At 69.0% G+C, this 230,686-nt stretch carries 187 protein-coding genes, 1 tRNA gene, 3 pseudogenes and 1 riboswitch (2 of these 192 running past the window's edge); of the genes and pseudogenes, 85 read left to right on the top strand and 106 right to left on the bottom strand.

Annotated elements, in window-relative coordinates:
• Both ACWEOI_RS20315 and ACWEOI_RS20310 read right to left on the bottom strand, forming a co-directional pair.
• Positions 1-1,063: the 5' portion of a DEAD/DEAH box helicase gene (locus tag ACWEOI_RS20315; RefSeq protein ID WP_452360666.1), read on the bottom strand. Its footprint begins 1,406 nt before the window's first position; 1,063 of the gene's 2,469 nt are visible here — the first part of the coding sequence; its start codon is at positions 1,061-1,063; its stop codon lies off the left edge, out of view.
• An 88-nt stretch (positions 1,064-1,151) separates the two neighbouring features.
• Positions 1,152-2,105: a proteasome assembly chaperone family protein gene (locus ACWEOI_RS20310; RefSeq protein ID WP_433672411.1), complete on the bottom strand. Its 954-nt coding sequence runs from the start codon at positions 2,103-2,105 to the stop codon at positions 1,152-1,154.
• Between the two features lie 232 nt (positions 2,106-2,337).
• Here ACWEOI_RS20310 and ACWEOI_RS20305 point away from each other — a divergent pair, with 232 nt between their 5' ends.
• Complete coding sequence (locus tag ACWEOI_RS20305) at positions 2,338-3,012, top strand: sensor domain-containing protein (RefSeq protein ID WP_433672412.1); 675 nt, start codon at positions 2,338-2,340, stop codon at positions 3,010-3,012.
• 67 nt (positions 3,013-3,079) lie between these two features.
• Here the strand turns inward: ACWEOI_RS20305 and ACWEOI_RS20300 are convergent, their stop codons facing one another.
• Positions 3,080-3,649, bottom strand: coding sequence for a hypothetical protein (locus ACWEOI_RS20300; RefSeq protein ID WP_452360573.1), 570 nt, complete (start codon positions 3,647-3,649; stop codon positions 3,080-3,082).
• Between the two features lie 123 nt (positions 3,650-3,772).
• Positions 3,773-4,720: a helix-turn-helix transcriptional regulator gene (locus tag ACWEOI_RS20295; RefSeq protein WP_452360572.1), complete on the bottom strand. Its 948-nt coding sequence runs from the start codon at positions 4,718-4,720 to the stop codon at positions 3,773-3,775.
• A gap of 94 nt (positions 4,721-4,814) precedes the next feature.
• On the opposite strand from ACWEOI_RS20295, the gene ACWEOI_RS20290 reads away from it, so the two are divergent.
• Together ACWEOI_RS20290 and ACWEOI_RS20285 are read left to right on the top strand one after the other, a co-directional pair.
• Positions 4,815-5,222 (top strand): VOC family protein, encoded by a 408-nt coding sequence (locus ACWEOI_RS20290; protein ID WP_433672415.1) that lies wholly within the window; start codon positions 4,815-4,817, stop codon positions 5,220-5,222.
• A 328-nt stretch (positions 5,223-5,550) separates the two neighbouring features.
• The gene (locus tag ACWEOI_RS20285; RefSeq protein ID WP_452360571.1) at positions 5,551-6,792 is read left to right on the top strand and encodes a DUF4192 domain-containing protein; all 1,242 of its coding nucleotides are present in this window, start codon (positions 5,551-5,553) and stop codon (positions 6,790-6,792) included.
• Positions 6,793-6,826: 34 nt separating this feature from the next.
• Here ACWEOI_RS20285 and galE read toward each other — a convergent pair whose 3' ends face one another.
• The gene (gene galE, locus ACWEOI_RS20280; protein ID WP_452360570.1) at positions 6,827-7,807 is read right to left on the bottom strand and encodes a UDP-glucose 4-epimerase GalE; all 981 of its coding nucleotides are present in this window, start codon (positions 7,805-7,807) and stop codon (positions 6,827-6,829) included.
• 3 nt (positions 7,808-7,810) lie between these two features.
• The gene (locus ACWEOI_RS20275) at positions 7,811-8,497 is read right to left on the bottom strand and encodes a metal-dependent transcriptional regulator (RefSeq protein WP_357093423.1); all 687 of its coding nucleotides are present in this window, start codon (positions 8,495-8,497) and stop codon (positions 7,811-7,813) included.
• 213 nt (positions 8,498-8,710) lie between these two features.
• Between ACWEOI_RS20275 and ACWEOI_RS20270 the strand changes: the two genes are divergently transcribed.
• From ACWEOI_RS20270 to ACWEOI_RS20245, 6 genes are all read left to right on the top strand, one after another.
• Entirely contained in the window at positions 8,711-9,967 is a 1,257-nt protein-coding gene (locus ACWEOI_RS20270) for an acetoin utilization protein AcuC (RefSeq protein ID WP_452360569.1), read from the top strand.
• Between the two features lie 46 nt (positions 9,968-10,013).
• Entirely contained in the window at positions 10,014-12,716 is a 2,703-nt protein-coding gene (locus ACWEOI_RS20265) for a GNAT family N-acetyltransferase (protein WP_433673305.1), read from the top strand.
• Positions 12,717-12,746: 30 nt separating this feature from the next.
• Positions 12,747-15,509, top strand: a complete 2,763-nt coding sequence (gene ppc / locus ACWEOI_RS20260) for a phosphoenolpyruvate carboxylase (protein WP_452360568.1) — start codon at positions 12,747-12,749, stop codon at positions 15,507-15,509.
• A 125-nt stretch (positions 15,510-15,634) separates the two neighbouring features.
• Positions 15,635-16,090: a hypothetical protein gene (locus tag ACWEOI_RS20255; protein ID WP_452360567.1), complete on the top strand. Its 456-nt coding sequence runs from the start codon at positions 15,635-15,637 to the stop codon at positions 16,088-16,090.
• 65 nt (positions 16,091-16,155) lie between these two features.
• On the top strand, positions 16,156-16,524 hold the full coding sequence (locus ACWEOI_RS20250; RefSeq protein ID WP_357093433.1) for an ArsR/SmtB family transcription factor: 369 nt from the start codon (positions 16,156-16,158) through the stop codon (positions 16,522-16,524).
• A complete protein-coding gene (locus ACWEOI_RS20245; protein ID WP_433672422.1) occupies positions 16,521-16,964 on the top strand; it encodes an SRPBCC domain-containing protein in 444 nt (147 codons plus the stop codon). Before ACWEOI_RS20250 ends, ACWEOI_RS20245 begins: the two co-directional genes overlap by 4 nt.
• Before the next feature lie 7 nt (positions 16,965-16,971).
• On the opposite strand, the gene ACWEOI_RS20240 is transcribed toward ACWEOI_RS20245, so the two are convergent.
• Complete coding sequence (locus ACWEOI_RS20240) at positions 16,972-17,823, bottom strand: NAD(P)H-binding protein (protein WP_433672423.1); 852 nt, start codon at positions 17,821-17,823, stop codon at positions 16,972-16,974.
• Positions 17,824-17,909: 86 nt separating this feature from the next.
• On the opposite strand from ACWEOI_RS20240, the gene ACWEOI_RS20235 reads away from it, so the two are divergent.
• Entirely contained in the window at positions 17,910-18,722 is an 813-nt protein-coding gene (locus ACWEOI_RS20235) for a helix-turn-helix domain-containing protein (RefSeq protein WP_433672424.1), read from the top strand.
• Position 18,723: 1 nt separating this feature from the next.
• Here ACWEOI_RS20235 and ACWEOI_RS20230 read toward each other — a convergent pair whose 3' ends face one another.
• From ACWEOI_RS20230 to ACWEOI_RS20220, 3 genes are all read right to left on the bottom strand, one after another.
• The gene (locus ACWEOI_RS20230; RefSeq protein WP_433672425.1) at positions 18,724-19,098 is read right to left on the bottom strand and encodes a hypothetical protein; all 375 of its coding nucleotides are present in this window, start codon (positions 19,096-19,098) and stop codon (positions 18,724-18,726) included.
• Positions 19,099-19,320: 222 nt separating this feature from the next.
• On the bottom strand, positions 19,321-20,289 hold the full coding sequence (locus ACWEOI_RS20225) for a sigma-70 family RNA polymerase sigma factor (RefSeq protein ID WP_357093448.1): 969 nt from the start codon (positions 20,287-20,289) through the stop codon (positions 19,321-19,323).
• A 437-nt stretch (positions 20,290-20,726) separates the two neighbouring features.
• On the bottom strand, positions 20,727-22,262 hold the full coding sequence (locus ACWEOI_RS20220) for a DUF7782 domain-containing protein (protein ID WP_452360566.1): 1,536 nt from the start codon (positions 22,260-22,262) through the stop codon (positions 20,727-20,729).
• A 234-nt stretch (positions 22,263-22,496) separates the two neighbouring features.
• On the opposite strand from ACWEOI_RS20220, the gene ACWEOI_RS20215 reads away from it, so the two are divergent.
• The 7 genes from ACWEOI_RS20215 to ACWEOI_RS20185 all read left to right on the top strand — a co-directional run bounded on the left by ACWEOI_RS20215 (position 22,497) and on the right by ACWEOI_RS20185 (position 27,174).
• On the top strand, positions 22,497-22,835 hold the full coding sequence (locus tag ACWEOI_RS20215; protein ID WP_357093453.1) for a DUF485 domain-containing protein: 339 nt from the start codon (positions 22,497-22,499) through the stop codon (positions 22,833-22,835).
• Entirely contained in the window at positions 22,832-24,460 is a 1,629-nt protein-coding gene (locus ACWEOI_RS20210) for a sodium:solute symporter family transporter (RefSeq protein WP_433672428.1), read from the top strand. Before ACWEOI_RS20215 ends, ACWEOI_RS20210 begins: the two co-directional genes overlap by 4 nt.
• A gap of 232 nt (positions 24,461-24,692) precedes the next feature.
• Positions 24,693-25,004: a hypothetical protein gene (locus ACWEOI_RS20205; RefSeq protein ID WP_433672429.1), complete on the top strand. Its 312-nt coding sequence runs from the start codon at positions 24,693-24,695 to the stop codon at positions 25,002-25,004.
• On the top strand, positions 25,001-25,765 hold the full coding sequence (gene atpB, locus ACWEOI_RS20200) for a F0F1 ATP synthase subunit A (protein WP_404204232.1): 765 nt from the start codon (positions 25,001-25,003) through the stop codon (positions 25,763-25,765). Before ACWEOI_RS20205 ends, atpB begins: the two co-directional genes overlap by 4 nt.
• Positions 25,766-25,832: 67 nt before the next feature.
• On the top strand, positions 25,833-26,090 hold the full coding sequence (locus ACWEOI_RS20195) for a F0F1 ATP synthase subunit C (RefSeq protein WP_040810042.1): 258 nt from the start codon (positions 25,833-25,835) through the stop codon (positions 26,088-26,090).
• Between the two features lie 8 nt (positions 26,091-26,098).
• Entirely contained in the window at positions 26,099-26,605 is a 507-nt protein-coding gene (locus ACWEOI_RS20190) for a F0F1 ATP synthase subunit B (RefSeq protein ID WP_404204230.1), read from the top strand.
• Positions 26,602-27,174 (top strand): F0F1 ATP synthase subunit B family protein, encoded by a 573-nt coding sequence (locus ACWEOI_RS20185; protein ID WP_357093468.1) that lies wholly within the window; start codon positions 26,602-26,604, stop codon positions 27,172-27,174. The genes ACWEOI_RS20190 and ACWEOI_RS20185 overlap by 4 nt, the downstream gene beginning before the upstream one ends.
• Positions 27,175-27,265: 91 nt before the next feature.
• On the opposite strand, the gene ACWEOI_RS20180 is transcribed toward ACWEOI_RS20185, so the two are convergent.
• Both ACWEOI_RS20180 and ACWEOI_RS20175 read right to left on the bottom strand, forming a co-directional pair.
• The gene (locus tag ACWEOI_RS20180; protein ID WP_433672430.1) at positions 27,266-28,009 is read right to left on the bottom strand and encodes a VOC family protein; all 744 of its coding nucleotides are present in this window, start codon (positions 28,007-28,009) and stop codon (positions 27,266-27,268) included.
• On the bottom strand, positions 28,006-28,932 hold the full coding sequence (locus tag ACWEOI_RS20175; RefSeq protein ID WP_452360665.1) for a GlxA family transcriptional regulator: 927 nt from the start codon (positions 28,930-28,932) through the stop codon (positions 28,006-28,008). Before ACWEOI_RS20175 ends, ACWEOI_RS20180 begins: the two co-directional genes overlap by 4 nt.
• A 200-nt stretch (positions 28,933-29,132) precedes the next feature.
• Between ACWEOI_RS20175 and ACWEOI_RS20170 the strand changes: the two genes are divergently transcribed.
• Positions 29,133-30,428: an MFS transporter gene (locus ACWEOI_RS20170; RefSeq protein WP_452360664.1), complete on the top strand. Its 1,296-nt coding sequence runs from the start codon at positions 29,133-29,135 to the stop codon at positions 30,426-30,428.
• On the opposite strand, the gene ACWEOI_RS20165 is transcribed toward ACWEOI_RS20170, so the two are convergent.
• Positions 30,425-30,892, bottom strand: coding sequence for a DUF3099 domain-containing protein (locus tag ACWEOI_RS20165; protein ID WP_357093477.1), 468 nt, complete (start codon positions 30,890-30,892; stop codon positions 30,425-30,427). The genes ACWEOI_RS20170 and ACWEOI_RS20165 overlap by 4 nt on opposite strands.
• Positions 30,893-30,971: 79 nt before the next feature.
• Here ACWEOI_RS20165 and ACWEOI_RS20160 point away from each other — a divergent pair, with 79 nt between their 5' ends.
• The gene (locus ACWEOI_RS20160; RefSeq protein ID WP_379277347.1) at positions 30,972-31,205 is read left to right on the top strand and encodes a DUF3039 domain-containing protein; all 234 of its coding nucleotides are present in this window, start codon (positions 30,972-30,974) and stop codon (positions 31,203-31,205) included.
• A 238-nt stretch (positions 31,206-31,443) separates the two neighbouring features.
• On the opposite strand, the gene ACWEOI_RS20155 is transcribed toward ACWEOI_RS20160, so the two are convergent.
• Together ACWEOI_RS20155 and ACWEOI_RS20150 are read right to left on the bottom strand one after the other, a co-directional pair.
• Positions 31,444-32,118 carry a lysophospholipid acyltransferase family protein gene (locus tag ACWEOI_RS20155; protein WP_452360565.1) on the bottom strand — a complete coding sequence of 225 codons (675 nt, stop codon included), beginning with the start codon at positions 32,116-32,118 and terminating at the stop codon, positions 31,444-31,446.
• Positions 32,115-33,269 carry an AMP-binding protein gene (locus ACWEOI_RS20150; protein WP_452360564.1) on the bottom strand — a complete coding sequence of 385 codons (1,155 nt, stop codon included), beginning with the start codon at positions 33,267-33,269 and terminating at the stop codon, positions 32,115-32,117. The genes ACWEOI_RS20155 and ACWEOI_RS20150 overlap by 4 nt, the downstream gene beginning before the upstream one ends.
• A 58-nt stretch (positions 33,270-33,327) precedes the next feature.
• On the opposite strand from ACWEOI_RS20150, the gene ACWEOI_RS20145 reads away from it, so the two are divergent.
• The 4 genes from ACWEOI_RS20145 to ACWEOI_RS20130 all read left to right on the top strand — a co-directional run bounded on the left by ACWEOI_RS20145 (position 33,328) and on the right by ACWEOI_RS20130 (position 37,844).
• Positions 33,328-34,776 (top strand): cytochrome P450, encoded by a 1,449-nt coding sequence (locus ACWEOI_RS20145; RefSeq protein ID WP_452360563.1) that lies wholly within the window; start codon positions 33,328-33,330, stop codon positions 34,774-34,776.
• 141 nt (positions 34,777-34,917) lie between these two features.
• Positions 34,918-36,135, top strand: a complete 1,218-nt coding sequence (locus ACWEOI_RS20140; RefSeq protein WP_452360562.1) for a cytochrome P450 family protein — start codon at positions 34,918-34,920, stop codon at positions 36,133-36,135.
• Between the two features lie 26 nt (positions 36,136-36,161).
• Entirely contained in the window at positions 36,162-36,920 is a 759-nt protein-coding gene (locus tag ACWEOI_RS20135) for a thioesterase II family protein (RefSeq protein ID WP_452360561.1), read from the top strand.
• A gap of 63 nt (positions 36,921-36,983) precedes the next feature.
• Entirely contained in the window at positions 36,984-37,844 is an 861-nt protein-coding gene (locus tag ACWEOI_RS20130; RefSeq protein ID WP_452360560.1) for a class I SAM-dependent methyltransferase, read from the top strand.
• 44 nt (positions 37,845-37,888) lie between these two features.
• On the opposite strand, the gene ACWEOI_RS20125 is transcribed toward ACWEOI_RS20130, so the two are convergent.
• Genes ACWEOI_RS20125 through ACWEOI_RS20110 form a run of 4 tightly spaced genes read right to left on the bottom strand, consistent with a single transcriptional unit; the run spans position 37,889 to position 84,223 of the window.
• The gene (locus tag ACWEOI_RS20125) at positions 37,889-44,032 is read right to left on the bottom strand and encodes a type I polyketide synthase (RefSeq protein WP_452360559.1); all 6,144 of its coding nucleotides are present in this window, start codon (positions 44,030-44,032) and stop codon (positions 37,889-37,891) included.
• 7 nt (positions 44,033-44,039) lie between these two features.
• Positions 44,040-59,888, bottom strand: a complete 15,849-nt coding sequence (locus ACWEOI_RS20120; protein ID WP_452360558.1) for an SDR family NAD(P)-dependent oxidoreductase — start codon at positions 59,886-59,888, stop codon at positions 44,040-44,042.
• The gene (locus tag ACWEOI_RS20115; RefSeq protein ID WP_452360557.1) at positions 59,885-70,657 is read right to left on the bottom strand and encodes a type I polyketide synthase; all 10,773 of its coding nucleotides are present in this window, start codon (positions 70,655-70,657) and stop codon (positions 59,885-59,887) included. Before ACWEOI_RS20115 ends, ACWEOI_RS20120 begins: the two co-directional genes overlap by 4 nt.
• A 24-nt stretch (positions 70,658-70,681) precedes the next feature.
• Complete coding sequence (locus tag ACWEOI_RS20110) at positions 70,682-84,223, bottom strand: SDR family NAD(P)-dependent oxidoreductase (RefSeq protein ID WP_452360556.1); 13,542 nt, start codon at positions 84,221-84,223, stop codon at positions 70,682-70,684.
• Positions 84,224-85,075: 852 nt separating this feature from the next.
• Between ACWEOI_RS20110 and ACWEOI_RS20105 the strand changes: the two genes are divergently transcribed.
• From ACWEOI_RS20105 to ACWEOI_RS20085, 5 genes are all read left to right on the top strand, one after another.
• Complete coding sequence (locus ACWEOI_RS20105; protein ID WP_452360555.1) at positions 85,076-86,455, top strand: FAD-dependent oxidoreductase; 1,380 nt, start codon at positions 85,076-85,078, stop codon at positions 86,453-86,455.
• Positions 86,456-86,521: 66 nt separating this feature from the next.
• Positions 86,522-86,908: a hypothetical protein gene (locus ACWEOI_RS20100; protein WP_379272720.1), complete on the top strand. Its 387-nt coding sequence runs from the start codon at positions 86,522-86,524 to the stop codon at positions 86,906-86,908.
• 138 nt (positions 86,909-87,046) lie between these two features.
• Positions 87,047-87,730 (top strand): TetR/AcrR family transcriptional regulator, encoded by a 684-nt coding sequence (locus ACWEOI_RS20095; RefSeq protein WP_452360554.1) that lies wholly within the window; start codon positions 87,047-87,049, stop codon positions 87,728-87,730.
• On the top strand, positions 87,727-88,632 hold the full coding sequence (locus ACWEOI_RS20090; protein WP_452360553.1) for an SDR family NAD(P)-dependent oxidoreductase: 906 nt from the start codon (positions 87,727-87,729) through the stop codon (positions 88,630-88,632). The genes ACWEOI_RS20095 and ACWEOI_RS20090 overlap by 4 nt, the downstream gene beginning before the upstream one ends.
• Positions 88,629-90,248 (top strand): AMP-binding protein, encoded by a 1,620-nt coding sequence (locus ACWEOI_RS20085; RefSeq protein ID WP_452360552.1) that lies wholly within the window; start codon positions 88,629-88,631, stop codon positions 90,246-90,248. Before ACWEOI_RS20090 ends, ACWEOI_RS20085 begins: the two co-directional genes overlap by 4 nt.
• Before the next feature lie 25 nt (positions 90,249-90,273).
• Here ACWEOI_RS20085 and ACWEOI_RS20080 read toward each other — a convergent pair whose 3' ends face one another.
• From ACWEOI_RS20080 to ACWEOI_RS20060, 5 genes are all read right to left on the bottom strand, one after another.
• Positions 90,274-91,164 carry a DUF5995 family protein gene (locus ACWEOI_RS20080; RefSeq protein ID WP_452360551.1) on the bottom strand — a complete coding sequence of 297 codons (891 nt, stop codon included), beginning with the start codon at positions 91,162-91,164 and terminating at the stop codon, positions 90,274-90,276.
• Positions 91,165-91,230: 66 nt separating this feature from the next.
• Positions 91,231-92,115: an MmyB family transcriptional regulator gene (locus tag ACWEOI_RS20075; protein ID WP_433672457.1), complete on the bottom strand. Its 885-nt coding sequence runs from the start codon at positions 92,113-92,115 to the stop codon at positions 91,231-91,233.
• A 244-nt stretch (positions 92,116-92,359) separates the two neighbouring features.
• A complete protein-coding gene (locus ACWEOI_RS20070; RefSeq protein WP_433672458.1) occupies positions 92,360-93,028 on the bottom strand; it encodes a hypothetical protein in 669 nt (222 codons plus the stop codon).
• A 178-nt stretch (positions 93,029-93,206) separates the two neighbouring features.
• Positions 93,207-93,575 (bottom strand): hypothetical protein, encoded by a 369-nt coding sequence (locus ACWEOI_RS20065; RefSeq protein ID WP_452360550.1) that lies wholly within the window; start codon positions 93,573-93,575, stop codon positions 93,207-93,209.
• A 104-nt stretch (positions 93,576-93,679) separates the two neighbouring features.
• Entirely contained in the window at positions 93,680-94,165 is a 486-nt protein-coding gene (locus ACWEOI_RS20060; protein ID WP_452360549.1) for an acyl-CoA thioesterase, read from the bottom strand.
• An 86-nt stretch (positions 94,166-94,251) separates the two neighbouring features.
• Between ACWEOI_RS20060 and ACWEOI_RS20055 the strand changes: the two genes are divergently transcribed.
• On the top strand, positions 94,252-94,917 hold the full coding sequence (locus tag ACWEOI_RS20055) for a winged helix-turn-helix transcriptional regulator (protein WP_452360548.1): 666 nt from the start codon (positions 94,252-94,254) through the stop codon (positions 94,915-94,917).
• A gap of 241 nt (positions 94,918-95,158) precedes the next feature.
• On the opposite strand, the gene ACWEOI_RS20050 is transcribed toward ACWEOI_RS20055, so the two are convergent.
• On the bottom strand, positions 95,159-97,069 hold the full coding sequence (locus ACWEOI_RS20050; protein WP_452360547.1) for a vWA domain-containing protein: 1,911 nt from the start codon (positions 97,067-97,069) through the stop codon (positions 95,159-95,161).
• Positions 97,070-97,160: 91 nt separating this feature from the next.
• Here ACWEOI_RS20050 and ACWEOI_RS20045 point away from each other — a divergent pair, with 91 nt between their 5' ends.
• Complete coding sequence (locus ACWEOI_RS20045; RefSeq protein WP_433672461.1) at positions 97,161-97,727, top strand: hypothetical protein; 567 nt, start codon at positions 97,161-97,163, stop codon at positions 97,725-97,727.
• Positions 97,728-97,733: 6 nt separating this feature from the next.
• Here ACWEOI_RS20045 and ACWEOI_RS20040 read toward each other — a convergent pair whose 3' ends face one another.
• Positions 97,734-98,660 carry a LysR family transcriptional regulator gene (locus ACWEOI_RS20040; protein ID WP_357283038.1) on the bottom strand — a complete coding sequence of 309 codons (927 nt, stop codon included), beginning with the start codon at positions 98,658-98,660 and terminating at the stop codon, positions 97,734-97,736.
• Between the two features lie 124 nt (positions 98,661-98,784).
• Between ACWEOI_RS20040 and ACWEOI_RS20035 the strand changes: the two genes are divergently transcribed.
• The 3 genes from ACWEOI_RS20035 to ACWEOI_RS20025 are packed head-to-tail and all read left to right on the top strand — an operon-like array spanning position 98,785 to position 102,892.
• Complete coding sequence (locus ACWEOI_RS20035; protein ID WP_452360546.1) at positions 98,785-100,164, top strand: MFS transporter; 1,380 nt, start codon at positions 98,785-98,787, stop codon at positions 100,162-100,164.
• Positions 100,161-100,928: a 3-hydroxybutyrate dehydrogenase gene (locus ACWEOI_RS20030; RefSeq protein WP_433672462.1), complete on the top strand. Its 768-nt coding sequence runs from the start codon at positions 100,161-100,163 to the stop codon at positions 100,926-100,928. The genes ACWEOI_RS20035 and ACWEOI_RS20030 overlap by 4 nt, the downstream gene beginning before the upstream one ends.
• Entirely contained in the window at positions 100,925-102,892 is a 1,968-nt protein-coding gene (locus ACWEOI_RS20025) for an acetoacetate--CoA ligase (RefSeq protein ID WP_433672463.1), read from the top strand. Before ACWEOI_RS20030 ends, ACWEOI_RS20025 begins: the two co-directional genes overlap by 4 nt.
• Here ACWEOI_RS20025 and ACWEOI_RS20020 read toward each other — a convergent pair.
• Entirely contained in the window at positions 102,857-103,918 is a 1,062-nt protein-coding gene (locus tag ACWEOI_RS20020) for a YihY/virulence factor BrkB family protein (RefSeq protein WP_452360545.1), read from the bottom strand. The two genes, ACWEOI_RS20025 and ACWEOI_RS20020, sit on opposite strands and share 36 nt — an antisense overlap.
• A 122-nt stretch (positions 103,919-104,040) precedes the next feature.
• Here ACWEOI_RS20020 and ACWEOI_RS20015 point away from each other — a divergent pair, with 122 nt between their 5' ends.
• Positions 104,041-105,753: a DEAD/DEAH box helicase gene (locus ACWEOI_RS20015; protein ID WP_357093597.1), complete on the top strand. Its 1,713-nt coding sequence runs from the start codon at positions 104,041-104,043 to the stop codon at positions 105,751-105,753.
• A gap of 33 nt (positions 105,754-105,786) precedes the next feature.
• Here ACWEOI_RS20015 and ACWEOI_RS20010 read toward each other — a convergent pair whose 3' ends face one another.
• Positions 105,787-106,086, bottom strand: a complete 300-nt coding sequence (locus ACWEOI_RS20010; RefSeq protein WP_433672465.1) for a DUF1905 domain-containing protein — start codon at positions 106,084-106,086, stop codon at positions 105,787-105,789.
• A gap of 44 nt (positions 106,087-106,130) precedes the next feature.
• On the bottom strand, positions 106,131-106,898 hold the full coding sequence (locus ACWEOI_RS20005; RefSeq protein WP_452360544.1) for a helix-turn-helix domain-containing protein: 768 nt from the start codon (positions 106,896-106,898) through the stop codon (positions 106,131-106,133).
• A 55-nt stretch (positions 106,899-106,953) separates the two neighbouring features.
• On the opposite strand from ACWEOI_RS20005, the gene ACWEOI_RS20000 reads away from it, so the two are divergent.
• Positions 106,954-107,523, top strand: a complete 570-nt coding sequence (locus tag ACWEOI_RS20000; RefSeq protein WP_433672467.1) for a methyltransferase domain-containing protein — start codon at positions 106,954-106,956, stop codon at positions 107,521-107,523.
• A 25-nt stretch (positions 107,524-107,548) separates the two neighbouring features.
• Here the strand turns inward: ACWEOI_RS20000 and ACWEOI_RS19995 are convergent, their stop codons facing one another.
• The 5 genes from ACWEOI_RS19995 to ACWEOI_RS19975 form a co-directional block, all read right to left on the bottom strand.
• Positions 107,549-108,097: a hypothetical protein gene (locus tag ACWEOI_RS19995; RefSeq protein WP_433672468.1), complete on the bottom strand. Its 549-nt coding sequence runs from the start codon at positions 108,095-108,097 to the stop codon at positions 107,549-107,551.
• A 1-nt stretch (position 108,098) separates the two neighbouring features.
• Positions 108,099-109,832 carry a DEAD/DEAH box helicase gene (locus ACWEOI_RS19990; protein WP_452360663.1) on the bottom strand — a complete coding sequence of 578 codons (1,734 nt, stop codon included), beginning with the start codon at positions 109,830-109,832 and terminating at the stop codon, positions 108,099-108,101.
• A 248-nt stretch (positions 109,833-110,080) separates the two neighbouring features.
• Positions 110,081-110,275: a DUF7455 domain-containing protein gene (locus ACWEOI_RS19985; RefSeq protein ID WP_364689144.1), complete on the bottom strand. Its 195-nt coding sequence runs from the start codon at positions 110,273-110,275 to the stop codon at positions 110,081-110,083.
• Between the two features lie 475 nt (positions 110,276-110,750).
• Complete coding sequence (locus tag ACWEOI_RS19980) at positions 110,751-112,550, bottom strand: acyl-CoA dehydrogenase (protein WP_452360543.1); 1,800 nt, start codon at positions 112,548-112,550, stop codon at positions 110,751-110,753.
• A 243-nt stretch (positions 112,551-112,793) separates the two neighbouring features.
• Entirely contained in the window at positions 112,794-113,828 is a 1,035-nt protein-coding gene (locus ACWEOI_RS19975; RefSeq protein WP_452360542.1) for an AraC family transcriptional regulator, read from the bottom strand.
• Positions 113,829-113,890: 62 nt separating this feature from the next.
• On the opposite strand from ACWEOI_RS19975, the pseudogene ACWEOI_RS19970 reads away from it, so the two are divergent.
• The 4 genes and pseudogenes from ACWEOI_RS19970 to ACWEOI_RS19955 form a co-directional block, all read left to right on the top strand.
• A pseudogene (locus tag ACWEOI_RS19970) lies at positions 113,891-114,055 on the top strand (aldehyde dehydrogenase family protein); the annotation flags it as partial.
• A gap of 47 nt (positions 114,056-114,102) precedes the next feature.
• The gene (locus ACWEOI_RS19965; protein ID WP_433673309.1) at positions 114,103-114,471 is read left to right on the top strand and encodes a DUF952 domain-containing protein; all 369 of its coding nucleotides are present in this window, start codon (positions 114,103-114,105) and stop codon (positions 114,469-114,471) included.
• 55 nt (positions 114,472-114,526) lie between these two features.
• Positions 114,527-115,009 carry a cation:proton antiporter regulatory subunit gene (locus ACWEOI_RS19960; RefSeq protein ID WP_433672471.1) on the top strand — a complete coding sequence of 161 codons (483 nt, stop codon included), beginning with the start codon at positions 114,527-114,529 and terminating at the stop codon, positions 115,007-115,009.
• Between the two features lie 5 nt (positions 115,010-115,014).
• On the top strand, positions 115,015-116,202 hold the full coding sequence (locus tag ACWEOI_RS19955) for a cation:proton antiporter domain-containing protein (RefSeq protein ID WP_433672472.1): 1,188 nt from the start codon (positions 115,015-115,017) through the stop codon (positions 116,200-116,202).
• Here the strand turns inward: ACWEOI_RS19955 and ACWEOI_RS19950 are convergent.
• Positions 116,101-116,985: a rhomboid-like protein gene (locus ACWEOI_RS19950; RefSeq protein ID WP_452360541.1), complete on the bottom strand. Its 885-nt coding sequence runs from the start codon at positions 116,983-116,985 to the stop codon at positions 116,101-116,103. The genes ACWEOI_RS19955 and ACWEOI_RS19950 overlap by 102 nt on opposite strands.
• A 172-nt stretch (positions 116,986-117,157) precedes the next feature.
• On the opposite strand from ACWEOI_RS19950, the gene ACWEOI_RS19945 reads away from it, so the two are divergent.
• The gene (locus ACWEOI_RS19945) at positions 117,158-117,742 is read left to right on the top strand and encodes a YdcF family protein (protein ID WP_452360662.1); all 585 of its coding nucleotides are present in this window, start codon (positions 117,158-117,160) and stop codon (positions 117,740-117,742) included.
• Positions 117,743-117,758: 16 nt separating this feature from the next.
• On the opposite strand, the gene ACWEOI_RS19940 is transcribed toward ACWEOI_RS19945, so the two are convergent.
• Both ACWEOI_RS19940 and ACWEOI_RS19935 read right to left on the bottom strand, forming a co-directional pair.
• Positions 117,759-119,348, bottom strand: coding sequence for a Na+/H+ antiporter (locus tag ACWEOI_RS19940; RefSeq protein ID WP_433672475.1), 1,590 nt, complete (start codon positions 119,346-119,348; stop codon positions 117,759-117,761).
• Between the two features lie 121 nt (positions 119,349-119,469).
• The gene (locus tag ACWEOI_RS19935) at positions 119,470-120,432 is read right to left on the bottom strand and encodes an MHYT domain-containing protein (protein ID WP_452360540.1); all 963 of its coding nucleotides are present in this window, start codon (positions 120,430-120,432) and stop codon (positions 119,470-119,472) included.
• Between the two features lie 352 nt (positions 120,433-120,784).
• Between ACWEOI_RS19935 and ACWEOI_RS19930 the strand changes: the two genes are divergently transcribed.
• Both ACWEOI_RS19930 and ACWEOI_RS19925 read left to right on the top strand, forming a co-directional pair.
• A complete protein-coding gene (locus tag ACWEOI_RS19930; RefSeq protein WP_433672477.1) occupies positions 120,785-121,651 on the top strand; it encodes an alpha/beta fold hydrolase in 867 nt (288 codons plus the stop codon).
• Between the two features lie 111 nt (positions 121,652-121,762).
• Positions 121,763-122,116 carry a VOC family protein gene (locus ACWEOI_RS19925; protein ID WP_379096961.1) on the top strand — a complete coding sequence of 118 codons (354 nt, stop codon included), beginning with the start codon at positions 121,763-121,765 and terminating at the stop codon, positions 122,114-122,116.
• A 92-nt stretch (positions 122,117-122,208) separates the two neighbouring features.
• On the opposite strand, the gene ACWEOI_RS19920 is transcribed toward ACWEOI_RS19925, so the two are convergent.
• On the bottom strand, positions 122,209-123,066 hold the full coding sequence (locus tag ACWEOI_RS19920) for a DeoR/GlpR family DNA-binding transcription regulator (protein ID WP_452360539.1): 858 nt from the start codon (positions 123,064-123,066) through the stop codon (positions 122,209-122,211).
• Between the two features lie 152 nt (positions 123,067-123,218).
• On the opposite strand from ACWEOI_RS19920, the gene tal reads away from it, so the two are divergent.
• From tal to ACWEOI_RS19895, 5 genes are read left to right on the top strand one after another with little or no spacing between them, the layout of a single operon-like run.
• Positions 123,219-124,334 carry a transaldolase gene (tal, locus tag ACWEOI_RS19915; RefSeq protein WP_452360538.1) on the top strand — a complete coding sequence of 372 codons (1,116 nt, stop codon included), beginning with the start codon at positions 123,219-123,221 and terminating at the stop codon, positions 124,332-124,334.
• Positions 124,331-125,944 carry a glucose-6-phosphate isomerase gene (gene pgi, locus ACWEOI_RS19910; RefSeq protein WP_452360537.1) on the top strand — a complete coding sequence of 538 codons (1,614 nt, stop codon included), beginning with the start codon at positions 124,331-124,333 and terminating at the stop codon, positions 125,942-125,944. Before tal ends, pgi begins: the two co-directional genes overlap by 4 nt.
• Positions 125,941-126,945: a glucose-6-phosphate dehydrogenase (coenzyme-F420) gene (gene fgd, locus ACWEOI_RS19905; protein ID WP_452360536.1), complete on the top strand. Its 1,005-nt coding sequence runs from the start codon at positions 125,941-125,943 to the stop codon at positions 126,943-126,945. Before pgi ends, fgd begins: the two co-directional genes overlap by 4 nt.
• Positions 126,946-126,979: 34 nt before the next feature.
• On the top strand, positions 126,980-127,975 hold the full coding sequence (gnd, locus tag ACWEOI_RS19900; RefSeq protein WP_452360535.1) for a phosphogluconate dehydrogenase (NAD(+)-dependent, decarboxylating): 996 nt from the start codon (positions 126,980-126,982) through the stop codon (positions 127,973-127,975).
• A 36-nt stretch (positions 127,976-128,011) separates the two neighbouring features.
• Entirely contained in the window at positions 128,012-128,620 is a 609-nt protein-coding gene (locus ACWEOI_RS19895; RefSeq protein ID WP_452360534.1) for a hypothetical protein, read from the top strand.
• 91 nt (positions 128,621-128,711) lie between these two features.
• On the opposite strand, the gene ACWEOI_RS19890 is transcribed toward ACWEOI_RS19895, so the two are convergent.
• From ACWEOI_RS19890 to ACWEOI_RS19880, 3 genes and pseudogenes are all read right to left on the bottom strand, one after another.
• Positions 128,712-129,122 (bottom strand): hypothetical protein, encoded by a 411-nt coding sequence (locus ACWEOI_RS19890; protein ID WP_452360533.1) that lies wholly within the window; start codon positions 129,120-129,122, stop codon positions 128,712-128,714.
• Between the two features lie 65 nt (positions 129,123-129,187).
• Positions 129,188-129,606: pseudogene (locus ACWEOI_RS19885) on the bottom strand (VOC family protein).
• 44 nt (positions 129,607-129,650) lie between these two features.
• Positions 129,651-129,860 (bottom strand): hypothetical protein, encoded by a 210-nt coding sequence (locus ACWEOI_RS19880; RefSeq protein WP_433672485.1) that lies wholly within the window; start codon positions 129,858-129,860, stop codon positions 129,651-129,653.
• Between the two features lie 159 nt (positions 129,861-130,019).
• On the opposite strand from ACWEOI_RS19880, the gene ACWEOI_RS19875 reads away from it, so the two are divergent.
• The gene (locus tag ACWEOI_RS19875) at positions 130,020-130,514 is read left to right on the top strand and encodes a hypothetical protein (protein ID WP_452360532.1); all 495 of its coding nucleotides are present in this window, start codon (positions 130,020-130,022) and stop codon (positions 130,512-130,514) included.
• Between the two features lie 449 nt (positions 130,515-130,963).
• Here the strand turns inward: ACWEOI_RS19875 and ACWEOI_RS19870 are convergent, their stop codons facing one another.
• Both ACWEOI_RS19870 and ACWEOI_RS19865 read right to left on the bottom strand, forming a co-directional pair.
• A complete protein-coding gene (locus ACWEOI_RS19870; protein WP_452360661.1) occupies positions 130,964-131,869 on the bottom strand; it encodes an intradiol ring-cleavage dioxygenase in 906 nt (301 codons plus the stop codon).
• Positions 131,870-132,078: 209 nt separating this feature from the next.
• Positions 132,079-132,654 carry a chorismate mutase gene (locus tag ACWEOI_RS19865; protein WP_452360531.1) on the bottom strand — a complete coding sequence of 192 codons (576 nt, stop codon included), beginning with the start codon at positions 132,652-132,654 and terminating at the stop codon, positions 132,079-132,081.
• 138 nt (positions 132,655-132,792) lie between these two features.
• Here ACWEOI_RS19865 and pip point away from each other — a divergent pair, with 138 nt between their 5' ends.
• Entirely contained in the window at positions 132,793-133,755 is a 963-nt protein-coding gene (gene pip / locus ACWEOI_RS19860; protein WP_452360530.1) for a prolyl aminopeptidase, read from the top strand.
• Here the strand turns inward: pip and ACWEOI_RS19855 are convergent.
• From ACWEOI_RS19855 to ACWEOI_RS19835, 5 genes are all read right to left on the bottom strand, one after another.
• Positions 133,752-134,351: a LemA family protein gene (locus ACWEOI_RS19855; RefSeq protein ID WP_452360529.1), complete on the bottom strand. Its 600-nt coding sequence runs from the start codon at positions 134,349-134,351 to the stop codon at positions 133,752-133,754. The genes pip and ACWEOI_RS19855 overlap by 4 nt on opposite strands.
• Positions 134,348-135,175, bottom strand: a complete 828-nt coding sequence (locus ACWEOI_RS19850) for a DUF3137 domain-containing protein (protein WP_452360528.1) — start codon at positions 135,173-135,175, stop codon at positions 134,348-134,350. Before ACWEOI_RS19850 ends, ACWEOI_RS19855 begins: the two co-directional genes overlap by 4 nt.
• Before the next feature lie 198 nt (positions 135,176-135,373).
• The gene (locus ACWEOI_RS19845) at positions 135,374-135,625 is read right to left on the bottom strand and encodes a hypothetical protein (protein ID WP_452360527.1); all 252 of its coding nucleotides are present in this window, start codon (positions 135,623-135,625) and stop codon (positions 135,374-135,376) included.
• Between the two features lie 21 nt (positions 135,626-135,646).
• Positions 135,647-137,977, bottom strand: a complete 2,331-nt coding sequence (locus tag ACWEOI_RS19840; protein WP_452360526.1) for an alpha/beta fold hydrolase — start codon at positions 137,975-137,977, stop codon at positions 135,647-135,649.
• A gap of 90 nt (positions 137,978-138,067) precedes the next feature.
• Positions 138,068-138,229, bottom strand: coding sequence for a hypothetical protein (locus ACWEOI_RS19835; protein ID WP_452360525.1), 162 nt, complete (start codon positions 138,227-138,229; stop codon positions 138,068-138,070).
• A 363-nt stretch (positions 138,230-138,592) separates the two neighbouring features.
• Here ACWEOI_RS19835 and ACWEOI_RS19830 point away from each other — a divergent pair, with 363 nt between their 5' ends.
• Positions 138,593-139,798: an MFS transporter gene (locus tag ACWEOI_RS19830; RefSeq protein WP_452360524.1), complete on the top strand. Its 1,206-nt coding sequence runs from the start codon at positions 138,593-138,595 to the stop codon at positions 139,796-139,798.
• Between the two features lie 167 nt (positions 139,799-139,965).
• A complete protein-coding gene (locus tag ACWEOI_RS19825; RefSeq protein ID WP_452360523.1) occupies positions 139,966-141,405 on the top strand; it encodes an MFS transporter in 1,440 nt (479 codons plus the stop codon).
• Between the two features lie 92 nt (positions 141,406-141,497).
• Here the strand turns inward: ACWEOI_RS19825 and ACWEOI_RS19820 are convergent, their stop codons facing one another.
• Complete coding sequence (locus ACWEOI_RS19820; RefSeq protein ID WP_452360660.1) at positions 141,498-142,103, bottom strand: GDSL-type esterase/lipase family protein; 606 nt, start codon at positions 142,101-142,103, stop codon at positions 141,498-141,500.
• An 8-nt stretch (positions 142,104-142,111) separates the two neighbouring features.
• On the bottom strand, positions 142,112-143,308 hold the full coding sequence (locus ACWEOI_RS19815) for a glycoside hydrolase family 1 protein (protein WP_452360522.1): 1,197 nt from the start codon (positions 143,306-143,308) through the stop codon (positions 142,112-142,114).
• A gap of 238 nt (positions 143,309-143,546) precedes the next feature.
• On the opposite strand from ACWEOI_RS19815, the gene ACWEOI_RS19810 reads away from it, so the two are divergent.
• Positions 143,547-144,773 (top strand): lipase family protein, encoded by a 1,227-nt coding sequence (locus ACWEOI_RS19810; RefSeq protein WP_452360521.1) that lies wholly within the window; start codon positions 143,547-143,549, stop codon positions 144,771-144,773.
• On the opposite strand, the gene ACWEOI_RS19805 is transcribed toward ACWEOI_RS19810, so the two are convergent.
• The 3 genes from ACWEOI_RS19805 to ACWEOI_RS19795 all read right to left on the bottom strand — a co-directional run bounded on the left by ACWEOI_RS19805 (position 144,774) and on the right by ACWEOI_RS19795 (position 148,129).
• A complete protein-coding gene (locus ACWEOI_RS19805; protein ID WP_452360520.1) occupies positions 144,774-145,391 on the bottom strand; it encodes a TetR family transcriptional regulator in 618 nt (205 codons plus the stop codon).
• 201 nt (positions 145,392-145,592) lie between these two features.
• Positions 145,593-146,792, bottom strand: coding sequence for a lipase family protein (locus ACWEOI_RS19800; RefSeq protein ID WP_452360519.1), 1,200 nt, complete (start codon positions 146,790-146,792; stop codon positions 145,593-145,595).
• Positions 146,793-146,833: 41 nt separating this feature from the next.
• On the bottom strand, positions 146,834-148,129 hold the full coding sequence (locus ACWEOI_RS19795) for a family 1 glycosylhydrolase (RefSeq protein WP_452360518.1): 1,296 nt from the start codon (positions 148,127-148,129) through the stop codon (positions 146,834-146,836).
• Between the two features lie 268 nt (positions 148,130-148,397).
• On the opposite strand from ACWEOI_RS19795, the gene ACWEOI_RS19790 reads away from it, so the two are divergent.
• Both ACWEOI_RS19790 and ACWEOI_RS19785 read left to right on the top strand, forming a co-directional pair.
• A complete protein-coding gene (locus ACWEOI_RS19790; RefSeq protein ID WP_452360517.1) occupies positions 148,398-149,114 on the top strand; it encodes a hypothetical protein in 717 nt (238 codons plus the stop codon).
• A 25-nt stretch (positions 149,115-149,139) separates the two neighbouring features.
• Entirely contained in the window at positions 149,140-149,889 is a 750-nt protein-coding gene (locus ACWEOI_RS19785; RefSeq protein ID WP_452360516.1) for a hypothetical protein, read from the top strand.
• A gap of 192 nt (positions 149,890-150,081) precedes the next feature.
• Here the strand turns inward: ACWEOI_RS19785 and ACWEOI_RS19780 are convergent, their stop codons facing one another.
• The 5 genes from ACWEOI_RS19780 to ACWEOI_RS19760 all read right to left on the bottom strand — a co-directional run bounded on the left by ACWEOI_RS19780 (position 150,082) and on the right by ACWEOI_RS19760 (position 155,838).
• Entirely contained in the window at positions 150,082-151,524 is a 1,443-nt protein-coding gene (locus ACWEOI_RS19780; RefSeq protein ID WP_452360515.1) for an FGGY family carbohydrate kinase, read from the bottom strand.
• A 4-nt stretch (positions 151,525-151,528) separates the two neighbouring features.
• The gene (xylA, locus tag ACWEOI_RS19775) at positions 151,529-152,764 is read right to left on the bottom strand and encodes a xylose isomerase (protein WP_452360514.1); all 1,236 of its coding nucleotides are present in this window, start codon (positions 152,762-152,764) and stop codon (positions 151,529-151,531) included.
• Positions 152,761-154,251, bottom strand: coding sequence for a family 43 glycosylhydrolase (locus ACWEOI_RS19770; RefSeq protein WP_452360513.1), 1,491 nt, complete (start codon positions 154,249-154,251; stop codon positions 152,761-152,763). The genes xylA and ACWEOI_RS19770 overlap by 4 nt, the downstream gene beginning before the upstream one ends.
• Before the next feature lie 133 nt (positions 154,252-154,384).
• Positions 154,385-154,972, bottom strand: a complete 588-nt coding sequence (locus ACWEOI_RS19765; protein ID WP_452360512.1) for a hypothetical protein — start codon at positions 154,970-154,972, stop codon at positions 154,385-154,387.
• Positions 154,969-155,838 (bottom strand): SDR family NAD(P)-dependent oxidoreductase, encoded by an 870-nt coding sequence (locus ACWEOI_RS19760; protein ID WP_452360511.1) that lies wholly within the window; start codon positions 155,836-155,838, stop codon positions 154,969-154,971. Before ACWEOI_RS19760 ends, ACWEOI_RS19765 begins: the two co-directional genes overlap by 4 nt.
• A gap of 148 nt (positions 155,839-155,986) precedes the next feature.
• On the opposite strand from ACWEOI_RS19760, the gene ACWEOI_RS19755 reads away from it, so the two are divergent.
• On the top strand, positions 155,987-156,550 hold the full coding sequence (locus ACWEOI_RS19755) for a PadR family transcriptional regulator (protein ID WP_452360510.1): 564 nt from the start codon (positions 155,987-155,989) through the stop codon (positions 156,548-156,550).
• Between the two features lie 24 nt (positions 156,551-156,574).
• Here the strand turns inward: ACWEOI_RS19755 and ACWEOI_RS19750 are convergent, their stop codons facing one another.
• The 5 genes from ACWEOI_RS19750 to ACWEOI_RS19730 all read right to left on the bottom strand — a co-directional run bounded on the left by ACWEOI_RS19750 (position 156,575) and on the right by ACWEOI_RS19730 (position 161,159).
• Entirely contained in the window at positions 156,575-157,402 is an 828-nt protein-coding gene (locus ACWEOI_RS19750) for an esterase/lipase family protein (RefSeq protein WP_452360509.1), read from the bottom strand.
• A 169-nt stretch (positions 157,403-157,571) separates the two neighbouring features.
• Entirely contained in the window at positions 157,572-158,204 is a 633-nt protein-coding gene (eda, locus tag ACWEOI_RS19745) for a bifunctional 4-hydroxy-2-oxoglutarate aldolase/2-dehydro-3-deoxy-phosphogluconate aldolase (RefSeq protein ID WP_452360508.1), read from the bottom strand.
• Complete coding sequence (glk, locus tag ACWEOI_RS19740) at positions 158,201-159,193, bottom strand: glucokinase (protein ID WP_452360507.1); 993 nt, start codon at positions 159,191-159,193, stop codon at positions 158,201-158,203. Before glk ends, eda begins: the two co-directional genes overlap by 4 nt.
• Complete coding sequence (gene edd, locus ACWEOI_RS19735) at positions 159,190-161,010, bottom strand: phosphogluconate dehydratase (protein ID WP_452360506.1); 1,821 nt, start codon at positions 161,008-161,010, stop codon at positions 159,190-159,192. Before edd ends, glk begins: the two co-directional genes overlap by 4 nt.
• Positions 161,007-161,159 (bottom strand): hypothetical protein, encoded by a 153-nt coding sequence (locus tag ACWEOI_RS19730; protein WP_452360505.1) that lies wholly within the window; start codon positions 161,157-161,159, stop codon positions 161,007-161,009. The genes edd and ACWEOI_RS19730 overlap by 4 nt, the downstream gene beginning before the upstream one ends.
• Before the next feature lie 189 nt (positions 161,160-161,348).
• Here ACWEOI_RS19730 and ACWEOI_RS19725 point away from each other — a divergent pair, with 189 nt between their 5' ends.
• Positions 161,349-162,521 carry an ROK family protein gene (locus tag ACWEOI_RS19725; RefSeq protein WP_452360504.1) on the top strand — a complete coding sequence of 391 codons (1,173 nt, stop codon included), beginning with the start codon at positions 161,349-161,351 and terminating at the stop codon, positions 162,519-162,521.
• Between the two features lie 342 nt (positions 162,522-162,863).
• The gene (locus tag ACWEOI_RS19720) at positions 162,864-163,115 is read left to right on the top strand and encodes a hypothetical protein (RefSeq protein WP_452360503.1); all 252 of its coding nucleotides are present in this window, start codon (positions 162,864-162,866) and stop codon (positions 163,113-163,115) included.
• A gap of 190 nt (positions 163,116-163,305) precedes the next feature.
• Here ACWEOI_RS19720 and ACWEOI_RS19715 read toward each other — a convergent pair whose 3' ends face one another.
• From ACWEOI_RS19715 to ppgK, 3 genes are all read right to left on the bottom strand, one after another.
• Entirely contained in the window at positions 163,306-164,208 is a 903-nt protein-coding gene (locus tag ACWEOI_RS19715; RefSeq protein ID WP_452360502.1) for a tyrosine-type recombinase/integrase, read from the bottom strand.
• A gap of 89 nt (positions 164,209-164,297) precedes the next feature.
• The gene (locus ACWEOI_RS19710; protein ID WP_433672491.1) at positions 164,298-165,743 is read right to left on the bottom strand and encodes an RNA polymerase sigma factor; all 1,446 of its coding nucleotides are present in this window, start codon (positions 165,741-165,743) and stop codon (positions 164,298-164,300) included.
• Positions 165,744-165,897: 154 nt separating this feature from the next.
• Complete coding sequence (gene ppgK, locus ACWEOI_RS19705; RefSeq protein ID WP_433672492.1) at positions 165,898-166,656, bottom strand: polyphosphate--glucose phosphotransferase; 759 nt, start codon at positions 166,654-166,656, stop codon at positions 165,898-165,900.
• Positions 166,657-166,741: 85 nt separating this feature from the next.
• On the opposite strand from ppgK, the gene ACWEOI_RS19700 reads away from it, so the two are divergent.
• Positions 166,742-167,683: an inositol monophosphatase family protein gene (locus tag ACWEOI_RS19700; RefSeq protein ID WP_433672493.1), complete on the top strand. Its 942-nt coding sequence runs from the start codon at positions 166,742-166,744 to the stop codon at positions 167,681-167,683.
• A 154-nt stretch (positions 167,684-167,837) separates the two neighbouring features.
• On the opposite strand, the gene cei is transcribed toward ACWEOI_RS19700, so the two are convergent.
• The gene (gene cei, locus ACWEOI_RS19695; RefSeq protein ID WP_452360501.1) at positions 167,838-168,515 is read right to left on the bottom strand and encodes an envelope integrity protein Cei; all 678 of its coding nucleotides are present in this window, start codon (positions 168,513-168,515) and stop codon (positions 167,838-167,840) included.
• Positions 168,516-168,972: 457 nt separating this feature from the next.
• On the opposite strand from cei, the gene ACWEOI_RS19690 reads away from it, so the two are divergent.
• Positions 168,973-169,275: a DUF4193 domain-containing protein gene (locus tag ACWEOI_RS19690; RefSeq protein ID WP_040859007.1), complete on the top strand. Its 303-nt coding sequence runs from the start codon at positions 168,973-168,975 to the stop codon at positions 169,273-169,275.
• A gap of 103 nt (positions 169,276-169,378) precedes the next feature.
• Here the strand turns inward: ACWEOI_RS19690 and ACWEOI_RS19685 are convergent, their stop codons facing one another.
• Complete coding sequence (locus ACWEOI_RS19685) at positions 169,379-169,894, bottom strand: DUF3093 domain-containing protein (RefSeq protein ID WP_433672494.1); 516 nt, start codon at positions 169,892-169,894, stop codon at positions 169,379-169,381.
• 52 nt (positions 169,895-169,946) lie between these two features.
• On the opposite strand from ACWEOI_RS19685, the gene dut reads away from it, so the two are divergent.
• Positions 169,947-170,444, top strand: a complete 498-nt coding sequence (gene dut, locus ACWEOI_RS19680; RefSeq protein WP_433672495.1) for a dUTP diphosphatase — start codon at positions 169,947-169,949, stop codon at positions 170,442-170,444.
• Positions 170,445-170,449: 5 nt separating this feature from the next.
• Positions 170,450-171,298: a DUF3710 domain-containing protein gene (locus ACWEOI_RS19675; protein WP_433673311.1), complete on the top strand. Its 849-nt coding sequence runs from the start codon at positions 170,450-170,452 to the stop codon at positions 171,296-171,298.
• 212 nt (positions 171,299-171,510) lie between these two features.
• Here the strand turns inward: ACWEOI_RS19675 and ACWEOI_RS19670 are convergent, their stop codons facing one another.
• The gene (locus ACWEOI_RS19670) at positions 171,511-172,227 is read right to left on the bottom strand and encodes an alpha/beta fold hydrolase (RefSeq protein ID WP_452360500.1); all 717 of its coding nucleotides are present in this window, start codon (positions 172,225-172,227) and stop codon (positions 171,511-171,513) included.
• Positions 172,228-172,392: 165 nt separating this feature from the next.
• Here ACWEOI_RS19670 and ACWEOI_RS19665 point away from each other — a divergent pair, with 165 nt between their 5' ends.
• The 3 genes from ACWEOI_RS19665 to ACWEOI_RS19655 all read left to right on the top strand — a co-directional run bounded on the left by ACWEOI_RS19665 (position 172,393) and on the right by ACWEOI_RS19655 (position 174,516).
• The gene (locus tag ACWEOI_RS19665; protein WP_379280631.1) at positions 172,393-172,785 is read left to right on the top strand and encodes an OB-fold nucleic acid binding domain-containing protein; all 393 of its coding nucleotides are present in this window, start codon (positions 172,393-172,395) and stop codon (positions 172,783-172,785) included.
• A gap of 245 nt (positions 172,786-173,030) precedes the next feature.
• Positions 173,031-173,636, top strand: a complete 606-nt coding sequence (locus tag ACWEOI_RS19660) for a DUF3159 domain-containing protein (protein WP_433673312.1) — start codon at positions 173,031-173,033, stop codon at positions 173,634-173,636.
• 298 nt (positions 173,637-173,934) lie between these two features.
• Positions 173,935-174,516, top strand: coding sequence for a sigma-70 family RNA polymerase sigma factor (locus ACWEOI_RS19655; protein ID WP_357283220.1), 582 nt, complete (start codon positions 173,935-173,937; stop codon positions 174,514-174,516).
• 80 nt (positions 174,517-174,596) lie between these two features.
• On the opposite strand, the gene ACWEOI_RS19650 is transcribed toward ACWEOI_RS19655, so the two are convergent.
• Together ACWEOI_RS19650 and ACWEOI_RS19645 are read right to left on the bottom strand one after the other, a co-directional pair.
• A complete protein-coding gene (locus ACWEOI_RS19650; RefSeq protein ID WP_433672497.1) occupies positions 174,597-175,307 on the bottom strand; it encodes an NAD-binding protein in 711 nt (236 codons plus the stop codon).
• Positions 175,308-175,323: 16 nt separating this feature from the next.
• The gene (locus tag ACWEOI_RS19645; protein WP_433672498.1) at positions 175,324-175,989 is read right to left on the bottom strand and encodes an NAD-binding protein; all 666 of its coding nucleotides are present in this window, start codon (positions 175,987-175,989) and stop codon (positions 175,324-175,326) included.
• 232 nt (positions 175,990-176,221) lie between these two features.
• On the opposite strand from ACWEOI_RS19645, the gene ACWEOI_RS19640 reads away from it, so the two are divergent.
• The 4 genes and pseudogenes from ACWEOI_RS19640 to ACWEOI_RS19625 all read left to right on the top strand — a co-directional run bounded on the left by ACWEOI_RS19640 (position 176,222) and on the right by ACWEOI_RS19625 (position 180,827).
• Positions 176,222-178,210: an amino acid permease gene (locus ACWEOI_RS19640; protein WP_433672499.1), complete on the top strand. Its 1,989-nt coding sequence runs from the start codon at positions 176,222-176,224 to the stop codon at positions 178,208-178,210.
• A pseudogene (locus ACWEOI_RS19635) lies at positions 178,207-178,581 on the top strand (TRAM domain-containing protein); the annotation flags it as partial. The gene ACWEOI_RS19640 and the pseudogene ACWEOI_RS19635, both read left to right, overlap by 4 nt.
• A gap of 489 nt (positions 178,582-179,070) precedes the next feature.
• Complete coding sequence (locus ACWEOI_RS19630) at positions 179,071-179,889, top strand: class I SAM-dependent RNA methyltransferase (RefSeq protein ID WP_452360659.1); 819 nt, start codon at positions 179,071-179,073, stop codon at positions 179,887-179,889.
• Between the two features lie 128 nt (positions 179,890-180,017).
• Complete coding sequence (locus ACWEOI_RS19625; RefSeq protein WP_452360499.1) at positions 180,018-180,827, top strand: hypothetical protein; 810 nt, start codon at positions 180,018-180,020, stop codon at positions 180,825-180,827.
• 7 nt (positions 180,828-180,834) lie between these two features.
• Here the strand turns inward: ACWEOI_RS19625 and ACWEOI_RS19620 are convergent, their stop codons facing one another.
• The gene (locus ACWEOI_RS19620; protein ID WP_452360498.1) at positions 180,835-181,518 is read right to left on the bottom strand and encodes an SIMPL domain-containing protein; all 684 of its coding nucleotides are present in this window, start codon (positions 181,516-181,518) and stop codon (positions 180,835-180,837) included.
• An 88-nt stretch (positions 181,519-181,606) separates the two neighbouring features.
• On the bottom strand, positions 181,607-182,206 hold the full coding sequence (locus ACWEOI_RS19615; protein ID WP_433672502.1) for a winged helix-turn-helix transcriptional regulator: 600 nt from the start codon (positions 182,204-182,206) through the stop codon (positions 181,607-181,609).
• Positions 182,207-182,227: 21 nt separating this feature from the next.
• On the opposite strand from ACWEOI_RS19615, the gene ACWEOI_RS19610 reads away from it, so the two are divergent.
• Positions 182,228-183,511 carry a pyridoxal phosphate-dependent aminotransferase gene (locus ACWEOI_RS19610; protein WP_452360497.1) on the top strand — a complete coding sequence of 428 codons (1,284 nt, stop codon included), beginning with the start codon at positions 182,228-182,230 and terminating at the stop codon, positions 183,509-183,511.
• A 42-nt stretch (positions 183,512-183,553) separates the two neighbouring features.
• Here ACWEOI_RS19610 and ACWEOI_RS19605 read toward each other — a convergent pair whose 3' ends face one another.
• The 8 genes from ACWEOI_RS19605 to glsA all read right to left on the bottom strand — a co-directional run bounded on the left by ACWEOI_RS19605 (position 183,554) and on the right by glsA (position 190,652).
• Positions 183,554-184,297: an SDR family oxidoreductase gene (locus ACWEOI_RS19605; protein WP_452360496.1), complete on the bottom strand. Its 744-nt coding sequence runs from the start codon at positions 184,295-184,297 to the stop codon at positions 183,554-183,556.
• Positions 184,294-185,493 carry an oxidoreductase gene (locus ACWEOI_RS19600; RefSeq protein ID WP_433672505.1) on the bottom strand — a complete coding sequence of 400 codons (1,200 nt, stop codon included), beginning with the start codon at positions 185,491-185,493 and terminating at the stop codon, positions 184,294-184,296. Before ACWEOI_RS19600 ends, ACWEOI_RS19605 begins: the two co-directional genes overlap by 4 nt.
• Positions 185,490-186,065 carry a TetR/AcrR family transcriptional regulator gene (locus ACWEOI_RS19595; RefSeq protein WP_452360495.1) on the bottom strand — a complete coding sequence of 192 codons (576 nt, stop codon included), beginning with the start codon at positions 186,063-186,065 and terminating at the stop codon, positions 185,490-185,492. Before ACWEOI_RS19595 ends, ACWEOI_RS19600 begins: the two co-directional genes overlap by 4 nt.
• Positions 186,066-186,142: 77 nt before the next feature.
• Positions 186,143-186,490, bottom strand: a complete 348-nt coding sequence (locus ACWEOI_RS19590) for a hypothetical protein (protein ID WP_379280041.1) — start codon at positions 186,488-186,490, stop codon at positions 186,143-186,145.
• A gap of 56 nt (positions 186,491-186,546) precedes the next feature.
• The gene (locus ACWEOI_RS19585; protein WP_452360494.1) at positions 186,547-187,944 is read right to left on the bottom strand and encodes a hypothetical protein; all 1,398 of its coding nucleotides are present in this window, start codon (positions 187,942-187,944) and stop codon (positions 186,547-186,549) included.
• Positions 187,945-188,003: 59 nt separating this feature from the next.
• Entirely contained in the window at positions 188,004-188,186 is a 183-nt protein-coding gene (locus ACWEOI_RS19580) for a hypothetical protein (protein WP_357283124.1), read from the bottom strand.
• A gap of 16 nt (positions 188,187-188,202) precedes the next feature.
• Entirely contained in the window at positions 188,203-188,622 is a 420-nt protein-coding gene (locus ACWEOI_RS19575; RefSeq protein WP_452360493.1) for a DUF1707 SHOCT-like domain-containing protein, read from the bottom strand.
• Positions 188,623-188,816: 194 nt separating this feature from the next.
• A complete protein-coding gene (gene glsA / locus ACWEOI_RS19570) occupies positions 188,817-190,652 on the bottom strand; it encodes a glutaminase A (protein ID WP_452360492.1) in 1,836 nt (611 codons plus the stop codon).
• 145 nt (positions 190,653-190,797) lie between these two features.
• Here glsA and dxs point away from each other — a divergent pair, with 145 nt between their 5' ends.
• Positions 190,798-192,756 (top strand): 1-deoxy-D-xylulose-5-phosphate synthase, encoded by a 1,959-nt coding sequence (gene dxs, locus ACWEOI_RS19565; protein WP_433672510.1) that lies wholly within the window; start codon positions 190,798-190,800, stop codon positions 192,754-192,756.
• Between the two features lie 139 nt (positions 192,757-192,895).
• Positions 192,896-193,699 (top strand): enoyl-CoA hydratase, encoded by an 804-nt coding sequence (locus tag ACWEOI_RS19560; protein ID WP_452360491.1) that lies wholly within the window; start codon positions 192,896-192,898, stop codon positions 193,697-193,699.
• A gap of 67 nt (positions 193,700-193,766) precedes the next feature.
• Here the strand turns inward: ACWEOI_RS19560 and ACWEOI_RS19555 are convergent, their stop codons facing one another.
• From ACWEOI_RS19555 to ACWEOI_RS19545, 3 genes are all read right to left on the bottom strand, one after another.
• Complete coding sequence (locus tag ACWEOI_RS19555) at positions 193,767-194,345, bottom strand: hypothetical protein (RefSeq protein ID WP_452360490.1); 579 nt, start codon at positions 194,343-194,345, stop codon at positions 193,767-193,769.
• Positions 194,346-194,497: 152 nt separating this feature from the next.
• Positions 194,498-195,742 carry an HRDC domain-containing protein gene (locus tag ACWEOI_RS19550; RefSeq protein ID WP_452360489.1) on the bottom strand — a complete coding sequence of 415 codons (1,245 nt, stop codon included), beginning with the start codon at positions 195,740-195,742 and terminating at the stop codon, positions 194,498-194,500.
• A gap of 203 nt (positions 195,743-195,945) precedes the next feature.
• The gene (locus ACWEOI_RS19545; protein ID WP_357093771.1) at positions 195,946-196,572 is read right to left on the bottom strand and encodes a DUF3000 domain-containing protein; all 627 of its coding nucleotides are present in this window, start codon (positions 196,570-196,572) and stop codon (positions 195,946-195,948) included.
• Between the two features lie 74 nt (positions 196,573-196,646).
• On the opposite strand from ACWEOI_RS19545, the gene hemE reads away from it, so the two are divergent.
• Together hemE and ACWEOI_RS19535 are read left to right on the top strand one after the other, a co-directional pair.
• The gene (gene hemE / locus ACWEOI_RS19540) at positions 196,647-197,714 is read left to right on the top strand and encodes a uroporphyrinogen decarboxylase (protein ID WP_433672514.1); all 1,068 of its coding nucleotides are present in this window, start codon (positions 196,647-196,649) and stop codon (positions 197,712-197,714) included.
• A gap of 220 nt (positions 197,715-197,934) precedes the next feature.
• On the top strand, positions 197,935-199,281 hold the full coding sequence (locus ACWEOI_RS19535; RefSeq protein ID WP_452360488.1) for a protoporphyrinogen oxidase: 1,347 nt from the start codon (positions 197,935-197,937) through the stop codon (positions 199,279-199,281).
• Between the two features lie 5 nt (positions 199,282-199,286).
• Here ACWEOI_RS19535 and ACWEOI_RS19530 read toward each other — a convergent pair whose 3' ends face one another.
• The gene (locus ACWEOI_RS19530; protein WP_452360487.1) at positions 199,287-200,237 is read right to left on the bottom strand and encodes a serine/threonine dehydratase; all 951 of its coding nucleotides are present in this window, start codon (positions 200,235-200,237) and stop codon (positions 199,287-199,289) included.
• Positions 200,238-200,356: 119 nt separating this feature from the next.
• Here ACWEOI_RS19530 and ACWEOI_RS19525 point away from each other — a divergent pair, with 119 nt between their 5' ends.
• From ACWEOI_RS19525 to ACWEOI_RS19515, 3 genes are all read left to right on the top strand, one after another.
• On the top strand, positions 200,357-201,007 hold the full coding sequence (locus tag ACWEOI_RS19525; RefSeq protein WP_452360486.1) for a TetR/AcrR family transcriptional regulator C-terminal domain-containing protein: 651 nt from the start codon (positions 200,357-200,359) through the stop codon (positions 201,005-201,007).
• 60 nt (positions 201,008-201,067) lie between these two features.
• Positions 201,068-201,763 (top strand): hydrogen peroxide-dependent heme synthase, encoded by a 696-nt coding sequence (gene hemQ / locus ACWEOI_RS19520; RefSeq protein ID WP_357093786.1) that lies wholly within the window; start codon positions 201,068-201,070, stop codon positions 201,761-201,763.
• Between the two features lie 484 nt (positions 201,764-202,247).
• Entirely contained in the window at positions 202,248-203,210 is a 963-nt protein-coding gene (locus ACWEOI_RS19515; RefSeq protein ID WP_452360485.1) for an acyl-ACP desaturase, read from the top strand.
• A 2-nt stretch (positions 203,211-203,212) separates the two neighbouring features.
• Here the strand turns inward: ACWEOI_RS19515 and msrB are convergent, their stop codons facing one another.
• The 3 genes from msrB to ACWEOI_RS19500 form a co-directional block, all read right to left on the bottom strand.
• Positions 203,213-203,665 (bottom strand): peptide-methionine (R)-S-oxide reductase MsrB, encoded by a 453-nt coding sequence (msrB, locus tag ACWEOI_RS19510; RefSeq protein ID WP_452360484.1) that lies wholly within the window; start codon positions 203,663-203,665, stop codon positions 203,213-203,215.
• A gap of 9 nt (positions 203,666-203,674) precedes the next feature.
• Entirely contained in the window at positions 203,675-204,961 is a 1,287-nt protein-coding gene (locus tag ACWEOI_RS19505; RefSeq protein WP_433672520.1) for a glycosyltransferase 87 family protein, read from the bottom strand.
• 207 nt (positions 204,962-205,168) lie between these two features.
• Positions 205,169-206,731 carry an alpha/beta hydrolase gene (locus ACWEOI_RS19500; protein WP_452360483.1) on the bottom strand — a complete coding sequence of 521 codons (1,563 nt, stop codon included), beginning with the start codon at positions 206,729-206,731 and terminating at the stop codon, positions 205,169-205,171.
• Between the two features lie 187 nt (positions 206,732-206,918).
• On the opposite strand from ACWEOI_RS19500, the gene zapE reads away from it, so the two are divergent.
• From zapE to ACWEOI_RS19485, 3 genes are all read left to right on the top strand, one after another.
• A complete protein-coding gene (gene zapE, locus ACWEOI_RS19495; protein ID WP_433672522.1) occupies positions 206,919-207,941 on the top strand; it encodes a cell division protein ZapE in 1,023 nt (340 codons plus the stop codon).
• A gap of 143 nt (positions 207,942-208,084) precedes the next feature.
• Entirely contained in the window at positions 208,085-208,888 is an 804-nt protein-coding gene (locus ACWEOI_RS19490; RefSeq protein WP_452360482.1) for a tyrosine-protein phosphatase, read from the top strand.
• Positions 208,889-209,196: 308 nt separating this feature from the next.
• Entirely contained in the window at positions 209,197-210,849 is a 1,653-nt protein-coding gene (locus ACWEOI_RS19485) for a TlrC/CarA/OleB/SrmB family ABC-F type ribosomal protection protein (protein ID WP_452360481.1), read from the top strand.
• On the opposite strand, the gene ACWEOI_RS19480 is transcribed toward ACWEOI_RS19485, so the two are convergent.
• Both ACWEOI_RS19480 and ACWEOI_RS19475 read right to left on the bottom strand, forming a co-directional pair.
• A complete protein-coding gene (locus tag ACWEOI_RS19480; protein ID WP_452360480.1) occupies positions 210,830-211,366 on the bottom strand; it encodes a GNAT family N-acetyltransferase in 537 nt (178 codons plus the stop codon). The genes ACWEOI_RS19485 and ACWEOI_RS19480 overlap by 20 nt on opposite strands.
• An 8-nt stretch (positions 211,367-211,374) precedes the next feature.
• Positions 211,375-212,607, bottom strand: a complete 1,233-nt coding sequence (locus tag ACWEOI_RS19475; protein ID WP_452360479.1) for an MFS transporter — start codon at positions 212,605-212,607, stop codon at positions 211,375-211,377.
• Positions 212,608-212,923: 316 nt separating this feature from the next.
• Here ACWEOI_RS19475 and ACWEOI_RS19470 point away from each other — a divergent pair, with 316 nt between their 5' ends.
• Together ACWEOI_RS19470 and rox are read left to right on the top strand one after the other, a co-directional pair.
• Entirely contained in the window at positions 212,924-213,907 is a 984-nt protein-coding gene (locus ACWEOI_RS19470; RefSeq protein WP_433672526.1) for a hypothetical protein, read from the top strand.
• Positions 213,908-214,034: 127 nt separating this feature from the next.
• Complete coding sequence (rox, locus tag ACWEOI_RS19465) at positions 214,035-215,462, top strand: rifampin monooxygenase (protein WP_452360478.1); 1,428 nt, start codon at positions 214,035-214,037, stop codon at positions 215,460-215,462.
• Positions 215,463-215,471: 9 nt separating this feature from the next.
• Here the strand turns inward: rox and ACWEOI_RS19460 are convergent, their stop codons facing one another.
• From ACWEOI_RS19460 to ACWEOI_RS19420, 9 genes are all read right to left on the bottom strand, one after another.
• Positions 215,472-216,830, bottom strand: a complete 1,359-nt coding sequence (locus ACWEOI_RS19460) for a hypothetical protein (protein ID WP_452360477.1) — start codon at positions 216,828-216,830, stop codon at positions 215,472-215,474.
• 82 nt (positions 216,831-216,912) lie between these two features.
• Positions 216,913-217,218, bottom strand: coding sequence for a hypothetical protein (locus ACWEOI_RS19455; protein ID WP_357094104.1), 306 nt, complete (start codon positions 217,216-217,218; stop codon positions 216,913-216,915).
• Positions 217,219-217,311: 93 nt separating this feature from the next.
• Positions 217,312-217,384, bottom strand: a tRNA-Gly gene (locus ACWEOI_RS19450).
• A 138-nt stretch (positions 217,385-217,522) separates the two neighbouring features.
• The gene (locus tag ACWEOI_RS19445; RefSeq protein ID WP_452360476.1) at positions 217,523-218,830 is read right to left on the bottom strand and encodes a hypothetical protein; all 1,308 of its coding nucleotides are present in this window, start codon (positions 218,828-218,830) and stop codon (positions 217,523-217,525) included.
• Positions 218,827-220,500, bottom strand: a complete 1,674-nt coding sequence (locus ACWEOI_RS19440; RefSeq protein WP_452360475.1) for a cutinase family protein — start codon at positions 220,498-220,500, stop codon at positions 218,827-218,829. Before ACWEOI_RS19440 ends, ACWEOI_RS19445 begins: the two co-directional genes overlap by 4 nt.
• 17 nt (positions 220,501-220,517) lie before the next feature.
• Positions 220,518-221,384 carry a hypothetical protein gene (locus ACWEOI_RS19435; RefSeq protein WP_433672531.1) on the bottom strand — a complete coding sequence of 289 codons (867 nt, stop codon included), beginning with the start codon at positions 221,382-221,384 and terminating at the stop codon, positions 220,518-220,520.
• Positions 221,381-222,259 carry a MinD/ParA family ATP-binding protein gene (locus ACWEOI_RS19430; protein WP_433672532.1) on the bottom strand — a complete coding sequence of 293 codons (879 nt, stop codon included), beginning with the start codon at positions 222,257-222,259 and terminating at the stop codon, positions 221,381-221,383. The genes ACWEOI_RS19435 and ACWEOI_RS19430 overlap by 4 nt, the downstream gene beginning before the upstream one ends.
• 3 nt (positions 222,260-222,262) lie before the next feature.
• Positions 222,263-223,411 (bottom strand): hypothetical protein, encoded by a 1,149-nt coding sequence (locus tag ACWEOI_RS19425; protein ID WP_452360474.1) that lies wholly within the window; start codon positions 223,409-223,411, stop codon positions 222,263-222,265.
• Positions 223,412-223,433: 22 nt separating this feature from the next.
• Positions 223,434-224,735: a hypothetical protein gene (locus ACWEOI_RS19420; protein ID WP_452360473.1), complete on the bottom strand. Its 1,302-nt coding sequence runs from the start codon at positions 224,733-224,735 to the stop codon at positions 223,434-223,436.
• Between the two features lie 362 nt (positions 224,736-225,097).
• Between ACWEOI_RS19420 and ACWEOI_RS19415 the strand changes: the two genes are divergently transcribed.
• The gene (locus ACWEOI_RS19415) at positions 225,098-225,754 is read left to right on the top strand and encodes a hypothetical protein (protein WP_452360472.1); all 657 of its coding nucleotides are present in this window, start codon (positions 225,098-225,100) and stop codon (positions 225,752-225,754) included.
• A gap of 4 nt (positions 225,755-225,758) precedes the next feature.
• Here the strand turns inward: ACWEOI_RS19415 and ACWEOI_RS19410 are convergent, their stop codons facing one another.
• From ACWEOI_RS19410 to ACWEOI_RS19395, 4 genes are all read right to left on the bottom strand, one after another.
• The gene (locus tag ACWEOI_RS19410) at positions 225,759-226,073 is read right to left on the bottom strand and encodes an SMR family transporter (protein ID WP_433672536.1); all 315 of its coding nucleotides are present in this window, start codon (positions 226,071-226,073) and stop codon (positions 225,759-225,761) included.
• Positions 226,074-226,082: 9 nt separating this feature from the next.
• A riboswitch (guanidine-III (ykkC-III) riboswitch) is annotated at positions 226,083-226,146 on the bottom strand.
• A gap of 82 nt (positions 226,147-226,228) precedes the next feature.
• Entirely contained in the window at positions 226,229-226,846 is a 618-nt protein-coding gene (locus tag ACWEOI_RS19405) for a LysE family translocator (protein WP_452360471.1), read from the bottom strand.
• Between the two features lie 39 nt (positions 226,847-226,885).
• Complete coding sequence (locus tag ACWEOI_RS19400) at positions 226,886-227,086, bottom strand: DUF397 domain-containing protein (protein ID WP_433672538.1); 201 nt, start codon at positions 227,084-227,086, stop codon at positions 226,886-226,888.
• Positions 227,083-227,988: a Scr1 family TA system antitoxin-like transcriptional regulator gene (locus tag ACWEOI_RS19395; protein WP_433672539.1), complete on the bottom strand. Its 906-nt coding sequence runs from the start codon at positions 227,986-227,988 to the stop codon at positions 227,083-227,085. Before ACWEOI_RS19395 ends, ACWEOI_RS19400 begins: the two co-directional genes overlap by 4 nt.
• Positions 227,989-228,158: 170 nt before the next feature.
• Between ACWEOI_RS19395 and ACWEOI_RS19390 the strand changes: the two genes are divergently transcribed.
• Positions 228,159-228,362 (top strand): hypothetical protein, encoded by a 204-nt coding sequence (locus ACWEOI_RS19390; RefSeq protein WP_452360470.1) that lies wholly within the window; start codon positions 228,159-228,161, stop codon positions 228,360-228,362.
• Between the two features lie 4 nt (positions 228,363-228,366).
• On the top strand, positions 228,367-228,591 hold the full coding sequence (locus tag ACWEOI_RS19385) for a hypothetical protein (RefSeq protein ID WP_433672541.1): 225 nt from the start codon (positions 228,367-228,369) through the stop codon (positions 228,589-228,591).
• Between the two features lie 19 nt (positions 228,592-228,610).
• On the opposite strand, the gene ACWEOI_RS19380 is transcribed toward ACWEOI_RS19385, so the two are convergent.
• Positions 228,611-228,982: a hypothetical protein gene (locus tag ACWEOI_RS19380; RefSeq protein ID WP_452360469.1), complete on the bottom strand. Its 372-nt coding sequence runs from the start codon at positions 228,980-228,982 to the stop codon at positions 228,611-228,613.
• A 3-nt stretch (positions 228,983-228,985) separates the two neighbouring features.
• Entirely contained in the window at positions 228,986-229,762 is a 777-nt protein-coding gene (locus ACWEOI_RS19375) for a hypothetical protein (RefSeq protein ID WP_452360468.1), read from the bottom strand.
• Between the two features lie 57 nt (positions 229,763-229,819).
• On the opposite strand from ACWEOI_RS19375, the gene ACWEOI_RS19370 reads away from it, so the two are divergent.
• Positions 229,820-230,188 (top strand): hypothetical protein, encoded by a 369-nt coding sequence (locus ACWEOI_RS19370; protein ID WP_452360467.1) that lies wholly within the window; start codon positions 229,820-229,822, stop codon positions 230,186-230,188.
• A gap of 128 nt (positions 230,189-230,316) precedes the next feature.
• Here the strand turns inward: ACWEOI_RS19370 and ACWEOI_RS19365 are convergent, their stop codons facing one another.
• A protein-coding gene (locus ACWEOI_RS19365; RefSeq protein WP_452360466.1) for a ferritin-like domain-containing protein crosses the window boundary here: on the bottom strand, positions 230,317-230,686 show its 3' portion. The gene runs 1,118 nt beyond the window's last position; only the last 370 of its 1,488 coding nucleotides appear in the window; its start codon lies beyond the right edge, outside the window; the stop codon is at positions 230,317-230,319.

The following is a 230,686-nucleotide window of genomic DNA, read 5'->3' as shown; positions in this document are numbered from 1 at the left end:
CGTAGCCCGCGCGCCCGGCGCGGCCCGCGATCTGGTGGAACTCGCGGGCATTGAGCCGCCGGGTGCGCACGCCGTCGTACTTGGTGAGCCCGGTCAGCATGACCGTGCGGATCGGGACATTGATGCCGACGCCGAGGGTGTCGGTGCCGCACACCACCTTCAGCAGCCCGTCCTGCGCCAGCTTCTCGACCAGGCGGCGGTACTTGGGCAGCATGCCCGCGTGGTGCACGCCCACGCCGTGGCGGATGAACCGCGACAGCGTCTTGCCGAAGCCGGTGGCGAAACGGAATTCGCCGATGGCCGTGGCGATGGCGTCCTTCTCCGCCTTCGAGGACATGTTCACGCTCATCAGCGCCTGCGCCCGCTCCATGGCCGCGGCCTGGGTGAAGTGCACGACGTACACCGGCGCGAGGCTGGTGGTCACCAGATCCTCGAGCGTCTCGGTGATGGGGGTGCGCACGTACGAGAAGCTCAGCGGCACCGGCCGTTCCGAACCGGACACGATGGCGGTCTCGCGGCCGGTGCGCCGGGTCAGGTCCTCGGCGAAGAAGTCGACCTCGCCCAGGGTGGCCGACATGAGCAGGAACTGCGCCTTGGGCAGCTCGATCAGCGGCACCTGCCACGCCCAGCCGCGATCGGGATCGGCGTAGTAGTGGAACTCGTCCATGATGACCTGGCCGATATCGGCCGCCGCGCCTTCGCGCAGCGCCAGATTGGCCAGGATCTCCGCGGTCGCGCAGATAATGGGCGCGTCCGGGTTCACCGCCGCGTCACCGGTCACCATGCCGACCCGGTCGGCGCCGAACACCTCGCACAGCGCGAAGAACTTCTCGCTCACCAGCGCCTTGATCGGCGCGGTGTAGTAGCTGCGCTCGCCCTTGTTGAGCGCGGCGAAGTGCGCGCCGATCGCGACCAGCGACTTACCCGACCCGGTCGGGGTGTTGAGGATGACGTTGGACCCGGTCACCAGTTCCAGCAGCGCCTCTTCCTGCGCCGGGTACAGATTCAGGCCCTCCGAGCCCGCCCAGTCGGCGAAGGTCTCGTACAACCAGTCCGGGTCCACGTCGGAGACGGCACGGTCGGGAACCAATTCGGACAGCTGCACGCCGACAGACGTTACCGGTCGGCGCCGGGTGATCCCGCAACGACCACTACCGCAGCGGCGGGTTCTCCGGTCCGTCGCCGTCGGCGAACCCGGCCTGCTCGGCCAGGAAGCGCTCGAACTCCGCGCCCAGCTCGTCGCCGGTGGGCAGATCGTTCTCACTGGCCAGCAGGCTGGACTGGCGTTCCTGGGCGGTGACGAAGCTGTCGTACTGCCGCTCGAGCGCGGCGACCACGGTCTCCACCTCCGAATTGCCCGCGATCTGCTCGTTGACCTGTTCGCGCACCCGCGCGGCGGCGTCGGTGAGCGCGGCCAGCGGCAGTTCCAGGCCCGCGTTCTCGGCCACGTTCTCCAGCAGCGTCTGCGCGGCTTCCGGGTAGGCGGTCTGGGTCAGGTAGTGCGGCACATGCACCGAGAATCCGACCGACTCGTGTCCGTGCTGGGCCATCCGGAACTCCAGCAGCGAGGACGCGCTGCCGGGCACCTGCAGCTCACCGGGCCAGCGCTGATGCTCGCCGACCAGGTCGGAGTCCGAGGCGTGCGCGGTGACGCCGAGCGGGCGGGTGTGCGGGATGGCCATGGGGATCGCGCTCAGCCCGATGGTCCGGCGCACGCCCAGCTGTTCGGCCAGCAGGCGCACCGCGGTGACGAACCGCTCCCAGCGCAGATCCGGTTCCAGCCCGGCCAGCAGCAGGAACGGCGTGCCCGCGGTGTCCTTGAGGGCCCACAGGGTCAGTTCCGGCTCGGTGTAGTCGGAGAAGTGATCGGTCTTGAAGGTCATGAGCGGACGCCGCGAGCGGTAGTCGAGCAGCTCGTCCATGTCGAACGAGGCGACCAGCTCGTGCTCGAGGCTGTCCTTGAGATGCGAGGTGGCCAGGCGTACCGCGTGTCCGGCGTCGGTGAAACCCTCGAGGCCGTGCACCAGGACCGGGCCCGAGCCGTCGGGAGAGGACAGCTGCGGAGCCGGGAATTCCAGCTCGTACATTCGCGACTCGTAGTCCATCGCGTACTCCTTCCTGCGTGGCCCACTTTCGCGACCAACCCCATTGTCCCTCATACCCATGACAGGTGCGCAGCACCCGCACCCGCTGTGCAACACGCCGAACCCGGACCCGCATTCCCGCTGTCCCGGCGCGCGGCGTGGCATTCGGTGTGAACAGCCGATTTTCGGCATAGTGGGCCGAGTGACCCAGCCCTCCGCACCCCCCGTACGCAGCACTCGCAGGACCGCGCGGATGGTGGGGATCGTCACGCTGGGCACGGTGCTGGCGGCCTGCGGGACCACGGTCACCGGGCATCCGACCGCGGTGCGCAACTCGGCGCCGGTCGCCACCGCCGATCAGACGCTCACCGCGATGCTGCCCGATCCGTCGAAGTTCCCGTCGCGCTACACCGCGGTCGTGCTGTCGCCGGAGACCGCGGCCCAGGCCGCTTACGACCTCGAGGGGTATCTGCCGGGGGCGCAGGTGGATCCGAGCACGTGCGCGCCGGTCGCGCCGAAGACCGGTCCGGCCGTGTCGGTCGGGACCGACGACCACGGTCAGGCGACGCTCACGGTGGTGCTGACCCGGCCGGGCAAGCCGCTGTCGACGCTGCGGGATCAGTTGCGGCAGTGCGGGACCGTGAAGGTCGGGCACACCGGGGTGACCTCGGTGGTGACCACGCAGCTCGATCCGCCGCCACCGGTCATCGCCGACGACTCGCTCGCTCTGCGGCGCACGGTCGCACCCGAGAATCGGCCGGGCGGTCCGGAGAACCGCGACGGTCTCACCCGCAGCATGCAGACGCTGATCGGCCAGGTCGGCGAGGTGCGGGTCGCTGTGACGTACATGACTTCCGGGTCCACCTCCGATACCGAGGCGCTCGACACCCTGTTCACCGCGGCCGTCCGCAAGGTGCGCAAGGGCTGAGCGTCCCCGGGGCCCGGGAAGCCGCGGGAAAGGGAGCCGACCCTGCCTGCTCGGCTCCCGGACCCCATCAGCAGGCGGGAAGCGGCTGGTTCGAACCCGAGTTGGAACCGCTGCCGCCCGAGCCGGTGCCCGAGCCGCTGTCGCCGGAGCCGGTGGCCGAGCCGCTGCCCGCCGAACCGCTGCCGCCCGAACCGGTGCCCGCCGAACCACCCGACGAGCCCGGGATCAGCGAGGAGATCGGCGGGCACGTTCCGCCATTGCCGACGATGTAGACGGTCTGAGTCTGGCTCAGCCCCTGGCGGACACCCACGGTGTAGGTGCCGTCATTGGTCGGGTGCCAGGCCAGGTTCGCGGCCGCGCCGGCGCCATACGAGACGGGGGTGAGGGTGCCGATGACCGCGCCGTTCACCAGGAAGTCGACCGGGGTCAGCTGGTCGGCGCCGCCGAGCGAGGCCTGGATGACGCAACCGTCGGCGACACTGCACGGCTTGTCGCTGGTGAGGCCCGCGACATGCACGTTCTCGATGGAGGCGCCGGCCGGGGCGGCCAGCATGGAACCGGCCACCACGGCGAGCGCGACGGCCGCCGTCGCACCGGCGGCGGGCCGTCGTAGATCTGGGTAGAGCTCTTTACTCACGGAAAATCCTTTCGGCGCGTTGAAGGGGTCGCGCCGGGCGGACTGTAACAGTGGCGGACTGTGAAAGTTCACGAAATCGCCACTGCTGCAACATCATTCGATTATCGCATAACAGGGAAGCGGTTACTGGCCGGTACGGTAGCGGGCGAGCAGTTCCGCGCCCAGGCGTGCGAGCTCCGCGCGCACCGATTCCGGCTCCACCACCTCCACGGCCGCGCCCCAGCCCGCCAGCTGCTGGGCGATCATGAGCGCCGTCGGCGCGGTGACCGTGGCCCGGACCCGCCCGTCGCCGGTGGGGCCGTCCAGAACGCAGTGCCGCCCTTGCTGTTTGCGCAGCACCGGCGCCAGCTCGGCGGTGATCAGCACCGTCGCCGCGAGCGACGAGCGCTGCCGTTCGACCTCCTCGACCACCTCCGACCAGGCCGTCGAGAGGTCGAAATCGTCCGGCCGGGAGGCGATCTCGCCGGTCGGCTCGGCACTCGCGATCCGGTCCACGCGGAAGGTCCGTTGCCCGCGCTCGGTTCCGGCGACCAGGTACCAGATGCCGTCCTTGTCGACCAGGCCCCACGGATCGACCAGCCGCTCGGTCCGCTGCCCGGCGCGGTCGTAGCGCAGCCGGATCCGGCTGCGGCGCACCACCGCCCGCTGCAGCTCGTCCACCAGGGCCGGGGGCCGATCGTCGGATTCGCCCCAGCGGGCCGGGTCCACCACGATCGCGCCCGCCGCCGCCTGCGCGGTGTCGCGGAAGGTGGGCGGCAAGGCGCGCAACAGCTTCCGCAGCGCGGACTTGGTGGCGGGGCTCGCCGTGGCCACCGGGCCCAGCAGCAGGAACAACGCCTGGGCCTCGGGGCCGGTGAGACCGCTCAGGTCCGTGCGCGCGCCGCCGACCAGCGCCCAGCCGCCGCCGCGTCCGGGCTGCGGGTAGATCGGGACGCCGGCCGCGGACAGGGCTTCCAGGTCCCGGCGGGCGGTCGCCACCGACACCTCGAGTTCGGCCGCCACCTCGGCCGCGGTCACCCGGCTCCGGGTCTGCATGAACAGCAGGGTCGCCACCAATCGATCCGCGCGCATACCCGGAATTCTGCCCGGAAAAGTGCTCATTCGGTGAGCACTTTGCGCGCGATGATGGTGTGGTAACCCGCTGAACCGACCGAGGAGAACCGCCATGCTGCGTGGAATGGCCACCGTCAACTACTTCGCCGACGATCTCGAGGCGGCCAAGGACTGGTACAGCGAACTGCTCGGCGTGCAGCCGTACTTCGCCGTGCCGGGCGGGTACTACGAGTTCCGCATCGGTGACTACCAGGCCGAACTGGGCATCATCGCGGGCAAGTTCGCGCCCTCGCACCCGGACGTCCCGGGCGGTCAGATCGTGAACTGGCACGTCGACGATGTCGCCGCCACCTTCGAGCGGCTGCTCGGCATGGGAGCGACCGTGTACGAGCCGATCATCGAGCGCGGCGAGGGCACCGGTTTCGTGACGGCCTCGGTGGTGGACCCGTTCGGCAATGTCCTGGGGATCATGTCCAATCCGCACTACCTGGCGATCCTGGCCGAGTCCCGGCCCGCCTAGGCGTCTTTCGTTGCGCACGGTCTCCTTCCGGCGCTGCCGCGGGGCAGTGCCAGGCGGACACTAGCAGCGGAAACGCGGCCGGGCGGGGAAAATGAAATGATTGCATTTCAGGTTCGCGTCCCGAGGGCTCGGCGCGGGGCGCCCGGACACGGCGGCCGTGCGAGCGGGCGCACGATAACAACGGGCACCGACACAGTCCGCGTTGCGGCTGCCTGACCACGCCGAGTACTCCACGACTCGCGATCGGGGCGATGAATCATCCACAGCCCCAGCGAAACCCGAGGTCGCCGATCGGGGCCGGGTGGTGGCCGGGCGCACGCTCGACGGCATGAACGCACCCATCGAGCCCACGCCGTCCATCGAGCCCACCCTGCCCGTCGAGCCCACTGTGCCTGTCGAACCGGCTCCGCCCGCCGAGCCCGCGCCGCGGCCGGCACCCGTGCTGTCCGATCGCCCGGACACCGCGGCCGACCCGCCGTTCGAGGATCCGGGGGAGTGCGGGCCGCGGCTGCGTGAACCCGGTGACCTGATCGCCGCGGTCCCCGCGATGCTCGGCTTCATGCCCGCGCGGTCACTGGTGGTGACCGCGCTGAGGGCGGACCCGGAGTCGCCGGAGGCCGCGGCGGTCGAGGTGGTGACCCGTATGGACCTCGACAATCGGGGCCGATCCGCGTCCGGACTGCTGGTCGAGCGGGTCGCGGGAATCTGTGTGCGGCACCGGGCCGTCGCGGCGCTGGCCCTCGTGATCGACGACCGCGCGACCGAACCCACCGGGCGGCACGCGGGAGTGCGGGCGCGCAAGCACGGTGATCTCGTTGCCGCCCTGGAACATCGGCTCGACGCGGACGCGGTGCCGCTGGCCGGAGCCTGGGCGGTCCAGGCCATCGGGCCGAAACTGCCCTGGTGGACGCTGTCGGGACCGTGGTCGCGCGGGCTCCAGCACGATCCGGCCACCTCGATGGTGACCCTGCGCCACGTCCTCGACGGCCGCCCGCTGCGCGGGTCCCGCCGGGAGCTGACCGACCTGCTCGCGGTCGACCCCGTGGCGCGGGACGCGACCGCCGCCGCCCTGGAGATCGCGGCAGCCGCCACGGCCCGGCCGGCGCAGCCCGGTGATCCGCGGGTGCGACTGCGGCTCGAATTGTGCCGGGTGCTGGGCTATCTCGAACGGGTCGAGGCCGGGATCCGGCTCACCCCGGTCGAGCTGGCGGAGCTGGCCGTCGCGCTCCGGGATCCGGCGCTGCGCGACATCATGTTCGGGCTGGCGCCGGGCCCGCACGCCGATGGCGCGGAAGCACTGTGGACCCAGCTGACCCGGGCGCTGCCCGATCCGGATCGCGCCGAAGCGGCAGCGCTGCTGGGCTATTGCGCGTACTCGCGGGGTGACGGCCCCTTGGCCGGTGTGGCGCTGGACGCCGCGCTGACCGCGGATCCGCAGCACCGCATGGCGACCCTGCTGGAACTGGGCTTGCAGACCGGCATGCCGCCGGAGCGTTTGCGGCGGCTCACGGACTCCGGCCGCGAGACCGCCGCCGATCTGGGCGTGCGCCTCGGGCCGGAGCCGCGGTGATCACACCGCGGACCCCGGGCCGGTCCGGAAGGGCTCAGCGGGCGCTGTGCGCGCGGTCGCCGAGAGAGCGCAGGAATTCCCAGGCGTCGGAGACGATCTCGTCGAGATCGGTGTGCTCGGGCGTCCAGCCGAGTTCGGCGACGGCCTTGGCGCTGGAGGCGATCAGCACGGCCGGGTCACCCGCGCGGCGCGGGGCGTCGACCGCGTTGATCGGCAGCCCGGTCACCCGCGCGCAGGCCGAGATGACCTCGCGCACCGAGAAACCGGTGCCGCTGCCCAGATTGAAGATCCGATGCGCACCCGGCTGCGACTGCTCGAGCGCCTTCAGATGCGCCTGCGCCAGATCGCGGATGTGGATGTAGTCGCGCACCGCGGTGCCGTCCGGCGTCGGGTAGTCGGTGCCGAACACCGAGATCGACTCACGATGACCCAGCGCGGTCTGCAGGACGAGGGGGATGAGATGGGTTTCCACCACACGGTTCTCGCCGAGCCCGGCGTAGGCGCCGGCCACGTTGAAGTAGCGCAGGCTGGTCGCGGCCAGGCCGTGCGCGGCCGCGTACGAGGTGATCGCGTAGTCGATGGACAGCTTCGACGCGCCGTAGGGGTTCGTCGGCGCCTTCGGGGCGTCCTCGACGATCGGCACCTGCTCCGGTTCGCCGTACACCGCTGCGGTGGAGGAGAACACCAGCTTCGGCGTGCCCGCCGCCCGCATGGCCTCGAGCAGGGCCAGGGTCTTGACCACATTGCCGTGCCAGTACTTCTCCGGCGCCACCACCGACTCGCCGACCAGCGACTGGGCCGCGAAATGCAGCACCCCGTCGAAGGATTCGGACGCGATCAGTTCGGTGCCGACGGTGGCGATATCGCCCTCGACGAACTTGGCCCCGGCCGGGACGCCGTCGGCGTTGCCGGTGGACAGATCATCGACGACCACGACCTCGTGGCCGTCCTCGAGCAGAACCTGCGCGCACACGCCACCCACGTAGCCGGCCCCGCCAGTTACCAGAAGCTTCACGGATCAGACCAACTTCACCTGGACGGCATGCGCCATCTCGTCGGACAGTTCGAATCCCTCGTGACCGGGCACCGAGATGACCACGGCACCCGGCTTGTTCTCCACGGTGACGCGGGCGTCGGGCACCACACCGGCCTGGCGGAGCTGGTTGATGGTCTCCGGGTCGGTCTGGATGTGCTCGGACAGCCGGCGCACCACCACGGCCTGGGCCTGCCCGGCGGGCAGGTCGCTGAGCCGGACCAGCTTCTCCTCGGACCCGGCGGCGGGATCGATGCCCAGTTCGTCCAGGCCCGGAATCGGATTGCCGTAGGGGGAGGTGGTGGGGTGGTTGAGCACCTCGACCAGGCGGCGCTCGACCTCCTCGCTCATCACGTGCTCCCAGCGGCAGGCCTCGGCGTGCACGTTCTCCCACTCGAGACCGATGATGTCGACCAGCAGCCGCTCGGCCAGCCGGTGCTTGCGCATCACCGCGACCGCCATGGCGCGGCCCTTCTCGGTCAGTTCGAGGTGGCGATCACCGGCGACGTTCAGCAGACCGTCGCGCTCCATCCGCGCGACCGTCTGGCTCACCGTCGGGCCGCTCTGCTCGAGGCGTTCGGCGATGCGCGCACGCAGCGGCGTGACGCCCTCCTCCTCGAGGTCGTAGATGGTACGGAGGTACATCTCCGTGGTGTCGACCAGATCCTTCACCTGTTAAACCCCTTCGTCGGCACGAATTCTACCCATGCACGGCGGCTGCACCGGGCGACAGCTTATTTCGCGGACGCACGGTCAACAGCCAGGACGGGCAGCGTGTTCCCAGCAGGTTTGCTCGGTGGCAGCCTGCCATCCCGGTACGACAGCCCGGCGGGCACCGCGGTGTGCCAAGCCTACGAACCGGCGCGACGCATTAGCGTGGCAGGTATGCCTGGCCGAGCTGGTGGTGAACCGAACCTCGCAGTGGATGGAACGGTCGTATGGACCGATCGATTCCTCGACTACACCTGGACCCCCGAACACCCCATGCGCCCGGTGCGCCTGCAGTTCACCATGGCGCTGGCCGAGGGACTGGGCCTGCTCGACGGCGTGGAGCAACTCACACCGGACGCCGCGGGTGAATCGGAGCTGCTGCGCGTCCACACCCACGACTACATCGAGGCCGTGAAGCACGCGCGGCCACCGCTGGGCTCGGTCCCCACCGCCCCGCCCTACGGGCTCGGCTCCGCCGACAACCCGGTGTTCCCGCACATGCACGAGGCGGCGTCGGTGATCGTGGGCGGCACGCTGGCCGCCGCGCAGGCGATCGCGGCCGGGCACACCCGCCGGGCGGTGAGCATCGGTGGTGGTATGCATCACGCCATGCCGGCCTCGGCAGCGGGGTTCTGTGTGTACAACGATGTAGCGGTGGCGATTTCGTGGTTGCTCGACAACGGTTTCGACCGCATCGCCTATCTCGATGTGGACGTGCACCACGGTGACGGGGTGCAGCGGGTGTTCTACGGGGACCCGAGGGTGCTGACGGTGTCCATCCACCAGCACCCGGCGACCCTGTGGCCCAATACCGGCTGGCCGGAGGAGACCGGCATGGGCGCGGCCGAGGGCACCGCCATCAACCTGCCGATCATGCCCGGCACCCGGGATTCGCTGTGGCTGCGCGGGTTCCACGCCGTGGTGCCGGGCGCGCTGGCGGCGTTCCGGCCGCAGATCGTGATCAGCCAGTGCGGTGTCGACACCCACCGCGAGGATCCCCTGGCCGATCTGGAACTCAGCATCGACGGTCAACGCGCGGCCTTCCTGGCCATGCGCGAGCTCGCCGACCGGTACGCCGAGGGCCGCTGGCTGGCGGTGGGCGGCGGCGGGTACGGCCTGATCCGGGTGGTGCCACGGGCCTGGACCCACCTGCTGGCCACCGCCCTGGATCGCACCATCGACCCCACGACCGCCACCCCGCCCGAATGGCGGGAGCTGGTCGGCCGATACGCGCCCGTGGTGGCGGTGCCCGAGACCATGGGCGACGGGGCCGACACCTCGTTCGCGCGCTGGGACGGCCCCGGCGGCGGCCGCGACACCGGCGACGAGCGCGTGGACCGCGCCCGCCGGGCCCTCGACACATCCGTATTGGCAACACGCCGGGCGAGTTTCGGCCTGCTCGGCCTGGATCCGGAGGATCCCCGTGACTGACCCGTCCCACTCCGCCGACCCGGCCGCCGTCTCCGGCAACGGCAGCGTGCCCCCGGCGCCGGCCCCGCCGCTGCCGCCGGACACCCCCGGCACCCCGGTGAATCCGCCTCCGCCGCCGGAACATTGGTTCGCCGACGTGCTCGCCTCCGACGGCGGCGTGGTCGGGCTGCGGCCCATCACCCCCGACGACGCCGAGGCGCTGGAGCGCTTCCACACCGCGCTCTCCGACCGCACCCGCTACCTGCGCTACTTCGGGCCGTACCCGCGGATGACGCCCAAGGACCTGTACCGGACCACGCACGTGGACTACCGCGACCGCGTCGGGCTGGTGACCGAACTCGGCGACGAGATCATCGCGGTGGGCCGCTACGAGTACCTGGCCGACCGGCCGGGACCGCGCGCGGCCGAGGTGGCGTTCGTGGTCGCCGACGAGCATCAGGGCCGCGGGCTGGGCTCGATCCTGCTCGAACACCTGGCGGGCGCGGCCGCGGAGAACGACATCGAGACCTTCGTGGCCGAGGTGCTCGCCGAGAACAACGCCATGGTGCAGGTGTTCCGCGACGCCGGTTATCAGGTGCAGCGCAGCCGCGACGGGTCGGTGCTGCACCTGGAATTCGCCATCGACCCCACCGAAGCGCTGCTGTCGGTGCGGGATTCGCGCGAGCGGGCCTCGGAGGCACGCAGCGTCGGGAACCTGTTGTCGCCCAAGTCCATCGCGGTGATCGGGGCCACCCCGTCGACCAGCCGGGTGGGTGGCGCGGTGCTGGCCAACCTGCTCTCGGGGGCCTATCAGGGACCGGTGTTCCCGGTGAACCGGAACCGCACGGCGGTGCGCGGCGTGCGCGCGTATCCGACCGTGCGCGACATCCCCGACGAGGTCGACCTGGCCGTGATCGCGGTGCCCGCCACCGAGATCGGGTCGGTGCTCGACGACTGTATGGCCAAGGGGGTCAAGGGCCTGGTGGTGCTGACCGCCGGATTCTCCGAGACCGGTCCGCACGGCTATCAGGCCGAACGCGATCTGGTCGACGCCGCGCGGGCGCACGGCATGCGAGTGGTGGGTCCGAGCGCGCTCGGCATCGCCAACACCGATCCGGCTATCGCGTTGAACGCCACCCTCGCGCCGGTGTTGCCCGGGCGTGGGCGGATCGGATTCTTCTGCCAGTCGGGCCCACTCGGCGCGGCCATTCTGGGCGAGGCCGCGGCCCGGCAGCTGGGGCTGTCGACCTTCGTCTCCGCCGGCAACCGCGCCGACGTCTCCGGCAACGACCTGCTGCAGTACTGGGACAGCGACCCGGACACCGATGTGGTGCTGCTGTATCTGGAGACCTTCGGCAATCCGCGCAAGTTCTCCCGTATCGCGCGCCGGGTGGCGCACACCAAACCCATTGTGGCCGTGAACAGCGGCCGCAACGCGGCGCGGGTGGACGGGGATCAGGATCTGGATCGCTCGCTGGTGCGCAACCTGTTCGCGCAGGCCGGGATCATCCAGGTCGATTCCATCACCGAGCTGTTCGACTGCGCCATGCTGCTGGCCTATCAGCCGCTGCCCGCCGGGCCGCGGCTGGCGGTGATCGGCAACAGCGCCGCGCTGAGCTGGCTGGCCGTCGACGCGGCGCGCGGTGAGGGCCTGACCGTGGACGAGCCCACCGACCTCGGGCCGCAGGCCGGTCCGGCGGACTACCTGACCGCGGTGGCCGCCGCGACCAGCGATCCGGCGGTGGACGCGGTGATCGTCATCTACTCGCCGCCGGTGCCCGCCGCCGTGGCCTCCTTCGCCGAGGCGATTCGCGCGGGCGCGCAATCGGATCCGGCGACCCCGGTGCTCACGACCTTCGTCGCCGATCAGGGCATGCCGAACCTGCTCGCCACCCGCGGGCTGGGCGGCATCCTCGAACGCGGTTCCATTCCCTCCTACGGCGATCCGGAGCGGGCCGCCCGCGCGCTGGGGCGGGCGCGGCGCTACGCCGAGTGGCGCACCCGGCCGCTGTCGCCGATCGCCAGGCCCGGCGGCGCCGACACCGCGCGGGCGCGGGAACTGGTGGCGCGGTGGATGTCCGAGGACGCCACCGCGTGGCTCACCGATCTGCAGGCCGCGGAACTGCTGGGCTGCTACGGGATCGACGTGGTCGAGTTCCGGGAGGTCCGCGACGCCGACGCCGCCGTGGCGGCCGCCGACGAACTGGGATTCCCGGTGGCGGCCAAGGCCACCGGCGAGATCTGGCGCAACCGGCCCGATCTCACCGGTGTGCGCCTGGACCTGTGGCGGCCCGACGCCGTGCGGCGGGCGTTCACCGATCTGGCGGAGATCTCCGGCAACCCCGTGCACATTCAGCGCATGGCCACCAAGGGCGTGGGCTGCACCTTCCGGGTGCAGGACGACCCGTCGTTCGGTTCGGTCATCAGTTTCGGCCTGTCGGGCACCATCATCGACCTGCTCGGCGACCGGGTGTACCGGGCGCTGCCACTGACCGAGGCGGAGTCGGCCGAGCTGATCGACGCGCCCCGGGCGGCCCCGCTGCTGTCGGGCACCGTCGGCGGGCGCGATCTCGGCAAGCCGGTCGACAAGGGCGCGCTGGCCGAACTGGCGCAACGGATCTCGGCGCTCTGCGACGACCTGCCGGAGGTGCGAGAGTTGCAGTGCGAACCGGTGCTGGCCTCGCCGGAGGGCGCGGCGGTGCTGTACGCGCGGGTGCGAATCGGGCCGGAACCCAACCGGTTCGACATCGGGCCGCGCCGGATGGGTTGAGCAGTAGCCGAACTCGGAGAGGTGAACGTAGTGCAGGCGAATCAGATCGAGACGGCAACCGCGCCGTTGCGCGACGACATCCGGTTCCTCGGAGGCATTCTCGGGGACACCATTCGCGACCACGAGGGCCCGGAGATCTTCGACCTGATCGAACGGGTCCGGGTGGAGGCGTTCCGGATCCGCCGCTCGGAGGTGGAGCGCAGCGCGGTCGCGGACATGCTGCGCGATGTCGACATCCGTACCGCCATCCCGGTGATCCGCGCCTTCAGTCACTTCCTGCTGCTGGCCAATCTGGCCGAGGACCTGCAGCGCGATCGCCGGCGCGCGGTGCACGTCGCGGCCGGGGAGCCGCCGCAGGACTCCAGTCTGGCCGCCACCTACCAGAAGCTCGACGCCTACGGGCCGGACGGCGCGGTGGTCGCCGACCTGCTGTCGGACGCGCTGGTGTCGCCGGTCATCACCGCGCATCCGACCGAGACGCGGCGACGCACCATCTTCGACGTGCAGGGCAAGATCACCGACCTGATGCGGCAGCGGCAGCGCTACAACAGGTACGAGCCGGAGTTCGCCGAACTCGAGGTCGACATCCGCCGGCAGGTGCTGCAGCTGTGGCGGGCGGCGCTGATCCGGTTGGCGCGCTTGCGGATCCAGGACGAGATCGACGTAGGGCTGCGGTACTACGACCTCACGTTGTTCGACGTCATCCCGCGCATCAACGACCAGGTGCGGGCCGCGCTGCGGTCCCGCTGGCCGGGGCACGACCTGCTGGCGCGGCCGATCCTGCGGCCGGGCTCATGGATCGGCGGTGACCGCGACGGCAATCCCAATGTGACCGCCGACGTGGTGCACCGCGCCACCCACCGCGCGGGCACGGTCGCGTTCGAGCGATACCTGAGCGCGCTGGTCGAGCTGGAGAAGACGCTGTCGCAGTCGGCGCGGCTGGTGCCGGTGACGCCGGAGCTGGCGGCGCTGGCCGACGCCGGCTTCGACGAGTCGCCGCAGCGGGCCGACGAGCCGTATCGCCGGGCCGTGCGCGCGATCCGGGCCCGGCTCAGCGCCACCGCGATCCGGGCGCTGGGTGAACTCCCCGCGGACGGCATCGACGCCGGGGCGCTGCCCTATGACGGGCCGGGGGAGTTGCTGACCGATCTGGGCGTGGTCGACGCGTCCATGCGGGCGTCCGGGGACGGACTGCTGGCCGACGACCAGCTGGCCTCGGTGCGATCGGCCGTGGAGACCTTCGGGTTTCACCTCCAGGGCCTGGACATGCGCCAGAACTCCGAGACCCACGAGCAGGTGGTGACGGAGCTGTTCGCCTGGGCCGGAGTGCATCCCGACTACGCCTCGCTCGACGAGGACCAGCGGGTGGCGCTGCTGTCGGCCGAATTGACCACGCGCCGACCGCTGGTCGGGCCCGCCGCGCGGCTGAGCGACCTGGCCGCCAAGGAGCTCGCGGTGGTGCGCGCCGCCAGGGCCGCGCTCGACGATCTGGGCCCGGACACCGTGCCCAACTACATCATCAGCATGTGCACCTCGGTCAGCGACATGCTCGAGGCCGCGCTGCTGCTGAAGGAAGCGGGCATTCTCGATCCGGGCGACGCGGACACCGCGCCGTCCAGCCCGGTCGGGGTGGTGCCGCTGTTCGAGACGATCGACGACCTGCGCCACGGCGCCGACATCCTCTCGGCCGCACTGGAAGTGCCCGCCTATCACCGCCTGGTGGCCGCGCGCGGCATGCAGCAGGAGGTCATGCTCGGGTACTCCGACTCCAACAAGGACGGCGGGTACCTGGCCGCCAACTGGGCGCTGTACCGCGCCGAGCAGAACCTGGTGGACGTGGCCCGCAAGACCGGAATCCGGTTGCGGCTCTTCCACGGTCGCGGCGGCACCGTCGGCCGCGGCGGCGGCCGCAGCTACGACGCCATCCTGGCCCAGCCGGCCGGGGCGGTGCGCGGCGCGCTGCGGCTGACCGAGCAGGGCGAGGTCATCTCCACCAAGTACGCCGATTCCGGCACCGCGTACCGCAATCTGGAGGCGCTGGTCGCGGGCACCCTGGAATCCACTCTGCTGGATGTGGAGGGGCTGGGCGCGGAGGCCGAGCCCGCCTACGAAATCCTCGACGAGCTGGCCGAATCCGCGCGCATCGCGTACTCGAAACTGGTGCACGAGACCCCGGGCTTCGTCGAGTACTTCCGGGCCTCCACCCCGGTGGCCGAGGTCGCGGACCTGAACCTGGGCAGCCGCCCCGCCTCGCGCAAACCCACCGACTCCGTCTACGACCTGCGCGCCATCCCGTGGGTCATGGCCTGGAGCCAATCGCGGGTCATGCTGCCCGGCTGGTACGGCACCGGCACCGCGTTCGAGCAGTGGATCGGCGACGACCCCGCGCGCCTGGCCACCCTGTCGGACCTGTACCGCCGCTGGCCGTTCTTCAACACGGTCATGTCCAACCTGGCTCAGGTGATGGCCAAGGCGGACATGGACATCGCCGCCCGCTACGCCGACCTGGTGCCCGACGAAGCCTTGCGCGACACCGTCTTCCGCATGATCTGCGACGAGTTCACCCGCACCGCGCGCATGCACGCCGCCATCACCGGCGCCGACGAACTGCTCGCCGACAACCCGGCCCTGGCCGAGTCCATCCACAACCGCTTCCCGTACCTGGAACCGCTCAACCAACTCCAGGTCGAGCTACTGCGCCGACGCCGTGCGGGGGACACCTCCGAACTGGTCGAGCGCGGCATCCTGCTCACCATGAACGGTCTCGCCACCGCCCTGCGCAACTCCGGCTAACCGACCCGGCGGCCCTGCCCCGGAAGCCTGGGGCAGCCCGGTTGAGTGGAATGTCCGAATTCCACACTCTGCGAACGCTACTGTTCGTGAACCTCGTCCACGGGGTTCACGAACAGGAGTAGCGCATGAGCGCAGGCAATGCGATCGCCCGCGGAATCGGCAGGGGCGCAGTGGTTTTGATGGCGACCGGTGCCCTGGGCGGGCTGGCGACGTCGACCGCGTCGGCGTCGGAAGTCGCCGTCACCCTCACCGCCCCGGCGGGTGGCTATGTCGTGGGAACCAAGGTGTGGATCGACCTGAAGGTCTCACCCACGCTCTTTCATCTCCCGTGGGAGCGGGTGACCTTGCGGGACAACGGAACCTGCTTCTTCTCGGGGTTCCAGGGCTTCATGACCGGCTTCTACACCACCTGGATCCCGACCACCGCGGGCTCCCACACGATCACCGTGACCCAGGGGCCGCAGTCCGCCTCGCAGACCGTCACGGTCGCCGCCGCACCGCCCGGCACGCCAACCCCGGATCCCGGTACCTACGGCTGCGACGGCACCGGAAGCATCGGTACTGGGAGCTTCGGGTTGTGATCGTGGCCCTTCTCGGGGTTGTGCGGGGTTTGACGCGTAGGTAATTTCCTACCTATTGTGGTCGGGTGCCCTACCGCTTGAAGTCCGGAGACGCCGATCGTGTGTTCGGCGCGCTGGCCAATCCGACCCGGCGCGACATCCTCGAGCTGCTGCTCGAGGGTGAGCAGTCGGTGCAGGTGATCGCCGAGCGCTTCGACATGGCCCGGCCCAGCGTGTCCGAGCACCTGAAGGTGCTGCGGGACGCGGGCCTGGTGGCCGAGGACAAGCGTGGGCGGCAACGGTTCTACCGCGTGGAACCGGACCCCCTGCACGACGTGCAGTCCTGGCTCGATCCGTTCGAACGGTTCTGGCGGGCCCGGCTGCGTGACCTGGGCGCGGTGCTGGACGCCATGCCCGACGACCCCGACCAGCCCGACGAGAAGGACCGACGATGACCGACGACACCACCAGGATCGAACTCGACCAGTTCTATCCGCACCCGCCCGCCAAGGTGTGGCGGGCGCTCACCACCCCGGAACTCATGGGGCAGTGGATGATGCGGCCCGTCGGGTTCGAGCCGGTGGTGGGCACGGTCTTCGAGATGACCACCCAGCCCATGCCCGGCCAGAACTTCTCCGGCGAGATCCGCGGCCGGGTGCTCGAGGTCGTCGAGCCGGAACTGCTCACCTTCACCTGGAACGACGCCGAGGCCGAGCGGGAGACGGGCTGGGTCATCAGCTGGACCCTGCGTCCCGAGGGGCGCGGCACCCGAGTCCTGTTCAGCCACAGCGGCTTCGACCCCGAGGATCCGGTCATGCAGCGCGCCCGCAGCATCATGGGCGGCGGCTGGCAGGGCATGCACGACCGGCTCGGTTCGGTCCTGGCGGCCGCCTGACCCCGGCTCAGGCTCCGAACTCGGTGCGGTGGTCGCGCACCCAGTCGGCGTAGGTGCGGGGCGCGCGGCCGAGGACCTGCTCGACATCGCCGGTGACGATCGCGTTCCCGCCGTCGCGGACGAACGCCTGACCGGCCAGCGCACCGTCCGCGTACTCCTCGGACATACCCGACTCGAGCATGAACCCGCGAGCTACATCCAGGGGGATGTCGGTGACGTCGATGGAACGGTTCAGCGCCGCCGCCAGCACGGCGGCCTGGTCATGGGTGGTCAGTGCCGCGGGACCGGTGAGGGTGTAGATCCGTCCCGCATGGTCGTCGGACAGCAGGGCTTCGGCGGCCACCGCCGCGACATCGCGCGGATCGATCACGCCCTGCGCGCCGGCGCCGGTCATGTTCGGGACCGGCTGACCGGCCTGGATCGGGGCGACCCAGCTACGGGTGTTGGAGGCGAAACTGCTGGGCCGCAGGATGGTCCAGTCCACCCCGCTCTCGCGCACCGCCTGCTCGCCGGGCATGTGCCAGGTGCCGACCCGCCCCAGCTCCGGATCTCCGGTGCCGATCGCGGACAGCTTCACCACGCGGCGCACCCCGGCCGCGCGCGCCGCCGCGACCAGCGCCCGATCCAGTTCCACATAGTCCGGGCCGAGCAGCCCGACCAGGAACGCCGCCTCCGCGCCGGAGAAGGCCGCGGCCATGGATTCGGTGTCGGCGTATTCGCCGCGCACCACCTCGACTCCGGCCGGAACCCGCGCCAGCTCCGGATTCCGGGTCACCGCACGGACTTTCACGTCCCGCTCGGCCAACAACCGGACGACTTCACTGCCGATGGTGCCCGTGGCACCGGTGATAACGATCATGTCCATCACCCTGCCGCCGGGCCCGGCCCGCGAGATAGGAAAAACCGGCACAGCCGGATCGGCCGAGGCTGCCTAGAGTGGATTCGGTGACCACCGCGCAAACCCTGGCCTCCGTCGTGTCCGCCGAGGACCTCGAGCGCCGCACCGCGCCGTCCGCCGGTCTGCGCCCCTGGATCGCCGAGATCGCCCACATCCCGACCACCGATCCCGGACCGGTCGCCTTCAGTCACCTGCCGCTGGCCGCCACCTCGATCGTGTTGCGCCGTGAGGCATCCGGCCGCCGCGACGCCTGGGTGCTGGGCCCGCGCACCCGCGCCACCTACGCCCACCCGGAGCGGCCCGCGGGCTGCACCCGTATCCGGCTGGCCCCCGGCGCCGCCCAGCCGCTGCTCGGCGTCCCGGCGGCCGAGTTGACCGATCGGGTCACCCTGCTGTCGGCGCTGCCCGGCCCGGCGGCCGAGCTGGCCGACGTGCTGCTGGAGCTCGACCCGGACGAGGTGACGGCCTTCCTGGAAGCCGAACTCCCGCACCGGGTCACCGAGGATCCGGTGCGCCGCGACCACCGCCGACTCCTGAATTCGGCGGTGACCGCCATGGACACCACCGCACCGGTCGGCGAGCTCGCGACCGGTCTGGCGGTCTCCGAACGCCAGCTCCGCAACCTGTTCACCGCCGGAATCGGCGTGTCTCCCAAGCACTACGCACGCATCACCCGGCTGCGTCAGGTGATCGCGGCGGGCGGCAATACCCCGTGGTCGGATCTGGCACACTCCTCGGGCTACTACGACCAGTCCCACCTGAGCGCCGATTTCCGCTCGCTCATGGGTGTCGCGCCGACCGCCTACTTCCGCGGCGACATCCCGGCCCCGACGCCGTGCCAGGCGCTGACCCGGCGCTAGGTCATCGCAGGGCGATCAACGGCTGGGTTTCGCTTGTGGTCCACGGCATTTCGATGAACGCGGTCAGCCGGATGCGGGAGTTGCCGAGGCTGCCGGTGAAGACGCGCCGGCCCGCGGCGGCGTCGCGCATCTCGGTGGAGTCGGTGAGGGCGAGTGCCCGCGCCCAGGTCACCAACTGGATATTCGATTCGGCGGCGGGCAGATCGGGGTGGACGGTGCCGAAGAACTCGGCCTCCGCGCCGGTGGGGTCCAGCCGCGCGCGGCAGTCCCACATCCAGCTCACCGGCGGGAGCGGCTCACCGGCGACCTGGCTCGCATAGGTGTTCACCTGCTGCGACAGGGTGTCGATGGCAATCATCGTCAGCGAATCGGTCACGGGCGACAGATTCCCATCCCTGAGAGCCGGTGCCCCGCAATCCCACTAGCCCCGCGTGTCGACGGGGTCCGGACACGGAAACGCCGGCCGACTCGGCTCGCCCGGAGGGGACGTCCAGGGGAGCGAATCGGCCGGCGAAATCGGGCCAGCGCCTCGAGATGGCCCGATGACCGGTGTGGAGCCGGGCAGGGGGACCGGCTCCACGAGGTCGGAACTGCGGGACTAGCTGGCGTAGGCGCGCAGGCGGTCGGCGCGCTCGCCCTTGCGGAGCTTGGACATGACCTCACGCTCGATCTGGCGGACCCGCTCGCGGGAGAGCCCGAAGAGCTTGCCGATCTGGTCGAGGGTGCGCGGCTGGCCGTCGTCGAGGCCGTAGCGCAGCCGGATGACCTGCTGTTCGCGCTCGTCCAGGGTGGCGAGCACGACGCGCACGTCGCGGTGCAGCAGACCGGCGATGACCGCGCTCTCGGCGGAGGTGGCCTCGGAGTCCTCGATGAAGTCGCCCAGCGGGGCCTCTTCGTCATTGCCGACCGGCATGTCCAGCGACACCGGGTCGCGGCTGTGGTCGAGCAGATCGGCGATCTTGTCGACCGGAATGCCGGATTCGCGCGAGAGTTCCGCGTCGGTCGCCTCGCGGCCCAGCTGCTGGTGCAGCTCACGCTTGATGCGGGCCAGCTTGTTCACCTGTTCGACCAGGTGGACGGGGAGGCGGATGGTGCGGGACTGATCCGCCATGCCGCGGGTGATGGCCTGCCGGATCCACCAGGTCGCGTAGGTCGAGAACTTGAAGCCCTTGGTGTAGTCGAACTTCTCCATCGCGCGGATCAGACCCAGGTTGCCTTCCTGGATGAGGTCCAGCAGCGGCATGCCACGACCGGTGTAGCGCTTGGCCAGCGAGACCACGAGGCGGAGGTTGGCTTCCAGCAGGTGCTGGCGGGCGGCCTGACCCTCGCGAACCAGGATCGCCAGATCCTTCTTCTTCGCGGCGGACAGACGCTTGCTCGTCTCCAGCAGGTGCTGAGCGTAGAGGCCCGCCTCGATGCGCTTGGCCAGCTCGACCTCGTCGGCCGCCGTGAGCAGCGCCGTCTTGCCGATCCCGTTCAGGTACACGCGTACCAGGTCGGCGGCGGGGCTTGCGGCATCGAGGTCTTGTTCGCTGGTGCGCACGTCAGTGGTGGCGGGGCTTGTCATGACTTGCCTCCTGTCGGTGGTGTCTCGCTCCGTACAACGGGCCCGACTTCAGGAAAGTTCCCCGCCGGAGCCGGTGTAAACCGCACCTGAGCTGCGGTTTTTACGGTGCACGGCTGAGAAGTTCCTGAGAAGCGCGGATCGCCGGGAACACGGGCCGCCGGCGAACGGGCCCTCGGTGACCGGGTGGTTGCCGCCGCCGGACTCGAACTTCGCGATGCCGCAATCGAATACGTGTGAACGGCCCTTGCCGGGGGCGTCGTGAAGCGAGTACGCGATAGAACGAAACGGGGTTCGAGCGCATTCCCCGCCCCGACCGGATCGGTATCCGCGCGACATTCGATCGTGACGGACCTCACCGCCGGTCAGTGCGGGTTTCCTGCGGAAACGCCGACGGCCGCCGGGGAGTCCGGCGGCCGTCGCGGGGTGGATCGAGGGGTTCAGTTCGGATGCACGAGCCCGTGCCGGACCAGCCCGGCGACCACGGTCATGGCGGCGGTCTCGAAATCCGGGGTCGCCGCGTCGCCGGTCTCGCCGAAGGCCAGCAGGTCGACCAGTTCCCGCAGCGGGAGCCCGTCGGGCCGCATCCCGGCCAGCAGCGCGGCCGTGGTGTCGTCGACCTCGTGCTGCCAGCGCGGCCCGTCGCCGCGGTGCAGCCGGGCCACGGCCTGCGCCCAGCCCTCGTCGCCGGGGAGATAGACGCGCTCGAGCGCGGCGGCGGGATCGACCCGGTAGCGCGAGTCGAGGATCAGGTCCGGGTCGGCGGCCGCGGCGCGCAGCCAGGCCGAGCGCTCGAAGTAGGCCAGCGACTCGGGCCCGAGCGGGTCGTCGAAGCCGTGGGTGAGGTCCTCGGCGAGCAGTTCGGTGGGGCCGTCGATGGCGCGGAGATAGACGAAGCCGAAGCCGATGCCCTCCACCTCGGATTCCCGGAAGGCGTCGAGCCAGCGTTCGGCGCGGGCCTGGGCGGCGGGCTCGCGCGGGTCCAATCCGGCATCGCGCAGCCAGGTCCCGACATAGAGGGCGGGGTCGGCGATATCGCGCTGCACGATCCAGGCGTCGATGCCCTCGTCGGGCAGCCAGCTCGCGACCCGGCCGCGCCAGTCCTGGCCTTCCCGATGGACCCAGGACGCCAGCAGTGCGGCGGTGCCGCCGGGGTTGAGCAGCTCCGGGATGCCGGAGATGACGAGTTCGCTGGCGCCGTCGAGGGCGAGGCCGGAGTCGCGGTAGGTGTGCTCGACGCGGGCGGGGCCCACGACGAACGGGGGATTGGCGACCACCTGGTCGAAGCGGCGGCCCGCGACGGGCTCGAACCAGGAGCCTTCCAGCAGCTCGATATCGAGGTCGTTGAGCGCGGCGGTGGCCTCGGCCAGCCAGATGGCCCGCTTGTTCACGTCGGTGCCGGTGACGCGGCGGCCGTAGGAGGCGGCGTGCACGGCCTGGACGCCGCAGCCGGTGCCGAGGTCGAGGACGGTGCCGGTGGCGGCGGTCGGGGTGGCGCGCAGCAGTGACAGTGAGGCCTGGCCCACGCCGAGCACGTGGTCGGCGTCGAGGGCCCGCCGCCGCATGGAGTCGTCGAGGTCCGACAGCACCCAGCGGGTGCCGTGGCCGAGGTCGAGGGGACGCAGGTCCAGGGCGGCGCGGATCTCGCCGCCGTCGCGCTCGATCAGCCCGGCGGCGACGGCGTGGTCCAGGTCGACGGGCGAAAGGGCCGCTGCCGCTTCGCGTTCGGGGACCGGATCGCCGAGCAGCAACAGCCGTACCAGGGTGCCGAGCTCGCCGAGGGCGGCGGCGGCCCGGCGGACCGGGACGGGTTCGCCGCGGCCGAGGGCGGCGTGGGCGGTGTCGCCCAGCGCCTCGAGCAGGGTGTCCGCGTTGTAGCGGACGCGGGTCAGCGCCGCGCGTAGGTCGGGCGCGAGGTCGGCGAGCAGGGACGAAGTGGTCGTCAAGCGCGGGGTGACGGAGCGATTCGTCGGCATGACCGGAACTCTGCCACCGCTACCTGTGGGCATCCGGCAGTGGGCCCGGTTGCGGGCGTCCGAGCCCGGGGATCGGGTCGCTCGGACCCAAGGAAACCGGTTGGTTGCTGGCCGCGGAACCTTCCGAATCCCGGCTCACTTGCCGATGAATTCATGATCTCACCTGCGGTTATTCGCCCTTGTTGCAACCACTTTCGTTGCTACTGTGACCGGCATCACCAGGAGGTATCGCAGTTGACAACTGAAACCCAGACCGGCGGACCGGATCCCGACTGGCCACAGGTCTTCGACAGCCCCGAGTTCCAGAGCCTGCGGCGTCGCTTCCGCCGCTTCGTCTTCCCCATGACCGCCCTGTTCCTGGCCTGGTACGCGCTCTACGTGCTGCTCGCCGACTACGCGCACGGCTTCATGTCGCACAAGGTTGGCGGCAATATCACCGTCGGCCTGATCTTCGGCCTGCTGCAGTTCGTCTCGACCTTCGTCATCACCGGCCTCTACGTCCGCTACGCCGACCGCACCCTCGACCCGATCGCCGAGGGGATCCGCGCCGAACTGGAAGGGCCGACCCGATGACCACCTATCTGGCCGCCGCCGTCGAGGGCAGCCGTCCCGGCCTCAACATCACCATCTTCGCGATCTTCGTGGCCATCACCCTGGGCATCGTGGTGTGGGCCAGCCGCGACAACCGCACGGCCGCTGACTATTACGCCGCGGGGCGCGCCTTCTCCGGCCCGCAGAACGGCATCGCCATCTCCGGCGACTACCTGTCGGCCGCCAGCTTCCTCGGCATCGCCGGGGCGATCGCGCTGTACGGCTACGACGGGTTCCTCTATTCCATCGGCTTCCTGGTGGCCTGGCTGGTGGCGTTGCTGCTGGTGGCCGAGTTGCTGCGCAACACGGGCAAATTCACGCTCGGCGACGTGCTGGCCTTCCGGATGCGGCAGCGCCCGGTGCGGGCCGCGGCGGCCACCTCGACGCTGGCGGTGAGTCTGTTCTATCTGCTCGCGCAGATGGCGGGCGCGGGCGTGCTGATCTCGCTGCTGCTGGGTGTATCCGGTTCGGCGGGACAGAATCTCGTGATCGCCGTGGTCGGCGCGATCATGATCGTCTACGTGCTCGTCGGCGGTATGAAGGGCACCACCTGGGTGCAGATCGTGAAGGCGGTGCTGCTCATCGGCGCGGCCGCCGCCATGACCGTGTGGGTGCTGGGCCGCTACGACTTCAACTTCTCCAGCCTGTTGCAGGACGCGGTCAACCACGGTGGCAAGACCGGCGCGAAGCTGCTGGAGCCGGGCGCGAAGTACGGCAAGACCGGTACCAGCAAGCTCGACTTCCTCTCGCTCGCACTGGCTCTGGTGCTGGGCACCGCCGGGCTGCCGCACGTGCTGATGCGGTTCTACACGGTGCCGACGGCGAAGGAGGCGCGCCGCTCGGTGGTGTGGGCGATCGGGCTGATCGGCGTCTTCTATCTGTTCACCCTGGTGCTCGGCTACGGTGCGGGCGCGCTGGTGGGGCCGGAGAAGATCGCCAAGGCGCCGGGCAAGGAGAATGCCGCCGCGCCGCTGCTGGCATTGGAGCTGGGCGGGCCGGTGCTGCTGGGATTCGTTGCGGCCGTGGCGTTCGCGACGATTCTGGCGGTGGTCGCGGGGCTGACCATCACCGCGTCGGCGTCGTTCGCGCACGACGTGTACGCCAATGTGATCAAGCGCGGCCGTGGTGACGGCGATACGGGGGAGGGTAGGAACAGCGAGGTGCGGGTCGCGCGGATCACCGCGGTGGTGATCGGCGCGCTGGCGATCGTGGGCGGCATTCTGGCGAAGAATCAGAATGTGGCGTTCCTGGTGGCGCTGGCCTTCGCGGTGGCCGCCTCAGCAAACCTACCGACCATTTTGTATTCACTGTTCTGGCGGCGCTTCAATACCGCCGGCGCGCTGTGGAGCATCTACGGCGGACTGGCGGTCACCATCGTGCTGATCGTGTTCTCCCCGGCGGTCTCCGGAGCGCCCACCGCCATGATCAAATCCCATGACTTCCACTGGTTCCCGCTCGCCAACCCGGGTCTGGTGTCCATCCCGGTTTCGTTCGCTCTGGGCTGGCTGGGAACCGTGCTGTCCAAGGAACACGACGACGGCAAGTACGCCGAGATGCAGGTGCGGTCGCTGACCGGCATCGGAGCGGAAAAGGCTGTGCAACACTGATGTCCGAATTAATTGGCGGAAAGTTCGCTGAAAAGCGTTTCAGAATTTCAAGATCAACAATTTGAAGATCAAAAATACTGCCCCGCAACGAGGTTGGGCTGTGTATGCTATTGATCATGCACGGCCCCACTACGAGGTGGGATGACGGCGAGGCGGTGTCGTATTGGACCTCAACAGGCTCCGGATGCGGAGAGCGACTGCAATTGCAATCGCTTTCGGTGTACTGGCATTGATGGTCACAGGTGCGTTGGATCGATTGTTGCTGGGTGTTTTCATGGCTACCGGTCTGACGCTCGGCTGGGTTAATGCCCGGCTCACGTGGATGTCCATCGTGCGCATCACTGATGCGGAAACTCCCAGCAAACAGAAATTGGCGCTGTCCTCGGCGTCTCGATTGATCATCCTGACCGGGCTGTCGATTCTGGTGGCATTCCTGACCCGTCCCTACGGCGTCGGAATCTTCTTCGGACTGGCGGTCTTTCAGCTGATTCTGGTTCTCCATACGGCTCTGCCCGAGGTGAAAGGACTTCGACAGCAGTCATGAGCATCTACGCGATACTGGCCGCCGAGGAATCCTCGGGGGAGGCCAAGATCCACGTCGGCGATCACGCCCAGGCGCACCTGCTGGGCATGACCTTCAATGTCGACACCATCGTGTCCACCGCGGTGGCCGCGCTGATCGTGCTGGGGCTGGCCTTCTACCTGCGGGTGAAGATCACCTCGGGCGTGCCCAACGGGGTGCAGCTGTTCTTCGAGACCATCACCGTCCAGATGCGCTCCCAGGTGGAGACCGCCATCGGGATGACGGTCGCGCCGTTCGTGCTGCCGCTCGCGGTCACGCTGTTCACGTTCATCCTGCTGTCGAACTGGTTGTCGGTTTTGCCCGTTCAGTACGGTTCGGGCGAATTGATCGCGCCGCCGGCGTCGGACTTCAACTTCACGCTGGCGCTCGCGCTGTTCGTCTTCCTGCTCTATCACGCCGCGGGCGCGTGGCGGCGCGGGCCGGGCGGGCACGCGAAACAGTTGCTGAAGGGCCACACCGGCTGGGGCCCCATGGTTTTCATCAATGTGGTCGAGGAAATCGCCAAGCCGCTGTCGCTGTCCTTGCGACTTTTCGGCAACATGTTCGCGGGCGGCGTCATGGTTTCGGTGATCACGTTGTTCCCGTTCTGGATCAGCTGGGGACCGAATGCCGTCTGGAAACTCTTCGACCTGTTCGTCGGAGCGATTCAGGCATTCATCTTCGCCCTGCTGACCATTCTCTACTTCAGCCAGTCGATGTCGCTGGAGAGTGAAAACCACTGAGCGGCTTCGGCTGTTCGGCGTTGCACCCATTTGGGTGCAGCTATTTTTCAAAACAAGGAAGTGAACAATGGCAGACCCAGCAACCGCGAGTATCGTTCAAGGCGCCCTCATCGGCGGCGGCATCATTCTGGCGGGCGGTGCCATCGGTGCGGGCATCGGTGACGGTCTGGCCGGCGCGGCGTTGATCAACGGCGTCACCCGGCAGCCGGAGGCGGAAGGCCGCTTGCGCGTGAACTTCTTCCTGACCGTTGGTCTGGTCGAAGCGGCCTACTTCATCAATCTAGCGTTCATGGCACTGTTCGTATTCGCTACTCCCGGTAAGTAGACGTCATCATGTCTCCCAGAACGGATGTGGAGGCCGCGGGGAACTTCCTGGTTCCCAACGGCACCTTCGTGGCCGAGTTATTGATCTTCCTGATCGTGCTGGCAGTCATCTGGTTCTTCGTGGTTCCGCCGATCCGAAAGGTGCTGGCGGAGCGGGAGGCACGTGTCGAGGTCACGACGGCGACCGCCAAGGAAGCCAGCGAAACCTTCGCCGAAGCCGAAGCGCGCTACGAGGCAGCCCTCGAGCAGGCCCGACTGGAAGCGGCCGACATCCGCAACCAGGCCCGGGCCGAGGGGCGGGCAATCCTCGAGGGAATGCGCGGCGAGGCCCAGAAAGAGGCCGACCAGATCGTGGCCGAGTCCACGGCGCACCTGCGCGCCGAGGCCGACCAGGTCGCCGCCGAACTACGCGAAGCCGTCGAACCACTCGCTCAGGACCTGGCCGGCCGGGTCCTGGGCGGGAACGATCGTGCCCGGACCAGTGCGGGCCAGCAGAGAGGACGGGGGTCTGCATGATCCTCACCGATACCCATCTCGCCGAGGGTATTTACAACATCACCTTCGATTGGCCCGTCTTCCTCAGTCAGCTGTTCGGCTTCGCCGTCATCGTGTGGTTCATCATGAAATACGTTGTGCCACCGGTGAAGAAGATCATGAACAACGCTCAGGACCAGATCCGCCGGCAACTGGAGGAGAGCGAGGCGGCGGCCGATCGGCTGGCCACCGCCAAAGCCGCCTACGACAATGCCGTCGCCGAGGCCCAGGCCGAACTCGAGCGCATGCGCGAGGAGGCCCGCGCCGACGCCGACCGCATCATTCTCCAGATGCGCGAGGCCGCGGCGGCCGAGGTGGAACGGGTCCGCAAGCAGGGCCGCGATCAGATCCTGCAGTACCGCAGGCAGATGATCCGGGATCTGGAACAGGATCTGGCGGCCGCCATGCTCGCGCTCACCGAGGAGAAGGTGCGCGAGCAGATCGGATCACCGCAGTCCCGTGCCGACAGCATCGAGAGGTTCCTCGAAGATCTGGAGGCGCTGGCCAATTCCGGTGAGGCGCGGCGTCAGCCGCAGACCGAGCGGAAATAACACCAACTCTCGGTAGGGCTCTCGGGGATTCCCGAACCCTGCCCGAGCTCGAGCCCGGCACCCCGGATCCGATCCGGGGTGCCGGGCTCGTTCATGCCGGTTGGCGACTGGTCAGGCAGTAGGCCGAGCCCGACGGGTCGGCCATGACGAGCCAGTGCTTGCCCTGCTCGACGCGGCGCGCGCCGAGCTCCTCGTGCCAGGCGGCGGTGGCTTCGATATCGGTGCACGCGATATCGGGGTGCGCGGAGGTGGGGCGGTCCTCGCCGAGACGCTGCAACAGGAGATCGAGGGGGAGGCCGGGACGGGCCGAAAGGCGGGAGAACTCGGGCAGGCTGGCGGGTTTCCAGGCCCACCCGGTCAGCTCGGTCCAGAAGCGGGATTCGGTGTCGTAGTCGCTCGCGCCGATGTCGAGGCAGATCTGATCCAGCCGGCTGCGGTCGCCGGACGGCCCGGTGACGGTGGGCGTGAGCGGCCCGGTGGCGTCGCGGAACGGAGTGAAGCAGAACGGCATTCCGGCGGGGGAGCGCAGCACGGCGTAGCCGATGCGTTCGGTGAGGATGTAGTCGCCGTCGAGGGTGGCGCCGAGCTGTTCGGCGCGTTCGGTGGCGGCCACGACATTGTCGACGTCGAGGTCGAGGTGGATGCGGCCGGGTCCGCCGGTGGACTGCATCTTGAGCGTGGGCGCGCCGGAATCCGGGAGCAGCGTGAGGAATTCGTCGTGTTCGCCGCGCGGCGCCGACCGGGTGGTGGCGGTGACTCGGGTCCAGAATTCGGCGCAGTCGTCGAATTCCGCGGCGGGCCGGTCGAGAAAGGCCCATACCCAGCGAATGGTCATGCTGTCTCCAGAGTTTCGCGCTTGCGGAAGGTCTTACGGTAGGTCAACGGCGGCACGCCCAGTTCGGAACGCATGTGATGGCGCAGTGAGGCGGAGGTGCCCAGGCCCGCGTTGCGCGCCACCTCGTCGACGGGCAGGTCGGTGGTCTCGAGCAGATGCCGGGCGTGGCGGACGCGCTGCTGCAGGATCCACGCGCCCGGAGCCATGCCGGTCTCGGCCTTGAAGCGGCGGGTGAAGGTGCGCACGCTCATATGCGCGTGCGCGGCGAGGGCGTTCAGGTCCAGTTCGTCGTCGAGGTGGTGCAGCGCCCAGCGGCGGGTGGGCGCGGTGCCGTCGCTGCCCGCCTCGGGGACCTGTCGTTCGATGAACTGCGATTGGCCGCCTTCACGCCACGGCGGCACCACGCAGTAGCGGGCCGCGCCATTGGCGGCGGCGGTGCCGTGGTCGGTGCGGATCAGGTGCAGGCACAGGTCGATTCCGGCCGCCAGTCCGGCGGAGGACCACAGGTTTCCGTCCTGCACGAACAACTGGTTCTCGTCGAGGGTGACCCGCGGATACAGGGCGCGGAACTGGTCGGCGAAGCGCCAGTGCGTGGTGGCGCGGTGGCCGTCGAGCAGTCCCGCCGCGCCCAGTACGAACGCTCCCGTGCAGATGGACACGATGCGCGCGTCGGGGCGGATGGTGGCGAGGGCGTCGGCGAGCGCGGGCGGCAGCGTGCCGTCCTGGCGCGGCCCGGGGATGCGGGTGCCGGGCACGATCACGGTGTCGGCGAGCGCGAGCAGTTCCGGGCCGTGCTCCGGGATGACCGTGTACCCGCCGACCGCCGTGATGCCGCCGTCACCGAGGCCGCAGATGCGCACGTCGTAGAGCGGTTCGCCGTCCTCGCCGGTGGCGGCGCCGAGCACCATGGACGGAATGGTCATGTCGAAGCCGACGGTGGGTTCCAGGACCAGGACGGCGACGAGCTGAGGTGCCTGCACGGTGTCTCCCCTCACGGTTGGCTTGATCTTGACGCATTGTGGCATTCAGGCCACTCGTGCCGGTAGGGGATTTCGGTCACGCTCGATCGGTGAGTGAACTCAGGGACCGCCTCGACGTGGAATCGCCGTCGGGCACAGGCTCGTTGGACGGTGCGTTGGCAGCTCCGCGGGGGCGGGCACGGCGGGGCCCGCATCCGGCGTGGATCGTCGCCGCGGTCGGGTTCGTGGCGCTGCTGGGCGCGGCCGGCTTCCGCTCGGTGCCCGGCGTGCTCATGGATCCGCTGCATCAGGAATTCGGCTGGTCGCACGGCACGATCGGGGCCGCGGTCTCGGTGAATGTGCTGCTGTACGGACTGATCTCGCCGTTCGCGGCGGCGCTCATGGACCGGTTCGGCATCCGCCGGGTGGTGGCGTGCGCGCTGGTGCTGATCGCGGCCGGGGCGGGGTTGACGGTGTTCATGACCCGGCCGTGGCAGCTCATGGTGACCTGGGGCCTGCTGGTGGGCGTCGGGGTCGGGTCGATGTCCATGCCGTTCGTGGCCACCATCACCGGCCGCTGGTTCGTGAAGCAGCGCGGCCTGGTCACCGGTGTGCTGACCGCGGCGGGAGCGACCGGGCAGCTGATCTTCCTGCCGTTGATCGCGAGCTTGGCCCGCGATCACGGCTGGCGCACGCCGTCGACCGTGGTGTCGGTGGCGGCCTTGGCGGTGGTTCCGCTGGTGCTGCTGTTCATCCGCGACTTCCCCAGCGATGTCGGCGTGCGCGCCTACGGCGCCGAGCCGGGCAGCGCGGTCGGGGTGCGGACCACGGCTCCCGGTGGTGCGGCGCGGGCGCTCACGGTGCTGGCGGCCATCGTCCGCAAGCCGGTGTTCTGGATGCTGGCGGGCGGTTTCGCCATCTGCGGGGCGTCGACCAACGGCCTGATCGGCACGCATTTCGTGAGCGCCGCCCACGATCACGGCATGCCCGCGACCACCGCCGCCGGGCTGCTGGCCGTGGTGGGCGCGTTCGATGTCGCGGGCACCATCGCCTCGGGCTGGCTCACCGACCGCCTGGACTCGCGCTATCTGCTGGTCGCCTACTACACGCTGCGCGGGGTCTCGCTGCTGTTCCTGCCGGTGCTGTTCGGTCCGGACGTGCAGCCGAGCATGTGGGCGTTCATCATCTTCTACGGCCTGGACTGGATCGCCACCGTGCCGCCGACGGTCGCGCTGTGCCGTAAGCACTTCGGCGAGGACGGTCCGGTCGCGTTCGGCTGGGTGTTCGCCTCACACCAGATCGGTTCGGCGCTGGCCGCTTTCGGCGCGGGCGTGATCCGGGACGTGCAGGGCAGCTATACGACGGCCTGGTTCGTCGCCGGCGCGCTGTGCGGTCTCGCGGCCCTGTTGTCCGCGGCGATCCCCGTGGACCGGAAGGCCGGGGCGATCGCGGGGAGCTAACCCTGCGAGCCCTGCGAGTTGGGCCAGCCTTCGACGGACTTGTGCGTTCCCGATTCCAGCGCGGTCTGATTCCGTCGCCCGTCCCAGCGGCTCGGTTCGTCGCTGGTGCGGGGCGGGCGGTCGTTGGCGATGAGGACCGCGATCCACGGCAGCGGCACCGAGACGCCGATGATCAGCAGCGATACCCACCAGCTGTGCCACAGCCCGTAGGCGGCCGCCGCGCCGATCAGGCAGGGAATGCGGAACGCCATGATGGTGATGTACCGCCGCACCCGGTCCCGATGCTGCTGTTCGAGCGAGGTCTGCGCCTCGGTGATCAGGGCAGGATGCTGTTTCCCCTCACCCGGGAAGTACCCCTGGGAGGGCGGGGGCGGTTTCGGGATCGAACCGGCGGGGTGGAACTCGACGTCCGGGCGACCCGCGCCGCTACTGCCGTCGGCCTGGGATTCGCCGTCACGCTGCATACCCCGAGTCTTCCACTACAGCGCGTCGGATGCACACGCCGCCCGCCCCCGGAAGGGCCGACCTGGCATGATTGATGCCGTGAGCACAGACACCCTGGTCCGTCCGGAAGAGACCACCGACAACTCGACCGACAACGACACCCCCAAGGTCTTCCACTACGTCAAGAAGAACAAGATCGCCGAGAGCGCCGTCATGGGCACCCACGTCGTGGCCCTGTGTGGCGAGGTCTTCCCGGTGACCCGTTCCGCCAAGCCCGGCTCACCGGTCTGCCCGGACTGCAAGCGCGTCTACGAGCAGATGAAGAAAGACTGACCGTTTCCTCTGGTCAGCGGGTTGGGAGCTGCTGGGCTAGGCCTCCCGGTGTGCCACTTCGGGTGCCACTTTCAGCCGGTTCGGGTGCTGTCCGCTGGGGTCGAGTCCTTCCCCATCGGTGGGTGGATGCTGGATCGGCAGCACAGCCGCCCGCGACCGGATCGTACCGGCGGTCGAATGTGAACTGCGCCGCCCCGCGGCGCTGGGATCCGGCCGCCGTGTCAGGATTCATTCGTGATCACCATGCTTGGAACGCGTGGTCTACCGCGTTCTGCAGTTCTTGTTGCACCAGGGTGGTGATTTCGGCTGGTTCACCCGGCAGGGTGCGGACCGGCGGTCCGAAATGGAAACTGGCCGAACGTACTTGGTCTTTGCTGGGGTTTGCGTGCGGGCCGTAGCTGAGGCCAAGCGTGACCAGGGCGGGGTTCGCGCCGAGTCGGCGGGCGCGGTGGGCGATCTGGCCGACGCCGGCGTTGAGGGGTAGTAGGCGGGACAGGTCGGGGGAGTTGTTGACGGTGCCCTCCGGGAAGAGGGCGATGCTGTCGCCGCGGGCCATGCGTTCCGCGCAGGTGTCGAGCAGGCGGTTGCTGCTCGCTCCGACCGCGTCCGAACCGTGATCGGTACCCCGGAACACCGGCATACCGCCCATCATGTCGAGCTTGTTGCGCATGCTCGTGGTGAAGAGCTCGTCCTTGCCCAGCACGCGGGTGCGGCCGATCACCGGCCGCAGTTCACTGCGCGAGGCGGCGGCGCTCACCGTGTAGGGGTCCAGTTCGGACAGGTGATTCATCACGATCAGCAGCGGGCGGCGATCCTTGCGGATCAGCGTGCGCAACGAGTCGCGAGCCCCGGGCGCATATGCCACCCGCGGCACGAACCGCCGAGCCAACAGCGCGTACGCTCCCCGGGTCACCCACCGATTCGGCCGATGATCCCGGTAGTAGTCGTACACCGCATCCCAGTTGGCGAGAACCACATGGGGCCGCTCTGCACCTGCCACCAACTCAGGTTAGCCCTATGGTTGCTCGTAGAGGGATTCGATGGTCTCGGCGTATCGGTGTTGATGGGTTTGCGGCGCAGTTTCATAGTGGGTGTCAGGACGTCGGTGCCGGGGTGCCAGTAGTCGGGGACGATGGCGAAGGTTTTGATCTGTTCGACTCGGGAGAGCTTGGCGTTGGCCTGGGTGACGGCGGCTCGGACGAGGTCGTGGATGCCGGGGTCGGCGGCCAGGGCGGCGGCGTCGGGGGTCAGGCCGGTGCGGGCGGCGTGGGTGGCGGCCGCGTCGGGGTCGAGGGAGATCAGGGCGACGCTGTATTTGCGGTTGTCGCCGATGGCCACGGCCTGGCCGGTCGCCTCGGGCTTGTTGAGGTAGCCCTTCATGACAATGGGCCCGCGGACGAGGATCTCACCGTCGTCGTCGATGCGGATGTCGCTGCCGGGCACGATCTTTCCGGCGGTGCCGAGGCGGACCTGGCCGGGTGGGCTCATGGTGGCCATGCCCGCGAGTTCGGACATGCCCCACGCGTCGGAGACCGGGATGCCGACGCCGTTGAAGAAGCGGAGCACATCGGGGGAGATGGGTGCGGCCCCGGACAGGGCCAGTCGCACCTGGTCGAGTCCCACGGCGGCCCGGAGCTTGGACAGCACCATCAGGTCGGCGATCCGCTCGCCCGCACCGGTCAGCGGCGACACGGCGCGCCCGTCGAGGCGGGCGTCGGAGGCGGCGCGACCGACCTCGATCGCCCAGCGCGCGAGAATGCCTCTGGCACCGGTGGATTCGGCCGGCCTCGCGTCGATGGCGGCCTTCAGCTTCTGCCATACCTGCGGTACCGCGCCCATGATGGTCGGTCGCACATCGGTGAGCGCGGCGGCGAATTCGGTGCGGTCGGCGACGGTGGTGACCTGGTTGCCCAGCACTCGCACCTCGTCGAGCGCGACGGTGCCCTCCGGATTTCCGTCGATGCACACGATGGATTTGGCCGCGGTGCCGACCGCGCCCTTGTGCAGGATCTGCGCGAATTGCTGTTCACAGACCACGATCTCGGCCCCGGAGTCGGAGAGCACGTAGTTGATCTGCTCGGGGGAGGGAGGTGTTGTAGACCGAGAACGGCGTGGCCCCCAGGTGCTGGAGTGCCACATCCAGGGGGTAGAACTCGGGTCGATGACCCCACCGCGGCTTGCGCACAGCGAACGCGATGATAATCAGGGTTCAGGAGGCCCCCGGCGGCCTATATTGAGATCGCGAGGCGTTGGCGCTCGCGGTTTTCGTGACGGCACAGGGGTTTTGATGAACGCGAGGTACGCGGTCAGGTGGGCGGCGGAGCATGGGTTGCCGCGGCTGGGGTTTCTCGCGCTGCGCGGCATGGGAGATCCGTTCGCGCGGCTGATGAGTGGGGACGAAGGCTACGATGACCCGTACTCGCTGATCGATCAGCTGCGTGGCGACGGCGGGGTGCGGGTCACGCGCGCCGGTTATGCGGTCTTCGAATATGAGCTGTGCCGGGAAATCCTGCGCGACAGGCGATTCGGGGTGCGCCTTCCGATCGACCCGGCCGTGCCGTTCCCGTTGCGCCGCTACGCCGAACGAGTTGTGCTGCCGCCCAACCCGATCGAGCCGCCGTCCATGTTCGCGCAGGACCCGCCGGAGCACGGACGGATGCGCAAACCCGTCGCCTCCGCCTTCACGCCCCGCGCCGTCGCCCGCCTGGGCGATCGGGTCCGCGAGGTCACCGCGGAGCTGCTCGATGCGATGGCCGCGCACGAATCCGTGGACCTGATGGCGGATTTCGCCGCGCAGGTGCCAATCGCCGTCATCGCGGAAATTATGGGCTTCCCGGCGGCCGATCGCCCGCTGTTCCTGCGCTGGGGGAGCCACGTCGCTCCGCTGCTGGATGTCGGAATTTCCTGGCAGGCCCACCGTCGCGCCATGGCCGCGACCGGGGCGATGCGGGACTACCTGGCCGCCCACATCGAGAAGTTGCGCCGTGAACCGGGCGACGACATCTTCAGTCTCCTGGTCTCCACCGGCGACCTGAACACCACCGAATTGCTGGCCAGCGCGAACGTGCTGATGGGTGCGGGTTTCGAGACCACCATGAACCTGCTCGGCAATGCCGTCCCGCTGCTGTTGTCCCACCCCGATCAACTCGATCTCCTGCGCGCCGAGCCCGAACGCTGGCCGCTGGCGATCGAGGAAATGCTGCGCTTCGACACGTCGGTCCAGATGACGGCCCGTCGCGTCCTGGAACCGGTGGAATTCGACGGCGGTGTTCCCCTCGTGCCGGGAAAGTCACTCGTCGTCTCGCTGGCGGGCGCCAACCGCGATCCCGCCAAATTCCCTGACCCGCACCGCTTCGACGTCACCCGGCCCAATGCCAAGGAACACCTCTCCTTCGGCACCGGCATGCACGGTTGCATCGGCGCGAGCCTGACGCGACTGGAGATCCTGCAGGCCTTGCCCGCTCTCTTCGAACGCTTCCCCGACATCCGCCTCGACGGCGAGCCGACTCGCCGCCGGCTGTCCACTCTGCGCGGTTACTCACACATGCCCGTTCGGCTGAAGTCTCTTTGATACTGGGTGGTAAGTTTCGCTGTAATGCGACAACGACCCCCATCGACGTGGTGTCGGTGAGGCGGGTCGGCCCCGCATGTCCTCCGCTGGAACAAGATTGAGGCAGTACGGGGTTCGGCCCCGCGGCTCAGGAGTTGGTCCTTGAATACTGAAGCGATTGTGCTGGATCCGACGGGCGCCGATGTTCAGGCTGAGAACGAGCGGATTCGCCTGCGCGGACCGGTCTCGTTGGTGGGGTTGCCCGGTGGGGTATCGGCCTGGGCGGTCACCGATGCGGCTGTGCTGAAAGAACTTCTAGCCGATCCCCGGGTGTCGAAGGATCCACGCCAGCACTGGACGGCCTACAAGAACGGGGAGATCGATCAGCGGTGGCCGTTGCACCCGTGGGTGATTGCGGAGAACATGTTCACCGCTTACGGCCCCCAGCACCGCCGCCTCCGCAAGCTCGTGGCCCCGGCGTTCACCAATCGTCGTACCACCCTGATGCGCCCGGGAATCGAAGCCATTGTCGATGGACTGCTGAAGCGGCTGGATGCCATTCCGACGGGTGAGGTCGTCGACTTGCGGCCCACCTACGCGTACCCGGTGCCGATCCAGGTCATCGGTGAATTGCTCGGCGTACCAAAGCATCTGGATGCCAAGATCAATGCGTGCGTCGACGGGTTCTTCGACACTTCCTTCACGCCGGCGCAGTCCAAGGCCAATGTCCTCAAAATGGTTTCGCTCATGGGGCAACTGATCTTCTACCGGCGCGGCCACCCCGGCGACGACATTACGAGTGCGCTGATCTCGGCCGTCGACGAGGACTCCGACCGGCTGACGCAGAAGGAAGTGATCGACACCTTGATCCTAGTGATCAATGCCGGTCACGAGACCACGGTCAACCTGCTCGACCAGGCGATCGTCGCTTTGCTGACCAATCCGGAACAGCGGGCCGACGTACTCGCCGGCCGGGTGCCCTGGTCGGAGGTGATCGAGGAAGCGCTGCGATACCAGCCGCCGATCACGCATCTGCCCCTGCGATACGCGGTCGAGGATATCGAGATCGCCGGTGTTCGGATCGTCGCGGGCGAGGCAATCCTCGCCTCCTACGGGGCCGCGAGCCGGGACCCGGGAGTTCACGGTGACACCGCGGGGGATTTCGACGTGCACCGGGCGAACAAGGAGCACATCGCCTTCGGGTACGGCGCGCACCATTGTCTCGGTGCGCCCTTGGCCCGGCTCGAGGCGGCGATCGCACTCCCGGCCCTGTTCGAGCGGTTTCCGACCATGCGATTGGCGGTGGACCCCGCCGAGCTCCGGCCGCTGGGCAGCTTCGTCTCCAACGGTCATCAGTCGGTCCCCGTTCTGCTGCAATGACATTCACCGATTCGTCGAGAGGTCCCATGGGAAACGCCAGCTGGTTGCGTAGCTTGTCCGCCGGATCGGAGGATGGCGCCCATACTCTGATCTGCTTTCCCCACGCCGGTGGATCGGCTATTTCCTACGGGCCGCTGGCCAGAACGCTGGGACCGCGATTCCGTGTGCTCGGTGTGCAATACCCCGGGCGCCAGGATCGCCGGCGCGAACCGTTACTCGGAAGTGTCGCCGACCTTGTCGAGGGCGTGCTGCCCGAAATTCGCGAACTGATTCCGCGGACCGCGGGCTACTCGCTGTTCGGTCACAGCATGGGTGCGGCGGTGGCGTTCGAGACCTGCCGTCGTCTCGAACAGGACCAGGCGATGCGGCCGGCCGCATTGTTCGTATCGGGTCGAATCTCACCGGCGCGGAAGAGTTCTCACGTTGTGCACCGGTACAGCGATCAGGAATTGATCCGGCACCTGTTGGACTTCGGTGGCACTCCCGCGGCGCTGCTGGAGGATCCCGATTTTCGGTCGATCATTCTGTCGGTCACGAGAAGTGACTACCGCGCGATCGAAACCTACGCGTGCGCACCGGGCGCCACGGTGGAGTGTCCGCTCGTGGCGCTGGTCGGCGACAGCGATCCCGCCACCAGCGATGCCGACCTGAAAGAGTGGCAGCCGCATACCACCGGGCCTTTCACGCAGACGTCGTTTCCGGGCGGCCACTTCTACATCGATGCCAACGCGCACGGTGTGGCCGACCTGATTCGCGATCAGAGCGCCCGCGCATCCTCGAAGTAGCGGTGCCGGTCGACGCCGCTCTCCCGTCGTACCCGCCGCGAATTGTTGTGCGAGACTACAACTATGGCTGAAACCGCTGGACCCATTTCGAATGTTTCGGACACCGCCCACTGGGTGGCCGCGTATCGCGCGATCGAATCCGCCCGTACCGATGCGCTCTTTCACGACCCGCTCGCGGAGCGGCTCGCCGGCGAAACCGGCAAGGCCATCGTCGCGAATGAACCACGCAATGCGCTGGCCGGCTGGAACTTGGTCACGAGAACCAGAGTCATCGATGATCTGATCACCGAAACCCTCGCCGAGGGCTGCGATCTGGTCATCAACATGGCGGCGGGTCTGGATGCGCGGCCGTATCGTCTCGAGCTGCCCGCCGATCTCCGCTGGATCGAAGCCGATTTCCCGGATTTGATCGCCGAGAAGAACCGTCTGCTGGAAAGTGAGACCCCCCGCTGTGTTCTCACTCGCGCCGCGGTCGATCTCGCGGACCCGAATGCGCGCGACCAGTTCCTGGATCAGGCGCTCGAGGGTGCGAAGAAGGCGCTCGTATTGACCGAGGGACTGGTGTACTACCTGTCCGAAGGCGAGGTCTCGGGATTGGCCGCGGCATTGGCGCGGCCCGAAATCAACTGGTGGATCATGGATGTGAACAACAAGCCTGTGGTCGATCGGTTCAACCGAACGAACGAGAAGCTACTCGAGAATTCACCCTGGAAATTCGGGCCGCTCGAACCGCTGCGATTCTTCGCCGACGCGGGTTGGACCGCGGACGAGGTAGTCGGATTGTTCCGTATGGCAGCCCGATTCCGCCGGTTGCCTCCGCTGCTGTGGTCGCTCGCCTTCGCGCCCGTCGGCCCTCGGATTCCGTTCGGCACCAAGCGGATTCCGTGGTGTGCGGCGGTTCGGCTCACCTATACCGGCGCATGATCGGATAGATCAGCCGGGAGGGCGATCGCCCTCCCGGCCGAATCTCACTCCAGCCCTTCCAGCCAATCGTCGACCGCCGCGGCGACCTGATCCGAGCCCTCGTGCAGCATGGCGAAGTGGTTGGCATCCACCTGGACCACGCGATGGCTCTCGTCCCACGGCTGGGCCTGCCACGCCATGAAGTCCTCGGGGACTCCGGGAATCCGCTGTGCGCACTGGAGGAACAGGGTGGGCGCGGTGATCTTCCCGGGCGCGATGCCGCGGAGCACCTGAATGTACTGGCCCATGGCGGTCAACCGGGCGGGGTCGAATCGATCGAAGGCGGCCTCGTTGGTCACCATGTTCTCGGCGACCGGCTTGAGAATCCACTCACTGCCTTCGCCCTCGCCCACCCGGTAGCTGTCCACCAGCACCACTCCCGTCGGCGCGGGTCCGCCGAGAGCTTCCAGCCGTTCGGCGACGCTGTAGGCCAGGACCCCGCCGGAGGAGTACCCGAACAGGATGAACGGCAGGCCCTCGGCGGCGTCGAGGATGGGCTGGAGCAACGCCTTGGTGGCCGCGGCGTAGTCGGTGGGCACCGGCTGGCCCGCGTGGGACCCCATCGGTGCGAGGCCGACCACGTCACGGGCGGTCCGCAGTTTGCTTGCCATTCTGGCGTATTGGCGCACACCGCCGGCCGCCATCGGCGGGGCGATGCAGATGATGCGCGGCGTGGCGGCGCCGTCGGTCAATCGGATGAGCTCCGGTTCGACGTTCAGCTCGTCGTTGGCGGTGAACTGGTCACGCATCTGTGCAGCCAGGTGCAGGAGCAGGAAGGCGACCGAATACTGTTCCCGCCCCACCGCGGTGCGGAACATTCCGTACAGCGAGTCGTCGGCGACACCCTCCTGGCGATCTCGTTCGGCGGCCGCGTTGACAGCGTTCGCGAGGGCGCCCGCGCCTTCGGCCAATTTCTCGTCCAGTTGTTTGGCGAGAATCTGGGGCGTCGGATAGTCGAAGACGAGGGTGCCGGGCAACTGCACGCCGGTAGCGTCGCGCAGCGCGTTGCGGAATTCGACCGCGGTGATCGAGTCGAATCCCATTTCGCCGAACACATTGTCGACCTCGATGAGGTCGACATCCGCGTAGCCGAGCGTCGCGGCAGCCTGCTTGCGCACGAACTCCACGAGCAGCGGAAGCCGCTCGGCGGAGGGCAGGCCGACCAGATCCAGCAGCGGTGACGGCTTCTCGCGCTGTGCCGAGATCGGTACCAGCCCGCGGACCAGGGCCGGTGCGTGCTCGGCTCGCGTGCGGAGCACGGCCCGGTCGACAGGTAGCGCGGCCACCTGGGCGATGCCGGAGGTCACGGCGGCATCGAACAGCGCCAGTCCGTCGGATTCGGACAGCGCCGGAAAGCCCTGTCGCCGCATCCGTTCGAAATCCTCGTCCGACAGTTCCGTGCCCAGACCGGTCTTTCGTTCCCACAGGCTGTAGTCGATCGACGTGGCCGTCCACCCGGCCGCCCGGCGGTAGGTGGCGAGGGCGTCGAGGTACACGTTGGCCGCCGCGTAGTTGGCCTGCCTGGCGGCCAGCACCAACCCACCGGCGGAGGCCACCAGGACGAACAGCGACAGCGGCTGGTCACTCGTGAGCTCGTGCAGATGCCACGCGGCGTCGGCTTTGGGCGCGAACACGGCATCGATGCGGCCGCTCGTCATCGATTCGATCAGGCCGTTGTCGGCGACGCCTGCCGCGTGCACGACACCGGTCAGCGGGTGCTCGGACCCGATCTCGTCGAGCAGTGCTTTCAACGCGTCTCGATCGGAGACGTCGCAGGCGGCGACAGTCACCTGCGCACCGAGTTCGGTCAACTGGGCGCACAACGCGTCGGCGCCGGGAGCTTGCGGCCCTCGCCGGGACGTCAGCACCAGCCGCCGCGCACCGTATTCGGTGACCAGGTGCCGGGCGAACAGCGCACCCAGCCCACCGGTGCCGCCGGTGATCAGCACGGTGCCGGTGTCCAACGGCTCGACCGGCTCGCGGTTCGTTTCGGTGACCTGATGCGGAACCAGGCGCGGCACCAGGATTTTCGCGCCGCGCAGCGCGCCCTCCGGCTCCATCGCCAGGGCCGCGGCGGCGGTGACGACAGCGGCCGGATCGTGGTCGGCGGCACCATCGAGGTCCAAGAGCTGGAACCGGTGCGGATGTTCGGCCTGGGCCGCGCGCACCAAACCCCAGACCGGCGCCTGCGCCGGGCGCACCTGCTCGTACTCACTGGTGGTTACCGCGTCGCTGGTCAGGATCACCAGGCGGGCCTCGGCGAACCGAGGGTCTCCCAGCCATTGTTGAACTGTGTCCAGCACGCCGTTCAATGCCTCGCGCGCGGCGTGCGACGACGCGTCGCCGGTATCGGCGCAATGGAGCAATACGAGCTCGGGGACAACAGCTTCGGCGGCTGCGTCGAGTTCGGCGATCAGCATCGTGAGATCGGGGTAGCCGGGTACCTCCGCCGAACCCGGCGCGCCGATGACCGCTGTGCGGGCCGGGGCGGCCGAACCGGCGGCGACCGATGTCGCGGCGATCCACTCCACCGTGAACAAGGCATCGGCCGCCCGGTCGGCGCGCAGTCGGTCCGCGGACACCTGACGGGTGTCGAGCGAGTCGACCGACAACACCGGGCTGCCGGTGCTGTCGGCCAGCCACAGCGTGAAACGGTTGTCGTGCACCCGGATTCGGACCCGGGCGGCACTGCATCCGGCCGCGTGCAGTGCGACGCCACGCCAGCTGAACGGCAGTGCGGGCGCGTCGCTGCCGTTGACGCGCATTCGATCCACGATGAGGGCGTGCATCGCCGCGTCGAACAGTGCGGGGTGGAGGCCATAGCCTTCGGCGGCCTCCGGATCCGGCAGGGCCACCTCGGCGAACAGCTCGTGACCATCGGCGCCGTGCTCGCCGCGTCGCCACATCGCCCGCATGCCCTGGAAACAGGGGCCGTATCCGTACCCGGCATCCAGCATCTCGGTGTACGCGTCGGCGATGTCGATCGCCTCGGCGTCGAGCGGCGGCCAGACGGCGAGATCGAAATCGGGCCGGACGTCGTCGGCGGTGAGGTCGCCCTCCGCGTGCAACGTCCACGCGACGGCATCCGGCTGGCGCGAGTGAATCGTGATGCGCCGTCGACCGGAATCATTCGCCGCGCCGACCACCACCTGTACCGAGACTCCGTCGCGGGCGGGCAGTGTCAACGGCGCGTGCAGGATCAGCTCGTCCACTCGCGCGTGACCGAGCAATCCGCCCACATGGGTGGCCAACTCGATGAAACCGGTGCCCGGTAGCAGTGCCGTACCGAGCACGCTGTGATCGGCCAACCATCCGATCGTGTCCACCGACCATCGGCCGACGAAGCTCACCCCACCCGAATCGGGCTGCGGGACAACCGCTCCCAGCAGGGGATGCGAGACGGGATCCAATCCCGCGGCATCGGCTTCGGCGGCCAGCCACGTCGTCGACAGATACCGCTTCGCATCGAGCCAGAACCGCTCGCGTTGAAACGCGTAGGTGGGCAGGTCGATCGGTTGCGCGCCGGGATGGAACGCGGGCCAATCCACCTCGGCGCCCGACACGAACAACTTGGCGACCGCGACCGTCACCGTGGCGGGCGAGGCCTCCTCACGGCGCGCCACCGCGACCGCGACGGCGCCTTCGGCGTCCACGGTGCCCGCCACCATCGGCGTGAGGACCGCGTCCGGCCCGATCTCCGCGAAGCGCACCACACCCGCGTCCGCCATCGTGGTCACCGCGTCGGCGAACCGCACCGTGGCGCGGACCTGACGCACCCAGTACGCGGGGTCCGACATCTCATCGGTCACCCGAGCGCCGGTCACGGTCGATACCAGCGGAATGGTCGGCCGGGCGAAGCTCAAGCCCTCGACCACCGTGGCGAACTCCGCCGACATCGGATCCATCAATCCGGAATGGAAAGCGTGCGACACCCGTAGACGGCTTGTCCGCCACGACTTCTCGGTGAACACCTCGATCAGCGCGTCGACTTCGGTCTCGACGCCGGAGACCACCACCGAGGTGGGGCTGTTCACCGCCGCGATCGATACGCCGTCGGTCAACAGTGCGGCCACGGCGGATTCCGGCGCTCCTACCGCGACCATCGCGCCACCCGCGGGGAGCGCTTGCATCAACCGGCCACGCGCGGCCACCAAGGTGCAGGCGTCCGAGAGCGACAGCACTCCGGCGATGTGCGCGGCGGCGATCTCGCCGATCGAGTGGCCCGCCACCAGGTTGGGGCGGAGGCCCCACGCCTCGAGCAGGCGATACAGTGCGACCTCGAAGGCGAACAGTCCGGCTTGCGCGAAGACCGTCCGGTTGATCAGATCCGTCGCGGTCAACGCCTCCTCAAGCGAAACCGGCTGGTCGAGAAGCGGATTCAGCTCGGCGACGACCTTGTCGAACGTTGCCGCGAAAACCGGGTGCGTACGCAGTTGCTCGGCCATCCCGGCCCACTGCGCACCCTGACCCGAGAAGACGAACCCCGTCGAACCCGAAGCCGCGCGTCCCGACACCACACCGGGTACGGAGTCTCCGCGCCCCAATGCCTCGATACCCGAAAGCAGTTCGTCGCGATCGGCGCCGAGGACCACCGCTCGATGGCCGAGGGTGGCCCGGGTGGCGGCCAGGGAGTATCCGACATCGTGTGCTGCGACGGCGTTTTCGCGGACATACGACCGCAAGCGAACGGCCTGTTCGCCGAGCGCACGGGCACTGGCGGCGGACAGCACCCAGGGCATGACCGCCGCCACGGGCTCGGCCGGGGTCGTCGTGGCGGCGGGCGTCTGTTCGAGGGCAGGAGCCTGTTCGAGGATGACGTGTGCGTTGGTGCCGCTGATGCCGAATGACGACACGCCCGCGCAGCGTGGGCGATCGAGCAGCGGCCACGGCACCGGTTCGGTCAGCAGCCGCACCTCGCCCGCGGACCAGTCGACCTTGGTCGACGGCCGGTCCACGTGCAGGGTGCGCGGCAGTGTTCCGTGCCGCATCGCCATCACCATCTTGATCACGCCGCCCACGCCCGCGGCGGCCTGCGCGTGTCCGATGTTCGACTTCAGCGACCCGAGCCACAGCGGCCGTTCCGGCCCGCGATCGCGGCCATAGGTGGCCAGCAGCGCCTGCGCCTCGATCGGGTCGCCCAACGTCGTTCCGGTGCCGTGCCCTTCGACCGCGTCGACGTCGGCGGCGGAGATTCCGGCATTGGTCAGCGCCTGCTCGATGACGCGCCGCTGCGCGGGGCCGTTGGGCGCGGTCAGCCCATTGGACGCGCCGTCGGAGTTCACCGCCGAACCGGCCAGCACGGCGAGAATCCGGTGGCCGTTGCGCTGTGCGTCGGACAGTCGTTCCAGCACCAGCACACCGGCGCCCTCCGCCCAGCCGACGCCGTCGGCGCTGTCGGAGAAGGACTTGCAGCGGCCGTCGATGGCCAGTCCGCGTTGGCGGCTGAACTCCACCAACGTGTCCGGGCCCGCCATCACGGTCACACCGCCCGCCAGCGCCAGCTCGCACTCGCCCGAGCGCAGTGCGGCGGCGGCCGAATGCATGGCTACCAGCGAGGACGAACATGCGGTGTCGACGGTGACCGACGGTCCCTGGAGTCCGAAGGTGTAGGAGACCCGGCCCGACGCCAGCGATCCGGCGTTCGCGTTGGCCGGGTAGTCGTGGTACATCATGCCGACCCAGACGCCGGTCGCGCTGCCGCGCAGGGTCGCCGGGTCGATTCCGGCGCGTTCGAATGCCTCCCAGGAGGTTTCGAGCAGGAGGAACTGCTGCGGATCCATGGTGGCCGCCTCGTTCGGGCTGATGCCGAAGAACGCGGGGTCGAAATCGCCTGCGGTGTGCAGGAATCCGCCGGATCGGGTATGGGAACGGCCGGGCAGTTCGCCGGTGGGGTCGTAGATGCGTTCGATATCCCAGCCGCGGTTGGCGGGGAGGTCGGTGGTGGCGTCGACGCCGTCGGAGACCAGTCGCCACAGGTCTTCCGGTGACTCGACGCCGCCGGGGTATCGGCAGGCCATGCCCACGATCGCGATCGGCTCGCGCAGGGCCGCGTCGAGCTGACGATTGCGGGCCCGCAGCCGATCGGTTTCCTTCAGTGAGGCCCGTAGCGCATCGGCGAGCTTTGCGGTCGGTTCGTCGAAATTCGTCATATCGCTGTCAGTCCTCGGAGTTGTAAGCCAGATTGATCAAGTCGTCGAGATCGAGTTCATCGATGGACTCGTCCGCGCTGTGCGCTGCTGTCTCGCCGGGGCTGTCGGGCCGCTGAGCGAGTCGCATGAGCGCCTCCAGCAGTCCGGCTTCGCGGAGGCGAGTCAGCGAAATCGTCTGGAGCGCAGTGCGAATCTCGTCGTCGGACGCATCTGCCGACGCGTCGGGGTGGTGGTTGTCGGTGAACTCTTCGGCCAGGTATTCGGCCAGCGCGTCCGGTGACGGGTAGTCGAAGACCAGCGTCGCCGGCAAGGGCAGGCCGGTAGCGGTTTTGAGGGCGTTGCGGAATTCGATGGCGGTGATCGAATCGAAGCCCAGCTCGCTGAAGGCCCGGTCGGCCGCGATGGCCTTCGCGTTGCGATGCCCCAGCACGGCGGCCACCTGGTCACGAACCAGGTCGACGAGCACACCGAGGCGTTCGCCCGCAGGGGTGTCGGCCAGCCGGGCGCGCAGTGCGGCCGGGGCGGCCGATACCGGGCGAGCGGGGACGAGCCCGGACAGCAGGGCCGTCGCGAACCCCGCGCCGCGGAGTCCCTCCCGGTCCAGCCTGGCGAGAACAGGTGCCGCCGTGTCGATGTCGGCGGCGGCGTCGAACAGCGCCAACCCCTGCTCCGCCGACAGCGGCAGCATCCCCGTACGGGCCATGCGACGCCGGTCGACGTCACCGAGCTCGGCGCCCATGCCGCCGTCGCCGCTCCACAGCCCCCACGCGAGGGACTGCCCGCGGCGCCCGGATGCCCGGCGGTGCGCCGCCAGCGCGTCCAGGCAGGCGTTGGCCGCGGCATAGTTGCCCTGCCCCGGACTGCCGAACGCTCCGGCCGCCGAGCTGAACAGCACGAACGCCTGCAGGGGCAGCTCGGCGGTCAGCTCGTGCAGGTGCAGGGCCGCATCGACCTTGGGCCGCAACACCGTATCCATCCGATCCGGGGTCAGCGAGGCGACGGCGCCATCGTCGAGAACACCGGCCGTGTGGAAGACGCCGGTGAGCGGACGGCTCGCGGGGATGGCGGACAGCACCTCGGCGAGCGCGGCACGATCGGCGACATCGCAAGCGACGAAGTCGATGTCGGCGCCAGCGCCGCGTAGCTCGGCCGCCAGCTCGGCGGCGCCGGGCGCCGACTCGCCACGCCGGCTCAGTAGCAGCAGGTGCCGCACACCGCGGGTGTTCACCAGGTGCCGGGCGAACAATCCGCCGAGGAAGCCACTGGCGCCGGTGATGAGCACGGTCTCGTCCGGACCGAAAGCGTCGCTCGGGGCCGACCTGCTCGTCGCCGGGGTCGTCGCTCGGACCAGTCGCGCGCTGTGGACTCGCCCGCCGCGCACGACCACCTGCGGTTCCCCGGAGGCCAGGATCCCGCCCAACGGCCCGGCGACGTCGGAATCGGTGTCCACCAGGATGATTCGACCCGAACTCTCCGCCTGAGCGGAGCGAACCAGGCCGGCCACCGCGGCACCGGCGAGATTCGTAATGTCCTCCCCGGCAACCGAAACCGCGCCGCTGGTCCGAATCACCAGTGCCGCCCGGCTGGATCGGCGGTCGGCGATCCAGGTGTGCAGCACGTGCAGCACCGCGTGAGTCGCGGCGCGAACGGCGTCGGGATCATTGCCCGCCGGGGCATCCAGCACGACCGCGGCCGGAACCTCGTCACCGAGATCCGCCCAGGACACGGTGCGTACCTCGCTGTCGGACACCGACATCGGTGTCCATTCGACCCGGTACAGCGCGTTGTCGACCGTGGATGTCATCGCCGCGAGCTGCGCGGCGTCGATCGGCCGCGCGGCGAGTCGGCGCACCGTCGCCACCGGAGCGCCGGTCGGATCCGTGAGATCCACCCGCACCGTCCGGTCGCCGACGCGGGTCGCGCGAACGCGCAGGGCGTCGGCTCCCGTCGCGTGCACGGTCACACCGGACCATTCGAACGGCAACGCGGGCCCGGCCTCGTCAGCGCGCCCCGAGTCGCCGATGAGCAGGGCGTGCAGGGCGGAGTCGAGCAGTGCGGGATGGAGTCCGTATTCCGCGGCGTCCCGTGGGTCGGGCAGCGTGACCTCGGCGAACACTTCGCCGCCGCGCTGCCATGCCGCCCGCAAACCCTGGAAGGAGAGCCCGTACTCGTACCCGCCGGCGCGGAGGTCGTCATAGACACCGCCGACCGGCAGCGGCTGCGCTCCGATCGGCGGCCACGCGGTGAGGTCGGCGGCCTCGGCCGCGTCACCGGTGGTGAGCGCGCCTTCGGCGTGCAGCGTCCACGACGATGCCGCGTCGCTCTCGCCTTCGGGGCAGGAGTAGATCCGCACCGTGCGATGGCCCGTCTCGTCCTCGGCGCCGACGACACTGCGCACCGCGACCCCGCCCGCTTCCGGCAGTACCAGCGGCGCGTGCAGGACGAAGTCCGCCAGCGTCGACAGGCCCACCTGGCTGCCGGCCCGCAGGGCGAGTTCGACCAGACCGGCTCCGGGGAACAGCACGGCGCCGAGCACGCCGTGATCGGCCAGCCAGGGATGCGTCTGGACCGACAGGCGGCCGGTCAGGATCACACCGCCGGTGTCCGGTTGCGCGATCACCGTGGGAACCAGCGGGTGTCCGGTGGTGGCGAGGCCCATCGATCGGGCATCGCCCCTACCGGTGGATCCCTCGGGCATCCAATACCGGTGACGCTGGAAGGCATAGGTGGGCAGGGGGATTCGCCGGGCTCCGGTGCCGTCGTACCACGCGGTCCAGTCGAGGTCGGCGCCGGAGACGAACAATCCGGCCGCACCGTTGGACACCGACACGGCGTCGGCTTTGCCGCGGCGCGCCAGCGGCACCACCGTGGCGGCCGGGTGCTCGCCGTCGAGGGTTTGGACGATCATCGGGGTCAATACCGAGTCGGGCCCGATCTCGGCGAACCTGGACGCACCCGAATCCGCCATCGCGGCAACAGCATCCGCGAACCGCACCGTCTCCCGAACCTGACCGACCCAGTAAGACGGATCGCACATGTCGTCGCCGACCCGCGCACCGGTCACCGTCGACACCAAGGCGATACTCGGTTGCTCGAACGTCAAGTTCTCGATCGTCGTGGCGAATTCGGCCAGCATCGGTTCCATCAATGCCGAATGGAACGCATGCGATACCCGCAGACGATTCGTCCGCCAACCCTTCTCGGCGCACACGTCGGCAACGGCCGCGACCGCGTCCGCGGCACCGGCGATCACCACCGACGACGGACCGTTCACCGCCGCCACCGACACGTCACCCGACAGCAACGGCAGCACATCGCTTTCGGCGGCACCGATCGCGACCATCGCCCCACCGGCGGGCAGGGCCTGCATCAACCGGCCTCGCGCGGCCACCAGCACGCACGCGTCGGTCAGCGACAGCACTCCGGCCACATGTGCCGCGGCGACCTCACCGATGGAGTGACCGGCCACCACATCGGCACGCAGACCCCAGGATTCGAGCAGCCGGAACAAGGCCACCTCGAACGCGAACAACCCCGCCTGCGCGAACACCGTCCGGTCGACGAGCTCCTCGGAGGTCAACGCGGCCTCCAGCGAAACCGGCTGTGCCAGCATCGGATTCAGCTCGTCCACGATGGCGTCGAAATGGCCGGCGAACACCGGATACGCCTTGCGCAAGTCGGTCGCCATCCCGGCCCACTGCGCGCCCTGCCCCGAGAACACCATCGCCGTCGAGCCCGCCACCGCGCGGCCCGACACCACGCCGGGCGCGTCGGTGCCCGCGGCCAGTGCGCGCACGCCCGTGGTCAGCTCCGCACGGCCCTCGGCCAGTACGACGGCCCGATGGGTGAACACGCTGCGCGTCGAAGCCAGCGAGAAGCCGACATCGATCGGATCATGCTCTGCCACCGGCGATGTCGGAACATCCACCTGCGCGGACAGTCGGGCCGCCTGGCCGGCCAGTGCCGCGCCACCGCGCGCCGAAAGCACCCACGGCAGCAGTCCACCCGCCGGAATCGCTCGAGCCGGGGACTGTTCCGCCACGGGTTCGGGCATCGGAGCCTGTTCGATGATGACGTGCGCGTTGGTACCGCTGATACCGAACGACGACACACCCGCGCGCCGCGCCCGACCGACCTCCGGCCACGGGACCGCCTCGGTCAGCAACCGCACGTGGCCCTCGGTCCAGTCGACCTTGGTGCTGGGGTGACCCGCGTGCAGCGTCCGCGGCAGCAGCCCGTGCCGCATCGCCATCACCATCTTGATCACACCGCCCACACCGGCCGCGGCCTGAGCGTGGCCGATGTTGGACTTCAGCGACCCCAACCACAGCGGACGGTCCGTGGCGCGCTCCTGTCCGTAAGTGGCCAGCAGCGCTTGGGCTTCGATCGGATCGCCCAGCGTCGTTCCGGTGCCGTGCGCCTCCACCGCGTCGACGTCGACGGGTGCGAGGCCGGCATTGGCCAGGGCTTGACGGATCACCCGCCGCTGCGACGGACCGTTCGGCGCGGCCAGACCATTCGACGCGCCATCCTGGTTCACCGCCGAACCGGCGATGACCGCGAGGATTTCATGACCGTTGCGGCGAGCATCGGACAACCGCTCCAGCACCAGGACGCCGACGCCTTCGGCCCAGCCCACCCCGTCGGCATCGTCGGAGAACGACTTACACCGACCATCCGGCGACAACCCGCGCTGGCGACCGAACTCGAGGAACATATCCGGCGTCCCCATGACCGCGGCGCCACCGGCCAGGGCCAGATCGCACTCGCCCGAGCGCAGGGACTGCCCGGCCAGGTGCAGGGCCACCAGCGACGACGAACACGCCGTGTCCACGGTGACCGACGGCCCCTCGAGGCCGAACACATACGACACCCGGCCCGAGACCAGACTGCCCGCGGCACCGCTGCCGGTGCCGGTGGCTTGGGCGTAGTCGTGATACATCAGACCGGTGAACACGCCGGTCGAGCTGCCACGCAGCGCCGCCGGATCCAGGCCGGCGCGTTCGAACGCCTCCCAGGAGACCTCCAGCAGCAACCGCTGCTGAGGGTCCATCATCGTGGCCTCGTTCGGGCTGATCCCGAAGAAGTCGGCATCGAATTCCGCTGCGGAGTAGAGGAATCCACCGCTGCGCGTATAGGTCTTGCCCGCCTTGCCAGGTTCGGGATCGTAGATGCCTTCGAGGTCCCAGCCTCGATCCACCGGCATGTCCCCGGTGGTGTCGCCGCCCTCGAGGACCAGGTGCCACAGGTCTTCCGGCGACGCGACCCCGCCCGGATAACGGCAGGCCATCGCCACCACGGCGATCGGCTCGTCGTCGGCGCGAACCTGGCGCACCGCCCGTTGCTCGACAGCGACGGTGCCGAGGAGTTGTGCGCCGATGAATTCGGCGACGGCCTGCGGGGTCGGGTAATCGAAGATCAGCGTGGCCGGGAGTTGCAGTCCGGTCGCGGTATTGAGCTTGTTGCGGAACTCGATGGCGCTCAACGAGTCGAACCCGAGCTGCTGGAAGGCCTGCTGCGGTGCGACGGCCTCGGGGGAGGTGTGGCCGAGGATCCCGGCCGCCACGGTGCGGACGAAATCGACCAGCGCAGTGTCGCGATCGGCTGCCGAGAGGCTCGCCAGCCGTTGCAGGAGCGCCTGACCCGCCGGGGTCCGGTCGACCCGGCGCGCCGGTGTGGGGACGAGTCCCCGGACCAGGGGCGGAATTTGCTCGCCCCGGGTGCGAAGCGCCGCCGGATCGATCCGCAACGCCACGACTTGCGGACGCTCGGCGGCCACCGCCGCGTCGAACAGTGCCAGCCCCTCGGACTCGGACAGCGGGGGGAAGCCCTGCCTGCGCATCCGATCGAAGTCATCCTCGGACAGCTCCGCACCGAGTCCGCTCGACCGCTCCCACATGCCGTAGTCGAGAGCGGTCGCGGGCAATCCCAGGGAGTGCCGATGCGCGGCGAGGGTGTCCAGGAAGACGTTCGCCGCAGCGTAATTCGCCTGCCCCGCGGCCAGCACCAGCCCGCCCGCGGAGGACAACAGCACGAACAACGACAGCGACTTGTCCCGTGTGAGCTCGTGCAGATGCCAGGCGGCATCCACCTTGGGGCGGAACACGGTGTCGATGCGATCCGCCGACATCGATGCGATCACGCCGTTATCGGCGATTCCCGCCGCGTGCACCACGCCGACCAACGGATGCTCATCGGAGATACCCGCCAGCAGAGCCGTCAACGCCGACCGCTCCGACACGTCGCACGCCGCCACGGTGACCTCGGCGCCGAGCTCGGCCAGTTCGTCACGCAATGCGGCGGCACCGGGAGCCTGCAGGCCGCGCCGGGACGTCAGAAGGAGTTGGCGCACGCCGTATTCGGTCACCAGGTGGCGGGCGATCACCGCACCGAGACCGCCGGTGCCACCGGTCACCAGCACCGTGCCGGGCTGGATCGGCTCGACACTTGTGCCCGGCGCCCGGCGGGTCAACCGCGGCACGAGCACGGTCGAGCCGCGCAACGCGGCCTCGGGTTCCCCGGCCAGGGCCGCCACGGTGTCCGCGGTGACAGCGCCGCCGCCCTGCTCCACATCCAATAGCTGGAATCGACCCGGATATTCGGCCTGCGCGGCACGCAGCAGACCCCATACCGGCGCTTGGTCCAGGCCGACGCGCTCGGAATCGTCGACTGCCACAGCTCGTTCGGTGATCACCACCAAACGTGAACTGGCGAAGCGGGTTTCGATTACCCACCGCTGCACGGTGTCGAGCACACCTCGCAGCACCTCCCGCGCCGCGTCCGTCGGCGAGCCGTCGTGGCGCGGGCATTCGAGCAGCACGAGATCGGGAACGACCGGATCCGTGGTCTCGTCCAGATCAGTGATCAAGGCCGCGAGGTCGCGGTCGGCACCGAGAATCGCGATGCTGTCCGGTTCGACACCGTCCGACGACAACGGCGCCGCGACCCATTCCACGGTGAACAAGGCATCAGATGCCCTGTCCGCGCTCAGGCGCTCGACCGGCACCGGCCGAGATACCAACGCGCCCACCGACACGACGGGTCGACCCTGCTCATCGGCGATCTGTATGGCGAAGTCGTCGCCCACGGGAACGCTGCGTACCCGCACGACGGCGGCACCGGCCGAGTGCAGAACCACCCGGTTCCAGGCGAACGGCAATACCGCCTCACCGGCCTTGCGGCCGTGCAGGATCCCGGCGTGCAGGGCCGCGTCGAACAGCGCGGGATGGATCCCGAAGCCATCGGCGTCCTGCGGATCCGGCAGCGCGACCTCGGCGAACAGTTCATCACCGCGTCGCCATGCCGCCCGCAGCCCCTGGAAGAAGGGACCGTACCCGTAGCCGAGTGCGAGCAGCTCGTCATAGGCGCCGTCGACGTCCAGCGGCTGCGCGCCGACCGGAGGCCAGCTGGCCAGGTCGACATCGGCGGCCACGTCATGAGATACCGTGTCCACGGCGAGGACGCCCTCGGCGTGCAGCAGCCACGGACCGTCGGCCGCCTGCCGGGAATGCACGCGCAGCCGTCGCCGACCGGCGTCGTCCGCGTCGGCCACCACGACCTGCACCGCGACGCTGCCCTCGGCCGGCAGGGTCAGCGGGGTGTGCAGGACGAGTTCGTCGACCACGTCGCAGCCCAGCAGGTCGCCGACGTGGGCGGCCAGCTCGACGAATCCGGTACCCGGCAGCAGCACCGTGCCGTGCACGCTGTGGTCGGCCAGCCATTCCACCGAGTCCAGCGACCATCGGCCGGTGAAGCTCACCTGACCCGAATCCGGATGCGGCACGACAGCGCCCAGCAGCGGATGGTCCACCGTGTCCAGCCCGGCGTCGGTCAGTCCGCCCAGCTCGGCGCCCATCCACGACTGCGCGAGCAGTTTCCGCGCATCGAGCCAGTACCTCTCGTACTGGAAGGCATAGGTGGGCAGGTCGATTCGCTGCGCGGAGGTACCGGCGTAGAACCCGGCCCAGTCCACCTCGGCGCCGGACACGAACAATGCCGCTACTCCGGTCAGCACGGTGGCCGAATCGGCACGGTCTCGCCGCACCAGCGCCACCGAGCCCGCCGCGATCTGCGCGACCATCGGGGTCAGTACGGCGTCGGGACCGATCTCGGCGAACCTCGACACCCCCGAATCCACCATCGCGGCAACAGCATCGGCGAACCGCACCGTGTCGCGGACCTGACCCACCCAGTACCGCGGATCGGTCATCTCGCCGGTGACAACCGCACCGGTCACGGTCGACACCAGTGGAATCATCGGCTCGGCGAAGGTCAAACCCTTGATCGCCGAGGCGAATTCGGCCAGCATGGGCTCCATCAGCGCCGAGTGGAAGGCGTGCGAGACCCGCAGACGATGTGTGCGCCAGCCCCGTTCGACGCATGTCGCGGCGACGGCGAGGACCTCGTCCTCGATACCGGAGAGCACCACCGACGACGGTCCGTTCACCGCCGCGACCGCGACCCCTTCGGTCAGCAGGGGCGCCACCTCGGCCTGCGGCGCACCGACGGCGACCATCGCGCCTCCGCCGGGCAGGTCCTGCATCAACCGGCCACGCGCGGCCACCAGCACACACGCGTCGGTCAGCGACAGCACCCCCGACACATGCGCGGCGGCCACCTCACCGATCGAGTGGCCCGCCACCATATCGGGCCGCACGCCCCACGATTCGAGCAATCGGTAGAGCGCGACCTCGAAGGCGAACAACCCGGCCTGCGCGTACACCGTCCGATCGACGAGGTCCGCGGACCCCAGCGCGGCACGCAACGAATCCGGCTGCCCCAGCAGCGGATCGATTTCGGCGACGATCGCATCGAAATGCTCGGCGAACACCGGGTGCGCTCGACGCAACTCGGTCGCCATCCCGGCCCACTGCGCACCCTGACCGGAGAACACCAGCCCGGTCGAACCCGGAACCACACGACCGGACACCACACCCGCGGACTGCGCGCCCTCGGCGAGCGCCCGTGTTCCCGACAGCAGCGCATTCCGGTTGTCCCCGAGGACGACAGCGCGATGCTCGAAGACGCCGCGCGTGGCGGCGAGCGAGAAACCGACGTCCGCCGGATCCCGATCGTGCTCGACCACAGCCGAGCCCAGCCGTCGGGCCTGACCGGCGAGCGCCGCAGCGCTGCGCGCCGAGACCGCCCACGGCAGCACCTTGCCGACCGGAACGGCCTCGCCTCGGCCCGAGGTCTTAGCCGGTTCCGCCGCCTGTTCGATGACGACGTGCGCATTGGTGCCGCTGATGCCGAAGGACGACACCCCGGCGCGCCGTGGCCGATCCACGTCCGGCCACGCCACCGGCTCGGTCAGCAATTCGACCCGCCCCGCGGACCAATCCACCTTGCTCGACGGCCGATCCACGTGCAGTGTCCGCGGCAGTACCCCGTGCCGCATCGCCATCACCATCTTGATGACGCCACCCACACCGGCCGCGGCCTGTGCATGCCCGATATTGGATTTCAACGACCCCAACCACAACGGCCGGTCCGCGGCGCGCTCCTGACCGTAGGTGTCCAGCAGCGCTTGAGCCTCGATCGGGTCACCCAGCGTGGTGCCGGTGCCGTGCGCCTCCACCGCGTCGACGTCGCTCGGCGCGATCCCCGCATTCGCGAGCGCCTGCCGGATCACCCGCCGCTGTGAGGGACCGTTCGGCGCCGTCAGACCATTCGACGCACCATCCTGATTCACCGCCGAACCGGTGATCACCGCGAGCACTTCGTGCCCGTTGCGCCGGGCGTCGGACAACCGCTCCAACACCAGCACACCGGCGCCCTCGGACCACGCCACACCGTCGGCGGCGTCGGCGAACGACTTGCTCCGCCCGTCCGGGGCCAACCCCCGCTGGCGACTGAATTCCACGAAGACCTCCGGCGTCGCCATCACGGCCACACCGCCCGCCAAGGCCAGGTCGGACTCGCCCGAGCGCAGGGACTGCCCGGCCAGGTGCATGGCCACCAGCGACGACGAACACGCCGTGTCCACGGTGACCGACGGCCCTTCCAGCCCGAGCACGTACGAAACTCGGCCGGAGGCAATGGATCCCGAGTTCGCATTGGCCGGGTAGTCGTGGTACATCATGCCCGCGAACACTCCGGTGGCACTGCCCCGCAGCACGGCCGGATCGATGCCGGCCCGTTCGAGGGCCTCCCACGAGGTCTCCAGCAGCAGGAACTGCTGCGGATCCATCATCGCGGCCTCATTGGGGCTGATCCCGAAGAACGCCGGATCGAATTCGCCCGCGGCGTGCAGGAATCCACCCGCACGGGTGTAGGTGGTGTTGGGCCGCTCGCCCGTGGGATCGTAGATCCGCTCGGTGTCCCACCCACGATTACCCGGGAACTGCGAGGTCGCGTCGACGCCGTCGAAGACCAAGGTCCAGAGGTCTTCGGGCGAGGTGACGCCACCCGGGTACCGGCACGCCATGCCGACGATCGCGATCGGCTCGTCGGCAACGACTTTCGCGGTGACCGCGACGTCCTTCGCGGTGCCGGTCAACTCGTCGGCCAGGTGCTCGGCGAGCGCCTGCGGTGTGGGGTAGTCGAAGATGACGGCGGCGGGTAGCGACAGTCCGGTGGCGGACTTGAGACGATTACGCAGTTCGACGGCGCTCAGGGAGTCGAAACCCAGGTCCTGGAACGTGCGGCCGGGCTCGATCGCGGACGCGCCGTCGCTGCCGCGCACGGCCGCGATCTGGGTGCGCACGGTATCGAAGACCAGCTGCCGCTGCCGCTCGATCTCCAGTCCCGAAAGTCGCTGCCGCAGACCGGAAACCGGCGACGATACCACCGCGCGGTGGCGGGCCGCCGGAGCCAGTTCCCGCAGCACGGCGGGTAGCAGCCCGGTGTCGGCCCTAGCGCGGAGCGCGGCGGTGTCGATGGTCGCGATCACCGTGTGCGGCGCGCCCCGTCGCAGTGCCGCGGCCCAACCGCTCAGCGCCTGCTCGTCGGTGAGCGCGGTGAATCCGCCCCGGCTCATCCGCGCCACGTCGGACTCCTGCAGGTGCGCGGTCATGCCGCGAGACCGGGCCCACGGGCCCCACGCCAGGGATTGACCGGCGAGCCCGCGGGCCCGGCGGTGGGCCGCCAGCGCGTCGAGGAAGGTGTTCGCGGCCGCGTAATTGCCCTGCCCGGGGCCACCGAGGGTGCCCGATACCGACGAGAACAGCACGAACGCAGCGAGATTCAAGTCCGCGGTGGCCTCGTGCAGATACCAGGCGGCGTCGGCCTTCGGCGCCAGCACCGCATTCATCCGCTGCGGAGTCAAGGACGCGATGGTCCCGTCGTCGAGCACACCCGCGGCATGGATGACACCGGTCAGGGGCCACTGGGCCGGTACTTCGTCGATCAGTTCGGCTACCGCCGCGGCGTCCGCGACGTCACAGGCCACGACGGTCACCTGGGCGCCCAGCTGCTCCAGTTCGGCGCGCAGGGCTGCCGCTCCCTCGGCCCGCGGGCCGCTGCGGCTGGCCAGCAGCAACGACCGCACGCCGTGCTCGACCACCACGTGCCGGGCCAGCACCGCGCCCAAACCGCCGGTGCCGCCGGTGATCAACACGGTCCCCGCGCCGAACGCGGCCACCTCGTCGGTGGTGTCCGTGCGTTCATCCGCGGGTCGAACCAGGCGAGCGGTGTGGGTGATGCCGCCGCGCACGACCACCTGCGGTTCGCCCACCGCCACGACGGCGGACGCGAGGTGCTCGTCGATGGCGGTGTCGTTGTCCACCAAGATGATTCGGCCCGGTTCCTCGGCCTGGGCGGCACGCACCAAGCCCCACACCGCCGCACCGGGGAGGTCGGTGGGCTCCTCATCGGGCAGGGCGACCGCGCCGCGGGTGGCGATCAGCAGCGTGCTCGCCGCGAACCGTTCCTGGGCCGACCATTCCTGCAATACCGCCAGGATTCGCGCGATCTCGTCATGGGTGGCGGTCACTACATCGGTGCCGTCGGTGTCGTTCCACCCGGCACCGGCTTCGACGAGCACCACCGGAGGTACCTGCGTGGCCTCATCCAGCCTGTCCCAGCGCCCAACCTCGGCCTCGATCGCGGGCTGCTCGGCAGTGTCGTCTACCCGGGTCGGATGGGCCGGTGACCATACGAGTTCCAGGACCGGGTCGGCCACGCCACCCGACGCGGCCGCGACGAGCTGTTCGAGCGGTATCGGCCGTGCCGCAACCGATCCCGACAGGACCGGTTGCCCGTATTCGTCGGCCACCCGCACCGACACCGATGATCCGGCCGGGGTCAGCCGCACCCGCAGCACGGCGGCTTCCGCGGCGTGCAGTTCCACCGAGTCCCATGCGAACGGCAGTGCGACCTGCCCGGCCGGGACCCTGAACGGCGACTCCGGCTGTCCCGCATCGCCTTCGAGCGCACCCGCCAGGTACCCGGCGTGCAAGGCGGCGTCCAGCAGCGCCGGATGGATGCCGAAACCCTCGACGTGCACCCCGGTGTCGGTGTCGGCGGCGATCTCGGCGAACACCTCATCGCCACGCCGCCACAGCGCCCGCACACCCTGAAAGGCTGGGCCGTACTCGTAACCACGGGCGAACAAGCTCGAATACGCCGCGGCGACCTCGATTTCGGTCGCCGCGGTCGGCGGCCACGCCTCGATCGGAGGTTCGGCCGCACCGTCGGCGACGGTCAGCGCGCCTCGCGCGTGCAACACCCACTCGTCGTCATGGTCGTGTTCAGCACGGGAGTAGACGGCAACCGGCCGTTGCCCCTGCTCGTGCCCGCCGACGACGACCTGGATCTGCACGCCGCCCGCCGCGGGCAGCAGCAGCGGAGCCTGCAAGGTCAGCTCCTCGAGCGCCGGGCAGCCGACCTCGATTCCGGCCCGCAGGACCAGCTCCGCGAAACCGGTTCCCGGCAACAGTGCCGCGCCGCCGATCACATGATCGGCGAGCCACGGCTGGGCCGTGAGCGACAGCCGCCCGGTCAACAAGACCTCGCCCGACTCCGGTGCCGACAGCACCGCGCCCAGCAGCGGATGCTGGACCGCACCCAAACCCGCGGCTTCGACCCCGGCGTTACCGCCGACCGGGTCGATCCAATAGCGGCGACGCTGGAACGCGTAGGTGGGCAACGGGACTCGCGCGACCGGGCGTCCGGTGAACAGCGCCGTCCACGCGACATCGGCGCCGACGGCGTGTGCCTGCGCGAGGCAGGTCACGAACTGCTCGACCTCGGCCCGCCCGCGGCGGGCTCCGGCCAGCACGGCCGCCTGTGCTTCGACATTCTCCGGCAGGCACTGCCTGGTCATCGCGGTCAGCACCGCATCAGGGCCGATCTCGAGGAATCGGCGCACGCCCTCGGCCACCAGGGTGTCCACGCCGCGAGCGAACCGAACGGCCTCGCGTACCTGCCGGACCCAGTAGGCGGGCTCGAGCACCTCATCACCGGCGATCCGGCCGGAAAGGTTCGATACCAGCGGAATGCTCGGGCGTCGATAGGTCAACGACCCTGCGACGGAAGTGAATTCGGCCAGCATCGGATCCATCAGGTGGGAATGGAACGCATGCGACACCCGCAACCGCGAGGTCCGCCAGCCGCGCTCGGCGCACCGCTCCGCCAGCGCCGTCACCGCCTCCTCGTCGCCCGAGACGACCACGGCTACCGGCGAATTCACGGCGGCGATGGCCAACCGCCGCGCCTCGTCGGCGAGCAGCGGGGAGACCTCGCCCTCGCTCGCCGCGATCGCGAGCATCGCACCCCCGGCGGGCAGCCGCCCCATGAGCCGGCCGCGCGCCGCGACCAGGCGGCACGCGTCCGGCAGCGACCACAGACCGGCGAGGTACGCGGCGGCCAGCTCGCCGATCGAATGCCCGATCAGCGCATCCGGCGTCACTCCGAAGGATTCGAGGAGCCGGTACAGCGCGACCTCGTACGCGAACAGCGCGGGCTGGGTGAACTCGGTCCGATGCAGCGCCTCCGCACCCTCGGGATCGTCGCCGACCGCTCGGCCGGTGAACATCAGCTGCCGCAACGACGTGCCCAATAGCGGGTCGAACTGCGCGCAGATCTCGTCCAGCGCGGCCGCGAACACCGGAAACGCCTCGTACAGTTCGCGACCCATGCCGGCTCGCTGGGCGCCCTGTCCGGTGCACAGGAAGGCGGTCTTGCGCGTCACCGCTCGGCCGATGGCGACATCGCCCGCCGATCCGTGCTCCACGAGCTCCGCCAGTCCGGCGAGCATGGTCTCCCGGTCGCTTGCCACCACCGCGGCCCGCCACTCCATTCGGGAGCGGCCGGTGACCAGCGAACAGCCGATATCGCCGACCGTCAGGTCGGGACGTTCGCGCACCCACTCGAGCAGTTTGGCCGCCTGCGCGCGCACACCGTCCTCGGTCTTCGAGGAGAGCGGCAACGCGGCGATCTCGGAGACCACCGCCGCGGTCTCGGCGGCACCCACGCCGGCCTCGTTGGCCGGATCGGCGGTGCGCTCCACCGGGGCGGGCGCCTCTTCCAGGATCACGTGGGCATTGGTGCCGCTGGCGCCGAAGGACGACACTCCGGCACGCCGCACCCGCTCGCCCGCTGCCCACGGCTCGGCCTCGGTCAGCAGCCGCACGTTTCCCCCGGACCAGTTCACGTGGGGGGTCGGGGTATCGACATGCAGTGTCGCGGGCAGTGTTTCGTGCCGCATCGCCTGCACCATCTTGATCACGCCACCGACGCCGGCCGCGGCGGAGGTGTGTCCGATGTTCGATTTGAGCGATCCGATCCGCAACGGATCGCCGACGCGATCGCGACCGTAGGTGGCGATCAACGCCCGCGCCTCGATCGGGTCACCGAGCTGGGTGCCGGTGCCGTGCGCCTCGACCGCGTCGATATCGGCGGGCGTCAGACCGGCATTGGCGAGCGCCTGCGCGATCACCTTCTCCTGCGAGGGGCCGTTCGGCGCGGTCAGCCGACTGCTGGTGCCGTCCTGGTTCACCGCGCTGCCGCGCACCACCGCGAGGACGGGGTGGCCGAGTCGGCGCGCGTCCGACAGCCGTTCGACCACGAGCATGCCGAGACCGTCGGAGAAGCCGGTCCCGTTGGCCGCGGCCCCGAACGCCCGGCACCGGCCGTCCGGGGACAGCGCGCGCTGCCGGGCGAAGCTGATGAGCTGGGCGGGATCCGACATCACCGTGACACCGCCGACCAGGGCGAGCGACGTCTCGCCCTGTCGCAGCGCCTGGCAGGCGAGATGCAGGGCGACCAGCGACGACGAGCACGCGGTGTCCACCGACAGCGCCGGACCCTTGAAACCGAGACTGAACGACACCCGCCCGGACAGGATGCTGGCCGAAACACCCGGGTGGGCATTGCCTTCGGATTCGGCGCTGTGACCGGGCGCGCCGACGCGGCGGCCGTAGTCGAAGTGGATCACGCCCGCGTAGACGCCGGTGTCGCTGTCCCGCAGCGACACCGGATCGATGCCGGCGTTCTCCAAAGCCTCCCAGGACGCTTCGAGGAACAGCCGCTGCTGCGGATCCATCGCCTCCGCCGTGCGGGGTCCGAGACCGAAGAACCCGGCATCGAAATCGCCCGCCGCATCGAGGAATCCGCCCTCCCGGGCGTACACGGTCCCGGGCACGTCCGGGTCGGTGTCGAACAGCCGCTCGAGATCCCAGCCGCGGTCGGTGGGGAACGGGCCGATCGCGTCGGTTCCGGCGGCGACCAATTCCCACAGCCGGTCCGGAGTGTCGACACCACCCGGGTACCGGCAGCTCATGCCGACGATCGCGAGTGGCTCCCCGGCCTTTTCCTCCAGCTGCTGGATTCGCTTGTTGGCGGTGCGGAGATCCCCGGTGACCTTCCGCAGATACCGGCTGAGGCGTTCCTCGTTGCTGCTGCTCGGATTGGTCATGCTGGGCCGAACTCCTCGTCGATCAGAGTGAATAGTTCATCGTCGGAATGGGACTCGAGGTCGTCGTAGACCTCGAGGTCCTGGTAGACGCCGTCGGGCCACGCGTCACCCAGATGGGCGTGCAGACGGTCGGCGATGCCCCGCAGTGCCGCGATGGTCTCGTCGGTGTTGCCGCCGTCGGCGATGATCCGCTCGACCATGGCCTCGAGCTGTGCGACGTCGGGCGCCATCGCCGCGGCCGCCGGCGTGGGTGCGGCCGCCGGCGCGGGTGTCTCCGCCAGGGCCTGCTCCAGCAGGTAGCCCGCCAGATCTCGCGCGGTGGGGTAGTCGAACACCAGGGTCGAGGGCAGCGACAGCCCCACGACCTTCGACAGCCGGTTGCGGAACTCGACGCCGCCGAGGGAATCGAAGCCCAGTTCGTCGAAGCCGCGATCGGAACCGATGTCGTCGAGCGACTCGTAACCCAGCACCGTGGCCGCGTGTTCGCGCACCAGGTCGAGGACGAAGCCGTGACGCTTGGCCTCCGCCACCCCGTGCAGTCGCTCTCCGAGCGAGGGTCCGTCACTCACCCGCGTGGCCGTCCGGCCGCCCGCTCGGACGAATCCGCGCAGCACCGCCGGAACCGACCCGGTGTGTGCTTCGACGCGCAGCTTGTCGGTGTCGAGGTGCAGCAGCGCCGGCACGGGCTCGGCCGTGGTCAGCGATTCGTCGAACATCCGCAGGCCGTCTTCGTGGTCCAGCGGCGTCAGGCCCAGTCGGTCAAGTCGGCTCATGGCGGTGCGATCCAAGGTGCCGGTCATGCCGAGGTCCTGTCGCCACGGACCCCAGGCGAGCGCGAGCCCCGGCAGCCCTTCGGCACGGCGGCGCAGCGCGAGTGCGTCCAGGAAGCCGTTGGCGGCGACGTAATTCGCCTGTCCGGCCGAACCGATCATGCCCGCGATGGAGGAGAACATGACGAACGCCGACAGGTTCATCTCCCGGGTGAGCTCGTGCAGGTGCCACGCCGCCTCGGCCTTCGGAGCGAACACCTGGTCGATCCGGTCGGTCGTGAGGCCGTCGAAGGTGCCGTCCGCGAGCACACCGGCGGCGTGCACGACGGCGGTGAGCGGGTGCTCGTCCGGCAGGTCCGCCAGCAGTTCCCGCAGAGCACCGCGGTCGGTGACATCGCAGGCGGCTATGCGCACGTGCGCGCCGTATCCGGACAGTTCCGCCGCGAGTTCGGTTGCGCCGTCGGCACGTTCACCGCGCCGCGAGACCAGCAGCAGCCGATCGACACCGTGCGCGGTGACCAGGTGCCGGGCCAGCAGCGCACCCAATCCACCGGTTCCGCCCGTGATCAGAACGGTTCCGGTGCCGAAGGAAATCGGTTCACCCGCAGCCGCTGTCACCGGCTCCAGCCGCGGCGCCAGGACGCTGTCGCCCCGCGCCGCCACCTGTGGCTCGCCGACCGCGATAGCGGCTCGAATCACCTCGGCCGAAAGTTGTTGCATACCAACGGATCGGTCCACGTCGAGCAGCGCGATTCGATCCGGATATTCGGCCTGAGCGCTGCGGATCATCCCCGAGACGGCGGCAGCCGCCGGATCCGGTGCGGAATCGGGCAAGGTCGCCGCGCCTTCGGTCACCACAACCAACTGCGACCGTCCGAACCGTTCGTCGGTCAGCCAGCCCCGGACCAGATCCCATGCGGCATGGACGCGAGCCCGCGCGGACTGCGGGGAAGCACCCTGTAGTCCGGCGGATTCGGGCCAGACCACGAGGTCCGGAACGGTCGGGGTGGCGGCCAGCGCCGCCAGATCCGGATACCGCTCCTCGATTCCGGTGACGACCGCCGTTCCGAGCACGGCCGCGCTCCCGATCGGGGCGGGTGCGTCCGGTATTTCGACCGGCGCCCAACGTAACCCGTACCGGCCCGCGCCTCCTCCCGACAGCGTGGCGCGGAACTGGTCGACGTCGTACGAACGCATGACGACTTCGTCGATGGACACCACCGGGTTGCCATCCTGGTCCACGGCCACCACGGCGATCGCCTCACTGTTGCGCCGTACGGCCATCACCCGCATCGAGGTGACCGGGGAAGTCGTGTGGAATTGCGTGGCGCCCCAGCGGAACAGGAGTTTGCCCTCGGCCGGGTTGCTGTCGAGGTCCGACCAGATCAAGCTGACGAGCCCGGCGTGCATCACCATGTCGAACAGGCCCGGATGCAGCTGGAACCCGTCGCCGGGCACCTCCGGGTTCAGGGTGATCTCGGAGAACGCCGTGTCATCGCTGTGCCAGGCGGCGCCGATTCCGCGGAACGATGGGCCGTATGCCAGCCCGGCGACCCGTGTCGCGTGGCCCGGAATCCATTCGGTGTCCACCGGTTCGGCGCCGACCGGCGGCCATGGCGTACTGCGCAGCATCTCCATCAGGCCGAGGTCGATCAGTTGTCGACCACTCAGTACCCCGCTGGCGTTTCGCGCCCACTCGCCGTCGGGGAGGCGGTAGTGGAACGTGAAGGACCGGCGTCCCGCGGTATCCGGTTCCCGCACCAGCACTTGGAGTTCGACCTCGCCGTCCGCCGGCGGCAGGATCGGCCGCTCGAGGATGAGTTCGTCGACGACGTCGCAGCCGATGCGCCGACCGGCGACCAGCAGCATCTCCATGAGCGCGGCGCTGGGGACGACCACCACACCGTAGGTGGTGTGGTCGGTGATCCACGGGTGCGTGCGCAGCGAGAATCGACCCGTGAACATCCACTCGTCCCGATCGGCCACCCGCACCACGTCGGTGAGCAGGGGGTGCTCTGAGGCGTCGGACCGCCGGTCCCCGAGACCGGGTTCGAGCCAATAGCGCTGGTGTTGGAACGCGTAGGTGGGCAGGGTGATACGTGGCGTCGGGCGGTCGCCGAACAACGGCGTCCAGTCGACGGCCACGCCCGCGGTGTGTGCCTGGGCGAGCATCGTCACGAATTGCTCGACCTCGTCGTGGTCCCGGCGGGCGCCCGCCGCGACCACCGCACGCGACTCGATATCGGCGGGCAGGGTCTGCCGGGTCATGGCCGCCAGTACGGCGTCCGGACCGATTTCGAGGAAGCGGCGCACGCCCGAGGCCACCAGCGTCTGTACGCCGGGTGCGTAACGCACCGCGGCGCGCACCTGCGCCACCCAATAATCCGGCTTCAGGATCTCGTCACCGGCGATCTCGCCGGAGACATTGGATACCAAGGGAATCTGCGGGGGATGGAACGTGGCCGCGGCAGCGACGGTCTCGAACTCGCCCAGCATGGGCTCCATCAGGTGCGAATGGAAGGCGTGTGACACCCGCAGCCGGTTCGTTCTGCGGCCCCGCTCGGCGAACTCCTTCTCGAGGGTGTCGACGGTAGCGGCGTCGCCGGAGACGACCACGGCGGCAGGCGCGTTCACCGCCGCGATCGAGATCCGATCACGGTATTCGGCGATCGCGGCGTCGACTTCGTCCTCGGGTGCGGCGACCGCGAGCATCGCACCGCCCTCGGGCAGTGCCTCCATCAGGCGGCCGCGGGCCGCGACCAGCGCGCAGGCATCCTCCAGGGACCAGACGCCGGCCAGGTACGCCGCGGTCAGCTCGCCGATCGAATGGCCCACCAGGACATCGGGTGTCACGCCGAAGGACTCCAGCAGCCGGTACAGCGCCACCTCGAACGCGAACAGCGCGGGCTGGGTGAAGCGGGTGCGATCGAGATTCGCCGCGTGTCCGGTGAACATCGCTTGCCGCAGCGAACATTCGAGCAGCGGATCGAACCGCGCGCACACCTCGTCGAGCGCGACGGCGAAGACGGGGAAGGCCGCGGCGAGTCCCGCGCCCATCCCGACCCGCTGCGCGCCCTGGCCGGTGCACAGGAAGGCGGTCTTCCCGGCGCCTACGGTGCCGGAAACCACTCCGGCGGTCGCGGGTCCGGCGGCCAATTGCGCCAGCCGGGAGAGCAGTTCGTCGCGATCGGCGCCCAGGACCGCCGCCCGCGCCTCGTGCTGGGCGCGGGTGGTGGCGAGCGCGTGCGCGACGCGCGCCGGATCGGCGTCGGGGTGCTCGATCAGCCACCGCTGGAGTTTCGCGGCCTGCGCCCGAAGGGCGGTGTCGTTCTTGGCCGACAACAGCCAGGGCACCGTACCGACCGGGTGGCTATCGGCTTCCGCCGCGATGACGGGACGGGGTGCCTCTTCGAGGATGGCGTGGGCGTTGGTGCCGCTGACACCGAACGACGACACGCCCGCGCGACGCGGCCGGTCTCCGGCCGGCCACGGGTGCGCCTCGGTCAGCAGCGCGACGTCCGCGGCGGTCCAGTCCACGTGCGGGCTCGGTGCGTCGACATGCAGTGTCTTGGGCAGGGTTTCGTGCCGCAGCGCCTGCACCATCTTGATGACGCCGCCGACACCCGCGGCGGCGACGGTGTGGCCGATATTCGACTTGAGCGAACCGATCCGCAGCGGGCGTTGCGCGCGGTCGCGACCGTAGACCGCCATCAGCGCCTGCGCCTCGATCGGATCACCCAGTGTGGTGCCGGTGCCGTGCGCCTCGACCGCGTCGATATCCGACGGCGAGAGGCCGGCATTCGCCAGTGCCGCGGTGATCACGCGTTCCTGGGACGGACCGTTCGGCGCGGTCAGGCCGTTGCTCGCCCCGTCGGAGTTGATCGCCGTGCCACGCACGAGGGCGAGGACATTGTGCCCCAGGCGTTTCGCGTCGGAGAGCCGCTCGAGCACCAGCACCCCGGCGCCCTCGGAGAAGGCGACGCCGTCGGCCGCCGCGGAGAACGCCTTGCACCGGCCGTCCGGGGACAGTCCGCGCTGTCGCGCGAAATCGACGGACAGATACGGGCTGGCCGCGACCGTCACGCCGCTCGCCAGCACGAGGGAGCTCTCCCCATTGCGCAGCGCCTGAGCGGCCAGGTGCAGCGAGACCAGCGAGGAGGAGCAGGCGGTGTCCACGGTGAGCGTCGGACCCTCCAGCCCCAGCGCGTAGGCCACCCGCCCCGACATCACGCTGCTCGTGGTGCCGGTGAGCCGATAGCCCTCCAGATCGCCGCCGACCAGGTCGACGTAACCGGATGCGCCCGCGCCGACGAACACGCCGGTGTCGGTGCCCCGCAAGGAGTCGGGGTCGATGCCGGCGTCCTCGAGCGCCTCCCAGGACGTTTCGAGGAGCAGGCGCTGCTGCGGGTCCATCGCGGACGCCTCCCGGGGTCCGATCCCGAAGAATCCCGGATCGAAATCACCCGCCTTGTCGAGGAATCCGGCGCGCCGCGCGTAGACGGTCCCGGGCTTGTCCGGATCCGCGTCGAACAGTCGCTCCAGATCCCAGCCCCGATCGGTCGGGAAATCGCCGGTCGCGTCGACCCCGGCAGCAACGAGATCCCAGAGGTCATCGGGTGATTCGACGCCACCGGGGAACCGGCACGCCATGCCGACGATGGCGATCGGCTCGTCCTGCGATGTTCCAGCGGCCCGAACCCGGCGCGCCGCCTGCTTGACGGGTTCGCCCGCCGTCGGCTCGACGCGGGACAGCACCAGCTTCGCCACCGCCGCCGGGGTCGGATGATCGAACACCAGCGTCGACGGCAGTTGCAGACCGGTGGCCTTGCTCAGCCGGTTGCGGAACTCCACGCCGCCGAGCGAATCGAAGCCGATCTCGTCGAAACGCTGATCCGACCGGATGTCGGCCGCGGAGTCGTGACCCAGGACCGCCGCGGCTTCGGACAGCACTGTCTCCAGCACCAGGTCGCCGCGCCGCGCCGCGGGTATTTCGGCCAGGCGGGCGCCGAGCGTCCCGGCCGCCGCGACGGCGGTCGGCGTGGCGGCACGCGCGCGGCGGGGGAGGAATCCGCGCAGGACCTCGGGCACCTCGGACTCGTCGGCGGTGCGCAGTGCACCGGCATCGAACCGGATCGGCGACAGTCGCGCCGAGCCGTGCGCGAGTGCCTCGTCGAAGAGACGCACGCCCTCGGCGTCGGCGAGTGGGCTCAGCCCCAGCCGTTCCCAGCGCGCCAGCGCGCCACGATCCAGTCCGCCGGTCATCCCGCTGGACTGGTTCCACGGACCCCACGCCAACGAGGTCGCCGCCAGACCGGCGTCGCGTCGGCGCTGGGCCAGGGCGTCCAGCGCGGCGTTGGCGGCGGCGTAGTTCGCCTGGCCCGAGGTGCCGAGGACGGCCGCGATCGAGGAGAACACCACGAAGGCGCGGACATCTCTGCCCCGGGTCAGTTCGTCCAGATGCCAAGCGCCGTCGACCTTCGGCGCGAGTACCCGGTCGACCTGTGCGTCGGTCAGTGTCGCGACGGTTCCGTCATCGAGCACGCCGGCGGTGTGCACCACCGCGATCGGGGTATCGCCGATGTCGGCGAGCAGCTCGCGCACCGCATCGCGATCGGCCACATCGCACGCGACGACCCGGGCTCGCGCCCCCAGCCGCGCCAACTCCGCGACCAACTCGGCGGCTCCCGCCGCATCCGGACCACGTCGTGAGGTCAGAACCAGTTCGCGCACACCGTGTTCGGCGACCAGATGCCGGGCGAACAGCGAGCCGAGGCCGCCGGTGCCGCCGGTGATCAGTACCGTCGCTCCGTCGAAGGTCGCGGCGGTGGCGGCAAGTTCCGTTGCGGTACCGCTCGTTTCGGCGGCGGGTCGGAGCCGGGGAACCAGAACGCGGTCGTCACGCAGCGCGATCTGTGGTGCGCGCGTAGCCAGCGCGGCGGTGATCCGGTCGGGGTTCGCGGGCGCGGCGGGATCCTCGTCGATCAGAACGAATCGATCGGGATGCTCCGACTGCGCGCTGCGCAGCAGCCCCCACACCGCGGCCGCTGCCGGATCAGGAGTTTCCCCGGGAATTCCGGCCCCACCCGACGCCACCAGTACCAGCCGGGAATCGGCCGGTCGTTGCTGGGTGAGCCATGAGCGCAGGTGCGTCAGGGTCGAGTGAACCCGTGCCCGTATCTCCTGCGGTTCGCCGGAAACCGTTCCATCCGTGGACGAATCGGCACGGAAGACCACGGCCTGGGGAAGTTCCTCGGCGGCGTTGAGATCGCGCGGGTTCGGATCCTCCTCCCAGCGCACCTCGTACAGTGCGGCGGCGTCGGCTGACAGCGCACTGCGGAATTCCTTGACGTCGTACGGCCGCATCACCACGGCATCGACCGAGACGACGGGATTGCCATCCGGGTCGACGGCCGCGACCGCCACGGCTTCCGGCCCCTGAGCGACCGCGATGACCCGCAGTGCGGACACCTCGGCGGGCCGACCATCCTGGGTCGCCGGACGGTGGAACCGAGCCCCACCCCAGCGGAAGAGCAGTTTGCCGGTGTTCGGATCGGGGTTCCCGTCACGCCAGATCAGCCGGGAGAACGCGGCGTGCATGACCATATCGAGCAGCGCGGGATGCAGAGTGTGACGTCCCGAATGCGTTGCGGCCGTGCTGAGGTCCGAGTTCAGGGCGATCTCGGAGAAGACGGTGTCGTCACGCTCCCACACCTGCTGTACCCCGAGGAACGCCGGACCGTATTCGAGTCCCGCGTCCGCGGCGATCTGCGCGGGCAGTGCGGCACTGTCGAGGTGTTGTGCGTCGGCTGGCGGCCACGATTCCGCCCGCAGCCGGGAGAGCACTTCCGGTTCGCGCCCGACGGACGTGGCGAGCGAACCCGTCGCGTTGTGGATCCATTCGTCGGAAGTCGATGTACGGAAATAGAATTCGAACGCGCGATGCCCGGTCGAATCGGGGGCCTGCACCAGTACCTGGAGTTCGATCTCAGCGCTGTCGGAGGGCACGATCGGTGCTTGCAGGGTGAGTTCTTCGACTGCCTCGCAACCGATGCGGCCACCGGCGACGAGGAGGAACTCGATCAACGTGGCGCTCGGCAGGACCATCACGCCGTACGACAGGTGGTCGGCGATCCACGGATGCGTCGCCGCCGATAGTCGGCCGGTGAAGAGCCACTCGTCCGAACCGGCCAATCCGAGTACGCCGGTGAGGATCGGATGGTCCGACATGTCCGCGGCCGCGCCGTGGTCGGGGTTCAGCCAGTAGCGGCGACGTTGAAAAGCGTACTTGGGCAAAGCGATAGGAGCCGTACCGCGCTCGGCGAAGGTCGAGCGCCAGTCGACGCGCGCGCCCGTCGCCTGCAGCTGCGCCAAGGCGGCCACGAACTGCCCGACCTCCTCGGACGACCGGCGCGCCAGGGCCACTGTCGCCGGGGCAGCCGCGAGATCGGTGTTCTCGCCCAGACATTCGCGGGTCATGGCGGTCAGTACCGCGTCGGGGCCGACTTCGACGAAGCGGCGGACCCCGTCGGCGCGCAGGGTGTCGACCGCGGGCGCGAAGCGAACGGTGGCGCGGACCTGCTGCACCCAGTACTCGGGATCGGTCACCGAATCACCGGCCGACTCTCCGGTGACCGTAGAGACGATCGGCAGCTTGGGCGTGCGGTAGTCGAGTTTCCGCGCGACCGAGCGGAACTTCTCGAGCATCGGCGCCATCCGCGCCGAATGGAAGGCATGGCTCACCCGGAGCCGCTTGGTCTGGATGCCCGCGGTGGTGAGTTCGCGCTCCAGGCTCTCGATCGCCTCGGTATCGCCGGACAGGACCGTCGAGGTGGGACCGTTCGCCGCGGCCACCGAGACTCGATCGGCCACTGCCGCGATCAGTTCGGACGCGCGCGCCGCATCGATTGCCGCCGCGAGCATCGCGCCGCCCTCGGGCAATGCGCCCATCAGGCGGCCGCGGGCCGCCACCAGCGCGCAGGCGTGCGGCAGCGACAGCACTCCGGCGACATGTGCCGCCGCCAGCTCGCCGATCGAGTGACCGACCAGCACATCCGGTGTGACACCGAAGGATTCCAGCAGCCGGAACAGTGCCACCTCGAAGGCGAACAGCGCGGGCTGAGTCCATTCGGTGCGGTCCAGCAGGCCTTCGGGGTCGGTGAACATCACCTCCCGCAACGACCGTCCCAGCGGCCGATCCAGTACCGCGCACACCTCGTCCAGTGCGGTGGCGAACGCCGGGTACGCGTTGTAGAGCCCGGCGCCCATCCCGGCGCGTTGCGCGCCCTGACCGGTGAACAGGAACGCGGTGGCGCCGGAATCAGCCTTCGCCACGATCGCGTTCGGCCCGTCCGCGGCCAGATCCGCCAAACCGCTCAGCACTTCGGCGCGGTCGCGCCCGGTGACCGCGCCACGCCAATCGAGCAGCGCCCGCGAGCTCGCCAGGGCATGTGCCACCTCGCGCACATCCGTGTCGGGGCGCTCGGCCAGCCACTGCCGCAGCCGATCCGCCTGTGCACGGAGAGCGGCTTCGGATTTGGCCGAGACGACGAGCGCGACGCTGTCGGCCGAGACGCGCGGCGAGGTATCCGCCGCGGTCGCGGCCTCCGCCGGGGCAGGGGCTTCCTCGAGAATGAGGTGCGCATTGGTGCCGCTGGCCCCGAAGGAGGACACGCCCGCCCGGCGTACGCGCTCCCCCTGTGGCCACGGGTGGCTGTCCTGAAGCAGACGAACCGTACCGGCCGACCAATCCACGTGGGGCGTGGGTTCATCCACGTGCAGGGTTCGCGGCAGCACACCGTGGCGCATGGCCTGCACCATCTTGATCACGCCGCCGACACCCGCGGCGGCCGAGGTGTGACCGATATTGGATTTCAGCGAGCCCAGATGCAGCGGCTCACCGTGGCGTCCCGCGCCGTACACGCCGACGAGCGCCTGCGCCTCGATCGGATCGCCGAGCATCGTGCCCGTTCCGTGCGCCTCGACCGCGTCGACGTCGGCGGGCTCCAGTCCGGCATTGCCCAGTGCCTGGGCGATGACCCGCTCCTGGGACGGGCCGTTCGGCGCGGTGAGGCCGTTGCTCGCACCGTCCTGATTGACCGCGCTTCCCCGAATGACCGCCAGCACGGTGTGGCCCGCGCGCTGGGCGTCCGAGAGTCGTTCCAGCACCAGCATTCCGAGTCCCTCGGAGAAGCCGGTGCCATCGGCGGCGGCCGCGAACGCCTTGCACCGGGCGTCGCTGGACAATGCCCGCTGCCGGGCGAAAGCGATCAGGAGCGACGGGTCCGACATCACGGTGACGCCACCGGCCAGCGCCACGTCCGTATCGCCCTGACGCAAGGCCTGACAGGCCAGATGTATGGCCACCAGTGAGGACGAACACGCGGTGTCGACCGCGATCGCCGGGCCGGTGAAGCCGAAGGTGTAGGCGATCCGTCCGGCCAGGACGCTGTTCGAAACACCCAGGTAGGCATGGCCTTCGGTCTCCGCGCCGATGGTGGCGGAACCGATGCGGGGGCCGTAGTGCTGATGGATGACACCGGCGAAGACACCGGTGTCGCTGCCCCGCAGCGACACCGGGTCGATACCCGCGTCCTCGAGGGCCTCCCAGGCGGCCTCCAGCATGAGCCGCTGCTGCGGATCCATCGCCGCCGCCTCGCGGGGGCCGATGCCGAAGAAGGCGGCATCGAAATCACCGATGTCGTCGAGGAATCCACCGTCGCGCGTGTAGATGGTGCCCGCCGCGTCGGGGTCCGTGTCGAACAGCCGCTCGAGGTCCCAGCCTCGATCGGTCGGATAGCCGCCGATGGCGTCGACGCCGTCCGAGGTCAGTTGCCACAGCTGCTCGGGAGAGCGCACGCCGCCCGGGTATCGGCACGCCATCCCGACAATGGCGATCGGTTCCCGCATTCGATCGGTGAGCGTGCGCAGCTGCTGCTTGGTCTCGTACAGCTCCTTGGCCGTCTTCTTGAGGTACCGGCGCAGTTCGTCGTCGTCAGCCATCAGAGAATCTCCTGGTCCATCAGCTCAGAGGCTGTCGATGAATTCGAAAAGCTCGTCGTCGTCGGCGGATTCGAGATCGCCGGCGTCGTTCACCCCTGGTGGGTGCAGCGGGCCGCGATCGGCCGCCACGTCCTCGAGCTTGCGTAGTAGCGCGGACAACTTCTCGGCCAGGTCGGAACGTTCCGACCTGGTCAGTTCCGCCTCGGCGAAACTTCTGGTGAGCGAGTCGACCTCGGCGGCGAGCGCCCGCGCGGCCGCGTCGGCGGGCACCAACTCCTGACGGAGGAACTCGGCCAGGGCCGCCGGAGTCGGGTGATCGAACATCGCGGTGGCCGACAACTGCACTCCCGCAGCCGATTTCAACCTGTTGCGGAATTCCATCACCCCGAGCGAGTCGAACCCGATCGCGCTGAACGGTTTATCCGGCTCCAACGTGTCGGCGCCGGTGTGACCGAGCACGGCCGCGGCGTGCACGCCGATCACACCGAGCAGGACCCGCTTCTGCTCCTCGGCCGAACGACCGAGCAGGCGGGTGACGAGCTGTCCCGAATCGGCGGCGATCTCCGCCGTCGCCGGTTCGGTGACCGCCCCCCGCTGCTTCAGCGCTGTCGCCGAGGTGGCCGCCGGCCTGGACAGTGCCCGCATGATCGGGCGGACACCGGCCGGGTCGCCCGCGCCGAGCGCGTCGCGGTCCATGCGAACCGCCACGGAGGTGGGACGGCCGGTGGTCGTAGCCGCGTCGAAAAGGTCCATGCCCTCGTCCGCATTCAGCGGGAGCAGGCCCTCCCGTCGCAGTCGTGCCAGATCCGCTTCGGTCAGATCGCCGGTCATTCCGCTGCTCTGCTGCCATGGCCCCCATGCGATGGAGGTCGCGGGGAGTCCCTCGGCGTGCCGCAGGTGCGCCAGTGCGTCGAGGAAGGTGTTGGCGGCGGCGTAGTTGGCCTGGCCCGCCGTACCGAGCACCCCCGCGACCGAGGAGTAGAGCACGAAGGCCGAGAGGTCCATGCCCGCGGTGGCCTCGTGCAGATTCCAGGCGGCGTCGACCTTGGGACGCAGGACCCGCGCGATCTGCTCGTCGGTCATGGTGGCGAGCAGGCCGTCGGCCAGCACACCTGCCGCGTGTACGACCATGGTCAGCGGGTGCTGGGCGGGGATCGCGGCGAGCAGCCGGTCGAGCGCCGCCCGATCGGCCGCATCGCACGCGACGACGTCCACGTGCGCGCCGAGTGCGGTGAGTTCGGCGACCGTTTCCGCCGCACCCGGCGTCTCCATGCCGCGTCGGCTCGCGAGCACGAGCCTGCGCGCACCGTGGCCGGTGATGAGGTGGCGTGCGGCCACCACCCCCAAACCGCCGGTGCCGCCGGTGATCAGCACGGTTCCGTCGGTGCGCGGCGGTGTCGGGACGGTGAGCACGTTCTTGCCGACACCCCGGGCCTGGCTGAGGTGGCGGAAGGCGTCAGGGGCGCGCCGCAGATCCCATGCGGTGATCGGATACGGCGTCAGCTCACCGCGATCGAACAGTGCCACGAGGGCTGCCAGAATCTCCCGCAGCCGCTCGGGTCCCGCCTCCATCAGCATGAAACTGGCGTAGCGCACGCCGGGGTGCGTCGCGCCGATCTCGACCGGGTCGCGACGGTCGATCATCCCCATCTCGACGAATCGGCCGCCGCGGGGGAGTAGGCGCAGCGAGGCGTCCACGAAGTCGCCTGCCAGCGAATCGAGCACGATGTCCACGCCGGCGCCGCCGGTGCGCTCCAGGAATTCCTGTTCGAATTCCAGGGTTCGGGAATCGGCGATATCCGCATCGTCGAAACCCATGTCGCGCAGTACGTTCCACTTGGGTTTGCTCGCCGTGGCCAGGACGCGCAGCCCCAGGTGCCGGGCGAGTTGCACCGCCGCCATGCCGACGCCGCCGGTCGCCGCGTGCAGCAGCAGCGTCTCACCGGACCGGGCGTCGGCGAGGTCGACCAGACCGTAGTAGGCGGTCGCGTACACGATCGGAACAGCGGCGGCCTGTGCGAACGACCAGCCGCGCGGCATCGGTGCGAGCAGTCGCCGGTCCACCACGACAACCGAACCCATACCGGGGGTGAAACCGAAAACGTGATCACCGACGGCGAATTCGGTGACGTCGGCCCCGACCTCCAGCACGACGCCCGCGCCCTCGCCGCCGATGCGGCCGAGCGGATCCGGGTAGGTGCCCAACGCCATGAGCACATCCCGGAAGTTCAGGCCCACCGCCCGCATACTCACCCGGACCTGGCCCGGCTCGAGCACGGTTGTCGCGCCCGCGGTCTCGTCGAGTCCGAAGTTCTCCATGGCCAGGGTTCCCCGGTCACGGAGGGTCAGCGCGAAGGCCGCACCGGCGGGGGCGGTCAGGGCGCCGGAGTCGCGGGTGACTCGCGGGACGTACACCGCCGAACCCCGCACAGCCAGCTGGGATTCGTCGGCGATCGCCGACGCCGACTCCACGCCTGCGCGAAGGGTGCCGTCCCCGCCGATGTCCACGAGCCTGATCCGGTCCGGGTTCTCGCTCTGCGCGGTGCGGAGCAGGCCCCACACGGCGGCGCTCGCCGGATCGATGTGCTCGCCGGCCTCGGCCGCGACCGCCCGGCGCGTGACCACCACGACGGGATCATCACCGTCCAGCAGTCGCCGCACTCGCGCGGCGACGTCGATGACCGTCCGGCGCACCGATTCCGGCACGGATCCGGTCGTGGTCGCCGGTTCGATCGATGCGACCACATGTCTGCGCTCGCCGATCGTGGCGATCTCGTAGTCCCCGTCCGATGCGGCGCCGGCCCAGACGACATCCACTGTGCCGCCGTCCGGTTGCGGCCGGGGCAGCCAATCGACGTGGTAGCCGAGGCGGTCGCGCCGGGATTCGGTGAGCGAGCCCGCCGCGATGGCACGCAGGGTCAGTGCCCCCACCTCACCCACCGGCGTGCCGGCCTGGTCGGTGAAGGTCAAGCTGATGCGCTCGCCCCCGGAATCGGAAACCCTCGCGTGCACCCGAAGGGCGTTCGATCCGGTGCCACGCAGGCCGACGTGTTCCCAGGAGAACGGCACGGCGACCGAACCATTCGGCGGCGCGGGAAGCAGCCCGCCCAGCAGGATCACGTGCAGCGCCGAGTCCAGGAGGGCGGGGTGGATCCCGAACTCCCCGGCCTGGTCGCGGACCGAATCCGGCAGTGCGATCTCGGCGAACGCCTCACCGGCACGCGCCCACAACGACCGCACGCCTCGGAAGGCCGGCCCGTATCGGTAGCCGCGTTCCGCCAGCGCCGCGTAGCCGTCTTCGACGGCGATCGCCGCGGCGTCCGCGGGCGGCCAATCGGGCGATCCGCCCGGGTTCGACGGTGCGAACGCGTCGTCGGTGAGGGTCGCGGAGGCGTGGCGCGTCCACTGCGAGTCGCCGTCGGGTCCGGCGTTCTCGACTCGTGAATAGAACTGTGCCGTCACGCCGTTCGAGTCGTCGGGTTCGCCCACCACCAGGCGCAGCTGGACCCCCGCATCCGCCGGAATCGGCAGCGGCGCCTCGATCACCAGTTCGGCCAGACGTGGCCGCCCGGTGACCGCACCGGCATGGAGCGCGAGCTCCGCCAGGGCGGCGCCGGGCAAGAGCACCGTGCCCGCGACCGCGTGGTCTTCGAGCCAGGGCTGCGCGCTTCGCGACAGCCGGCCGGTGAACACCACCTGCTCCGAGCCCGGCAGCCGGACGATCGCGCCGAGCAGCGGATGACCGGCGTCTTCGAGTCCCGAACGCCGGACATCGTTCGCCACGACGGGCCGGGCCCAATAACGCTGACGCTGGAACGCATAGGTGGGCAAGGCGACACGGACAGCAGGCCGGTCGTGAGCCTGCGACCAGTCGACGGGAATACCGGCGGCGTCCGCCCGCGCCAATGCGGTGACGAACGCGGTCGGCTCGTCCATCGACCGCCGCGATGCCGCCACCGCCACGGATTTCGACTCCACCTCGGGGTGCTGCGCCAGACAGGCCGACGTCATGGCGGTGAGCACCGCGTCCGGGCCGACCTCGAGGAACTTCCGCACACCGATCTCGATCAGGGTGTCCACTCCCGGCGCGAAACGCACACAGCCACGCACCTGCGCCACCCAGTACTCCGGGTCGCGGACGGCGTCGCCCGCCTCGGTGCCGGTGACGTTCGAAACGATCGGCAGCAGCGGCTGCCGATAGGTCAATCCCTCAGCCACAGTGCGGAATTCGACCAGCATCGGGTCCATGCGCGCCGAATGGAACGCGTGGCTGACCCGGAGCCGACTCGTCCGGACACCGCGCTGCTCGAACAGCCGGTCGACCTCGGCGACGGCGTCCTCATCGCCCGAGAGCACCACGGCGGCAGGCCCGTTGACCGCCGCCACCGAGAGGCGATCGGAATAGTCGGCCACCACCGCTACCGCGTCCGCCTCGGAGACGGCCACCGCGAGCATGGCGCCGCCTTCGGGCAGGCCACCCATCAACCGTCCGCGTGCCGCCACCAGTGCGCACGCGTCCGGCAGCGACCACACGCCCGCCACATACGCCGCGGCGAGCTCACCGATGGAATGTCCGGCGACCACGTCCGGCATCACGCCGAAGGACTCCAGCAGCCGGAACAGCGCCACTTCGAAGGCGAACAGCGCGGGCTGCGTGAATTCCGTTCGGTTCAGCCCGCTTTCGGGCGCGTCGAACATCACCGCGCGCAGCGATCCGCCGAGCCGGCCGTCGAATTCGGCGCACACTTCGTCGAGGGCGCTCGCGAAGGCCGGGTAGTCGCGGTAGAGCCCGGCACCCATGCCGCGGCGCTGCGCACCCTGTCCGGTGAACAGGAACGCCACTCGCCCCGGTGTCGCCGTGCCCGCGACGGCGGTCGTGGTGGCCTGCCCGTCGGCGAGGGCAGCCAGGCCGGCGAGCAGTTCGTCACGGTCGCGACCGATGACCCCGCCGCGCCAGTCCAGTCGCGCCCGGGTGCCGACCAGGGCCGAGGCGACATCCCGTGCGGCGAGTTCGGGGCGTTCGATCATCCACTGCCGCAACCGATCCGCCTGATCACGCAGGGCCGCCTCCGACCGTCCCGAGAGCATCAGGGCGGTGACGTTCGGATTCGCCGGTGCGAGGGCGGGTTCGGCCGCGGTCACGGGCGGCTCCTCGAGGATGACGTGCGCGTTCGTTCCGCTGATGCCGAAGGACGAGACGCCGGCGCGGCGCAGCCGGTCACCGCCGGGCCACGGCTCGGCGTCGGTGAGCACCCGCACGGCCCCCGATGACCAATCGACATGCGGTGAGAGCTCGTCCGCGTGCAGGGTGCGCGGCAGCACGCGATGGTGCATGGCCTGAACCATCTTGATGATTCCGCCGACACCCGCGGCTGCTTGGGCATGCCCGATATTGGATTTGAGCGAGCCGATCCGCAGGGGTTCCCGGTCGCCGCGAGCTTGTCCATAGGTGGCGATCAGCGCGTGCGCCTCGATCGGGTCGCCCAGGGTGGTGCCGGTGCCGTGCGCCTCGACGGCGTCCACGTCCGCCGCCGTCAAACCGGCGTCGGCCAGCGCCTCGGCGATCACCCGCTCCTGAGCCGGTCCGTTGGGCGCGGTCAGACCATTGCTGGCGCCGTCCTGATTGACCGCGCTGCCACGGACGACCGCGAGCACGGTGTGGCCGAGCCGCTGTGCGTCCGAGAGCCGTTCGACGACCAGCACGGCCGCACCTTCCGACCACGCCACGCCGTCGGCGGCCGCGGAGAACGATTTGCAGCGCCCGTCCGAGGCGAGACCGCGCTGGCGGGAGAAGTCGAGGAAGACCGCGGGCGTGGCCATGACCGTGGCCCCGCCGACCAGGGCCAGGGAACTTTCCCCCTGTCGCAGCGCACGGCACGCCAGATGCAGCGCCACCAGCGAGGACGAGCACGCGGTGTCCACCGTCAGCGCGGGACCTTCCAGTCCCAGGGCGTAGCCGATCCGCCCCGAGACCACGCTGCCCAGCGATCCGGTGAGCGCGTAACCCTCGACCTCCGGACCCGCGTTGCGGGTCAGCGACTCGTAGTCCTGGTACATCACGCCCGAATAGACGCCGGTATCGCTGCCGCGCAATGAGGTCGGGTCGATTCCCGCGTGTTCGAGCGCCTCCCAGGACACTTCGAGCAGCAACCGCTGCTGCGGATCCATCGCGACCGCCTCACGGGGACCGATTCCGAAGAAGCCCGCGTCGAAATCGGCTGCGCCGGTGATGAATCCACCGCGACCCGAATAGGTGGTACCCGGATTGTCGGGGTCCGGGTCGATCAGCCGGTCCAGCTCCCAGCCGCGGTCGGACGGGAAGTCGCTGGTCGCGTCCGTTCCCGCGAACACCAGATCCCAGAGTGCGCCGGGGGATTCGACACCACCCGGGTAGCGGCAGGCCATGCCGACGATCGCGATCGGCTCATCGGTGCGTGCGGGGCTCGACGCCGCCGGCTTCGCCACCGGTGTCGCCGTCGGCGCGACTCTCGACTGGACCAGCTTCGCCACCGCCGCGGGCGTCGGATAATCGAAGACCAGGGTCGAGGGCAGAGACAGACCGGTGGCCTTACCGAGCCGATTCCGCAGCTCCACTCCGCCCAGCGAATCGAGGCCCAGTTCCCGGAACGGCATGTCGGCATCGATCGAGTCACCGGAATCATGTCCGAGGACGGCTGCGACCTGGGCGCGCACCGTCTCCAGGGTCAGGGCGGCACCGCGGTCCGAACCCGCCTCGGCCAGCCTCGCGGCCAAGGTATCCACCGCGCCAACGGATTTCACGACCTCGGCGGGACGCCGGACGAACCCGCGCAGGACCGGCGGCAACGCGCGACCGTCGGATCCGCGACGCAGTGCGGTCGCATCGAAACGCAGCGGAACCAGGCGTGCGGCACGATGCGCGAGCGCGGCATCGAACAGGCGCAGTCCCTCGGCGCGTTCGATTTGCCCGAGCCCGAGGCGATCCCACCGGGCGACGGCGACCCGGTCCAACTCGCCCGTCATTCCGCCCGCCTCGCCCCAGGGTCCCCAGGCCAAGGACGTCGCGGCCAGGCCGGCGGCGCGTCGCCGCTCGGCCAGCGCGTCCAGGAAGCTGTTCGCGGCCGCATAGTTGCCCTGCCCGGCCGAACCGATCACTCCCGCGACCGAGGAGAACAGCACGAATGCGGAGAGGTCGATATTCTCGGTCGCTTCGTGCAGATTCCACGCGCCGGCGACCTTCGGCGCCAAGACCCGGTCGACCTGCTCGGCGGTCAGGGAGCCGATGGTGCCGTCGTCGAGGACGCCTGCGGCGTGTACCACCGCGCTCAAATCCAGACCGCTCACCAGCTGTCGTACCGATTCACGGTCGGCTATGTCGCAGGCGATGATCCGAGCCTGGGCGCCCAGGGTTGCCAATTCTTCGACCAGGGCCGTCGCGCCGGGAGCGTCGGGGCCTCTGCGGGAGGTCAACGCCAGGTTCCGGACGCCGTACTCGGTCACGAGATGCCGGGCGAACAATGCGCCCAATCCGCCTGTGCCGCCGGTGATCAGCACCGTTCCGGTTCCGAACGGGGTGGGGTCGACCTCGGCGTGGGCGGTCTCGGCGCGAACCAATCGTGGTACGAGCACCTCGGAACCGCGAATCGCGACCTGCGGTTGCCCCGTACGCACCACGGCGACCAGCGCTTCGGCATCCAACGGCGCCGCCGGGTCCTCGTCGACGAGGACGAAGCGATCCGGATTCTCCGACTGCGCGGTGCGCACCACACCCCACACCGCGGCCGCGATGAGATCGGGGGTCTCGTCGGCGACTCCTATTGCGCCGGTGGTGATGACGACCAGCCGCGCGTCCGATTGCTGTTCGTCCAGCAGCCACGAATTCAGCCGGGCGAGCGTCTCGTTCACGGCCCGTCGGGTCGCCGAACCGATATCGGCCGGTTCGCCGCCCGGGAGCTCCGGACGGTACGCCACCGCGGTCGGAATCCGCTCCGCGTCGCCGACGACCTCGCCGCCCGCGCGCTCCCAGCGCACCTGATACAGATCGGCCGTGTTCTCGGACAGTCCTTCGAAGAACCGTCGCACGTCATACGGGCGCATGACGACGGCATCCACCGAAACAATCGGCCGGCCAACGGAATCGACGGCGGCGACGGAGATGGTCTCCGGCCCCGTCGCGACGGCGGCGACTCGAAGCGATGTCAGCTGCGCCGATCGATCCGCCATCGGCCGATGGAATCGCGCACCGCCCCAGCGGAACAACAGTTTCCCCGAGCCCGGTTCGTGATCCAGTCCGCGCCACAGCAATTCGGCGAGTCCGGCGTGCACCGTCATATCCAGCAGCGTGGGGTGCAGACCGAAAGCGCGGGCCGCGTCACCCGCCTCGGTGCGCAGGGAGACCTCGGAGAAGACAGCGTCCGGCTGTCGCCAAACGGCCTGGACGCCGCCGAACGCCGGGCCGTATTCGAGCCCGGAGCCCTGAGTCATCAGGCTCGGAATGCGCGTCGCGTCGATCGCTTCCGCATCGGCGGGCGGCCACGCCTGGCCGAGCAACCGCAATGCCTCCGAGTCGATCGAATGTTCTTGCGCGAGTGCGCCGGTCGCATTGAGTACCCACGGAGCATCCGCGGACTTCCGGAAGTAGAAGTCGAAAGGCCGACGCCCGGACTCGGGAGCCCGAACAGCGACCTGGAGTTCGATCTCGTCGTCGTCGGCGGGCACGATCGGAACCTGCAACGTGAGCTCGTCGAGCACATCGCAGTCGATTCGCATGCCCGCGATGAGCAGGAATTCCACCAGGACCGCGCTCGGGACGACTACCACGCCGTGCGCCGCATGGTCGGTGATCCACGGGTGTTCGCGCATGGACAGTCGACCCGTGAACAACCATTCATCGGTGCCCGCGACCCCGACGACACCGGTCAGAATCGGGTGATCACCGGACGTGCCCGCGGAAATACTTGGGCGCAGCCAGAACCGCTGATGCTGGAATGCATAGGTCGGCAACGGGATTCGTCGATCGGAGGCGGGCAGCAGGGGCCGCCAGTCGACGGGGTCACCGGTGACGTGGAGCTGCGCCAGGGCGGAGAGCAGCTGCGGTACCTGATCATTCGACCGTCGCGAAGTGGCCACGACCGAGGTCGACGACTCGATGGCCGGATCGGTCGCCAGGTACCGGTTGGTCGCCGCGCTGAGAATGGCATCCGGTCCCACTTCGACGAATCGCCGCACTCCGCTCGCGAGCAGCGTGGCGATCGCGGGTGCGAAGCGGACGGCGTCCCGCACCTGCCGCACCCAGTAGTCGGGGGTGGCGATGGTCTCGCCCGCCAGGTCTCCGGCGACGGTGGAGACGATGGGCACCCGGGGCTGGTGATAGGTGAGGCGCTCCGCGATCGTGCGGAACCCCGCCAGCATCGGATCCATTCGTGCCGAATGGAAAGCGTGGCTGACGCGCAGCCGGGTGGTCTGAATTCCCTCGGCGGCCAGGTCTCGTTCGACGGCGTCGATCGCGTCGGAGTCACCGGAAAGCACCGTCGCGGCCGGGGCATTGACCGCGGCGAGCGAGAGGCGGCCATCGTGTCCGGCGATGATGCCGTTCGCTCGCGCCTCGTCGACGGCGACGGCGAGCATCGCCCCGCCCTCGGGGAGTTCGCCCATCAACCGGCCTCGGGCCGCCACGAGTGCGCAGGCGTCGGGCAGCGACAGCACTCCGGCCACGTGGGCGGCCGACAGTTCGCCGATGGAGTGGCCCGCGAGGACGTCCGGTGCCGTTCCGAACGATTCCAGCAGCCGGTACAGCGCGATTTCGAAGGCGAAGAGCGCGGGTTGCGTCCATTCGGTGCGATCGAGCACGCCGGTGGCATCGGTGAACATCACCTCACGCAGCGACCGTCCGAGGAGCGGATCGAGGTGTGCGCACACCCCGTCCAGTGCGGTCGCGAAGGCGGGGAAGGCGCTGTAGAGGTCGGCGCCCATGCCGACTCGCTGGGCACCCTGTCCGGTGAACAGGAACGCGGTCTGGCCCGCGACGAGGGTTCCGGTGACGATCTCGGCGCCACTGCCCGCATCGGCGACGGCCTGCAATCGCTCGAGCAGCTCGTCCCGGTCGCGTCCGAACACCACAGCACGCGAATCGAGTTGTGCCCGGGTCGAAGTCAGCGCACCGGCGACCTCGGCGACATCCAGCTGCGGGCGTTCCGACAACCACAGTCGCAGGCGGGCGGCCTGTGCGCGCAGCGCCGTCTCGTTCTTGCCCGAGAGGACCATCGGCACCGCGCTCGTGTTCGGGAGATCCGAGCCGCCACGCGGAGTGTCCGATGTCGCCGCGTCGACGGGCGCTTCCTCGAGGATCACATGCGCGTTCGTTCCGCTGATCCCGAACGACGAGACCCCCGCCCGCCGCGGCCGCTCCCCGCGTTCCCACGGTTCGGCCTCGGCCAGCAGCCGTACCGCACCCGCATTCCAATCCACATGCGGGGAAGGCGTTTCCGCGTGCAGGGTGCGCGGCAGTCGTCCATGCCGCATCGATTGGACGGTCTTGATCACACCGGCGACGCCGGCGGCGGCGACGGTATGGCCGATATTCGATTTGAGCGAACCGATCCGCAGGGGTTCCCGGTCGCCGCGAGCCTGTCCGTAGACGGCGATCAGTGCCTGTGCCTCGATCGGATCGCCCAGTCTCGTACCGGTGCCGTGCGCCTCGACGGCGTCCACATCGGCCGCCGAGATACCGGCGTCGGCGAGGGCCTGTTCGATCACGCGTTGCTGCGACGGCCCATTGGGTGCGGTGAGCCCATTGCTCGCGCCGTCCTGGTTGACCGCGCTACCACGCACCACCGCCAGGACGTCGTGTCCGAGCCGGCGAGCATCGGAGAGTCGCTCCAGAACGAGCACCCCCGATCCCTCGGACCAGCCGACACCGTCGGCAGCGGCAGAAAAAGCCTTGCAGCGGCCGTCGCGCGACAGCCCGCGCTGCCGGGAGAAATCGACATACAGGTCGGGAGTCGCGGCGATGGTCACGCCTCCGGCGAGAACCAGAGAGCTCTCGCCCCTGCGCAATGCCTGGCACGCCGAGTGCAGCGCCACCAGCGAGGAGGAGCACGCGGTGTCCACCGTCACCGCCGGCCCCTCCAGGCCGAGGACGTAGGCGAGCCGCCCCGAGATGACGCTGTGCGAGGTGCCGGTCAGCCGGAAGCCCTCCAGCTCGCCGGTGACGAGACCGGAATACCCTGACGCGCAGGCTCCCACGAAGACACCGGTATCGCTGCCGCGCAGTGTGGTCGGGTCGATTCCGGCGTCTTCGAGGGCTTCCCACGCGGTTTCGAGGAACACCCGCTGCTGCGGATCCATCGCCAGTGCCTCGCGCGGGCTGATCCCGAAGAATCCGGGGTCGAAATCACCTGCACCGCTAAGGAAGCCGCCTCGTCGCGTGTAGACGGTGCCCGCCTTGTCGGCGTCGGGATCGTAGAGACGATCGAGATCCCAGCCGCGATCGGCGGGGAAGTCACCGATCGCGTCTCGTCCCGCCGCGACCAGGTCCCACAGCTCCTCGGCGGAGGAGATACCGCCGGGGAACCGCGCACCCATGCCGACGATCGCGATCGGCTCGTCCGAGGAGGTTCGCCGCGTGACCCGGCCGCGCTGCTCACCGGCCGCGGTGGCGCGTGACCTCAGTAGGTCGGCCACCGAGGTGGCGGTGGGGTGATCGAAGATGAGCGAGGGCGGCAATTCCACACCCGTCGCCCGGGTCAGGCGTTTCTGCAGTTCCACGCCACTGAGCGAGTCGAACCCGAGATCGGTGAACGGCAGGTCGCCGCGAATCGACTCGGCCGATTCGTACCCGAGGACCGCGGCGGCCTGCTCGCGGACCACGGCGAGAACCGCGGCGCGGTGCTGATATTCGGGCATCGCTCGCAGCTGGTGCGCGAGGACCGTCGGGGCGGGCACTACCGGCGGCGAATCGACGGATTCGAGCTCGGTGGAGTTCTCCCGGCGGTGAAATGCGTACGGCGGCAGGTCTACCCGGACACCGGTCGCCCCGGCCGTCGAGTCCATCGGCAGTCCGGTGCGGTCCGAACCGCCGCCGTGCTCGGCGAGCGTTCCCAGCCCGAGCAGTAGCTGCTCGCGGCTCGACACGGAAAAGTCTGCCCGCCAAGGCATCTGGGCGCGGGCGGTGAGCAGAGAATACGCCACGTCGGCGAGGGCGAGTTCCGGGTGGCGCACCAGCCAGTCACGGAGCCGGCTCGCCTGCGCGCGGAGGCCGGCCTCATCGCGCGCGGAGAGCACGATCGGCACCTCGGCGGCGTCTTCGGACTTGCTGGTAGTTGTCGCGATGTCCGCGATCGGAGCCTCGTCGAGGATCAAGTGAACGTTCGAACCGCCCATACCGAATGCGGATACGCCCGCCCGCCGAATGGCGGTCGCAGCCCACTGCTCCGGTTCGCTGACCACACGCAAGCGCAGATCATCCAGGGGAATAGCCGGATTGGGCCGCTCGAAATTGAGGCTGGCCACGAGTTCGCGGTGGCGCAGACACAGCGCGGTCTTGATGAGGCCGATGATTCCGGCGGCGCCCTCCAGATGGCCGACATTCGTCTTGACCGACCCCACCGCCAGCGGCGAATTCGGTTCGCGATCGGAGCCGTATGTCGCGCCGAGTGCGGCGGCCTCGACCGGGTCGCCCGCCGGTGTTCCCGTGCCGTGCAATTCGACGTACTGCACGGAATCGGTGGGCACATCGGCCGCCTCGAGCGCGGAGCGAATCGCGGCGACCTGCGCTTCGCGACTCGGCGCACTCAACACCCGCCGTTCATTGCCGGTATTGACCGCGCTACCACGGATGACGGCGTGAATCCGGTCGCCGTCGTCGATCGCCTGTGCCAGCGGCTTCAGCACGATCACGCCACCGCCTTCGCCGCGCACGAATCCGTCCGCGCGCGAGTCGAAGGTGTAGCACCGGCCCTGTGCCGATTGCGCACCGAAGTGTTCGATCCGTTCACCACTGGTCGGCGAGAGGATCAGATTGACGCCACCGGCCAATGCGATATCGGTTTCACCCGCCCGCAGGCTTTCGCACGCCAGGTGCACCGCGACCAGCGAGGAGGCCTGGGCGCTGTCGACCAACAGGCTGGGGCCGGTGAAACCGAAAAAGTTGGAAACCCGGTTGGCGATGATTCCGCGCGTCGCGCCCCACAGGGAGTGGCGCGTGATGCCGGGCCCTTCGGCGGCGTTGACGAGTTCCGCGAAGTCACCGCTGGTACAACCGAGAAATACCCCGCCCCGGCGCGATTCGCGGGCCGCATCGGCCAGCCCCGCGTCTTCGAGGGCTTCCCAGCTCAGCTCCAGCGCGAGCAATTGCTGTGGATCGATCGATCGGGCCTCATGGGGGGCGATGCCGAAGAACTCCGCGTCGAAATCGCTCACGGAATCCAGGAAACTCGCGCGTTCGCTGAGATTCGCGCGCGCCGCCGGGGCGGCGCCGACGGTGGCGCGTCCCTCGCCGAGTAGCCGCCAGAAGTCGTCGAGATCAGCAACTCCCGGCAGCCGGCACGCCATTCCAACGACAGCTACGGGGAAATCTGATCGGGTCACTACTCGAGATCCTTCCTCACGACGAGCACGCACCTGCGCGCAACAGCACCGCGCATGTGTGAAATGTCTACTACACCAAGAGTTTTAGAGATTGTTCGAGGTTGCCTGACCGGGCGGAGGTCGACGCAGCCGGGATCGAATTCCCAGGAGCGGCAAGCCGGAAAGGCTGCGCTCGGGGATATTCACGGCAGTGGCAATGCCAGACATAGAGTCTCCTCGGTAGCTCGAGTCCCCCCCGAGAAGTGATGTGCGGGATCGAGCCCCGCGCGTTGCTAGGATGTGATGCCCCGCATCGATTCGCGCGCAACGACATTCGAGTTCAGCCCGGTGCGGCCATCCGATATCACGCCGCACCGCACGGCGAATGGCAATCTCAACCCTCTGATCAACACCTGCACCTACCCTGCCTCGCTGCGCCCGACCTCCCCGTCGGACCGTCCATCGAGCCCACGCTGGACCGTAACCTGAATCGAATACTGGCGAGTAGCTTACCTGAGGGTAGAACCGGACGCTTGGCTAATTCTGTGCCGTATCGCATTTCGGCTCGCCATTGATTTGCGGCAGGTCATCACCTAAGCTGCCGCGTCGGCAAGCTGTTGCCGCCCAAGGCAATTGACTCTGGCAGCCCAAGGGGCATTGCCGCACCAGCTCATCGGTACCGGCGTCAAGCCCAGTGAATTGCCGTGTTGTGCGCTGCCGGTGGCAGCGGTGGCCGTCGGAGTGGATATGGGGGAGCGCGGCGGCGCGGAACCGTCAGCGAGGGCGTCCTGCGCCGGGCCTCCGACGGCCGCGCCCCGCGGCGGAACAGGTTGGTCCCGGTTTCGTGGGCCGTGACCTCGTACCGTGTCAGTCATGAGCGAACGCGTGGTGATCATCGGTGGGGACGCGGCGGGGATGGCGGCGGCTTCGCAGGCGCGCCGGCTGAAGAGCGTGCGGGAGTTGGAGATCGTCGTCTTCGAGCGGGGGCATTTCACCTCGTATTCGGCGTGCGGGATTCCGTATTGGGTCGGTGGGGAAGTCGGTGGGCCGGATGAGCTCGTCGCGCGGACGCCGGAGCAGCATCGGGCGCGGGATATCGATCTGCGGCTGCGGACCGAGGTGGTGGAGATCGATGTGGCCGGGCAGCGGGTGCGGTTCCGTGCGCTCGACGCGGGGCAGGAAGGCTGGATCGGTTACGACAAGCTCGTGATCGCCACCGGTGCGACGCCGATCCGGCCCGAGCTGCCCGGTATCGACGCCGACGGGGTGCACGGTGTGCAGACCCTCGATGACGGTCAGCGGCTCATCGACACCCTCGAATCGATTCCGGGGCGGCGCGCGGTGGTGGTGGGCGCGGGATACATCGGGGTGGAAATGGCGGAGGCGATGATCCATCGCGGATTCCAGGTCACCATGATCAACCGGGGCGCCGAGCCGATGTCCACCCTCGATCCCGATATGGGCGCGCTGATCCGGAAATCGATGCAGGGCATGGGCATCGACGTCATCGGTGACACCGAAATGACCGCCGTCCGGACCGACGAACGGGGACGCGTCACCGCCGTCGCCACCGCCGACGCCGAATATCCCGCCGACGTCGTGATTCTCGGCATCGGTGTCCGCCCCGCCACCGGCGTCGCCCGCGCGGCGGGTCTCCCGCTGGGGGAGTCCGGGGGCCTGCTCACCGATCTCGCCATGCGGGTGCGCGGGCACGAGAACATCTGGGCGGGAGGCGATTGCGTGGAGGTGCTCGACCTCGTCTCCGGCTCCGAACGCCACATCCCCCTGGGCACCCACGCCAACAAGCACGGCCAGATCATCGGTTCCGGCGTGGGCGGCGACTACGCCACCTTCCCCGGCGTGGTGGGCACCGCGGTCAGCAAGGTATGCGATCTGGAGGTCGCCCGAACGGGTCTGCGCGAGAGCGACGCCCTCGCCGCCGGCTTGCAATTCGTCACTGTCACCATCGAATCCACCAGCCGCTCCGGCTATTACCCGGGAGCAGCCCCCATGACCGTGAAGATGCTCGCCGAACGCCGCACCGGCCGCCTCCTCGGCGCACAGATCGTCGGCCGCGAGGGCGCGGGCAAACGCATCGACATCGTCGCCGTCGCCCTCACCGCGCGTCTCACCGTCGACCAGATCGTCGCCCTGGACCTCGGCTACGCGCCACCCTTCTCCCCGGTCTGGGACCCGGTCCAGGTCGCCGCCCGCAAGGCCGTCACCGCGGTCCGCCACGACGCCACCCGATAGTGCTCCCGACCTGCGCCGCGACGCCGACCCGCGACGCCGGTTCGCTCACGCGCATAGACTGCCGTCATGACCGCGGCGCGTGAGATCCCCGATCCCTGGTCGGTAGGGCGCCTGACTCCGCACTGGGTCCCGTCGCGGGGTTTGAGCAACGGACTCGACGCGCGAGGGTGGGGAATCCTCGCCGACCTCGACGAGTCCCACGTCTATCGAGTGCTTTTCGCGCTCTCCGATATCGGCATCGCCGCCTACGTCCTCCCGGTCCGTGTCACCGTGCTGGAGGCCGGGGACCCGGAGGTCCTCTGGCGGCTGTGGGTCGACATCCCGCACTATCGCGCGGCGGAGGATCTGCTCATGATCCTGCTGCGCCACGGCCGCAAGCCCCGCCGCTCCGCGCAGCCGGCCCCGGCCCGTCGCCGTCGTCGGCGGGTGGCTCTGGTTCGCAAATCGCGCTGAGGGCCCGTCGCCCCTCCCGCACTCGCCGAATCTCTCGCTGCGCTGCCTCGGTGCACGCACTCCCGTTCCGATACAACGCTTCTCCTAGCCAGGTGTTGACACCTGGTTACACCTACTGCATTCTGAACCGTGTTCAATATGAACCGTGTTCAGAATGGCGGGTGGATGGCCACGAAGTGGGGTGACCGCGAGGCTCGTCGGGGCGACATCCTCGACGCCGGACGACGGTTGCTGACCGAGCAGGGCTACGCCGCGCTGCAGATGCGCGATGTGGCCAAAGGAGCGGGCATCAGTCCGGGCACCGTGTACACGTACTTCGCGACCAAGGAAGCGCTGTACGCGGCCCTGTACGCCGAACGACTCGGGGAATTCGTCGCGAAGATCGAGCCGCTGTGCGAGAGCCTCGCGGACCCCGAGGACCTGTTCGTGGCGATCGCCACCGAATACGCCGAGATGTACCGGGTGTACGGGCAGGAACTCAATATCTGGGCGGTGCTGGCCGGGGAGGTGGACGTCGATCACGAGGTGGGCGGTCAGCTGGTGCGCGCGGCAGCGCGCGCCTACGACCTGATTCTGCGAACCGTCGAGCGGATGCGGATTCCGGGCCTCGGCGCGCAGATCGACACCGGGACCGTGGTGGCGACGCTGTGGTCGGTGATCACCGGTCTGGCCGACAACTTCACCAGTGTGCGGCACCACCTGCACGCCCGCGGCTGGGACGAGACCGTGCGATTGGCCGCACGGATACAGATCGCCGGTTTACGGACCCTCGAGGCGGTCGCTGGGGCGGGGACCCTCGAGGCGGAAAAGGAAGAGCGATGACGAACAGTGAGAACCCGGTCGTGCGCGCGGCCCGGATGACGCTGGACCGGGCGGTCAACCCGCCGCGGTCCTCCGATCGGAAAGCGTTGCGGCGGGCGGTGTCCGGCAAGACCGTGCTCGTCACGGGCGCGTCCTTCGGGCTGGGCGAGGCGGTGGCGCGCGAGCTGGCCGCCGCCGACGCGACGGTGCTGCTGGTGGCGAGGACCGCGGAGCGGTTGGAAGCCCTTGCCGCGGAGTTGAATTCGAAGGGCGGGCGTGCCTTCTCCTATCCGGCGGACCTGACCGACGAGGTCGCGGCAGGGGAGCTGGCCAAGACCATTACCGAGCGGCACGGCGCCCTGGATGTGATCGTGAACAACGCGGGCAAGTCGATGCGGCGGTCGTTGCACCTGCAGTACGACCGCTTCCACGACTTCGAACGCACCATGGGCATCAACTATCTGGGCCCGATCCGGCTGCTGCTGGGCCTGCTGCCGCCCATGCGGGAGGCGGGCAGCGGCCAGATCATCAATATCTCCACCGTCGGCGTGCGGATCGCGCCCGGCCCGCGCTGGGGCGCCTACCAGGCGTCCAAAGGGGCCTTCGACGTCTGGTTGCGCAGTGTCACACCGGAATTGCGGGCCGACGGCCTCACCGTCACCACCGCCTACATGGCCTTGATGTACACCCGGATGAGCGCGCCGACCCCGATCATGCGGTTGCTGCCCGGACTGTATCCGGAGGAGGCGGCCGAGATCGTCGCCCGCGCCATCGTGCGTCGCCCGCGCGCCCTGGCCCCCTGGTGGGTATGGCCCGCCGACGTGATGTCCACCGCGCTGCCGGGCCCGATGGCCGCGTTCATGCGGGTGTGGGCGCGGGCCACCCGCGACACCGAGGCCGCGAGCGCCGGGGGACAGCGATGAATCGGATCAAGCTGGCGCGCAACGGGATAGCGCTGGGTGTGGCGCTGACCGAGGCGCAGGTGCTGCGCCCGGTCGGGGTCGGGGCGGCGGTGCGCATGAGCTGCGCGCTGGCCGGTCACCGCACGAACCCCCCGGTCCTGCCGTCCCTGTCCGCGGCCCGGTGGCCGAATCGGACCGCGGTGGTCGACGACCGTGGCACGGTCACCTACGCGGAGCTGTCGGCGACCGTCGACGCCGTGGCGGGCGGACTACAGCGCGTGATCGGCGCCGGCACCGGCGACGGGGTGGCGGTGATGTGCCGCAACAGCCGGTATTTCGTCGCCGGGCTGTTCGGGGTGCTGGCCACCGGCGCGGACGCGCTGCTGCTCAATACCGACTTCCACACCGAGGCGCTGCGGCGCACGCTCGACCGCCATCACCCGGCGGCGGTGCTCTGCGATGCCGAGTTCGTGCCCGTCCTGCGGTCGGCGGGCTACGCCGGACCGCTGGTGATCTGCTTCGGGTCGGCCGGATCCATGGACCCGAGCGTCGACGCCTGGCTGCGGATGGGCCTCGCGGCCCCCGCGCGAAAGGCGTCGGGCCGCTTGGTGATCCTGACCTCCGGCACGACGGGCATCCCCAAGGGCGTGCCGCGAGAACCGGGAGTGTCGATGATCGCGGGCACCGCCGCGAGCGTGATCCATCGCACCGGATTGCGCGCGGGCGCGGTGATCGCCGTCGGCATCCCCATGTTCCACGGCTTCGGCCTCGGCATCGCCCTGCTCGGGATCACCCTGGGCGGAAAACTGGTGCTGCGCAGGCGATTCGACGCCGAGAACGCGCTGGCGACGATCGCCGCCCACCGGGTCGAGATGTTCGCCGGAGTGCCCATGATGCTGCAACGAATCATGGCCGTGCCCGCCGAGAAGCGCGCCGACCACGACCTGGCGTCGCTGCGTGTGGTGCTGTCCGGGGGCGCGCCGCTGGCGCCGGCCGTGGCCGCGGCGTTCATCGCGACCTTCGGCGACGTGCTCTACAACGGTTACGGTTCTTCGGAAGTCGGCATCGGCACCTTGGCCACACCGGCCGATCTGCGTGTCGCGCTCGGCACCGTGGGCCGCCCGGTCAGCGGCACCGACGTGCGCATCCTCGGCGTGGACGGATCGCGGTTGCCCGCGTGGGCGGTCGGGCAGATCTACGTCGGCAGCGCGTTGGGTTTCGCGGGGTATTCCGGTGGCGGCGACAAGGCCCGGACCGACGGTCTGATCAGCACCGGCGACCTCGGGTATCTCGACCCGGGCGGGCGGCTGTTCATCGCGGGCCGGGCCGACGACATGATCGTCTCGGGTGGCGAGAACGTGTATCCGCAGGAAGTGGAGAACGTGCTCGCGACCCACCCGGCGGTGTGCGACGCCGCGGTGATCGGGATCGAGGATGGCGACTACGGGCAGCGGCTGGTCGCCTACGCGGTCGTGGCGCCGGGGCAGGACATCAGTCCGGAAGAGCTTCGAGCGTTCCTGCACGACCGGGTGTCCCGGTTCCAGCGGCCCCGCGAGATCGCCGTCGTGCCGGAGATCCCGCGCAATCCCACCGGAAAGATCGACCGGAAGGCGCTGCGGGCATCCGGAGCCTCGTGACAGCCGGCCGGAAAGTGCGAGCCGGTCAGATGGCGTCGAATTGGGCCAGCACGTCGAACGAGGACTCCGCGGTGCGGTGTTCCAGCTCGATCCCGGTCTCCACGGCCGGTGCGAGCGAAGGATTCTCGAGCGCGAGACCATTGGCGAAGATGGTGGTGTTGGCCGCCAGGTCGGCGAACACCAGCATCGGCTTGGTCGCCGCCCCCTGACCGAGCGCGGCGTCGAGACCCTCGCCGAGGAAGTAGAAGCGCCACAGCGGGCCCAGCTTCGCGCGGTAGATCCGGTCGGTGCGCTCGGTGATGACATCGCCGATGCTCGCGATCCCCGCGACGATCGTGAAGTAGTCGCCGGCGTCGGCCGGAGTGGAGCCCGCCGCGGCCACGGCCCGGGGTAGGTCGACCACCAGGTGCGCGTTGTATCCGGCCAGCGCCACGCGGGCGGGGGAGGCAGAGCAGTCGGCGGCCAGGGCGAAATAGTTGCGCCAGTGCGGTTCCGGAGTGCCGCCGCTGAATTCCGCGTGCACATTGTCGAGGAACCGGCGCAGCAGATCGAAGCTGACCCGATGGGCGTATTCCGGATCGGCGAACGCCCGCGGAGTGTGCTGGAGCGGCATCACGGCGAGTTGCTCCACCGTGTCCAGACCGGTCGCGAAGGTGCCGCGCCGGTCGGTGTGGCGTTCGAGGATCTCGGTGAGGCCGTGATCGCGGGCCACCGCGTCGTCGAGCCGCGCGAGCTGGTCGGCACCGGCGAGGGCGGCGGTATCGGAGAGCCGCACGATCTCGTCGATCTCGGCGGGGGACAGGGTGGGCGCGCAGTCCGACGGTTCGACCGGCGCGGCGAACGCGGTCGCGGGGGTGACGATCGTGGCGGCGGTGACGGACAGTGCGGCCAGGGAACGCGCAAATGCATTGAGCACGATGGATTTCTAGCAGGAGTCCTCGCGCGAGTACAGCCTGACACTCGTGGGCGGCGGGCCGATCTGTCAGGCGAGGCCGGGCAGATGCTCGAGCGGTTCACACTGCGGGTCGCTGATCCGGTCGGCCGGGGGCGTCGGGCCGGACCGGTTTTCGGCGGGTGGGGCGTTCGTAGGGCGGATACCGAGGAAGAACTGTATGCGTCCCGGGTAGGCCGGGTCGTCGGTGACACCGTAGAGCTGGGCGTTGATGGTGTACTCGTGGCCGGTCTCGGGGTCGCGCAGGCGCATTCCCGGCTCCGGTCTGCCGTAGCTGGCGGGGGCTTCGTCCCACAGTTCTCTGACGATGTCGAAACGGGAGAGTTCGGCGAGGAATTCGCGGGCCCCATCGGCGGCGCTGTTGTCGGACAGCAGTCCCCGCAATCCTTGAACGGCGAACCGGATCTCGTCGTCCAGGTCCGGGAGTACCCGGCGGGAATTGTCGTCCGTGAGATACCAGTGCAGCAGATTGACGCCGATATCCAGTCCGGGGAACGCCCGCCGGTAATTCTCGTTGCACGCCAGCACGGTGCCCCGGATATCCAGATAGGCGGCCGGATTGGGTTCGTGCAGAACCAGCACCTGCCGCATTTCCGGGCTGACCGCCGCGGTCAGCTCCTCGGCGGTCGGGAACGCGGTCTGGCCGAGTCCGGCGAGGTCCAGCAGGTGCCGTTGCTCGGCCGACGAGATCGGGCTCTGCCGGTCCAGGTATCTGACGATCGCCTCGACCACCTCGATGCCGGGATGGGTGCGGTACCCCTTCTCCAAATGCACGATGTAACTGGCGCTGGTCCCGATCCCGAATGCCAGCCGCTCCCGCGAGATTCTTCGAGTCCGCCGCAATCTGCTCAGCAGCGCCCCGAACGAGGGCGGTCGTACCCGGGGTTCGTCGAGCGCCGGATTCACCTGCAGCATTACGCCATCCCACCGTGTCGGATCAGCGCGGCAACCTATCCGAATGACCCACATGTCACCAAGCCGATCGAATATGCAAATCCGCCCGAACGTAACACCCGGGAAAGGACTTACGGATATTCGACACGGCCCGGAACATCACGGTTCGTCAGTGGGCCGCCGTGGCAACAGTTTTCGCTGCCTCAGCAAATATCAGACATAGGGGACATTGGAAACAATTACCCCACAATGGTATCCATCGGGCTCAGCGCAGCGAGTAGACGTAGCGGCTGGTGGGGATGACGTCGATGTCACGGTCGGCGCCGAAGCGGGAGGTGCTGTCGAGCATATTGGAGAGGCGGCGTTCCAGTTCGGCGGCGTCGCCGCCGCTGCCCCAGTAGGCGTGCGGGTCGGACATGGCCTCCATGGGGAAGAGTTCCTCGACGATGGCGTCGGCGCGGGCGCCGGCGGTCATGGGGGCCAGGACCGGATTCTGGATGTAACCGACGGCGGCCTGATTCTCCAGCGAGACCCGGGTGTGGTCGACGATCCAGGCCCGCAGCCACTCGTCGCGGGGCATGCCCGGGGGAATGCGCAGGATCGCGATGCGCGCCAAGGCTTCCGCACGGGTGCCGCTGTCGGTGCGAGGCGGGGCCACCGGGGTGTACTCGTCGACCAGGAAGCCCTCCAGGCGATCGGCGAGCGGTCGCAGCAGCGAGGTGACGAAGTCCGCGTCCTCGACACCGCGCATGGTCACCACGGCGTCGACGGGAGTGTCATACGTGCAGAACCAGAGTTCCGCTGCGGCGACGTACTCGTCGCGGATGTTGATCTGCAGTTCGCTGACGCCGGAGCGGGCCAGGGTTCGCCGCAGGTCACGGTCGTGCAGATTGGTCTTCAGTTCGGCCCCCCACAACAGATACGTCAGTTTCATAGCTTCACTTACTGTTGTGTGATGTGGATCATCCTGCGTACTGGACAGTAACCCAGACATTCCGTCTATGACCAGGTGATCTCGGTCACTGGGACTGGTGACCGGCGCGGGGGCGTGAACTGGTGAAACGCTTCCCGGCCGGTGTCGTCCGCGACGCGGCGAGGCGGAACCGCCGGACTCAGCAGTCGGAGACGATGGGCCAGATCGTGCCGACATTGGACCGCGAGACCCAGCCCTTGTGGCCCGCGCTGTTCTTGATGTAGACCCAGAGGTTGCCCGCGTTGTTCTTCTCGGTGCACACCACCTTGATCGCGGCGCCCTCGGCCACGGTGTACCCGGTGTGGTCGCAGCTCGAGGAGTTGCCGGTGTACAGGTTGTAGGTGTTGTAGGGGCCGTCCATCACCGAATCGCCGTAGATGGCGTGGCCCACGTCGCTCGGGTACCAGTTGCACGCCTGCCCGGCCTGCGCGGCGGGCGCGCCGGCGAACACCGACAGACCCGTCGATCCGATCGTCACCGCTGCCGCCAGCAGAAGTCTCGCCCTCATGACAGTTCCTTTCCCTTCCCGCGCACGACAATCCGTGCGCGAGTCAGGAGAACGTAAGGGGCGCAGGGCTTTTGGCTCAACCGGATCGGGCTGGCAACTAATTGTCAGCGCTCGGCGAGCGGCGATGTCAGGTCGGCGAAGTCCTCGGTCCGGGCCAGCGCTCGCAGCAGCTGGAACAAATCCTCGGGCGGGGTGGTGAGCCGTCGGCGGGTGAGGTCGAGCCAGCCTCCGGTCGAGGTGACCGTGGCCGCGACTCTGCCGTCGGCGCGGGTGAAGGTATTGCGCAGCACGAAGCGCGCGCCGTCGGGCGCCAATCCGGCCAGTTCCAGGGTGAGTTCGGCGGGGTCGAGAAGGCGCAGTTCGGCGCGGTAGTGCAGCTGGTCGGTCTGGATGACCGGTCCGAGGCCGCGGCGCGCGAATTCTGCCGCGGAGAAGCCGGATCCGGTGAAGTATTGCATCCGGCTGTTCTCCGCAGCCGCCAGATAGGCATTGGTGCGCATGTGGCCGTTCTGGTCCATATCCGACCATTGCGGGTGGAACGGGATAGCGAAGATGGTTCGCTGCCGGGCGTTAGCCAGCTGATCGCTCATGCGATCCATACTCGGACCACGGGCTCGTACGATCCAGTTCAATCTTTGAACCACGGTCGGCTACGGGCCGGGATTACGCTGGCCGGATGAGTGGTTACGGTCAGTTCTGCGCGGTCGCGCGCGCCCTGGAGGTGCTGGGCGAGCGATGGACGCTGCTCGTCGTGCGCGAACTGCTGATGGGCGCGTCCTCGTTCGGCGATATTCGCCGGGGTTTGCCGCGCATCCCGAAGGCCACGCTGTCGGCGCGATTGCGGGCGCTGCGGGCCGCCGGCATCGTCGACGCCGACTACCGGCTGACCGAGACCGGCTCGGCGCTCGCACCGGTCGTGCGGGAGCTGGCCCGGTGGGCGGTCACCACCGACGCCGTCGCCCTGTCCGAACACGACCTCGACACCGCCGCGCTGACCTGGGACATGCAGCGCCGCATCGATGTCGACGCGCTCCCCGCGCAACCGGTCGTGCTCGCGCTGGAATTCTCCGATCGCCCACCCGCCGACCGCCGCTTCTGGCTGCACCTGTCCGGCCGCGGCGTCAACCTCTGCCGCGACGATACCGGCGCCCCGGTCGACCTCTGGCTGACCGCGCCCACCGAGACCCTGACCCGATGGTGGCTCGGCGAAAGCCGGTGGACCGACGTCCTCGGCCATCCCGGGGTCCACCTGCACGGCGACCTCGCCCTGCAACGCCGCCTGCCCGCCTGGTTCCGGCGCTATGCGTTCACCCCGGACGCTCTGGCAGCCGCGAGCGGCTGAAGGCCTCGGGCGCGCACCGATTCCGGCTACTCGTCGTCGAGCCGTTCGGGGTCGGCCTCACCCAGCAGCTCGTCCTGGACGACCTCGAGCATGCAGGTGTTGTTGTCGAGCAACCCCAGCAGCTCGTCCAGCCGGTCGTTCTTCATCGGGCAATCGTCCCGCGCCCGGCTCCCGGAGACAAGGGAAGGGGCCGCGGTCCGCACGATGACGTGCGACCCGCGGCCCCGGCTGTCACCTGCGGTTACCTGCTGCGCCGCCCGCGGGCGACGAGGACCGCGATGAGCACGCCGCCCAGGACCACGACGGTGGCCCCGACCGCCGCGGCGATCAGAATCAGCGTCGAATTCGACTTCGACTCGGTCGAATCCGCCGCGACCGGTGCGCCGGGCGTCTTGCCCGACGGGGACGTGCGGCTCACGCTCGGGCCGGAGTGCTCGCCGAAGATGTCGGCGGTACTCGTGTAGCGCGGGCCGCTCTCCTCGGTGCCGCTGACGGTCAGATCCACCTGCACCGGAACCGGGGTGTTCGAGCCCATGGTGGTGTGGTTCGACCCGACCTTGACCGAGATGTAGTACCAGCCCGCCAGCGCTTCCTCGTGCGACTCGTACCGGTCGGCGGAGCGGTTGGTGTAGCGGACGGGCGTGGTCGCCAGCGCCTTGCTCGATGGCAGCACCGTGTCACTGCCGGTGTAGGCGCCGGTGTCCGAGTCGATCTCCTCGCGGATCGGGTTGTAGAACGCGGTGTGGATGTTGGAGATGTTGTCCGATCCCCGTACCCCGTTCCCGGCGTAGTTGACCCGGTAGGACAGGGCCTGACCCCAATCCAGATGCACCCGGTAGAACACGAATTCGCCCGGCCGCACCACATCGGTGTAGCGCCCGGCGCCCGGGAGGTCGGCGGCGACGGTGAACGAAGCGCCGCCCGAGACCGGCGTGCCCGGCCCGCTCTGCTCGACGAAGGTCGTGGGCTTGGCGGCCGCCGCGGGCCCGGGATCGGTCACGCCCGGTTCGATCGCGAAGATCAGTTCGATCGGAAGTCGTTCCGGCACACCGGTGGCCACCCTGTCCCACTCCAGCTGGAAGTAGTACTTGCCGCCGCCCTTGCAGGTGTCGGAGGGGTTCTCGCGCTTCTGGGTCGCCCGCTCGAACGACTTCGCCACCGTCATGGCCACGCCGTCACTGGAACTGGTGGTCTGCTGGAACTCGAAGAGGTTGCAGTCCTTGCCGTCCGCGCCGAACGCGCGCATGCGGATGACGTTCATATCCTCGACGACGCCGACATTGGTGACGCGTGGAAACGACACGGTGCCACTGAAATACGCGGTCGCGCCGTCGGGGATGTCGATGCCCCAGTAGCGCTTCTCCTTCTGGCCGATGGTGTCGAGGTACAGCCCGGGCGTCGCCACCGGGGCGGTGTCGTGGCTGCCGGTGCCGGTGATCGGCGTGCCCACGGCCTTGTAGTTGCGCAGGGCGGAGGCGGTGACGCGCGGCAGCGTGCGCTGCAACGCGGCGCCGTCGGCGGCGTCGGTGTAGGTGCCGCCGGTGGCCTGGGCCATGCAGGTCAACTGCGCTCGCGCCTTGCCGTCCACGGCGAAGCCGATGGTGTGCAGCACCAGATCCAGTCCGCGCTGCTTCAATTCGGCCGCTACCTCGCAGGGGTCGGGCGGGGAGCAGGTGTCGTCGCCGTCCGAGACCAGCACGATCGAACGCGGTCCCGAATCCGGCAGCGCCGCGGCGGCCTGACGCAGTGCGGTGCCCATGGGCGTCCAGCCGCGGGCCCGCACACCGTCGACGGCGCTGCCGAGCGCGGCCCGGTCGAGGGTCTGGGGTTTGTGCAGGACCTGCACGTCCTGGCAGCCGGCGGCCTTGTCCGCCTCGGTGTTTCCGGTGCCGGTGCCGTACACGGCCAGCCCGACCCGCGACTGCGCGGGCGCGGAGTCGACGAACGAATGCACGGCCACCTTGGCCGCGTCCATCATGGTGCCCGCCGGATCGGGCCGTTCCATCGATCCTGAAGCGTCCAGGATCAGCATTGTCGGTGCGTAGTCCGGTGTCTCCTCCGCCGCCGCGGGCATCGTGGCCCCGGTCAGCGCGAGGAAACCTATGGCGGCCGCGGCCGCCCATTGTCGGAGTCTCCCAGTGGTATTCGACATCGTCCTCGTCTATTGGTCGAGATACAGAACGAAACCGACATTACGGACATTCGATGGATGGTGTCGGACGGCCGGGGCCTACAATCCCGGCGTGAGTCTCACCCCTGCCGACCTGGTCGGCTACATCGATCGCGATCTCGACGACGATCTGGCGCGCTGGTTCCCGGACGCGGAAACCGTTGCGGTGCCGGAGGAATCCCGCCCGGTCGAGCCGTTCCTCGCACGTCTGGACGACGAGCACGCGGCCGCCCTGGCCGCCTTCGACGACCGCGTCCGCTCCGGGCGCATGCCGCAATTCCTCGACATCTTCGACTGGTCCTACGCCTTCGACTTCGCCGGAAACGACTGCGGCATACTCGATTCGGACTACGCCACCGAGCTGACCGACGACGACGTGTACTCTGTCGGCGCCGACGGCGGCGGCAACCTGTACGTGGTGCTCACCAATGGTCAAGTGGCCGTGTGGTTTCACGAGGAAGAGGTGGTCGAGGGCGGCACCCGCTTCGACAATCTCGACGTCTTCGTCTGGTCTTTCGTCCGCTACCGAGCCGTGCGGGCAGGAGTGCTGGAGCGCTCGGCGGTGGAGGCGGATTTCCTCGCCCTGGGCCAGGACGGCGCGCTCGAGCCGGAACTCGGGCTGCTGCGCCTGATGAAGTAGCCGGAATCAGGCGCTCGGCCGCGTCCCGAAGGTGCCGAGCAAGGCGTCGGCCTCCGCGTGCACCCGGGCGCGCAGGGCCTCGACCACCGCGGCCACCTCGGGGCGGCGCAGCGTCTCGGCGCGCGAGACCAGCCAGTAGGTGAGGCGGACGCCGACCTGGTCGGGCAGTACGCGCACCAGGTCGGCGTGGCGGTCGGCCATGAAACACGGCAGCAGGCCCAGGCCCGCGGCGGCCCGGGTCGCCTCCACGTGGACGAAAACATTGGTGGAGGAGATGGATTCGCGCATGGCCGGGGCGAATCCGGAGGCCAGGTCCAGGTCGTCGACCTGGAGCATGGAGTCGATGAAGTAGATCAGGGGATGGTCCGGCAGGTCCGCGACCGAGGCGGGAGCGCCGTGCTCGGCCAGGTAGGCCCGGGACCCGTACAGGCCCAGGACGTAATCGCCGAGGCGCAGGGCCTCGGCGCGGCGGAGCCGGGGTTCGCCGACCACGATCTCGAGATCCAGGCCCGAGCGCTGCGGGGACGCGCGCCGGGTGCCGGTGACGATCTCGACGCTGATCCGAGGGTGCAGACGCTGGATGTCCGCGATCGCCGGGGCGGCCAGGTAGGCGCTGAAACCGTCGGTCGCCGACATGCGGACCACGCCTTCCAGCACGCGCTCGCCGCGCGCACCGGTGAGGGATTTGACCGCGGATTCGACGGATTCGGCGGCCCGCAGGGCCGCACGGCCCAGATCGGTGAGTTCCCATCCCCCCGAGCCGCGGTCCAGGACCCGTCCGCCGAGCGCCCGTTCGAGCGCGGCGATGCGGCGCGAGATCGTGGTGTGGTTGATGCCGAGTTCGTCGGCCGCGGAGACGTATCGACCGCTGCGACCGACCGCGAGCAGCACCAGCAGATCGTCGGGGCTCGGGGTGGCGGAGGTCGCGCTCATTTCTGCATATTTGCAGACATCGGTTGCGAAAGTGGTCATTGCAGCGACTTCGGTCTGCACGAATACTCTCCTTCAGTGCTGTGGGCTGCGTCACAACGCGGCCCGTGTGTGAAGGAGATCAGGCATGAGCGTCCGAGAAGCGGTGCGGCAGGCGGGAACCGGTCCCGCCGCACTCCGGAGGGTGGTGGCGGCCTCCATGGCCGGCACCGTCGTGGAGTGGTACGAGTTCTTCCTCTACGGCACCGCGGCGACGCTGGTGTTCAACAAGGTGTTCTTCGCCAAGGGCACCAGCGATCTGGATGCCATCCTCGCCGTGTTCATCACCTACGCGGTCGGCTTCGCGGCGCGCCCGATCGGCGGAATCGTGTTCGGGCACTTCGGCGATCGGCACGGTCGCAAGAAGCTGCTGCAGCTGAGCCTGGTGCTGGTCGGCGCGGCCACCTTCTTGATGGGCTGCCTGCCCACCTTCGCGCAGGTCGGCTACCTGGCTCCGGTGCTGCTGGTGACACTGCGGTTCATCCAGGGCTTCGCCATCGGCGGCGAATGGGGCGGCGCGGTGCTGCTCGTGGCCGAGCACAGCCCGAGCCGGGGGCGCGCGTTCTGGGCGTCGTGGCCACAGGCGGCGGTACCGCTCGGGAACATGACCGCCACCGTCGTGCTGCTGGTGCTGACCTCGTCGCTGTCGGACGCGGCGTTCCTGTCCTGGGGCTGGCGGGTCGCCTTCTGGCTCTCGGCGGTGGTGGTGCTGATCGGCTACTACGTGCGCAGCAAGATCACCGACGCGCCCATTTTCCTTGCGGCGCAACAGCAGGCCGAGCGGGAGAAGGCCGATTCGTTCAGCCCGTTCGAGGTGCTGAAGCGGTACCCGCGCGGTGTGTTCACGGCGATGGGCCTGCGCTTCGGCGAGAACATCATGTACTACCTGGTCGTCACCTTCTCGATCACCTATCTCAAGGTGCACGTCGGGGCGAACACCAAGGTGATCCTGTGGTGGCTGCTGGCCGCGCACGCCGTGCATTTCGTGGTCATCCCGCTGGCGGGGCGGCTCAGCGATCGATACGGGCGCAAGCCGATCTATCTCATCGGCGCGCTGGCGGCGGGGACCTGGGGCTTCTTCGGATTCGCGCTGATGGACTCCAAGCACAATGCCCTGATCCTGCTCGCCGTCATCATCGGGTTGGTGTTCCACGCCCTCATGTACGCGGCGCAGCCGGCGATCATGGCCGAGATGTTCCCCACCCGGATGCGGTATTCCGGTGTGTCCCTGGGCTATCAGGTGACCTCCATCGTGGCCGGTTCGCTCGCGCCGATCATCGCGGTGAAGCTGCTGGACGTCTACAAGTCCGCGGTGCCGATCGCCGTGTACCTCGCCGCCGCGTGCGCGGTGACCGTGATCGCGGTGCTGTGCGCGAAGGAGACGAAGGGCCTCGACCTCGAGGCCGTCGACCGCGCCGACGCGGAAGAGACCGCGACGCAGGCTGATTCGAAGACGGTGAGCGCATGAGCCCGGGTGATCGCGGCGAGAGTGACCTGCACGGGCGAACGGTGCTGGTCACCGGCGGCGGGAGCGGAATCGGCGCGGCGTGCGCGCGGGAACTGGCCCGGCGCGGCGCGGCGGTGCGGGTCGCCGACATCGACGGGGTGGCCGCCAAGACGGTGGCCACCGAGATCGGCGGCACCGCATGGGAAGTCGACCTGTCCGACGTCGCCGCCCTGGAGAACCTGGAACTGGATATCGACATCCTGGTCAACAATGCCGGCGTCCAAACCGTCGCTCCCATCACCGAATTCCCGCCCGAACGATTCCGGACCATGCTCGCGCTCATGGTGGAGGCGCCGTTCCTGCTCACCCGCGCCGCGCTGCCGCACATGCAGCGGCAGCGGTTCGGGCGGATCGTCAACGTCTCCTCCGTGCACGGCCTGCGCGCCTCGGCCTTCAAATCCGCGTATGTGACGGCCAAGCACGCCCTCGAAGGTCTGTCGAAGGTGACGGCGTTGGAGGGCGGGCCGTTCGGGATCACCAGCAACTGCGTCGATCCGGGCTACGTGCGGACCCCCTTGGTGGACAAGCAGATCGCCGACCAGGCCAAGGCGCACGGGATCGCCGAGCAGGAGGTGGTGCGGACCGTCATGCTGACCGAGAGCGCGATCAAACGGCTCGTCGAACCGGAGGAGGTCGCCTCGCTGGTCGGCTGGCTCACCTCCGATATGGCGGGCATGGTGACCGGAGCTTCGTACACCATGGACGGTGGATGGAGCGCACGATGACAGGGATCTTCGCACCGGCGGCCGGCCACGAGCCGCAGTGGACACCGGGCCTCGACGTCATCGAGGACGCGCGGATCACCCGGTTCACGCGGTTCGTCACCACACGCACCGGCGTGCGCCTGCCCGACTACCAAGCGCTGTGGCAGTGGTCGGTCGACGATCTGCCCGGCTTCTGGCGAGCGGTGTGGGACTGGTTCGAGCTCGGCGACGTGCCCGGTGCGGTGCTGGCCGACGACTCCATGCCGGGAGCCCGCTGGTTCCCCGGCGCCACGGTCAATTACGTCGATCAGGTTGTGCGGCAAGCGCGCACCGATCGGCCCGCCATCGTGACGCTGCGTGAGGATGCCCCGCCGGTTGAGCTGTCCTGGCCGGAATTGCTCACCCGCACAGGCGCGCTCGCCCGGTCGCTGCGCACCCTGGGTGTCGGACCCGGGGATCGGGTGGCCGGGTACCTGCCCGATATCGCCGAGACGGTCATCGCCTTCCTCGCCAGCGCGAGCATCGGCGCGATCTGGAGTGTCTGCGGGCAGGACTATTCGGCCCAGGCCGCGCTCGACCGGCTCGGGCAGCTGGAGCCGACCGTGCTGATCACCGCGGACGGCTACCGGTACGCGGGCAGAACGCACGACAAGCGCGACGAGATCGCGGCGTTGCGCGCCGGATTGCCCACGCTGCGGGCGACCGTGGCCATTTCCCGGCTCGGGCTCGTGGTGAACGGCGCCCTCACCTGGGACAGCGCCGCCTCGATGGAGTACGCGGGGTCCGGGATCGACACGGTGGCAGTGGATTTCGACCATCCGCTGTGGGTCCTGTACTCCTCGGGCACCACCGGAAAACCGAAGGGAATCGTGCACGGGCACGGCGGCGTGCTGCTCGAACACCTGAAATCGCTGTCCCTGCAATCGGATATCGGGCCCGAGGACACCTTCTTCTGGTACACCAGCCCGTCCTGGATGATGTGGAACTACCAGGTCGCCGGATTGCTCGTCGGGGCCACCATCGTCTGCTACGACGGCAGCCCCGCCCACCCCGCGCCGGACGAGTTGTGGCGGTTGGCGGCCCGCACCCGCGCGACCGTGGTGGGCACCAGCCCCGGATATCTGCTCGCCTGCGAGAAGGCCGGCGCGGTGCCGGGCCGCGACCATGACCTGTCAGCCCTGCGATCGGTCGGCGTCACGGGTGCGGCACTGCCGCCATCGTCCTCACTCTGGGTGCGCGACGCCGTGGGTCAGCACGTGTCGGTGTCCTCGATCAGCGGCGGCACCGACGTGGTGTCGGCCTTCGTCGGCGGCGTGCGGACGGTGCCGGTCTGGCCCGGGGAGCTGTCCGCCCCCTATCTCGGTGTCGCGCTGGACTCCTGGGACGAACACGGCCGCCCCACCAGAGGCGAGGTGGGAGAGCTGGTGATCACCGCGCCCATGCCGTCGATGCCGCTGCGATTCTGGAACGACCCCGACGGCGCCCGATACCGCGAGGCGTACTTCGACGCCTACCCCGGTGTGTGGCGGCACGGCGACTGGATCACCCGCACCGAGCGCGGCAGCGTGATCGTGCACGGCCGTTCGGACTCCACCCTCAACCGCAACGGGATTCGCATGGGTAGCGCGGACATCTACCGAGCCGTGAGCGCCCTGCCCGAGATCGACGACGCGCTGGTGCTCGGCGTCGAGCAGCCCGGCGGCGGTTACTGGATGCCGTTGTTCGTGGTGCTCGCCGATGGCGCCGAGTTGACCGACGAGGTGCGCCACCGGGTGAATACGGCCATCCGCAGCGAACTCTCGGCGCGGCACGTACCCGACGAGATCATCGCCGCGCCGGGCATCCCGCACACGCGGACCGGCAAGAAACTCGAAGTCCCGCTCAAGAAACTCTTCCAGGGCCGCGATCCCGGCGAGGTCGTCGCACACGGAGCCGTCGACCGCCCCGAACTATTGGACTGGTTCGCGGCGCTGCGGCCCGGGTGACCCGCCCGGTTCAGGTGATCGCCCGGGCTCCGGATCACTCGATTCCGGCGCGGGCGGTCTGCGCGACTGCCACCAGTGGCGGAGCTGATCCCAGCGGGTGGCGCGGGCGGGCCAGAGCTCCTCCACGCTGGCATTGAACTCCGCGCCGAGGATGATCGCGAAGCCCAGGAAGAAGGTGAACAGCAGGAAGGCGATCGGGGCGGCGAGCGCGCCGTAGGAGATGCCGGTGCGGGTGATCCAGGCCAGGTAGCGGCGCAGGCCCTCGCTGGCGGCCATGAAGAAGACGCCCGCGACCAGCGCCCCGCCGAAGAGGCGATGCCACGGCAGGGTGCGGTGCAGCGCGGTCTTGTAGAGGAAGGTCAGCCCGACGATGAGCAGCAGACCGGTGGCCGGGTAGTAGAAGCCGTCGATCAGGCGCAGGCCCGGTTCGCGCCAGCCGTGCGGGAGGACCCGGCCCATGAGGGTTGGGCCCAGTGCGATCAGCGGCAGGATCAGCACCGCCACGATCAGGAAGCCGACGTAGAGCAGCAGCGCGAAGATCCGCTGCCAGACCGGGTGGCGCGCGGTGGCCTGGCCGTGCGCGGCGGTGATCGCGTCGACGAAGGTCGCCATGGCCGAGGATCCGGCCCACAGCGACAGCACGAAGCCCACCGACACCACCCCGCCGTGCCCGCGTTGCAGCACGTCGTTCACGGTCGGCTGGACCAGGGTGTCGACCACGCTGGGACTGAACGCCTTCCGCGCGAAGGCCACGATCTTGGACTGCACGATGTTCACGGTGTTCGGCCCGAACCAGTGCCCGACATAGCCGAGACTGCCGAGCAGACCCAGCAGCAGCGGGGCCAGCGACAGCGTCTGCCAGAAGGCGGCCGCCGCCGATTTGGCGAAGATGGCGTCACTCCACGCCTTGGCCGCCACATGCGTGACGAGCTGCCGGACGCGGCCCCAGCGGGTGTCGGCGAGCACGACGGGGGTGCCGGGCGGGGACGCGTCGGCGTGTTGCGGAGATTCGTCGTGCGCGTTCATCGTGGCCTAAGCATCGCCTACCAGGGCTTCGAATGGCATGGGACCCGCAATGTGTCGTGCGGCACTCGAAGGGGCTGTGTCGGATTGGAAAGCAGTCGGTCGCACTCGCTAATCTCTTCCGAGTGACTTCGGGTGGTGGCGGTTCGCTACGTGCATGGCAACGCAGGGCGCTGACGAAGTATCTGACTGCCAAGCCACGGGACTTCCTCGCCGTCGCGACGCCCGGCGCGGGTAAGACGACCTTCGCGTTGCGGGTGGCCGCCGAGCTGCTCAACGACCGCACGGTCGACCAGGTGACGGTGGTCGCGCCCACCGAGCACCTCAAGCACCAGTGGGCGGCATCGGCCGCGCGCACCGGGATCCAGCTGGATTCGAACTTCTCCAACTCGACCGGTTCCACCTCGTCGGACTATCACGGTGTGGTCGTCACCTACGCGCAGATCGCGTCGCATCCGTTCAAGCACCGGGTGCGCACCGAGAACCGCAAGACGCTGGTGATCATGGATGAGATCCATCACGCGGGCGATGCCAAGAGCTGGGGTGAGGCGGTCGAGGAGGCGTTCAGCGACGCCACCCGCCGCCTGCACCTGACCGGTACGCCGTTCCGCAGCGACGACTCGAAGATCCCGTTCATCACCTACGAGGCCGACGAGTCCGGGTTCGAGAAGTCGCGCGCCGACCACACCTACGGCTACTCCGAGGCGCTCGCCGACGGCGTCGTCAGACCTGTGGTGTTCCTCGCCTACTCCGGTGAGGCGCATTGGCGGGACAGCGCGGGCGAGGAGTACTCGGCGCGACTGGGCGAACCGTTGAACGCGGAACAGACCGCGCGGGCCTGGCGCACCGCTCTGGACCCGGCCGGTGACTGGATGTCGAAGGTGCTCACCGCGGCCGACACCCGGCTGCGGCAGCTGCGCGCCACCGGCATGCCCGACGCGGGCGGCCTGGTGATCGCCACCGACCAGGAGAAGGCGCGCGACTACGCCGAACTGCTGGAACACATCTCGGGCACCAAACCGACCATCGTGTTGTCCGACGATCCGGACTCCTCGGACCGCATCGGCGAGTTCAGCAACAACACCGACCCGTGGATGGTCGCGGTGCGCATGGTGTCCGAGGGCGTCGACGTGCCGCGGCTCGCGGTCGGCGTGTACGCCACCAGCGCCTCCACCCCGCTGTACTTCGCGCAGGCCATCGGCCGTTTCGTGCGTGCCCGCAAGGCCGGTGAGACCGCGAGCGTGTTCCTGCCGTCGGTGCCGGTGCTGCTGGACCTGGCCGCGCAGCTGGAACTGCAGCGCGACCACGTCATCGGCAAACCGCACCGCGAGGCCGACGGTCTCGAGGACGAACTGCTCATCGACGCCAACAAGCAGAAGGACGAGCCGGGCGAGGAGGAGAAGAAGTTCATCGCCCTCGCCGCCGACGCCGAACTCGACCAGGTCATCTACGACGGCGACTCCTTCGGCACCGCCACCTTCTCCGGCAGCGACGAGGAGGCCGACTACCTCGGCATCCCGGGCCTGCTCGACGCCGACCAGATGCGCGCGCTGCTGCGCGAACGCCAGTCCCGCCAACTCCAGGACCGCAGCGCCGCCGCCGAGGCCCGCCCGTCCGGGGCCGGCGTGGAGGCGGCCGCCGAGCGCGCCGCCACCGCCGACCGCCTGGGTGAATTGCGCCGCGAACTCAACAGTCTGGTCGCCATGCACCACCACCGCACCGGCAAACCGCACGGCGTCATCCACGGCGACCTGCGCCGCGAATGCGGCGGCCCGCCGACCGCACTGGCGACCGCCGACCAGCTGTCCCAGCGGATCGCCGCCCTGCGACGGGTGTGAGCCGGGGCCGGTGACACGAGCGGTGTCGTGGTCCTAGGCGATCTGTAGCTCGACCTCGACGGGGTCGCCGGCGGCCAGCCCTTCGGCGGTGCGCACGGCCTTCTTCATCGGCAGCACGTAGGTGCCGCGCTTGCTGTCGGGGAAGATCGAGGTGGACCAGCGGCTGGTTCCGACGGTGACTTTCACCTTCACCGAACCGAATCCGGCCGCGGTGTGGCCGTAGAGTTCGTCGATCTCGTCGGTGATGGCCTCGGGCAGGCTCACGAAGTGCCACGCGGCCTGGGCTTCCCATTCCCAGAGCTCGGCGGTGAACGTGTACGTGGACTTCGCCATGCCCCGACGATAGCCGCGAGGGCCGACAGGTTCGGGTTCGACGGTCAGCGGGTGAAGTATCGGGCGGGGGAGACGCCGACCTCGCGGTGGAAGGCGGCGACGTAGGCGCTCGGGGTGGAGTACCCGACGCGGGCCGCGATCCGGGCGACCGGCAGACCCGAGGCCAGCAGCGGCAGTGAGGCGGCGAGGCGGAGCTGGGTTCGCCACTGGCCGAAGGTGATTCCGGTCTCGGCGAGGAAGCCCCGGGCCAGCGTGCGGGCACTGGTGGCGACCGCCTCCGCCAGCTCGGCCAGGGTGCGCTGGTCGGCCGGGTCGGCGCGCAGCAGTTCGGCGACGCGGCGGGTGCGCGGCTCCTCGGGGGTGCGCGCGCCGATCGGGATCACCTCCACCGGATCGAGCAGGTCGAAGACGACCGCCTCGGTGCGTTCGCGCTGGGCGTCGGTGGTGGTGGTCGCGGTCAGGTGCAGGAACAGTTCGTGCAGGAGCCGATCCACGCGCAGCATCACCGGGTCCGGGTAGTGCACCGGCGACCGCTCGGGGGTCAGGAAGATTCCGTGCATGATCGCGCCGTCGAGGGTGCCGGTCCGGTGGACCGTCCCGCCCGGGATCCACAGGGCGCGCGTCGGCGGCAGCACCCAGTGCCCGCCCGGGGTCTCGACGGTCAGCACTCCCTGTGCGGCCCAGGCGATCTGGTGTTGTTCGTGCTCGTGCTCGTCGAACCAGTACCCGGCGGGCAGCGTGCCGAGGCCGAACACCATGGCGGTCGGCCCCGACGGCGGGGCCAGCACCCGGGTCTGGCCGTTTGGCGACATAATCTGTCACTGTAGTCTCTCGCGGCCACGTGCGCCTCGCCCTAGCGTTATGGCTATGGGGATGAACTACTTTCACCAGCTACTCTGCCGTTCGAGCACCTGGGAGCGGGCCAGCGCGAACCAGATCGTCCCGTGGGCGTTGCGGGGCATGGACCTCGGCGACAACGCCCTCGAGATCGGACCCGGCTACGGCGCGAACGTCGACACCCTGCGCACCCGCGTCCCCGCCCTCACCGGCCTCGAGATCGACCCGGCGCTGGCCGCCCGCCTGCGCACCCGCAAGGCCGGCAAGATGCGGATCATCGAGGGCGACGCCACCGCGATGCCGTTGCCCGACACCGAGTTCAGCTCCGTGGTCAGCTTCACCATGCTCCACCACGTCCCCACCCCCGCCCTCCAGGACGAGCTCTTCGCCGAGGCCTTCCGGGTCCTGCGCCCCGGCGGCGTCTTCGCGGGCAGCGACGGCATCGACCGCCCCACCTTCCGGCTCATCCATCTCGGCGATACCTGCGTCCCGGTCCCGCCCGCCACGATGCGGGCCCGCCTCTCCCGCGTCGGTTTCACCGACATCGAAGTCCGCAGCGCGGCAACCAACTTCCGCTTCCGCGCCCGCCGCCCCGAGTAGGCCGGACGGCGGGTCGGCCGAACGATCAGCCGAAATAGACCGCCGGGTCGAGGGCGTCGATGGGTGTCCAGCGGGGAATCGACACCGGGGCTTCGGTGTCGGCGGCGGGCGGGTCGAGGCGGTAGCCCTGGAGATCCAAGGCGAGCCAGGGGTTTTCGTCGATCAGCCGGACGACCGCGTAGCAGGCGGCCAGCATGTGCAGGCAGCGGGCGTTGCGGGCGCGGCAGGAGCAGTCGGTGGCCGCGAGGATCGGGGTGACCGAGATGCCCGCGGCGAGGACCGCGGCGTGCAGGTCGTCGCCGAGGGTGAGGCTGTCGGCGGGGACCACAACGGCGATGGCGTCGATGGTGGCGCGCGGGAACGAGGTCAGTTCCAGGTGCGTCACCGAGGCTTCGGAGCCGCGGTGGATGTGGGCGCGGACCACGGTGCCCTCGATCTCGGTGCGGACGCCGTTGTTGCGGGCGATACTGCGGGCGCGGGGGAGCAGCGGCTCGGGTTTGGTGAGGTTCAACGGTTCCGCGAGCCGGACCCAGTCCTTGCCCCAGGCGGTGTATCCGAATTCGTTGTCGGCCATATCAGTTCCCCCGCTTCCGGTGCAGCAGTTCCAGGAGTCGTTCGTCGTCGAGGCGGGCGAGTTCGGCGACCCCGGCCGCGTCGGTGAGGTCGGTGAGCGCGGACTTGCGGTCGTGCATGCCGGCGATGTGCTCCTCGATGGTGGTGCCCGAGGTGAGGGTGGTGACGGTGACGGTGCGGGTCTGCCCGATGCGGTGCGCGCGATCGGAGGCCTGCGCCTCCACGGCCGGATTCCACCAGCGGTCGTAGTGCACGACGTCGGCGGCCCGGGTGAGGGTCAGGCCGGTGCCCGCGGCGCGCAGGCTCAGCACCAGGATCGGTGGGCCGTCCGGGGATTGGAAACCGGAGACGAGCTCGGCGCGCTGTTCGGCGTTGAGTCCGCCGTGGAAGAACGGCACCGCTATCCCGAACTCCTCGGCGCAGTGCCGGACCAGCAGCTCACCGGTCTTGCGGTACTGGGTGAACACCAGTGTGGGGGAGTCGTTGTCGAGGTTGCCGGCCAGGATGTCGGAGCAGACGTCGAATTTGCCGGAGCGCCCGGCCAATTCGCTCAGGTCGCCGGTGATCAGCCCGGGGTGGTTGCACACCTGCTTGAGTTCGGTGAGCACGGCCAGTACCCGGGTGTGCCGTTGCGAGCCGCTGCCGAAGCCCTGGGCCTCGGCGCGTTCCAGCAGCTGGTCGTAGATCCGTTCCTGTTCCGCGGTCAGGTCGCACACCAGGTCGGTGTGGATCTTGGGCGGCAGGGTCGCGGCGACCTGGGTCTTGCGGCGCCCCAACACGATCGGCTCGAGGGCGTCGCGCAAGCGCAGCACCGCACTCGCCGAGCCTTCGCTGATGGGCCGCACGAACCGTCGCCGGAATTGCGCCTTGTGGGTGAACTCGCCGGGCACGACCAGGTTCAGCAGTGCCCACAGTTCGTCGAGGTGGTTCTCCACCGGCGTGCCGGTCAACGCGATGCGCGCGTCGGCGGGAATCGCCCGCGCCGCCTTGGCGACCTGGGTGCGCGGATTCTTGAGCACCTGCGCCTCGTCGAAAACGACGCTCGCCCAGCGCTGCCCGGTCAGGGCCTCGCCGTGCCCGCGCAGGGTCGGGTAGCCGGTCACCACGATGGCGCCCGCGTCCGCGTCCGGGGCGTCGCCGCCGCGCCAGGCCACGGCCCGCAGTCCGGGCGCGAACCGCTCGATCTCATGCGCCCAGTTGCCGACGAGTGATGTTGGACACACTACGAGTTGTGGCCCGTCCGCGGCCTTCCCGAGGAGGTAGCCGATGGCCTGCACGGTCTTGCCGAGGCCCATCTCGTCGGCCAGCACCGCGCCGCCGTGTGTGGCGGTCGTCTCACGCAGCCAGGTGATGCCGCGTGCCTGATACGGCCGCAGCTCGGCCTTCAGTCCGGAGCGCAGCTCGGCACTCAGCGTGACGGTGTCCCGCAGCGCTCGCAGCGTCCGCGCCGCGGACACCACGGCCGTTCCCGTGGCGTTGGGCACGGCGTGCGCGGCCGTGGGCAGGAGGCGGGTCTCGATGCCCGTGTCGAGGGCCTCTCGTAATCGGTGTATCGATTCGCCGGGATTGGCGATAGCCAGAGCGCATAACCGTTCCGGTTCCACCAGAGCGCATTCCACGTCGGCGACGCCGATGCCGTCGCGGCCCGGGACGGTCAGGGCGATGGTCTGCACCTCGCCCAGTTCACGCGGCGCGCTTCCGGGACCGTGGCCGGTCCACGTCCAGAGCGCGACCATATGACGATCCTGCAGGTAGGTGGCTTGCGAGGTCTGCGGCACCCATCCGTTGTACCCGGCCGGACTCGCCGGGCGCACATGACGCTTCTCGCGTTGCGCGCAGCACTTTTCACGTGTCTTCGGCCACATTTGTGACCGCTACCACTTTTTATAGCGGTCATGCATAGCGAAAGCGGGCGACCTGCCGGTCGCCCGCTTTCGGGGTTTTCTGTTGGGAAGATGGAATTGTCGTGAGTTGGGAGGAGCTGTTACAGCGCCGGTGCCGACTCCGAGTCGATCACGGCCTCGAGCGCACGAAGGCGGTCCATGTGCTCATTGGCGTGATGCTGGCAGAAGAGCAACTCTCCACCTGCGGGCAAGGTAGCGCGCACGCGCGCAGCCGCCCCGCAGCGGTCGCAACGATCGACCGCGGTCAGTGGGGTGCTTGTCAGGGTTCCTGGCATGACTCCTCCGTCCTGGCTCTGGGTGTTCACGCACCGTTCGCCTGGTGTGGGGGCCCGCGGACCATTCCGCGAACCTCGCTACCGCTACTTCCCAGCAGTGGCTTGTTGACTACTCTGTCAGACGTTCGGCGAGAGGACTTTGTTCCCGTGCAGTTTCCCGTGTGTTTTCAGTAACACGACCTGGGATTTCGCTGAAAGCGAACAGGTCCTGGTGGCTGCCCTTCAGGACGGAGGAACCTCCCGTTCGAACACGCTGATCGAGTTGTCTATCCGGAGACTACCCGGGCGCACTGACACTCACACTCCGATTGGCTGTCGTGCCCTGTGCGCCAGCAAACCGTAATCAAGGCGGCTGAATCGGAGACCGGGCCGCGACCGGCGCGACCTCGCGTTCACCTGGGGCTTCGATACCTTCAGGGGGTATGCGCTTCCTGCATCGTTCGCCCGTCGCGAACGGCCGTGCCGCCCGGCGTGTTCAGAACCAGGATTCGTCGAGTTCCACGGTGGTGCGATCGCCGGAGTCGAGCAGGTCGAATTGCGGTGCGGTGCGGGGGAGTTCCCACCGGAAGAAGTACCGGGCGGCCAGTCGCTTGCCGTGGCCGAAGGCCGACTCGGGCAGGGCATGGGCGGCCACCGCCTGCTCCAGCCAGATCCAGGCCAGCACCACGTGGCCGAACGCCTCGAGATAGACCGCCGAATTGGTCAGCGCCGCTTCGGGGTTGCCCGTGCCCCACAGGCCCGCCGTGGTGGCGGCCAGCCGGCCCATGGCGGCCTCCAGGGCGTCGCCGAATCCGGCCAGCTCGGCGTCGCCGGTGCCGCGGGCCGTCGAGGCGGTGGCCGCCATCGTCTCCAGCAGGGTCGTCAGGGCCGCGCCGTTGTCGAGGGTGACCTGCCTGCCGAGCAGGTCCATGCTCTGAATGCCGTGGGTGCCTTCGTGAATCGGGTTGAGGCGATTGTCGCGGTAGTGCTGTTCCACGTCGTAGTCGCGGGTGTAGCCGGCGCCGCCGTGGATCTGGATGGCCAGGTCGTTGGCGGTCAGGCACCACTGGCTGGGCCAGGACTTGGCGATCGGGGTGAGGATCCGCAGCAGCGTGCCCGCCCGGTCGCGGCCGGATTCGGTTGCCGCGGTGCGGTGCTCGTCGACCAGCTTGCCGCAGTAGAGCTGCAACGCCAGCGCGCCTTCGGCATAGGCCTTCTGCGCCAGCAGCATGCGCCGCACGTCCGGGTGCTCGATGATCGGCACCTGCCCGCCGCCGCGGGCGCTGACCGGGCGGCCCTGCGGACGGGTGCGCGCGTAGTCGAGGGACTTCAGGTAGCCGGTGTAGCCGAGCGCCGTGGACGCCAGACCGACCCCGATGCGGGCCTCGTTCATCATCGTGAACATCTGCGCCAGTCCATGATTCGGCTTGCCCACCAGGTAGCCGACCGCGCCCGGCTCGCCGCCCGGGGTGAAGTTGCCGTCGCCGAACACCGGCGCGGTGTTCACCGTGCCGCGCCAGCCCATCTTGTGATTGATGCCCGACAGCACGACATCGTTGTGCACGGTCGGTTTGCCGTCGGCGTCCGGCAGGAACTTCGGCACCACGAACAGCGAGATGCCGCGGGTGCCCTCCGGCGCGCCCGGGGTGCGGGCCAGCACCAGGTGCACGATGTTCTCCGACAGCTCGTGGTCGCCGCCGGAGATCCACATCTTGCGCCCGAACACCCGGTACGAGCCGTCCGCCGCGGGCACGGCCCGGGTGGTGATGTCGGCCAGACTGGACCCGGCCTGCGGCTCCGACAGGGCCATGGTGCCGAAGCTGCGGCCCTCCAGCATCGGACGCACATAGGCGTCGATCTGCTCCGGGCTGCCGTGCGCGGCAAGCAGATTCGCATTGCCGGTGGTGAGCAACGCGTACGCGGCGGTGCCGACATTGGCCGCGTGGAACCACGACATGCACGCGGTGTAGACCGAGTGCGGCAGCTGCATCCCGCCGACCTCGTAATCCATTGCCGCGCCGATCATTCCGGCGTCGGCGAAAGCCTGCAACGCCTTGCCGACCGCGGGGATGATGTGCACCCGCTCGCCGTCGAAGGTGGGCTCGTGCAGATCGCTCTCGCGATTGTGCGGAGCGAAGTAGGTGGCCGCCAGATCCTGACAGAGACGCAGCACCTGGTCGAAGGTGTCGCGGGAGTGGTCGGCGAAGCGGTCCCGGGTGGTCAGGGACTCCACGTCGAGCCAGTCGTAGAGCAGGAACTCGAGGTCGCGCGCGGACATGATGGTGGAGGGGTTCATGGTTCCTCGAACGGTCGGGTAGCGAAGTCGTACCTGCCGGTCTACCAGATGCCCCGCGCGCTCCGCTGACCAGCATCGACGCGCCGGAAGTTACCGGACGCGGGTCAGGGTCGGTAAGGAGTTCCGGTAACCGCGCGCCCGCATATCCGGACCTTCACGCGTGCCCGCGCCCACTGCCATGCCGCACCATCGTGCGGCGCGCCGCACCGTCACGATCGCACCGTCACGCCGCGAGCGGCAGCGTCACGACCGCACCACGTGGCGGCCGCGGTGGGCGCGGCCGAAGTGGCCGGGTGACTGGCCCTTCCAGGTGCGGAAGGCGGAGGTGAAGGCGGACACGCTGGCGTAGCCGAGTCGGTCGGCGGCCTGCTCGACGGTGAGGCCGGCGATGAGCAGCTCCTCGGCGAGGATGCCGACGGTCTCCAGGCTCAGTTCGCGGAAGGTGGTGCCCTCCTCGGCGAGACGGCGGCGCAGGGTGCGGACGCTGACGTCGAGGTCGGCGGCGATGCGGGTCTGGTCGGCGGAGCCGCCGTGGCGGATGAGCAGCTGGCGGACCCGGCCGCTGAGGCCGCAGCGGCTGCGCCGGGACTCCATCAGGTCGGCGCACTGCTGCTCGTAGAAGCGGGCGGTGGACAGGTTCGACTGGGGGAGTGAGGTTTCCAGGGTGGCGGCCCGGAACTCCATGCGGGACTGCGGCATCGAGAAGCGCACGTCCTCGACGCCGAAGACCGCGCCGAACATCTCGTAGATGGGGTGGGCGCCGATGTAGAGCTCGACGCGGACGGCGGGGACGCGGATCGGAATCAGGTCCTGCTGGACGGTGGCGATGGCCGCCAGATCCCGTTCCAGGGCGAAGCGCCGGATCTCGGCGGGCAGTGCGCTGTCGTCGCGCTGGATCCAGACCTGGGTGCCGCGGGTGTCGAGGGAGTGGCGGGCGGTGGTGAACGACAGGTCCGCGTAGCGCAGGGCGATGTCCATCGCGTGCCGCAGGCTGGCGCTGCTCATCAGCGCGAAGCCGAGCACACCCATGGACGGCGGATGGCACAGCAGTCCGGCGAGCAGCCCCATGCCGGGTTCGTCGTCGGTGGCGGCGACGACATTGGCCATGACGGAGTACTCCTGCGCCATGGTGATTTCGGTCGACGGGTCGCGCAGGGCGGGTTCGCGGATGCCGCTGCCGTGCAGCACGTCGGCCAGCGGAATGCCGCGGCCCACAGCGAAATCGGCCAGCAGCGCGGTGCTGGTGATGGAACGAATCCGCGCCAACTCTTCCGTCACTCGGGAAGTCTCGCAAACTCCGGGCGTCCGCACTGCCGTTACCAGCCGGTAAGGTGCCTGGTGCGGCCCATATTCGCTTTCCGTGCTGCCTGGATCTCGGCGGTGAGTCGGCGGCGGTGGTGCTGTCCGACGCCGACCTGGATCGAGCCGCGGCCGGCATCGCGCTCGGCGGGCTGGCGAAAAATGGGCAAAGCTGCAATAGCGTGGAACGCGTCATCGTCGAGTCCGGCCCCAGCCGTACTGAGCCGCCCTCGCCTAGATTGGACGGGTGGGAATCGAACAGGACACGACACCGGCCACCCTGCTGCACATCTGCTCCCGCGAGGAGTGGGAGAACGCCCGCGCCGCAGGCGAATACCGCGCGCCGTCGCTGGCCGAGGCCGGATTCATCCACCTGTCCGCCCCGTACCAGGCGCACCTGCCCGCCAATCGCCTCTTCGCCGGCCGCACCGATCTGGTCCTGCTGCACCTGGATCCCGCCGCGCTCGGCTCGCCGGTGGCATGGGAGCCGGGCGTGCCCACCGATCCGGACTCCATGCTGTTCCCCCACCTGTACGGCCCGCTGCCGCTGACGGCCGTCACCGCGGTGACCGATTTCCTGCCCGGACCCGACGGCGGCTTCGCCCCGCTGGAAGCGAACTGATCACGCCCCGGACGCAGCTCCCCGCTATTCGCGCGCGTTGTCCTAATCTGGACTCGTGAACGTCGATGTGACTGCCCTGCCCGGTATCGGTGTCCGCAAGGACTTCGAAGTCAGATCGGGCCGGCGGATCGGAGTCGTCGCGCACCGGGACGGCGGAATCGACCTGATCGTCTCCCAGCGCGACGACCCGGACGCCTGCATCGCGCAGGTGCCGCTGGCCCCCGACGAGGCCGCGGTGCTGGCCAATCTGCTCGGCGCGCCGCAGCTGGTGCAGCAGCTCCGTGAGGAGCACTCCGACCTGCCCGGGATCACCACCCGCCAGCTCAGCATCAGCGGCAGCTCGCCGTACCGCGGGCGCATGCTCGGTGAGACCGGCATGCGGACCCGCACCAAGGCCTCCATCGTCGCGATCATGCGGGCGGGGCAGGTGCAACCGTCGCCGGGTCCGGATCAGGTGCTCGACTCCGGCGACATCCTGGTCGTGGTCGGAACTCCGCACGGGCTGGACGCGGCCGCTCGCATCCTGGCCGACGGCTGAGCCCGGTGGACTCGACCGGCCTAGCCCTGTTCGAACTCGGCGCGATCTTGTTCGCGCTCGGCATGCTGGGCCGTCTGGCCGCTCGCTTCGGCATGTCGCCGATCCCGCTCTATCTGCTGGGCGGCCTGGCCTTCGGTTCGGGCGGCATCGTGAAGATGAAGGCCGCGACCGAATTCGGTCACATGGCCGGCGAGATCGGCGTGGTGCTGCTGCTCCTGCTGCTCGGATTGGAGTACACCGCCGCCGAATTGGTGACCGGGCTGCGCCGCTCCTGGGTCGCGGGTCTGATCGACATCGTCGCCAATGCCACGCCCGGCGTGCTGGTGGCGCTCATGCTCGGGTGGGGTGCGGTCGGCGCGGTCACCATGGGCGGCGTCACCTACATCTCGTCCTCGGGCATCGTGGCCAAGGTGCTCAACGACCTCGGGCGGCTCGGTAACCGCGAGACGCCGGTGGTGTTGTCCATCCTGGTGTTCGAGGATCTGGCCATGGCGGTCTATCTGCCGATCCTCACCATGATGCTGGCCGGGCTGAGCTTCGTCAGCGGACTGCGGTCGCTGGCCATCGCGCTGGTGGCGATCACCGTGGTGCTCATCGTGGCGCTGCGCTACGGCCGCTACGTATCGGCCATCGTGGACAGCAACGATCGGGAAGTGTTCCTGCTCAAGCTGCTCGGCGCGGCGCTGCTGGTGGCGGGCGCGGCCTCGGCGCTGAAGGTGTCGGCGGCGGTCGGGGCGTTCCTGCTCGGCATCGCCATCTCCGGATCCACCGCGCAGGAGGCGGCCAAACTCCTCGAACCGCTGCGAGACCTGTTCGCGGCCATCTTCTTCGTGGCGTTCGGGCTCAATACCGATCCCACCGCGATCCCACCGGTGCTGGGGTGGGCGATATTGCTGGTCGTCGTGACCGCGCTGACCAAGATGGCCACCGGGTGGTGGGCGGCCTCACGACAGGGGATACGGAGGATGGGACGGGCGCGATCGGGTGCGGCCCTGGTGGCGCACGGCGAGTTCTCCATCGTCATTGCCGGGCTGGCGGTTTCGGTCGGCGGGGTCGATCCGCGACTGGCGGCGCTGGCCTCGGCCTACGTGCTAATGATGGCCGTGCTCGGCCCGATCGTGGCCCGCCTGGTCGAGCCCACCATCCGGCTGGTCCAGCGCAACCGTGGGCGGATCGACCCGGTCCCCAGCTGAATTCGTGCTGCTTCCGGCCGCATCGGCGGGTTGCGCCGGATTCCGTTTCGCCGCCTTGCGCTCGCGGACGGTGATCAGCCGGTGCGAGAGCGCCACCGCGACCGCGCCCACCGCGAAACCGATGAGCAGCGCGAAGAAATGGCCGTAATCGGTGAACGTGCGCCCGTGCCACACCCCGAAGCCGTACCAGACCAGCATGGCCAGCGCCCACACCCAGCGGGCCGGACCCCGCAGCCGGAAGGTCAGCACCGCCAGCATCGCGGAGATGCCGTAACTGGGACCGACATCCGAGGCGAACGCCACCCGGGTCGGGATCAGCTGCTTGTCCAGCTTGTGCGCGATGCCGAGCACGGTGATCAGGGTCGCGCCGACATGGCCGATGGCCACCACCACGATCCAGCGCAGCGACCCCAGCCAGCGTTCGGCCAGCGCCATCAAGGTGATCAGAATGACGATATCGGTCCAGGGGAACCCGCCATCGGTCCAGAACGCCGAGGCCACCAGCACCTGGATCGGATCCCGCTGCATATTGCGCAGATTCGTGGAGGCCGAGAAGATCAGCCGCCGGCCCACGATGTCGCTGGCCCCGCGCAGCGTCCACCAGGTGATGAACAAGGTGAACGCGTAGGCGATACACGCCGGGGTGACCGCGAGCAGATCGCGATAGGCCTGGACCCCGCGCCGCACCCGATGCGGCTCCGCCCACCACTGGACGAGTGTGCGGAACCGCTCGCCCAGGTCAACGGTCCGCAGCCAGGGCGGCTGATAGGTGCCCAATGCCATTGCGTCATGCTAACCCGAGGTCAGGGGCTCGTCAGTGCATCGCCGCGACCCGCATCCATGGCGGGACGGCGGCGGGCGACTACCGTCGATGCGGTGCGCGGGCATGCGATCGAGCTGCTGCGCGCGAGCCTTCGATGCTGGAGTCGATCTCAGGAGGTGTGACCTGGTGCGGATGTGGCGGGGCGTCGTGCTGTGGGCCGGGGCCGCGGTGGTGACGCCGTTCCTCGGATTCACCGGATACACCCTCGGCCGGGCCCGGCGGGCGCCCCGGCCGGGCGCGGAGGTGGTGGTCGTGCTCGGCTGCCGACTGCGCGGCGACCGGGTCTCACCGATGCTGGCCCGGCGGTTGGATCGGGCGCTGGAGGTGATCCGGGACGAGCGGGGGCGCAGGCCCCTGGTGGTCGTGTCCGGCGGGCAGAGCGGCCGCGATACCGTGCCGGAGGCGATGGCGATGGCCGATTACCTTGTGGCGCACACGATTCCGGCGACGGGCATCGTCGCGGAGAATCGGTCCCGGAACACCGAGGAGAATCTGCGGTTCACCGCCGAGGAATTGGACTCGCTCGGCATCGACCCGCGCACGGCGCGAATCACGGTGGTCACCAGTGATTTTCACGTGTTGCGCACGCGGCGGCTGGCCCGGCGGCTGGGGTTGCGGGCCGAAGTGACCGGGGCGCGGACCACCCGTCTGCTGACCCGCAAGTCGTTCGCGCGCGAATTCGTGGCGGTCCTCGTGTCGCTGGGCCGGGACGGATGATCAGGCGGGGAGCGGCTCAGTTGGCGGCGCCGCGCAGGTCCAGACGGCGCATCACCCGGTCCACCACATCCGGCGGGACGCCGGGTTCGCGGCGGGCGGCCAGGGCTTCGGAGCGTCCCGCTTCCAGCACGTCATTGGTGATGGCCCGCATCTTCGCGGTGAAGGCGATCGCGCGATCGGTGGCCATGCGGGCATTGCTGTCGGCGGCCTCGGGGTCGGCGTGGGCGAGGCGGCGTTCGAAGCTTGCCCGCAACCGGTCGTAGACCTCCTCGGGGAGCTGCTCGGTCTGCGAGATCTCTTCCAGCCGTGCGATTTCGGCCTGCAGCACCCGCGTCCAGAGCTCGCGTTCGATGACGCGTTCCGCGCCGGTGTCGGCCCGCACACCCGTGGCGCGCACCACCGCGGGCAGCGTCGGGCCTTGCAGCAGCAGCGTGAACAGCACGACCGCGAACGCCGTGAACAGGATCTCGGTGCGTCCCGGGAACGGCTTCCCGGTGTCGGTGGTGAACGGGATGGCCAGCGCCAGCGCGACGGTCGCCACCCCGCGCATGCCCGCCCACCAGGTGACCAGGGTCTCGCGCCAGTTGTAGGGCTCGTCGCGATCGTGGGCGCGCCACCAGGATTGGAAGAGCTTGGTGGTGATCAGCAGCCAGATCAGCCGCAACCCCACCACCACCGCGATGACCACGGCGGCCCCGCCGAGGAAGCGCGGCCAGTCCGGTCCGGCGTCGCGCAGCACCGTGCTCAGTTCCAGTCCGATCAATCCGAACGCGAACCCGGTGACCAGCATTTCGGTGATCTCCCAGAAGGAGTCGCCCACCAGGCGGTAGTCGCTGTCGCCGAAGTCGGTGGCGGCGTCGGTCAGGTACATCGAGCACACCAGTACCGCCAGCACCGCCGACCCGCCGCGCGATTCGGAGAAACCGTAGGCCGCGAACGGCAGCAGCAGTCCGAGCGCGACCCGCCACGGGGCCTCGTCGAGCCGTTGCATGAGTTTGCTTCCGGCCCAGCCGAACAGCAGCCCGACCGCCGCCCCGACCAGCGCCGACACCCCGAAGTCGAGCAGCGCGCCCCAGGCCGAGAAGCTGCCCGACACCACCGCCTGCACCGCGACCGTGTACAGCACGATCGCGGTCACGTCATTGAACAGGCCCTCGCCCTCCAGCACCGCGACCAGTCGCCGTGGCAGCCCGAGCTTGCCCGCCAGCGCCGACACCGCCACCGGATCCGGTGGCGCCACCAGCGCGCCCAGCGCGACCGCCGCCCCGATCGGGACGGCCGGATACCAGAGGTGGAAGGCCCAGGCCACGGCCACGGTGGTGACGATGACCAGCACCACCGCGCGCAGGCTGATGGCCGCCCAGTTCTCGGCGAACTGCCGCCACGAGGTGCGTCGCGCGGCCGCGTACAACAGCGGCGGGAGGACCAGCGGCAGAATCAGTTTCGGATCGATCTGGATATTGGGGACCTGCGGGATGAGCGCGAGCACCACGCCGAAGGCGGTCATCAGGACCGCCGGGGCCTGGCCCAGCCGTCGTCCGAGCGGCTGCGCGAGGATCGTCGCGAACAGGACCGCGAAGATCAACTCCAGCTGATGGTGGTCCACGGCCCTCAGTTTGCTGCGGATGCGCCCGAAAGTCGAACACCGCATGCCGATTCTCAGCGAACGCGAACCGTGATTCTCAGGCTGCCGGGCAGGTGGTTCTCAGCCTGCCCGGCCGGGCGGCTCAGCCCGCGCGGTAGCGGTCCGAATGCCAGTCGCCGGGGACGGCCAGCTCGTGGCGGCCGGGCGCCTGATAATCGGCGGCGGGCGGATACAGTCCCGCCGTCCGGTAGTCGTGCGGGACGGGTTCGTCCTGGCCCGAACCGCGCGCGGCGGCGGGCGAGTTGGCCTGCAACGACCAGCCGGGCCGGTGTTCCGGGGCGGGCCGGCTTTCCGGCATGGGCCGCGCGGGACCGGGCATCATCGACCGCTCGTCCACCTCGGTGAGCCCGACGTGGATGAGCAGCACCAGCGTCACCATGCTGACGCTGATCATCAGCGGGGCGAGCAGCTCCATCGCGCCCGCGCCGTGCGGGGTCTGGGCGTTGTCCATGTGGTGCGCGTTCATCGACGCCATGCCGGTGTAGTGCATGCCGCACACCGCGACACCCATGATCAGGGCCGCGCCGATGGTCGCCCAGATGCCGGTGATGACCACCGTGAACCACAGCGCGACGGTCGCCGCGACCACCGCGATCACCATGGACAGGGTGACGATCCAGACGTCGTAGCCGATCATGGCGTCCGAGTGCATGGCGTACATGCCCGAATAGTGCATCGCGCCGACGCCCAGGCCGGTGACCGCGCCGCCCGCGAACAGCGAGTAGCGGCCGAACGGCTCGCGCGCCACCACGAACAGCCCGGCCCAGACGACCAGGATCGAGATCACGGCGCTGAGCAGAGTGAGCGGTACGTCGTAGCGGATCACGGCGCCGCGAATGGTGAAGCCGAGCATCGCGATGAAGTGCATGACCCAGATGCCGGTGCCGCCGATGGCGATCGCCGCCGAGATGAGCCAGCCGCCACGTCCGTCCCCCGACCGGGCACGCGCCGTACACCGCAGACCGAGCAGCGATCCGGTGACAGACATGATGTAGGCCAGGACGGGGGTGATCCATCCATAGCTGAAGTGGTGAATTTCCAGCACTCGAACTCCATTGCCAGAACAGGGGTTTCGCAATCGCAGACGCGACGGGGGCACACTACCGGGCATGATTCGCTTTGGGAAATTGAAAGGGAATGTTTCATCTTAATTAATTCCGGCTGGGATGGTTCCGACTGAACAGCAACCTGCTGGTAGCCGGAATGTCATGTCCCCGTGGGACTTTGGCTGGTGCGACCGGTTCGATTCATGTGTCATGCGCATGACGACTGGGCCGATCCTGTGGCGTAGTTATCATTCGGCAGCATTGTCGGCGAACGGCTTTCACGGCGACGCCGGATCCTGTCGCGTAGCGTGCCGATCAGGTAACCCTTCGTTCACGGCCCGGGGGCGGCGCATGACCACGCGACTCACGACATTCACCAATGACGGACTCACCTTCGACGTCGTCGACGAGGGTCCGCTCGACGGCATCCCGATCGTGTTGCTGCACGGGTTTCCACAGACCGCCGCCCAGTGGGCGCGACTGACACCACACCTGCACGAGCGCGGCTATCGCACCATCGCGCCGACGCAGCGCGGTTATTCGCCTCGCGCCCGGCCGCGCGGCCGTTCCCCCTACCGGGTCAGCGCCCTGGTCTCCGACATCGCGGCGCTGATCACGACGCTCGGTACCGGGCCGGTCCATCTGGTCGGGCACGACTGGGGTTCCACGGTGGCCTGGTCCACGGCCGCCACCCATCCGCATCTGGTGCGCACGCTCACCTCGGTGTCGGTCGCGCATCCGATGGCGTTCATGCGGTCGATGGTGAGCAGCACCCAGTTCTTCCGCACCTTCTATATGGTGCTGTTCCAGCTGCCGTGGCTGCCCGAGGCCGTGATCACCGGACTCTTCCGGGCCCTCGACGCGCCCGGCAATCCGGAGCGCCGGGTGCGCGCGCTGGCCGTGTCCGGCATGGGCGAGGACCAATTCGACCGGCTCGCCCGCGATGTCATCGCCGCCGGGGCGCTGCCGTACGCCCTCAACTGGTATCGCGCCATGCTCATCGTCGACCCGCGTGAGACGACGCGGAAGATCACCACCCCCACCACGCACGTCTCCAGCACGCGGGATCCGTTCATCGCCACCAAGTCCGCCGCCCTCACCCCCGACTACATGGCGGCTCCTTTCATCCACGAGATCCTCGACGCCACCCATTGGATCCCCGAGGAACGCCCCGCCGAACTCGCGGCCCTCATCGCCGCGCGTGCCGCCACCGCCTGAACCGGCCGCCCCCGCACGCGTGTCGCTGTCCGATCCCGGTGGCGCGCAACGGCCATCATGAGGGGGACCGTGCCGGGTGCGCACCCGGCCGGAACCGATCAGGAGGCTGTTGTGAGCGACCACGAAGTGAAGATGATCATCCTGTCCACCGATGACCTGGACGAGTCGATCAGCTTCTACACCGAAACCCTGGGCATGCCGTTGAAGTTCCGCGACGGCGCGCACTTCGCGGCGATCGACGGCGGGCCCATCACGCTGGCGCTGGCCACCGCCGTCGACCACCCGATCCACGGGCAGGTGGTCGTGGGCATCAAGACCGCGGACGTGGACGCCGCCGCGAAGGCGATCGAAGCCAGTGGCGGCGGCATCGTGACCGCGCCCTACAACGACGCGCACGAACGCCGCGCGGTCGTCTACGACAACAAGGGCAACGGTCTGGTCTTCTACAGTCCGCTGCCGAAGTGACCGACCGGCGCGTCACGGTCGAGGCGGTCGTCGACCACGGGTACCGCGTGCTGGTCGACGACGGCACCGACTCCGCCGACCGGCGCGCCGAACTACTCCGCCGCCTCGCCTGACTCACGCGCGGTATTGCCGCGTGAGGCCAGGGAGGCCGCCGCCGCGACGGTCGGCCAGGGCTTGGGTCGGGGCGGTTTGGTGACGTCGGCCCGAATCAGGTGGTCGCCATAGGGTTTCGCGGCCTCCTCGTCGAGGCCGTGATCGGTGATGAGGGTGTGGATCTCGTCGAGCCCGGCGACCCGCGCCAGGGCACGGTGGCCGAACTTCGAACTGTCGACGACCACGGCGGTGGAGCGCGCGGTGGCGATCATCGCCCGCTTGACCGGGACCTCGAGGGTGTTCGTATTGGTGATCCCGGCGTCCACGTCCACCGCGTCCGCGCCGAGGAACGCCCAGTCCGCCGCGTAATCGCGCAGGAATTCGACCGTGCGGTCACCGGCGAGGGTGTAGACCGAGCCGAGCAGTTCACCGCCCGCGACGAGTAGCCGGAAGCGTTGCAGGCCCGCGATGTACTCGGCGATGCGCAGGTCGTTGGTGATGACGGTGAGACTTTCGCGGCGGCTCAACGCGACCGCGACCTCGTAGGTGGTCGAGCCGCTGTCGAGGATCACCGTGTCGCCGTCGGCGACCAGGCCCGCGGCCACCCGCGCGATGGCCGACTTCTCCTGCAGCCGTGTGTTTCTCTTCGCCGAATACGGCAGATCCGAGGTGACGCCGGGGATGGGCCGCGCGCCGCCGTGGGTGCGCTGGATCTGGCCGTCGCGTTCGAGTGCTTCCAGGTCACGGCGGATGGTCGAGGTGTCCACTCCGAGCTCGCGGGCGAATTCCTTCGCCTCGACGTAGCCGTCGGTGGTCAGCCTGTCGAGGATCCGACGCCGGCGGGTGCTGGAGAGCAACGGACCTCCTGAAGGGTTGTCGAGCCATCGTCGCCGTCTCGGATGGTACGCGATCCTGCGCGAAACATTGACAGCGATCGGCCTCGGTTGCATGATTTCGTGCAACATCTGCTCGAAAACGAGCAATCGCAGACTGTGTCAGAGGTATTCGTATGAGTGATCCGTTGCAGCTCCTCGCCCGAGAAGGCGTCTCCCTCTGGCTGGACGACCTGAGCCGCGGCCGGATCGAATCCGGTGGACTGGCCGAATGGGTCGATCGAGGCATCACCGGCGTGACCACCAACCCGGCGATCTTCGAGGCCGCCCTGCGCGGGTCCGAGCAGTACCGCACACAGCTGCGTGAATTCGCGCAACTCGGTATGGGCACCGCGGACGCCGCGCGCATCCTCACCAGCTGGGACGTGCGGGCCGCCTGCGACGTGCTGCGGCCGGTGCACACCGCGACCGACGGGCTCGACGGCTACGTGTCCCTCGAAGTCGATCCGGCCTGGGCGCACGACACCGAGCGCACGGTGAGCGAAGCGATCCTGCTGTCCTGGCTGGTCGACCGGCCCAATCTGATGATCAAGGTTCCGGCCACGCCCGCCGGACTGCCCGCGATCACCGCCATCCTGGGGCGCGGGATCAGCGTCAACGTGACGCTCATCTTCTCGCTCGGGCGGTATCGGGATGTGCTCGACGCCTTCCAGGCCGGGCTGGAGCTGGCGCGCGAGAACGGGCACAACATCGCCCGGATCGCCTCTGTCGCTTCGTTCTTCATCTCGCGCGTGGATTCCGAGGTCGATGCCCGGCTCGACGCGCTGGGCAGCGATGCGGCGAGTGCGGTGCGTGGCCGCGCCGCCATCGCGAACGCGGTGCTCGCCTACGAGGCGTTCGAGCAGACCCTGCGCGGCGAGCGCTGGGCGGCGCTGGCCGCGGCGGGCGCGCGGCCGCAACGGCCGTTGTGGGCGTCGACCGGGGTGAAGGATCCCGCCTACGAGGACACCCGGTACGTGGTGGATCTGGTCGCGCCCGGGACCGTGAACACCGTGCCCGAGCCGACTCTCGCGGCGGTCATCGATCACGGCAAGGTGGCCGGCGATCAGGTCACCGGCCGCTACGACGACGCGCACCGGGTGTTCGGGGAGCTCGACGCGCTCGGCATCGACATGAACGACATCTCCGCCAAACTGGAGCGGGAGGGCATCGCCAAGTTCCAGCAGGCGTGGCGTGAGCTGATCGCCGGGGTCGAATCGGCGCTGGCCGACCGGGCCGCGGTGCGGGGATGACCGGCTTCCCGGCGTGGGCGCGGCTGGCCGCGCACCGCGAAGAGCTTGCGGGGGAGCGGATCTCGGAGCTGTTCGGGCGGACGCCCGATCGGGGTCCGGCGATGACCGTCGAGCACGACGGGATCGTGCTGGACTATTCGAAGAATCTGGTCACCGGTGAAACCATCGACCTGCTGGTCGAACTCGCCGCCGAACGTGGTCTGGCCGCGGGCGTCGAGGCGATGTTCACCGGTGCGCCGATCAATGTCACCGAACAGCGCGCGGTGCTGCACACGGCGCTGCGTGCGCCCGCGGACTCGGTGGTGGAGGTCGACGGCGTCGATGTCGTGCCCGCCGTGCAGCGCACCCTCGAGCGGATGGCGGGTTTCGCGCAGGCCGTTCGGTCGGGGGAGTGGCGTGGGGCGACGGGCGAGCCCATTCAGGCCGTGGTCAATATCGGGATCGGAGGCTCGGATCTCGGACCGGCGATGGCGTGCCTCGCGTTGCGCGAATACGGCACGGGCACACTGGAATCGCGATTCGTCTCCAATGTGGACGGGCATGATCTGACCCGGACGCTGCACGATCTCGACCCGGCGACGACGCTGTTCGTGGTGGCGTCGAAGACGTTCACCACCGTCGAGACCCTCGCCAATGCGCGGGCCGCCCGGGAGTGGCTGATCGACGCGCTCGACGATCCTGCCGCTGTGGCACAGCATTTCGTCGCGGTGTCGGTGAACGCTGCCGAGGTATCGTCCTTCGGCATCGATCCGGCCAACATGTTCGAGTTCTGGGATTGGGTCGGCGGCCGCTACTCGCTGAGCTCGGCGATCGGCCTGTCGGTGATGATCGCGATCGGCGCCGAACAGTTCCGGTCGTTCCTCGCGGGCGCGCATTCGATGGACGTCCACTTCCGTACCGCACCACCGGATCGCAACCTGCCGGTCCTGCTCGGGCTGCTCGGGATCTGGTATCGCAACTTCTGGGACGCCCAGACGCACGCGGTGCTGCCCTACGATCAGCGGCTCGCGCGGCTGCCCGCGTATCTGCAGCAGCTCGAGATGGAGAGCAACGGCAAGTCGGCCGATCGTGACGGGAATCCGGTCGGTGTCGGCACCGCGCCGATCGTCTGGGGCGAACCCGGCACCAATGGCCAGCATGCCTTCTTCCAGCTGCTGCATCAGGGAACCGTCACGGTCCCTTGCGATTTCATCGGCGTCCTCACCGCCGCGCATGATCTCACCGGGCATCACGACCTGTTGATGGCGAACCTGTTCGCCCAGTCGCAGGCGCTGGCCTTCGGACGCACCAGCGACGACTCGGGGGAGCACCGCGCGTTTCCCGGCAACCGGCCGAGCAGCACCCTCCTGCTGGATGAGCTGACCCCGTACTCGCTGGGCGCGCTCGTCGCCCTGTACGAGCACAAGGTGTTCACGCAGGGATGGATCTGGAACATCAACTCGTTCGACCAGTGGGGCGTCGAACTCGGAAAGATCCTCGCGACACGGATTTTCGACGATATCGAGTCCGGTTGTGAACTGTCACATGACAGTTCGACCAATGCCCTCATCGAACGTTACCGCCGCCTGCGCAAGGCGGCCGATCACCCCGAGAAAGCGGTACAGCGATGACCCTGAAGATCGGCTACAAGGCCTCCGCCGAGCAGTTCGGACCCCGTGACCTCGTCGAATACGCAGTGCGCGCCGAGGAATTGGGCCTCGACAGCGTGGTCGTGTCCGACCACTTCCTGCCCTGGCGGCACAATGGCGGGCACGCGCCGTTCGCCTTGTCGTGGATGTCGGCCGTCACCGAGCGCACCAGCCGCGTCCAGATCGGCACCAGCGTCCTCACCCCGACGTTCCGCTACAACCCGGCCGTCATCGCCCAGGCTTTCGCGACCATGTCGCTGCTGTCCAACGGTCGCGTCATGCTGGGTGTCGGCACCGGTGAGGCGCTCAACGAGATCGCCGTCTCCGGCCGGGAATGGCCGGAATTCAAGGAACGCTTCGCCCGCCTGCGCGAAGCCGTCACCCTGATGCGCAAGCTCTGGACCGAATCCGACGTGTCGTTCGAGGGCGAGCACTTCACCACCGTGAAGGCCAATATCTACGACCGCCCCGAGCAGCCGGTCCCCGTGTACATCGCCGCGGGCGGCCCGGTCGTCGCCAAGTACGCGGGCCGCGCCGGTGACGGCTTCATCTGCACCTCCGGCAAGGGCATGGAGCTCTACAACGACAAGCTCATGCCCGCCGTCGCCGAAGGCGCGGCCGCCGCCCAGCGTGACCCCTCGACCATCGACAAGATGATCGAGATCAAACTCTCCTACGACCGCGACCGCGACCTGGCCCTGGCCAATACGCGTTTCTGGGCGCCGCTGTCGCTGACCCCCGAGCAGAAGCACAGCGTCGACTCCGCCGTCGAAATGGAAGCCCTCGCCGACCAGCTCCCCATCGAGCAGGTCGCCAAGCGCTGGATCGTCGCCTCCGATCCGGACGAGGCGATCGCCGGCATCAAGCCGTACCTCGACGCGGGCCTCAACCACCTCGTCTTCCACGGCCCCGGTCACGACCAGGAACGCTTCCTCACCCAGTTCGCCACCGACCTCCTCCCGCGCCTGCGCGAACTCGACTGAGCCACAACCGATCTCCGCCTCGAAGGATCTCCTCATGCATATCGGAATGGTCGGCGCGGGCCGGATGGGCGCCGGCCTGGCCCGCCGGCTGGTCCGCGCGGGCCACACCTGCACGGTCTACGACCCCAACCCGGCCGCCGTCGCCACCCTGACCGCCGACGGCATCCCCGCCGCCGCCTCCCTCCCGGAACTGGTGGCGGCCCTGCCGAAACCCTGCGCGGTCTGGATCATGGTCCCCGCCGACCTGACCGGCACGGTCGTCGACGAACTGACGCCGCTGCTCACCGCGGGCGATGTCGTCATCGACGGCGGCAATTCCTTCTACCGCGATGCCGTCACCCGCTCTCAGACGTTGTCCGAGCACGGTATTCACTACCTCGACGTGGGCACCAGCGGCGGCACGTCCGGCCTCGACCGCGGCTTCTGCCTCATGATCGGCGGCCCTGCCGAAGCAGTCGAACGCCTCGACCCGATCTTCCGCACTCTGGCCCCCGGCATCGACGCCGCTCCACGCACTCCCAGCCGTGACGGTGTCGCTGCCCCCGCCGAACAGGGCTACCTCCACTGCGGCCCGTCCGGCGCGGGCCACTTCGCGAAGATGATCCACAACGGCATCGAATACGGCCAGATGGCAGCCCTGGCCGAGGGCATGTCCATCCTCCGCGCCGCCGGAACCGGCACAGCCGAACCCCATTCCGGCGTCGACCCCACCTACGACTTCGACGTCCCCGCCCTCCTGGAACTCTGGCGCCGAGGCAGCGTCATCACCTCCTGGCTCCTCGACCTCACCGCCACCGCCCTCCACACCGACCCCGACCTCACCGAATTCAGCGGCCACGTCCCCGACTCCGGCGAAGGCCGCTGGACCGCCCGAACCGCCATCGACCTGGCCGTCCCCGCCCCGGTCCTCACCACCGCCCTATACTCGCGCTTCGCATCCCGCGACGGCGCTTCGTACGCCAACAAGTCGTTGTCCGCCATGCGAAAAGCCTTCGGCGGCCATACCGAACACCGCGCATTCGCCGAATGACACGGTGATTCACCCGATCCGAAGGAGGCGGTCGAGATGGCCGGACGCCCGATGCCGGCCGCGGAATGCGACCGGCTCTGGGAAGCCTGGACCCCCACCCAGGCCGCCTCGCGACTGTCGAGTGCCCCACCCTGCTGGTACGTCGCGGCCGGGTGGGCATTGGACCTGTTCGTCGGCGGCCTGGGTCGCACGCACTCCGACCTCGAAATCGGCGTTCCCCGTGACCGATTCGGCGAAATCGCGGCCGCTCTCCCCGGCTACGAATGGGACGTCGTAGGCGATGGCCACGTCTGGCCGTATCCGGAGGAAGTCGACAACCACCATCAGACCTGGCTCCGCGAACCCGCGACCGGCCGCTACCGCCTCGACGTGTTCCGCGAACCGCACGACGGGGAGCAGTGGGTGTGCCGCCGCGATCCGTCGATCACCTTGCCGTACGACGAGTTGATCCTCCGCAGCGCGGGCGGCATTCCCTTTGTGATCCCAGAGGCCGTTCTCCTGTTCAAGGCGAAAGCCCGTCGCGCCAAGGACGAGGCGGACTTCCTGCGTGCACTCCCCGCGATGGAAGGTGTCCGGCGATCGCGGTTGTCCGACTGGCTGTCACGGGTACACCCCGGCCACCCCTGGCTAGCGGAACTCGGATAACCAACGGCAAGCAGGGACACGGGGCCGTGCCGCCTCGCACCGTATGGCCTGATCCCGAGGAATGGCGCCAGGTACCCATGGGTACGAGTCGTCAGAGGTGCAGGGCCACCTGACCGGAATCGGTCTTCCAGTACTTCCGGTTCAGCTGGGCCTTGCCGGTGCCCTCGGTGTACGGCACGAGCACAGGCAGGCCATTGGTCGGCTTCAGCGTCGCGGACCAGGTCTCGACCCGGCCCGAGCATTGCAGGGTGATTCCCGGCGGGGAGCTGGCCAGCTGGATCGTGCCACTGCCGCTGGTCCCCATCTGCGCGGAAACATCGAGATACCCGATTCCACCGTCGCACATATAGGTTCCGGTGGCGTTCAACCCATTGGGCGTCGAAGTCACCACGGAATTCAGCGTGATGAACTCGTCCTCTTGGGCGGCGCTCGCTGGGCCCGACCCCAGCAGCGTCATCGCGGCCCCCACGACCGCGACCACCGCGCACCTCGTACCCAACATCGCTCGACCTCCTGAAACATCAACTGCCACGGGAAGAATCGCTCTAGATGGTAACCAGTCGCGGCTCAGGCCACGCAGAATTCGTTGCCCTCGGGGTCGGTCATCGTCACCCATGTGAACGGCCCCTGCCGTCCCTCGTGCAGCACTTTCGCGCCCATCCCGATCAGCCGTCGACCTCCGTCGCCCGCTTCTCCTCCCCGACCCGAATATCCAGATGCAGCCGGTTCTTCACTGTCTTCGCCTCGGGCACAAGCTGAAACAACACTCGTGGCCGGTCCGGATGCCGAATCGCTCCACCGATCGTCCACACGAGCTTTCCCCGATGAGTGGTCGTGTCCGCCTCGGTCGCATGCCCCTGCTCGACCATGCTCCGAATGAACCCCTCGTCCTGCGGCTCGACCTCCCAGCCGAGCGCCTCGGCCCACCAGTCGGCCTGTGTATGCGGATCGGAACAGTCCACGACAACCTGAAACTCGTATCCCATATGCGGCACCCTAACCGTGCACCCTGACAGCGAGCGTCACCTGCTCAACGCGGGTAACCGATGTCGCCGATGTCGCTGTCGAGATCGGCCAGTTCGACCTCGGGGTTGAGTCGGGCCACGATATCCGGCGTCAGCGGTCGCAGCGCATAAACATGCTCCACCTCCGAAAGACTGACGGCGGTTTCGTAGTAGTCCTCAGCCCATCGCTGATATGCCTGCGGAGTCCCTTCGAGCAGCAGTACCGGGATTCCCATTCCGGGCTGAGGATCGCATCCAGCATCGCCATCGCCCGGCAACGGTCACGAAGCACCTGAATCTCGGGCAGCCGCCGCATCATCTCGCTCACCCGACAATCCAAACGCACCCCTACGACATACCCGCCTCGCTGCCTCGCGGGCTACGCTGCAGCTGAAATGGCGCGCAGCGAGAACGAAGGACCGAGACAGGTCGAACTCATCGGCCCCTACGCCGGCGTATTCGCCTACGCCACAGGCGTCGTCCTGACGCTGATCGGCCCGATCCTCGGCCTGACCGGTGACGGATTCGCCGACGGCCTCTGCGTCGGCGTCTTCACCTTCCCGATCGGCCTGCTCCTGCTCGCCAGCGCGTACGAATGGCGCCGAGCGGAACGCCGATTCCAAGCGATCGGTGTCCACGGGACCGGAGAAGTACTCTCCGTCAACGAGATTCACCCCGGTGGCGAAAACCCGGACACGGCCGACCTGACGATCCGCATCACCGGCCCGACCTTCGCCCCTTTCACCGCGGAGTGCACCCTCGGCAACCACTCAGGCCTCACCCCGGGCCACACCTTCAACCTCATGGTCGACCCCACCGACAACTCCTTCGCGATCGGCTTCGACCACCTCTTTCCCCGCAGCGACAAGGAAACTCCACCGAAGGAGTGAGTCGTTCGCTTCGTCGCAAATGGCTCGACCGGGATGGGTTCGGCTGCGTACGGTGCCAGCATGTGCATCTACCCGAGCCGGACACATCGTGTGTGCCTGCGCTGCCGGGCTTCCTACAAGGGCTCGATCGGCGCGGGGCCGGGTTGGTGTGTGCGGTGCGCCGGCGAGCTGATCGATGCGGGGCCGCACCTCGAAGTGCCCAGAAGGGGCGATACCGCTGGGTGGCGAGCACTTGCCGCTGTGCTGGAATCCGGTTTGACGTTCTATGGCGGTTGCTGCGGCACCGGTCCCGGATACCGGCCGCGTACTCCGCGGGAGGTTCGGGAGCGGCTGTTGTTCGCCGAACGCGCGGGTATCCCGATCGCCGACGCATTGGCCACCGCAGACACCGCTATCGCGCCGCGTGCGCGATAGCGGTGAGTCGTCGAACTATTGGAGGTTGTCCGCGTTCAGGGGTGAGGCGGCGGACCGCCCATACCGGAATTCGGCGGGTTACCGCCGGGGCCCCGCCCGCCCTGCTGTCCGGGGTTATTGCCCGGCGGCTGCCCGGAACCACTGCCGGACTGGACATTCTGCGACTTCGCGGCAACGCCGACCGTGAGGGAGACCTTCAAACCGGCGGCGGGAGTGCCTGTCACCGTGGCGAGTTCGGCGTCCCAGCCGTCACCGAAGACATTGTCCGACGACAGCGATACACCGCTCATATTCGAGATACTGCGCGAGTAGCCGGCATCGTAGGCGTAGACCGAGGTACAGACATCCTGCGGAAGCGCGATCTGTGAAGTGAGACGGGCGTTTTCGCCCGCCACCGCGCTGGTCAGCGAGTCGTAGACCTCGAAGTGGATGTGCGGCCAGCGGCCCGAGTAACAGGCGGGGAAGATCGAGGTGAAGGTGACGGTGCCGTTCGCGTCGGCCACCTGCACACCGCGCAGATAGTTCTGATCGGTGACTCCACTGCTGTACAGCGAGTAATTGCCGTCGCGGTCGCAGTGCCAGACGTACACGGCCATGCCCGTACCGGCCGCCCCGCTCTTGGTCAGGTCCTTCAGATTCAGCGTGAGCGTCATCGGAACACCCTTGGCCACACCGGAATACGATCCGAAACTGGTCGTGATATCCGAACGCACCACCCCCGACTCGATCAGCACATTCGGCCCGTTCGATCCGTCACCCGGATAGGGCCCCGCGGTCTCCTGCGGCGCGGCGGCCGCCGTACCGGACCCGCTCGCCGCCGACGTGGTGGCGCTCGTCGCCGACGCATCCGACCCGGAGCTTCGCGAGCATCCGGCCGCCACCGCCGCGACACCCGCAGCCCCGACCGCCCACAACGCGCGTCGCCGATTCATCACCCGCATATCGTGCGCCAGCCCGAGATCGTGCTCATGCCGCTCGTGGCCACCGCCGGAATGCTGTTCCACCGCACACCTCTTTCGTCGTCCTCACTGTTCGATTCCGAACCGTATGGCGACCCGCGCCGCCTCGACCTCGGGTGAAGCTGTGAAGTAGCCGAGAGCGGCCGTGGCCCTCGGATCGGGTGCGTGACCGCCCCGGCCGGAACCGACGATCAGCCGTCGCACAATGGCGTCGACGCCCGCACCAACGCCGCAGCATGCAACGCGTCGAGCCGCTTGCTCCCGGCGACGGCGACCACTCCCGCCGCGACCCGCGCTGGACAATCTGCCGCAGCCAATTCCATTCGTTCAGACGCTAATTCGGCGAGTATCGCGGTATTCAGCCCATCGATCACCGGCCGCACACCCGCGAGATCCGTCCCCGGCGCCCCAGCCACCGCCAGCCCATACCGCCACTCCGTCACCAACCCGCGCTGCACAATCTTGTTGGCCTCGATCTGCCCCTGAAAGACCGCCCGCACCAAACCCCCGGGCAGCCCCCGCTCCGCCCCCGCCTGAGCCATCGCGTCATAAATCGCCGCCTCCCGCCCCGGATCATCGATTACCGGCTCACCTCCATCCCGAACCGCGGCCTCCCATTTGATCGCCGCGACGGTATCCGCGGTAGCGAGCCGCTCCGCCAGCAACCCCACCAGCCGCTCCGCGCTCCCGGGATCCGCAGCGGCCACACCGCCCTGCCCCGCCAACAGAACTATCGCCGCTGCAGCCGCAATCGCCAGATTCCTCATAGCCCCGGTGCTTCCCACGCGCCCACGCTACCCGGGCAGCAAGTAGCACCTGGTCGATGACAGCGTCGGCGTGGTGAGTCGTGGTCCGCGATAGCGCGAGCTCGGCCCGTTCGTCGGCTAGCCTCGGCAACCGTGCCGATGTCTTTTCCTCCGATCGACCCGTACGCCGACGGACTGCTCGAGGTCGGCGATGGAAACCGGGTGTACTGGTGTGCCAGCGGGAACCCGGCGGGTCGGCCGGCGCTGGTGGTGCACGGGGGGCCGGGCAGTGGGAGCAGCCCGGGACCGCGGAAATCGTTCGACCCGAACATCTTTCGGATCGTGCAGTTCGATCAGCGCGGTTGCGGACGGAGCACCCCGAGCGCGGCCGACCCGAGCACCGATATGGCGGTGAACACCACCGAACATCTGATCTCGGACATGGAGCGGCTGCGCACCCACCTCGGCATCGACCGTTGGCTGCTCTACGGCGGGTCCTGGGGTTCGACGCTCGTCCTCGCCTATGCCGAGCGATACCCGGAGCGGGTCACCGGGATCGTGCTGATCGGCGTCACCAGCACCACGCGCCGCGAGATCGACTGGCTGTACCGCGATCTCGCGCGGCTGCTGCCCGCCGAATGGGAGCGATTCCGGGCCGTGGTGCCCGGCGACGGTGACCCGGTCGAGGGCTACCGTGAGCTGCTGGAAGACCCGGACCCGGAGCTGCGCCGCCGCGCCGCGATCGAGTGGTGCCGCTGGGAGGACGCGGTGATCGACCACGAATCCCTGGGCAGCCCAGGGCAGTACAGCGCCAAGCCGGACGACGCCATGCTCGCCTTCGTCCGGATCTGCACGCACTACTTCGCGCACGCGGCATGGCTCGACGAAGGCGTGCTGCTGCGCGAGGCCTGGCGACTGGCCGGGATCCCCGGCGAACTTATCCACGGCCGCCTCGACCTCAGCGCCCCGATCGAAACAGCGTGGGAACTCGCGAAAGTCTGGCCGGACGCCCGCCTACACATCATCGACGACTCCGGCCACACCGGGAGCCCCGCCATGGGCGAGGCACTCGCCCACGCCATCTCCCGCTTCGCGCAGCCCGATGCCGATCGGATCGGTTAGGTCCTGAACAGCCGGTCCACTGGGATCGCGGCTCGGGCTTCGGGCGTGCTGATCTCGAAGTACTGCTCGGGTGAGACATGGCGCAGTGAAGCCACCATAGCGGCGGGGATGGACTGGACTTTCGTGTTCATGGCGCGGACATTCGCGTTGTAGAGCCGCCTGGCGGCGGCGATTCGGTCCTCGACGTCACTCAGTTCCCGCTGCAATGCCACGTAGTTTTGGAGGGCTCCCAGGTCGGGATACTGCTCGGCGAGAGCCGACAGTTGCGACAGGGCTGCGGTCAGGGTGTTCTCGGCTGTTGCGACTCTGTCGATGCCGGCGCCGACTTGACCCGGGTCGCCGGCGAGTGAGCGCGCATGGTTGCGCGCTGTTGTCACGGCCTCCAGGGTCCCGCGCTCGAATGCGGCGGCGCGCTCGACCGTTGCCACCAGATTCGGCACCAGGTCGTGGCGCCGCTGCAATTCGACATCGACCTGCTTCCAGGATTCCGCGATCAGGTTTCGCAGCCGAACGAAATCGTTGTACACCGCGAAGTACCACAGGACCGCGACCAGCGCGATGGCGGCAGCCGCGATGACGATGACAGTGGGGCTCATGCGTGGGTCCTTTGCGCGGGTGTTCCGTAGTCGTTCCACACGAATCGTGGGATGCCGTCGGCGATTACACGCATCGCCTCGAATACGCCACCGATCTCGTGCGGCCGATTGCCGAGGGTGGTGATGCCGACGAGAAGGTCTCCGACGATCTCGAGCTTGGTCAGGGTCACCGCACCGCCATGCTGCCCGGCGAGGTCGACCAGCTTGCCGATCGTCCGTGGCGTCAGGACCGCGTGGGCGAACGCCGGGTTCGAGGAATGCACCGAGAACTGATCATTGAAGTCCGCCGATTCGAACTCCACCCGATCGCCGATGCTGCCGTCCAACGTCACTCCGACCGTCAGTCTCGGCAAAGCCGCGGGAAGCGTGATGGTGAAGACGTTTCGATAGTGGGTGCTGACATTGATCCGGTTGTTGTGCAGCCAGGTCAGATGGAAGAAGCTCGCCGGATAGCCGCCGATCGTGCCCTGCATCGTGTCGCGGACCCGAAACCGTCGTGCCCGGCCGATAGTGAACGGCGGGAAATCCCAGGCGGGCACCGGCCAGTCGCTCACCCGGCGATAGACGAACCCGTTCTCCTCGGCCCACCCCGCGGTCCACCGCTTACGCAGCGATTTCACGATGATCCCCGAGGGCACGAACGCCAGCAGCGGTGTGGCGGGCAGCAATACCCACGAGAATGGACGACCGTGGTCATGCCACCACCGATACTGCGCGAACACCAAGACAGCAAAAGTCATCAGCGACAACGCATTCAGCACGCGCGGCCGAGACCAGAACAACCCGCTGCCACCGCTTGATGCGCGACCGGTCATGTCGCTCATGATTCCCCCTACCCCAAGCACTCCTGGACAGGGACAGCCTCGGCGATCGAGTCGGGCCCAGGCAAATTGTTTCGTGTGGCGGACATGAGACAGGGCTGCCGAGCAGCAGCTCAGCAGCCCCTCTGGATGCCTCAGCGATCAGCATGTTGGTGTGTTCGGCCGACGCTGCCTGGCGGCCGAACGGCATAGAGGGCGTTGCTAGCCGTAGCAACAGACCCGAACAAGCACTGTGTCGTCGGGCAGTGCCTCCAGGTAGTTTTCGATGCCGCCCGGTGGTATCGGGCAGTCGGGTTCGTCCTTGCCGGACGTGGTCTCGCCCCAATCCTTACGTCGGCGAATGCCACTCCACCATTCCGACATCACCTCGGCGAAGGCGCGATCCATGGTCACCCCGTAGTCGGCCTTGGCGACGGATCGGCGATGGGACCTGGCCACCCGCGGGTCGGGCATTACCGACCGCAGCGAACAGCTTCAGTCCGCGTGACAGGTGAGATCGCTGGCGGGCAGATCGCCGTCGCGAAGGTAGGTTTCGACGGCCTGACTCATACAGCTGCTCTGCACGGTGAACGCTCCGTGCACGATGACGTCTTGCAGGGTCACCAGTCGTGACGCGGTCATGGTTCGGTGCAGACCGACGCCTTCCTGATAGGCCGCGACCGGATCACCGGTGGCCTGCACGATGAGCACGGGCGTCGCGTTGTGTACCTCGACGCGCGGTTCTACGGGCGCGGGCCAGAACGCGCACGGGGAGATGTTGTTGACCAGTGGCCCGAACACCGGCTGGGCGGCGCGACTGGCCTCGACATTGCGTTGGTACCAGCCGGGGTCGCGCTGCGCGTTCACGTCGCCGCACACCACAGCCGTCGAGGACTCCATGGAGGCGACGGCGTCTTCGGTTGGCGCGTGCAACAACCCGCTCAGCGACTGCTCCAAATCCGCACTGGGCTCGGCCGGCTGTCCGGCGGCGGCGTCCACGATCTGCCGCAGCGCGTTCGCCGCCTCGTCGAACCGGCGGGAGTCGTGCAGATAACCGAACAGCAACGACGGTAGCCAATGGTCGTCCACCTCGTAGGAGCCGATCCGGATCGGTTGCCGCGCAGCCTGTTCGATTAGGCCGGAGACCACCGCGCGAACCTCCGCACGTGTGGATCCGAGCCGGTACCGATCGGCGCGGGCGGCGGTCCAGTCGGCCAGCGCGTCCAGCGCGTCTTCCGAGGGGGCACCCTGATCCGCGATCATCACATCGCTGCCGTACCGCCCGGGATCGACCGCGCTGTCGAGCACCATCCGGTCGGTGCGATCCGGGAACATCTCGGTGTAGACAGCTCCCAGATAGGTGCCGTAGGACATCCCGAAATAGTTGATCCGGTCTTCGCCGAGCAGCGTGCGGATGAGGTCGATATCACGTGCGGTGTTGCGCGTCGTGATGTGTGGCAACATGCCATTGTCGGTGGCGAGGCACCGCTGCGCCAAATCTGCTTGGGTAGCGGCGGCTTCGACGAATCCGGCCGAATCCACGCCCGCCGACTGGAACGAGTCGCCGATCGGCCATCCGCAGTGCACCGGCGTCGATCGGCCCACCCCGCGCGGGTCCATGCCGATCAGGTCATAGCGCCCCCACGGATAGGACGGCGCCGCTCGGGTGAGCCGCACCGGCAGATCCAGCCCGTAGGCCCCGGGCCCGCCCGGATTCGACAGCATGATCCCGCGCCGGTGGCTCGGATCGGTCGCCCGGACTCGGGAGATGGCCACGGAGATCGTGCGACCCAGCGGCTCGCGATAGTCCAGCGGCACTGTCACGTTCGCGCACTGCGCGCCGACCCGGTCCAGGAGATCGCTCTCGCACGCACCCCACGCCAACTGTTTATGGGTGAAGCGATCCAGTGCGGTGGCGGCAGACGAACCTGCCGAAGCGGTTCGGACGATACCGATTCCTGCCACGGTCCCGATCAGAACCACTGCGGCGGCGAGCACCAGTAGACCGCCGCGCTTGCGGGCCGTCGCCGTCTCGGATCGTGGAAACTTCTTCGTCAACAGGACTTCCTCCCGATCGCCGGCCGCTCTCCGGATCACGGTAATCAGCCGGTGCGTCCGCGCGTATCCGGTGAAACCCTGATTTCCCAGCCCCGGTCGTGTGCGGGTAATGTCTCGAATCCGTTTGTGGCTCTTGGGCTTCCGTCTACTGGTACTGGTGATGCGGGCGGTGTCACGGAGTGGGCTCGCCGGATCGGTGAGGCCCGGGTGGTGCGCGATCACGTTCGATCGCGCACCACCCCTACCGGTGATCGATAACCCATAGTCAAGCGCCGCTGTATGAAGCGCGGGGCTTCGATCTCCGTCGAGCAGCGCGATAGCGGTGTCCTCGAACGAGGTACGGCTGCGGCCCTCGCTGTCGATCACGGGCTGGTCGCCGCCGACGCGGTAACGGGCAGTGTGCTCGCCGGGACCGATCTGTTCGGCGGGGCTGAGATAGGTCCACAGCCGATTCGAGGTCCGCAGCACAGTCAACGTGTCGCGGTGCCCGCGCACCGCGGCGGCGTAGCCGCGAGGCAGCCCGAGGCTGTCGAGGCTCGCGTGGAGGCGCTCGTCGTTGTCGGCGGTGACCTGCCCGGACGCGATCTCGGCGCATTCTCCGGCGCGCGCGGCTGTTTCGAGCATCAGGCGGACGGTGGCCCCGTCTCGGCGGTCGCGGAAGTCCTTGCCCTGGCAGGCTTTCAGCAGTGTCTTGATCTGGTCGTCGGTGAGGGCGGGGATGACCTTCTCGTCGAGCCTGGGCGGTGCCCAATAGAAATTGGGCCCCAAGGCCGCAGCTCAGGGGCCCGTCATCGATCCAGCGCATAAGCGTACCGGAGACGTCCGGATCGACGGCAGTACTCGAGAACGCACTCTCAACTAGGCAGGAGGGTGAAATTCGGCCCGTCGCGCGGTCACCATGTTCGGAAGCGATGGCCAGCGGCCGAGGGTCATCACCAGCACGACCATCACCACGCTGAAGGCTGGCGACAGCCAGAACGCCCGGCTCAGCTGAATTCCGGTCGCGATGGGCCTGCTCACAGACCGAGCCGAGACGCTCTCGACGTGAGCGGGGTAACACGCTAAGCTGACCGACTTATGAGTCAGTCTGCCCGCTTTCGGCAAGGGGAGCGCGCGCATCAAGGAAGGACCCGAATGCCCGAATCAGACCTTGTCGATGGCCGGACTGCCGTCGTCACCGGGGCAGGAGAAATCGGTGCGGAGCTCGGCGCGCGGGTGTTTCCGCCGGCGATAGGGCCGTTGGAGGTGGCACGGGCGGCCGTTGTCGGGATCCTGCGGACCGACCCGCCGTGTGCGGTCGGCGATTAGTCGGGAATCGACATGGACAAGGAACTTTCTTCCACGATGACTGTGCCGCCACAGGATGTTCGCACCGATTCCTCCGTGAAACGCTTGCTGGCGTCGGTCCCGTTCGCCAGCGCGAGTTGGGGATTGGGTTTCGCATTCTCGGGATACTTTCTGGCACTGCAGGTTCAAGCGATCGATGCCGATGCCGATGCCAAGGTCACCAATCTGGCCCTGGTGCAGGCGGCCGGGGGAGTGGCCGCGATGGTCGCCCAGCCGCTGATCGGTGTGCTGTCCGATCGAACCCGCACGAGGGTGGGCGCCCGCTCCCCGTGGATTCTGCTCGGCGCGCTGATCGGCTCGATCGGCCTGATCACAGCGGGACAGTCGACCACCATCGCGCTCCTGATGGTGGCCGCGATGACCATCCAGTTCGGTTTCAATGCCCTGGCGGGCCCGCTCTCCGCGATCCTTCCCGACCGGATTCCGGTACCGCTGCGCGGCCGGTACTCGACGCTGTCGGGCCTCGGGTCGATCGCCTCGGCGATTCTCGGACCGGTCGTCGCCTCGCTGTTCGCCGATCGCATTCCGCTGGGTTACTACACCGCGACCGGGTTGATCATCTTGATCGTCGTGGTCTTTCTCGCGGTGAATCCTGAGGCGGACAATCGTGGCGTCCCGAGGCACGGATTCTCGGTGCGGGACTTCCTCACCGCGTTGTGGGTCGATCCCCGTCAGCACCCGGACTTCGGCTGGGCGTTTCTCGGGCGTCTGTTCATCTTCGGCGGCTACTTCATGGTGCTGACCTATCAGCTCTATTTGGCCCAGGGCTATATCGGGCTCAGTACCGACGAGGCTGCCAAGGTCGTGCCGCTGATCGGTGTGGTCGGGCTCCCCGGATTCCTGGTAGCGATCTCGGTGGCGGGGCCGTATTCCGATCGCATCGGCCGCCGCAAGCCCCTGGTGCTGGTGGGCGGTCTGATCGTCGCGGCCTCGACGCTGATCCCGCTGATGCTCCCGACGATGGCCGGACTGTTCGCCGCCGGCGCGGTGACGACCATCGGCTTCGGCATCTTCACCGCGGTCGATATCGCGCTGGTCTCCGAGGTCTTGCCCGCCAAGGATGATTTCGCCAAGGACCTCGGCATTCTCAATATCGCCACCACCTTGCCGAGCGTCCTCGCCCCGGCCATCGCCGCCGGTGTCGTGCACCTCTCGGGCAGTTACGGTGCGGTCTATCTGACCGCCGCCGTGGTCTCGTCCCTCGGCGCGCTCGCGGTACTGCCGATCAAGAGCGTTCGTTGATGCGACACGCGGAATCCCTCTCCTCGGACACCCGAAAACCCTTTCAGGGCAACGGCTTCACCACAACCATCTCAACCCCGAAAGGACCGGCCGTGTCTTCCTGCGCGTCCTTCGATTCCACTGAACCGGCCGAGCTGGTCGGACCACCGGGCCCGCCGGAATCCGGCATGAGCCGGCGCTTGGTCGGTTCGCTGGCCGCGCTCGTCGCCGTTGTCGAAACCATGGGCCTCAGCTATCCCTTGGTGCCGATGACCGAGCCCGCGATCTCGGCGCATTTCCACACCACGAAAGCCGCGTGGGTCATGACGTCGTTTCTCCTGGCCGGGGTGGCCACGGCGCCACTGGCCGGGAAGCTGGCCGATCTGTACGGCAAACGGCGGATCCTCTTGGGCTGTCTCACACTCTCCGCCGCGGGTGCGCTGCTGTCCGCGGTCGCGCCGAATTTCGGCACGCTCCTGGCGGGGTGTTGGCTGTTGGGTCTGCTGGTGCCGTGCTGGTTCCTGAGCTACTCGCTGGTCCGGGATATCTTCCCGTCCAGGTCTATTGCGCTCGGGGTATCGATCGTGACCTCGGCGGTCGGGCTGGCGGCGATTCCCGCGCCCTATCTGACCGAGCGACTTCTCGACGATCACGGCTACCGGGCCGTTTTCGGATTCCTGTGTGTCGCCGCGGCCGGGTCGGCGGTGGCGGTGGCGCTGGCGGTCCGGGAATCGCCTGTGCGGCTGTCGGCTCGGGTGGGCGTGCGCGGTGCGGTCCTGGTGGGCAGCGGCTTGGCCATCGTGCTCATCGGGGCGTCGCAGGGGCCGGCGTGGGGTTGGGCCACGCCGGCCACCCTGGCGTGCTTCGGTGTCGGCCTCGCGCTGTTGGTCGGTTGGTTCGCCACGGCGGCCAAGACCAGGGACGCCTTGCTCGATATTCGGCTGTGGCGTCGCCGCGCGGTGCTGTGTACGGCGCTCGCGGCTGGATGTGTCTATGCCGCAACCGGTTTGTACACGATCGTGTTGCCGATGCTGATCCGGACCCCGGCGATGCTGGGGCTCGGCTACGGGTTCGGCGTGACCCCGAAGGGCGTCGCCGAGTATCTGGTACCGATCGGGGTGCTCAGTGTGGTCGGCGGTATCGCGGTCGGTGTCCTGGTCGGTCGTCGTCTGCTGCGGCCCGGGTGGTTGCTCGCGCTGGGCATGCTGTCGACCGGGCTGGGTGCGGCGCTTACCGCCTACTCGCACGACAGCAGCGAGCTGGTACTGCTGTTCGCCGGTTTGGTCGGGCTCGGAACCGGCTTGGCCTACGCGGCGACACCCAATCTGCTGATCTCCGCGGTGCCGCCCGGCGTCCAGGGATCGGCCGCGGCGCTGGTCAGCTTGTCCCAGACCGTGATTCCGGCGATCGGGCCGATCGTCGCGTTCAGCGTCATGAACGGGGGATATGTCGCCGAGTTGCCTCCGTACATCGCGCGGATGCTCAACGGAGCGATCGTCTATACCGAGCGGGGTCTGCAGATCGGATTCCTGATCGCGGCGGCGATCGCCGCCGTCGGGCTGCTCTTCGCATTGCTGGTGCCTCGCACCGTCGAGCAGGCGAGCCTCGAGTCGATCGTGCCCGATTAGCTGCCCCCTGGTCATGCGCGTTGACCTCTCCCAGAATATCGACTGGCCGGAACGGATTCCGTTCCGGCCAGTCGTTGTTCGTCAGGAGCGGTTCAACGCTTGACGCCCAGCGCGGCGAGGTGGGGCTTCAGCACCTCGATCCAGGCGGCGTAGCCCGCACCCGACAAATGCAGCCCGTCGCGGGTGAATTCCGGCCGAAGCGCACCGTTCGAGTCGGCGAGGGTGGGCCACAGGTCGATGTACGTCGCGTCCGCGAGCGCGGCGGTCTGCCAAGCGGCGGCATTCAATTCGCGAATCCGGGCCGCGAACTTCGCCTTTCGTGGCATGACGCTCTGTATGTACAGGGGCACGTGGGGCGCCCGGTCGCGAATCTCCTCCACCAGCCTGCGCAGGTTCTCGGCGACCTGTGCGGGTGATTGTCCGAGTCCGAGATCGTTGGTGCCGATGAGCAGGAAGATCGCCGAGGGCGCGTTGATCGCGGTGTCGATGCGGGCGCGCAGGTCGTCGACGGTGTTTCCGCCGATCCCGCGATTGACCGGAGCAACCTCCGGGAACCACTCGTCCCACAGACCGCCCTCGGTGATGCTGTCGCCGAAGAACACCACCCGTCCGGTCGGTGCGGGCAGTTCCGCGAATTGGGAGGCGCGCATGGCTATCGAGGTCCGGAGCATGTAGCGGCGGCCGAGCCGGTAGATCATCAACACGGTCAGTTCTCCCGGTGTTTCGAGATGGGCAGGGTATTGGCGTGGGCCACCGAGCCGAGCCAGGCCAGACTGGGCTTGGGTGTGCGGGCGAAGGTCGTGCGATCCACCCCGATCAGCCCGAATGTCGGCCGCCAGTGGCCCCATTCGTAATTGTCGAGCGCGGACCAATGCAGGTATCCGCGGACATCGATGCCGTCCGCCATGGCCCGCCCGAGGTGATCGAGCGCCTCGGTGGTGTAGGCGATCCGCCGGGTGTCATCGGCTGTGGCGATGCCGTTCTCGGTGACCAGGATCGGAGTTCCGCGGGTGACCTGCCAGGCGTGCCGGATGGCGATCCCCAGCGCGTCGGGGCGGTAAGCCCAGCCGGTGAGGGTGTTGCCCGGGTCCTCGCCGGCCGGGATCGGACCATCCGTTCCCACCATCCGGCTGGTATAGGCCTGGGTGCCGACGAAGTCGTCGTCGCGCGCGGCCTCCAGATAGGGGTCTTCCCAGATCCGATTCGCCTCGGCCCATTGGTCCTCGCAGCCGGGGGCCGCCACGAAGGCCTGCTGTGCGATGCTCCACCCGACCGCGGCATCGGTCTCGATCTTCAGGATCTCCGTGGCGATGTGATGGGCCTCGATCAGGACGCGGGCGGCCTCCGGATCGGGGTCGGGCAGGGTGCCGGAAGTGAAGGCCCGCACAGCCTCCTGATCCGGAACCTCTCGTTGTACGCCCGCCATGGTCGCGACCATGTTCGGCTCGTTGATCGTGCACAGCCAGGGCACGTCGCCCAGGATCGGAATGACGGTGTTCACGAACCGCGCGAAATGACCTACGGCATGCATGTTGGTCCAGCCGCCCAGGCCGGCGAACCAGCGTGGCCCGGTGAAGTGGTGCAGCGTGACGACCGGAGTGAGGCCGAAGTCCAGTGCGGTGTCGATCATGCGGCGATAGTGAGCGAGCGCCGCCTGTGAGACCTGCCCGCGTTCGGGCTCGATGCGGGCCCACTCGACTCCGAAGCGATAGGCGTTCAGGCCCGCGCCCGCGAGTAGCGCCATGTCCTCGGGGTAACGGTGGAAACTGTCGACGGCGTCGCCACTGCGCTCGGGAACGACCGGGTGTTCGGAGTTCTCGAGCGCCCACCAATCGCTGGCGATGTTGTTTCCCTCGGTTTGATGCGGTGAGGTGGCCGCGCCCCACAAGAAGTCGACGGGCATTTTCGGAATCATTCGCCCGGTACCTCATAGCGTCGATGCATTGCCGGAGTCCTTTCTGCACGGAATGTGCCGATGTTTCGGTCCGCAGTGTATAGCAGACTGACTATTCAGTCGGTATGCTCGGCGGCGATCAATCCGGTCGCCTGGAGCCGCGTCAGCGGTCCGGCGATGGACAGGACGGCGGCGGGCTGGGGGAGGTCCCAGGACGATCCGCTCATCAACCCAGAGAGTGCATTTCATGATTTCTCGTCATGCGGCGGCCGCCGTATTGGCTATGGCCGCGGCGGCTGTCGCGGTGCCGGCTTCGGCGGAGGAGCCCCCGGTCGTCACCGTCTCCGTCGTGCCCGATCGCGACCCGTTCTATGCCTCGCCTCCCGAGATCGGCACGCTGACGGACGGTCAGGTTGTGGCCGGGCGGGAAGTCAGCGCGAAGCTGCCGGTCGCGGTGCGAGCCTGGCAGGTGTCGTATCGAACCAACGATTCGCAGGGAAACCCGGAGCTGGGCGTGACCACACTGCTGGTGCCGACCGCCCCGTGGACGGGTCCCGGCTCCCGGCCGGCTGTATCCGAGCAGATTCCGGAGGATTCCACTGGCACGCGGTGCGCGCCATCGTATGGAATCGCGACGGGCACACTGCAATCCGGTGACCAGATCGCCGCGATGCTGTCCGAGGGCTGGGCGGTGGCGGTGCCTGATTTCGAAGGTCCGAAGTCCGCTTTCCTCACCGGGCCGCAATCTGGTCACGCCATTTTGGATGGGGTGCGGGCAGCTCGGGACTTCGTTCCAGCCGGGCTCGGCGCGGATACCCGGTGGGCGCTGGACGGCTACTCTGGCGGGGCCGCGGCTACCGGCTGGGCCGCGGAGCTACAGCCCGTCTACGCGCCTGAACTCACGTTCGCGGGGGCCGCCCTGGGCGGGGTGCCCGCGAGTCTGCCCGCGGTCATGAACAATGTCGACGGTGGAGTGTTCTCCGGGTTCCTCGTCGGGGTGCTGGTGTCCTATCAGCGCGAATTCCCCGAGGCCCGTATAGACGAGCTGCTCAACGAACGGGGCCGAGCGGACACGGCCGCGGCCGCCGATGCGTGTGTGATCGAACTGCTGATTCGCTTCCCGTTCTGGCGGCTGGCCGCGGCCACCGCCGCCGGGTACCGCGACGACCCCCGGCTGACGGAACTGCTGCAACGGAATTCGCTCGGCGGCGGTATGGCGCCGACGATGCCGATCCTCAACTATCAATCCGACTCCGACGAAGTGGTGCCGGTCGCGCAGGCCGACGATCTGGTCGCGTCCTGGCGCCGCGGGGGCGCCACCGTCGTCACGATCCGCGACGCGAACGGCGAACACGCCGCGGAGGCGGGACAGCGGCAGGCCACAGCGCAGCAGTTCCTCCGGGAACGGCTCACCGGTGGGGGACCGGTGAGCGATGCCGACCTGAATCGGCCGGTGGGCCGGGACGGTAAGTAGTCAGTCCTGTTTCGGCGCCAGATCCCGACGCAGGAGATCGGTCAGCATCCGGACCGCCGCGACCATATCCAGCGAGTCGTCACGTAGCCAGAGTTCGGTCAGACCGGTGAGGGCGCCCACCATGAGCAGCGCGGCGGCTTCGGCATCCACGTCGTCGCGAATCTCACCGGCGGCGGCGCTCTGCTCGATCACGCCGGCGAGGTTGTCGCGGTAGGTACGGATGCGCTCGTTCGACCACTCGTGCGCCACATCCGGGGCGTCGGCGGAGCCGAAGAGCGCCAGATGGCTCATGCGCGTGAGTTCGGGATCGGCCCGGTTCCGCTCGGCCAGATCGTCCACTATGTCGAGGGCGCGGAACACCGCCGGGCCTTCGTATTCTCGGTCGACTTCCACGGCATCGAACGCCTGCTGATCGCGTTCGGCCAGCACGGCCGACAGCAGCGCTTCCTTGCTGGAGAAATGATGCAGCACCCCGGACCGGGTGATGCCCGCAGCAGCGGCGACCGCCGCCAGTGACGTACCGCGATAACCGTTCTCGGCGAACAGTGTCATCGCTGCCGCGAGGATCTGGCCGCGGCGTGCCGCGCCGGACTGCTCGGCGTCGCGTGTTCGAGCCATGTGTTCGACCTTTCACCCGCTGAACCTGTTGCGTTGAACCGCTCCTTGTAGCAAGCCTACTGTCCAGTCATACTGCCCGGCGTCGGGGGTGGCGACCAAGATCATCCGGACCGGAACGCGGGCTTCGGCGGAGAGAGCTTGCACAGCAAGCCCTTCGGGGGGACGAGGCCCGCGAACCTGGGTCAGGGCGGCCCGTGGCATCTAGTTGCCGGTTGTGCTCCGGCCTGCTGTCGTGCGGGTGCGGATCCGGTCGAGCAGGAACGCTTGGGCGTCGGAGGCCCGGTGCAACGCCTCCATGCCGTGCTCGTCGATGGGGTCGCGGACTACGACGACATCGGCGCCGCCGGCTCGCCACGCCGCGACGAGCTGATCCGCTTGGCGGACGGGGACGATCTCGTCGGTGGTGGCGTGATAGTTGAAGATCGGCATCGTCGGTGCTGTCGCGCCCGGTGAGTTCTCCCGCAGCAGTTGCGCGAACCGCGGAGCGTGCAGCAGGTCGATGTCCTGGCTGTGATCGCGCAGCCGCCGCAGCGCGAAGTTGACCAGCAAGTCGTTGACGCAGGCGTTGCCGGCCGCGGTGAGTGCGGCACGGCCGGGGGCGTTCAACAGTTCGCGGAGGCGGGCCTCGGGGTATTCACGGTCGAATGCGACAAGGATTCCGAAGTTGTAGCCGGAGAAGACGCTTCCGTCGAAATAGGTGGTCAACGAGGTCAAGTCGGTAGGGACCCCGCCGATCGCGGCGCCGGCGAAGGACAGTTCCGGTGCGTAGGACGGCTGTACCTGGGCGGCCCACGCGGTCGCGGCCGCGCCGCCGGAGTAGCCGTCGAGAGCCCAGACCGCGTCCGGTCCGATGCCGGCGGGCTCGAACCGGCCGGCGGCGCGGATTCCGTCGAGTATCGCGTGCGCCGTCCGCGGCCCGGTCAAGAAGCCCGACTTCGGCCCTTCGTGGTCGGGCACCGCCACGATCCAGCCCTTGGCGAGCATCTGCCGCACCGGATCCGCCGATTCCACGGTTCGATTCACGATCGTGTACGACGGTGCGCAACGGGTGCCGGTGGCGTCCTCGGGTAGCTGTTCGGAGACCACCGGCCGCGCCCCCTCACCGGTCCACGGCGCGGTCGGGACCAGAACGGTTGTCACGCCGAGTTCGGCTCGATCGTGGGAGTCGTTGGTGCGGAAGGACAATTGCCAGGCGCGGACCGGCGTGCCGAGCTCGACGGTGGCTTCGCGGTGGGAGATGAGTTGCCCGTTGCGGTACGAGGCGAGGTCCGGAGGTGCCGCGTAGAACGGATCTGCGTCCGGCACTGTGGAACCCGCACCCGGAAGCTCCTCGGCGTACGCGGGTGCGCTCGCACAGAGGGTGACCGCACAGGCGGCCGCCGCCGCGAAACGAATGATCATGGATGGTCCTCGGTTGTGTGGTGGGGCGATCGACGGCCCGATCATCGGATCGGGCGGAGGCAGCTGGTGAGGTCGTCGACCATCGAGCACCACGTCAGTGGGTACACCGGCCGGTAGTCGGTGGCGACGCCGTCGTTGGCGATGATCGACCGATAGGTGTCGATCGCGCTGGTGGGTACCCGCGTGAGGCTGGGATCGTTGCGCACGTCGACGGTGTACAGGCCGAAACGTGGTGCGTAGCTGCCCCATTCGTAGTTGTCGGTGAGGCTCCAGTAGTTGTAGCCGATGACGTTCATGCCGTCGCGCACCGCGCGCTGCAGCCAGTAGACGACGTCGTTCAAGTGGTCGGACCGGTCGTAATCCGGTCGCGGCGCACCGTTGTCGGTGGGCATTCCGTTCTCGACGACATACAGCGGCCGGCCGGGGTAGCGCTCGGCGTAATGCCGCAAGGCGTAGTAGATGCCGTCGGGCGCGGGGTTCGCCTTCCAGGGTTCATTGAAGGTGTTGGCGAAGCTGAGATCGTTGGGCGCCATGGAGTTGTAGTAATCGAGCCCGATGAAATCGAGTTTGCCGGCGACGTGGTCGAGGAATGTCGTGTCGATGGCGGCTTCACCGATGGGGAAGTACGCGACATTGGACGAAACTTGTGCGCCGGGCTGCACCGAGTGGATGTAGTCGTACACGGCATTGTGGGCTCGGACCCACTGCCCCAGCGCACCGGCCATGTCGGCCGGGCCGAGTCCGCCGACCTGCAACTCCTGGAACGCGTACGCCGAGGGTTCGTTGAAGGTGATCCAGATCGGATCGAAGTGGGCGTAGCGGTCGACGACCTGGCGGGCGTTGGCCATCCAGTCGGTCAGCATGTCCTCGTGCCGCCAGCCACCACGATCGAATTCCCAACCGGGATAGACCCAGTGGTCCAGGGTGATCATCGGTCGCATGCCCGCGGCGCGGACCGTGGCCACGACGTCGTCGTAGAACGCCCACGCCGCCGGATCGTATTGTCCCGGTGCGGGTTGCAACCGCGCCCACTCCACGCCGAACCGGAAGACGCCCGCCCCGAGGTCGCGGGCGCGTTCGATGTCCTCGCGATGGCGGTGCAGGAAGTCGACCGAGGTCCCGACCGGATCGCGAGTCCTGCCCGACGCGGCGTAGCGCGACCAGTTGCTGTCGGGCGAGTAGCCCTCGGACTGGAAGCCGGAACCCGCGACGCCCCACAGGAATCCGGTCGGCAGCGACCCGTCGTGGTTTTCGGCTCCGGGCGCGGCCGCCGCGGAGGTGATCGACAGCAAGGTGAGCCCCATGGCGACCGTGGCGATTCCGATCTTGCGACGCATGTTGTCCTCTTTCGTCGTCGGCCCGCTCACGGCGGGCGGCTGCCGGGATCGTAGCCGACTGATTGTTCAGTCGGCCAGGGTGGGAATTTCGGCGGATTCGTAGCCAACTGACTGCTCAGTCGGTAAGCTCCTGCGGCACGGGCGCCCCGATCGGTGCCAGGCAATCGTGTTGCCCATCGCATCGATCCCCGCCCGCGACGCCCGCGATCGTGCGGGTCCCATCGCTGTCGCTCGAACGACAGCGCATCACCACAAGTTGAGGTATTTCATGAAAAGTCGTCGCGCGGGTCTGATCGCGGCCTGTGCCGTGGCCGGAGTGGCCGTCACCGGCGCAACCGCGAACGCCGCTCCCGAACCGGCCGCCGCAGGAGTCAGCTACCAAGCAACGCTTTCGGAGGGGACCGTGGTGGTTACCCTCGACCACGGCACGTTCGCCGCCCCGCAGGCAGACACGGTGCCCATCCTCGATTCCGCCGGTGCGGTCCTGGACGCGCTTCCGCTCGCCTACTCCCTGAACGACCAGCGGTTGCCGTTGCGCCAGCAGATCTCCGAGGATGGCCGGACTCTGCGGCTGACCCCCGAACTGGCCAACGTCGACCGCAACGCTCTCAAACCCGTTGCGTCGCCGCTGGAAAACCAGCTGGCCATGAACGATCTCATCAATGCCGTCAGCATCGGGACTTCGGTGGGCAGCCTCGTCGGCACCGCCATCGGCGTGGTGCTGGGCACCGGCGTCGGGTTCGCGCTCGCGGGCGCGTCGTGTGTGGTGCTGAGCCTGGGCTGTGTCGTCGCGGTGCTACCGATCATGAGTCTCGTCGCCGGGGTCGGCGGGCTGGCCGGACTGGTCATCGGCGGTGGACCCACGACCGCCTATGCCCTCTATCAGTACGTGACGACCCTCAATGCGGCGCCGGGGCAGAGCATCTACGCCCCGAACCTGCAGGGCAAGCCGGGGATCCCGGCCGAACCCGCGGCCGCGAACTGATGAGGGAACTACAAGGACTGTCGATATGAACCTTCGCGCAACGCTTTCCGCCGCGTCCCTCACGGTGTGCGCGGTGACCGCGGTCGCCTCCACGGCGAACGCCGAGCCCGCGCCGGCTCCGGCGGCCGGACCCGCATTCGCCGCGACAATCGTCGGCGACTCCGTCGTGGCAGTGCTCGACCAGGCGCTGTTCACCGCGACTTCCGACGGGCGGGCCATCGAGATCCGCACCGCCGACAGCCAGCCCGTGCTGACCCTGCCGACGGCGTACCTACTGGACGGACAGCAGCATTCGATCCGGTATCAGGTGATGGCGGGCGGGCGTGCCCTGGCCCTCACCCCTGACACCGGACTGCAGTCTGTCGCCTCCCCGATGGAGGAGCAGCTCGCGCTCAACGATCTCTCGGCCAACCTGTCGAAGGTGCCGCTGGGCGCCATCGCGGGCGCGGTGCTCGGCGCGCTGGTCGGAGCCGTCATCGGCCTGGGCTCCTGCCTCGTGGTCGGGCCCGCGTGCCTGGCGACCGCGCCGGCCGCCATCGGTGCCTTCGCGGGCGCGGGCGGCGTGCTCGGAACACTCGTCGCCGGTGGCGCGGCCGTGGCCGATGGCGTGTGGAAATACATCACGACTCTGCAGGCGGAACCTGGGCACAGTCCCTATGCCAATCAGGGCGGGATCATGGATCCGAACGGTACCGGCGTGCCTGATGCCGTGCTGCGCATGCCGCAGATGGGGTCCGGCAGTTCGAGCGGATCATCCAGTGGCGGAGGCCAATAGACCTTCGCCCTGAGCCCGCAGTCGAGCCCGGAAGGCACTCCGTACGGAGTGCCTTCCGGCGTTCGTCGAAAGCCGTCATCTTGCCCCAGCGGTGAGTTGGGCCCACTGGTGGTGGGCTGAACGAGACCGAAATCAGCAGCGCTGACCGGGATTTGATCGCCGGCGCGCCGATCCGACCGGCCGGCATCGCCCTCAAAGGCGTGATCGCGCGGCTGCTTCCTGATAGCGGGCGAGCAACTCCGGGGACGGATCCGCAATATACGTACGGACTTCGGCCGGTGCCCAGGCGGGCGGCTGCGGAGCCGACGACAGCACCCAGGCGGCTTGGCGGGCAGCACCGGCGGCCACGTATTCGCCGATCGCCGGAACATCGACGGGAACTCCGAACACCGCCGGTGCTATCGCGCACACCGCTGCCGAACGGGCGCCGCCACCGACCAGGGTGATCCGATCGATCGGCACGGAACCGCGCCGAACATGCTCGGCGGCAGCGGCGGTCAGGCACAACAGTGACTCCACCGCCGCCCGGGCGATGTTCTCCCGGGTCATCGACTCGACGGTCATGCCGTACAGGCAGCCGGTCGCGGCGGGAAGATTCGGTGTCCGTTCGCCTTGCAGGTAGGGCACCTGAATCAACCCCGCAGCGCCGGGTGGAGCCGCGAGAGCGAGCGCCGACAGCTCGTCGAGATCGACTCCGAGGATCGCGGCTGTCGTGTCGAGGATCCTGGTGGCATTGAGGGTGCAGACCAATGGAAGAAATCCGCCCGTCGCGTCGGCGAAGCCCGCTACCGTGCCGGCGGGGTCGCGGACCGGCGCGGCCGCGGGAGCGGCGATCACGCCCGAGGTGCCCAGCGAGAGCATCACCTCGCCGGCACGCAGCCCCAGGCCGAGCGCCGCGCCGGCGTTATCGCCACACCCGGGACCGACCACCATCTCCGGCCGGCCCAGGACGGGGTCGCAGGTGCCCGTTGGCGCCGCGGGGTCGGAAACCCTCGGCAACACGATCTCACGTGCGTGAGCTTCGCTGCACCGCAAAGCCATTGCCAGCAGGTCGCACCGGTAGGCGCCCGAGTCCGGATCGAAGTAGCCGGTTCCGGACGCTTCGCTCCGATCGGTGACGAGGTCGTCGAGCGACCGGGCACCGCGCAACCGCCAGCTGAGCCAATCGTGCGGCAACGCGATCGCGGCGATGCGGGCGGCCGCCGCGGGCTCGTGGTCCGCGAGCCAACGCAGTTTCGTGATCGTCAGCGACGCCACCGGTGCGGTCCCGACCGCGTCGGTCCAGCGCCGAATACCGGTGGCGTGATCGCCGCCGCCCATTTCGTGAACCAGGTCGCGTGCGGCTCCGGCGGAGCGGGTGTCGTTCCAGAGCAGCGCCGGACGGATGACCGCGCCGCGGGCGTCCAGGCAGATCAGTCCGTGCTGTTGCCCGCCGACCGAGATCGCGGCTACATCGTCGAGGCCGCCGGCGTCGCGGATCGCCGACCGCAGTGCCTGCCACCAGTATTCGGGATCGATCTCGGTTCCGGTCGGATGCGAGGCGGAACCGGAGCGGACGAGCCTGCCGCTGTCGGCGTCGTGGATGGCGATCTTGCAGGATTGGGTCGAGGAATCGACCCCGGCCACCAATGTCATCGCGTCATCCGATCAAATGCTCGACGGCGAGCTGCTGCAGGCGCACGAAGCCATAGTCGCGCAGGGCGGCTGTATCGGGGTTGAAAGAGGGATCATTCCCTGCCGCGAACGCCAGGACGGATTCGCCGTCGCCCAGCGTCGGCTGGGCGAGATCGAAGACGCCCGCACTGGTCATGGCCTCCTGTACGCGCGTGTCGGCTCGGAATGCCCGGGCCTTGTCGGCCAGCATCAAGTAGGTCGACATGTTCGCGCGCGCGGATTCCCAGACGCCGGGCAGGTGTTCCGTGCGCGAGGGTTTGTAGTCGAAGTGCCGGGCCCCGGTGTATCGAGGGCCGTCCGGGTAGCCCGGGAAACCATTCTCGAGCAGGTCCACCGTGAAGAATGCCGACATCAGGTCGCCGTGGCCGAAGACCAGGTCCTGATCATATTTCGCGCCGCGCTGGCCATTGAGGTCGATATGGAACAACTTGCCGGACCACAACGCCTGCGCGATCGCGTGGGTGTAGTTGAGCCCCGCCATCTGCTCATGACCGGTCTCCGGATTGACGCCCACGATCTCGGCGTGGTCGAGCTCCGCGATCAGCGCGAGCGCATGTCCGACGGTTGGCAGCAGAATGTCTCCGCGCGGTTCGTTGGGCTTGGGCTCCAGCGCGATACGTAGGTCATACTCCTGCGCCTTGATGTACGCGGCGACGGTGTCGATGCCTTCCTTGTACCGTTCGAGCGCGGCGTAGACGTCCTTGGACCCGTCGTATTCACTGCCCTCACGTCCGCCCCACATGACGAAGGTGCCGGCATCGACTTCTCCGGCCAGATCGACCGCATTCAGGATCTTCCGCAAGGCGAAGCGACGGACCGCCCGGTCATTGGCACACAGCCCACCATCCTTGAACACCGGGTGGGTGAAAGTGTTGGTGGTGACCATTTCGATTCGCAAGCCCGCACGATCGGCCGCGTCCTTCACTCGGCTGACCCGCCGCCGCTGCACGTCCTCATCGGCACCGAATGGGTAGATGTCGTTGTCGTGGAAGCTGATTGCCGAGGCGCCGAGCTGGGCCAGCCCGTCGACGTAGTCCCACGGAGCGAGGGTCGGACGGGTCGCGGCTCCGAACGGGTCGGCACCGTTCCAGCCCACGGTCCACAGGCCGAACGAGAAGTTGTCTTCCGGGGAGGGGTGGCGGAGCATCGCATTGATCCCTTCATGTGAGTTGCCGCTGAAACGGGTCTGGTGGACGATCACATCTCGCTCGCTGAATCAACGATCGCGGTCCGACCCACAGGTGTGAGTGTGAAGGAATGGAAGTCGACCGCATTCCTTCCCCGGTACCGGAAGTACAGAGCCATTCTGGGGTTGAACGCACCGATGCGGGCCTCTGCGCAGCTCACATCGGGGCCAACCGGAACAATCGCGATGGGAGGACCGGTGAGTGAGTCACTGACCTCGACCATGCCTCGGCCCGATCCGCGAGTTTCCAGCGTCAGCGTGGTCGGCTCGGATATGTCGAAGTACTTGAAGCCGGCAACCGCGCCGTCTCTCATATTGGCGATGAATTGATCGCCGTCGCCTTCGCGATCGCCGCCCGTCTGGGTGAGGAACGGCTCGCGCCACCAGCCGCTGAACCGACTCCGGCGAAACGGCGTCGGCTTCGCGCCGTCCCGTCCCCGCAGGACACAGGCGATGTGTGACCGATAGGTCCCGTAACCGGGGAGTGGACCACCGTGCAGCCCTGCGCTGGACATCTCCACCTGCGTGAAGCGTCCGTCGGATCCGCGCTCGATCAGCTCGGCGCAACCCTGCCTGCTCACCTGGCACCGATTGGTGTGCCGATGATAGAAGACATACCAGCGCCCATCGATCTGCGCGAGGCCACCGTGGTTGTTCGCGGTGTAGTTCACCGCGTCGCGGCGAGTTCGGCCCTCGAAACCGATGTCGCCATTGCTGACCAGCGTGCCCTCGAAACTGAAGCCGCCGTCGGGGGAATCGCTGGTGGCATAACATAGTTCGTCACCGTTTATCGACGAGTAGACGAAATAGTAGCGGTCGTCGATCTTCCGGATCGATGCCGCTTCGTAGAATTCGTGGCCCTCGAACCCCGAACCCGCACCATGCCCCGCTCTCGGGATGATGAGCCGAGGGCCTGTCTTCACGGTGCGCATATCCGGTTCCAGCTCGAACACATATGCGCCATCCTGAAGCAGGCCGTGCAGCATGGCAGGACGTCGTAGTCTCCTCGCCACAGGTGCGAAACCGATGTAGAGGAAGACTCTGCCATCGTCGTCGACCAGGACCGCGGGATCGAACGGGAAGACGTCGCCCCTCGACGCACCGAGGAGGCCACTGTCGGCTGATCGCAGGTGGGTGAAGAACTCGAAGGGCCCTGCGGGACAATCACTCACCGCGATCGACACGCGAGGATGATTGCTCAGGCAATAGAACAGGTAGTAGCGGCCATCGCCACCCTGTATGACATCGGGCGCCCACAGCGCACGTCGTCCCCGTTCATTGGCGGGATCCTGCGTCTTGCGGTAAACCACGCCGTGGCATGTCCATTGCGACAGATTCGCCAGTGGTGCGGACCATCCCACGTAATCATTCTGGCAGTACTCGGTTCCGCCGAATCTGTCGTGCGAACCGTACACATAGAGCCGGTCCCCGAACACCCGGGGCTCGGCGTCCGGAATGTATTCCCAGCTAGGGAGATACGGGTTGAACACCTCGTCCCTCATGACCCATTCCAACGATCGATGATCCAATTTCTGCCTCACCACCTGTCAACGGGGGAGGTACTGCGAAAGGCCGCGTCGGACCGGGCGCTGGAAGAACGCGCCCGCTCCTCGGCGGCTGCCCGTGCCGGTCCGATCAGCCGCAGGCCGGGGAAGTCTGATTGACCAGCGACAGCGTGGTGCAGGTCCACTCTTTCTGGACCTTCCATTTCCCGTCTTCGGCCACGACCGGAACCACCACCGGGTTCGGCGCTCCGCCGTTGATCGCCACCTGGGCGTCGGCGTTCAGCGTTCCATTGCCCAGATCGGTCACCTTGGTGACCATGATCGTGACGTTCATCTGCTTGAAGGCATCGGCCAAGCGCTGCGGCAGGACCGGATCGGCCTGAGTGCCCTGAATCAGGTCGAGCTTCTGCTCGTTGGCGATGCTCGGATCGATGAGCTTCTGCAGCTGGACGTTCAGATCGGTCGGGCCCGGCAGCGCCGGGTTATTGCTCTGGGCCGCAGCGGATTTCGATGGCATGGCCTTGGCCGGCGCGGCCTCGTCCTTGCTGCAGGCGGAGACCCCGAGCGTCGTCACAACCGCCACGGCGGTGATGAGAATGCGGCTGGCTTTCGGAAACATCAACTTGTTCTCTTTCATATTCACGGTGATCGGTTCGACCGGGCGGGCAAACAGATCGCGGAGGCGACGAGCGGGACGCACCGGCGGGTTGCCGGTCATCCGATCGCGTCCGCCGACTCTCCGGTCCGGGGGAGCCGGTCGGCGTGCTTGGCCAGCGCATCGTCGGCAATTCGCCACAACTGCTCGACCTGGGAGCGGAATTGGTCCTGGCTGTGGCCGGGCAGTGCGAAGACGATCTCGTCCTGGCGCGCGATGCCTGCGACGGCGGCCCGAGCGACCTCGTGCGGCTCGATCGCCATCGGGACGACCCCGGTTCCGAAGGGCTCGGCGGCGCGCTTGCCGAAGGAGTCCGGCCGACTGCGCTGGGAGTCCATGATCCGGGTAGCGGCCTGCCCTGGGCAGAGCGTCGTGACGCCGATGCCATCGGCGGCCAGCTCGGCGCGGAGTCCGAGGGAAAGACCGAGAATGGCGTGTTTTGTCGCGCTGTACAAGGCCGTGTGGCCCGTATCTGGCAGGAAGGCGTGCGTGGACGACGTGTTCATGATGTGCCGCCACCCTTGTGCGCGGCGCATCGCTGGAAGGAAGGCGTGCAGACAGTTCAACGTGCCTTCCACATTCACCGACGACAGCCATCGCCAATCGCCGATCGTGGAGTCCGCGACCGCGCCGAACAGGAGTACTCCCGCGTTGTTGCACAACAGCTCCACGGACCCGAACTCCGCGTAGGTGGCCTCCGCCAGCGCCGCCACCGACACCGGATCGGACACGTCGACCCCTGCACCGATGGCGCGCACGCCCTGCGAACGGAGTTCGGCGGCGGTGCGCTGGGCGCCGGCCTCATCGATGTCGGCGAGGACGACCGCCATGCCGCGGGAGGCGAGTTCGGAAGCGAGCGCCGCCCCGATTCCGCTTGCGGCGCCGGTGACTACCGCAGTACGACCTGCGAATGGCTCTGATTCGGACATGAAACTCCTATGCGCTGCTTGTTGCCGCAAAGGCGGACAGACTGACTGCTAAGTCAGTGAGCTTAGCGGCGAATGCCGATCACGTCGAGGGGATGGTGGGCGTCCGGATGGGGCGGGGAACGTGAACGCCGGCATTTAGGGTGAACCCATGCTCGACACCCTGATCCTCGGCCTTTTGGCGTTGCGTCCATTGTCCGGCTACGACCTGGGCAAGTGGATGGACGGGCCGGGTCGCTTCGTCGGGTACCGGGTAACGCTGCCCCAGGTGTATCGCACGTTGGGCAAACTCGTCGAGCGCGGGCTGGTCGAATTCGATATCGAGCTCCGTCAGGGCAAACCGGACGCCAAGGTCTATCGGCTGACCGGCGCCGGATCGCGGACCCTGCTCGACTGGGCTCACTCCGCGTACGAGCCCGCGCCCCGGCCGATGGATCCCGACTTCATGATGCGCTTCCTCCTGGCGGGAGCCCTCGGCCGCGAGCTTGCCATCGAGGTCCTGCGCACCGAACTCGACTATCGCCGCGATCAGGTTCGCACCCCGACTCGGGTCGACGAGCTGACGAAGAGCCTGGCTCCCATCGATCTCATCGATCCGCGCTGGGCCGGGCAGGTTCTGCGCGCCGCCCATGACCAGGGCCGGGCCTCGACCGCCGCCTATATCGGCTGGCTCGAGGTGACTCTCGCCGACTTCGAGTGCCACGCCGAGGAATGACCACCACGCGGCGCGGCGGTCGCACTACTTTCGGTTGTCATTGGCGATGCAGCGGACGGAAGGATGGCGTGCCGGATCGAGGGCCCGGAGGACCAGATCGACGGTCCTGGGGTCGGTGGAGCCGGCCATGTGCCCGGTGTGATCCTCCGGGCAGCCGTCCTGGACCACGATATTGGTGACTTCGGGCGCGTCGATGAACGCGGTGGTGTACGGCGTGACGATCTGGTCGTATTCGGTCGCGGTCATGACGTAGCGGACGCCCGGTGCGACCAGTGGGCCGTCGTTGAGTCCGGTCAGGAATGGCGAACCGGACACCATGTCGAACATCGCGGGGGAGAGGAACGGAAGTCCCCGCGGCACAGTGGAACCCGTGGGCAGGGAGGGCAGCCGGATTCCCGCGACGCTCGTCCCGTGCTGTGGTCCGCTGACCGCCACGACGGTACGGATCGGGTTCGCGGCGTATCCGGCGAACTTCAGGCTGATGGCTCGGGCGATCAGGGCACCCTGCGATTTGCCCACCACATCGATGGAACGCACGTGATTGAGCGTGACGATTCGCTCGACGGCGGCGGTGAAGTAGTCCACCGAGGTCGGCAGTGGCTCGTCGGAATCGTAGTCGAGGCCGTACACGCAGCGGCCGTCGCCGAGCAATGCCCGCCGCACCGGCCCGAGACTGGTTTCGACATCGGCGTGAGTGCCGTGAACCAAAAGGACGGGCGCGTCGGCCACGGCGGTCGCGGGACAGGCCTCGAGGGTATCGAGCGGAGTGCTGCCAGCGGGTTCCGCATCGGCCGCCCCTGTGCTCGAGCCCATGATCGTGAACGCGGCGAGGATGCCTGCGAGAGTGCGCACAAATTCCTCCTGGATAGGGATGAACGCATATATGTATCAGCAGCAAGATGATTGTGCCATCCTGGGTTCAGGACCTCTTGTTATGTGCATAAACATATATCTGACCACGGCGTCCGGGGTGCTGCACCACTTCCGGCCGAGGAAGGCGAACTCCGGGCGGTCCGCCTGTTCACGGATCCGGGAGTTCGTCACTGGCGAGGGCGGCCGCACCGGCGGCGAGGGCGCGGATCCGAGCCCAATCGCCATCTTGGACTGCGGCATCGGGGACCAGCCACGAACCGCCGACACAGTCGACATTGGGGAGGGAGAGGTACTGGGACGCTGTCGCGACGGTGATTCCTCCGGTCGGGCAAAACCGGGCCCGCGGTAGCGGTCCGGCCAGCGCGCGCAATGCGGTTGTGCCGCCGGATGATTCGGCTGGGAAGAACTTCATCCGGGTCAGGCCCCGCTCGAGGACGGTGAGGGCTTCCGAAACCGTGGCGACGCCCGGAAGATACGGCAGCCGAGTGGCGTCGAGGGCATCGAGCAGCGATGGAGTCGCTCCAGGGCTGACGAGGAACTGCGCGCCCGCCGCGGCGGCTTCGACGGCTTGCCGTGGCGTGACGACCGTGCCCGCGGCGACCGTCATGCCGGGCACGTTGGCTGCGACCCTGGCTATAGCGGACAGTGCGGTCGGTGTACGCAGGGTGATCTCGATGACGCGGATGCCGCCGTCGAGCAGCGCCTGCGCGACGGGCACCGCATGGCCGGGGTCCTCGAGCACGACAACCGGAATGACGGGTGCGAGGGCGAGCGGATTCATGTGGTCTCCGGTTGCGATGACTGCTGTGCGATTCGGTACGCGGCACCACGCAGAGCCGGGGTGGGCGCGACGATGACCTCGGTGGCCACGTCGTCGAGATATCCCGGCAGCGGGCATGCTTCGACGAAGCGGTGACGGAAATCGCTGGCCGCCAGTAGATCCACCATGCACGGGAGAATGCCGCCGCCGAGGATCACTCCGCCGCGTGCGCCGAACGTCAGTGCGACCCCGCTCGCGAAGGCGCCGAGCAGGCCGAAGAATATGTCCAGTGCCTCGCGGGCGAGGGGATCGCGGTGGCTTCGAGCGGCGTCGCAAATCTGTTCGGGGCTGGTGAATCTCGTATCGACGCCGTGCAGCGCGCATAACGCGCGGCACAGCCGGACGAGCCCTGGGCCGGACAACACCGTTTCGGCGCAGGCTACCTCGTGCTCGGCGCGTAGGACGCGGGCGACCTCGGCTTCGCGTTCGGTGCCGATCGGCAACCCGGTGTGGCCGCCCTCCCCGGCGATCGGAATCCAATTGCCTTGCCAGCGGACAAGCCCCGCAACGCCGAGACCCGTGCCCGGGCCGATGACGGCTGTCGGCTCGTCGTATCGGCGGACGCCGGTGCCGATTCGGACGAATCCATCGTGTGGCAGTTGCGGAACGGCGAGGGCGAGCGCGCTGAAGTCGTTGATCAGCTCGAGTCGTGCCAGCCCGAGACGTTGGCGGGTCTCGGCCGCGGAGACCTCCCACGGCACGTTGGTGGGACGAACTGTGTCGCCGTGCACCGGCCCTGCGATGGCCACGCACGCCGAGTTCGGCCGTGGGAGGTTCGGGATCCTGCTCAGGTAGTCCTCGACGGCGCCGGCCAGGTCGGGATAGTCGGCGCAGCGCAGGATCCGCACCTCACCGGGCTCGATGCCGCCTTCGGCGACCAGGCCGAATCGGGCATTGGTGCCGCCGATATCGGCTACCAGGCAAGGACTTTCGACGTGGATCGGCCTCATCCCGCGGTTCCGAAGACGGTCGCGCCGCGGTCCGCCGGACCGACAGCATCACGGAACACAGCGAACAGCTCTCGGCCCGTGCCGAACGCGGCGGGTCGCGGCGGCGAGACCGGGCGGGCGGCGAACTCGACGGGGTCGACCAGCACGTCCAGGATCCCGTTCTCCGCATCGAGGACGATGACGTCGCCGTCGGCCAAGCGCGCGATCGGTCCGTCCGCCGCGGCCTCCGGGGTGAGATGTACGGCGGCCGGGACCTTGCCCGAGGCCCCCGACATGCGTCCGTCCGTGACGAGCGCGACGGCGAATCCACGATCCTGCAGCGCACCGAGGGCCGGCGTGAGTTTGTGGAGTTCGGGCATACCGTTCGCGCGCGGACCCTGGAATCTCACCACCGCCACCATGTCGCGGTTCAGCTCGCCCGACCGGAACGCGGCCAGGAACTGCTCCTGATCGTCGAAAACCCGTGCGGGAGCGCACACGAAGCGATGGTCCGGCAGCACGGCGGACACCTTGATCACGGAGGTTCCGAGCGCTCCCGACAAGGTGCGCAATCCACCGTTGGGTGCGAACGGGTTTGCGGCCGCTCGCAGCACGGTGGCGTCGGAGGATCCGCCGGGGCCTGGCCGCCAAGAGAGTTCGCCGTTGTCGAGGACGGGGACGCGTCGATAGTGGTCGCCGAGCCCCCGGCCGACCACGGTCGCAACGTCGTCGTGCAGCAGGCCCGCGTCGAGTAGTTCCCCAATGAGATACGGCATGCCGCCCGCTGCGTGAAACGCGTTGATGTCGCCCGTGCCATTCGGGTAGATCCGGGTCAACGTCGGCACCACGCTCGACAACTCGGTGAAATCCCTCCAGTGGAGCTCGATTCCGGCCGCAGCGGCAATCGCCACCAGATGCATCGTGTGGTTGGTGGATCCTCCGGTGGCCAGCAGCGCGACGACTCCGTTGACGACCGCGCGCTCGTCGATCAGCTCACCGATCGGAACCGCGTCGCCGCGCAGCGCGGTCGATTCGACTATCCGGCGGCCCGCGGCCGCGGTCAGTGCCTGCCGGAGCGGCGTGCCGGGCGGCACGAAGCTACTACCCGGGAGGTGCAGGCCCATCACCTCCATCAGCAACTGATTGGAGTTCGCGGTGCCGTAGAAGGTGCACGTTCCGGGACCGTGATAGCTCGCCGATTCCGCCGCCAGCAGTTCGGCGGGGCTCGCCTTGCCTTCGGCCGCGAGCTGCCGGACCCGGCTTTTGTCGGTATTCGACAGTCCCGAGGGCATAGGCCCGGCGGGCACCAGGATGGCCGGCAGATGGCCGAAGGCCAGCGCGCCGATGACCAGGCCCGGCACGATCTTGTCGCACACGCCGAGCAGCAGCACGCCGTCGGCTGTTTCGTGGGCCAAGGCGATCGCGGTGGACATCGCGATCACATCCCTGCTGAACAGGGAGAGATCCATTCCGGCCCGGCCCTGCGTGATGCCGTCGCACATGGCCGGCACACCACCGGCGAACTGGGCGATACCACCCGCGTTCGCGACCGCGCGTCGCAACTGCTCGGGATAGTCCTGGTAGGGCTGGTGCGCCGACAGTAGGTCGTTGTAGGCGGAGACGATGGCGATCGCCGGTCTGGAGCGGGTCTGCAGGGCGAGCTTGTCCGCGGGCGAACACGCTGCCGCACTGTGTGCGAAGTTGCTGCATGCCAAGGACATTCGTGCGGGTCCGGGGAGCGCGGCCCGCCGAATGCGGTCGAGATAGAGACCTCGCGATGCTCCACTGCGGGCGGCGATGCGGTCGGTGATCGCGGTGATGGCGGGATGCGGAGTCACAGTGTCGCCCCCGCGTTCGGGCCGGGTTCGAGGTGGCCGACGGTCACGCGGAAACCGTTCGGGCCGCGCGCTTCTGAAGGTTGGGCGAGGTCGCCGGCGCCGCCGAAGGCAACGATGCCGCACGGCGGGATGGCGAAGGGGGCAGGCACGGCGGGCTCCTAGGGTCGAGCGTTGTGAGCGAACACACGGCACGCTAGAGGTACTTCTGTTCATTATCAAGCAGACTTTGGTATTACTTGTACGTAACTACGCGTTCGACTGTTCGAGCTGGACCGATAGTCTGATCACCCAGAGCATCAGCAGCTCAGCGGCGAGGAGGAACGGTGACGGGTCGCCCCATGGCCACGCCCGGCGTCTCGGTGGGCGATGTCCTGACACTGATCCGCGGGAACGACGCGCTGACTCGTTCGGATGTCGCACGGCTGACCGGTTTGTCGCGGACAGCGGTCACGCTCCGCGTCGAGCAACTCCTCGCTCGGGGGTTGGTGACCGAGCGTGCCGAAGGCGCATCGACCGGCGGTCGCCCGCCGACCCGCCTGCGGTTCAATCCGGACGCGGGCTTGGTACTGGCCGCATCGATCGGCGCGAGCCGGACGCAGGTCGCGGTGTGCGATCTCGCCGGTGCGGTGCTGGCAGAGACCGAATTCGCGGTGCCCGCCGATGGCGATGTGGCGACCGTGCTCGGCGCTGCCGCCGATCAACTGGACCTCCTCGTCGCGGATCGGGCCGGTGTGCCCTGGTACGGAGTCGGCGTCGGCGTGCCCAGCGCGGTGGACACGGCGACCGGGCGCAGCATCAGCCCGGCGAATCCGAGCGGCGTCGCCGTCACCGAACTGTTCAGCGGCCGATTCGGTGTCCCGGTGCGGGTCGACAGCGACGTGAATGTGCTGGCCTTGGCCGAACATGCCCGCCGTCCCGACGTCGATGACCTGCTGTTGCTGAAGGTGTCCACAGGTATCGGGCTGGGAATCATCGCCGGGGGGAACCTGCAGCGCGGGGCTTGGGGTGCCGCGGGTGAAATCGGGCATATCAAGGTTGGGGGAGGCGTCGGTCGTCAGTGTCGCTGCGGTGACCGCGAGTGTCTCGAAACTGTCGCCGGCGGTTGGGCGCTACTCGAGCAATTCGCCGCTCTCGGCCGCCCGGTATCGGGTTTGGCAGCGTTGGTCGGCTTGGCCGCCGGGGGAGATCCCGACGCGCTGCGACTCGTGCGGGAAGCAGGTCGGAGCATCGGCGAAGTGGTCGCCGCTGCGGTCAACCTGCTCAACCCCGCCGTCATCGTCGTACGCGGTGATCTGTCCCAGGTATTCGATCCGATGGCCGCCGGCCTGCGGGAACAGATCTATCGCTACTCATCGGCCCTCAACACCCGCGCTCTGCGCATCGAGCCCGGTGATCTCGACGCTCCAAGCGGTGTGCAGGCTTGTGCCGCAATGATTCTCCATGAAGTACTGGCGCCGAGTTCCATCAATGCGTCATTCGAGAGCCCCGCGACGGTGGTCGGTTCGGTATAACGTCATAACGTCCCGGTTGCTGCTGAAATTCACGCGGACGACCGTCGCCGCCTGTACGCGATGTCCTAGGTAGCGCAAGACCGCAGGCCTACCTAGACGAACTCACCACCATGCTGCTCAGCGCATTCCGCGCCGACACCCACTGAACAATCTCCGGTGCCAGGGCCGGGCTGTTCCCCGGAGGGAATCGCAACGGACAGGTTGCATCGGCAGGTTCAAGGCTATGAGTGAACCAGAGATGTTGCGTTACACCAGGATCGAGAAGACCGCTGAAGGCCGATCGCGGTTCACCGACGAACGGGTCGACCGGGCGGTACGCCCCGAGGCCGAAGGTGTGGCGCCATGGCGGTCGGCCAGCTATCGTCCGGGACGACGACGTTCCGCGGCGAGCTGGACGAACTTGCGTTCGCGCTGGTGGCCTACCGCCGCCGCGAGCCAGACCGGCGCGGTGGGCGGAAGTCCAGCAATAACGGGTTGACCGCCGAATGCGACTGCGGCCGGAAGATCCGCCTGTCTCGCAGTGCGTACGACGCTGGCCCGATCACCTGCGGGATCTGTGAGGCATCGTTCGTCGAGCTGGACGTGGGGCAGTAGGTCCTTAGGCATGGGGCAAACGTGGGGCAGACACATGTCCGGACGTAGTTTCACATGTCCATCCGTAACTCCGGGTACGAACAGCAGAAGTCCCTGATCTGCATGGACATTCTGCCAGGTATCAGCAGGTCGAAGGCCGGATCCTCGCCGCACCGCCGCGCTGGTTTTACACACCAGCGGTCGGAATCTGTTACAGGTCTCCAAGATTCAAACCGCGAGCTTCTTCGGCTGCGCGGGCGGCCGCTGTCGATTTGGTGTAGCGGTCGATCATGTCTCGGGTGCTCCATCCGGCGATTGCCATGAGGCCGCCTTCGGTTCCCCCGGCGCCGAGCCAGCGGGAGGCGCCGGTGTGTCTGAGGACGTGCGGATGGAAGTCTTCGATGCCTGCTAGCTCGGCCCGGTATGTGAGCGTGGCATAGAGCGCCCAGTAGCTGAATCCCTTGCTGCGCTCGCCGAGCCAGAGTTTCGGGGAGTCGGCGAGGCGGTGAGTGCGGCGGGCGCGGATGTAGCGGTCTGAGGAGCGGCCGGTCTGCAGGCCGAAAGGGACGATGCCGCCTTTGCCGCCCTTGCCGCGTTGGACGGTGACCAGGCCGTGGCGGATGTCCATGTCTGTGAGGTCGATGTTGGCGCATTCGCCGGCGCGCATCGCGGTTTCGAGCAGCAGCCGGATAATCGCTTCGTCTCGGCGGTCGCGGAAGTCCTTGCCCTGGCAGGCTTTGAGCAGTCCCTTGATTTGGTCGTCGGTGAGGGCAGGGCTGACCTTCTCGTCGAGCTTGGGAGGCTTGAGGCCTAGGAGGGGATCGGAATCGAGTTCGTCTTCTTCGACCAGCCACACCGAAAAGCGCCGAAGCGCAAGCTGTCTCGCTCTGGCGGTCGCCGGTTCAAGGCCGGACGTGAGTAGGTTCGCGACGAAGGCGTTGACCTGGTGACGGTCGAGTTCGGGTGGGTGGCCTTCGGCTGCGCACCAGCCGAGGTAGAGGTGGACGCCGTACAGGTACGAGTTCACCGTGTGGTCGGATTTGCGTTCGGCTCGCAGTGCTAGCTCCCATGAGGGCAACAGCATGGCGAGATCGATCGTATGTTCGATCGCCATTCCACTATCTTGACTGAGCTCTGTGCTCGTCCAGAAAATAGAAATTGGGCCCCGAAGCCGCAGCTCAGGGGCCCAATCTCGATTAACGCTCAGTCCAAATAGTCGCGCAGGACCTGCGAGCGGCTGGGGTGGCGCAGCTTCGACATGGTCTTGGACTCGATCTGGCGGATGCGTTCGCGGGTGACGCCGTAGACCTGGCCGATTTCGTCCAGGGTTCGGGGCTGACCGTCGGTCAGGCCGAAGCGGAGGCGGACGACGCCGGCTTCACGCTCGGAGAGCGTTTCGAGGACCGACTGGAGCTGGTCCTGGAGGAGCGTGAAGGAGACCGCGTCGACGGCGACGACAGCTTCGGAGTCTTCGATGAAGTCACCGAGCTGGGAGTCGCCCTCGTCGCCGATGGTCTGGTCCAGGGAGATCGGCTCACGCGCGTACTGCTGGATTTCCAGCACCTTCTCCGGCGTGATGTCCATTTCCTTGGCGAGCTCTTCCGGGGTGGGCTCGCGGCCCAGGTCTTGGAGGAGTTCGCGCTGGATGCGGCCGAGCTTGTTGATGACCTCGACCATGTGCACCGGGATGCGGATGGTGCGGGCCTGGTCGGCCATGGCGCGGGTGATGGCCTGCCGGATCCACCAGGTGGCGTACGTCGAGAACTTGTAGCCCTTGGTGTAGTCGAACTTCTCGACCGCGCGGATCAGACCCAGGTTGCCTTCCTGGATGAGGTCCAGGAACGCCATGCCGCGGCCGGTGTAGCGCTTGGCCAGCGAGACCACGAGGCGGAGGTTGGCCTCCAGCAGGTGGTTCTTGGCACGGTTGCCGTCACGCATGATCCACTGCAGGTCGCGGCGCGACTGCACGGGCAGCTTCTCGCCCTTGTCGGCGAACTCGCGCAGCTTCTCCGTGGCGTAGAGGCCGGCCTCGATGCGCTTGGCGAGCTCGACCTCCTCCTCGGCGTTGAGCAGCGCGACCTTACCGATCTGCTTCAGGTAGGCGCGGACCGAGTCGGCGGAAGCGGTGAGCTCGGCGTCCTTGCGGGCCTGGCGCAGCGCCTCGGATTCCTCTTCGTCCCAGACGAAGTCACCCGACGCCTTGTCCTTGGCGGATGGCTCGTCGGCTTCCTCGGAGTCGTCGGCCTCGGCGGTGGTGGCGGCAGCGGCGGGCGCGGCGGCCTCACCCTCCTCCTCGCCGTCCTCCTCGTCGACGATCTCCTCGTCCTCGAGCTCGTCCTCGTCGAGCTCGATGTCACCCAGGTCGTCGAGTTCCAACGACTCGTCGTCGATGGCCTCGTCGCCCTCGCCACCCTCGGCACCGGGCTCGGCCGCCTTCTTCGGCGACGCCTTCTTGGCGGCCGTCTTCTTGGCGGTCGCCTTCGTGGCCTTCTTGGCCGCGGTCTTCTTGGCCGCGACCTTCTTCGCAGCGGCCTTCTTGGCCGGAGCCTTCTTGGCGGCGGCCTTCTTGACCGCGGGTGCTGCGGTGGTGTCTGCTGAGTCGGCGGCTGCTGCCGAATCGGCGGTGTCCTGGGTATTCGTGGCTACCACGTACGCCCTTTCGTGACGGTCTCGTGCGGCGTCACGCCAGAGTGATCATCCGGCGGAGCGGTTCTGTCGGGGGGATAAGCCGGCTCTCGTGCCGGTGTCGGTTTCCGGCTCACCGCCGGGCATGCGTTCCATTGTAACGATCGAACCAGCTTACTTACGGTGCGATACCGGCTGACACCGCCATGGCGGCTCCGACGATGCCCGCGGTATTGCGTAGAGCGGCCGGCACCACGGGGGTTCTGTTGGTGAGCAACGGAATCCATTCCTGGTAATCGCGGCTGATGCCGCCACCGGCGACGAACACGTTCGGCCAGAACAGGTTCTCCAGGGTGACCAGCACCTTGGACACCTCCACCGCCCACTCCGGGTAGGTCATGCCGACCCGATCCTTGACCGACGCGGCCGCCCGATGCTCGGCCTCCCGGCCGTCCACCTCGATGTGCCCGAGCTCGCTGTTGGGCATGAGCACACCGTTGTACATGACCGCCGAACCGATCCCGGTGCCGAAGGTGAGCAGCATGACCAGACCGCTGAGATCCTTTGCCGCTCCGTAGCGGTCCTCGGCCATGCCCGCGGCGTCCGCGTCGTTGAGCACCGTCACACCGCGGCCGCCGAGCGCCACCGAGAACAGGTGCCGGGCGTCGATGCCGACCCAGGTCTTGTCGATATTGGCGGCGGTGCGCACCTGGCCGTGCAGCACCACGCTGGGCATGGTGATGCCGACCGGGCCCTCCCAGCCGGCCTGCGCGACCAGCTTGGCCACCGCCTCGGCGACCGCGTTCGGAGTGGCCGGGTGCGGCGTCGCGATCTTGATCCGCTCGTAGAGCAGCTCACCGGTCGCGAGATCGACCTCGGCGCCCTTCACACCGCTGCCACCGATATCGATGCCGAACGCGTGTCCGGGATCGGACATGGACCACACCTCGTTCTCTCCCTCGACCTGCACCTTGTGTCGTGCACGACAAGCCTAATGCGCGCGATGCCGGATCTGTGCTGCGATGGAGCTCGTGCCGGAATCGAATTTCACTTCCATCGCCCCCGCCGACGCCACGAACACCGACACTTCAGACATAGCCGAACTGCGCCGGGTCGCGGTGCATCTCGCCGAGACCGCCGCCGCCCACGTGCGCGAGCGCCGCCCGCAGGTCTTCGGGCCGGGCGCGCACACCACCGACGCCGTGCAGTCCAAGTCCACCCCCACCGACCCAGTCACCATCGTCGACACCGAGACCGAACAGCTGGTCCGCAAGCTGGTCGCCGACCTGCGCCCCGGCGACCGGGTCGTCGGCGAGGAGGACGGCGGCACCATCGCCGACGACCCGGACCTGGTGCACTGGGTGGTCGACCCCATCGACGGCACCGTCAACTTCGTCTACGGCATCCCGTCCTACTCGGTGTCGGTGGCCGCGGTGCGCGGCGGCCGACCGGTCGCGGGCGCGGTCGCCGACGTCGCGCACGCCGTCACCTACAGCGCCGGGCTGGGCCTGGGCGCGCACCGCGCCGACTCCAGCCCCGACGGCACCGCCCCCGGCGGCGACCCGGTTGCGTTGCGCGCCAATCCGGTCGACGCCACGTCCATGGCACTGGTGGCCACCGGGTTCGCCTACGCCACCGAGCGCCGCACCCGCCAGGGTGAGCTGATCGGCAAGGTGCTGCCGCACATTCGCGACCTCCGCCGCTTCGGTTCGGCCGCCCTGGACCTGTGCGCGGTGGCCGAGGGCCGCACCGACGCCTACTTCGAGCACGGCCTGAACCTGTGGGACTGGGCCGCGGGCGCGCTGATCGCCACCGAGGCGGGCGCGCGGCTGATCCTGCCGCCGGAGCTCGACTCGCCGGGCGCGGCAGGCGATTTGGTGTCGGCGGCGGCGCCCGGCATCGCTGACGAACTGTTCGGCCTGTTCGAACGGTTCGATGTCACCACCCCTATCCCGATTCCCTGACAGCGGGCTGGACGGCCGATCGCCGCGACCCAGGAGGTCGCGGCGATCGATTCGTCCCGGGGCATCGGGCCCCGGGGCATCTATTCGACTGTGACGGCACGAGTTTCGCGGACGGGCGCGAACGGTCAGAGCCGCGCCGTCGCGAAAGAGATTCTCAACACTTCGCGTGGCGCGCGGCGTCGAGCAGTTTCGGGTCCACCGCGGGCGCGGTGCCCGGCGTCGGGTTCTTCAGCGCCCGCAGCACCTCTTCGGCGTCGGTACTGGGCCGGATGTCGCGGAACAGCGAGCCCAGCACCATGTCCACGGTCTCGTCCTGGCGCTGATCCTCGATCAGCTCGGCGCACGGCACCACCAGCTGGACCGCGGCCGCGGCGGGCCGGCCCTTCACGCCGAAGCGGATCTGCCCGGTGCACTCCAGGTCGCCGTTCACGTAGACCGGGTCATTGCCGATCTGCACGTCCGGGGCGCTGGCGAAACCGAGATCGCCCAGCTGGGAGGCCACATGCGCGGCCTGGCCGCGCTGTCCGTTGGCGTTGAACACCCGCACCTTGGAGGCGGCGAGCGCGGCGGGCTGGACATCGCGCAGCCGCGAGTTGCCGACCCGTTCGCCGAGCGGCGCGGGCTTGGCCGCGGAGGTGCTCGAAGCCGGGCTGGGGGAGTTGCAGGCCATCGCGCCCTGGTCACTCTCGCTCGTCGTCAGCGCTTTGAACCACACGACGACGCAGATCAGGGCGATGACGCCGACCATGGCGGCCCAGGGCTCCCAGCGTCGGCGAATGAAGTTCCGCCCGCTCGGATCGGTCGCTTTACCTTGGGTGATCAGTGAAACCACGCCCACACTCTACGAAAGCGTCGGGAATGTCGCGTGAACGGCTGCGGCAAGTCGGGCACCGGTGTGGCGCGCGGGGTGTCGCGGAGGTGGAGGGGAGGTCTCGAGGCGGTGCGGAAGATCTCGGACAGTTCCCTCGGCGGTGACGATTGCCCCTCAGTTTCAACTCGCGCGGGTTTTGATTGCGACTTTGGTCCCGGGGTCCGCTATTGTCTGGCGGCCCCGATCGTACAACCCAGGTGAATCTGGGGTTCGATTTCGGGAACAACAAGGGCATGTCCTGCGTTGACCGAGCGCGATCCGGTGCGGATGAGGAACTATCCGGCCCGGATCTGTGACCGGTGTACGCGTGACGTACACCACGGGCGGGGCGGTACCACGGCCCGATCAGGCTCCGGCAGGAGGCTGTCGGACAGGTGCCGGTCCGGGATATACGGAGTGAGGACGAGGGGAAGACGACATGGCAACCGACTATGACGCACCGCGGCGCAATGAATCCGACGACGTTTCGGAGGACTCGCTGGAGGAGCTGAAGGCTCGCCGCAACGAAGCCGCGTCCGCCGTCGTGGATATCGACGAATCCGATACCGCGGAGTCGTTCGAGCTTCCCGGCGCGGACCTTTCCGAGGAAGTGCTCTCGGTCCGGGTCATCCCGAAGCAGGCGGACGAATTCACGTGTTCGAGCTGCTTCCTGGTGCACCACCGCAGCCGTCTGGCCAGCGAGGCCGGCGGTCAGCTGATCTGCATGGACTGCGCCGCCTAAGGCTCGGTCCCTCAGAGCGTGTCCGGCCAGCCCGCGCTCGGTTCGCCGAGCGCGGGCCGGGCCGGATCGCGCAGTACTTCTCAGGAAATGTGATCGAAGGGGATCAGGCCGATTCGGCCGCGTTCTCCAGGCCGAGCGCTGCGATCACCCGTTCCGGATGACGCGTACTGACCAGCCAGTACGGCGTCGGATCCTCGGGATCGTCGAGGACGAGCAACACCATGGGCCCGATCCAGGCCCGATGCTGGACGAAGGCGGCGGGGTCGAGTTGTCGGCCCAACGCCGCACTCTTCGCGCTGGTCGGAACCGGCGCCGCCCGCTTGACGAAGGTCGCGGGCAGATGCGCGCGGCCCGTGCGCAGTTCCGGCACGCCATCCGCGTCCGGGGCCACTTCCAGGCGATGGCGCGAGAACCACAGCAGCACCCACGCCGCGACGGGGAACAACAGCACGTAGGGCAGCCAGGCCCGCACTCCCGGTGCGCCCATGTGGATTTCGGCTGCCAGCAGCCCGGTCACGACGAGCGCGGCCGGCCACCACCACAGCGGCACCCAGAGGCGCTCGGTGTAGAGGGGCTTGGTCTGCGGCTGAGGTTTCACCTGAGGGGGCTGGTCGGACACGACCTCAGACTAGGTCAATGGCTGAGCGGTCGAACGCGTAGGCTCGGCGCACGTGACCGGTATTCCACCTATTCCCCTGCTGCGGCTCGATCCCGGCATCCCCGTACCGACGCGTGCTCACGAGGGCGACGCGGGCGTGGACCTGTGCACCACCGAGGACGTCATCATCGAACCGGGGGAGCGGGTGCTGGTCGGTACCGGCATCGCGGTGGCCCTACCGATCGGCACGGTGGGGCTGATCCATCCGCGCTCCGGGCTGGCGGCCAAGGCGGGCCTGTCGGTCGTCAACACCCCCGGCACGGTCGACGCGGGTTACCGCGGCGAGATCAAGGTGTGCCTGATCAACCATGATCCGCGCACCGCGATCGAGCTCCGGCGGGGTGATCGCGTCGCACAATTGTTGGTGCAGAAGGTCGAATTGGTGGACTTCGTCGAGGTGGACGAGCTCGACGACACCGCGCGCGGCGCGGGAGGATACGGATCCAGCGGTGGGCATGCCAGCCTCGCGCAGTCCGGTGGGGCGGGTCAGGCGACCGGCAAGGAGGCATGACGATGGTGTTCGGACGCAAGAAGAGCAAGGGCGGCGACAGAGACGACGCGCCGCAGTACGACGACGAGTACACCGAGTACGACGAGTACGAGGACGAGTACGACGAAACCGCCGACGCGGCAGACGAATACGACGACGAGCCGGCGCCCGCGCGCGGCCCCGAGATCGGCCCGTACGACTACGAGGACGTCGCCGACCGGCTCGAGGCCATCGCCGAACAGCGCCTGGACCTGGGCTCGGTCATCGTGCCGGTGCCGCCGGGCGGGCAGCTGCAGGTCGAGATGACCCCCGACGGCACCCCGCAGGCGGTGCACCTGGCCACCCAGCACGGCCGCATCACGGTCGCGGCCTACGCCGCGCCCAAGTCGGCGGGCCAATGGCGTTCGGTGGCAGCCGATCTGGCGGAGACGCTGCGCAAGGACGGCGCGCAGGTGTCGGTGGTGCAGGGTCCGTGGGGGCGGGAGCTCCACGCCATCACCCAGGGCGCGGATCTGCGGTTCATCGGCGTGGACGGTCACCGCTGGATGGTTCGCCTCGTCGCCGCCGGTCCGACCGGCTCGGCGGATGAGAACACGCCGCTGGTCGCGGCCGCTCGCGCGGTCATGAGCGAGACCGTGGTCCGCCGCGGCGACGAGCCGCTACCGGTCCGCGAACCCCTCCCCGTGGTCCTACCCCAGGAGCTGGCCGACCAGTTGGCCGCCGCCCACCAGCAGCAGCTGGCGGCGCAGCAGCAGGCCATGCAGGCCCAGATGGACGCCATGCAGGGCGGCCCGGCCTTCCAGCCCGAGCAGGCCCCGACCGAGCCGCGGCGCGGCGCGGAGGGCTCGGCCATGCAGCAGCTGGGCCTGAACTGACCGAGCGGTAGAGGCCGTTCACCGAGCCGGCCGGGTCGCGATCACCGACCCGGATTCGGCTCTGACGCACGACGAAACGGGGCACCGCCACACGGGCGGTGCCCCGTTTCGCTATTGGCTGAATCGGTGTCCGCTCAGCGGACAGCCGGGCCTCGGATCCGACGATCGTGGTCGGCTGGGCCGGAGTTCTGCTGCGGTGGGCCGGAATTCGGTCAGGGGGTGGTGACGCGGCGAGGAAAGAGGGCATTGATGCCACGGGTACCCAGAATCGAGGGGTCCGAACCCAACTCGTCGAGGGTGATCCGGTGCAGCGTGGCGTGGGGGAGGTGCGCGGCCCACTGCTCGGCCACCGCCAGCGGGTGCACCGGATCGTCGACGGCGGCGATGATCTCGACGGGCGCGCCGACCCGGCTGAGCAGCGCGGGTTCGGGCCAGGCGTAGGCGGCCGCCTCCTCCAGCGCGGACGGCAGTTCCGGCCACTGGGAGGTCCAGGAGCGGGTCAGAGCGTCGGCCAGCCAGGCGGGGCTGGACGCGCGCATCCGGTCGATGACGGCGTCGAGGCCGTCGGCGCGCAGCTGGGCGGCGGTGGCGGCGGCGGACAGGGCCGCGGGGCAGCCGGTGGTGTCGGCGCCGGTCCAGGCGGGCAGGGCGGCGACGACGCCGAAGACCGCGTCGGGGTGCTCGGCCGCCCAGTCCACGGCGACGGCCGCGCCCAGTGAGATCCCGGTGACCAGGACGGGTCCGGAGCGGGCGGCGGCGTCGAGCGCGGCCCGGTAGCTCTCGATCACGGCGCGTGGGTCCGGGTCGACCGCCAGGAACGGCAGATCCAATGCGGCGCAGGCGGATCCGAAGGCGCGGCGGGCGAAGTGGGCGTCGGAGCCGGTTCCTGGGAGGGCGACGGCGACCGCCGGACGGGGAAGATCGGGCACCGGCCGACTGTAGCGGGGACGGGCGCGCGTGGCGGGTGCAGCCCGTCCCATCTACAGTGGCGGAGGTACGGCCACGAGCGGCCGGGTGGCAAACCGCCGGCCGACGTGGAAGGAACGAACGACGTGAGACCCACGCCGTCCGAGCTCTACAGGAGAGCGTGCGAGATGCCATCCTCGGGTGGGAAGGACACCCCGTCAGGCTATTTCCGGCGGCTCGGCCGCCGACTGACGGAGGACCTGGATCGTTTGGATGCCGAGGAGCTCGCCGAGACGTCGGAGGCGTCGGGCGCGTCCCGGGCATCGGAATGCCGGCGTGGTGAGGAAGTCACCATGGTCGGCCGGCTCCGCAGCGTGGAGGCCTGTCCCAAGGCCGGCGGGGCGGAAGTGGCGGCCGAGTTCTTCGACGGCACCGACAGTGTGGCGCTGGTGTTCATCGGCAGGCGTCGTATCCCGGGAATCGAACCGGGCCGTCGTATTCTGGTTCGCGGCCGCGTCGGTGAACGCGATGGCGGCAAGGTCATCTACAACCCCTACTACGAACTGCGCGGGAATTCCTGACACTCATGCCGAACCCCACCAGCAGCGGCGACGAGGGCCGCGGCCCCGCCGAGCCCTATGGCGCGCCCGCCTTCGATCCGCCCACGGTCCAGCTCAACGCGGTACCGGAGGCCGGTGAGACCCCCTGGCGGCTGGACAACGCGCTGCTGGACGACGACATGCAGGCGCTGGTCGACGCCGAACGCGCGGCCGACCAGGACCACGAGGGCGCCGAGGACGGCCCCGAGCCCACCCTGCTCGAGCAGATGGGCGGCCTGTCGGGCCTGATCTACTCCTCGCTGCCGGTGCTGGTGTTCGTGCCGGTGAATTCGCTGCGCGGCCTGACCACCGCGATCTGGGCGTCGCTGGCCGTGGCCGCGGCGATCCTGGTGTGGCGCTTGGTGCGTCGCGGTCCGATCCAGCCCGCCATCTCCGGTTTCCTGGGGGTGGGCGTGTGCGCGTTCATCGCCTACCGGATGGGTGAGGCGAAGGGCTTCTTCCTGTTCGGCATCTACGCGAGCCTGGTGTACGGCGGGGCGTTCCTGCTGTCGCTGGTGGTGCGCTGGCCGCTGGCGGGCGTGATCTGGGGCGCCCTGAACGGGCACGGCACCGGGTGGCGTTCGGACAAGCGCGCCATGCGGCTCTACGACATCGCGACCGCGGTGTGGGCGCTGGTGTTCGTGGCCCGGTACCTGGTGCAGAACCACCTGTACGCGGCCAACAGCACCGGTCTGCTGGCGGTGGCGCGTATCGGTATGGGGTGGCCGTTGACCGCGGTGGCGGCGCTGGTGACCTTCTGGGCGGTCCGCAAGGCCGGACATCTGCCCTCTGCGACGGCGAAAACGGCCGGGACCTCGGACTCCGCCGTCTAGCTCAATCGTCCATTTCGGGCACTTATCGCGCTAAATCCGCGTCGCGCAACACCTTCGGGGCCGTTGGGGGACGGAAGGGGGTGACCAACCCACCCCTGGGGTACCTATTTCGGCGGCCCCCCGGCGAGCACGATCTTTCTCAGAAGCTCTCACAGGCTACGGAGAAAGGAACGCGGAGTTGAGTACCGACGGCAAGGCAGTGGCAGCGCAGGAACGGAGCGAGGGGCTCGGGACCGCGGTGCAGATTGCAGCCTCGCGCCGGCACCCGGCGGGGCGGGGAGGCAGCAAGACCGGCAGTGTGGCGACGTCGGAGTCCCGGCGCGCCGCAGCGGAATTGGAGAAGCTGATCGGCCCGGCCGCCGCCGGTGACCGCGCCGCCGTCTCCGAGATCCTCAAGATCGTCTACCCGCTGGTGCGCCGCTACTGCGCGGCTCGCATGAGCGGCGCTGGCCATCTGCACGTGACCGCGGACGATGTGGCGCAGGAGATCTGCCTGGCGACGGTGCAGGCCATCCCGCGCTACCGCGACCAGGGCAAGTCCTTCCTGGCCTTCGTCTACGGCATTTCGGCGAACAAGGTGGCCGACGCGTTCCGGCGGGCGCAGCTGCACCCGGCCTACCCGGTCGCCGAGTTCCCCGACGCCCCGAACACCGAGGCGGGCCCGGAGGAGCGGGCGCTGGCGATGGAGACCCGTCGCGCCACCCGCGACCTCATGCAGGTGCTGTCCTCGACCCACCGCGAGGTGCTGGTCATGCGGATCGTGCTGGGCTGGACCGCGGCCGAGACCGCCGAGGCCATCGGCACCAGCCCGGGCGTGGTGCGGGTCATGCAGCACCGCGCGCTGAACCGGCTGCGTGCCGAACTGCGGGAGGCGTCCTGAGGGTTCGGGGGATGAAGACGGCGAATGGGCCGGGCGCAGGGGGTGCGCCCGGCCCATCGCCGTATTCGGGGGTTTGCGGGTCAGGCGGTGGCTTCGGCCGAGCCGAGCCCGTTGGCGCGGAGCCCGTTGACTCCGTTGACGCCGAGCGTCTTGCGCAGTTCGTCCTCGGCCTCGACGGAGGTGACGAACAGCAGTTCGTCCTCGCCTTCCAGCGGATCGTCGGCCTGCGGGACGATGACGCGCCCGCCGCGCAGGATGGTGACCAGAGCGGCGTCGCGGGGCAGGGTGAGGGTGCGAACGGCCTTGCCCGCCAAGGGGGTATCGGTGGGCAGGGTGATCTCGACCAGGTTGGCCTGACCCTGGCGCAGTGTCATCAGTCGCACCAGGTCGCCGACCGAGACCGCCTCCTCGACGAGCGAGGCCAGCAGCCGCGGCGTGGACACCGCGACGTCGACGCCCCAGGAGGAGTCGAACAGCCACTCGTTGCGCGGGTCGTTGACCCGCGCCACCACCCGCTGCACCCCGAATTCGGTCTTGGCGAGCAGGCTGAACACCAGGTTCACCTTGTCGTCGCCGGTGGCGGCGATGACCACGTCGTAGGTCTCGAGTCCGGCTTCCTCGAGCGTCTCGAGCTCGCAGGCGTCGGCGTGGGTCCAGACGGCGGTGGGCGCGCTGGTGGGGTCGATGTGGTCGAGGCGGCGTTCCAGCAGCATGACCTGGTGCCCGCCGCGTAGGAGTTCCTGGGCGATGGAGCGGCCGACGGCTCCGGCCCCGGCGATGGCTACCTTCATCGGGCTTCCTTCACGATCAGTGCTCGGGTGCAGGGGGATTGGCGGCCAGCGCTACGGCCTCGCCGACATTGCCGGAGGTGGCGGCGATGTAGACCAGGTCGTCGGCCTGCAGCATGGATTTGCCCGTGGGCAGCACGCCCTGTCCGAAGCGGATGACGAAGGCGACGCGCGCCCCGATGGCCTCCTCCAGCGCGTTCACCGAACGCCCGTACCAGTTCTCGTGCAGGTCGAGTTCGGTGACGGCGACGGTGCCGGTGGGGTCGCGCCAGGTGGTGGTGGACTGGTCGGCGACCAGGTTGCGCAGGAACCGGTCGGTGGTCCAGGGCACGGTGGCGATGGTGGGGATGCCGAGGCGCTCGTAGACGGCGGCGCGTTTGGCGTCGTAGATGCGGGCGACCACGCGCTCCACGCCGAAGGTCTCGCGGGCAACGCGGGCGGAGATGATGTTGGAGTTGTCGCCGGAGGAGACGGCGGCGAAGGCGCCGGCGCGTTCGATTCCGGCCCGGGTCAGCACATCTCGATCGAAGCCGACGCCGGTGATGCAGAGGCCCGGGAAGTCGCGGCCCAGGCGCAGGAAGGCGCTCGAGTTCTGATCGATCACCGCGACCTCGTGGCCGATGCGGACGAGGGCGCGGGCGAGCGAGGATCCGACCCGCCCACATCCCATGATCACGACGTACACCGTACGAACCCCATTCCCGAAAACCGTGGTGTGCGGTCTGGTTGCTTGATCGAAATATCGGCCGGGTGGCAACCGTACCGCTCGAGTTTCACTGCGGGCACTTTCCCCCTCCGGAACATGTTCAAACCGGAACCGGAAAAACCTCACAGCGCCCGAGGTCACCCTACGGCCGCGGGCCGCCCGCGTCGCGCCGCGAACACGGTCCCCCGCGGACTGACCTATGCTGCCAGGAGTGTCGAAGTTGACGACGGCCGCCAAGCGCATGCTGGTGGGCCGCCCATTCCGCAGCGATTCTCTCGGTCATACGCTGCTGCCCAAGCGGATCGCGCTCCCGGTCTTCGCCTCGGACGCGCTGTCTTCGGTGGCATACGCACCCGAGGAGATCTTCCTGGTGCTGTCGGTGGCCGGTCTGTCCGCCTACGTCTACGCACCGTGGATCGGTCTGGCGGTCGCGCTGGTGATGGCGGTCGTGGTTGCCAGCTACCGGCAGAACGTGCACGCCTATCCCTCCGGTGGCGGCGACTACGAGGTCGCCACCAAGAACCTGGGACCCACCGCGGGGTTGACGGTCGGCAGCGCGCTGCTGGTCGACTACGTGCTCACGGTGGCGGTGTCGATCTCCTCGGCGGCGTCCAATATCGGGTCGGCGGTGCCGTTCGTCTCGACGCACAAGGTCCTGTTCGCGGTGTCCGCGATTGTGATCCTCACCGCGATCAATCTGCGTGGTGTGCGCGAATCCGGCACGGCGTTCGCGATTCCCACCTATGCCTTCATGATCGGCATGTTCGTCATGCTGATCTGGGGTTTCGTCCGGATCTTCCTGGGTCAGACCGTGCACGCCGAGTCGTACGGGTTCGGGCTCAAAGCCGAGGACGAGCATCTGTTCGGCTTGGCGTTCGTCTTCCTCATCGCCCGCGCCTTCTCCTCCGGCTGTGCGGCGCTGACCGGTGTCGAGGCCATCTCCAACGGTGTGCCCGCCTTCCGCAAACCCAAGTCGCGCAATGCCGCGACCACCCTGCTGCTACTGGGCTGCATCGCGGTCACGCTCTTCATGGGCATGATCGTGCTCACCCAGAAGGTCGGCATCGTCTACGCCCACAACACCTCGGACCTGATCGGAGCGCCCGCGGGCTACGAGCAGAAGACCCTGGTGGCGCAGCTGGCGGGGGCGGTGTTCTCGGGCTTCCCGGCCGGGTTCTACTTCATCACCATCGTCACCGCGCTCATCCTGGTGCTGGCGGCCAATACCGCCTTCAACGGGTTCCCGGTGCTGGGTTCGATTCTGGCGCAGGACCGTTTCCTGCCGCGTCAGCTGCACACCCGCGGTGACCGGCTGGCGTTCAGCAACGGCATCCTGTTCCTGGCGGGCGCGGCCATCGCGTTCGTGGTGCTGTTCGGCGCGGAGGTGACGCGCCTGATCCAGCTCTACATCGTCGGTGTGTTCGTGTCGTTCGTGCTGAGCCAGACCGGCATGCTGCGGCACTGGACCCGGCTGCTGCGCACCGAGACCGATCCCGCTCAGCGGATGCGGATGAAGCGGTCGCGGGTGATCAACGCCATCGGCCTGACCATGACCGCGACCGTGCTGATCATCGTGCTGGTCACCAAGTTCGTGGCGGGCGCGTGGATCGCGATCATCACCATGGCGGCGATCTTCGGCCTGATGAAACTCATTCGCCGCCATTACGACTCCGTGTCGCGGGAGCTGGACGAGGCCGATTGGGACGCGGTGCTGCCCAGCCGCACCCACTCCATCGTGCTGGTGTCCAAGCTGCACATGCCGACTCGGCGCGCCCTGGCCTACGCCCGCGCCACCCGGCCCGACACCATCGAGGCCATCACGGTGAACGTCGACGAACCCGATACCCGGGCGCTGGTGCGCGCGTGGGAGTCCAGCGATATCGCGGTGCCGCTCAAGGTGATCGAATCGCCGTACCGTGAGATCACCAAGCCCGTGATGGATTACGTGAAGCGCGTGCGCAAGACCTCACCGCGCGACGTGGTCACCGTGTTCATCCCCGAATACGTGGTCGGCCACTGGTGGGAGCAGCTGCTGCACAACCAGAGCGCGCTGCGCCTGAAGGGGCGTCTGCTGTTCGAGCCCGGCGTCATGGTGACCAGCGTCCCGTGGCAGCTGTCCTCCTCGGCGGGCCGGGCCCATCCCAGCCGCGTGGTCAACGCGCCCGGTTCGGTGCGTCGTGGTTTCGGGGACGAGTCGTGAGCGGACCCGATTGGTACGGCGAGGTCTTCGAGGTTCGTCTCGGCCCGCCCGGCCACGGCGGATTCTGTGTGGCCCGGCACGAGGGCCGCGTGCTGTTCGTCCGTCACGGCCTGCCGGGCGAGCTGGTCCGGGCCCTGATCACCGAGGATCGTGGCGGCTCGTTCTGCCGTGCCGACGCCATCGACATCCTCGACCCGTCGCCCGACCGCGTGCCCGCCACCTGCCCGGTGTCGGGCCCCGGCGGCGCGGGCTGCTGCGACTTCACCTTCGCCACCCCGGAGGCCCAGCGCGCCCTCAAGCATCAGGTCGTCGCCGACCAGCTGCGTCGCCTCGCCGACTGGGAGCCCGACTTCGTCGTCGAACCCATCCCGGTGCCCCTGGGACTGCCGACCGGCGCGGTGGCGCAGGACTCCCGCACCGGGCTGATCGCCCGGCCGGGCAGTTCCGGACGCACCCGCGGCGTGACCACGAGTCTCGGTGCGACCCTGCTCGCGGGTTCGCGCCCCGAATCGCAGCCGCCGGCGGGTGCCTCCGAGGTGCCCGAGCCTGCCGCGCCCGAAGAGTCTCATTCAGGACCGGTATCCGAGTCGCCCGCTGGGGGACGCCCGGACACGTCCGCGTCCACCGGTGTCGCGCCGGGCCGGATCGGGGGAGTGGCCACGCGTGTGGCGAGCGCCCTCATCGGCAGCCCGGCCGGTGAGCCCGGACGCGGCGGGCGGCTGGTCGGGCCGCCGTCGGCGGACGCGTATGCCGGTGGCTGGCGCAGCCGGGTGCGGCTGGTCGTGGACGCCGACGGCCGCGCCGGGGTGCACGGCTATCGGAGCACCGAGGTGATCACGGATCTGCGATGCCCGCAGCCGATGGCGGGCGCCATGGATGGCATCGCCGAACGGACATGGACGCCCGGGGCCGATCTTGTGGTGGCCGTCGACGGGGACGGGATGCGGCATCTGGTCGAGGTCGCGCCCGCCGGGGACGAACGCGGCGGCCAGCGGGAGCGGCGTGATCGGGGCGGTCGCGCCGAGGGTTCCGCGCGCGGCGGGGATCGGCGCAGTACCGCCGCGCGGCGGGCGGCGGCGCACAGCGCCCGGACCGAGCGGGTCGTGGATGGCACCGGGCGGGCGGTGCAGTATGTCGCCGAGCGCCGGTGGGAGCTGTCGGCGACCGGCTTCTGGCAGCCGCATTACGGTGCGGCGCAGTGCTATTCGGATGTGGTGGCCGAGTGGGCCGATGCCGCGCCGGGCGCGCTGGTGTGGGATCTGTACTGCGGTGTCGGCGTGTTCGCGGCGCGACTGGCCGGGCAGGTCGGCGTCACCGGGTTCGTGCACGGCGTGGAGTTCGCGCGCACCGCGGTCACCGAAGGCCGGGCCGCGCTGCGGGACATGCCGTGGGTGGATCTGACCGCCGAACGGGTCGAGCGCTGGATTCACGAACAGTCCGGCGCCGCACCGGATGTCGTGGTCCTGGATCCGCCGCGCGCGGGCGCGGGCAAGGACGTGATCAACGCCCTGAGCGAGCATTCCCCGCGTCGCATCGTCCATATCGGCTGCGACCCGGCCTCTTTCGCCCGCGACGTGGGCCTCTACCGTTCCGCCGGGTACCACCCCGTGGCCTTGCGCGTCTTCGACGCCTTCCCCGGCACCCATCACGTCGAGTGCATCGCCGCCTTCGAACGCTGACCCCCGAGATCAGGGAGCTGTCACCGCGGGGATCCCTCCGGATCCCCGCGCCGGCCGCTCCCTGATCTTGTTGTGGCGCAGGTGGGTTGGCGGGTGGCGGATTCTGGGGCTGCGCCAAGATGTTGCCCATGAGTACGTTGTCGGACCCGACGGTGGCGTCGGTCCTGGAGCTGATCTACGGGGATCAGTCGAAGTTCCACTCGCTCGAGGCGCTGCTGCTGGGGGTGGATCTCAAGCGGCCGGAGTACGGGGTCCCGATGTGGGTGAACGCCGACAGCTACTGGGGGCGGCTGGTGAGTCCGGTGTACGGGGCGCGGGTCGCGGCGCAGGGCGGGAACGCAGAGGCGGATCGGGCGCTGCTGGATCTGGTCGAGGTGACGGTGTCGCGCTTCCTGCAGGGGGAGTCGTTGCAGCGCAAGAGTCTTCCGGCGTGGATGCCGGAGCTGCGCCGGGCGCTGCTGGCCGACGGGTATCGCATGAAGATCGACCGGGTGACGGGGGACGGCCCCGACGGAACCGTGCGCTGCCGCCTCAAACCCACCGGCGAGCTGCCGGTGCGCCTCGCCGACCGGGTCGGCTTGTTGGAGACCGAGTTGGAGGTGCGCGGCCAGCAGACCGCCCTCGACCACTTGCGCGCCGCCGTCAAACACTATGGGCGCGGCCGTTTTCCGGCGTGTGAGAAGCGCCTGCGCTCGGCCCTGCTCCAGGTGACGGCCTACGCCACGGGCACCGGCGACCTCGACGGCACCCGTAATGTCCGCCACCTCGTCGACACCGGCCGGCTCACCATCACCGAGGGCACCCGCCTGCTGCACGACCTGCGCGGCCTGACCGGCGAGGACCCGTTCCCGCACCGGACCAGGGCCGACGCCACCAGATTCCGCGTTCAGCTGACCCTCGTCCACGCCACCGCGCTGCTGGCTCGAGTCCAGCACTGAATCGAAGCTAGGCGAGCTGCCAGGTGACGCGGATGCTGGTGGACATCTCGCTTTCACCGAGTTCCACCGGCATGGCCGGGGCCCCTCCGGCTTTCGCGGCGGCCGCGAAGGCGACGCGCGGGGCCGGGGTCGGGCCCGAGATGTTCTCGGTGATCTCGACGACCGGACCGAGTGCGCGGCCCGCCCGCGACACGTACTGTTCGGCCTTGCTGACCGCGTGCTCCCAGGCCTCGTCGCGAGCGCGGACCATCAGCGATTCCTCATCGGCCACGGTCAGCGTCAGCCCGCCCAGCCGCACATCGTCACCTCCGGCGGCGACGGCGTGGGCGATGATCGCGGCGGGCCCACCGTCCTGGCCGGACTTCGCTTCCGCGTCGGGCCCGGCGATATCGCGCAGAGTCACGGTCAGCGACGTCCCCGCCGAGTACCCGACCAGTTTCTCCCGATTGCCGTCGGTCCACACGGTGTCCGCCCGCACGGTCAGTCCGCTGGTGGAGATGTCGCGACCCTGCACCCCGTCCCCGCGCAGCGACTGGATCACCGCGTCGGCCCGTTCCCCGGCGCGCGCGTAGGCCGCGGCCACGGTGTCGGCGCGGGTGTCCACGGAAATGGCGACCCGCATGATGTCCGGTGTCGCACTGGCGCTCCCGGATCCGATCATCGTGATGGTGCCGACGTTGTCGCTGGTCACGCGGTCCTCCTCGGTCGATGCGGGCGCAACCCAGCCGATGCTACCGACGCCGGGTGACCCCTCGCCCGTGCCGCGCGGACGGCCCGCGTCAGGCGGCCGGATGTCCGCTGCCCGTGGCCTCGGCGAGGGTGTCGGCGAGTGAGCGTGCGCCCGTGGCGATCTCGCTCGCCGCGGCCAGATCGAGCCGCAGGTCCAGGTCGGGCGCGTCGGCCGGTCCGTCGTGGTGGGTCAGGCCGGTCTCGGTGATCACGTAGTGGAAGGCGGTGTCGCCGATACGGACCGTGACCGTGCCCGTGGGGACGAGTTCGGCGACGGACCGCCCGAGGGGGAACGCGAACCAGTGGGCGCGGACCGCGTCGGTGGCGCGCTGCTCCCCGAGCTGGGCGGTGCCCCAGGCCGAGAGGGTGTCGAGGACCGGCCGCAGCGCCGCACCGGAGTCGGTGAGTTCGTAGAGCGCGGTTCCCGCTCGCGGCCCGATGCGGCGTTTGGTGAGAATCCCGTCACGCTCGAGGTCCTTGAGCCGGGCGGCCAGCACGTCGGTGCTGATGCCGGGCAGGTCGGCGAACAGGTCGCTGTAGCGGCGCGGGCCCGAACAGAGTTCGCGGACCACCAGTAGATTCCACCGGTCGCCGACGATGTCGAGGGCGCGGCTCACGGTGCAGTAGTGGTCGTAGCTTCGGCGTGGCACGATCCCACTGTAACCAACAACTTGGAAATACCAAGTGCAAACTTGGAAATTCCAAGTAGAGTGTGCGGCAACCACACCGAGAAGAGGTCGTTCATGCAGGTGAAGCAGTCGAGCAAGCTGTCGGGCGTGTCCTACGAGATCCGTGGACCGGTCGCCGAGCATGCCGCACGGCTGGAAGCTGAGGGGCATCACGTCGTGAAGCTCAATACGGGTAACCCACTGCCCTTCGGCTTCGAAGCACCCGCCGAACTGCTCCAGGACATGGTCCGCAACCTGCCGCAGTCCAGCGGCTACTCCTCGTCCAAGGGCCTGCTCTCGGCACGCCGCGCGGTGGTGCAGTACTACCAGACCCTGGGTCTGAGCGAGATCGACGTCGAGCAGGTCTTCCTCGGCAACGGCGTCTCCGAACTGATCATGATGGCCATGACCGCGCTGCTGGAGAACGGCGACGAAGTCCTGGTTCCCGCACCGGATTTCCCGCTCTGGACCGCCGCCACCGCGCTCAACGGCGGCCGTCCCGTGCACTACATCTGTGACGAGCAGGCCGACTGGATGCCGGATCTGGCCGATATCGAGTCCAAGATCACCGACCGCACCCGCGCCCTGGTCATCATCAACCCGAACAACCCCACCGGCGCCGTGTACTCGCCCGAGGTGGTGCGGCAGATGCTGGAGCTGGCGCGCCGCCACAACCTGGTGGTGTTCTCCGACGAGATCTACGACAAGATCCTCTACGACGATCTCGAGCACACCGCCACCGCCGCCCTGGCCCCGGATGTGCTGTGCCTGACCTTCTCCGGACTCTCGAAGTCCTACCGCGCCGCCGGTTTCCGCGGCGGCTGGCTGGTCGTCTCGGGCCCGGTCGAGCACGCCGAGAACTACCTCGAGGGCCTGACCATGCTGGCCGGTCTGCGGCTGTGCGCGAATGTGCCCGCGCAGCAGGCGATCCAGGCCGCCCTCGGCGGACACCAGAGCATCTACGACCTGACCCTGCCCGGCGGCCGGCTGCGCGAGCAGCGCGACCGGGCGTGGGAGGCGCTCAACGCGATCCCGGGCATCTCGTGCGTGAAGCCCAAGGGTGCGCTGTACGCCTTCCCGCGCATCGATCTCGACATGTACAAGATCCACGACGACGAGCAGTTCGTCCTGGATCTGCTGCTACGCGAGAAGATCCACATCGTGCAGGGCACCGGCTTCAATTGGCCGCGCCCCGACCACTTCCGGATCGTGACGCTGCCGCATGCCGATGAGCTCGAAGCGATCATCGAGCGCATCGGCCGCTTCCTGGCGACCTACCAGCAGTAGCGATGCGCCGAGTGGCACATCCAGCATGTGCCACTCGGTGGATCAGACCGGTCGGCCGGCCGTCATGCCGCCGTCGACGACGAATTCGGCGGCATTGCAGTAGCTGGATTCCTGGCTGGCCAGGAAGACGACCACGTCGGTGACTTCCTGGGGCGTGCCGAGCCGGGCCAGGGGATTGGCCGCGCGATCGGCGGTGGTGCCCTCGGGCACCCCGATCATCGGGGTCAGGATCCCGCCCGGGTGCACGGAGTTCACCCGAACCCCGTGCGGGGCAAGCTCGATCGCCGCGGACTTGGTCAGCCCGCGCACCCCGAACTTGGAGGCGGTGTAGGCGTGCGCGCCCGGCACGCCCTGGATTCCGGCGGCGGAGGAGATGTTCACCACCGACGCGGGCCGCGCCGCCACCAGGGCGTCCCGGGCGGCGGTCAGGCCCAGGAACGGTCCCGTCAGATTGATGGAAAGCGCACGCTGCCACTGTTCTTCGGTGTATTCGCCGAGCGGTCCGAAGTCGAGGATGCCGGCGTTGTTGATCAGCACGTTCAGCTTGCCGAATCGTTCGACGGCCGCGTCCACCGCGACCCGCCAGTCCGCGGCGCTGGTCACGTCGAGATGGACGAACGCCGCCGCGTCACCGAGTTCGGCGCCCAGCTTCATCCCCGCCTCGTCGGAGATGTCGCCGATGAGCACCGAGGCGCCCTCGGCCACGAACGCGCGCGCGTGCGAGGCGCCCATTCCCGATGCGCCGCCACTGATCAGGGCTACCCGCCCCTCGAGCCGTCCGCTCATGCTCGCTGCCTTCCGTCGAAATCGATGATGGTCCGCTCCGGCCGGAACACGCAGCGGGTGGAGGTGTAGATGGTGGGCATGCACTTGTTGCAGTGCACGCAGGCCGACTGGGTGCCCGCCTCGGATTGGATGCGCCGCAACAGGTCCGGTTCGCGCAGCAGCGCCCGGCCCATGGCGACGAACTCGAAGCCCTCGGCGCGGGCCAGGTTCATGGTGTCCAGATTGGTGATGCCGCCCAGAAGGATCAGCGGCAGGGACAGTTCCCGGCGGAACTGGCGGGCCCGCTCCAGCAGGTACGCCTCCTGATACGGGTACTCCTTGAGGAAGGCGCGCCCGACCACCTTGAAACCGAGCCGCGCCGGACCGGGCAGGACCTCGGCGAATTCCTTGCGCGGCGCGTCGCCGTGGAACAGCAGCATCGGGTTGAGCAGTGAGCTGCCCGCGGTCAGTTCGAGCGCGTCGAGCGCGCCGTCGGCTTCGAGCCAGGCGGCCACCTGCACGCTCTCGGGGATAGTGAGCCCGCCGCGGCGGCCGTCCTCCATATTGAGTTTGGCGGTCACCGCGAGCCGGTCGCCGACGGCTTCGCGGACGGCGCAGGCGATTTCGCGGGCCAGCCGGGCCCGATTGACCAGCGGCCCGCCCCAGCGGTCGCCGCGCCGGTTGAGCAGCGGGCTAAGGAACGAGCTGACCAGGTAGTTGTGGCCGAAATGGATTTCGACGGCGTCGAATCCGGCTTGCTCGGCCAGCAGCGCGGCCTGCGCGTGGGCTGTGATGAGTTCGCGGATCTCGGCGTCGCCGGGCACCTTCATGGCCTTCATGCTCAGCGGGCTGAACAGCGGGCTCGGCGCGAGCGCGGGCACCCGGTTGGAGGCGGCGTTGGCGACCGGTCCGGCGTGCCCGATCTGGGCGCTGGCGGCCGCGCCCTCGGCGTGCACGGCGTCGGTCAATTCCCGCAGTCCGGCAACGGCTTCGGGCCGCATCCAGATCTGGTGCCGGTCGGTGCGCCCGCCCGGCGCGACCGCGCAGTAGGCGACCGTGGTCATGCCGACCCCGCCCGCGGCGACCTCGCGATGGAAGTCGATGAGTTCGGGGGTGACCAGCGCCTCGGGGGTGCGGCCCTCGAAGGTGGCGGCCTTGATCACCCTGTTGCGCAAGGTGATCGGGCCGAGTTTCGCCGGTGCGAAGATGTCGTTCATGGTTGTTCTCCCGATGCGGTGAGTCCGGCCACCACGAAGGTGCGCAGGGCCGTGAGCGCCGATTCCGGCATGCCGTGATCCTCGATCTCGGGTGCGCCGAATCGCATGATGATCAGGTCGAAGGCCAGCATCCAGCGCTGCGCGGCCTGGCCCCGGGACAGTTCCGGCAGTAGCGGCGCCCAGGAATCCATCTGGAACCACGGCCCACGCCAGGTGGTCAGATGCCGTCCCAGGACGAAGCGGGCCAGCAGCCGTAAGTGCAAGCGCCCCAGCGGATCTTCGGCCAGGGTGACGAACGGCGCGAGGATGGCGTCCACCACCGCGGGCACCGAATCGCGTCCGCCTCGCGCCCCGGACAGGCCCTCGGCCCACAGCGGCCCGAGCCGATCCTCGATGAGCGCGCCGACCAGCGCCTCCTTGGATCCGAAGTGGTAGTGCACGGCCGCCGGATTGGCCCCGGCCGCCGCGCACACCGCCCGCACCGAGACCTCGTCGTACGGCTCGGTCAGCAGCAGTTGCTCCGCCGCGGCGATCAGCCGTTCCCGCGTTCCCGCGGACACCTTCTCGACCATGCCAAGCAGTGAAACACGGTTCAATCAGTATTTCAATCAGTGATTGAAATACTGATGGAAAGGATCCCGGTGAGCGGCTACTCGCTCTGCGCCCACGCGGCGACGGGCAGTGTCAGATAGACGCCGATCGTGGCGTCGACGAACTTCTCGATATCGGCCAGCAGCCGGTCACAGCGTTCCTGCCGGTTGTCGGCACGACTCGCGAAGTACTTCGACCGGATCTCGATGACCACGTCCAGCCCGGACCGGTCGAACTTGCCCAGTGGCCGGAAACGGATCTCCACGTCCCCGGGCTGCAAATCCCCGTCGTAGGGCTCCTCGGGGCATTCGACCGCCTGGGACACCAGGTGCGGCAGCCATTTGCCCAGCTCCCGCAGGACCGTCTCGGGCAGTTCGGCCTTGTGGGTCACCTCGACGAGGGGCATCGCCCCAGTCTATGGATCGAGATTCAGCGGGCGTCGAGGATGCGCCGGACCGGGGGTCAGGAGGTGCGGACGCTGGCGATGATCTGCTTGGCCTGGTCGGCGGCGAGCTCGCCGGTGGTGCCGCGGTCGGCGAGGATGGCCAGCACCAGCAGGGCGTTCTTGGGGCCGGTGAAGGCGAAGGTGTAGATCGAATAAGTCGTCGTGGTGCAGCCGGCCGCGTCGGGCTTCCAGCTGCCGGAGGTCTCCACCTGCTGGCCGGCGATGCCGCTCGTGGTTTTCACCGCGGTGGGCGCGCCCGCGGCGCCGCCGGATTTGTCCATGTAGCCGCCCTGGGCGGAGATCTTCGCGACCTTGAGCGCGGCCGCGGCCGGATCGCTGCCGTCGGCGCGGGTGACATAGGCGAGCGACCGGTACGCCGAGCCGGGGCAGTAGCCGCTGCCCTCGGTGGCCTTGCCGTGGCCGGTGAACGTGCCGTCGATCCCGGTCTGCGGCACGGTGTCGGCCGGATCGCCCACGGTCCAGCCGCTCGGCACGTCGTAGCTGACGCCGTAGGCCGGCACGACCACCGTCCCCGCGCCCGGCTTGGGCGCACCGGACTTGGACGGCCCGGTCGACGGTCCTCCGGAGCGGCTGGTGGGAGCCGGGCCCGCGGTGGTGCTGGGCGCGGCGGTGGTGGAGCTCGACGAGTCCCGGGTCAGCGCGTACGCCGCGATCCCGCCGCCGACGACCACGATCACGGCCACGAGGGCGGCCAGCACGATCCAGGTCCGATTGCCTCCGCCGCCCGGCGTGGGCTGCGGTTGGCCGTACCCCGGAACGGGCTGCTGGCCAAGATAATTCGGTGCCGACTCCTGACCCGGGTACGCACCGGACGGGTAGCCGGGGACGGGCTGACCGGGGTAGATCGCCGTCGGATCCTGCCCCGGGTATCCCGGAATCGGCTGCTGCCCGGTGTAAACCGCCGTCGGCTCGTAGCCGGACGGGTTCGGGACCGGTGCCTGGCCGGGGTAGACCGCGGTCGGTTCATAGCCGGGGTGGTTCGGGACCGGTGCTTGCCCGGGGTAGACCGCGGTCGGCTCGTAGCCGGGGTGGTTCGGGACCGGTGCTTGCCCGGGGTAGACCGCAGTCGGTTCGTACCCAGGATGATTCGGGACCGGTGTGTAGCCGGGGTGCACTGCCGTGGGCTCGTAGCCGGGCTGGTTGGGCACCGGTGCCTGGCCGGGGTACACGGCGGTCGGTTCGTAGCCGGGGTGATTCGGGACGGGCGTTTGTCCGGGGTGGACGGCCGTCGGGTCGTAGCCCGGGTAGACCATGGTCGGGTCCGGTGTTATCGGCTGGTGCCCAGGGTAATTCGTGGTCGGCTGCTCGCCCCAGACGCGGTTCGGGTCCTGCGGGGCGTGCGCGGGCGTCACCGGGCTGTCGGGGTTGCGCCACTGATCATGGTTGTCCGTCACGGTGTTTCGCCCTCGTCCCCGGCTCGTCGCCTGTCAGGGCCAACCCTAGCGGCTGGGTATCAGGCGTGCTCGGCGGGCGCGTCGGGGTCGGCCGGCGGCGCGGGCGGGGTCGCGGGGGACACCCGGATGACTCCCGCGTCCAGGTCGAGGCTCACGCGCGGCTGGTGCAGCTGGCCGCCGCCGTCCTCGCTGCCGTCGTCCTCGAGCTTCTTGCCGGGGAACAGTTCACCGAATACACCCACGGATCCACCATAGCCGTCAGCCGCGGTGGTAGCGCGGACCGTGATAGCCGTAGCCGCGCCGGCCCCGCGCGAACACGAAGAACAGCACCGGGAACAGGAAGAACGGGAAGATATGGGTGACGATCGCGAACACCAACGCGAGCGCCACCAGCGCACCCGCCCCGACCGGCACCAGCGGCAGCGCGCGGCGCGGAGCGGGCGGTGCGGCCTGGACCTGCGGAGCCGGAGGTTGCGGCCGGGGTAGGTCGCCGAACAGTACGGCCAGCTCGCCCGCGGTCTTGGCGGCGTACGCGCGTCCCACCCGGTCGTCGTATTCGTCGAGGTCGAGGCGGCCGGCCGCGAAATGCTCACCCAGCGCCGCGGCGGCCTGCTCGCGTTCCGCGGTGCCGACGCGCACGGTGGGCGGTCCGTAGACCGCGGGATCGAAATCGGTCATGACATCCGCCTCATGGGAGGGAGGGAATTTCGTTGTCCGCCAGCGTAGGCGCGTTCCGGGCGGCGCGCCTGCACGCGTCGGCGTAATCCCGCGTACGCCCGCCGACGTACGCGGGACGCGACAGGGGTGGCGGTGTGGTCACACGCCGGTTCGGCGCGTGGGGCGATCGCGTCGTCGGCGGAGCGCGCCGGTTCTCAGACTCCGTCGTGCGCCGAGACGGCCCGCACGGCGGCGTCGGCCTGGGCGTACGCGGCGGCCGCCAGCCGTTCCAGGAGCGCGAGTTTGATCTGCGGGGCCTGGCTGGTGAGCTCGTCGAAGCGGGCGGGCGGCAGCACGGCCAGCCGGACGGTGGTCTCGGCGTACACGTCGTTGGCGTAGCGCATGTCCGCCAGCATGGAGGTCTCGCCGAACGACATGCCCGGGGTGAGGGTGATCAGCCGGTGCCGCCGGTCGTCGCGGTCGGTGAAGGTGAACCGGACCCGTCCGTCGAGGATCAGGAACAGTCCGCAGCGTGGGCTGTCGCGCGGCACGATGAGTTCGCCGCGCGCGACGGTGCGGGTCTCGAATTCCTTCGCCAGCCGCTCCCGGTCGTCGGCGGGCATGTCGGCGAGCGCGGGATGCTCGTCGACGGTAAGGGCGGCGGGGCAGTGCTGCCCGGCGGGCCGGTGCTTGTCGAGGACGAGTTGTTCGCACCATTCGGTGGCGGCGTCGCGGTCGATGAACACTCGCCCGTTCACGTCGGCGGGGTTCAGGCTGGAGGCGAGCCGTCCGAGTTTGGCGTCCGGATCGACCAGTCCCACAGGGCAACCGGCGGCGGCCAGCTCGGTGCGCAGGTCCTCGATCATGCGGACGGCGATCGGGCTGACATCCCCGACCTCCTTCAGATCCAGCACCAGGACCTCGAGTTCGCCTGCCGTGTCCTCGACGGCGCGCACCGCGGATTCGGCTCCGGCGAACAGCAGGTCGCCGTTCAGTTCGAAGATGCGCGCGTGGTCGCCGAATTCGTGCAGCACCGCCAGTTCGTCGGGGTCGCGGCGCAGCCGGGAGGGCGCGTCGGCGACCGTGTACGCGGTCCGGATGGCGGTGTGCGCGGCCCGGGTCACGTGCAGGAAGTGCAGGCCCAGCCGGGTCGACAGTTCCCGGCACGCCTTGACCCCGCGCACGCTGCTGCCGTGCGCGTCCAATCGCGGTGAGTACACCGCGATTCCGATCTGTCCGGGCAGCACCGCCAGGATGCCGCCGCCCACACCGCTTTTGGCGGGCAGTCCGACGGTGGTCACCCAGTCCCCGGCCGCGTCGTACATGCCGCAGGTGGTCATGACCGAGAGCACCTGCTGGACGAGTGGTCCGGTCAGGGCGCGTTCCCGGGTGAGCGGATTGACGCCGTTGTTGGCGAGGGTGGCGGCCATGACGGCCAGATCGCGGCAGGTGACGTCGATCGAGCACTGCCGGAAGTAGCGGTCGACCGCTTCGTCCGGATCGACGTCGATGATGTCGGCCCCGCGCAGCAGATACCCGATGGCGCGATTCCGGTACCCGGTGCGCGCCTCGGAGGCGTAGACGTCCTCGTTCATGGTGAGTTCGCGCCCGGCGAATCGGCTGTAACTGCGCCGGATTCGGGCGAACCGGTCGGCGGCGTCGGTCCCCTTGACGAGTCCGGCCGCGGCGATGGCCCCGGCGTTGATCATCGGATTACGCGGTCGCTGGGTCTGCGGATCGAGGCTGATCTCGTTGAACGGCTCGCCGGTCGGCTCCACGTCGATGCGCCGCGCCACCTCGGCCAACCCCTGGTCGGCGAGCGCGAGCGCGTAGGTGAAGGGCTTGGAGATCGATTGAATCGTGAAGGCGGCGTCCAGATCTCCGCTGCCGTAGACACGCCCGTCCGCGGTTGCCAGGCAGATGCCGAACGAATCGGGTTGCACGGCGGCGAGTTCGGGAATGTAGTCGGCAAGCGTTCCCGACGTGTCGGCGCGACAGAGCTCGTACACTTCGTCGATGATGCGGGCCACGACGCCGGCGGAGGGGACCACAGGCCCAGCGTAACGGGCGTAATCTGTGTTGAGCCTCACATCTGTTACGGATGTCGCAGGTGGTGTTTCGTTCCTGGCATCGGGGGCCGGAAAGGGCTCCGTAGACTGTTGCAAACACAGGAGACATCCGGAGGGAGCAATAGCCGTGGGAGTGCTTTCCCGGGTCGACATGCCCGAGGATCTGCGCCGGCTGTCGGTACCGGAGTTGCAGGAGCTGGCCGAGGAGATTCGCGAGTTCCTGGTGCGCAAGGTCGCCGTCACCGGCGGGCACCTCGGGCCGAACCTCGGCGTCGTGGAGCTGACCATCGCGTTGCACCGGGTCTTCGACTCGCCTGCCGACCCGATCATCTTCGACACCGGGCATCAGGCCTACGTGCACAAGATCCTCACCGGCCGCAAGGACGGGTTCGACACGCTGCGCAAGGAAGGCGGGCTGTCGGGTTATCCGTGCCGCGCCGAGAGCGCCCACGACTGGGTGGAGTCCTCGCACGCGTCGGCCTCACTGTCCTACGCGGACGGGCTGGCCAAGGCGTTCGCGCTGACCCGGCAGAAGCGGCACGTGGTCGCGGTGGTCGGTGACGGCGCGCTCACCGGCGGCATGTGCTGGGAGGCGTTGAACAATATCGCCGCCGGGCAGGACCGCTCGGTCATCGTGGTGGTCAACGACAACGGCCGTTCCTACGCGCCGACCATCGGCGGTCTGGCCGAGCGGCTCGCGGGCCTGCGCACCCAGCCCGCCTACGAGCACGCGCTCGACGCCACCAAGCGGATCGTGCAGAGCATTCCGCGCGTGGGGGATTCGGCGTACTCGATGCTGCACGCCATCAAGACCGGCATCAAGGACGCGGTCGCGCCGCAGGAGCTGTTCAGCGATATCGGCGTGAAGTACGTGGGTCCGGTCGACGGGCACGATCAGGTCCAGTTGGAGGCGGCGCTGCGTCGCGCCAAGGACTTCGGTGGTCCGGTCATCGTGCACGCGGTGACGCAGAAGGGCCGCGGGTACAAACCGGCCGAGGATCACGAGGCCGATCAGATGCACGCCATCAACCGGATCGATCCGGAGACCGGTGTGCCGGTGGGCGGCCCGTCCGCGCCGAGCTGGACCTCGGTGTTCTCCGCGGAGCTGATCGCGCAGGCCGAGCAGCGGGACGACATCGTGGCGATCACCGCCGCCATGCCCGGACCGACCGGTTTGACCCCGTTCGGAAACCGCTTCCCGGACCGCATGTTCGACGTCGGCATCGCCGAACAGCACGCCGTGACCTCCGCGGCCGGTATGGCCCTGGGTGGTCTGCACCCGGTGGTGGCCATCTACTCCACCTTCCTCAACCGCGCCTTCGACCAGCTGCTCATGGATGTGGCGCTGCTCAAGCTCCCGGTGACGCTGGTGCTCGACCGCGCCGGGATCACCGGTGACGACGGCGCTTCGCACAATGGCATGTGGGACCTGTCGGTACTCGGCATCGTGCCCGGCATCCGGGTCGCGGCGCCGCGTGACGCGGTGCGCCTGCGCGAGGAGCTGGGGGAGGCCCTGCACATCAGCGACGGCCCCACCGCGATCCGTTTCCCGAAGGGCGTTGCCGTCGAGGAGATCGAGGCGGTCGAACGTTTCGAGGGCGTCGACGTGCTGCGGCTGCCCGAGACGGGTGACGTCGCGTACTCGGTGCACGCGGATGTGCTGCTGGTGGCGGTCGGCGCGTTCGCCGGGCTCGCCCTGGAGGTCGCGGATCTGCTGGCGGCCGAGGGCGTTTCGGTGACCGTGGTCGACCCGCGCTGGGTGTTGCCGGTCTCGGACACGCTGGTGAAGCTGGCCGGCAATCACCGCCTGGTGGTCACGCTCGAGGACAGCGGCCTGCACGGCGGCATCGGTTCGACGGTGTCCGCGCGGCTGCGCGGCGCGGGCGTGGATGTGCCCGCCCGCGATCTCGGTGTGCCGCAGCACTTCCTGGACCATTCCACGCGCGGCAAGATCCACCAGGATCTGGGCCTGGTGCCCGGTGAGGTGGCGCAGCGGGTGCACGGCTGGCTCGGTGCGGTCGCGTCCGGCGACCTCACGCCGTCCGGTGATGATCTCGCCGAGGCGCTGCTGCCCGCCGCCGAATGACGAGGCGGACCGCGGCCGGGTGACCGGCTCGCAGCTCACGGACCCGCGATCCTCGGATCGCGGGTCCGTTTTTCTAGGCGGAGCTGGACTTCTCGCGTAGATTCTGTAACAGGTTACAGTTTTCTGGTCAGGAGTTCGGATGTCGTTTGTGCTGGTCGAGAAGCCGCGTCCCCAGATCGCGCTGGTCACGTTGAATCGGCCGGAGCGGATGAACGCCATGGCGTTCGATGTCATGGTGCCGCTGCGCGAGGCCCTCGAGGAGGTCTCCGCCGACAACGAGGTGCGCGTGGTCGTCCTCACCGGCGCCGGGCACGGCTTCTGCTCGGGCGCGGATCTGCAGCACGTGGGCAGGGTGCCGGGTGTAGAGGGCTTGACGCGCACCACCATCGGCCGCCGCTCGATGGAACTGCTCGACAATGTGATGCTCACGATCAAGCGCATGCACCAGCCGGTGATCAGCGCCATCAACGGCGCGGCCATCGGCGGCGGCTTCTGCCTGGCCATGGGCACCGACATCCGGATCGCCTCGGAGGACGCGTACTTCCGCGCCGCGGGCATCAACAACGGCCTCACCGCCGCCGAACTCGGCATCAGCTACACGCTCCCGCGCGCTATCGGTTCGACCCGCGCCTTCGAGATCATGCTGACCGGTCGCGACGTCGACGCGGCCGAGGCCGAGCGCATCGGCATCGTCTCCCGCGTGGTCCCCGGCGACAAACTCCTCGAGGCCGCCTACGACACCGCCGACCAGATCCTGCGCTGGAGCCGCAGCGGCGGCGAACTCACCAAGCGCCTGCTGTGGAGCGGCCTGGAAGCCGGCAGCTTCGAATCCCACATGCAGACCGAGGGCATGGCCCAGCTCTACGTCCGCCTCACCACCGAGAACTTCGACGAGGCCGTCCGCGCCCGCCGCGACCGCCGCCCACCCAACTTCCTGGACTGACAACTCCCCGGGAATCGGTGGGCGGCGGCCCGGGTCCCTCGGCTCCCTGCCGAGCAGAGGGACCGGCTCACCGACGGCTGGCGCTACCGGTCGGGAACAGCTGCGAACTGCCCAGGCTGGGGAGAACGATCTTGGGGAGCGCGGCGCTGCCGGAGATCGTGCCGTCCCCGTGGCAGGCAGCCTGCGCGGGCGGCGTGACGCTGATCGACCCGGCCGGCGCGGCGACGACGGTGACGGTGGCGTCGGCGAAGGAGGAGCCCTTGATCGCGCGGATCTTGTGAGTTCCCGGTGTGGTCGGAACCCACGTGATCCGCGTGTAATTGTGGATCCCGTCGGTGTCGGTCGCCGGGGCGCTCGCGACGCACGATCCGTTGTCGAAGGTATCCACGAAGGGGTTGAGCTGTCCCCCGTCGAGTCCGTAATCGATCCCGTACGACGTGAAAATCGTGTAGGCCTGGCCCACCACATATGACCCAGGCGCCACGCACGGTGTCGACGCTGCCGGATTCGAGGGGCAGGCCAGGATCTCGACCGGACCGACGTCCGCTGCGGCGCTGGGCGCGGTCAGCGCGGTGACCGCCGCGCCGATGACCAAAGTCGTTGCGCCCCAGCCGATATGTCGCAGGGTCCGGTTCGTGTTCGGCATTCGTGAGCTCCTTCTGCGTCCCCTGGGTGTGGGGGTCGGCAGAATCTATCCCGCGCGCCCAGCGTGACGAGAAGGAAGCGGAAAACCCATGTGCCCCAACTTCTTTGGGCCACGGACCCGGGGGCAGCCGATCGGCTCGGCCGAGGCTGCCGCTACGCCTTCGGGTAGAGGGCTTCGCTGAGGCGCGGCACGGTCAGCGCGCGCTGCCAGGGGCGGGCGCCGCCGGCGGAGAGGAAGTCCTCGATGAGGGTCGGCGCCCCGCCGTTGGTGACCGACTTGGGCAGGCCGTCCCAGCACATGCGGCGGAGCAGGTCGGGGGTGAGGAGGTTCTCGACGGGCACCGCGACCTCGGTGGAGAGTTCGGTCATGGCGGCGCGGGCGCGCTGCAGGCGGGCGGCGGCGGCCGGGTCGCGGCGTTCCCAGCGGTTGACCGGGGGCGGGCCGTCGAAGGGCTGGGTGAGCGGGGGGAGCTCGGTGTCGGGGAGGGCGCGGGCCCGTTCGACGGCGCCGAGCCATTCGCGGGAGTAGCGGCGCTGGCGGGGGCCGCCGAAGATCGGCAGGGCGCGCAGGGCGGCGATGGTCTTTGGCTCGCTGGTGGCGGCGGAGACGATGGCCGAGTCGGGGAGGATACGGGCCGGGGCCACATCGCGCAGGCGGGCCAGGCGGTCGCGGGTCGTCCATAGTTCGCGGACGATGGCGAGCTGGCGGGTGCGGCGCAGGGTGTGGATGCCGGAGGTGCGCCGCCAGCGGTCGGCCTTGGGGCCGGAGGGCTCGGCGGTGCGGACGTGCTCGAATTCCTGTGCGGCCCACTCGGATTTGCCCTGGTCGGACAGGTCGGCGGCGACGGCGGCGCGCAGTTCGAGGAGTAGCTCGACGTCGAGGGCGGCGTAGTTCAGCCAGTCGTCGGGCAGCGGGCGGGTGGACCAGTCGGCCGCGCCGTGGCCCTTCTTCAGTTCGCGGCCCAGCAGCTTCTCGACCATGGCGGCCAGCCCGACCCGCTCGTATCCGGCCAGGCGTCCGCCCAGCTCGGTGTCGAACAGTTCGGCCGGGTACAGCCCCAGCTCGGCGAGCCCGGGCAGGTCCTGGTCGGCGGAGTGCAGCACCCATTCCAGGCCGTTGATGGCGTCGGCGAGCGGGGCCAGGTCGCCGTCGACCGGGATGGGGTCGATGAGGAAGCTGCCGGCGCCCTCGCGGCGCAGCTGGATCAGGTAGGCGCGATTGGAGTAGCGGAAGCCGGAGGCGCGCTCGGCGTCGACCGCGAGCGGGCCGGTGCCGGCGGCGAGGCGGCGGGCGGCCGCGGCCACTTCGGAGGCAGAGTCCAGTACCGGCGGTACACCGTCCACTGGCGCGAGCAACGGTACCGCGGCAGTGGCTTCGGGTTCATCTGGTACGGACATGGTCTTGAACTCTACGGGTTGGGCAAGCGCGAGCCGCGTCACGTCGGTGAAACGACCGGCCGTGACACTGCGTCGGGCCATGGGGAATCGTACTCACCGGCTGTCGATTTCGTTGCAGTACAGATGTTCTCGCAGGCAAGAGGGGGTTTCCCGCCCGGACGGGCGGGAATTCGGCCATCGGTGGGCGCGACCGGGGCCGCAATTTACTCGGTGCCCTCGCCCCGGCGCACGTCCAGCCGGGTGACCCCGGCGGGCGGCAGCCCGGCCGCGTACGCCAGCACCTCGCAGAACGCCTCCACGTGGGGGCGCAGGTTGGTGTCGGTGACGGTCCAGGAGGCCCGTACCTCGAGCTGGTGGGCGCGCGGCGGCCCGGCGATGTCGCCGTAGCGGACCGAGCTGGTGGCGGTCACCGTGCCGCCCAGGGCGGTGAACGGGGTGCGCGAGTCGAGCGCGTCGACCAGCCAGCTCCACGCCACCTCGGGCAGCAGCGGGTCCGCGGCGAGCGCGGAGTCGATGTCGGCCTGGCAGTACGCGACCAAGCGGAACACGCCGTGCCAGGCGTCCTGCCCGGCCGGGTCGTGCAGCAGGATCAGGCGGCCGAACGCGTCCCCGTCGGAGTCGACGGGCACCACATTGCTGTCGGGGCGCGTGACTTCCGCCCCGAGGGCGTAGGAGTACGGCGCCAGGCGTTGGGGCGGGCGGATCGGTGCGAGTTCGATGCGGGGATGCACTGATGCGGTTCCCATGGCCTCGACCGCGGCGCGGAACCGGGCTGGTTCTTCGGGCTCCGGGGTCGGGGCAGCGCCGTCGCGGAAGTCGAGCGGTGTCACGAGACGCAACCGTAGACCTCTCGGGTACCCAGCAGTGCGAGGCGCGCCGCCGCGCCCCTTTACGATGGGCGGCGATGACTACTCACGCCCGCCGCCAGCTGACCGATGCCCCGTTCCTCGCCGCCGCCACCGGTGGCGTGCCGCATCGGCGTCCGGTGTGGTTCATGCGACAGGCCGGTCGGTCCCTTCCCGAGTACCGCGAGGTGCGTGCCGGAATCGGCATGCTGGAATCGTGTTTCGACCCGGAACTGGTGTGCGAGATCACCATGCAGCCGGTCCGCCGCCATGACGTCGACGCGGCAATCCTGTTCTCCGACATCGTGGTTCCGCTCAAGGCCGCGGGCATCGACCTCGACATCGTGGCCGGTGTCGGCCCGGTCGTGGCCAACCCCGTGCGCACCGTCGCCGACGTGCGCGCCCTGCCGCGGCTGCGCCCCGAGGACGTGGGCGCGGTCACCGCGGGCGTGAAGCTGCTGCTCGACGCCCTGGGCGAGACCCCGCTCATCGGATTCGCCGGTGCCCCGTTCACTTTGGCGTCGTACCTGGTCGAGGGCGGGCCCAGCAAGAACCACGAGCGCACCAAGGCGATGATGCTCGCCGACCCCGAGACCTGGCACCAGCTGCTGGGCGTGCTCACCGACATCACCATCGAGTTCCTGCGCGCGCAGATCGCCGCGGGCGTGGACGCGGTGCAGCTGTTCGACTCGTGGGCGGGCGCGCTGTCGCTGGCCCAGTACCGCGAATACGTTATGCCGCACTCGGAACGGGTCTTCGCCGAGATCGCCGACGCCGGCGTGCCGCGCATCCACTTCGGTGTCGGCACCGGAGAACTGCTGGGCGCCATGGGCGAAGCGGGCGCGGATGTCGTCGGCGTCGACTGGCGGATCCCGCTCAATGAGGCCGCCCGCCGCGTCGGCCCCGGAAAAGCGTTGCAGGGCAATCTGGATCCCGCCGTCCTGTTCTCCGGACCGGCTGCCATCGACGCCGAGGTCCGCCGCATCGCCCGTGAGGCCGACGAGGCGATCACCCTCGGTGCGAAGGGTCACATCTTCAACCTCGGCCACGGCGTCCTGCCCAACACCGACCCGTCGGTCATCACCGACACCGTCGCCCTGATCCACAGCCTCCCCACCCCGCTCTGACGCGCAAACCTCCAGGTGACGGGGAGATGCCGGGTTCGATTCCCGGCACCTCCCGTGTCCTGGGTCCCGTGCGAACCGGCTGCTGTCAGCGGGACACCGGCTACTGACGCGTCCGAACGCCGGGAGTAGGTTGAGCTGCGGAGCGGCTCGACGTCGAGGTGCGGGTCGCGCGCCGCGGGCTGTGCGTTCGCGGCGGTGAAGAGCGGACGAGGAGTGGTCGATGCGGGTCGCGGTGGTCGGTGGCGGGATCAGCGGGCTGGTGGCCGCGTACCGGCTGCGGCAGGCCCTGGGGGAGTCGGCGGAGCTGGTGCTCGTCGAGGAGCGCGACCGTGTCGGGGGAATTCTGCGGACCGTCGACATCGACGGTGATCCGGTGGATCTGGGGGCCGAGGCGTTCGTGGGACGGCGGCCCGAGATCCCGGAATTGATGCGGGAATTGGGGATCGAGGATCAGCTCGTGTTCCCGGCTGGAAAGCGGCCTTTGGTGTGGTCGGAGGGGCGCGGGCATCGCCTGCCCGAACGCACCCTGATGGGCATCCCCGCCGGACCGGAATCGGTTGCGGGACTGGTGGATGCGGACACCCTGGCCCAGGTCGAGGCGGAGCCCGCGCGGCCGCTGCGCTGGAAGTCGGGTGCGGATGTCTCGGTGGGTGACCTGGTCGGTGACCGTTTCGGTGAGCAGGTGGTGCGCCGCAGCGTCGACCCGCTGCTCGGCGGAGTCTATGCGGGCCTGGCGAATTCGATCGGCGTGCGCGCCGCGCTGCCGACCCTGGCCGCGGCCCTGGATCGAGGCGCGAGCAGCCTGACCCAGGCCGTCTCCGCGGCCCTCCCGCCCCCGAGCACGGCCCCGGTGTTCGGCGGCATCCGCGACGGCTACCGCGTCCTGCTCGACGCCCTGCGCGCCGCCGCCGACGTGAAGTCCGAAACCGGCACCGCCGCAACCCGTCTCACCCGCACCGCGACCGGCTGGCAGCTGGACCCGATCGGCGAGGTGGACGCGGTCGTGCTCGCGACCCCCGCCCCCGTCACCGCGCGCCTGCTGCGCGAGGTGGCCCCCGACGCCGCCGACCTGGCCGCCGGCATCGAACTCGCCTCCTCGGCCGTGGTCGCCCTCACCCTCCCCGTCGACACCGCCCTGCCCGACAACTCCGGCATCCTCGTCGCCACCGGTGAACCCCTGCGCGCCAAGGCCTTCACCCTCTCCAGCCGCAAGTGGCCGCACCTCGCCACCCGCGACGTGGCTCTGGTCCGCGCCTCCTTCGGCCGTTTCGGTGACGACTCGACCCAGTCCTGGTCCGACGCCGGCCTCACCACCGCCGCCGTCGAGGACCTCACCACCGTCACCGGCGCCGACATCCGTCCCCTGCACGCGGTCGTCCAACGCTGGCCCGGCGGCCTCCCGCAGTACGCCCCCGGCCACGTCACCCGCATCCTCGACCTGCGTTCCACCACAACAGATCTCCACGGCCTGGCCCTGGCGGGCGCGTACCTCGATGGTGTCGGCGTCCCCGCCTGCGCCGCCAGCGGCAGCAAGGCGGCCGCCCGCATCGCCGCCCACCTGACCTGACGCGATTACCGCGCGACGAGGTCTGACGGGTCGGTGTTCGCGCCGCACACGATGACTGCCACGCGCTCACCGGGGGAGGGGGCGTAGGCGCCCGAGAGCAGGGCCGCGAGGGCGGTTGCCGCACCGTGTTCGACGGCGAGTCGCCGCGTGTCCCACAGGGTTTGGCGGGCGGAAGCGATCTGCTTGTCGGTGACGAGGACCGACTGGACATCGCCTTCGGCGGCGGCGGAGAGGGACATGGGGGTGACGCGGCGCGCGCCCAGGGAATCCGCGGCGATGGAGTCGATGTCGACGTCGACGGGTGCCCCGGCGGCGAGGGCGGCATTGAAGGCGCGGCAGTTCTCGGGTTCGACGGCGACCACCCGCACGCCGTGGTGGTTGGCGGACACCGTGATTCCGGCGAGCAGCCCGCCCCCGCCGACCGCGACCAGCACGGTGTCGAGGTCCGGTATCCGGGCGACGATCTCCTCCAGCAGGGTCCCCGCGCCCGCCGCGATGTACGGGTCGTCGTAGGCGTGGGAGCGCAACGCCCCGCTGACGGCGGCGAACCGCTCGCATTCGGCGGCTGCCTCGGCGTAGCCGCCGTTGCCGCACAGCACCTGCGCGCCGAGCTTCTGGAGCCGGGTCAGTTTGACGGCCGGGGTGGCATCGGGCAGGAAGACCGTGGCGGTGGAGTCCGCCAGTCGCGCCGCCCACGCCCCCGCCGCGCCCGCGTTCCCGCCGGAGGCCAGGGTGATCCCGACCTTCGGCAGCCGCCCCTGTTCCTGGTGCGCCAGCACGAAATTCGCGGCCCCCCGCGCCTTGAAACTGCCGGTGTACTGCGTGTGCTCGAGCGCCAGCCACACATCCCCGGCCACCGGCGCCGTCTCGGTGTCGGCGCGGGTGAGGACGACGGGCCGGGTGTGCCCGGCGATCCGTTCGGCCGCGGCTGTCACGTCGGCATGGGTCAACTGCACGTGCGCTCTTTTCGTTCGATCTGGTCAGATTTCCGGTCGGGCGCGTCGTTCCGCGCGCACGGCGTGCGGGAAACCCCGCCGATCGACCCCCTGATTACACTGTAACTTACGATGGATATATGCCCAGGAACTCCCAGTCGCTCGCCGAGGCGACTCCCGAGGCGATCGCCCGCGCGGGGTTGGAGATCATCGAATCCCGCGGCGCGAGCGAGCTGAGTTTCCGCACCATCGCCGCGCATCTGCGGGTCTCGCACACCACTGTGGTGCGCCGCGGCGGCGGCGATTTCAACGGCCTGGTCGAACTCGTGGCGGACGTCCTGGCCCTGGACCTACCCGAGGTCCCGCCCGGCGCCGGCGACTGGTCGGCGTCCACCGAGCGCCGTTTCTCGGCCTGGTACGACCTGCTGACCGCCTACCCGGGCCTGGTCATGCTGCGCGGCCCGCGCCCGTGGGTGGGCCGCCGCATCCTGGCCCGGCTCACCGAACCGCAACTGGCCGACAACATCTCGCTCGGCCTGACCCCGGAGCAGGCGTTCTTCGCCTACCGCGAGTGCTACCTCTACACGCTGGGCTGCGCGAGCCTGGTCGAGTTCCGCGACCGCAAACCCACCCAGCTCGCCACCCGGGGCCGCCTGGCCGCCCTGGATCCCGATGAATTCCCGATCATGGCAACCCATCTGGACACGGTCACCGAGTTGCTCACCAGCGACGCCGTCTTCCACGACGGCCTGCGCCGCATCATCGCCTCCTGGGTGGCCACCGCCCGCTGAATCCGCTGTCCGTCCTGCCCGATTCCGGGCGGTCGGGGGCGCAGTGGCACGATGGGGGCCATGGCGCGACTCGACTTCAAGGCCCTCAACGACACCATCCGCTACCTCATGTTCTCGGTGTTCCAGGTGGAGCCCGGCGAGCTCGGTGAGAACCGGGCGGCGGCGATCAAGGAGGCCAAGGCCTTCTTCGAGTCGCTCGAGGAGCGCGGTGTCGTGGTGCGCGGCATCTACGACGTCGCGGGTCTGCGCGCCGACGCCGACTTCATGATCTGGTGGCACGCGGAGAAGATCGAGGATCTGCAGGCCGCGTACGCCGATTTCCGCCGCGTCACCGAGCTGGGCCAGATCTCGAACCCGGTGTGGAGCCAGGCCGCCCTGCACCGCCCGGCCGAGTTCAACAAGTCCCACATACCCGCGTTCCTGGCGGGCGAGGAGGCGGGCAACTACATCTGCGTGTACCCGTTCGTGCGCTCCTACGACTGGTACCTGCTGCCCGACGAGGAGCGTCGCAAGATGCTCGCCGATCACGGCAAGGCCGCCCGCGACTACCCGGACGTGCGCGCCAACACGGTCGCGTCCTTCGCGCTGGGCGACTACGAGTGGATTCTCGCCTTCGAGGCCCCGGAGCTGCACCGCATCGTGGATCTGATGCGCGATCTGCGAGCCACCGAGGCGCGCCGCCATGTGCGCGAGGAGATTCCGTTCTTCACCGGTCCGCGTGTGGAGCTCGAGCAGCTGATCAACGCGCTGCCCTGACGTCTTCGGCGGGTTGCCGCGGCGGTCATTGCCGCCCGGTAACCCGCTGCCTGCCCGCAGAATTCGGGGCATGCGGGACATCGTTCTACCCCATAGCGTTCGTGTGACCCGATCCGCCTGCGCTGCCCGAGGGGTGTGGCCCGCGCGTGTCGAGTCGACGCGGTAGCGCTTGTTTGCGGGCGCGGGTTGTCCTTCGCCCCCGAACATGTGCTCCCCGTATCCCAATCTCCCCGCGACTGGCCGGGTTCGAGAAGCCACATCTGTCAGTTGCCGGTCGTTAGCCTGTATGGGTGGACTCATTCGCGGCAGCGCTGGGCCAGGAAAGATCCGATATACCTGTACAACTCGGATATAGCGGACTCGTCCGGAAACGAATGGCGACCGGACTCGCCGATACCGCGATCGGCCTCGGAGCCCGACAGACTACTGTGAGCGCGATCGATTGGTCTGCAAGTTTGTCTCTACCGACATCGGAGGGCTTTGCATGGCGAAAGAATTGACGCAACTCGAGCTGCTGACCGAATTGGAACCGGTCGTCGGCCAGAATATCGATCGGCACCTCGCCATCGCCAAGGAGTGGAATCCGCACGATTACATTCCGTGGGATGAGGGCTACAACTTCGCCGCGATGGGCGGAACCGATTGGGAGCCCGGGCAATCCAGGCTCTCGGAGGTCGCCAAGGTCGCGATGATCACCAATCTGCTCACCGAGGACAATCTGCCGTCCTACCACCGCACCATCGCCGAGAACTTCTCGATGGACGGCGCGTGGGGCACCTGGGTGGGCCGCTGGACGGCCGAGGAGAACCGGCACGGCATCGCCATGCGCGACTACCTGGTCGTCACCCGCGCGGTCGATCCGGTGGCGCTCGAGCACGACCGCATGGTGCACATGACCCGCGGCGTGCAGGCGCCCGAGGGTTTCGGCGGGGTGATGGACCAGGTCGCCTATGTCACCTTCCAGGAGCTCGCCACCCGCGTCAGCCACCGCAGCACCGGCCGTGTGTGCGAGGACCCGGTGTGCGACCGCCTGCTCGCCCGCATCGCGGCGGACGAGAACCTGCACATGATCTTCTACCGCAATGTCGCCGGCGCCGCGATCGACCTCGCGCCGGACCAGGCCATCGAGTGCATCAATTCGGTGGTGATGAACTTCGCGATGCCGGGCCACGGCATGCCGAACTGGCGTCGCAACGGCGTGCTCATGGTCAAGCACGGCATCTACGATTTGCGGCAGCACCTCGACGAGGTCCTGTGGCCGGTGCTGAAGATCTGGAAGATCTTCGAGCGCGACGACTTCACCGCGCGCGGCGAGAAGGCCCGTGAGGAACTGGGCCTGTACATGGAGAACCTCGAGAAGGACGTCATCCGATTCGAGGAACAGCGATCCCGCATCCTGGCGCGGGAAGCGGCCAAGGCCGAGCGCGGTCTCGCCACCTCTCGGTGAGCTCAGCTGGTGGAGTGCTCCGTGGGCTGCAGTCGCAGTGAGAGGGAGTTGATGCAGTAGCGCTTGTCCGTGGGCGTGGGGTAACCCTCGCCCTCGAACACGTGCCCCAGGTGACTGTGGCAGTTGGCGCACAGCACCTCGACGCGTCGCATGCCCAGGGAGTCGTCCTCCACCAGCACCACCGCGTCCGACTCGGCCGGGTCGAAGAACGACGGCCAGCCGCAGTGCGAATGGAATTTCTCGGCGCTGCGGAACAATTCGGCCCCGCAGGCCCGGCAGGAGTAGACGCCCTCGGTCTCGGTGTCGGTGTATTCGCCCGTGAACGCCCGCTCGGTGCCCGCTTCGCGCAGGACGCGGTATTCGTCAGGGGTCAGTTTGGTGCGCCATTCCTGCGGGGTGAGCTGGATGCGCGGGACCGGCAGGGCGGTCGGGGTGGGTTCGGCGTCGGAACTCATGGCTCCACGCTAGTACGCCGCGCCCGCCTTGGTCCGGGGCACGACGACCGGTTCCGGTTCGGTGGCTGCCCATTCGGGGTGCATCCAGGCCGGGTCCAGGGACTTGCCGACCCGCAGCCGGCCCTCGCGCTTGGCGGCCAGGTAGCGGTCACCGAGGACGCAGAACGCGACGATGAGCAGCAGGCTCCAGCCGAAGGTGGTGCGCAGGTACTCGACCACGCGGCCGGGGTGCTGCCAGCGGTCCGAGAGCCACTTGTCGTAGGTCATGAATCCGAACACCGCTGCCCACGCGGGCCAGTTGCGCATCACCGAGTTGGGGCGCACCACGGTCATCAGCAGCGGGAACAGGTACATCGAGTAGTACATCTGGCCCAGCGAGCCGAGCAGCAGGGTCGCGGTGATCATGATGCCCGCCGAGGTGCACACGAAGAACACCTCGTCCTCGCGGTAGTAGCGGTACAGCAGCCACAGGGTGAGCGCCACGATGGTGGCCATGGTGATCCGGATGACCCAGACGAGCCAGTCTGCGACGCCGTAGTAGGCGCCGTTGCCGACGATCGCGCTGTTGAAGTAGTCGCGCGACTCGGTCAGGTAGGGCAGCGTGTGCGACCAGAACTGGTCGAAGTCCACGATCAGCGGCCAGGCGATCAGGTTGAGCACCACGGGGATTCCGAGCGCGGTGATGAACACCTTCCACTGCCCGCGGGCCAGCGCGATCAGCAGCAGTGGCGCCAGCAATGGCCCCTTGACCGCGATCGCCAGGCCGAGCGCCACGCCCGCCCACAGGTCCTTGCGCTTCAGGATCAGGTGGATGAACACCATCATCGACAGGAACAGGCAGCCGTTGATGTTGGTGAACACCAGCGTGTTCGTGACCGTCTCGGAGGCGAACATGCCCAGCAGCAGCGCGGGCGCGGCCACCGACTTCAGCGAGTAGTCGAACAGCTTGAGCAGCAGATACCAGGCCAGCAGGATGGCGATCGCGTTGACCAGGATGAACCCCCACCGCGACTTCTCCGGGTCCAGGATGGCCAGCGGCGAGATCAGCAGCGTCCCGCTCGGCGGGTACAGGTAGTGGGGGTCGGTGGTGTCGTAGTTCTCGCCGTAGATGGCGTGATGGTTGAGGAACGCCAGCGAGGCGTTGTACACCGGACGGAAGTCGTCGGTGATGAACCCGTTGACAGCCTTGATGAACACCCGGTTCAGCACCGTGAGTATCGCGAACGGCCACAGGGCGAAGTTCAGTACTTCGGATGTGGTGCGAGCGGTGCGGGGCTCGAGCTGGCGAAGGAACACTCGGGCACGGTACACCGAAACGCCCCGTCACACATGCGCCGACTCCCCCGCCTCCCCGAATTTCCAGCGGGCGGCTTGGGTGCCGTCGGCCGTCTCGCATCCGTGCCGGCGGTCGGGAGCCGAGCCGATTCTGGCCGTACCCGGGGAGTTACCCCGATCATTGCGAGATCAGTTGTCACGTTGGCATACGAAACGCCGATGCGCGCGCTAGGCGGGGCAGGCGGTGCCGTCAGCGGGGAGCTTGCCCTCCTTCAGATAGTCGGCCAGGGACTGCTGGGCGCAGCCGGAGTGGGCGAAGGTCGGGTGGCCCCAGCCCTGCCAGACCACGGTCGCGGTGCGGGCTCCGGCGGTGCCGAGGGCGCCGGTGACGGTGGGCCGCCCGTCCTGGCCGGTGACCGGGTCGGCGCTGCCGCCGAGGACCAGGACCGGGAGCGTGAGCTTGTCGGGCAGCGCCATCGGGGTGGCGGCGGGCCAGGCCGAGCAGGCCATCAGGTCGATGGCCGCGACCTTGCCGAACACCGGATAGTGGGTGGCCCAGGCGGTTTCGAGTTCCTTGGCCTTGCCGGGGGTGGAGGGCTCGTGATTGTCGGTGCAGCGATTGACGAATTGGCCGTCGCTGGCGATCGCGGCGGTGGCGCGCAGCACGAACGGGGTGATCGGGCCGCGGTCGCCCTTGCCGAGGGCGGTGAGGGCGTCGGCGAATTCGGTGATCTGCTGGTTGCCCTGGGCGCGGGAGTCGCCGAGGAAACCGCTCAGCGTGGTCACGAATACGGAGGCGGACAGATCGGGCAGCTGCCCGGCGGCGGCCCGGTTGGCCAGGTCGACGACCGTCGCGCGCGGATCGGCGCCGAGCGAGCAGTTCAGGGACGCGCAACGCTGCGCGTAGGCGGTGAGTGCCGCCTCCTGCCCCTTCACCTTCTGCTCGGCGCGCCCGTTGGCGTCGAGTCCGACGGCCTGGGGCGAGTCGAGGATCAGGCGGCCCAGATGCGATCCGTACTTGCGCGCGTAGTTCAGCGCCACGTTCGCGCCGGTGCCGGTGCCCATCAGCGCGATGTGGTCCACCTGCAACTGCTTGCGCAGCTGTTCGATGTCGTCGGCGGAGTGCGGCGCGTCGTAGAGGCCCTGGCCCGGGGCCAGGAAGTCCAGGCAGGCCACGGTGGCCTCGCGGCCGGCGGTGGCCATGGCGTCCACGGGATCGGTTGTGCCGCGCGTGAATTGGGCCTGGTCGGCCAGCACCCGGCGCTGCGGGTCGGTCATGCAGCTGACCGGCACCGAGCTGCCGATGCCGCGCCGGTCCACCGCGATGATGGGTCGCGCGGCCAGCAGCGCGCTGGCGGACCCGGCCGCGAGTCCGGCCAGCGTCGAGGTGGAGGACCGGTCGGAGCCGGAGGTCAGCAGCAGCGGCGCCACGTCCTTGGGTGTCCGGTCGTAGCGGGCGCGCATCACCGCGTTCTTGAATATGCCCGACACATTGCCCGCGATGTCGATCTGCGCGGTGTACTCGGCACATTCGAGCACCAGCCCCTGCGGCGGCGTGCCGAGCGAGAGCAGGTTGAACGTCGGTGTGGTGCAGTCCTTCCACTGCAATTCCGCCTTGGGCACCTCGGGTCCGGGCGGGGTGGCGTCGGCGGGCGCGGTGGTGGGGGCGGTTCCGGCCTGGTGCGGGTGTTCCACGGCGACGGCGGGCCGGTTGGACGGCCCGGCCCCGCAGGCGGTGGTCACCAATACCGTCAGTGTCGACGCCAGCAGAGCGGCCCGAGTCCAGCGCATGCGCTACAGCCTGCCAGGTCGGGCACGCGGTTTCAGCCTCGGGTGCGGGCGCGTTGGACATCGGATGCGATCCGGGTCGGGCGCGGGAGGCGATCCGGGTTCGGGGCGCGGATGGGTTCTGTGAGCTGAATCGCATTCGGCACATGCTGCGTAAAGCCCCACGCGGGGCCGGATCTACGCTGACGCAGTGCAGAAACGCCTCGTCGACAGCCACCCGGAGGTTCCGGCCGACCAGCTCGTGGCCCAGATGGTTCCGCCGCCCACCTTCGACGAGGTGAGCTTCGGTTCCTACATCCCGGATCCGAAGGAACCGTCGCAGGCCGCGGCGGTGCTGAAGGCCGAACTGTTCGCAGATCAGGTCACCAAGCTGCGCAAGGCCGCGGACAAGAAGAGCCTGTTCGGCAAGAAGAAGCCGGTGCAGGGCATCGGCCTGTATCTCGACGGCGGCTTCGGTGTCGGCAAGACCCACCTGCTGGCCTCGATCTTCCACAGCGTGCCGAACCCGAAGTCGTTCGGCACCTTCGGTGAGCTCACCAATCTGGTTGGCGCGCTGGGCTTCAACAACGCGGTGGAGCGCCTGTCGGCCAACAGCGTGCTGTGCATCGACGAGTTCGAGCTCGACGATCCGGGCGACACCATGCTGGTCTCGCGGCTGCTGACCGAGCTGACCGCGCGCGGCGTCTCGGTGGTGGCGACCTCCAACACGCTGCCGGGTCAGCTGGGCGAGGGTCGTTTCGCGGCGCAGGACTTCCTGCGCGAGATCAAGAAGCTGGGTTCGCTGTTCGAGCCGATCCGCGTGGACGGCCCCGACTACCGGCACCGCGATCTGCCGCCCGCCCCGGAGCCGACCTCGCAGGAGCTGCTGGTCGAACGGGCCGCGGCCACACCGGATTCCACGCTCGACGACTACGACGAGCTGCTGAAGCACCTGAGCACCCTGCACCCGTCGCGCTACGGCGCGCTGATCGACGGCGTGTCGGCGGTGTACATCTCGGGCGTGCACCCGGTCACCGATCAGGCCGTGGCGCTGCGCATCGTGGTGCTGGCCGACCGGCTCTACGACGCCGGCATCCCGGTGACGGTGTCGGGCGCGAAGCTGGACGAGATCTTCACCCAGGAGATGCTCGACGGCGGCTACCGCAAGAAGTACCTGCGCGCGATCTCGCGTCTGCTGGCGCTGTCGCGTTTCGAGGCTCCGGCGCACGCCTGATCCGGTTCCGCCCGGGGTTTCCAGGGGAGATCCCGGGCGTTTGTCCACCCCGGTGGCCTTCATAGTTTGCGCGGGTAATAAATTTCGGTGGTCAGCCAAAACCGGGTCGAAGACGGTTTTCGGCCCCGGAAGGGAGTACCACCTTGCGTAAACGTGCTGTTCAGGCCGCCGCGGCGGTCACCATCGCCCTGTCCGCGAGCCTCGGTTCGGTGGCGCCCGCCTTCGCGGCCGATCCGCCGGCCGCCACTAGCAGCGTGCTGGTCAACACCGACAGCCGGGCCCTCGGCCTGACCGGTGTGCTCAATGCCCGCGACGCGGGCGGCTACCGCACCGCCGACGGCCACGGCGTGCGCACCGGCCTGGTCTTCCGCACCGGCGAGCTGAGCAAGGCCACCGACGCCGATCTGGCCAAGCTCACCGCCGACAACGTGGTCTCCATCCACGACCTGCGGACGAGCTACGAGCAGTTGATGGGTCAGGACAAGGTGCCCGCCGGGGCCACCGAGCACCACGACGACATCATCGGCCAGGCCCCGCCGCAGGTGATGGCCTCGACCCTGTCCGCGGGCACCGATCTGTACCGCGCCTTCATCACCGCGCCCGGCGCGAACGAGGGTTTCGCGAACGTGCTGCGCGACATCGCCTACAACCCGGGCGGCGTGCTGTTCCACTGCACCGCCGGCAAGGATCGCACCGGCTGGACCTCGGCGGTGCTGCTCACCCTCCTGGGCGTGGACAAGGACACGGTCTACTACGACTACCTGCTGTCGAACTACTACCGCGGCGCCAAGGACGGCGACATGCTCAACGGCGTGACCGCCTCGGCGCTGGACTCGGCCTTCGACCAGGCGACCGAGAGCTACGGCAGCTTCGACGGCTACGTGCGCGACGGGCTGAAGCTGACGGACGGCGACATCGCCGCGCTGAAGGCGAAACTGCTGGCCTGACAAGGCGTTTCACAACACGAGAGCAGCACGGTCGAACGCCGGGCGGGTGATCCCGCCCGGCGCTCGCCGTCTGTGATCCCCATCAAAGTGGTTGACGACCCCGCAGCGTCCCCGCTACCGTTCGAGTCCTCATGGGTTTCGGTTTCCTTTTCTTGTGATCGCGTCGCCGCGTTGAGCATCTGCTCCGCCGCGACTCCCTCCCCACGCGTATCCGCTGGTCAGCGGCTGGTATTCGCCTGTCGGCGACCGATTTTCGCGTGGGTTCCCCAACGATCCGGCTCGTGTGCGAGCCAGAACAGGAGACCCCTGTGCTTACCCTCCAACCCTCCGCGGTATCCCAGCTGACCCTGTCCGGCGTCACCAAGCGCTACGCCGATCGCGTGGTGCTCGACGAGGTGAGCCTGTCCATCCGGCCCGGGGAGAAGGTCGGCGTCGTCGGCGACAACGGGGCCGGGAAGTCGACTCTGTTGCGGCTCATCGCCGGTCGCGACCTGCCCGACAACGGCGACGTCGTCGTACAGGCGGCGGGCGGTATCGGCTATCTGGCGCAAACCCTGGAGCTGCCGCCCACCGCCACCGTCGCCGACGCGATCGACCTGGCGCTCAGCGATTTCCGGGACCTGGAGTCCCGGATGCGCACGGCCGAAGCCGCTCTCGTCGCCCCGGGCCCGCTCGGCAAGCGGCTCGACGCGTACACCGACCTGGTGGCCCGCTTCGAGGCGCGCGGCGGCTACACCGTCGACGCCCGGGTGGACGCGGCCCTGCACGGCCTCGGCCTGCCGGACCTCGATCGAAACCGCCTGCTGGGCACGCTGTCCGGCGGTCAGCGGCGTCGTCTGGCGCTGGCGGCCACCCTGGCCTCGTCGCCGGAACTGCTGCTGCTCGACGAGCCCGCCAACGATCTCGACGACAGCGCGGTCGAATGGCTGGAGCGTCACCTGCGGGAGCATTCGGGCACGGTGGTCGCGGTGACCCACGACCGTGTCTTCCTCGAGCGGATCACCAGGATCGTGCTCGAGGTGGACGCGGGCACGGTCACCCGCCACGGCAACGGCTACGCCGGCTACCTCACCGCCAAAGCCGCCGAACGCCACCGCCGGCAACAGGAGCACGACCGCTGGCGGGCCGAACTGTCCCGCAACCGCCGCCTCGCGGATTCGAATGTCGCACGCCTGGACGCGATCCCGCGCAAGCTCCCGCTGGCGGTCTTCGCCGCGGGCCCCTTCCGGACCCGCAGCCGCGGCCACGGCGCGCAATCCCGCATCCGCAACGCCAAGGAAAGGGTGTCCCGCCTGACCATGAATCCCATTGCCCCACCCCCGGATCCGCTCCGCTTCACCGCGGACCTCGGCCCCCTGGGTGCGCCCGACGCGCCGCTGCCGCCCGTCGCCGAGTTGAGTTCGGTTGTGGTGCAAGGTCGTCTGCGTCTGGACGGGCTGGGGATCGGTGCGGCCGATCGGCTGCTGGTGACCGGGCCGAACGGCGCGGGCAAGACCACCCTGCTGCGGCTGCTGGCCGGGGAGCTGGCCGCCGACTCGGGCGTGGTCACGGTCCGCGGCCGCGTCGGGCACCTGCGACAGGAGGACACGGCGAGTCCGGCGGATCGAACGGTGCTGGAGGCGTTCACATCCGGCCGCCCCGGTTATCCGGACGAGCATGCCGACGAGCTACTGGCGCTGGGCCTGTTCCGTCCGGCCGACCTGGGCCTGCGGCTGGGTGAGCTGTCCTACGGTCAGCGTCGCCGCGTCGAATTGGCCCGTCTGGTCACCGATCCGGTGGATCTGCTCCTGCTCGACGAGCCGACCAACCACCTGTCCCCGAGCCTGGTCGAGGATCTGGAGCAGGCCCTGGACGGCTACACGGGCGCGGTGGTCCTGGTGACCCACGACCGCCGCATGCGGCAGCGGTTCCGGGGCCGTCGCCTCGAGCTGGGCTCGGGTGTCAGAACCGATGCAGCATGACGTAGTCGTGGTGCAGTTGGCTGCCGACGGTGAAGGTCTTGGTGCCCGCCACGGTGAAGCCGTGTTTGGTGTAGAAGCGCTGGGCGCGGGCGTTCTCCTGGTTCACGCCCAGCCACACCGCGATGTCGCCGCCGGTGCGCGCCGTCTCCAGGGCGGCGCGCATCAGGGCCGCGGACACTCCGTTGCCGTGCTGGCCGGGCAGCACGTACATCTTGCTGAGCTCGGTCACCGGCCGCTGCGTGACGACGGCGGCGACGTGCGGGTCCGCGGGCGGCATCGTGTTGAGCAGCGCGTAGCCGACGATCTTCCCGTGCAGGACCGCCTTCAGGACCGACCGCTCGCCGTCGCCGAGGTATTCGCGGAACCGGTCCGCCGACAGCACCTGCGCGATGAACGCCGCCATGTCCTCCGGCGTGGATCCGGGCGGGCAGGCCAGCGGGAAGGTCGCGGCGGCCACGGCGGCGAGCTCATCGGCATCGTCCGCGACCGCCGGTCGGATTGCTACGGCGTCGCTCATGATTCCAGTCAAGCAGGCTCCGCCGCGGGTTCGGTGGTCGAGGGGGCCGTGGTGGCGCGCGGGTGGAAGACCCGCGCGAATCCGATCAGCAGGATCGCGAAGGCGAGCGGAATCGTGAATCCGGTCCGCATGTTCGCGGCGTCGGCGACCACGCCCACCACCGCGCCGCCGACCAGCGTGCCCGCGTAATTGAACAGGTTGAGCCGTGCGATGAGCGCGTCCAGGTCCCGCCCGCTGGTGAGTTGCCCGGCCTCGCTGAAGCACAGCGGCGCGATCACCGGCAATCCGATTCCGGCGACCAGGAATCCGAGGATGGCCACGGCCGGTCCCGGCGCGGCGACCACGATCACCAGGCCCACCGAGCCGACGGCGGCGGCCACCCGCACCACGGTGCGCGGGCCGAAGCGGCGCACCCACAGGTCGCCGGTGAGGCGTCCGATCAGCGAGGCGCCCTGGTAGGCGGCCAGCGCCAGCGCGGCGGCCCAGGAGGAGGACAGCAGTTCGTCCTTCAGGTACAGCGCGGACCAGTTGCCGACCGCCAGATCGATGGCGAAGGCGAGTGCGATCACCGCGCCGAAGATCCAGAAGACGCGGACCGGCACCGAACTGGTCGGGACGTGTTCGGCCGGACCGGATTCGGCCTCGTCGGTGCCCAGCAGTCGCGGGCCCGCCGCGACGCAGCCGGCCGCCACCACGGCCGCGGCGGTCAGGATCGAGGCCCACAGCGGCACGTCCAGCGCCTCGAACCCCGACACCAGCAGCGCGCCCGCGATCGATCCCGCACTCCAGGCCGCGTAGAACGACACCAGGACGAATCGGCCGTAGCCGTGCTGGATGAACACCGCCTGCATGTTCGTTCCGGCGTCGACGATGCCCAGCGCGATGCCGTACACGGCCAGCGCCACGAAGAGCGCGATCTTGTTGGGTGCGGCCGCGATGGCCACACCCGCCACCGCGACCAGCGCCAGCCCGATGCGCAGCGCGGTCCGGCTCGACCAGCGCAGCGCGATCCGCTCGGCGGTGATGCTGCCGGCTCCGGCCAGCAGCGAGATCATCGCGACCGATGCGACGATCAGGCCGTCGGTGAGCCCGAATTTGTCCTTCTGCTGCGGAAGTTCGGTGAGGATGACGGCCAGGAAGAACCCCTGCAGCGCGAACGCCACCGAGTTGGCGGCGCGTGCCGCCCTCAGGGTCGGGTGTAGCGCGCTGAGCTGCGGGTTCGGGGACTGCGGCGGGAGCATTTCGAAAGAGTAGCGGCGGGGGCGCGAGCGGGCATCCCGGACATCACCGGGGGCATCGCGGACGGACCGGTCGGGGCGTGGCTGGTCACGATCATGTTCGGGGTGCGAAGATCGGTCTCGGCATCGCGGTCGACGATTACGATCCGCGACGCGCTTGATCACACGCGGCTCGCGGTTGCGTAACGAATCTGGTCGCTTTGCTGCCGGTGAGTGCATGCGCTGCGGCACTCTGGAAGTGACAGCTAGGGCTGGTGGTTTCCGATGAGGCGGAAGCGGCCCCTGCGGTGAGTGTGGTGGCTGGGGTGATCTTGTGAGCATGAGGCGAGCGGATGATCCGCGCGACCGGTCGGTGGCTCTGGCCGAACCGGTCTCGCGCGTGAATCCCGCGGCGGCGGTGACGGATTCGCCGGCCGCGGCGGGTAAGGGTCGTGCCGCGGGCAAGGGTCATGCGACGGGGGAGCGGTGTCGGGAAACCGACTGTGCGGACTGCCGTCAGGATGTACGACGGCTGGAGTTCTGGTTGCGCGGGCAGCTGCTCGCGGCCGGAGCCGAGGAGGTGCGCCTGGGTACGATGGTCGGCGCGCACACCGTGGATGTGTTGTGGCGCAAGGGTGATCGCACCTGTGCCATCGAGGTGTCCAGTGCGCCACCGGAATTGACGCGCGCCCGATTGATCACGGCCGAGCTGCGGACCAGCGGGTGCGGTGAAGTCCTCTGGATCTGCCCGCCCGGGTTCTGGACCGCGCAGCTGCCCGCGCTGGGTCTCGACGATTTCGCCGCCGCGGGCCGCGAGTACCGGGTGACCGGCGGGTTGCTGAGCGCCGGTCCGGGCGGTGTAGTGTCGGCGCGCCAAACCTCGTGCGAACTGGACGAATTCGTGACGGGCTGGGTGGCCGCCGAGATAGCGTTCGGCTGCCGTGACGAACACACGGGAGGATGGGCGACAGTGACCGACTGGGAGCGCCACACCCGCACGCAGGCCGCGGTCATCGCACGCCAGCGTCAGGAACTCACGAATCAGCGCACCGCGCTGGCGCTGGCTCGCAAGGCCACCCGCGACAAGACCAAACAGCTGCTGCGCCTGACCCATCGCCTGGAGCGCGCCGAGATCGCGGCTCAGCAGCAGGCCGACGACCTGGCCCAGACCCGTCGCCGCATCGCCGACCACAATCGCGTGGACGCCACCTTGCGCCTGACGGTCGCGGCCCAGAAGTCGGCGATCATGCATTGGCAGCTGATCACCTGGTTCGCGGTCATGGTGATCGTGACGTTCATCGCGGCGGGACTCGTCCTGAAGTAGCCGAGCGCGTCCGAATTTCCCTCCCCCTTCAACGTATATCGCAGTGGGGGGCTTGCGGCAAGGCCCCGGGTATGCCGCAGAATCGTCGACCGTAAGGCGATGACCTGCGGAAATCAGGAGGGCGTTCATGGTCGATGTGATCATTGTCGGGGCCGGGCCGACGGGGTTGATGCTGGCCGCGGAGCTGCGGTTGCACGGGGTCGGGGTGGTGGTGCTGGAGCGCGATCCGGAGCCGACCAAGGTGGTGCGGGCGATGGGGATGCACGCGCGCAGTCTGGAGGTGCTCGATCAGCGCGGGGTCGCGGATCGGTTCGTGGCGCTGGGCAAGCAGCACGACCCGAGCGCGTTCTTCGCCGGGATCGTGCCGTCGAAGCCAGTGACGTTGGACAGCTCGTTCCCGTTCGTCCTCGGCCTGCCGCAACCGATCACCGATCGCCTGCTGGCGGAGTGGGCGGTCGAGCTCGGCGCGGAGATCCGCTACGGAGCGCTGGTGACCGGGCTGACCCAGGACGCGACGGGCGTGACGGCCGAACTGGCCGACGGTTCCACCCTTCGTTCGCGCTACCTGGCCGGCACCGACGGCGGCCGCTCCACCATCCGCAAACTGGTGGGCGTCGACTTCCCGGGCGAACCGGCACGCTTCGAAACCCTGCTCGGCGAGGTCGAACTGACCGCCCCGCAGGACGAGGTGATGGCCACGGTCATGGAGGTCCACAAGACCCACCGCCGCTTCGGCGCGGTCCCGCTCGGCAACGGCGTCTACCGCCTCGGCGCTCCCGCCGACGGCCTCGCCGAGGACAGTGACACCCCGCCCACCCTCGAGGACCTCACCCGTCAGGTTCGCGCCTTGGCGGGCACCGACTTCGGCGCGCACTCCCCGCGCTGGCTGTCCCGTTTCGGCGATGCCACCCGCCTCGCCGACCGCTACCGCGTGGACCGCGTCTTCCTCGCGGGCGACGCCGCCCACATCCACCCCCCGAACGGCGGCCAGGGCTTGAACCTGGGCGTCCAGGATGCGGTGAACCTCGGCTGGAAACTGGCCGCCGCCGTAACCGGCTGGGCCCCAGCCGATCTCCTCGACACCTACGAATCCGAACGCCGCCCCGTGGCCGCCGACGTCCTCACCACCGCCCGCGCCTCCAGCGAACTGACCTCCCTCGACCCCGGCCAGCAAGCCATCCGCCGCATCCTCACCGAACTCATGGAGTTCGAGGACGTCCACCGCTACCTCATCGAAAAGGTCACCGCCCTCAATATCCGCTACGACCTGGGCTCCGCCGACGACCTGATCGGCCGCCGCCAACGCGACGTGGCTTTGAAGAACGGCCGCCTCTACGAGCACATGCACCAGGCCCGAGGTCTTCTCCTCGATCAAACCGGCGCCCTCTCGATCGCCGGCTGGTCCGACCGGGTCGACCACGTGGTCGACATCGGCGACCAATTCCCGGCCCCCGCCATTCTCCTGCGCCCCGACGGCCACATCGCCTGGGCGGGATCGAATCAACAGGACCTCGAGCCGGCCCTGTCCCGCTGGTTCGGGACCCCCACTCCCTGATCCGGCGGATCAGCGGGTGAGGCGGAAAGGACCTCGGTGCCACTGCCAGTCGTGACGGTGGACCAGGGCGGCGAGGTCCAGGAGGGTGAGCCCGCTCTCGGCGCGGAAGGTGTCGAGGGCGGGCCAGGTGAGGGGGCCTCGGGAGAGGTGGCTCATCAGGGTGGACTCGTGGTGGGTGTCCACCTTGCGGGACAGCAGTTCTGGGAGGCCGTGGCGGCTGCCGGTCCAGGTGAGCCAGCCCCAGCCGCGGGTGAAGGCGGCCGCGCGGGAGGCGGCGGCGCGGGTGCGCTGGGGGTACAGGGCCGTGTGGGCGAGGGGGGAGACGTCGATGAGGACGGTGCGGCCGTCGGTGAAGGTGGCTGCGGCCGTGGGGTAGTGGACGCGCTCGCTGCCGTCGAGGTCATAGGTGACGGCGACGGGGAGCTCACGGAAGGTCTCGACCCGCGGGCTGGTGTCGAGCAGCCGGAGCAGGCGGGCCTGCAACGCGGTGTCGAAAGTCACTTCGCGGCCGAGCTTTTCGGAGAACATGTGGCCGCGACTGTCGTCGTCGTAGTCGAGGCGGCCCGCCGGGAGGCTGGGCAGCGGCTCCGGGCTCCCGCCACCGGGCCATTCGACGCGGCGCAGCCACGGAGCCCAAACATCGTCTCCCGCATCGGCTGCCGCATCCTGGGCGGCCCCGTCGGCGCGAGTTGCTCGTCGTGTCGATGCCGGATCGCCTGCGGGATCGGTCGCCGCCGTGGTCGCCGGATCGCCCGCGCCGCCGGCCGCGTGGTGGTCGGCGGCGGAGCCCGCGGTGCCCGGCGCACGCCGCGCTCCACCGGTCACGTCCTGCCCCGGCACCGGCAGCAGATGCCAGCGCCCCTTCTGCTGCCAGCCCGCGATGCGCTGGAAGACGAAGCCCGCCAGGCGTTTCGCGTCCTGGAGGTCGTGTCCGGCGAGGCGGAGTTTGAGGTACGCCCAGTCCTGCGCGGCGATATCGCCGTCGGTGGCATAGGTTTCGGCGAGCAGGGCGCGCACGAGGCGTTCGTCGCCGTGGCCGATGGGGTACCGCTGGGCGAATACCGACAGGTCGGGCTGACCGGTGGCGAGGGTCTGGCGCAGCATGGCGCCGACCGCGCGGGTGTAGAGCTGGCGGGCCCGGTCACGGGAGACCCCGAAGCGCGCACCGAGCAGTGTCAGCGTTTCGGGGTTCTCGCCGTCGAGTCCGAGTCGGCAGGTGATGAGTTCGGCATCGCGGGGCCGGTCGGCCGCCACCTCGGCGGCGAGACCCGCCAGGACTTCGTGGACGTGCTCCAGCCCGAAGTCGACCCCGTCTGCCGGGTCGTCGCGCAGCAAGGTGCGCGCGGTGCGTGTGTCGCTCGTCGTCAAGGCGGCCCCTACCCGTGTTCGCCAGTCTGTTCGACGAGCGTAGCCGGGGCCACCGACAGTCGGCGCTGTACGCGCGGGAGGGTCAGAGGACGGCGTTCATGATGGTGCCCGCGCTGGTGGCGACAATGCCGCCGATCATCGCGCCGGCCACCATCTTCGGCGAGGCGAGCCCGCTGCCCGACCATTTCTCCCAGGCGAACCGGCCGCCGGCGTAGGTGATGGCCATGACGCCCGACAGCAGCACGAACCAGGTGAAGTAGCGAACCAGCTTCATGAGTTTGTCCGCGACCGGGGGAGTCTCCGGGGTCGGGTTTCCGAGCTGGGCGAGTGGGGCAGACACGAGGTCATACTGGGAGAGCACAGTGTCGTGGAAGGCGCTGAGCAACATGGTCACCCTGCAAAGGTACCGCGAATTCGCGCCGACATGCCCGGGAATGTGCGCCAGATCTAGTGCGCTGGAACAACTTTCGTTGTCGTGTTGAGCGGATGACGAGATTCGAACTCGCGACCCTCACCTTGGCAAGGTGATGCGCTACCAGCTGCGCTACATCCGCATCGCTTCCGTTCCGGCGTCTCCGCCCGTCCGGCTGCGAGAGAGAACATTAGCCCACCCGCGCGCCATTTCCAAAACGCCCTGGCAAACCCTGAGTACCCCTGCGTGCCACCTCGCCTTCCGTGCCGGGCCGTACCGGCTATTTCGGGGTGTCCTCGTTCATCGGGATCAGCGCCGAGATGAGGGTCGCCCCGCCGAACTGCGTGGTCATGACCAGCTGCGGGGCCCAGGTGCGTTTGGTGGCGTCGGGATGCTGCTCGGTGACGACCATGATGTGCTGTCCGTCGAACGGCCCCGGCATGATCTGCACGCAGTAGGTGGTGCCGACCGGTATGGAGTCGATGCCCGCCTGGATCTGTTCGATGGACGGCGCGGGCGCGTCGGGGGCGTACATCTCGCGCACGGCCTTGCCGGATCGGTCGACGTAATACCGGCTCTGGAGTGCGAGGATCGCCTCCGGCCCGGACCGCGTACTGCCCGGTCCGTTGCCGCGGACGGTGCCGCCCTTGGCCTCGTTGGGGCACAGGTTGGCGGGCAGTCCGGACGCGGGTTGGTCGGAGGCGGCGGTCGTGGCGGGAGCGCTGGCGACCGGGACCGCCGCGGGCGTGGTGGCCGCGGCCTTCGCCCGCTGGTCGTCGCCTTGCCCGACCTTGGCGACCTGCACGACGATCGCCGCCGTCACCACGATCGCGGCGAGTGCGCCCAGCACCGGCACCGCCCACCCGCGTTCACCGGTGGTGGGGAACCGGAATCGTGGCCCCGATCGGGTCGGGTGGGGCGCTCGCTTCAGCGGCCGGCGTTCGTCGGGGAACCCCCATTCCGCGGATCCGCGCTGGCGGGGCGGGGTGAAGTCGCTGGACGCGCGATCCTGCAAGGAGTCGTACACCGCCTGGGCGCGGGGGGAATCGTGTGCGGTCCGGGTGCGGTGCGCGGCGGCCTCGCGAGACGACGGTGTCAGGTGTGAGGACGGCTGGTGTGCTGACGACGCCGGGTGCGAGGTCGGCTCGTGTGCCGACGTGGCCGGGTGTGCCGCCCGGTACCGCGAGGCAGGCTCGTTTTCCCAGGTCTGTGGCTCCGAGACCCTCGCATGCGAGGGTCCGTCGCCGGTCCCGGCAGGGGAGGCGTCGTCCGCTGTCCAGGCATCGGATCGTCCATGGGCCGATCGGTTGTCGGTCGTGCTGTGTTCGGCCCGGTGCCGCGCCTCGTACTCCGCGGCCTCGTAGTCCCCGGTCTCGTCGTAGAACTCGTCGTATCCGTCGTCGGGGTCGTCGTACGCGTTGTAGACGTCGTGGCCGCGCGTCGACCCCGCGTACTCGTCGCGCGGCGGCGGCCCGCTCGCGCCGGTGATCCAGTCCGCCCAGCTGCCGGTGTACGCGCCCTCGGTCGCGGGGGTGGGTGGTTCGGCGCCCGGACCCGTTGTCCGCGACCCTGATTCGGTGGTGCTCATGGCGTCGCCTGCGGGATGAGATCGGGGATCAGCGGCGCCCCGCTGCTCGGCGTCGTGGTGAGCATGCTGCTCGGCAAGGTGGTGGCCGCACCGTTCGAGGGTGTGGTCGTGGCCCCGCCGAGCGGGAACTGCCCGCTCGGCGCGACCGTGGTGGTCGCGGTGGTGGTGCCCGCGAAATCCATTCCCACGCTGGGCTTGTCGCTACCGCCGCGCGGCGTGGCCCCGGGCGTCGCGGCCCCCGACAGATCGTGCGCGACGGCCGCGAACCACCGCCCCACCCAGTCGGTCGGGCTGGCCCCGAATCCCGCACCCTGGGCGTGGGTGTAGTCGTGCTTCTGCGCGGTGTCCCAGTACCGCACCCATGTGGTGATGTCGAGCAGATCCTTGTTGTCGGTGACGTTCTGGGTGACCGCGGAGAACGCCTGCGTGGTGAGCCTGCTGATGGTGGTGGGCGGCACCAGGTTGGCGGCGGCCCCGACCAGTTTGGCCCCGAACACGGCCAGTCCGGCGATCGGATTGGCGAGCCCGGCGGTGGCGATCTCGGCGATATTGCCCGGCGTGAGAATGTCTTTCACCACGGCCACGATGGAGTTGATGGCGATGGTGCCGACCTTGAGCAGCGCTTGGAACGCGCCCGGGATGTCGACCTGGGTATTGGGGTTGGAGGCGTCGGCGATGCGCTGCGAGATGGATTTCTGCGGCTGATACGACATATCGGTGAGCGAGGTCCCCGACACGTCCTTGTTCACCACGGAGGTGGCGGTCTTGATGGAGGTGAACGCCAGCGCCTCCGCGATCGACTTCAGCGATCCGATCGGGTCCCCGGCCGAAAGCTCCACCTGCCCGGCGATATTGGCGACGGTCCGCACCAGCGGCGCGCCGACGGGGGTGTCGCAGGCCAGGTCGCCTTCGGTGCAGAATTCGGCGACCCGCCCGACCAGCGAACCGAAGTTCTCCAGCGTGCCGCTATCGGGTGCGATGCCCGCGCCGGAGGCGGTCTTGGTGGCGGGCGGATCACCCAGCCCGGCAACCGTTTTCCCATCGGTTCCGGGTGCGGCGGTGGGCAGCTTCTGATCCGGTTTGCCAGGGAACAGCGGCGCGTTGGCATTGCGGTTCGGGTCGCCGAACAGGGCGACGGCCGCGACCTTCTCCGCGGCCACGGTTCCCTTGCCCGCCCCGACCTCCTGCGCGAACACCGAGGCCACGTGCGCGCCCTGCGAGTATCCGGCGATGGCGAGCCGCGTGTTCGGGCACCGGTCGGTGATCTGTTTCGCCATGGACCGCAGGCGTTCCAGCCCGCCGGTCACCGACTGGCTGTAGGTGGTCTTGGAGACGGCGACGACGCCGCCGAAGGACGCCTCGTAGGGCACGTAGGCGCGGTCGACGAGCTCGTCCCCGGCGTCGGCCATCATGGGCCGGAACACTTCCGACAGCATTCCGGTGTCGGTGGTGACGGCGGCGTCGGGGGAGGATTCGCCGGTGCCCTGGATGCCGAGCGCGTACAGGGCCGGGCATTTGTCGATGGGCACCGTGGTGTCGGGCGGGCCGCCGTGGGCCACGGCGAGGTCGAACACGCCGGGCCCGGCGGCCGCGGTCCCCACCACGCAGACGGCGGCGGTGAGCAGCGCCGCGCTTCGGAACCATCGGGTGGACAGCAGTTGTCGATGCACGACGCACCTCGTTCAGGTTATGGGCCGACTGGGTCCGCGCCGTGTTGCGCGCGTTCGGTGATCCGGGTCCCGGCTATGCGTGCCGCGGTGAGGATCTGCTCGGCCAGGAGCCGAACCGGTTGCGGGGGAGTGCGGGTGGGATCGCCTTCTTCCATCGGCGAGACTCCGGCGGCGGGATCCCAGGCCGCCATCTCGTAGGGTTCCAGCGCCCGCCATTGCTCGAGCCAGCCGAGCCGCCAGGTGCGGGCGCCCAGCTCGATGGCCAGTCCTTCCATCTCCTCGCGCCGTTGCGCGACCGGAACCGGTAGCGGCCGAGCCGAATCCGCCACCGTCAGCACGCCGACGACCGCGCTCCCGGCGGGCGTCGCCCGCGCCTGATGCGCCAGCAGCGCGCGGTGCAGCGCGTTCACCCCGCGCAGATGACTCCGCCCGACCAGCACCACCAGCGGCGAATCCATATCCGCGCCCGCCCCGATCCGCGCGGGCCACCGCTGTCCGGCATCCCCGGCCCAGCGCAGACTGGCCGCGAGACTGCTGACCCCCGCCCCGCCGTGCACGCCGACCAGCCACAGCAGGGGTGGACGCGGCGGGCGATTCGGTACGGCCCGATGCCACATCGCCACGGGCGGCACGGCGGAAGTCGGCGGATTCTGGTCGATGGCCTCGAAAAGCATGTCCCGGCCGCGTGATTGCTCACCGACACCGCTGGACGGTAGGTGCTCCGCACCGTCCGGGTCCGCTCGTGGCGGGTCGCTTGTGGGGTCCGCGGCTTGCGCCGGGCTCGGGTCGTCGGCGGTGCCGGTGCGCCAGGCTCCCGCGCCGCGTGGCTGCCACGCGGCGGACGGACCGGAAGTCGCGGCGCCCGGGAGCTGGGTGCTGGTCATCGCAGCGCTCCCAGCAAAGTGAGGTAGGCGTCGCGGGTTTCGGCGGCGAGCCGGTGCCAGGAGATGGGGCCGCCGGTGGCGAGGTGCAGATCGAAGGGGATCTGGACGACGGCGCGCACCCAGGAGCCCAGGTGGGTGCGCACATGGTCGATGACGGTGGCGGCGGCGCCGGGCACCTGTTCGGTGAGCACGATGACGGCGTCGCCGACGACGAACTCGCTGAAGTTCTCGTCCAGCCAGGCCAGTGCGGGTTGCAGTCGGTTGATGGCGTCGGGCCGCGCGGCCACCGTGATCACCAGCCCGACCCGGGGATCGGACAGCAGGGGAGCGGCCAACCGGCTGGTGACCGGCGCGCCCGCGTCGAAAACACCCAGCAGCCCGGCGTTTTCGAGATATCTGGCCACCGAGGTCAGGGATTCCCTGCGCGGCAACGGGTCCGGCGTCCGTGTCAGCACCCGCACGCCGGTGGAGGTCTGCCCCGAGCAGGCCCCGACACTGGCGGCCGTCCCCGGATCGCGGGTGCCGAGCCAATTCTGGAGTGAGCTCACGGGTGCGGCGGTATCGCAGCCCCGCAAGGCCACGTCCCCGCCGCCGAGCGTGGCGTCCACCACGACCGGCCACACGTCGCCGTCGCTGTCCACCGCGGCCGCGGCGGCCAATCCGAGCGCGGTGGTGCTGGCGCCCGACGCCCCGGATCCGCCCAGCACCAGCGCCGCGGGAACCGCGGCCCGCACGAGCCGTCCCCGCCCGCCGTGCAATGGCACCGCGTCGGTGGGTGACCCGGCGGGGCCGGGCCGCATCAGGTCACTCTCGTACGACTCCCCGTCGCCGCCGTGGCCGGCCGGTGGCCGGAGCCGGTCGTCGATATCGACCATGGCTCACCGGCTTCCGGCGATGATCGAGGTGATGGTGGTGCGCCCGTCGCGGGTGGCGGTGGTGATGACCTGCTGCCACGAGGTCTGGGTGCCGTCGGGATGCTTCTCGTCGACGTTGACGTTCCACCGGTCGGCGTCGGCCTCGGTGATGGTCACGCAGTGCTGGGTTCCGGCCGGCGTCGCCGAGATCGCGTCGCGCGTGGCCTGTTCCGGCGCGACCCGGGCATCGGCGCTGAGCACCGACCGCACCGCCGCCGCGTCCCGCAACACGTACCACGCGTATTCGAGCCGCATGATCACCCCGGGCCCGCTGTTGAGGTTCCCGGCCCCGGCGCCGCTCACCCGCTGCGGCGTATCCGTCTCCCGGCACCACACGGCCGGCCCCGGCTGATTCCCGCTCGCCGTGCTGGTCCCCGCCGTGCCCCTGGGCGTGCTCGTCGTACTGTTCCCCGGAACGGCCTGCGGCTCATTCGAATCCCCGGCCGACGACATCAGCCACGCCACGCCCGCCACGACCACGAGCGCCAGCGAGACCCCGGCAATCGCGATGGCGCGAGCCCGGATCCGCAGCCGCCGCTGCGTCTGCACCGACCGCCTCCGCGCCTCGTCCACCAGCGCCGCCATCGGATCCTCGGCCCGTAGATCCTCCACGGCTCGCCACTCGTCGTCCCATCCGGAATCCCGCCCCGCCGAAACCGGCTCCGCGGCGGCCCCTTCCGTCAGCCACGAGGCCCACCCCGCCACCTCCACCGGCTGCGTCGCCGCCTCCGGCGCGGCCCCGACCGGCACGATCTCCGGCATCACCGGCCGCCGAACCCCTTCACTCGCTACCGAACCCCCGCGGACCGCGGGTTCGGTCACCGGCTCCAGATCCTCGCCCGGAGCCTCTTCGCGTCGATGGCGTGACGCGCCAGGCTTGGGCACCCGCCGCGTAGGCGCGGATGCGTGATTGCTCGCCTGCGTGGCCGCGGCCGGTGGGATTTCGGCCGACAGGGGTGCGCTGGGTTCGAGTCGCAGGAAATCGCCGTCCGTCCGGTCCGGGACGGACTCGCGATGGTGCGCCGCGGCGGCCGGATCGGCGGCGCGGGGTTCGGGCTGGGCGGGTAGGGGGCCGGGGGCGGAGTCGCTGCCGGCGTTGTTGTCTGCGGTCACGGCGTCATCCGTGTCGTTGCGGTCACGCGCCCGGCAGGGCGGGCTGCAGGGCGGCGATGAAGGCTTCCGGGGTGATCGCGGGCATCTGCGCCACGGCGGCCCGGAACGAATCGACTTGCGCGTTCACGCCTTCCACCACCTGCTCCACCACGGGCGCGGCCTGCGGCACCGCCGCGACGACCTGCTGCCCCGCATCGGCCACCACCTGCTGCACCACCGGCGCGGCCTGCGCCACCGGCTGCTCCATCACCGGAGCCACCGCCTGCGCGACCGGAACCACCTGCTGCTCGATCGCGGCCCCGACCTCCTGCACCGCGGGCACCGCCGCCTGCGCCACGGGCGCAACCTGCTCGATCGCCGCCCCGAGCTGCTGCAACGCGGGCGCCAGCACCTGCGCGACCTGCGCGGGTACTCCAGGCAGCGTGATGACAGCCGAAACCGGTTGCACCCCTTGGTCCACACTGGGTGCGTGCGCCTCGGCATCGATGAGCGACACCGGGGCAGCCGGAGGCGTGGTCGGTGTGCCGCCGGTCAGGCCACCGAGGACACCGCCCGCGACGGCTCCGAGTGCTGCGCCGACGAACATGCCGGGGAATCCACTGATCAGTGAACCGGCCAAGCATCCAACCGAACCGCCGATGCCAGCACCGACCGGTGCACCAACGCCGCCCGTGGGAATGCCGCCGATTGCTGCTCCGGCGACGCCGCCGATGATTCCGCCGACCGCGCATCCACCGACAACGAAAAGCCCAGTGCTGACCATGCCGACACCAGCACCAGCAACACTGCCCGACACGCTGCCAGCGGCCATGCGGTCGGATTGGTCGCGGGGGAAACCCAAGCTGTCGTAGAACGCGGCGATCTGCCACTCCGCCATGTCGAGATAGGACTGAGCCTTGTCTCGGGACTTGGTGTCGACGAAGTCGGGCAGCACGACGGAATTCGTTCCCACACGCAGTTTGTGCGGGTCGGTAGGCATCACTTCTGGCGCATTGGCCGAGGGCTGTTCCGCCTGAGGCGGTGTCACCTCCGGCTCGCCGCCCTGCGGCTGCGTGGCCTGCGGCTGAATGATCGTGTTCTGCTGCGGCGAGGGCGTCGTCTGCTGCTTGGGCCGCGGCCGGTTCGGAGCCGGAATGGGCGGGTCGGGGATGTAATCCGCCGGGCTGGGCGCCGCGGGCGGCGGAGGCTGGGTGCTCAATCCCGGCTGCCCGTCTCCGGGCACGGCGAGCCCCGGCTGCCCCGGCGCCGCGACGGCGACCCCTTGGCCCGCGACCAGCGCGATCGGCAGCATTGACAGCAGGATCGATGTTCGTGTGGTCTTCATCTCCCCAGTTCCCCTTCCCCGAACGGACAGCAGCGGGCTCGCGACCCGATTCCCCCGAACGCCAGGGCATTACGCACCACTGGCAGATGACACAGGCGGCCCACCGGAACCAGGTCCCGATGATCCATCATCAACCCCACCACCTGCGATGATCATGTTGCGGCCCTGATGTTACCCGGATCGTGGGTCCCCGCAACCGGTTCCGTGACAGGAGTGACGAATTGTTAAACCGAACCGATCAACACTGCTGGACCCGCCACCGTGCCCACCCGCGTCATAGAGTGAGCCCGACCGCGCGGCCGCCGAACTCGCGTCCCCGCAACGCTTCTCGACCGTTCTCGGGTTCTACGGGAGGAATCATCGTGCGCGCCAATTCAGCACACCACGCGCAAACTTTCACCGCCGCGGTGGCGGCCCTACTCGTCGCGGCCACTGCCGTCACCGTCTCTGCCTGCGGTCTAGGCGATGAACCCGCCACCAAATCGACTACCACGGCGGCAGATCCGTCCCGCCCGCCCGCCGACGTGCGCTGGGAAAACTACCAGGGTGTCCAGCTCCCGATCGGCGGCCACGACGGCCCCAGCAAACTCGGCACCACCGCCGCCGGATACACCCACACCCCCCAGGGCGCGGCTTTGGCCGCCATCAACCACAGCACTCGCCTGTCCCTGGCCCCCGACGGCGTCTGGCCGCAGGTGGCCGCGATCTCCCTGATTCCCGGCGCCGCCAAGGATTCCTGGGTCCTGGCCAGAGCCCAGATCTCGATCACCGCCCCCGCCGATCAGACCGTGGCCCCCCACATCGCCGCCTACAAACTCACCGCCTACACCCCCGACCGCGCCGACGTCACCGTCTACGCCACGTACTCCGACGCCAGCATCACCGCGTCCGCTCAGACCGTCGTGTGGGTTTCCGACGACTGGCGACTCCAACTCCCCGACCCCACCGCCAAAACCCAGACGGTCCAATCGGTCCCCGCCGTCCCCGCCGACGCGGTGAAACTGACCCCGGCCAAATAGCCGTCTATCCGACCAACTTCAACCCGACCACGCACGCCACGATCCCACCGAGCAGCAGAACCTTGATCGCGCTGACAGCGGCCTCGCCGGTGGCCATCGAGTACACGACCGTCAATACGGCCCCGATCCCCACCCATGCCGCGTAAGCGGTCCCCACGGGCAGTCCGCGCATCGCATAGGCCAGCCCGGCCATACTCGAGACGAGCCCCACTCCGAACACCGCGGTGGGTCCCAGTCGGGTGAATCCCTCCGACTTCCCGAGCGCGGTAGCCCACACGGCTTCGAGAACCCCGGACACCACCAACACCAGCCAAGACATGACTACCTCCGAAGGCCGTCTTGTCGCACGCCGGGTACGGCTCCCTCGTCCGGGCCCCTGATGGGGACTACCTACACCATGGCAAATGTCCAGCGACCCGGGCAAATTTCCAGATGGTGATATCTGCCTCCACCTCGGGACCGCGCAGCTCACGTCTATTGGTTCTGCACGGCCAGCCGTCCCGCGAGTGCGATGAACGAGACCCCGAACATGCGACGCATCCACGTCATGACCGCCGGACGGGAGATGACGCGGCTGCGCACCCCCGCCGCGAAGACGCCGTACACGGCGAACACCACGAAGGTCGCGAGCATGAACAGCCCGCTCAGTTCGAGCATGCGCACGGTGGCGCCGGTGGAGCCGTTCGGCACGAACTGCGGCAGGAACGCGAAGAAGAAGATCGTCAGCTTCGGATTCAGCACATTGAGCAGAACGGCGGACACGATCACCCGCCCGGCGGTGGGCGCGGCCTCCGAACTCTCCTCCGAGATCGCGAGAACTTCCTTGTCCCGCAACGTATTCCACGCCATGTAGAGCAGATAAGCCACGCCCAGGTACTTCAACGTCTGAAATGCCACCGCACTGGCATTGAGCAGCGCCGCCAGCCCGGTGATGGCCGCCACCACATGCGGCACGATCCCCAGCGTGCACCCGAATGCCGCGATCGCACTGGCCCGCACCCCCCGCGCCAACCCCGCGGCCAGCGTGAACAGCACCCCGGTGCCCGGCGTCGCCACAATGACAAGCGTCGTCAACAGAAACTCGATGCTCATCCCCCGCACAGTAACCGAGCGCGGCGCCCACCGCGGCGTCTAACGCCGCCAGACTCCACTGCCCAGGAACCGATCCCACTGCTCCCCGGAGAACACGAGCATCGGCCCACCCGGATCCTTGGAATCCCGCACCCCGACGGTGTGTGCGTTTGTGCCTGCGAAGGCGACCTCGACGCACTCGGATGCGTCGGCGGACCTGGAGGACTTGAACCATTCGGCGTCGCGCAGATTGTTGATCACTTCGCGTACTCCTTCGCGGTGGCCGACAGCAGCTCCCTGGTGTCGTCTTCGCTCAACGCTACTCGCCGGAGATCTGTGATCGCCTGCTGGAAGCGGACGATCACCTGCTCCTGGTCCAAGTAGAGCGCGCCGACGGAGCCTTCGACGTAGACCACCGGCGGTTCCTTGAGATGGTTTGCGAAGGGCGGGAATTCGAGCAGTCCGAACGACTGGAGCGCGAGACCGGCATGCGCGCCGACGCCGAACGGCACTACCCGAACGGACACGTTCTCGCGTGCGCCGATCTCGGCCAAGTGCCGCAGTTGCTCGACCATGGCGGCGAGTCCGCCGGGCTGATGCTTCAGCGTTGCCTCCGACAGGATGGCCTCCAGTCGAAAGTTCTTGTCGTTGAGGCGTTCCTGTCTCTTCGCGGCGAGCTCGAGTCGGCGCTCGACATCGACAGTCGAAAGGTCCGGGTGTGTCGCCTTGATCAGGCTGCGCCGGTATTCGGGCGTCTGCAGTAGCCCGTGGACCATGACGAGTTGGTGGGTCGTGAGGTGATTGGCGGCCGTCTCCAGGTTCAGGTAGTGATCGAAGTGCGGTGTGAATTGGTCGCTGTACGACCGCCACCACCCCTTGGACGTCCCCAGCGCCCTCGACACCAGATCCTGCTGCTTCACCTCTTCCCACAGTGCGAGCAGGTCATCGCGTTCTTGGCTCGGATTCGCGATTCCGTAGAACTCGAGTAAGTCGCGTATTTGAGACGTAGATATTTTGACCCGCTGACCATCTTCCATTCGGCTGATGCTCTGCGGCGACATATCGACGTGCCTACCCGCGACGAATTGTCCTTTACTGGCACGCAACCGGAAGCTGCGCAGAGTGCGCCCAAGTGCCCTACGCGGAAGTGTCGATCCAGCCATTTTGTTAGCCTCGCTATCTGGGGAGCGCCGTACTGGAATAGGCCAATCTGGATGTCCAACAATCTCGGTGGAATTGCGCTCTTAGATGGTGCCAATTGCCCCTGTCTGATGTCTACTGGGATTCGGCGCGCCACACCGAATTTCGAAATGTCATCGAAAGGTAGGCCGAAATGCCCTGGGACGCATGGGCCCTGCTCGCGAGCATCGCCCTCTGTACCGTGATCACCGCCCGCACCGCCGTGGACTCCTACCGCCTGTGGCGTGAGTCCCGCACCGACACTCTCCGCTTGTCGCTCACCGGCGGCGGCCACCTCGATATCCCGTGCCCGCCCGGCCATCCCACCGGCCGCCACCGCAACCACGACTCGAGGTGACCCCATGAATCCCGCCGAAATAGCGGTCCTCACCGCCCTGCACCCGGACCGCACCCTCACCGCCCCGCAGATCCAGCAGTCGGCCACCCTCACCGGCCACCGCACCCGAACCGCCCTGTCCCACCTCGAATCCCGGGGCCTCATCACCCCCAGCCGCCCCCGGGGCCGCTACCGCATCACCCCTCGGGGCCGGGCCGCTCTCGCCACCAAGGCCCGCAGGTTCTCCTGATGCCGAGCCAGGACAAGGGTCAGAGTTCGATGGCGTCTTCCGGGCCGGCAGGCTGGTCGGCCACGGGCTCCGCCTTCCTGCGGAACGTGGCGGCGAGCAGTACCAAGGCCGCGACGATCAGGACGTGGGCGGTGAGCATCACCGCCATGGGGAGGACGAAGCCTTCATCGGTGAGCATGCCGTGGTCGCCGACGCAGTACAGGGTGTAGTTGGTGGACGTGCCGTCGGAGTCGTGGAAGGTGTCGGAGACGACCATGGGTTCGGTGGCCGGGGCCGAACAGAACAGGGGAGCGGTGAGTTTCGCTTCGCCGGGCCAGATGGCGACGGGCACGACGATGCTGAAAGCGCCGACGACGAGGCCGGTCGACAGAGCAGAAATCACACGGGCCATCGCCTACACCTGCTGGGCTCGGAGGAACACGCCGGCGCGGTCGAACTCGACGACCACCTCCGAGCGCGCGGACACGACATTGGCCACCATGCGGATGTCCCGCCCGAAGCGGCTCACCAGAACAGCGGTGACCTGCCCGTCGGGGATCGCACTGCGCGCTCGTGCCGTGTCGACGATGTCTTCGATCCGCGCGAGCCCCGGCACCTCGCTGACCCTGAAGTTCTGGCCGTCCAGGTCGTCGAAGGAGGAAACCCGCACCGGCCGTGGGTCACTCAGATCGCCGAGCGCGAACGAGTAGTCATCCATCACACGAGACTGTCCGGGCGGCCGGACCCGCACCCGGACAGTCGGTTCGCGCGCGGTGAAGTCGCCCCCGTCGAAGAACTTCGTCACCTGTGCGGGCTGGTCGTTGACCACCATCCGGAACCGAGTCGAGTTCGGCGCCGTCAACAGCATGACGTTCACCTCCGGATCGCTCGCCCCGATCCGCTGCCCCAACGCGGCGACCGCCCCCTGCGGCAACGCACTCACCAACCCACCCCCGCGCGCCCGAATCGCGTTCTCGAATTCCGCCCGATCCACCGCCCCGATACACCCACTGGTACTCCCGAGCACGGCCAAGCACACCACGACACGAAACCAGCCGCCACCACGCATATCCCGAATGCTATGCGTCACCGTCCGCTCGCGCTGTGCTGCTCCTCGACCGGATGTGCTTGCCATGCGGCGATTTGCCGCCAGCCGCAACTTCTTGCTATCGAGTGAATCGGTCTGTCGCACATACGGTTTGCGGAAATCTGAGCATCGATTGCTCAGCTCGGTTTGATTAGGAATGCGATGAGAAGACTTGCCGCCGCCGCAGCAGTATTGATTTCGATGCTGGGCGCGTTCACCGCCGCCAACGCCCCGCAGGCCTCGGCCGACTCCCGGGACGGATGCCCCTACCCCTACGTCTGCTTCTATCTGACGAAGGCCACCTGGGACAACCGTCAGCCCACCGCCATGTTCCAGGACAAGGGCTACTGGCAGAACCTCGGCTCGAACAGCCGCGGCGCCTGGGGAGTGGTCAACACCAGAAACGATGACGCCGCCCTGATCAAGGACTCCTCCGGCTACATCTCCTGCGCCGGCCCGAACGGCAGCCTCTCCGGACCCGGCATCGCCCCGTTTACCCAGGTCAAGATCGTGGACACCCCGCACTGCTGAGTTCCGGGCGGGCCTGCGCCGCCCGCCCCGTCCTCGCATCGGCGACCCCATACGCCCAACACCCTTGGAAGCCAAACGAATTCGAATGCCCTATTCAGCGGCTGCGGACGGTGGATGACTCCTGGTTCTCAGCCGGCACGTCGAGCAAAGGGCTCGGCTTGTGCACGTAGACGTGCTGCGATCGCGGCCGGGTCGGTGACGGCTGGTAGCTGGGAGATTCCGTCGGCGAGCTGGTGTAGCGCAAACGTCAGGATGCGCCATTCGGAGGGACCGTTGAGCAGTGGGCGCAGCGCGCGCGGTGCCTCGAAGGTGAGTCCAGCGTTGATTCCTGGGTGTGTCGTGGAGGCGGGCAGTTGCGCCAGAGCCGTTCCGAGTGTGCTGATGATGCCCATCATGCTGATCGCAGTGTCGATCAGCGCCAATCTGTCGGCGGGGGCGCTGTCGGCGGGTCGGCCGTAAGCCTGGTTGAGGCAGCACAGCATCAGGGTGTAGACGGCG

Source organism: Nocardia sp. NPDC004340 (assembly GCF_053602575.1).
The sequence above is the reverse complement of the archived record's forward strand: the minus strand, read 5'-3'. Positions and strand labels throughout refer to the sequence as shown.

What these genes read in the sequence shown, in the direction of transcription:
- ACWEOI_RS20310 (WP_433672411.1), bottom strand. Translation starts at nt 2,105, where the DNA reads ATGGACTACGAGTCGCGAATGTACGAGCTGGAATTCCCGGCTCCGCAG.
- ACWEOI_RS20305 (WP_433672412.1), top strand. Translation starts at nt 2,338, where the DNA reads ATGGTGGGGATCGTCACGCTGGGCACGGTGCTGGCGGCCTGCGGGACC.
- ACWEOI_RS20295 (WP_452360572.1), bottom strand. Translation starts at nt 4,720, where the DNA reads ATGCGCGCGGATCGATTGGTGGCGACCCTGCTGTTCATGCAGACCCGG.
- ACWEOI_RS20290 (WP_433672415.1), top strand. Translation starts at nt 4,815, where the DNA reads ATGCTGCGTGGAATGGCCACCGTCAACTACTTCGCCGACGATCTCGAG.
- ACWEOI_RS20285 (WP_452360571.1), top strand. Translation starts at nt 5,551, where the DNA reads ATGAACGCACCCATCGAGCCCACGCCGTCCATCGAGCCCACCCTGCCC.
- ACWEOI_RS20270 (WP_452360569.1), top strand. Translation starts at nt 8,711, where the DNA reads ATGCCTGGCCGAGCTGGTGGTGAACCGAACCTCGCAGTGGATGGAACG.
- ACWEOI_RS20255 (WP_452360567.1), top strand. Translation starts at nt 15,635, where the DNA reads ATGAGCGCAGGCAATGCGATCGCCCGCGGAATCGGCAGGGGCGCAGTG.
- ACWEOI_RS20245 (WP_433672422.1), top strand. Translation starts at nt 16,521, where the DNA reads ATGACCGACGACACCACCAGGATCGAACTCGACCAGTTCTATCCGCAC.
- ACWEOI_RS20240 (WP_433672423.1), bottom strand. Translation starts at nt 17,823, where the DNA reads ATGATCGTTATCACCGGTGCCACGGGCACCATCGGCAGTGAAGTCGTC.
- ACWEOI_RS20225 (WP_357093448.1), bottom strand. Translation starts at nt 20,289, where the DNA reads ATGACAAGCCCCGCCACCACTGACGTGCGCACCAGCGAACAAGACCTC.
- ACWEOI_RS20220 (WP_452360566.1), bottom strand. Translation starts at nt 22,262, where the DNA reads ATGCCGACGAATCGCTCCGTCACCCCGCGCTTGACGACCACTTCGTCC.
- ACWEOI_RS20210 (WP_433672428.1), top strand. Translation starts at nt 22,832, where the DNA reads ATGACCACCTATCTGGCCGCCGCCGTCGAGGGCAGCCGTCCCGGCCTC.
- ACWEOI_RS20205 (WP_433672429.1), top strand. Translation starts at nt 24,693, where the DNA reads ATGGTCACAGGTGCGTTGGATCGATTGTTGCTGGGTGTTTTCATGGCT.
- atpB (WP_404204232.1), top strand. Translation starts at nt 25,001, where the DNA reads ATGAGCATCTACGCGATACTGGCCGCCGAGGAATCCTCGGGGGAGGCC.
- ACWEOI_RS20195 (WP_040810042.1), top strand. Translation starts at nt 25,833, where the DNA reads ATGGCAGACCCAGCAACCGCGAGTATCGTTCAAGGCGCCCTCATCGGC.
- ACWEOI_RS20190 (WP_404204230.1), top strand. Translation starts at nt 26,099, where the DNA reads ATGTCTCCCAGAACGGATGTGGAGGCCGCGGGGAACTTCCTGGTTCCC.
- ACWEOI_RS20185 (WP_357093468.1), top strand. Translation starts at nt 26,602, where the DNA reads ATGATCCTCACCGATACCCATCTCGCCGAGGGTATTTACAACATCACC.
- ACWEOI_RS20180 (WP_433672430.1), bottom strand. Translation starts at nt 28,009, where the DNA reads ATGACCATTCGCTGGGTATGGGCCTTTCTCGACCGGCCCGCCGCGGAA.
- ACWEOI_RS20175 (WP_452360665.1), bottom strand. Translation starts at nt 28,932, where the DNA reads ATGACCATTCCGTCCATGGTGCTCGGCGCCGCCACCGGCGAGGACGGC.
- ACWEOI_RS20165 (WP_357093477.1), bottom strand. Translation starts at nt 30,892, where the DNA reads ATGCAGCGTGACGGCGAATCCCAGGCCGACGGCAGTAGCGGCGCGGGT.
- ACWEOI_RS20135 (WP_452360561.1), top strand. Translation starts at nt 36,162, where the DNA reads ATGGGAAACGCCAGCTGGTTGCGTAGCTTGTCCGCCGGATCGGAGGAT.
- ACWEOI_RS20130 (WP_452360560.1), top strand. Translation starts at nt 36,984, where the DNA reads ATGGCTGAAACCGCTGGACCCATTTCGAATGTTTCGGACACCGCCCAC.
- ACWEOI_RS20125 (WP_452360559.1), bottom strand. Translation starts at nt 44,032, where the DNA reads ATGACGAATTTCGACGAACCGACCGCAAAGCTCGCCGATGCGCTACGG.
- ACWEOI_RS20120 (WP_452360558.1), bottom strand. Translation starts at nt 59,888, where the DNA reads ATGACCAATCCGAGCAGCAGCAACGAGGAACGCCTCAGCCGGTATCTG.
- ACWEOI_RS20115 (WP_452360557.1), bottom strand. Translation starts at nt 70,657, where the DNA reads ATGGCTGACGACGACGAACTGCGCCGGTACCTCAAGAAGACGGCCAAG.
- ACWEOI_RS20105 (WP_452360555.1), top strand. Translation starts at nt 85,076, where the DNA reads ATGAGCGAACGCGTGGTGATCATCGGTGGGGACGCGGCGGGGATGGCG.
- ACWEOI_RS20100 (WP_379272720.1), top strand. Translation starts at nt 86,522, where the DNA reads ATGACCGCGGCGCGTGAGATCCCCGATCCCTGGTCGGTAGGGCGCCTG.
- ACWEOI_RS20095 (WP_452360554.1), top strand. Translation starts at nt 87,047, where the DNA reads ATGAACCGTGTTCAGAATGGCGGGTGGATGGCCACGAAGTGGGGTGAC.
- ACWEOI_RS20090 (WP_452360553.1), top strand. Translation starts at nt 87,727, where the DNA reads ATGACGAACAGTGAGAACCCGGTCGTGCGCGCGGCCCGGATGACGCTG.
- ACWEOI_RS20085 (WP_452360552.1), top strand. Translation starts at nt 88,629, where the DNA reads ATGAATCGGATCAAGCTGGCGCGCAACGGGATAGCGCTGGGTGTGGCG.
- ACWEOI_RS20075 (WP_433672457.1), bottom strand. Translation starts at nt 92,115, where the DNA reads ATGCTGCAGGTGAATCCGGCGCTCGACGAACCCCGGGTACGACCGCCC.
- ACWEOI_RS20070 (WP_433672458.1), bottom strand. Translation starts at nt 93,028, where the DNA reads ATGAAACTGACGTATCTGTTGTGGGGGGCCGAACTGAAGACCAATCTG.
- ACWEOI_RS20065 (WP_452360550.1), bottom strand. Translation starts at nt 93,575, where the DNA reads ATGAGGGCGAGACTTCTGCTGGCGGCAGCGGTGACGATCGGATCGACG.
- ACWEOI_RS20060 (WP_452360549.1), bottom strand. Translation starts at nt 94,165, where the DNA reads ATGAGCGATCAGCTGGCTAACGCCCGGCAGCGAACCATCTTCGCTATC.
- ACWEOI_RS20055 (WP_452360548.1), top strand. Translation starts at nt 94,252, where the DNA reads ATGAGTGGTTACGGTCAGTTCTGCGCGGTCGCGCGCGCCCTGGAGGTG.
- ACWEOI_RS20050 (WP_452360547.1), bottom strand. Translation starts at nt 97,069, where the DNA reads ATGTCGAATACCACTGGGAGACTCCGACAATGGGCGGCCGCGGCCGCC.
- ACWEOI_RS20040 (WP_357283038.1), bottom strand. Translation starts at nt 98,660, where the DNA reads ATGAGCGCGACCTCCGCCACCCCGAGCCCCGACGATCTGCTGGTGCTG.
- ACWEOI_RS20035 (WP_452360546.1), top strand. Translation starts at nt 98,785, where the DNA reads ATGAGCGTCCGAGAAGCGGTGCGGCAGGCGGGAACCGGTCCCGCCGCA.
- ACWEOI_RS20030 (WP_433672462.1), top strand. Translation starts at nt 100,161, where the DNA reads ATGAGCCCGGGTGATCGCGGCGAGAGTGACCTGCACGGGCGAACGGTG.
- ACWEOI_RS20025 (WP_433672463.1), top strand. Translation starts at nt 100,925, where the DNA reads ATGACAGGGATCTTCGCACCGGCGGCCGGCCACGAGCCGCAGTGGACA.
- ACWEOI_RS20020 (WP_452360545.1), bottom strand. Translation starts at nt 103,918, where the DNA reads ATGAACGCGCACGACGAATCTCCGCAACACGCCGACGCGTCCCCGCCC.
- ACWEOI_RS20010 (WP_433672465.1), bottom strand. Translation starts at nt 106,086, where the DNA reads ATGGCGAAGTCCACGTACACGTTCACCGCCGAGCTCTGGGAATGGGAA.
- ACWEOI_RS20005 (WP_452360544.1), bottom strand. Translation starts at nt 106,898, where the DNA reads ATGTCGCCAAACGGCCAGACCCGGGTGCTGGCCCCGCCGTCGGGGCCG.
- ACWEOI_RS20000 (WP_433672467.1), top strand. Translation starts at nt 106,954, where the DNA reads ATGGGGATGAACTACTTTCACCAGCTACTCTGCCGTTCGAGCACCTGG.
- ACWEOI_RS19995 (WP_433672468.1), bottom strand. Translation starts at nt 108,097, where the DNA reads ATGGCCGACAACGAATTCGGATACACCGCCTGGGGCAAGGACTGGGTC.
- ACWEOI_RS19990 (WP_452360663.1), bottom strand. Translation starts at nt 109,832, where the DNA reads ATGGTCGCGCTCTGGACGTGGACCGGCCACGGTCCCGGAAGCGCGCCG.
- ACWEOI_RS19985 (WP_364689144.1), bottom strand. Translation starts at nt 110,275, where the DNA reads ATGCCAGGAACCCTGACAAGCACCCCACTGACCGCGGTCGATCGTTGC.
- ACWEOI_RS19980 (WP_452360543.1), bottom strand. Translation starts at nt 112,550, where the DNA reads ATGAACCCCTCCACCATCATGTCCGCGCGCGACCTCGAGTTCCTGCTC.
- ACWEOI_RS19950 (WP_452360541.1), bottom strand. Translation starts at nt 116,985, where the DNA reads ATGGCATTGGGCACCTATCAGCCGCCCTGGCTGCGGACCGTTGACCTG.
- ACWEOI_RS19945 (WP_452360662.1), top strand. Translation starts at nt 117,158, where the DNA reads ATGTGGCGGGGCGTCGTGCTGTGGGCCGGGGCCGCGGTGGTGACGCCG.
- ACWEOI_RS19930 (WP_433672477.1), top strand. Translation starts at nt 120,785, where the DNA reads ATGACCACGCGACTCACGACATTCACCAATGACGGACTCACCTTCGAC.
- tal (WP_452360538.1), top strand. Translation starts at nt 123,219, where the DNA reads ATGAGTGATCCGTTGCAGCTCCTCGCCCGAGAAGGCGTCTCCCTCTGG.
- pgi (WP_452360537.1), top strand. Translation starts at nt 124,331, where the DNA reads ATGACCGGCTTCCCGGCGTGGGCGCGGCTGGCCGCGCACCGCGAAGAG.
- fgd (WP_452360536.1), top strand. Translation starts at nt 125,941, where the DNA reads ATGACCCTGAAGATCGGCTACAAGGCCTCCGCCGAGCAGTTCGGACCC.
- gnd (WP_452360535.1), top strand. Translation starts at nt 126,980, where the DNA reads ATGCATATCGGAATGGTCGGCGCGGGCCGGATGGGCGCCGGCCTGGCC.
- ACWEOI_RS19895 (WP_452360534.1), top strand. Translation starts at nt 128,012, where the DNA reads ATGGCCGGACGCCCGATGCCGGCCGCGGAATGCGACCGGCTCTGGGAA.
- ACWEOI_RS19890 (WP_452360533.1), bottom strand. Translation starts at nt 129,122, where the DNA reads ATGTTGGGTACGAGGTGCGCGGTGGTCGCGGTCGTGGGGGCCGCGATG.
- ACWEOI_RS19880 (WP_433672485.1), bottom strand. Translation starts at nt 129,860, where the DNA reads ATGGGAATCCCGGTACTGCTGCTCGAAGGGACTCCGCAGGCATATCAG.
- ACWEOI_RS19875 (WP_452360532.1), top strand. Translation starts at nt 130,020, where the DNA reads ATGGCGCGCAGCGAGAACGAAGGACCGAGACAGGTCGAACTCATCGGC.
- ACWEOI_RS19870 (WP_452360661.1), bottom strand. Translation starts at nt 131,869, where the DNA reads ATGCGGGTGATGAATCGGCGACGCGCGTTGTGGGCGGTCGGGGCTGCG.
- ACWEOI_RS19865 (WP_452360531.1), bottom strand. Translation starts at nt 132,654, where the DNA reads ATGAGGAATCTGGCGATTGCGGCTGCAGCGGCGATAGTTCTGTTGGCG.
- pip (WP_452360530.1), top strand. Translation starts at nt 132,793, where the DNA reads ATGTCTTTTCCTCCGATCGACCCGTACGCCGACGGACTGCTCGAGGTC.
- ACWEOI_RS19855 (WP_452360529.1), bottom strand. Translation starts at nt 134,351, where the DNA reads ATGAGCCCCACTGTCATCGTCATCGCGGCTGCCGCCATCGCGCTGGTC.
- ACWEOI_RS19850 (WP_452360528.1), bottom strand. Translation starts at nt 135,175, where the DNA reads ATGAGCGACATGACCGGTCGCGCATCAAGCGGTGGCAGCGGGTTGTTC.
- ACWEOI_RS19845 (WP_452360527.1), bottom strand. Translation starts at nt 135,625, where the DNA reads ATGCCCGACCCGCGGGTGGCCAGGTCCCATCGCCGATCCGTCGCCAAG.
- ACWEOI_RS19825 (WP_452360523.1), top strand. Translation starts at nt 139,966, where the DNA reads ATGAGCCGGCGCTTGGTCGGTTCGCTGGCCGCGCTCGTCGCCGTTGTC.
- ACWEOI_RS19820 (WP_452360660.1), bottom strand. Translation starts at nt 142,103, where the DNA reads ATGATCTACCGGCTCGGCCGCCGCTACATGCTCCGGACCTCGATAGCC.
- ACWEOI_RS19815 (WP_452360522.1), bottom strand. Translation starts at nt 143,308, where the DNA reads ATGCCCGTCGACTTCTTGTGGGGCGCGGCCACCTCACCGCATCAAACC.
- ACWEOI_RS19810 (WP_452360521.1), top strand. Translation starts at nt 143,547, where the DNA reads ATGATTTCTCGTCATGCGGCGGCCGCCGTATTGGCTATGGCCGCGGCG.
- ACWEOI_RS19805 (WP_452360520.1), bottom strand. Translation starts at nt 145,391, where the DNA reads ATGGCTCGAACACGCGACGCCGAGCAGTCCGGCGCGGCACGCCGCGGC.
- ACWEOI_RS19800 (WP_452360519.1), bottom strand. Translation starts at nt 146,792, where the DNA reads ATGATCATTCGTTTCGCGGCGGCGGCCGCCTGTGCGGTCACCCTCTGT.
- ACWEOI_RS19795 (WP_452360518.1), bottom strand. Translation starts at nt 148,129, where the DNA reads ATGCGTCGCAAGATCGGAATCGCCACGGTCGCCATGGGGCTCACCTTG.
- ACWEOI_RS19790 (WP_452360517.1), top strand. Translation starts at nt 148,398, where the DNA reads ATGAAAAGTCGTCGCGCGGGTCTGATCGCGGCCTGTGCCGTGGCCGGA.
- ACWEOI_RS19785 (WP_452360516.1), top strand. Translation starts at nt 149,140, where the DNA reads ATGAACCTTCGCGCAACGCTTTCCGCCGCGTCCCTCACGGTGTGCGCG.
- ACWEOI_RS19780 (WP_452360515.1), bottom strand. Translation starts at nt 151,524, where the DNA reads ATGACATTGGTGGCCGGGGTCGATTCCTCGACCCAATCCTGCAAGATC.
- ACWEOI_RS19770 (WP_452360513.1), bottom strand. Translation starts at nt 154,251, where the DNA reads ATGAGGGACGAGGTGTTCAACCCGTATCTCCCTAGCTGGGAATACATT.
- ACWEOI_RS19765 (WP_452360512.1), bottom strand. Translation starts at nt 154,972, where the DNA reads ATGACCGGCAACCCGCCGGTGCGTCCCGCTCGTCGCCTCCGCGATCTG.
- ACWEOI_RS19760 (WP_452360511.1), bottom strand. Translation starts at nt 155,838, where the DNA reads ATGTCCGAATCAGAGCCATTCGCAGGTCGTACTGCGGTAGTCACCGGC.
- ACWEOI_RS19755 (WP_452360510.1), top strand. Translation starts at nt 155,987, where the DNA reads ATGCTCGACACCCTGATCCTCGGCCTTTTGGCGTTGCGTCCATTGTCC.
- eda (WP_452360508.1), bottom strand. Translation starts at nt 158,204, where the DNA reads ATGAATCCGCTCGCCCTCGCACCCGTCATTCCGGTTGTCGTGCTCGAG.
- glk (WP_452360507.1), bottom strand. Translation starts at nt 159,193, where the DNA reads ATGAGGCCGATCCACGTCGAAAGTCCTTGCCTGGTAGCCGATATCGGC.
- ACWEOI_RS19725 (WP_452360504.1), top strand. Translation starts at nt 161,349, where the DNA reads ATGGCCACGCCCGGCGTCTCGGTGGGCGATGTCCTGACACTGATCCGC.
- ACWEOI_RS19720 (WP_452360503.1), top strand. Translation starts at nt 162,864, where the DNA reads ATGGCGGTCGGCCAGCTATCGTCCGGGACGACGACGTTCCGCGGCGAG.
- ACWEOI_RS19715 (WP_452360502.1), bottom strand. Translation starts at nt 164,208, where the DNA reads ATGGCGATCGAACATACGATCGATCTCGCCATGCTGTTGCCCTCATGG.
- ppgK (WP_433672492.1), bottom strand. Translation starts at nt 166,656, where the DNA reads ATGTCCGATCCCGGACACGCGTTCGGCATCGATATCGGTGGCAGCGGT.
- ACWEOI_RS19700 (WP_433672493.1), top strand. Translation starts at nt 166,742, where the DNA reads ATGGAGCTCGTGCCGGAATCGAATTTCACTTCCATCGCCCCCGCCGAC.
- ACWEOI_RS19690 (WP_040859007.1), top strand. Translation starts at nt 168,973, where the DNA reads ATGGCAACCGACTATGACGCACCGCGGCGCAATGAATCCGACGACGTT.
- ACWEOI_RS19665 (WP_379280631.1), top strand. Translation starts at nt 172,393, where the DNA reads ATGCCATCCTCGGGTGGGAAGGACACCCCGTCAGGCTATTTCCGGCGG.
- ACWEOI_RS19660 (WP_433673312.1), top strand. Translation starts at nt 173,031, where the DNA reads ATGGGCGGCCTGTCGGGCCTGATCTACTCCTCGCTGCCGGTGCTGGTG.
- ACWEOI_RS19650 (WP_433672497.1), bottom strand. Translation starts at nt 175,307, where the DNA reads ATGAAGGTAGCCATCGCCGGGGCCGGAGCCGTCGGCCGCTCCATCGCC.
- ACWEOI_RS19630 (WP_452360659.1), top strand. Translation starts at nt 179,071, where the DNA reads ATGGCGGGCGCCATGGATGGCATCGCCGAACGGACATGGACGCCCGGG.
- ACWEOI_RS19625 (WP_452360499.1), top strand. Translation starts at nt 180,018, where the DNA reads ATGAGTACGTTGTCGGACCCGACGGTGGCGTCGGTCCTGGAGCTGATC.
- ACWEOI_RS19605 (WP_452360496.1), bottom strand. Translation starts at nt 184,297, where the DNA reads ATGAGCGGACGGCTCGAGGGGCGGGTAGCCCTGATCAGTGGCGGCGCA.
- ACWEOI_RS19600 (WP_433672505.1), bottom strand. Translation starts at nt 185,493, where the DNA reads ATGAACGACATCTTCGCACCGGCGAAACTCGGCCCGATCACCTTGCGC.
- ACWEOI_RS19595 (WP_452360495.1), bottom strand. Translation starts at nt 186,065, where the DNA reads ATGGTCGAGAAGGTGTCCGCGGGAACGCGGGAACGGCTGATCGCCGCG.
- ACWEOI_RS19590 (WP_379280041.1), bottom strand. Translation starts at nt 186,490, where the DNA reads ATGCCCCTCGTCGAGGTGACCCACAAGGCCGAACTGCCCGAGACGGTC.
- ACWEOI_RS19575 (WP_452360493.1), bottom strand. Translation starts at nt 188,622, where the DNA reads ATGACCGATTTCGATCCCGCGGTCTACGGACCGCCCACCGTGCGCGTC.
- ACWEOI_RS19560 (WP_452360491.1), top strand. Translation starts at nt 192,896, where the DNA reads ATGTCGTTTGTGCTGGTCGAGAAGCCGCGTCCCCAGATCGCGCTGGTC.
- ACWEOI_RS19555 (WP_452360490.1), bottom strand. Translation starts at nt 194,345, where the DNA reads ATGCCGAACACGAACCGGACCCTGCGACATATCGGCTGGGGCGCAACG.
- ACWEOI_RS19550 (WP_452360489.1), bottom strand. Translation starts at nt 195,742, where the DNA reads ATGTCCGTACCAGATGAACCCGAAGCCACTGCCGCGGTACCGTTGCTC.
- hemE (WP_433672514.1), top strand. Translation starts at nt 196,647, where the DNA reads ATGACTACTCACGCCCGCCGCCAGCTGACCGATGCCCCGTTCCTCGCC.
- ACWEOI_RS19535 (WP_452360488.1), top strand. Translation starts at nt 197,935, where the DNA reads ATGCGGGTCGCGGTGGTCGGTGGCGGGATCAGCGGGCTGGTGGCCGCG.
- ACWEOI_RS19525 (WP_452360486.1), top strand. Translation starts at nt 200,357, where the DNA reads ATGCCCAGGAACTCCCAGTCGCTCGCCGAGGCGACTCCCGAGGCGATC.
- hemQ (WP_357093786.1), top strand. Translation starts at nt 201,068, where the DNA reads ATGGCGCGACTCGACTTCAAGGCCCTCAACGACACCATCCGCTACCTC.
- ACWEOI_RS19515 (WP_452360485.1), top strand. Translation starts at nt 202,248, where the DNA reads ATGGCGAAAGAATTGACGCAACTCGAGCTGCTGACCGAATTGGAACCG.
- msrB (WP_452360484.1), bottom strand. Translation starts at nt 203,665, where the DNA reads ATGAGTTCCGACGCCGAACCCACCCCGACCGCCCTGCCGGTCCCGCGC.
- ACWEOI_RS19500 (WP_452360483.1), bottom strand. Translation starts at nt 206,731, where the DNA reads ATGCGCTGGACTCGGGCCGCTCTGCTGGCGTCGACACTGACGGTATTG.
- ACWEOI_RS19480 (WP_452360480.1), bottom strand. Translation starts at nt 211,366, where the DNA reads ATGAGCGACGCCGTAGCAATCCGACCGGCGGTCGCGGACGATGCCGAT.
- ACWEOI_RS19475 (WP_452360479.1), bottom strand. Translation starts at nt 212,607, where the DNA reads ATGCTCCCGCCGCAGTCCCCGAACCCGCAGCTCAGCGCGCTACACCCG.
- ACWEOI_RS19470 (WP_433672526.1), top strand. Translation starts at nt 212,924, where the DNA reads ATGAGGCGAGCGGATGATCCGCGCGACCGGTCGGTGGCTCTGGCCGAA.
- rox (WP_452360478.1), top strand. Translation starts at nt 214,035, where the DNA reads ATGGTCGATGTGATCATTGTCGGGGCCGGGCCGACGGGGTTGATGCTG.
- ACWEOI_RS19455 (WP_357094104.1), bottom strand. Translation starts at nt 217,218, where the DNA reads ATGTTGCTCAGCGCCTTCCACGACACTGTGCTCTCCCAGTATGACCTC.
- ACWEOI_RS19445 (WP_452360476.1), bottom strand. Translation starts at nt 218,830, where the DNA reads ATGAGCACCACCGAATCAGGGTCGCGGACAACGGGTCCGGGCGCCGAA.
- ACWEOI_RS19435 (WP_433672531.1), bottom strand. Translation starts at nt 221,384, where the DNA reads ATGACCAGCACCCAGCTCCCGGGCGCCGCGACTTCCGGTCCGTCCGCC.
- ACWEOI_RS19430 (WP_433672532.1), bottom strand. Translation starts at nt 222,259, where the DNA reads ATGGTCGATATCGACGACCGGCTCCGGCCACCGGCCGGCCACGGCGGC.
- ACWEOI_RS19420 (WP_452360473.1), bottom strand. Translation starts at nt 224,735, where the DNA reads ATGAAGACCACACGAACATCGATCCTGCTGTCAATGCTGCCGATCGCG.
- ACWEOI_RS19410 (WP_433672536.1), bottom strand. Translation starts at nt 226,073, where the DNA reads ATGTCTTGGCTGGTGTTGGTGGTGTCCGGGGTTCTCGAAGCCGTGTGG.
- ACWEOI_RS19405 (WP_452360471.1), bottom strand. Translation starts at nt 226,846, where the DNA reads ATGAGCATCGAGTTTCTGTTGACGACGCTTGTCATTGTGGCGACGCCG.
- ACWEOI_RS19395 (WP_433672539.1), bottom strand. Translation starts at nt 227,988, where the DNA reads ATGGCTGGATCGACACTTCCGCGTAGGGCACTTGGGCGCACTCTGCGC.
- ACWEOI_RS19390 (WP_452360470.1), top strand. Translation starts at nt 228,159, where the DNA reads ATGCCCTGGGACGCATGGGCCCTGCTCGCGAGCATCGCCCTCTGTACC.
- ACWEOI_RS19385 (WP_433672541.1), top strand. Translation starts at nt 228,367, where the DNA reads ATGAATCCCGCCGAAATAGCGGTCCTCACCGCCCTGCACCCGGACCGC.
- ACWEOI_RS19380 (WP_452360469.1), bottom strand. Translation starts at nt 228,982, where the DNA reads ATGGCCCGTGTGATTTCTGCTCTGTCGACCGGCCTCGTCGTCGGCGCT.
- ACWEOI_RS19370 (WP_452360467.1), top strand. Translation starts at nt 229,820, where the DNA reads ATGAGAAGACTTGCCGCCGCCGCAGCAGTATTGATTTCGATGCTGGGC.